The sequence below is a fragment of the Sorangium sp. So ce836 genome (genome assembly GCF_028553905.1).
Lineage (GTDB): Bacteria > Myxococcota_A > Polyangia > Polyangiales > Polyangiaceae > Sorangium > Sorangium cellulosum_D.
This window is the reverse complement of sequence record NZ_CP102233.1, coordinates 5,252,743-5,483,428: the sequence shown is the minus strand read 5'-3', so window position 1 is coordinate 5,483,428 and position 230,686 is coordinate 5,252,743. Positions and strand designations below refer to the sequence as shown.

Genomic DNA, 230,686 nt, shown 5'->3' with positions numbered 1-230,686 from the left:
GACCTTGCTGAGAAAATCCTTGAGCGCGCGGGCATCCGCCCGCGTCAGGATAGCCCCTTCGTCGAACACGAAGATCCACGATCCCTGGAGCTTCATGGCCGACTCCTTGTCTTGGAGATCATCCTGGCTCGCGTCGGAGTACCACTCACCACCGAGGACGCGGAGAGCGGACGTCTTGGCGTCGCCCTGCCGGCCCTCCAAGACGATCGCGTGGTCCACTTGCTCGCCGGGCCGCTCCACGCGGGCGACTGCTGAGATGAGCCACTTCGGCAGCACGATCCGGTGGTAGCGGTTCAGCTCGGGATCCGCACGGAGATACATCTCCGCTGCCGTGTCGAGCCGAGGGATGCCGTCCCACACGAGGCTGCGGAGGTACTCACGGACCGGGTGATAGCGGTGGTCCATCCCTACGACCGTGAGCGCCGCTTGGATCTTCTTCTCGGGAAGATCCACAATGTCATGAGTCCGGGTAAGATAGCCCGCGAGTCGAGTGTCATCCGCGTCCGACCATGGATCCCCCGCCTTTGTGTTCTTTGAGTCGGGGTACTCGGCGGTCCACGGCGGCTCCTTCCGGAAGACCACGCACTGCTTGAACTCGTCGTAGGCGGCGAGTCCCGCAAGCATCGAGTCGTGACGGAGAGTGATCTCAACGTTGAACGCCACGGGCTTGACGATGCCTGAGACAGTCGTCCGGAGCTCGGACTTCCAGTCGGGCTCCTCTTCGGTCTGCTTCCTTACCAGAGCTTCCCCGAAGCTCGCCGCCGCCTTCGCGAAGGACTTCCGGCTGACGTCCGAGGAGCGGCCCACGCCGGCCGCAAGGTCGACCGCGAGATCTCCGCCCTTCGACAACATCGCCTGGAAGAGCAGCTCGTTCAGAAGCTGCCCGACCACGTCGGCCCGAGCCGCCCGGCGGTTGATCGTCCTCGTCTCGTGAACGATTCGCTTCGCCGGGTTCGCCGGGACGGCGGCCTCGACGAGCTCCCGGAAGTGCTCGACGCCGCAGCGGGCGAGGTAGTCGTCCGGCCCTTGGTCGGTCTCACTCCAGAGCTGGCCGGCCTCTGGGTCGCTCTCCGTTGCGTGGTAGGTGGGCAGGCGGACTACCCAGACGTCCGCCCCTTCCCGTTCCAGGGCGATGGCCGCGTAGGCCGCCCCGAGGGCCACCATCGGATTTCGGTCCAAGAAGGCGTCGTACACGATGTAAGCTCGACGGCCTCGCCAGTTGATGCGCTTCAGATCGCGTGAGGCTACGATTTCTTCGTTGTCTCGGAGGACATCTGGATCATGCGCCCCGGCGAGAACGCCGCCCATCCCGATGGCAGGAAATCCGTTGCAACTTAGAGAGCACGACTTTAACGGCGCTTCGGTGATGAATAGAGGGATGTCTACGTTGGCCGCAGCAGAACGGGCCTCAGGCGTGATGTACGGAGCGACAGGAACCCCGCTCTGACAGATATAACGCGGGACCTGCTGGGTCGTCTCACCGTGATGGCTGCCCTCGATCGGCCCAGGGATGCTGTATTCTGTTCGATCGGACCGCACGCGGTACCGCGGGATGCCGTCCGCGCAGCTCGGATACGGAATCAGGAGGCCCGTGATCGCGTGCAGGGGGAGGCGCGCCCACGGGCCCCGGACCCCGAACTTGGCAAACTTATCTACCTGCTCCTTGACCTTTTGCAGGTCGACGGAGCAGAGCCCGACCTTCTCGGCGTACTCAGGCGTGATGGCCCTCGCCTGGAGCAGGGCTACATGCTGAGGCCAGAGGCGGTTTTCGGTCGCCGAGGCGTATTCGCTGGTGTATAATCTATCAGACACGTCACACCCCATGAGCCCCGACCTGCGGCAAACAGGTCGGGGCGTTGCTTTTAGGGGTCCCGTGTCGTGGGGCCCTTTAGCGCCGGGGTAGCCGTGTCCCGGAGGTCCGCCGCCATGCAGGGGTGGGCAGGGGGCGACGGTCGGCGATGCTGGTCCCGGGTTACCCCGGGGTGCTGGTGATGCACCCAAGGTGGTGCACAAACAGATTATTGATTCCGGTGATCCCCGGGCGACGCCAAGGGGGACCACGCCTGAGATCATATATCCGCCTTCGCAAATTCGCCAAATCAAAAATCAATACCACAACCGGTTGTTTAACTCAGAAGTCCAAGGACGCCGGTGCCACAACCGGTAGTGGTCGCCTCTTCCGGCAGCGCCCGGAAGCGATGATCCGCCGTCCCGGAAACCTGATCCCGGGATCAGGTTTTCGGGTCCCCGTCCATCGGCTCGGTCCTCGGCGACGGCCGGGGAAGGGTCGACGCTTCCATTCAGAGCCTCCACCCGCCCTTCGGCCACGGCGCCTTGGCACCACCTCGGAAAACCTGATCCCGGGATCAGATTTTCCGGCGTCCGCGGGAACCGCTCGGCCCGGTGGGCCGGTTACGGTTACGGTTACGATCCCCCTCTGCACTCTTATGAGATCCATTTTTCAGGGGGGGAGGTACATCGATGATCCCCCCCCCTGAAAAATGGAGATCAAATGTCTTGTGACCCCTACTGTAACCGTAACCGTAACCGGAGAAGAGTCCAATGCGGTTAGATGAACTACTATGCAAAGAACCAAAAGCCTGATCCCGCGGATCAGGTTTTCGGACAGGACCCCCTCCACCCGTGGGTCGGCGTCCCGGCAGCGCGTCGCCCCTTACAATCACACGTTGTCCTACATCGAACGGAAAACCTGATCCCGCGGATCAGGTTTTCCGCTGACCGAGTCGTCTACCATGACCGATGTCTGATTCTTCAGATATCGGTCTCACCCCGGTGTAGGATCCCTCGTCCGTAACGTACGCTCTCCACACTTGACGGCCCGGGGAGGTTCGACTCCGGGCCGTCTTCTTTTGTCCATCCGCTCGGCTCGTCCGAAAACCTGATCCCGGGATCAGGTTTTCGGGCGAACCACGCAATATTTAATTGACGTCGTTCTTCAATTTCCCTTGAAATCATCGCTCTGATTCATCACGGTACCTCGACGTTCGAGGTGACTTATGTGCGATGAGACTGCTTTTGATGCTCATGATGATGTGGCTCCCGAGAGGTCCGGAGGTGACGAGCTCCCCGAAGGTTCCCAAGACGAGCTTCCCGATGGCGACGAGCCGCCCGAAGCCCTGGCGGCCGACCTCGGCCTTATCCTGACGCCCTTGATCATGGTTCGGGTCCTCCGCGTCTTGCGCCGGGCTACCCAGGACCCGGACCTTGCCGAGCGGGCCGAGGACCTTCAGGTGACGTTCATCCGCGGAGTCGACGGGCTCGCCCACGAGCTGGGCGTCCCGGGGGTCTTCTCTGGCGCCTGAAGGGGCTTCCAGCCCGATCGGGCCCGTCGTATGGGCGGCCACATGACCGCCACTCCTCCCGAATCACCGCCGATACGCATCGCCTTCGAGGGCACGTCGACCTGGGCTGCCTTCAACCGCGACGGTACTTTCCACTCTGGCTCCGCGACCTTCGCAAACTTCGAGTGGATGATGATGTCCTACGACGATAAGGGAGTCATCCTCCTTACCATTCACGGGGATACGCACCGCTGCACAAGCAAACAGGTAGTTAGGGATAAGCTCCAGGCCGTCTTCCGCGATGGTCCATGGGGAGGGCATAGAACTCTGCCTTGATCGTCCCGCTGTTCCGTCCACTCGTGGGCTACAGACACGCCCCCTGAGACAGTTTTAGGTGACGCCATGGTCAAGCACTGGGAGCCTAAATACGAAGCAGAAATTGACGAACTCCTTGAGATCCGTAAGACCCAAGTTCAAGCTCTTCCACCCGCAACACGAGCGCGTCTTCAAGTCCTCGACGATGCGGCCAGCGACGTCCTTCACATCGTAGGTATCTACATTCATGCGTTTGCGGAGATTCAGGCAAACGGGTCGTTGGCGAAGAAGGTCCCCTCGCGTTCCGTTCGCTGGGTTCAGACGGTAGGGGGCCGCAGCCCGGCACGACTGGCTGGCATAGTCGCAACACACATGTGTTCGCTGCTAGAGGAATTCATCACGGAACAAGGAAAGGCACGGCTCACGCCTGCCTTTATTGCCCACCACGGGCCCACCCTCATCGCACGGATCACCACATTAGGCTCTCCACCGAAGAAACCTGATGCCATTATGAACGCGTTACTCCGTGCTGTGAAGCCATCGGTCTTCGCGGATGGAGCGACGTGGGCCAAGGCCATTTCAGGCGTGTTCTCGATAACGCTGACGCCCTGCGTCGCGAACACACTGCTGCCCATGATTTCGTTCAGGAATCGGTACGTTCACGAGCCACAGAACGCCCTCGCCACCGTAGTCGGCGCTCAAGAGATGGTAAGCTGGGTAAAAGCCGCGTATCTGCTTGCTCAGGATATCGCCCTCGTCCCCTGACCAGTCTTCCTCCCCCCTCCCTCCCCCGGTCAACCTCTCGGTCAACCCGTAAGGTCACGCTCGGGTCAGCCTATCGACCGGCGGTCAGCTCCGGTCAGGGTGGGTCACCCTAGACCCATGACCATCCGGTCAGGTATACTGGGCTGACCTTATGCCGCCTTCAATTGACGAGATCCGAGCCCACATCGACCGCCTCGGGGGCATGTCCGAGGCCGTGGCGGCCAGTGGCGTCGCCCGGTACACGATCCGGTCCTGGCTCCGCGGCACCGCGAGCCCCTCCTCGACGAGCTGGGCCAAGATCACGTCCGCAGTACCGATCGCTGAGCCCATGGGTCCGGAGGAGTTCGGCGGGCTCGTGGAGCACCTCGGGGGCCCAACTTCAACCGCTCGCTATCTCGGCCTCTCCGTCTCCACGGTGCAGCGGTACCGGTCCGGGGTGTTCACGGTCTCCCTTGCTCTTGCAGCTCGGGCACGCGCCCTTCGCAGCCAGCGGCTTCCTCCTTTGCGCCGGCCGAGATTGCGTTAATGATTTTATGACCTGCCTTGCTACATGGCAGGGCAGCTCACTCAAGAACTAGCCGACGAATTAAAGCCCCTTCTCGATGAGGGGTACACGGTCCGTCGTCTCCGGGACTACTTGCGCGAGACCCATGGGATCGAGATCTCTCATGGGACCGGGTGTGCCTGGCGATCCAAGATCCTGAACGAGGAGGCCTTCATCTCCCGAGCCTCCTCGCAGGAAGCCTCGGAGCGGGCCTACAGGGATCGGATCTCGGCCGAAGCGGTCCGTTCTGCCCTGGAGCTGGAGGCGGCCAAGGATGCGGCCCTCGACCTCGATGCCCTTGAGGAACGCCGTAGGCTCTACGCCTCCCGAGCCGATGAGGTCTGGGCTCTCTTGCCAAAAGCCAAGCGGATGACCCCATCACTCTACCTCCGCCTTGAAGAGCTTCATCTCCGAGCCCTCGCACTCAAGATTAAAATCGCCGGCCTTAGCGTAGATGAAGATCAGATTAAAGATGTAGACGAGATCTTGAACCAGAAGATCGCCAAGCTCTCCCAGCGGGTCGAGAGCCCTGGCGACCCTGAGGAGGGACAGGGCTCGTGAACTTCAACGCACAGCAGGAGCTATCCTGGTTCTTTAATTCAACTCCCGGAGCCCGATCCAACTTCGGAAGCTTCGTCAACTTGATGATGTCGGGGGTCTCCGGCGGCGTCTCCGATCCGGAGGCCCACGTCGATGACGAGCTCCTCGACGACGTGGCCCGTCACCGGGACATCGGACGCCGGCTGAGCCACCTGCCGACCCGACAGGTCCGGGCCCTTCGGGCAGCCCTGACCCATCGCCAGCACCACCCGCAGCTCGCCGCTGCCCTCTCCGAGGTCACCGGCCTCGTCCTCCTGGACCACGAGCAGCGCCAGCTCCTGAGCCTCGTGGCCCGCCGGGACCCCACCCTCCTGGAGCTCCGGGACAAGGCCCGCCAGGAGCTGAGGGCTGCCGTGAAGGCCTTCCAGGAGTAGCCGCTCCGCAGAGCGCGTTCCGAAGCGTGCTTGTGGAAGGCGGCCCCGTGCGTACAGTCGCGGTGCGATGACGAAGCGACGGAGCGGGGATGCAGGCGTCGAAGTCCCGAGCCTGACGACAGCGGTGCTGAAGCTGTCAGCACCGCAGGTCGCATGGCAAGGCCGCGAGGACGCCCCCGCCAGGGCGAAGGGACGCCCGCGTCGCGCGGCTGAGCAGGAGGAGGAGCGCGCAGGAGCGGCCGAGGCCGCCGGCGTGCGGCGCCGCAAGACCGCCGCCCAGCCGTCGGCGGAGGAGGTGGGCGAACGGCGGCCGACCCGAGGCGCGGACAAGCAGCGCCGAAGCGAAGCGAACCGAAGGCGCCCCGTCGAGACGAGCTCGACGGTGGCGGGGCGAAGCGACGACAGCACCGGCTCGACGAGCCGACGCACCTCGGCGCGGACGCGGAAAGGACGCGCGCCTGGCTCGGCCGCTCCGGACGCAACGAGCACTGTGGGCGCGACGCAAGCGGGCGACGCGGCGCGATCAGCGGTCGCGGAAGACGAGCCGCGAGCCGGAGATCCGAGCCAGGTCCAGGTACTTGAGCCGCCCCTCGGCGATGAGGCGTTGTCGCGTCGCGACCCAGTTCTTGGGACTCAGGTCGAGGATGCGGCTGAGCGGATAGCTCGGAGCCACGGTCAGGATCTCCTGCAAGTACAGCTCGGGGTCGAGCCCGTGCATCTGGCAGGTCGCGATGAGCGACGTGACGGCACAGGCCCGGACAGCATGCTCGTCGCTGCCGTGGAAGAGCCAGTTGCGTCGTCCCTTGACGACGCGGCGCAGAGCCCTCTCACTGGCATTGTTGTGGATGGGGACCTCCCCGTTGGAGAGGAACTCGCAGAGCGCCTCCCTCTGGTTGTGCAAATAGACCAGCCCTTCGCGCAACGGCGAATGCTCCGGGACGACCTGCCGCTGCGCCTCGACCCAGGCGAAGAGCTTCTCAATCAGCGGTGCGGACTCGCGCTGCCGGATCTCGAGACGCTCGTCCGGGCTGCACAGGGCGCATTCCTCCTCGACGCGGAAGAGCGCCTGGATGGCCTGGAGCGCGAACGCCGCATCCTTGCCCGCCCCGGCCTTGAACGCCTTGAAGAAGCGCCTTCGTGCATGGCTCCAGCAGCCGGCCTCGCGCGCCTTGCCCGGCCCGAACAGCACGTTGTGGTTGGCCGAGGCATCGGCGACGAGCGTCCCCTGGTAGCCGCCGAAGAGCTTCGCGACGGTGGGACCGTCGTACGTCGGTGTATAGCGGAACAGCACCCCATCGCCCGGCGCGACGAGGACGAAGACATGCCCATAGCGGTGCTTGTCCTTGGCCCGGATGGCGGTGCCCGTCGCATCCATGGCGAACCACGACCGCGAGAGCGCGTCGCTCCAGATGGCATCGGCGATGCGCATCGCAATGCCGCCACAGTCGTACTGCCAGCGTGTCATGTTGCCGCGGCCAATGCGGAAGCCGTGGCGCTCCGACTCCACCTCTTGCCTGTAGTATGGCATGTGGTAGTCGAGCTTGTGGACGAACAGGTGGGCCAAGAGGCTCGGATCGGCAAGGCATCTGGCGATCGGGCGCTCCGGCAGCGAGGCGATCTTCACAGGTCCGCCGCTGTCCTCCGCAGCGTCCGACTCGGGCGTGTAGCGTACGAGGACGCCGTCGACGAAGGGGCTTTGCTTGAAGCCCGTGTCCGCGGGGATCCCCAAGAGCTCGTGCTCCCGCACGACGAGGGGCTCGTCGAGCTCGCGCTTGAAGGCCGGCTCTGCGGCTGGCAAAGAAGCAGGCTCCTCGCCCGCTCCGCGGCTCGCCGCCGGTGCCTCCGCCTTGGCCACGTACTTGGGGCGACGCCAGACGATCTCCACGGGGCCGCCGCGCCGGTGGCCGATCACCGAGCTGTCTTCGACGCCCACACGCTCGAAGCGCTCGCTACCTTGGAGCAGCACCTCCGGCGGCAGCGTCTCGATGATCACCCTCGGGATGACACCGATGCGACGGCGCCCGTGCTCGTGGCGCTGAACTCGCTTGCCACCTCCGGGATCCGAGCTGGAGCAGGACTCTGCGGTCCCCCCACGCTCCGCCGGGCTCGCGAGGCCCGGCGGCGGGATGCTGCCGTCGCTCCGATCCGCCTCAGGCGAGGCGCTGTGGGTCTCGGCCTGCGACGAAGCTTGAGCCGGACAGGCGTCTGGCTCGCCGGCCAGCGAAAGCCGCAGCTGGTCAGGCGAGATCTGCTCGGAGACGTGGCGCCGGAACCCGATCTCCAACGTCCGAATCGTCTCCTGCAGCTGTTGATTGTACGCCTTGAGCGACTCGACAGAGCGAGCGAGCTCTTGGGCCTGTTGCTCCGCCGTCGAAAGCTCGGCCAGCTTCGCCTCGAGCTCCTGCACCCGCCGGAGCAGCGCGTCGACCACCGACGCGGGGTCGGCGGGGCTCCCCTGTCCTTGTCCCCTGGCCTGAAGATAGCCGAGCACGAGCGCCGTGCCGTCAAGGCGCTCTGTCTCCGCCGCCTGCGGGAGCTCGGTCTCACCGGGTCGTGTCAAGGCGCGCCATGGATGCCCCCTCCGCTGGCTCCTGGCAAGTACCTTACGCAGGCACTTTTGGCTGTTTTTGATGAGAATCCTTTGTTGAAAATGGGAACGCGGGGCAAACATGGTGCGCCCTCGACGCCGCGCTCTCGCGAGGTCTTCGGGAGGATGCAACTCGCGCCCTGCTCCATCTCCGCATCAGGCTGAGCCGGCTCCGTATCAGGCTGAGCCGGCCGCCATCGGGCCGCGCTGGCGCCGGCAGCGTGGTGGACGAGCGCCGGCGCAGACGCCTCAGTGGACCAGCCGGCGGCGGCTTGCCAGCTCTTCCACGGGTAGACCAGCGAGCAGCTGCGCGAAGTCCTGTGCTGACAGCTCGATACACTTGCCGTCAGCCTCGGTGAACGAGGGCAGAGCAAATGCACCCTTCGAGAAACGCTTGTATAGAATTGTATACCCGTTGCGGTCCCACCAAAGTGCCTTCAGTCGGTTGCGCCTCTTGTTGAAGAACAAGAATAGCGCGCCGCTGGCTGGGTCCAGGCACAGCACCTGCCGGGTGATCGCGGCGAGCCGGTCGAACGCGCCACGCAAGTCCACTGGACCGACGGCCAGATACACGGCTATCGTCGCGGGGGTCACTGCCCCCTCCGCAACGCCTCGATCGCTTCCACGAGGTCGCGCGCGCCTATCCCACATACCTGCATCCGCGTCCCATCGGTAAATGCGACGTTGAGCCGCAAAGGCGGCGCCTCTCGGCGCTCCGGGCGCACCACGACGGGTAGGAACGGAACATGCTGAGCCGCCTTGGTGGTCGCTGGCAACGCACCATCATCTGCGCGCTCACCGCCAGCCACCCATCGGTCGGCAGTCATCTTGTGGACACCGAGCTCCGTGGCGATCTCGGCCGGCGTCGCCCCCGCCCGGGAACGCTCCCTGGCGTACGCCTCGGCTCGGTCTCGCAGCTCGCTCGGGTACTTCCCACGGCTCTTCTTCTCACGATACCTCGACAGCTCCGCACGCAGCTGCACCAGCTCTCTGCTTCCTGGCATCGCACGCTCCTCTTCGCTCGGCGAGGGCACGCCCCTCATCGGACGTCGCGTAGCGTGCAACCGAAGCTGGCCAGGGGAAAGACGCGGTCTGCGGAGCGGCTACTTCCAGGAGGTCCGCCGTGACCGTTGACGCGCCCCTCCTCACCTGCCGGCAGGTCGCCCAGCTCCTTCGCTACGAGGGCAGCCCCAAGGCCCAGCGGGTCCGGGTCCGCCGCCTCATCGCCAGCGTGGAGCAGCGGACGGGGACGACCATCCACCGGCGGGTCGGCAACCGGTGGCTCATCCCCCGATCGGCCATCGAGAGCCTCATGAGCCCGGAGAGCGGGCTGTCTGATCGGGTCGACGACCTGGAGCGTCAGGTTCGCGATCTTCGAGACCGGATCGAGCACCTGGAGGCGGCGGGTGCCTGACCCATGCGGGCCCGGCTCCACATGCCGGAGGGAAAGTCTCCCGCCGAGACCCTCGCCTCCCTCACCGACGCCGAGCGGCGGGAGTTCCTCGGTTCCCTCACCAGGGACCAGAAGCTCCGGCTGATCTATCGATGGGACTTCTGGGCTCGGCCGAAGCAACGACTCCCTCCCGGCCACTGGTTCGTTTGGGGCTGTCTTGCCGGACGCGGCTTTGGCAAGACCCGGACCGCCGCAGAGTCTGTCCGTGAGTTGGTCGACTCGGGCAAGTACAAGCGGGTCGCCCTCGTAGGACCCACGGCGGCCGACGTACGCGACGTCATGGTCGAGGGGGAGTCTGGCCTCCTCAGCGTCTTCCCACATGCCCAGAGGCCCCTCTACGAGCCCTCCAAGAGACGGATCACCTTCAGGAACGGGGCGATCGCGACCACCTTCTCGGCCGAGGAGCCAGAGCGCCTCCGTGGTCCCCAGCACGATCTGGCATGGCTCGACGAGCCCGCGGCTTACCCGCACCTCGACAAGCTCTGGTCCCTCCTCGTCCCCGGGCTCCGCCTTGGAGCCGAGCCCCGAGCGATCCTCACGACGACCCCGAGACCGCTGCCGTTCTTCCACACCCTGCTCGACCAGGAGAGCACGGTCCTCACGAGCGGCTCGACCTTCGAGAACTCGGCGAACCTCGCCAAGCCCACGCTCGACTACCTGAAGGAGACCCTCCTCGGCACCGACCTCGGCCAGCAGGAGCTCGAAGGCCAGCTCCTGGGGGAGAACCCGGGCGCCCTCTGGAAGAAGGCATGGATCGACTCGGCCCGGGTTGACCGTCATCCGGCTTTCAAGAGGGTAGTTGTCGCCATTGATCCCAGCTCGTCCGCCAAGGAGGAGGCCTGCGAATGCGGCATCGTGGTGGCCGGCCTCGGAGAAGACGACCGTGGCTACGTCCTTGAAGACCTCTCCAAGAGGACGACCCCGGCTGACTGGGTTCGGATCGCCCTGGATGCCCGGGAGCGGTGGGTCGCCAGCCAGATCATCTACGAGGGCAACCACGGGGCCGGCTTCATCTTGGAGATCTTCAGAATGGTCGACCCCGACTCTCTTCAATATCTCAAGGGAGTCCAGGCCACGACGGACAAGGAGCGGCGTGCCCTCCCGGTCGCAGCCCTGACCCAAAAGGGCAAGGTGAGGTTCGTCGGAACCCACATCAAACTTGAGCAACAGCTCACGAGCTGGATCCCGAAGGTCGGCAAGAGCCCCGATCGCCTCGACGCCATGGTCTGGGCGATGACCGAGCTGCTCGTCCAGTACCGGGAGCCCCCCAAGCTCTCCACCCTTAACCGGCTCCAGTCCTTGCTCCCTGGATACTCCCTATGAGTGAGCTTCCTTTCACGCCGACCACGGTCTACCACCCGTACCAGATCCTGCCCATCTCCTCATGGTCGGTTCAGGAGATCAGGAACACCCTCAACGAACACGAGGAGGGCAACCTCGCGCGTTCGGCTCGCCTGGCCGAAGCCCTCGGCCGGGATGAGTGGATCGAGGGCTGCCTTGAGCAGCGGAACCAAGGGATCCTCGGGCTTCCCTTCTGCCTGGACCCGGCCGAGACAGGAAACGCCCAGGCGGAGGCCGTGGCCGAGGAGGCCCGCACCTGGTGGGACGCCGCCCTTCCCGAGTCGACGCTGGAAAAGCTTCTCCGCTGGGATTTCTTGCTCGGCCTCGCTCCCGCCCAGATCAAGTGGTCCTCCTCAGGCGACAGATGGACCCCCAGCGAGGTCGAGATCTTCGATCCCGGGTACGCCTACTGGGACTGGGCTGAGCGGCTCTTCAAGATGACCGTCGAGGAGGGGCTGGTTCATCTCGTCGGCGGAACAGGCCAGTGGATCGTCCACTGCTCAGGCGGCTACGAGCGGGGCTGGATGCGCGGAGCCATCCGGAGCCTTGCCTTCCCCTGGCTCATCAGAACGAACACGAAGTACCGGGACTGGCCTCGCTGGTCAGAGGCGTACGGCAGCCCGATGAAGCTCCTCCGCGTCCCCCACGGGGCGAAGGACCCGGAGATCGCCGCCTTCGTCGAGAAGGTCAGGAAGCTCGCCCGTGAGGCGATGATCCTCCTCCCCCAAAAGAAGGAGGGCGACGTTGACCTCAACTACGACCTGGAGCTCCTCCAGGATGAGCGCTCGGCGTGGGAGGGCTTCGAGAGGCTCATCAAGAGCTGCGACACCTCCATCGCCATCCGCATCCTCGGCCAGAACCTAACGACGGAGGTCAAGGGCGGGTCCTACGCCGCTGCCTCCGTTCACGAGCGCATCCTCGCAAGCATCATCCGGGGTGTCGTCACCTCGCTCAGCACGACGCTGAGGAACCATCTCTTGAAGCCCTGGGTCAGGTTCAACTTCGGCGATGAGAACCTCGCCCCGTTTCCCAAGTGGGACACATCTCCGCCCGCGAACAAGACAGAGGAGATGCAGGCGACGAAGACCTTCGTGGACGCCAGCAAGGCGGATGGCTCCCCGGTCCGCGTCGACTTCCGAGCCGTGGCCGAACGGCACGGCGTTCCTGTTCTCGACGAGACCCAGACCCCGACTTGACCCGCGTTGACCCGCCCGCCGCACCTACCGGGTAGGTAGTGTGATCGGCCCCGACTTCCTCCACGTAACCCCGCTCAGTCTCCCCGAGGTCTCCGTTCCTACAGGCACGGCTGCCGCCATCACGGGGACAGCCACCCGAGCCTCCACGGGCATCCTGATTCAGGCGCCGGCCTCCAACACGGCGGACGTCTACATCGGCGCGGCCGGGGTGACGGCCTCAACGGGGGTCATCCTCATCCCCGGCGGGTCGATCTCGATCGAGCTCGCCGACGCCAGCAAGGTCTACGCGATCTCCGGGTCGGCCAACCAAAAGCTTCGGGTCCTCGTCGTTTGATGCGGACGAGGCTGATCGGCTCAGCGGGGCACCTGGACCTCTTCGGCGGCGTCCGACTGCTCTCCACTCCCTTCGACCCGCGGCGCCTCTCCGGGCTCACCCACTGGTTTCGGGCAGACCGCGGCCTCGTGCTCTCCGGCTCCAAGGTCGCGCTCTGGCAGAACTTCGGCAGCGGCGGCGGGGATGCGGTCCAGGCATCGGGGTCAGCACAGCCGACGTGGACTCCTGACGGGCTCGGTGGGAAGCCGAGCCTCCTCTTTGATGGGAGCTTGACGTTTATGACGGCTCCCTCGCCGTCATCGCTGACCACGCGCACCTACGCGTTCGCGTTCTCCGCGACGAAGACGACGCAGAACCGTGTCTTTGATACGGCCACGACGACGTACCCGCTCCTGGGGCTCTGCTTCGACGGCTCGCGGCCTCTCATCATGAGCGGGTCGGGGAACTACCGCTACTTCAATGCCACCGCGAAGCAGTCGGACGGCGCGCTCCATGCGTTCGTCATCTGCGTCCCGGGCCTTCTGCAAAACGACATCACGAACGCGACCATGGAGGTCGATGCCGAGGTACTCGCTCCAGCGACGACGATTACGAGCAGCATTCCCGGGCAAGCTCCTGGCGCGCTCATTCTCGGCGGGACGGGCGGTGGCGGGATCCGCTTCAGCGGGCACCTCGGGGAGTTCATTATCTACAATCGCGTCCTTTTGCCCGGGGAGAGGGTGCAGCTCGCGTCCTACCTTCTGGCGCGCTGAGGTGTCCTTGTACCTAATCTTCGACAGCGAGTCCGCGGCAGTCAGTTTCATCGCCCAGGTCGATGCCCTGCTCGGGTACCCGGTTACTGGTACCGTGAACGGCCAGGTCATCGTGCTCACGCGGACGTGGGCCGAACCCATGAAGCACCCGGACCGGGACGAGTGGGCCGTCCCCTATGGCCCTGAGATCGACCCGGCGCTGGGTGATCACGTGCCGGTCGAGCTCGACGAGAGCTGGTTCCCGCCGATCTGGATCCCCCCGGGCTGAGCTTCATGAGAACACGTGCCCTCCTCTCCCTGGTCTCCCTTGATGGCCAGCCCCCGAGCGAGCTCCGGCTCTTCAGGGCCGGGCAGAACAAGACGACCAAGGGCACATACGTCTTCTCGGAGCGTTCCGCGACCGCCGTCATGGCGGCCTTCAAGGAGCACGGGGTCGAGCTGCCCTTCGATTACGGCCACGCGATGGCCGTAGGGGCCAACCTCTCCGACGACGGCAAGGCCGCTGGCTGGTTCACCCTGGAGGTCAGAGGCGGAGAGCTCTGGGCCGTGAGCATCCGGTGGACTGACAAGGCCGCCAAGGAGATCGCTGCCCGCGAGTGGCGCTACGTGTCTCCATGGTTTGAGTACGACCCGGAGTCCCGCGAGATCACAACCATCATCAACGTCGCCCTTACCAACATCCCGGCGACCCACGAGGCCCAGCCCCTCATGGCGGCCTCGCTCTTGGAGTTCTTGGAGAATTCAATGAGAGAGAAGATTGTGTCCCTGCTCGGCCTCTCCGCCGAGGCGACGGACGAGGAGATCGCAGCGGCCGTGGAGGCCATCACCAAGAAGCTTGCCTCGGCGGAGGAGGAGCTATCGAAGGCCGCCAAGGCCGCCGAGGAGACCAAGGCGAACATCCTCGCGGCCGGCACCACCCTCATCGAGACGACCGACTGGGGCAGCAAGGTCGAGGAGCTCAGCCGCCAGCTCACGGCCCGGGATGCCGCGGTGGAGGCCCTCTCCAAGGAAGTGGAGACGCTCAAGGCCGAGAAGCTCTCGGTCGAGCGGAAGGGGCTCATCGAGGAAGGCATCCGGTCCTTCAAAATCGCTCCCGCCCAGCGGGCCTACTTCGAGAAGAAGACCCTGGAGGACATCCGGGAGTACCTCTCGGTGGCTCCCGTCCTCGTCCCTCCCAGCGTCACCCCTTCGGGGGAGCCGCTCGTGTCCCTCACGGATGAAGACAAGGCCATGGCCGAGAAGCTCGGCCTCACGCCGGACCAGATGGCGAAGGGCAAAGAGGTCCTCGCTCGCAAGGCGTTCACCGCGTCTCCCTGATTCGAAACGCCTCTTAGCTTCACGACTTTAGCTTTCGGAGTTTACTTACATGGCAGCGCTCACCAAGGCCCGCGATACGAAGCGGGCTTCCGCTCACGTCCTGCCCGAGAGGCTTCACCTCGGGGTCGCGACCACCACGACGATCTTTCAGGGCGGCATCGTCGCCAAGAACGCGTCGGGCTACGCCGTCCCGGCCTCCACCTCGGCGGGTCTCATCGCCGTGGGTGTGGCCCAGGAGACGGTCACCAACTCGGGCGCGGACGGCGCGAAGCTCGTCCTCGTCCATCCGGGCGTCTTCCTGTTCGCCAACTCATCCGCGGGCGACCAGATCACCGTCGCCGACCTCTACAAGGTCTGCTGGCTGGTCGATGACCAGACCGTGGCGAAGACCAGCGGGTCCGGTTCTCGCTCGAGCGCCGGCATCGTGATCGCGGTCGACTCGGCGGGCGTCCACGTCCTGATCTCCCCCTCCATCGGCGCCCAGGCCGCCGCCGTCCCCTCGATCCAGGCGGGGACCGCGACCCTGGTGGCTGGCACCGTGACCATCAGCACGGCGGCCATCACCGCAAGCAGCCGGATCATCGTCACGATGAAGGACCCGGGAGCAGGTGCCCTCACGGGCTTCGCGGATCTCGACGTTCCTGCGGCGAACCGGACCCCTGGCACGCCTGGCAGCTTCGTGGTGAACGCGGTGAACACGTCGGCTGCGGTCATCAACACGGCGGTCTGCACCTTCGATTGGCTCGTGATCGGCTGAGCTGAGGTCGACAACCCAAAGAGCTTAACCCGCCTCCCTCGTTGGAGGCGGGACGGGACTTCTTTTTCTTCGGAGTATCAAAAATGCTTATCACTTCTGCGAACATCCAGGCGATGTTCGTTGGCTTCAACACTCGTTTCAACGAGGATCTGAAGCTCGCGAAGCCTTGGTGGAGCAAGATCGCGACGATGTTCCCATCGACCGGGGAGTCGGAGACCTACGCCTGGGAGACCGTTGTCCCCCAGATGCGCCAGTGGATCGGGGAGCGCCAGTACGCGAACCTCAAGGCGCGAGACTTCACCCTGGTCAACAGGACCTTCGAGCTGAGCCTTGAGGTCCCCCGGGAGAAGATCGACGACGACAAGTACGGCATCTTCGCGACCCCTCGCCTGACCAACATGGCGAAGTCGGTCGCCAAGTGGCCCGACGCCCTCCTCGCCCCCCTGCTCCTGAACGGCCAGAGCCTGCCCACGTACGACGGCCAGAACTTCTTCAGCGCCAGCCACCCGGTGGACCAGGACGACCCGGCCTCGGCGACGCAGAGCAACTACTACGCCTCGGGCAAGGCCCTCACCCCGACCAACTACGGCGAGGTACGGAATGCGATGATGGCCCTGGTCGACGTCAACGGCCTACCGCTCAGCATCATGCCGGACACGTTGATCGTCCCTCCCCAGCTCGCGGACGTTGGCAAGAAGATCCTCGAAGCCGACACGATCGCGAACGCGGCGGGTACCGCCTCCGAGACCAACATCCAGAAGGGGACCGCGGAGCTCCTCGTCATCCCCGAGCTCGTCTCTCAACCCACGGCCTGGTACGTGGCCTGCCTGGGCGACGGAATCAAGCCCTTCATCTTCCAGCAGCGTCGGGCCCCCGAGTTCGTAGCCATGGACCGGGTGGACTCGGAGAACGTCTTCAACTTGAACGTCTTCCGGTACGGCGCTTCGGCCCGTGGCGAGGCCGGCTTTGGCCTCTGGCACAAGATTGCCAAGGCCGTTGCCTGATCCTGAAGAGGGAGCCCTGGCGATCCAGGCTCCCTCTTCCTTCATGAGGAAGAATGAACGTGAAGTACGAAGTCATCCTGAAGCTCCCGAACCCGGGGCACACGCGCTACCACGCTCTCGACCGATGCTTTGAGGTCGGTGAGCCGGTCGAGCTGGATCTCGACGAGGCCCAACTGAAGGCCCTGAAGGCTGAGAAGGTGCTCTTCCAGAGCGATCTGGTCGATGCCCGCGGCTACCCGGTGCCCCAGGTCCTCCTGGAGAAGAAGGGTCAGGAGCGGTTCATCCTCCGCCCGGTGAAGGCCTCCTCGAAGAACGGCTGAGCCTGTGGCCTACGTCGCCCCGGCCTACATCACCTCGCAGGATCTCATCAACAGGGTCAGTGCGCGCACGCTGACCCAGTACTGCGACGACGATGGGGACGGCGTGGCCGATCCGGCCGTGGTCGAGATGCTGATCCAGGAGGCGAGCGCCTGGAGCGAGGCGTACCTCCTGGACAGCTTCGACCTGACCGAGATCGGCCAGCTCGCGCAGGACCCGCTCTTCAAAGGCGCGGTCTGTGACATCGCCCTGTCCCTCATGGGGGAACGGCGGGCCGAGTTCGGCGGCGCCGAGCCCAATCTCAAAGAGGGCCGGTACGGCAAGTACCCCTACGGAGACCGCAGGGACCGGGGGGAGCGCACCTTGGACCGGCTCGGCAAGTCGTACCTCCGCTCGGGGGTCGAGAAGGCAGCCGGCGACAACCAGAGCCTGGTCCGGCCGGCTGCCTTCTCGGAGGAGCTCGATGGCTGGTGACCCCCTCGACGAGCTCCGTCGGGTCTTCGCTGAGCTGGCCGATCGTGCCCAGGCACTCACGCCTGAGAAGCCCGGCGAGGTTCTCCGGGACGCCATCGACCAGAAGTTCGAACAGGGGGGCCCGGGATGGCCTCCCTTGGCTCCCTCGACGCTGGATCGTCGTGGAGGGGCCGTGAGGCAGATCCTCGTGGACTCGGGCGCCCTCCGTGCGTCGATCCAGATGACCGTGACCGGAGACTCCGTGGAGCTGTTCCCCGGCGTCCCGTACGGTCGGAAGCACATCGAGGGCGATGGCGTCCCAGTCCGCGACTTCCTGGACGTCCTCACGAATGCCACCCTCGACAAGGCGGCCGACGTCCTCGTGGAGGAGCTCGTCTCGTGAGCGGCATCCTCCGGGCGGCTCGCTGCCTCATGAGCCTCCTGGCACCCCTCACGGGGAACGTGTCGACGGGCTCGGTGACGGCCACGGCGACGAGTTCGCCGCTCGTCCTCCCGAGGAACACGTACGGGGTCGGGATCCTGAGCGGCTCCCTGGACCCCCTCACGCTCGTCAAGACGACCGCGGAGACGACCGTCACGGCCGGGGGGACCTCCGTGCCCATCCGGTCGGTCCTCGGCGGCCAGCGGGTCAACCTGGCGGCGGGAACGACCATCCGGTGGGACCCCGCCATCCCCGGCCTCCAGCCCACGGCTATCGTCCTCGCCCCCGGCATGACCGGCGGCACCCAGGCCGTGGGGTTCGGCGCCGTGGCCCAGGTCCGGCTCTACGAGTCGACCGGCGTCGAGGACCTCTTCAAGACGGGCGCGGGCCTCTTCCCTGCTCTGGTGCTCGTCTGGTCCGGCAGCGACGACGACGAGAACGTCGGCAGGACCACGACCCTGCTCCGCGAGCGGTGGGTCCTCGCCGTCGTGGCCTCCAGGACCGACGGCGACGAGACCCGGCGGGCCGAGGCCCTTCAGATCCTGGAGGACGCCTCCGAGCTCATCCACAAGCAGAGCGTCGTCGATGGCGAGGTCTTCACGGCTCCCCAGCCGGTCCTCGTGAACGCCCGGTCCCGGATCGTCTCGACCTCCGCCGCCTACATCTACGGGATCCAGTTCAGCACGGTCCGCTCCCTGGAGAAGCATGAGAGCCGCGTCTTCCCTGCCTTCGAGCAGGTGGAAGCGCAGTGGCCTCTTCCTGGAACTCCTGAAGCAAGCGTCGTGACCGACGTGGTGATCCCGATCCCGATCCCAACCTGAAAGCTTCAACATGGCAGGCATTGAATTCGCGCTCTTTGTATCGAGCGTAGAGGGGAGCCTTGTCTCTCGGTTCGGAACGGGACGAGGCAGCTACATCGGGGCGACAAGGGACATCAAGGACCCGACCCTCATCACGTGGGATGTCAACCGAATCATCCCAATCCCCGCGTCCGAGTACGCGAGGTTCCGCCGAGCTTACGACAAAGCCATCAAGGATGGTTCGCTGAAGCTCCGTACCCGTGAGGAGTACGAGGCTTCCCTTTCTTCGCTTCCTTCCTGAGGTCACTTCATGAGTGTTCCCGTTGCGGTTTCCCCGGCGACGAAGAGCCCCGGGTTCTACCAGCTTTTGAATCTACTGGCGGGTCCTGCCTCTGCGGGCCTGTCCGGCCTCCGCGCCCTCATCATCAGCCCCAAGAGCTCCGCGGGGACCATCACGGCGAACAGCCAGGTGGTCCAGAGCGTCTCGGGGGCCGACCAGGTGAAGACCCTCCTCGGGCCCGGCACGCCCGGTCATCTCGCCGCGGTGGCCCTCTTCCGGGCCCATGGCCTGGCCAAGGTCGACGTGATGGCCCCCACCGCTTCCGCGGGTGCGGCGGCGACCGGGACCATCACGCTCGACGACACGACCCCCATCTCCGCGGCCCAGACGGTGACCGCGACGATCAAGGGCGTCCCGATCACCATCTCGTGGCTCGTCGGGGAGACCGACACGCAGGCCGCCACGAAGCTGGTAGCGGCCATCAACGGGGCGACGGACTTCCTCCCGGTCACGGCATCGAACGGGAACGGGACCCTGCCGGCCGTGACCCTGACGGCCAAGATCCCCGGCCCCTGGGGGAACGACATCCGCTACCGGGTCACCCTCTCGGATGGCGCTGGAGGATCGGTCACGGCTGCCGCCAGCACCCTCACGGGCGGGACGACGGAGCCGGACTTTTCGACGGTCCTCGGGCTCGTCCAGACCACGGAGTACGACTTCATCCTGCCCTGCGTCAGCAACGCTGACGCTCAGAGCAACAGCGCCACGAGCAACCCGGGCCGGATCAAGACCCACATCGATGCCTACGACTCGGGGGTCCAGGCGCTGTACCAGCAGCAGGTCGTCGGCTCCACGGGCTCCCTGGCCACGACGAAGACGGGGGCGATCGGGCGCAACCACGGGCCGACCCAGTACGTGCTGTGTGTCAATGGCGAGTCCCTCGGCTGCGAGTGGGCCGGCTGGGAGGTCGGGCGCCGGCTGAAGGCCGAAGAGATCGACCCCGCGGTGAACCGCATCGGGGACGAGATCGAGGGCCTCTACGGCCCTTCGGATCTCGTCGGAGACAAGCCAACCGCCATCGAGACCGAGGACGCTCTCTCGAACGGCATCAGCATCGTCGACTTCGACGCCCAGGGCGACCCCTTCATGGTCCGCCCCATCACGACCTACAGCCAGGACGCGAACGGCAACCCCGACTACCGCCTGCTCGACGTTTCCGGGGTCAGCGGGGCCTACGCCTTCATGAAGGACCTGCGGGTCTCAGTCCCCACGGAGTTCAAGGGGGCGAAGCTGTCCAAGGACCAGGCGCCGGGGGATGACCCGCTCCCTGCCGGCGTCGTCGAGGAGAGGGACATCAAGAGCTTCGTCCTCTCGCGCGCGTCCTTCTTCGTCTCTCGGGGCATTCTCCGACGGGACAAGTTGAACGAGGCCGTGGCGAACGGGACCTTCATCGTCCAGGTCGATCCTGTCGACGAGAGCCAGGTCAACATCGTCCTGCCGTTCGGCATCGTGAAGCCCCTCGCCAAGTTCTCCATGGTCGGCCAGCGGGTCGCTTGATTCCGAATCTTAGCTTCGAGGTAGCTTCAAATGGCTGACAAGCAGAAGGTATACCCCCGCGGGGCCATCGCGATGGGGAACGGTGACCTCATGAGCGTGACGAACGTCACGTTCGGCCTCAACAACAATGCGAAGCAGGTCCATACGCTTCGATCCGAGGGCGACGGCATCTTCTTCGGTCCTCAGGAGACGACCATCTCGTTCAACTTCGTTGTGAACGAGGAGGGCCAGGAGCGTGATTTCATCACCATGTGCCAGAAGAAGCAGATCAAGCAGCTTCGCATCAAGGTCCCGGGGAGGACGATCACGACGAACGGCGCAGTCCGCAATGTGAACATCGAGTTCGCGGTCGACAACGAGATCGGCGGCTCGGTCGAGTTCATCGGGAAGACCGAGGAGACCTGAACGTGAAGGCCTCCGAGTGGCTTCAGGGGAAGACCCTCGCCGACCTCAACGCCGTCGAACTCGGCGGGCGGCTCCTCTTCCCCGATGTGATCAAGCGGGCGAAGAAGGACGGGTCCTTCGAGGAGATCCCCGTCATGGTCCGGGTCCCTCGCCAGCCCGAGCTCCTCGAAGCCAGGGTCCAGGCGGCGGAGCTCTTCCGGGTGAAGAAGCTCGACCGGGACAAGGACCAGGACGTCTTCGAGCAGTACGAGACCCTGTGCATCCTCAGCAAGGCTCTCCGGGACGCGAAGCCGCCCCATGACCAGCATGCGCCGGTCGAGTGGCTCATCTCGGGTGAGCCCGGCAAGGGCTACGACCTGTGCAGCCTCATGGAGGTCTGGGAGCACATCAAGGTCTTCCAGGAGCTCATCGACCCGAGGATTACCGAACCGACGACGGAGGACGTGGTTGCGGCCGTGATGGCCATCGACCGCGTGAGAAACCTCAGCCCTTTAGCCGGTATTGCTGGGTCCGCGCTGGACAGCTTCGTGATTTCCATGGCTGTGCTCCTGGCGAGCTATCTGAGATCCAACTCCTCCTCGCCCTCCACCGAGACCTCGACTCCGGCGAGCTGACCCTCGCGGAAGCCATCAACATCTTGAACGGCAAGTCGGCCTCGAACAGGCCGAAGCTCTTTGGCTAACAAGCAAGCGACCGTCAGGCTCACCCTCGATAAGCGAGGGCTCCTTTCCGACCTCCGCACCCTGGAGGGCACGACCCGGAAGGTCGGCGATAGGATGGGCTCGACCATCGGACGAGCCGGTCAGGAGTCCATCCGGGACATCCAGCGGGGGCTCAGGAAGCTCAACGACTTCCGGCTCAATTCCTCCGGGCTCTACGTCGGCCTGCGCGACTTCGAGACGAAGGCCATGGGCACGGCCCGGAGGGTCGGCCAGGCCATGGCCAATGCCCTCGGTGGCTCCCTCGGCGCGGGCGGACGTGTCGTCAAGGGACTCGGCGGAGGGATCGGGCTCGGCAAGCTCGGCGGTGCCGCCGCCATCGGGCAGCTCGGGGCCGATGCGATCAAGTACGCCGCCGGCAAGGGAGGGGATCTCGTCAAGGGAGCCAACTCCGTCGAGGAGGCGGCCAACCGAATCTCGATCGGCTCCAGGCAGGCGGGACAAGGTTTCGTCGACCCGAAGCAGCTCGCGGCCGAGTTCTTCGCCGTCGCCCAGCAGGTGAAGGGTATCGAGGCCGAAGCCGCTGCTGACGCAGCCTCCCGGTTCGTCACCCTCACTGGTGACCTTGAGACCGCCCGGAAGTCCCTCAAGGACTTCGCCGAGGTGGCATCGGCGACCGGCGCGAACGTCGGCGATGTCGCCGAAGCTGCCGCCTCCATCTCCCAGCAGTTCGGGCTGACCGACCCGAAGGAGATCCGTGAGGTCCTCGCGGCTTTAACTTTCCAGGGGAAGGCCGGCAGCTTCGAATTGAAGGACGCTGCTGCTCAATTTCAACGGCTCGCGGCTTCCGGGGCCAGCTTCGGGCTCCCCAAGACGGCTCAGGGGGTCAAAACCCTCGGTGGCCTGACCCAGATCGCCCGGTCCGCCACGGGCTCTGGGGAGCAGGCGGCCACGGCCGTCGAAAATCTTTTTACCAACTTGAAGACCAAGCTCAAGGACCTCACGGCAGCGGGGGTCAAGGTCTACGACAAGGGCAAGACAAGAGACGTACAAGACATCATCGTCGAGGCGATCAGCAAGGTCGGCGGAGCCGATGTCGCCCAGAAGCAGGCCGGCTTGTCTAAGATCTTCGGCGAGCAGGGGATCAGGGCCATCAATCCGCTCATCTCTCTGTACAACGACACCTTCGCGAGCGCGAAGGGGAGCAACCAGGCCAAGACGGCCGCGGCCATGGAAGCCCTCCGGTCGAAGATCAACGAGGCCACCAACGCGGCCGGGGACTGGAACGAGATCCTCAAGGACTCGGCCCAGGCGCAGACCTCGAACAGCGCCAAGCTGACGGCCGCCTGGGAAAATCTCCAGTCCAAAGTGGCGGAGGCCGTCCTGCCTCAGCTCACGACCTTCATTGATGAGCTCGCGAAGAACCCCGAGATTCTGAAGGCCTTCGGGGACGCCATCCTCTTCACCGGCAAGGCCCTCCGCGGGCTTCTCCTGACGCTGGGCCTCATCGAGGAGAAGAAGGGGTCAAGCAGCTTCCTCGCGGATGTCGACGAGGAGCGGGAGCGACTCGCCCTTCAGAAGCAGATCGATTCACCCGAGAACAAGGCAGCCATCGCGGAGTTTGAGCGCACGAAGGGCCTCCGCCGTGCCCATAAGGCGGCCATGTCAATGCCCACGACGGAGGGGTTCGAGGCGCTCTCGGCGGCCTTCGAGGACGAGGAGCGCCTCAAGGCAGCCTTGAACGCTGCCCGCTTCGGCGGTGCCTCTCCAGCCGCCTCGCCCGCCACGGTCCCGGGCAAGGTCGACATCGGCAACGAGGTCAGGGTCCGGGTCGTCAACCCGCAGGACCTCAAGTCACCGGGAGCGCCCTCGTCCGGCGGTTCCTCGCTGCCCGCTCCCGGGTGGATGCCCCGCCTCTAAACCATGGCCAACGGGATCTTCAGCCAGTACCCACCCGCCACGTGGGAGGTGGCCGGGACGTCCGTCACCTTCCAGGTGGAGACCCTCCAGGAGGCCGGTGGGAACCGGATCATCCAGCGCGAGCGGCCCTACCGCGACGGGGCCAAGCTCGATGACACGGGCAGCCGGGCGAAGGGCTGGACCCTCTCGGCGATCTTCTACCTCGGCGGCAGCGAGCCCGGGATCGACCCCGATCAGTACCCGGATGCCCTGAACCGGCTCCTGGCCAGCTTTGACGAGCACGAGACCGGGACGCTCACCCTGCCGACCCGGGGCCCGGTCCGATGCCGGGCCGAGAGCTACACGCGGGTCGAGACCTCAGCGGAACGTGACCTCGCCCGGGTCACCCTCACGTTCGTTCAGGACAACGAGGACAACACGACCGCGGCGAGCTTCACGGCCCCCTCGGCCCGTTCCGTGGTCCGGCAGCAGGTGGAGGAAGCCGTCTTCTCGGCCCAGCAGCAGGGGGTGTGGTCCGGAGACCTCTCCTCGCTGACCGAGTTCGCGGCCGAGCTGGAGGCGCTCATCAACAGTCCGTTCGAGGCCGTCGACCAGATCGAGGCCAAGGCCAAGGCGATCGACTCCGCCTGCGCGCGGGTCGAGGACGCCTTCACGGGGGCATCCTCCCGCGTCCCCACCCCGATCAACCAGCTCCTCGGGCTGCCCCACGCCGTGGCGACATTGAAGGGCCTCCGGGCTCTCCGGGACACCTCCAGGCGGGGGGCAGCCGAGGCCCTCTCCTCCCTTCCGCGGATCGTCACGAGGACGTTCTCGACGACCCAGAGCCTCGTGGGTCTCTCCGGCGAGCTCGGCCAGCCGTTCGAGGAGCTCCTCAAGATCAACAGCGGGATCAACCCGCTGTTGATCCCCCCGGGGACGCCCGTCCGCGTCTACGGCTGATGCCCTCCCGCCGGCCCGACACCATCCGCATCGAGTCCCCCGCGGGGTCGTTCGACAAATTCAACAGCCTCACGATCACGAACGACATCACGCAGGGGGCGGAGATGACCTTCGACGTCGGGGAGGACGGCTCCTTCCCCGAGCTCGGCCGCCTCCTCGGCTTCGGCTCGGAGTTCAAGGTCTACCTGAACGACCGCCTGAGGATGACCGGTCGGGTCTACCTGAACGACTCCCCGAACGACGCCTCCAACGGGAGCACGGTGACGGTCACCCTCCGATCGAAGATGGCGGATGCCAGGTACGCATCGGCCGACCCGAAGACCCGGGTGCAGGGTACGAGCCTCAGGGACTTCCTCCTGGCCATCTACGCCCCGGTCGGGTTCTCCGAGGCTGACTTTGTGTTCAACGCCTCGGTGGAGCGGGACCTCATCACGGGGAAGACCGCGAGAGGAGCGCTCCCGCCCGTCCCCCTGGAGCCCATCAAGATCCAGGATGCGAAGGTTAACCCACCGGAGACCATCTTTGATGCCGCTGCCCGGCATTTGAAGCGGCACCGTCTCATGCACTGGGAGACCCCGGAGGGGAAGATCTACGTCGGCAAGCCCGACGACCAGCAGAGCCCCATCTACAAGTTCCGCCTGAAGAGGGGACCGGCTTCTGCGGGAAACAACCTCCTCTCCGCCCGACGGGTGAAGGACTACTCGGAAGTGCCCTCCATCGTGCGGGTCTACGGCACGTCGGGGGGCAAGCAGATCGCCCGAGCCTCGGTCCAGGGGGTCTCGGCCGACCTCGACCTCCTGGGAGTTCACCGGCCGGTCATCATCCTCTCGGAGGGGGCGAAGACCCGGGCCCAGGCGGAGGCCCAGGCTCGGCGGGAGCGGGCCCAGCGGAGCCGCCGGAAGGACACCTTCGAGCTCCTCATCGACGGCTGGTCCTACTGGACGGGCTCCGGGGCCATCCCGTTCTCACCGAACACCACGTGTGACGTCGATGTGGACACGGTAGGCGGCCCCCAGGGCCGGTACTTCGTCGAGCGCGTTCAGTGCTCGCTGAGCCCCGGCCAGGGGCAAATGACCAGCCTCTCCATCGTCGCCCCCGGCGTCTGGGAGCTCTGATGCTGTTCGACTTCGTTTCCACGTACGCCAAGGTCGTCTCCAGCGAGGTGAAGGGCGCCGCCAAGGCCGTCCTCGTGAACCTCGCCGGCCTGCTCGACGACGACGGGGAGGAAGGCTCCAGGGGTGAGGTCCTCTACGGCGCCCTCGGGGTCGTCGCCCGTCCCAAACCGGCCGGAGACGACGGCTACGCCGAGGTCGTCGGCCTGAAGAGCTCGGACGGCATCACCCCGATCGCGGCCCGGGATCTCCGGCTGAACCAGCGGGTCAACCCCAAGGAGGGCGAGGTCCTCCTCGTGGGCTACGGCGGCGGCTTCATCTCGCTGAAGGACAACGCCGACGGCGACGGGACCGACATCGTGATCTACGCCCCGAAGTCGGACGGGTCCAAGGCGTCGGCCATCAGCATGAGCACGACGACCAGCAACAGCCACATCTCCCTGATGCATGACTCGGGCGTCTCCGTGACGCTAACCAAAGACGGCAAGGCCGTGATCGCGTCTCCCGACGGCGGAAGCTACATCGAGCTAGGCAACGCCGGCATCGTGCTGAACGGCAACGTCCAGCTCACGGGCTCCCTCGTCGTCGGCAACCCAGCCACGGCCCTCCCTGTCGGCCTCGGCCCCAGCGCCCCATCGGTCTCCACGATCCTCAAGGCGTCGACCGCCTGATCCTTGTCCTCGGCCTGCGCGTTCCCGCCGTTCCCAGTCCTCAGCCTCGCAAGCCCGATCCCTCCGCTACCAGAGCTCCCGAGCGTTCCTTCTCTGCCCGCGGGCCCCGAGCTCCCGGGCGTGCCTCCGCTCCCAAGCCCCAGCCTGGCGACGCCGGTCCCGCCCCTTCCTGACCTCCCCAGCGTCCCTTCTCTGCCCACCGGACCTGGCCTTCCCGGACTGCCGCTGGTCCCCACGCTGGCCTTGGCAACCCCGGCGTCGCCACTCCCAGACCTTCCCACGCTCCCTGCGCTCCCAACGCTCACCTGTCCTCTGGATTGACACGGATCGGCCCGTGTCGACACGGGCTCTGCGTCTACTTCGTAGATGACCCCTGTAACCCCGCCCGCAGGCGTATCCGCCGCCGGGACGTGGACGCCCGTCGAGTTTGTTGATCCGGAGAGCCCTCCCGCCCACCTGGCGGACTGGATCGATCCTCGCACGGGGGACTTCGCGTCGCTCCTCACAGGAATCGACCCCGTGGACTCGATGGTCCAGCTCGCGCTGACGATCGAGCGAGGGACCGGAGCCGCTGTGACCGATGTGGGTCACAGGTTCCGCACGGTCAAGAAGGTTGACGACTCCACCCCGAGCCTCCTCCGTTCCCTCACGGAGGAGGCTCTCTCTTCTTTGCTCCAGAGAAAGCTCATCCGGATCGAGAAGCTCGACGTCGAGGCCGACCCGGATGGCGATCTTGGAGCTGTCTTCCTTGCTTATTCCAACCTCCTCTCCGGCACCAGGAGAGAGCTTCGAGTAGCTGTTGGCTGACCAGAGCTTCGCGACTTTCTCCCGCGGGCAGCTCCGCGACGAGATCCTGTCGAACTTCAGGACAGGTCTCAGGAGCAGGATCAACCCGGCCACGGGGGCTCCGTTCTCGGAGACCGAGATCGCGGTCGCCACGGCGCAAGGGTCCCGGTTCTGGATCGAGGCCGACGCGATCGACCTCGTGTGCCTGGGGCTTCAGGCACGGGGCACGGTCCTCGCCGACCAGGTACGGATCGACCGAGCCTCGCCCGAATGGCTGCGGGACTACCACAGCCCCCTCTGGGGCGTGCCCTACCTTCCCGCTTCCGGGGGTGGCGGGAAGGTCGCCGCGGCGGCCACGTCGGGCTCCGTCTGGGTGGGCTCGACGACCCTCGGCGCCCCCGCCGCTGTCTACGGCACCGACGAGACCGGGCTCCGCTACCAGGTGCTCCTCGGCGAGACCACGCCGGGCTCGGGCACGGTCACGCTCCAGCTCGGCGCCGTCGACTCGGGCACCCAGACCAACCTGGCGGCCGGCAAGACCATCACCTGGGCGAACCCGCCCCTCGGAGCCCAGCCGACGGCCACGGTCCTGGCCCCTGGGTTCACCGGAGGGACCGACGCCGAGACCGACCAGGAGTTCTCGAAGAGGCTCGCGTCCCAGATCCGCCACAAGCCGGCCTCCGGGAACAGCAGCCAGATGCGGGCGTGGGCCCGTGAAGCCACCAACAGCGTCGAGGACGCCTTCGTGTACTCCTGCGCCTACCACGCGGGATCGGTCCACGTCGCCATCACCCAGAAGAGGGGAACGACCACGGGGCCGAACGCCCGTGTCCCCTCCCTGGCGACGCTCGCGACGGTCACGGCCTACCTCGTCCCGCCCGGCTCGCCCGTCGTTCCCTCCCGGGTTCACGTCGTTGTCACCGGGGTAACTGCTCAGCCGACGAACACGATCCTCCAGCTCAACCTGCCCAAGAGGTCGACGGCGGGTTACACGGACGCCGCTCCCTGGCCTGGGTACGTCTCCGCGGTCGCCGACGTCAACCAGGTGACGGACCAGACGCACTTCAGGGTCCACTCGGACACGGCCCTTCCCGCGGGCGTGTCGGCTCCGAGCCTCATGGTCTGGAACCAGTCGACCTCCGCGTTCGAGAAGCTGCTGGTCGCCTCGGTCAGCTCGGCCGGCTCGGGGAACTACAACGTGACGTTGAGCTCACCGCCAGCGAGCACGATCGCGGTGGGCTCATGGATCTCTCCCGACATCGGCCGCCGGGTGTCGCTCTCCCAGGGCATTACGGACTACTTCGATTCACTGGGCCCGGGAGAGATCATCAACCTCACCTCGGACGACCGAGCCCACCGGGCAGCGCGCTTCCCCGACCCCGCCGAGGAGTACCCGTACCGGGCAGGGGCCGCGATCGTGGCCCGCCTCGGCGAGGCCCTCGGCTCCGCCTTCGGCGACGGCGTGCTCGTCTCGATGTCCCCGGCCACGCCCACGGTTCCCGCTGAACCCATCCTCGGTCCCAACCTTCTCGTGGCCGGCAAGGTCGCGATCTACTCGCTCTGATATGGCAGGCTGGCCCACCCGTATCTCGCGCTCGGCCCTCGGGCCAACGTACACGAACCAGCGTCCGGTCGCCCGGCCTGACCAGCAGGTCGGGGCCAAGGTTCTCAACCTCGACTTCTGGACCGTGGCCGGGCTCGCTGGGGTTGGCCCCCAAGCCTTTGCCGTGGTGAACGGCGGGGCCGGGTCCTTCATCGCCAGGAATGAAACCTGGAACGCTTCGGGGACGGCAGCAATCCCGGCGGCCACTCGGACAGGTGCTGGGAACTACACGATCACGTACCCGGCCACCGTCCTCGACGAGACGGGGCAGTCGGTCGCCATCAATCTCTACGGAGCACTTGTCGTTCCCCAGACGACTTCCGCCTCTCTCTTCGGGACAGCGCTCGCGACGTCACCCAACGTGATCGGCGTGAGGATCCGTAACACCTCCGGGACACTCACGGATTCTAACTTCCTGCTCTTGGTGTTCTGACCGGTGCCCGCTCTCGGCTGGTCGAACCCCGCCCCCCTTGAGCTTGGAGGGGATCCGAGCTTCACCGAGGCGATCTGGAAGGCGCTCCGGGATGCCCTCGGCAAGGGAGGCGCCGGCCCCGAGGACTCCATCGAGGACCTCTGGCGGCAGGCCAAGGCCATGGCCCTCTCCGCCGCCGGGAGCACCACGCAGAGGGCGGCCGTTCAGGCATTCCCGCACCTCGCGACCAATCACATCCCGGTCTACGAGGAGCTGCTCGGCATCATCCCGGCGCCCGAGGCCTCCGAGGAGGACCGCCGGAAGGCCATCACCGCCCGGTGGGTCGACCACCTGGAGGCGGACGGACCGAGCCTACGGGAAGCCGTCCAGGCGCTCGATGCCTCGGCCGACGTCGAGACGCTCTCTCACGACTTCTCGGTCACCGTTCACTTCGGAAAGGCGTTCGGAAACCGCAACGTGCCGAACACTTACGCCGGAACTACGAACCGAAACGGCACGAACTGGCCGGCCTACTCCACCGATTTGAAGGTCCGGGTCAAATACACGCTCTCGGGAAATGCCAGCCGGCCTCCCCGCTTGTTCATCGAGCAGCTCAAGGTGCTCCTCAATGAGCGGCTCCCTGCCTGGGTCGACTGGTACGTGACCACGGGGAGCGGATTTTACTGCGATGGCGGGCCAGACGGCCGATCGCTTCTTAACCGCAGAACGCTTCGCGTATGAGCTTCGTCAAACCGAACCCGCCGGGATGGGCCGCGGAGGAGGAGATCACCTCCACGCAGATGAACAGCCTCCAGGACCAGCTCGTCCAGGCAGTCGATGGCGTCGGAGGCGGGTCCTACGCCGCGAACCTGACCTTCTCGGGAGCGCTCACCATCACCGGGGCCACGACGTTCTCGAACATCACGGCGACGGGGGTCAATCGCTACAAGCTCGCGAGCCGGTCCCTCACCCGGGTATTCCCCTTCACGAGCGCGGACTTGCCGACGACCTACGCCGCGTCCCCGGCGTGGAGGCGGCAGTCGTCCCAGAACGGCAACTGGATCCAGCAGACGCTCGTGGCGGAGAGGCTCATCGCCGACATCCGGGTTCCTGATGGATCCACCATCACGGATGTCTTCGTCTACTACGTGCCCCCGATCGGGCACGCTTCCATCGTCACGAACTTCTCGTTTCCGACCTTTGATTTCAAGTCGGTTCAGATCACGGATCTCAGCGCGACGGGACATACGACGCACGGGACGGCGACAGATTCTTCCCCCGGCATCAGCTCGTACGAGAACCGGAGGACGTTCGGGCTCACCGGCCTCTCCGTCACGGCGACCAACTCGACGCACCTCTACACGGTTTGCCTCCTCGGCGAGCAGGGGTCGAACGCCATGACCGGGGGCGCCTACCGCGGCGTGGCCGTGACGTTCACCACGGCGGCCCAGGACGACGGAGCTGCCTGACGTGCCCAACTTCACGGCGCGCCTCGTCCCCTCGGCCGATATCACCCTCCAAGTATGGACCGATCCGCCGACGGGATCGGCTCCTTCACGGCTGAACCCGAGGGATATCTACCAGCATCAATACTGGCGGGTGGCGCTCGACTCTGCCGTCATCGTCCGAGCCACTGTGAACGGCGTTGAATCTCCGCTGGACTCGGCCCTCGGAGGCGACCTGTTCACGTACCACTGGGGGGAGTGGACCGAGACGACGCCTCCGCCGATCGGCTCACCGCCCGGTCGTTCGAGCGTCGCCGTGTTCACGGTGTCGAACATGACAGGGCACTACCTGCTCTTCGTCCGCCGAAGGAACGGCGGTGCGGTCGGTCTTCATTTCGACGTCGAGCTGGTCTTCTGATGGCCGAGCCGTACGACCTGCTGAACCCGCCCTCCCTCGGGGAGCAGAGGCTCAAGCTCTCACGGGTCCTCCACGACGGGCAGAGCACCGTCCCGCCCGCGAGGGCCTTCAGCCCGGTCGACCTCCAGGTGGACTACTCCGGCTGCATTCCCGAAGGGATCGTCCTTCCCTTGGAGCTCGTCGTCGTCGCGCCTTCCCCCTCGGGCTTCGTCCGGAGGACCTACCGGCGGGTCAGGCCGGCGACCGTCACGTTCACCCCTCAGGAAGGGGGAGAGCACCTCGTGAGGATCGCCGAGGTCGGCCACGCCCGGTGGTGGGGCTCCATCGTCATCAACGTTCTGGGCGCTGAGCTCAGCCCGAACCAGCGAATTTAACTCATGGCCAACGCCAAGTTCACCATCAACGGCAGCGCCAGCTCGAACCGTGGGTATGACACCACGGCGGCGTCGAACCTGATCCTTCAACTTGAGGACCAGCCGGCGCTCGACGTCTTCCGGTGCCAGTACAGCCAGGTCGCGAAGACGAAGAACGCCCCGGACCTGACCATCCCGAACGGCGGGGAGCCGGCCACGCCGGCCGGCACCCTGACCGTCACCGGGGTCCCTTCCGGTGTTCACGCGTGGAAGCTCCGCTGCGTCGTCAACCACGGGGTCGACGCGAACGGGAACGTCGTCCCGGGGTACACGTTCGAGCGGATCGTGGCCATCCGAAGCGGTGGGTTGAGGAAGATCATCACGGGGGAGACGGGCGAGTACGACCCGACCTACGGCTGGCCGGAGGCGTACAACGAGTACCTCACCACGGCGGGGATCGTTGGGGCCGATGTCAACCTGGCCAACACGTGGAGCCAGCCCCAGACGTTCTCTGGGAACGTCATCTGCGCAGGGAATGTTCTTGGCTCGGGCTCTCCGAGCACGGGAGCTCCGACTTACTTCCACCTACAGTCCGAGAACCAGAGCGCGGGGAACACGAGCCGAGCGGTGGCTCTGCACAGCGGAGATACTGTATCCGCAACCTCTGGCCAGGCATCCCTGTCTTCTGGCGTGGCCACCTCGGGAGCCAGCGGGCATGTCTACGTTAACTCGGGACTGGCCAGTGTCAGCAGCGGCAATGTCTATATTTTCCCCGGGCCTGCCCCGACGGTCGGCAACGTCTCGCTGGGCCATGACAGCCCGAACTTCCAGGGGATGCAGCGCGGGATGTTCATCCGGGATGCCCTTGCCCTCCCCACCGCCAATCCTTCCAGTGGCGGGTTTATGTTCGCCGAGACCGGCGCGCTGAAGTGGCGTGGCCCCTCGGGGACCATCACGACGATCGCCCCGGCCGACCCGCACTGTCCCTCGTGCGGTAGGGACTTCGTGACCCAGCACGTCAACGGCGACAACGAGCTGAGCATCTGCCTCTGCTGCCTCGTGGACACCCTGGAGGACGCCGGGATCGACGTCGGCCGCTTCGCCTTCGTGCGGAACCTCGGGGCACCATGACCTCCCGGGTAAGGGCCGTCGAGATCGCCCGATCCCTGGCCGGGCTGTCCGCTGACCCGAAGAACCCGAAGGCTCGCCGAGAGTACCTCGACCTCATCGCCCCGGGGGAGGAGCCGCAGAAGGCCGCGGACATGGCGCGGATGAGCGGCTGTGGCCTCGTCGTGGCCGGCCTCTGGCGTCGCCTCGGGCTGGAGCACCCCCTCCTATGCGCGCCCTACAAGGTCGGGACGGCCATCTCCCGGCTCGTGGAGATCGGCATCAGGCGCGAGGCCTGGAAGCCCTACCGGAAGGGAAAGCTGCCCCTGCCCGGGGATGCCGTCCTCGTGGGGAGCAGCATCAAGGGCGAGGTTGAGCACTTCTACCTCGTGGTCCAGGTCGAGGAGGGCGACCGGACCGTCATCGATTCGATCGACGGCGGCCAGCGGGTTGATGGCCATCAAGCGATCCTCAGCAAGAAGCGGGTCTGGGCGAGCGGCCGGGACCTCGTGATCGCCGGCAAGGACCCCGGGGCCGAGCTCGTCGGTGGCCGCACGATCATCGGCTGGGTCGACCTCCAGAGCCTCGTCGAGGCGGAAGTCTATGGTGGGTGAAATGTCTCCTCTTGAAGAGCTCCTCGTGGGGGCTCTATGCACCGGCCTCACCGGGCTGACGGGCCTCATCGTGTGGGTCGTGAAGTCGGTCGTCCCCAAGATCCTGTCGACCCTGGAGGACCGGACGAAGGCCCTCGTGCTCGCCGTCGAGAAGATCCCCGAGGCCCTCGACAAGTTCGAGGAGCGGCTGGCGGTCTCCGAGGCGAAGATCCTCGCGAAGATCGAGGAGAAGCGCTTCGAGGAGCTGCGCGAGGAGCTGCGTCGTCGGCTCCCGTCGGCCGAGGACACCATCCCGCCTCAGAGCCGGAGAAGCGGGTGATGCTGTGGAGGTCGTGGTCAGCACCGTCTGCCTCGCGGCGGCCACGACCTCCGTCTGCCTTCTCGTCCGGGCCCTCGTCCGTACGGCCCGGCTGACCCGCCGCATCGACGCCCTGGAGGAACAAGTCCTCCACCTGGAGGCCGAGCTCGCAAAGACACGAGCTCGGCTCCGCCTTCCCTCCCGCTAGTGATGCCCTCCCCCGCCTGGGTCACCGAAATCCACCCCATCCCGCCCAGCCTGAGAGCATCGGGCTCCTCGGGAAGCCACGCGGCTAGGAGCCCCTCACCAGCCGCTGGAATCCAGCCTCACGAACACATAATCCTACATGGTCATGCGATCACGTGTCATGAATACAGTTGCCCACATGGCGTCCTCTCGCAAGGTCACCGGCACCGCCAGCCTATCCCGCCAACACTCGGGGAGCCCCGCCTCCCCCGAGTCCCGACTGATACGATGCGATACATTTATCCAGTAGTATAGGACGTCGCCGAGGCTCTCGCTGCTCCGAGCACGGCCGCCAGAGGTGGACCACTCTGGCACGCCTTCTGCTAGGGACCAAGGCATGACCGATGGTCCCGTTGTCGCAGACTTTCCGAAGGACATCCGTGAGCAGCTCGCTCGCGAGCTACGAACACAAGGCATTGAGGTTTCAGACGACCTCTCGCCCTGGGATATCGCCCTCCGGTACTTTGATTTTCAGATGCGCATGATCCCCATCAAGCCGCGCAGCGTCGTACGGTCGACAGAGCTCAGCGAACGGGCGCTGCCGGACGACCTTCAGGCTGGGGTCCAGGCCATCGTTGAGGACGCCGTCGCAGGGCGTGATCTTTCACCGTACCTTTCGAGGCAGTGGAAGAACATGGATCGCCATGATCTCCTGCTCAAGGACTGGGGCGTTCACCACATGCACCTTGGCGGACGCCGAATCGACAGCAGTGGCATTGTCAAGCGCGGAGGGCCGTTGCTCTTCTCATTTCCAACCGCGGACAGCCTATACCTGATTGACGTCCTAGATCACAACGCCTTCGCAGCACAGCGAATCGTGCAGATATTGCACGACAATTGGCCGCAACTGATCGCCCACGGCAAGCTGCCTGGAATCAGCTCAATATGGCCAAACGATGATGAGACACGAAGAAAGCTGACCCGGCCTCGCAGAAGTAAACCAAACGGCCCCTTCTTCGGCATGGCAGTGGAGGTGTCAGATGGAACTGCCTACGGTGCGATCGGTGGCGGCTACGTCACCACGGGCCACAGCTTGGATGCGGTGAGGCGGGCGAACGCACTGCTCACGCATGCGTACGATCTTCAGAAATCATGTGTCTCGGCTGCAACGGAAATTCGGAATGGAATCCAGGAGCGCACCGGAACCTTGCTCCACGAACTACGCCTCCGGGTGGAGTTAACGCCGGACGGGGTCCGTGTTTGGGAAACGCAGTCGAACGTAGAGATTGCTGTCGAGTGACAATACCTACTCAGCGACGTAGCGCATCCTCCAAGTCCAACTCCGGATCGAACTCGACCGTGATCCGCCAGGTCCCCGCCGGCCACGGGCCTCGTCGGGGATCAGGGTCGGCGATCCCGAGGACCTTCTCAGCAAGCTCCTAGAGCTGATGAGTACAAAGCTACCGGCTTTGCAATTACAGTACGGGCGCAACCACTGAGAGCAGTTAACCTTCATGACCCGGGTGTCGACACGGCCGGGGGACCAATTGCGTCGAAGCGACGCGTCATCGACGCATCAAGAACTAGAATGAGACGGCGGAACGATGCATAACGTCGGGCGCTGGAGGACACGTTCGCCGACGATCCGCCATGACATCAGCGCTACTCCGCACGCTTTTTAGGCAGTCTCGGCAGAGCCGATTCCACGTCAGCCGGAAGTCCTGTCCAATCGATGGATGAATCCTGTAGCCAAATTTTGAGCAGATCCCGGTTATCCGGACCGAGCAGCGGCATAACCTTGCGCTCCAGGTGTAGGCGAATCTCATGAGCTTTTAACTCGCTCATATCTCGTATCCAATCGTCGCTCAGAACAATGACACGTGTTCGGTGAGCAAGAACAAATGCATTTGTTTCATCCATTCGCTCAATCTTCATCTGACGCACCTTCCCGAAGACGTGTGTATGGGCAATTAAAAGAGCGGGAGCTGTTTCCTCTGGCCGCCACCAGGTCCGACGGACTCCTTCGGCGGGAACAGGAACTCGCTGTCCGGGTCGTGGGCCTTGAACCGCTCCTGAGCGAGCTCTCGGTTCTGGACGGCGTAGCAGTACACGCACCCATGTGGGCAGGTGTCGTAGTCGCCAATGTCCCGGGACTCGAAGCAGCCACACTCCGGCCGGTTCCCTTTTACCTTCGTCGACAGGGGGCGGCCGATGAGGGCCTCGAAGCGCTTGGCATCGACACACTGGGCGTCCTTGATGCCGGGGCCTAGGTACGTCTTCTGGGAGCAGACGGCGAGCTGCATGCCTCGCCTCCTGGCAACATCGGCAAGCTCAGCGGCGAGCTTCACCTTCACCTCGTCAGCAGGGTCCTCCCAGGAGAAGCCGAACTCGCCGGCCGCCCAGTCCAAGTTCCGCTTCGTCTTCTTGTAGCTCTGAGCGAAGGAGATAACGACCTCATCGGTGGTCCCCTCCAAAGCGGAGGCGAGCCGTTCGAAGTTCTGTAGATGGAAGTCGACCGGAGTCACGGAGGTGAACACGATGGTGTCATACCTCCAGACCCCCACCTTTGGGCCGTAGGTCTCTGCAAGACGTTTCATGTGCTCGACCGACCGGCGTGGGTCGACGACCGAGAATTCCAACATCCGCGGGTAGCCGTTGATCGTATACTGGACGACGAACGGGTAGCCCCTCTCCTTGACCTCCTTGAGGTTGTCGAAGAAGGGGCCCAGGTTCTTCGTCCAGAAGACGATGCCGTCGACCACCTCCCGGCGCAGGTCGACCCTGTACGCCTGCTGGTTGTAGGGGTTCACAACCTTGCAGTAACCCGCGCGAAGCCGGTTCATGAACCAGCGCCCGTAGAACGTCGGGATGTCGGTCCGGTAGCTCGCCGAGATGATCATGGGGCGAGGCATACCACACCGGGCCGGGATGGTCCGAACACCTCGTCCCCCATGTCTGTCTATGTCACACCTTGGGCTTCCGGAGCACCCGGTACGCAAGGTTCGCGGTGAGACGAGCAGCCGTGGCGAACTTGTCCATGTACTTCTGGAGGACGCTCATCTGCTCGTCCCTCGGCATCTTCTGCACGCCCCGCCCTGCGTCGAGCACTTCCATCCCAGCGCGGGAGGCCATGCCATCGAACCAGTCGACGAACATGTCGCTGTTGTTGTCGATGAACAGGAACATGGCGCCCGGTTTCGCGCTCGCGAAGATGTGCTCGAAGTAAGGCTGCGCTCGATCTCGGAAAGCGTAGATCTCTGAAACGAAGTAGATCATCGTGAAGAGGTCTGCTCGGAGCAGCTTCCGGGACCTCTCCCACGTCTTCGGATCGAGCGCATCGTGCGGGATGTACGCCGTGTTGATGTTCAGGCCCGTCTTCAGCTTCTTGCCGAGGTCGCCCCATGTTTCTGCCCAGAGGGACTCTCGGTCGCAGAGGTAGAACTGCACGGCCGGGCTTTGTTCGGCTGCCAACAGGTACTTGGCCACGCCGATCGTGTCGCTACCGGGGCCGCCGCCGAGCGCCGTGATGTCGATCTCGGGCCTCGTCAGGAGATCGACCAGCTCGGGGCATGCCCGGATGCGCTCCTTGACCAGGTTGGCGTGGCAGGTGACGTACGCGAACACGTAGGCGAACCGGGTGACGGGGTCATCGAAAGCTGGCCCACCGGTTTTCCACACCGTCTCGTAGTACGCGCGTAATTCCTTGAGCTTGCTCTGGACGGCCCGGTCCTTGTCGACAGCCGCCCCCGGGATCTCTGCGTAGGCCTCGTCCAGCACCTCGCTGACGAGCGTGAACACGTTCACCATGATGTCCTCCCAGTCTCCCGCCCAGCCGAGCGTCTCGGTACGGACCGACCCGTACCTCTCAAGAACGCCTCATTCCGCGAGAGACTGCCAATTTAGCGCCGAAATCTTGCTCGGCAAGGACCCAATGCGCCTTCGATCTCCGGGACAACAACACAGCAATTTCGCATGGTTACGTTGTCAAGTCATTTCCAACGTCGCAGTTTCAAATTTGAAATTGAAAGTCTCTTATCCGACGTACAGGGCTGACCGGTGCGAGCCGGTGTAGCCGTCTAGGTGCCCCGACGAGACAGGACGCCCCCGCCCAGCCCCACGGAACCCAAGGCGACCCGCTGGATCTCCCTCCAGGCGGCGGCCGACCACCTGGGCATGACCGCCACGGCCCTCAGGAAGGCCATCGAACGCCGGGCCTCCCGCGCTCCGGACGGCGCCGTCGAATCCGAAATGGATGGGCTCCGTGCCCGTAAGCTCGGCCGGCTCTGGCGGGTCCAGCTTGGGGAAGGCTGGGGATCGCCGGTTCCCACGACCCCCGAGAGCGTCGTACGCTCCAAGCATCGCGGAAGCGGTCGGGATGGCCGGAGAGGAACCCGGTCATGACGATCCGCAGGACAACACGGCGGGGAAAGCCCGTTCTGGTCCTTGATATTCACTGGCAGCGCAAGGACGGCAGCCAGGGCCGCTACCGAAGGGACGCCCAGGTCCAGACGATGGCGGCGGCCAGGGCCGAGGAGCGACGGATCCTCGCGAACATCGCGCAGTACGGGGAGGCCCACGAGCCCAAGCCCGAGCTCCCGGAGGAGCCGAAGGCCGAGGAGCCCGCCGCCACCTTCACGCAGGCGGTCGAGCTCTTCAGGTCAGGGAAGGCCGTCACCAAGCTGAAGCCGAGCACGCGGGCGGGCTACGAGGAGATCCTCACGACCCGGCTGCTTCCGAGGTTCAAGGATCGACCCCTCGACGGCATCACGTTCGAGGAGGTGACGAAGCTCGACGCCGAGATGGTCAAGGAAGGGCTCTCGGCCTCCAGGCGGCGGAACGTGCAGGCGGCCATCCGGTCGGTTCTCCGAGCGGCTGTCGATGCGGGCTTACTGAAGGAGATGCCGAAGCTCCCCGACCTCCCGAAGACGGGCAGGAAGAAGCTGCCGGTCCTCACCAGGGAGCAGGTCGATCGGATCTTCGAGGTCGCCGCCCCGAGCCAGACGATCGCGTTCTCCCTGGCGGTCTACGCGGGCCTTCGTTCGGGCGAGATCAAGGCGCTCCGCTGGTCGGACGTGGATCTCGCCCAGGGGATCCTCGTCGTCCGGCTGAGCCGCTCGAAGGGGGAGCTGTCGACCCCCAAGAGCGGCCACGAGCGCGTCGTCCCCCTCGCCCCGCAGCTGCTCGCCGTCCTCCAGGGCGTGAAGAAGAAGGCCGGCCTCGTCTCCACCACGAGGCGGGGCCAGCCCTGGGCCGAGTGCAGCCTGAACCAGGCCTTCAAGCAGGCCATGAAGAAGGCCGGCATCGCGGCGCCGTTCAGGTTCCACGACCTCCGGCACTTCTTCGTGACCCAGCTCTTCCGCCGTGGCGGCGGAGCTCCGGCCGTCCAGGCCCTCGCTGGCCACCTGCACCTGTCGACCACCCAGATCTACGCCCACGTCGTCCGCGAGGACCTCGTGGCAACGATCGGCCTGCTCGGTGCCGACGGTAACAGGACGGTAACGGCCTCTCCGGCCACTCGCTGAGGCGCTCATCTCAGCGGGCGAAATCCTCAACGATTTCGCGATGGTGGGTCGACAGGGACTCGAACCCTGGACCTACGGATTAAAAGTCCGCAGCTCTACCGACTGAGCTATCGACCCGATTCAGCGGCCGGCGAACCTAGCAGAAGCCCCTGACAGATTCCACCTTTCCTTTCCGGGTCCGGCCGCCCCCATCTCCTCGGCCCGTCGTCCCTTCAAGCTCCAGCTCGCCGCCGACGATCCCCGGCGGAGCGCATCGGCCGGCTCTGCCCTGCGTCCCTCGCCGCCCTGTCGCTCCCCTACCGCCGCCACGCCGCGCCCCCTTGCGCCCGGCCGTCTCCGGCCGCGCGCCGCGCCCTGCGCCCGCCCGGCTCCCCCCGACTTCCCCCGTCCGCCCCACCTCCCCCTCTCCCACCCGTCTCCCCACCCCGGTCCCTCTCCGCCCCCTCCCTCTCCGCCCCCTCCCCGCTGCCCCTCCCCTCGCTTCCCCCTCACCGCCGCCTTCCTCACGCCCTCGCCTCGCGCTATGAGGTCGCGCCATGTCGCCGTCACGCCCTTCCGCCGCCTCCAAGGAATCGTTCGCTTCGCTCTTCGAGCAGTCGGAGGGAGCTGGCAAGCAGCGTCGCCGCCAGTACCACACGGGTGAGACCGTCGAGGTGACCGTCGTCGCGATCGCTCGCGAGGCGGTCTTCGCGGATCTCGGCGGCAAGCAGGAGGGCATGTTCGAGCGGGCGGCCCTCATCGATGGCGAGGGCAAGCTCCGCGTGGCGGTCGGCTCGCGCGTCTCGGCGGTGGTCTCCGGCGTCGATTCGGGCACCGGTCAGGTGCGCCTCACGCCGGTCGTCGTGCGCGCGAGCGACGATGGCGCCTCGTCGCTCTCCGTCGCCGCGCCTTCCGCGGGCGGCGCGCCGCTGCTCGTCGAGGGAGCGCGGGTCAAGGGCAAGGTGACGGGCATCGAGCGGTACGGCATCTTCGTCCAGATCGCCGGCACCTCGGGTCGCTCGGGCCGTGGGCTCGTCCCGACGGCCGAGACGGCGACCCCGCGCGCGGCCGACCTGAAGAAGCACTTCACCGTGGGTCAGGAGGTCGAGGCGAAGATCCTCAACGTGGACGAGTCCGGCAAGATCCGCCTGTCGATCTCCGCGCTGCGCGCCGACGAGGAGCGCGGCCAGTTCGAGTCGTACGCCAAGACCGAGCGCTCCGGCGACGCCGGCGACAAGGGCGCCAAGCCTGCCCCGCGCAATTTCGGCACGCTTGGCGACCTGCTCGCGAAGAAGGTCAAGCGCTAGCGCGCCGTTTCCCCTCTCCCCTCTCCCCGCCTCCCCGCACCGTCACCCCGCCTCCCCGCGCCGTCTCCCTGCCCTCGCCCACCCGCCCACCGGCAGGACATTGCATCTCCCCCTCGGTTGAGCGTACACCTCGCCCGCTCAGCCCCTTGCAGCCCCTGCTTCCGCTTCCCCTCGCCCCCTGGTCTCGCGCCCGAGCCCACGCCCGCGCCCGCGCCCGCGGCCCAGCGCGCTCTGCCTTCGCCTTCGCGCCGATGCTTCCCCTCGCTCGTGCTCGTGCCTCCGCCCTCGCCTTGCTGGCCGCAGCCTGCTCTCCGGCCCAGGATCCCCCCGGCAGGGCGACCGACGATCACCGCGCCGGCTCCGCGGAAGCGACGGCCCCGCTCGCTCTCCCCGCCGCCTCCGCCGCCTCTGCCGCCGCTGCGGGCCCCTCCGCGGCCGACCCCGCAGCGCCGTCGGCGGCCGCTCTCTCGCCCTCGCCTCTCCCGCTCTCCCCCGCGCCCGGCGCCGTGTCTCCTGCATCCCTCACGTCGGCGGTCGCAGCTTCCCCCGCCGCGAAGGAGGCCACCCTCCCGGGCCAGGGCGCGAAGATCGCCAGCATCGCGATGCGCACCTGGGTCTACGTCGCCCCCGACGAGCGCTCGACGAAGCTCGGCTACCTGCGCGCCGGCGCGGTCGTCGATCGGGCCGAGCTCCCCGCGGGCACCGACGGCTGTACCGGCGGCTGGTACCGGATCGCGCCGCGCGGCTACGTCTGCGTCGGCAAGGGCGCCTCGCTCGCGCTCGAGCACCAGGTGGTCGCCGCCGCCGTGCGCGGCCCACGCCGCGGCGCGCCCGTGCCGTACCACTACGTCATGTCGGGCTCGCCCCCGCCGCACCTCTACTTCCGGCTCCCGACCCTCGAGGACCAGCGCCGCGTCGAGGGCTCCACGCTCGGCGCCCACCTCGCCCGCACCGCAGGTGCGCCCTCGACGTTGCCGCTCGACCCCGTGCCCGCCTTCCTGCTCGCCGGCCGGGATCTCCCCAAGCCCTACGGCGCCGAGGAGAAGCTCCACTACTCCGTGCACACGGGCCGCGCCAAGGAGAGCTCGGCGTTCGGCCTGATCACCACCTTCGAGTGGACCAACCGCCGCTTCGGCCTCACGACCGAGCTCGACCTCATCCCGCTCGATCGCACGCGCCCTGCGCGCCTCAGCGCGCTGCGCGGCGTGATCATCAAGGACCTCGACGCCGACGTCGCCGACGCTCCCGCGAGCGCCTCGGACGCCGCGTCTCCGCCCGGCGCGCCGCCCCCGGCCGCCGCGCCGCCCGCGGCCGGCACCGCGCCGCCGCCCGGCACCGCGCCCCCGCCCGGCACCGCGTCTCCGCCCGGCGCGCCGCCCCCGGCCGGCAGCGCCTCCCCGACCGCCAGCGCCTCCTCCTCCCCGGCCGCCCTCCAGGCCGACACCGCGAGCTTCTCCATCGCCGAGCCCCCCGCCGACGAGCTCCCGCCCGCGCCGCCGGGCACCGACCCGCGCATCGATCCCAGCCTGAAGGGCGCCCCGGCGTTCGTCCGTGTCCACGGGGCGACCCGGCAGCGCGTGTCCGCCTCGGGGCGTGCGCTCGTCGACGCGGGCGCTACGCCGTTCCGCTCGGGCTGGGTGCTCACCGGCCGCACGCGCGGCGGCGCCAAGGGGCTCGTCGAGACCACCGAGGGCTCATGGCTCGCCAGCGGCCATCTCGTCATCGCCGAGCTGCGCAAGGACCCGCAGGGGTTCGCTCGCGCCGGCAAGAAGTGGATCGACGTCTCGATCCGCCGCCAGATGCTCGTCGCCTACGAGGGCACGCGACCCGTGTTCGCGGCGCTCATCTCCAGCGGCCGCAGCGGCATGGCCGACCCCGAGGAGACCGACGCCACCGTCCGCGGCTCGTTCTACATCCACGCGAAGCACGTCTCGACCACCATGGACGGCGACGACGAGGCGGCCGAGGCGTTCGATCTGCGCGACGTGCCGTACACCCAGTACTTCCACGAGGGGTACGCGCTGCACGGCGCCTACTGGCACGACGAGTTCGGCAAGGCGCGCAGCCACGGCTGCATCAACCTGGCGCCCGCCGACGCGGCCTGGCTCTTCGAGTGGACCGAGCCCGCCGTCCCGCCCGAGTGGCACGGAGCCCTCAACATCGAGGGCGGCGGCACGCTGGTCTACGTGCACGGCTGAGCTGGCCTCGCGCAGCCCAACGCGCCGGATGCCTCCGGCGAAGGGCCGCGCGCCGCCAGCTCGCCCGGCGCACGCGCTGGCTCTCCCGTCCCGACTACTGGCAGCTCGCCGGCATCTGCGCGCCGAGCAGGAGGCCGCGCAGCGTCGAGAGCGCCTGCCGGCCCTGCGGCGAGTTCGCCAGGCCGTCGCAGGCCGAGGCCGCCGCGAGGTAGCCGCCCTGCTGCTCGGGCGGCGCCGACTTCGCGTTCTGGCGCAGCGCCGCGCAGCACTTCCGGATCCCGCTGGGATCGCCCGTGGCGACCGGCTTCTTTCCGGCGTCCGCGTCCGCCGTGTCGGCGTCCGCGTCCGCCCCGGCGTCCTCTTCGGGCACGATCTGCGTCGTGGGCGTCGGCGTCGGGGCCGGCGTCACCGCGGTCGGCGCCGGCACCGGCGGCGGCTCCTCCTCCTCCTTCTTGCACCCGTTGCTGACAAGAGCCACCGCAAGGGGGAACGTCAGCGCCCCCAGAACCGTGAAGAGCCGTGTAGGTTTCATCTCACCTCAAGTATCCGATTCGCGTTTGCGTGGGAACTTCTGTTCGACGAGGAACGCCCCGATCGCAACCAACTTCCCCGAGCGCACGCGGTCATGATACCCGCCGACTGCACGCCCTCGGCGATCCGAGCGGTCGAAGTATGGGCGTCGCAAGCCCGGTCGCAAGATCGCGAACGCCGCCGACGGCCGCGCCTCAGGTGCGCCCCGACCTCGTCTGCAGGCGCCTCCGCCGCCGCGACGCGCGCGACACACGCGACGCGCACGACGCGCACGACGCACGCGGCGCGCGTGTCGCGGCGCACGACGGCGCGCGCGCAGGGCGGAACGGAGCGCAGCGACGCGCGACGGCCGCGTCGCGAGGCGATCCCGCGCGCGCCCCTGGCCCAAGCGCGCGCTCGTGCGCATGTCCAAATCACGAAAGGACACGCCGACCGGCCGCCTGAGCGTCACGACTCCAGCGTTCGACCGATACGGCTGAAGCAGAAGCAACCATGAAGAGCACGCAGCACAAGGAGTGGAGGAACGAACACCCATCCGTTGTCAACAGCCCCGCAGACGACACCTCGGTCACGTTCTCGCTCGACGCGCCGGTGGCCGATGAGGACGCCGCCGACGCGACCTCGCCCGCGGCGCATGCCGCCGGCGACGACCGCGACGTGCCCTCGGGGCAGATCGACCTCACCGCCCTGAGCGCCGGCGCGGCAGGCGCTCCGCCCAGGGTCCTCGACGTCTTGCCGATCTTCCCGTTCGGCGAGCCGCCCGCGTCCACGCGCGGCCCCGCGTCCATGCGCGGCCCCGCGTCCGCCCGCCCGCCAGCGGCGCCGTCGCCCGACGCGCCGAGGCGCGTGTGGCGCGCTCGCTCGGCCGCCGCCCTGCTCGCGGCCGCCGCCGCGGTTGCGGCCCTCACCGCGGGCATCTCGACCCCGGACGCCGCGCCCGGCCCTCCCGCAAAGGCTGGGCTCGCGGCCGCAGCGCGCGCGATCGAGGCGCGGCTCCCGCGCATCGAGCCGACCGCCGCCGGCACGCCCGCCGTCGAGGCGACCGCCGCCGCGACGGACGCGGCAGCAGCGCGCGCGCCGACCTCGACCGACGAGCCCGGCGCCGCCGCCGCCTCGCAGCGCGCGCCCGGCGCCGCCGTCGCCTCGCAGCGCGCGCCCGAGGACCGCGCGCGGTCCAGCGGGGCAGCCGCCCCGCCGCGCGGCAACGCCGGCCCCGCGGCGCCGAGCACGCCCGATCACCGCGCACCCGCCGACCCCTGCCGCGGCGACCTCATGTGCGCCATGCGCCGCGCCACCGGCGGCTGATCCCCCGCAGCGGAAATCACCTCAGGCCGGGATCCCGCCCGGCCCGCCCCGACCGGCTGCGCCGCTCAGGCCGAGGCCGGGCTCGGGCCGGGCGCCGAGCCGGCGTGCACCGCGATCGAGTCGAGCAGGCGGTTCAGGTCGAACGGCTTCGCGACCGACGCGCACGCGCCGACCTCGCGGGCCCAGGTGCCGGCGTCCACCGCCGCGGTCATGACCAGGATCGGCGCGCGCGGACCGGGGCACGACGCGTACGCCCGCGCGAAGCCCCAGCCGTCCATCACCGGCATGCGCATGTCGAGCAGGATGAGGTTCGGCCTGTTGCGCTCGAGCAGCGCCAGCGCGGCCTCGCCGTCGCTCGCCGAGAGGACGTCGTACCCCTCCTCCATCAAGGTGATCTCGAGCATTTCCCGGATCTCCTGGTCGTCGTCCACGATCAGGATCTGCTTGCGCCGTGTCACGCGGCTCCTTTCGGTCTGCAGCTTGGATCCAGGCTCGGCGCTCGCCGGCCTCTCCGACCCGGTTCGACAGGTTCCGTCTGCCACGAGTTTCCCCCCGCGCGGGCGCTCCCGTGCGATCTCCACCCAGGCAAACGATGTCACGCCGGCGTCCCACGTCGCACGTGACAAGCGCAATCTCGAGCGCAGAGCCCGTTCGGGGCAGAAGCTCACGGCCGCGGACGCGCGCCGGCCAGCGAGGACGCCGCGCTCTCCCCCGCGACCTCCATCCTGGGCACGAGCGACGCGTCGAGGTCCGTCCTCCCCTCGGCCGCGAGCCGCTCGATCGCGCGCGCCGCGCGGGCGACGTCGCCGGCCAGGAGCCCCACCGCGAGCCCGCCCATGCCCTCCGGCACACCCGCGAGCCGCGCGCGCGCCTTGTCGAGCAGGCGCACCGCCCCCGACGGGCTCCGCATCCGCGTGAACTTGTGCAGCGCGGCGGCGACGAGGATGAGCCCCTGGAGGAACGCCTTCCGCACCGGGTCCGGCTCGGCGCGCCACCCGTCCTCCCACAGCTCGTGCGCCTCGTAGAACAGCCCGGCGCGGTAGGCGAAGAGCCCGCGCTGCACGATCGCTTCGAGCTCGGCGTCGGACGGGTTCATGGCGCGGACCGGCGAGAGGAGGCGCGCAGACGGCGGCGGAGGCCGGGGACGATAGCACCGGAAGGCCGGCGCGCCCGCGCTCCGGCCTTCCGGTGCTACGCTCGGCGCGTGCAGCGGTGGATCCTCGTCGCGGTGATCGCTGGGCTCCACCTCGTGGCGTTCGCGATCGGCCTGTTCTTGCGCCGTCGCCGCCGGCGCCGCGCCGAAGCAGCGCGCGCCGCGGCCGCACCTCGCCGCGCTCAAGCAGCGCGCGCCGCGGCCGCACCTCGCCGCACCTCGCCGCGCTGACGCCGCGCGCCGCGGCCGCACCTCGCCGCGCGCAGCCGCCGCACCTCGCCGCGCGCAGCGCTCAGCGCGCGAGCAGGCTGCGCAGCCGGTCGAGCGCCGCCGGGTGCGCCCGCACCGCGAGCCGGCCGCCGGCGTCGTCGTACTCCTCCGAGAGCACGCGCGCGTTCTCGTAGATCTCCCCGATGAGGCTCTGCTTCGCGTACGGCAGGAGGAGCTCCGCCTCCACCATCGACTGCTCGAAGAAGGCGATGAGCGCCTCGCGCAGCGCCGCCACGTCGGCCGGGATCTTCGCCGAGAGCAGCGTCGCCTCGGGGAACTCGAGGCGCAGCGCCTCCCGCTCCTCCTCGGAGAGCCGGTCCACCTTGTTGAGCAGGAGCCGGCTCGGCACCTCGCTCGCGCCGATCTCCGAGAGCACGCTGCGCGTCACCCCGAGCTGATCGCGGAACGTCGGGTCCGACGCGTCGGCCACGTAGAGCAGGAGCGACGCCTCGAGCGCCTCGTCCAGCGTCGACCGGAAGCTCGCCACGAGATCGTGCGGCAGCTTCTTGATGAAGCCGACCGTGTCCGAGACGAGGATCCGCGGGCGCACCTCCGGGTGGAGCGCGCGCACCGTCGTGTCGAGCGTCGCGAAGAGCTTGTCCGCCACGAGCACCTCGCTGCCCGTCAGCGCCCGCATCAGCGAGGACTTGCCGGCGTTCGTGTAGCCGACGAGCGCCACGCGGCGCTGCCCCTGCCGGAGCGCGCGGCGCGTCGACTGCTCGCGCTGGACCCCGGTGAGCTCCTGCTTCAGCTCCGCGATGCGGTCGCGGATCTTGCGCCGATCGAGCTCGAGCGCGCTCTCGCCGGCGCCCTTGCCGCCGATGCCGCCGCGCTGCCGGTCCCCGCCGCCGCCCGTCTCGCGGAGCCGCGGCGCCACGTAGTTGAGCCGCGCGATCTCCACCTCGAGCTTCGCCTCGCGGCTCCGCGCGTGGCGGTGGAAGATCTCGATGATCACGCCCGCCCGATCGAGCACCTGCGCGCCCGTCGCGCGCTCCAGGTTGCGCGCCTGGCTCGGCGAGATGTCGTGATCGACCGCCACGACCGTCGCCCTGCGCGCCTCCCGCCCGGCGCCGCCCGCGCCCGGCCCCGCGCCGCCGCCGTCTTCATCCGCGTCGTCGACCTCGTCCCCGCCGAGCTCGCCGTCGTCGTCGCCTTCGCCGCTCTCCGCGGCGCGGCGCGCGCGCGCCTTGTTCTTCCGCTCCGGCGCGCCCGACGGCACGACGCCGCTGCCGCCCGTGATCTCCGCGAGCTCCTTGAGCTTGCCCTCCCCGAGCACCGCGGCCGCCGCGAGCGCGCTGCGCCGCTGCGACACGGTCGCGATCACGTCGAAGCCGAGCGTGTGAACGAGGCGGCCCAGCTCGGCCAGATCTGCGGCGTGCTCGACATCGTCGACGCCGGGGAGCTGCACCCCGACGAGCACTGCGAGAGGACGTTCTTGTTGGGTCGTGGTCATACGGTGGTGTGCGAGGGCGGGAGCTTCGCCTCATCCCGCCCCGCGACGCAAGCCGCCGCGCGCCCTCCGGCGCACGGCCAACGCCTCCCTGCGGCGTTCCCCGCGCTCCCCCCGGCCCGGCCACGACGCCGCGCAGGCCCCCCCTGACGCCCTTCCACCCCTCCGCCCGCCGGCTCCGTCGCTCAGCCCGTCTCTCACCGCCCTCGCGCCGCCTCGCGGTGCAGCCGCGCGCTCTCGATCGCCATCGACGCGAGGCGCCCCAGCTCCGTCGCGACGCTCGCGTCGTCCTGCCGGAGATCGCGCTCCACCGCCCACAGGCTCAGCAGGCCGAGCCTGCGGCCGCGCGCCGCGAGCGGCACGAGGATCGCCGAGCGGGCGCCGAGCTCCCGCAGCGCCGCGAGGTGCTCCGGCCCGCGGGCGATCCGCTGCAGCCACGGATCGGTGACCAGCGGGATCAGCGTCGCCTCGCGGCGGGCCGCCGCCTCGGCCATCGGGCCGGCCTCGCTGAACAGCAGCGGCGGGTGCTTGAGCAGCCGCGGCACGAGCGCCCGCGCCTCGGGCAGCCGCGCCGACGCGACGAGCCGCGGGAGGCCGCCGTCGTCGTGGTCGAGCGCGCACAGGTCCGCGAAGCGCTCGCCGCCGAGCCGCACCAGATGCTCGACCGCCGCGTCGTGGTCGGCCGACTCCGCCAGCGCCGCGCTCGCCGCGACCAGGAGCTCGCGGCCGCGCTCGGCCTTCCGGGGCTCGGTCACGTCGTCCACGATCACCACGGCCGCGGTGATCCGCCCGTCGGCGTCGCGCACCGGCGTCGCGCTGAAGGTCCCGAGGCGGCGCTCCCCGTCGCCGCGGACGAACTCGAGCTCCTCGCGGGCGACCGTCTCGCCGCCGTGCAGCGCCCGGAAGAGCAGCCAGCGCGCGCGCTGGTCGTCGTCCGCCTCGCTGAGCAGCGTCCGCAGCGGGGCGTTGCTCGGGGTCTCCTCGGGGCCGCGGACGATCTCCGCGAAGCGCCGGTTGCTCAGCGCGATCGTGCCCGCCGTCCCCTCGGCGACGGCCACGCCGACCGGCAGCCGCTGGATCGCCGTCTCGAACCGGCTGCGCTCCGCGGCGAGCTGCTCGCGCAGCTGCGCCTGGGTCGCGAGCGCGGCCGCGCGCTCGGCCGCCTTCCTGAAGAGCAGCCGGTCCCCCTCGGAGAACTCGGACACGCGGCGCGAGCTCACGACCGCGACGCCGACGAGGCGGCCCTCCGACAGCATCGGCACGCCGTAGAGCGCGTGCAGCGCGTCGCTCGGGCGCTCGCTCTGCGCGCCCGACTCGGGCCCGGCCGCGCCGCCCCCGGCGTCGGTGGCCAGCGGATCCGGCGCCGCCGAGCGCAGCGCCACCGGGCGGCGCTCGCGCACCACGCGGCCGACGAACCCCTCGGCCAGCCGGTAAGCGCGCAGGCCCCAGAGCGCCTCGTCGACGCCCATGGCCGCGCGGATCCGCAGCACCTCGCCCTCGAGCAGCAGCATCACCGCCCAGTCGACCGAGCGCGCCGACTCGAGCAGCACCTCGAGCAGCCGCCGCAGCAGCCGGTCGATGTGCACGCTGCCCATGCCCTCGGCCGAGACGCGATCGAGCGCCCCGAGCGCGCGCTCGCGGCCCGCGGCGCTCCGCGTGGCCGGATCGATGATCACCTGATCGAGCGCCTCGTGCAGGACGGTCATCTCGAGCCACGACGGCTGCGTGCCGGTCCGCTCGAGGAGCCGGAGCACGCAGCGGCGCAGCACCGAGTACTGGGCCGTCACGTCCTCCAGATCGAACCCGTCGCGGAGCCGGTCGAGCACGCGGAAGCCGAGCAGCGGCTCGGGGAAATCGGTCGACAGCGACTCGACGCCGGTCCACGAGTCGCGCCCGTCGTCGCTCTGCGGCACGACCGCCGACGACACGGCCGCGTCGAGGCGCTCGGCGATGCGCTCGAAGACGGTGGGCAGCTCCTCGCGCAGCGCCAGGTAGCCCGGGGACTGCTCGCCCGGCGCGCGGCGCCGCTCGGCGCGCTCCCACGCCTCCAGGATCCCTGCGCCGTGGTTGCGGAGGAAGGCGGCGAGCGGCGACTTGGGAAGGTCTCTGGGAGCCATTCACGCGCTGGCCGGAGCCTAGGCCCTCTCAGTCTACGTCAGCCCGCCAGGGCGTAGATCCAGAAACGAACCGGACGCCTCCTTCAACGCCGCCCGCCCCGCTCTCGCACGGACGGCGCGACGCCGGCAGCGAGCGCTCCGCCCGGTCGCTTCGACCGGCGCTCGGGCCGGCGCTCGCCGCCCTTCCATAAGCGGTTGATGAAGCCATCCGCGCCTGTTCGCGCGGGCACGGTTTCGCTCGCCCGCTGGCGCGCCGCGCTTCAGGGCGCGCCCGGCGCGGCCTTGCGCGCGCTCGAGCGCGCCCGGCGGCGCGCCAGCGCGAGCGCGCCGGCGGCCGAGAGCGCGAGCCCGATCGCGCGCCTGCCGCCGGGCGGCGCGGCGGCGTCGGCGATCGCCGCGCCCGGCGCGCCGATCTTGCACCCGCACCCGCCCGCCTCCTCCGCGGGCCCCGCGGAGGATCCCCCGCTGCCGGCGGCGGCGCCGTTGCCGCTGCCGGCATCGCCGCATTGACGGGAGCCGATGGTGAGCTCGGTCGCGCCCCAGAGGTCCGTGCAGGTCGAGGCCGCGCCGCTCTCCGGCGCGCACTCGATCGGGCCGCAGAGCCCGTCGCGGTGCAGGAGGGCCTCGAAGCTCTTTCCCTCGTCGAGCGAGCGGCCGACCGTGAAGCCGTCGACGACCTCGTCGCCGCAGGCGAAGAGCGCCGCGTCGGTCCAGGTCAGGCACCGCGCGCCGACGCCCGACATCTTCGTGAACTCGAGCGAGCTCGCGGCCGCGCGCCAGATCCCGTCCTGCGGGCCGCTCACGAGCACGGTCGCCCCGTCCGGCGACAGCGCGAAGCCGAGGAGGTCGCCCTGGCTCTCGAACACCGCCGCGAAGCTCTGCCCGCCGTCGCGCGAGACGAGCAGCGCGTCGCTGGGATCGCCGTCGAGGCGCACGTAGATCGTGTCGGGGTCGGCGGGATCGATCGCGCCGATGTACGGCAGGCGCTTGTCGTCGCTCCCCGGGATGTCGAAGCGCTCCCAGGTCGCGCCGCGGTCGTCGGTCCGCTGCAGGGCCCCGGTGTAGTCCGGCGCGCCGAAGCGGCCGCTCACGTAGACGCGGTCGCGGTTCGAGGGGGCTGCGTCGACGGTCTGCGCGAGGAAGTCCTCGGGCAGATCGACGGCCAGCTTGGTCCAGCTGTCCGCGTTGTCGCTCGTCTCCCAGAGCTGGGTCAGAAACCGCCCTGCCCCGAGCCCCGAGCTGATGACGAGCACGGCCCGCGAGGGGTCCTCGCGATCGGCGGAGAGGTCGATGACGTAGCGGTCCGAGAGCTCGCCCGGGGCGAACGACCAGTCGCACCCGCCGTTCTTCGACGCGCTGAGCCCGTCGAAGATGCCGGCGATGATCGTCCCGTCGGCGAGGAAGGCGATCATCGGGTCCTCGTTCCCGCCGAAGCCGACGACCGGCTCGCAGATCCAGCGCCACTCCTCGCCGCCGTCGCGCGTGGAGAGCAGGCCGTAGGTCGCGCGCACCACGAGGCGCGACGGATCGCTCGGGTGGCTCGCGATGAGGCCCGCGGCCGGGAAGCGGCCGTTCGCCGAGGCCGGCGCGGCGAGCCCCATGGCCGCGAGCAGCGCCGCGGCCGACAGCGCGAGCCGGCCGCGCCGCGGCGCGCTCGGTCCCCTTCGCGGGCGAAGCGTCTCCTCTGCAGGGGTGTGCACGGGGCGGAAACTTAGTACACCTCGAACGAGAATTCCGCCTCGTCGACGAGGGACGAGGCCAGGGCGCGGAACTGCATGTCGTAGGTGCCGGTCATCGAGAACGGGACGTTGGCCACCTCGTACAGGCCCGGCTCGATCTCGACGGCGTCGTGCACGGACTCGTGCCGCATCCCGAGCATCGTCGAGTAGACGCGGAGCTTGATCCGCTGCACCGGGCTCCTCGAGTCGAGCCAGGTGAGCCGCACGTGGAAGGTGTTGGTGCCGACCGCGAGCGGCGCGGTCGACTCCACCGAGAACTCGATGCGCCCGTTCATGCCGGAGCCCTGCCGTTTCCCGGGATCCGGCTCCCACCCCTCGGCGCCGCAGCCCTGGAGCGCGAGGAGGGCGAGCGCCGCGACCGCCGCGACCGCCGCGCGGCGTGCCCACGCCCCGCGGCGCTCCCGGGGTGATCTCGTCGACGGCCGATCGCGCGGTTCAATCATGTCTCCCCCACACGTAACGGAGGCCTGCGGACAGGGCGGCGGAGGCGCCCTCGCTGCGGCCGATCCCCGCGATCGGCACGTCCACCTGGAGGTTGCCGACGGCGGTCCAGCGCGCGCTGACGTCGTGGGCCAGCACGGCGAGCAGCGCGGTCCGCTCGTGCGCGCCGCCCTTGCCCGGGCGGCCGGCCTGGCGCGCGTACCCCTCGCGCTCGTAGACGCCGCCCACGCTGAGCGAGGTGCCGGAGGCCCACACGGGCCCCGCCGCGGCGAGGAACTGCATGCGCGGCGCGGCTTGCACCTCGCGGTCCCTCGCGGCGTAGTAGCTCGTGCGGACGCTGGTCGAGAAGGAGAACAGCGCCTGGAACGAGCCCCAGGACTTCTCGAGGAGGATCCCCGGCCGGAACTCGGCCACACCGAGGCCGGTCGTGTCCGCGCTGGCCGCGCCGAGGCCGATCGCGCCGGCGCGGCCCGTGCCCACGCCGGTCGCGCTGACGCCGACGGGCTCGAGCGCGTCGTTCTGGCCGTGCCCGGTCGGGAGCGTCACGCCGAGCGTGAACGCGGCGGACGGGAGCCACGGGGACATGACGCCGTCGACGAGCGCGACCCGGCCCGAGGCGCTGATGTCCCCGAAGCCGCCGCCCGCGGCCGTGTCGCCGGGGCCGGCCCCGGCCCACGTGCGCAGCAGCGGGACGGAGATGCCGAGCTGGAGGCGCTCTCCGGCGCGCACCGTCCACCCGACGTCGGCCCGCAGCTCGCGGTGGTAGACGCCCTCGCCGTTCGTGGTGAAGTCCCGCGCCGGCGACCAGCTCCCGAGTTGCTCCGTGAACCGGAGCGAGAAGCTCGCCGCGGCGCGCTCCGAGGGCGCGAGCCACTGGGCGATCCCGTGGCCGGTCCCGCAGCAGGCCGACGCGCGCGCGGTGCCCGGAGACAACGCGAGCGAGAGGAGGATCGCGGCGCCGGCGACGGCTCTGGGCAGCACGGCCGCTGCTATAGGCGACGCGGATGCCCGGCGACAATGCGTCATGTTGTCGCGCGGGGGGCGCTGCAATGCGCTCGGGCCGCCTCTTCCTGCGCCCTCCGGCGCCGCGCGCTCCGCTCCCCGCGCGCCCTCCGGCGCGGGCGCCCCGCCGCGGGCGCTCCGGCGCAGGCGCTCCGGCGCGTGCGCCCGCTCCGGCGCGGGAGGATCAGCTGGCGAGCGTCTGCCGGTAGACCTGGACGTAGCGGCGCGCGGGCCGGTCCCAGCCGAGCTCGAGGCGCATGATACGGCGCTGGACCGCGGGCCAGCGGGGCGACGTCAGGGCCGCGAGGGCTCGCTGCACGCCGCCGACGAGCGACGTGGCGGTCGGCTTGTCGAACAGGAACCCCGTGCCGGTCTCCAGGGACGCGTCGAGGTCGACGATCGTGTCGACGAGGCCTCCGGTCCGGCACGCCACCGGCGCGGCGCCGTAGCGCTGCGCGTACAGCTGCACGAGGCCGCACGGCTCGAAGCGCGACGGCACGACCGCGAGGTCGGCCGCGGCCATGAGCCGGTGCACGACGGCCTCGCTCACGCCGCCGAGGAACTTCGCGCGCTCGGGCGCCTTGGCCGCGGCGGCGGCGAGCTTCTCCATGAGCTCGGGGTCGCCCTCGCCGGCCACGACGACGCTGACGTCGCCCTTCAGGATCTTCGGCAGGGCGCTCGCGAGCAGGTCGCTGCCCTTCTGCGCGACCACCCTGCCGACGGACACGAGCAGCGGCCGATCCGGCCGGATCTCGAGCCCGATCTCCTGGAGGAGCGCGCTCTTGCAGCGGCCCTTGTTGCTCACGTCCTCGGCGTCGTAGCGCGCGATGATGGCCGGGTCGGTCATCGGGTTCCAGACGGCGTAGTCGATGCCGTTGACGATGCCGGTCAGCTGGTTCGTCCGGGTGCGGAGCACGCCGTCGAGCCGCTCGCCTTGCTTGGGCGTGAGGATCTCGTTCGCGTAGGTGGTGGAGACGGTGGTGAGCGCGTCTGCGGCGAGGATGCCGCCCTTCAGGAAGTTGACCTGGCCGTAGAACTCGAGCCGGTCCGGCCGGAAGTGGTCCTCGTCGAGGCCGAGGGCCCCGAGCACGTCCTTGGGGAAGAGGCCCTGGTGGGCCACGTTGTGGAGGGTGAGCACGGTCCGGCCGGGCACGGAGTGCTGATGGCGGAGCAGGTACGGCACCATGGCGGTGGGCCAGTCGTGGGCGTGGACGATGTCGAACGGCGAGCCGGACCTGGCGCGCTGGCGGACGAGCTCGACGACGGCGCGGGAGAACAGGGAGAACCGGCGCGCGTTGTCCTCGTAGTCGCGCCCATCCTCGCCGTAGATGCCGGGCCGATCGTGGAAGCCAGGCAGGTCGAGGACGATGAGCTCCACGCCCGTGCTGAGCCGCCCGTCGAAGAGCGTCACCTGGATCGGCCCGCCCGGCGACACCTTCGGGTCGACCTCGAGCGGCATCGGGGTGAGGCGGCGCGCCATCATCAGCCCGCTCGAATCGAGGGCCTGGTAGCGGGGCAGCGCGATCGTCACCTTGTGGCCGAGCAACCGGAGCGCCTTCGAGAGCGACGACACGACGTCAGCCAGCCCGCCGACCTTGACGATGGGCGCGATCTCGGAAGCAGCGAAGAGGATGTCCATGCGGGCGCCGTGTGTAGCACGAACCGGGGGGCGCACGGGGCGGCTTCCGCACACCGGGGGCGGGGGCCGGGAGACGTTCCGGCCCCTGCGGCGGCTGGCCCGCTGCGCGTCAGCGGGAGTTCGCGCGCCGGTGCTTACTGAGCGTCGTCGTCATCGCTCTCGCTGGGAGATGCCCGGATGCCCTGGCGGGCGCGGTACGCCTGCTCGGGATGGCTGAAGCTCTCGGGGTGCGTGCGCAGCAATCGCCCCTCGTTCACCATGGCTGATAAATGGCGCTTGGTGAGATTGTCTGGCCGCATTCCGAGCAGCGCTCCGAGCTCCGCTGGACGTAGCGCCCGCCAGGCACACAGTCGCTCGATCGCTGCCCGGAGCGGTCCCTGCCGCGGTCGCTCCCCGAGCGCCTCGAGCATGGCGCTCAGGTCGTCCGGAAGGTCCGGTCGATCCGCCTCCAGCCCCGGTCGATCCGCCTCCAGCCCCGGTCGATCCGCCTCCAGCCCCGGTCGATCCGCCTCCAGCCCCGGTCGATCCGCCTCCAGCCCCGGTCGATCCGCCTCCAGCCCCGGTCGATCCCGAGCACACTCATCCTGAGCGTGTAACCGTTGCTCGTCAGCAGACCGCGAGGAAACGTCCGTGTCGTCCCGGTCGCCGGATCTAGCTGCTTCGGTTCCCTGCTCGCGAGGGCGCAGCTCGTAGAAGCTCGCCGCACCTGCCGCATGCAGCCTCAGGAGACCGCGATCGCGAAGTTTCCGGAGCAGCTGGCTCGCCCCCAACGTGTCCAGTCCTGAGATCTGCCGCATGCGGGCGTTGTCGATCCGCCCATGCCTGTGCGCTTCGAGCAGCGCACGGAAGTCGAGATCCGTCAGCTCCGCGTCGCCGAGCGAGGCGACGAAGGTCCGATCCTCCGCCGTCAGCGTCGGCGTGTTGCGGAGCGTGATCCGGAACTCTCGCGGCGACGCCTCCAGCACGGGCGCTGGCAGGAACAGCCCCTCCATCTCCGCGAAGATGCGCGGGATCCCCTCGCCCTGGTCGCGCATGAAGCCGAGGTCGACCAGCGCGCGCACGGTGCGCGGGTTCCTGCTCACGTGGACGCGCCGCAGACTGAGGAGATCCTCGAGAGCGATATCGGGAACGAGCCCGCCCGGGTTGGTCACCTCGAGCCGGTCGTCGAAGAACCAGACCTCGGTGGTACGCCCCTCCGTGGTGTAGTCCCGGTGAGCGACCGCGTTGAGGATCGCTTCCTTCCAGGAGAACTCCGGGTACTCCGGCACCGCCCGGAAGCGGTTTCCGACGAGGCGTGAGGGCCGCCGGACGAGCCCATCGATCGCCGCGAAGACCGCCGGCAGAACCTGGCCGAGGGTCCCTTCAATCCGGGGGCGCTCCTCGACGTTGTGCTCGGCGCCGAGCCGCCGCTCGGTACCGACCACCCGGAAGAGCCGCACGCCGGCGTTCGGATGATCCGGCCCGTCGATCGCGAAGAGCAGCTCTGCCCCGCGGCGCAGCGCGATGTCGCGGCCCCGGCGATCGGCGAGCTTGCGCTTGAGGAGGTACTCCTCGTCGGAGATGGTTCCCAGGCCGCTGCCGGTCTTTGCGCGCGCGAGCAGCGCGGGATCGAGATCGGCCAGCGTCATGCGCGACGGACGAGACTCCCAGCTCTCGACGAGCCCGCGAAACTTCAGGCTCTGGATCTGCGACTCGCTGGCCTGCACCGTCTTGTCGCCGATGCGCAGTGGGAACCCATCGCCGTCGACCTGCACCGGGACGTCGGAGATGGGTACGTCAAAGACCAGGAGCTCGACCCCCGCGTGGTCGACGAGGAAGCCTTCGGGCTGAGGCGGGCGCAGGCGCGCTCGCGGCGTGTCGAGGATCGCGCGCACTGCGTCCGCCGGGTAGCGGTGGCCGGTCGCGGTTCCATCGTCCTCAAGGCCGAGAGACGAGGACGCCTCCCTCCGCGTTGGCGAAGGCGGCGACGTACTCGGCCACCTGGTCGCGGGCGCTCCGCCGGTCGCGAGGGCGCTTCTGCCCCTCCGGGCCTTCGAAGAGCGACTTCCGGTCGAAGTGCTGCCCTTCGTCCTGGCCGAGGAACGGCCCGACCTCGAAGGGGGCACGTGTCACGCCAGCCGCTCCTTCGCAGCGTCAATCCCGACGGTTTCCGCGACGGCGAGGGGTTCCGGGAAGGTCGCGAAAGAATGTGGAGCGTGCGGGCCGAGCATGAGCGCGCCTCGATTTGCGGCGGGCCATCGTAGTCCCGGCCGCTGGCGCTTGCACCGGAAGAAGTCGGTGCGGCCAAGACGTGGGCCAGAGCAGTAGATGCTCAGGCGACTCGGTCACGGGAGGCTCAGCCGAACCTCCCGCGACCCATGAGGAACGAAGCCGCAGCGAGCATCAGGGCGTCACGCCACCCCCTCGCCCCCCGCATCGGCAGAGCCGCCCTCGCCCGCCTCCGCCTCCTCGTCGAGCGCCTCCTCCGCCTCCGCGCCCGCCTTCGCCGCATGCGCCCGCGACAGGAGCCGCGGCGTGAGCTGCTCGAAGTCGTCGCCGTGGAAGTAGTACCCGATCTTCCGGACATGCGCGTACCGCTGCACGATCAGCGTCCACAGCCGGTCTCGCGCGTCCTCCGCCGGGCCCTTCTCCCGCTTCTTCGCCTCCGCCCGCGCTCCGGTCGGGGTCAGGTTCTCGAGCAGCCACTCGCTCGTTCGCCCGAGCTCCGCGATCTCCTCCCGCGTGAACGGGTGCAGCCCCTTCAGCGCCTCCGCGTGCGCGGCGAACAGCGCCGCGAGCTCCATCCCGTCCCGGGCCGCGTCGTACTTGCCGGAGCCGGCCCGGATCTGCGCGACCCGCTCCCGGTCCAGGAGCCCCCGCCGGGCGAAGATCTCCGCCTGGGTGAGCAGCTCCTCGCGCGGCCCGCTGATCTCCGCGAGCGCCTTCTCGATCTCCTTCGGGCTCGCGACCCGGGGCAGCGCCTCGCGCGAGGCGAACAGCAGCGCGCGGGCCATGTCCGGCAGCTCCTGCGCCTGCGTCACCGGGACCTTCGGCAGGTGCTCGCGCACGGCCTGCGCCTGCTCCTTCGTGCCGAGCACCGCAGCGACGCCCCGCTTCACGTTCACGAGCACGAGGCGCGGATCCGCGCGACAGACCTGCACCTCCTCGGCGCGGAGCTCCGCGCCGATCGGCTGGTAGTGCTTGTAGAGCGCCTGGTAGCTCCGCGCCCGTTCCTCTCCCGCGGCATGCGCCGGCGGGGCCTTGTCAGGTCGGTTTGTAGGTTTCGCCATGGTCGCCGAAGCTAACCAGGGTCGCTCACGGCACCAGATTCCCGGCACGAATCGGACACTCGGCTCTCCGCACCCACCTGCCGCGGCGGCCGGACACGCTCCGCACACTCCCGCCGCGGCGGCCGGACACGCTCCGCATCCACCCGCCCCTGCGCCGGCACGCATCGGAGCGCCGCCGTACACAATTTTGTAAGCTGAACTGCATCCAGGAGTTCCTCCCGTACACATTTCTGAATGATGGCTTACTTCCAGGTGCAGTTTCGCAGGCACTTTTGTATGATTTTTTACTTTAAACTCGACCCGCGCAGACCCTGCTGCATGTTGCGTTGCTTCCAGGTGCCCCCGCGGACGCGCTCCTGCGCGACGGCCGACGCCCGGACGCAGCCATGAAGGCAGCGCTGCGCGCTGGCCGGCGTCCGGATGTCGCCGCAGGGGCGGCGCTGCATGCGCCGCGTCGAGCGACCTCCCGCCCGCGCGCATCCGCCGCCGGATCGCGCCGAGCCCACCGCCGGGCCCGTGCACGGCGGAGACACGCCGCCCCGGCCTGTGTATCTTTATCTCGTGAGCAGCACACTTATCTTTCCCAGGCTCTCTTGGTCCCTCGCCCTCGTCGCCGCCGGCATCGCCTTGAGCTGTAGCGGCACGAACGACGGCGATTCCTCCTCCCAGGGCTCCGGCGCTTCCAGCGGCATCAGCGGCAGCGGCGGCGGCGCGACCAGCAGCGGCGGCGCGACCAGCGGCGGCGGCGAGGAGCCGATCTTCGTCGGCAGCGGCGGCGGCCTGCTCGCCACCAGCGGGAACGGCGGCGCCGGCGGCAGCTGCCAGCAGCTCGACATCGCCTTCGAGCCGCAGACGCCGACCGTCATGATCGTCGTCGATCGCTCCGGCAGCATGTACGACAGCGGCTTCTGGGAGCCGCTGAAGACGGCCGTGCTCAACGTGGTCGAGAGCCTGCAGGCGAAGGTGCGCTTCGGGTTCCTCACCTTCACCGGGATCGCCCCGGATCAGTGCCCGCTGCTCGCCGGGACCGACGTCATCGCCCTCAACAGCCACGCCGACATCGCGGCCGCGTACGAGGCGGCCTCCATGCGGCCGGGCCAGAAGCTCGAGACGCCGACCGGCATGACGTTCAACGAGACGATCATCCCCGATCTCCTCGCCTTCGCCGAGCCCGGCCCCAAGTACATCCTCTTCGTCACCGACGGCGAGCCCGATCGCTGCGACGACGGGCCGTCCGTGTGCGCGCGCGACGACGTCGTAGGCGCGGTCCAGTCGGCGTACAGGCAGGGCATCGGGACGTTCGTCTTCGGCCTCGGCGACGGCGCGTTCGCCGAGCACCTCCAGGACCTCGCGAACGCCGGCGCCGGCCAGCCGGTCCGGCGGCCGCAGAACACGAACCAAGCCTGCTTCACCGGCGCCGGCACCTACGCCGACGTGGGCGGCACCGCGATGTACTACACGCCGGATCCCACCAACGCGAACGCCCTGGAGAACGAGCTCAACGCGGCCATCTCCGGCGCGAAGAGCTGCACGTTCGACCTCCAGGGCTCCATCGCGGTCGATCTCGATCACGCGTCGGAAGGCCAGGTGCTCATCGACGGCGTGCCCGTGCCCTACGACGCGCAGAACGGCTGGACCATGGAGAGCCCCACCCAGCTCACCCTCGTCGGCGACGCCTGCGAGAAGCTCAAGGCCGCGACGCAGGGCATCTCGTTCAACTTCCCCTGCGAGATCATCGACCCCCTCTGAGCGGCCGCCCGGGCGCGCCGCTCAGGACGAGGACCCGAGGAGGCCCCCGAGCCACATCGACACCTCGTGCAGCGAGTCGCACCCGATCGCGTCGAAGCCCTCGCCGGCGCCGACGCGGATCCCGTGGATCCGCGCCGCGCTCGTCGACCGGACGCGCCGGATGTCCCGCTGCACGGGGTCGCCCAGGCAGAAGCAGCCGTCGCTGATCACCGCGATGTCCGCTTGCCGGTAAGGGCCGGCCCCGATCCGCCCGCAGGCGCGCCGCAGGGCCTCGTCGATGTCGGTGCCGCCGCGGAACGACAGGCTCAGGAACGCGAGCAGCCCGGCGAGGCCGTCGCCGTCGAACGACAGCTCATGCTCGGCCAGATCCCCCGGGCCGCTGAAGATGTAGAGGTAGCAGGCGCGCTGCTGCACGAAGCACGCGCCCGCGATCTGCAGGACGACGGCCTTCGCGACGTCCTCCAAGCGCGCCATCGAGCCGGACGTGTCGAGCACGACGAGCACGGGCCCTCGCTCCGCGCGGCGCTCCTCGTGGGCCTGCCCGTCCTCGAACGCCTGCACCTCCTGGATGCGCTGCGTGAACACGCCCCGCGCCCGGTACGTGAGCAGCGCCCGCTCCGCCCACCGCGCGCGCCAGAGCCGCCGCAGCGCCGGGCGCGCGAGGAGCGCCGCCTCGCTCGCGAGCATGCGCGACACCTCGCTCGATCGCTCGATCCCCCGGATCTCCGGCCCCCGGTCGCCTTGCACCTCGCGCGACACCTCCCTCGGCCGCGCCACGATCTCGCCCACCTGCTCCAGCGAGGACCCCGCCGAGGAATCCGCCGCCGCGCGCATGCGCCCGAGCGTGCGCACGAGCTCCTCGAGCGCCGGGGCGTACCAGAGGAGCCGCCGCATCTCGAGGAGATCCCCGCGCGGCAGCGCGCGCAGCATGCCGCGGCAGCTCCCGGGCGGGAGGTCGAGCGCCTCGGCGAGCTGCCGGAAGGCGCGCTCGAGCTCGGCGCAGACCGTCACGAGCTCCGACCACCGGACCTCGGTGCGGGACGCCACGAGCTCGCAGAGCAGGCGCATGGCGTCGCGCCGCGCCTCCTCCCATTGCCGCTCGTCGAGCGAGACGCCCGCCACGCGGCCCCCGCCCCCGCCGTCCCCGGCGCCCGGACCGCACGCGCCCGACCCGCGGCGCGCCCGCTCGGCGTCGCGCTCGCGCGCGAGGGAGTGAAAGGCGATGAGGGCGCGATCGTGGAGCTCCTCGGCGTCGCCGACGACGTCGAGGACGAAGGCCAGCACCTCGTCGGTGGTCCGGGGATCCCCGTCGCAATAGGGCCCCACGTTCGCCGCGGCGAGCGCGTCGAAGAGCGCGCGGCGGAGGTCGTCCTCCTCGGGCCACGCGACGGCGTCGGCCGGGGGCACCCGCCCCGACAGCAGCGCGTCCCGCAGGGCGAGGATCGCCGCGCCCCGCGGCGCGATGCGCCCGTGCGTGTGCGTGACGGTCCGCCGGAAGAGCGGCTCCGGCAGGCCGTCCAGCCAGGCGTAGCGGACCTCGAGCGCCTCCCCGGTGGTCATGCGCCCTTGACCGGGAGCTCGGCGAGACGATCGACGAGGGAGCGCAGGCGCGCTCGCAGCGCCGACAGCGACCGCTCCGACGCTCCGAGCCGGCGCGCGACGGCGCCGTGGCGCGCCTCGGAGACCCAGAGCGACGGGCCCACGCCGCCGTGGGCCGCGGAGATCCCGCTCAGGAAGCCGTCGACGTCGCCGAGCAGCTCCTCGAGCTGCCGGCGACGCGCGGCGACGTGCTCGGCCGGGTAGCGCGCCGGGGCCGTCACCGGCGCCCGGAGCTCCCTGGCGAAGGCCTGGTGCAGCGGGGTCTTCACCCAGGCCTCGAGCCGCTCCCAGCCGTTGACCTTGTTCTGGAAGTGCTCCTCCCACAGCTCGCCCATGGTGAAGCGGCGCCTGGGAGAGGCCATGTCCGGGGGCGCCTCGAAGAGCAGCACGCCGTCCGCGTTCGTCACCGGGCGCCGGTGGTAGGGCTCGGTGACGCGCTCGCCCGCCTCGTCGAGGTAGAGCGGCCGCCCCTCGTCGTCGCACGCGTGCTCGACGCAGCGGAGCTCCCTGTCGATCTCCGCCTCGAAGGCCTCGACCATCGCCTCGTGGCGCCGCGGCTCGTCGACGAGCGCGGCGTCGAGGGTCGCCGCGAGGGCCCCCTCGACGACCTCGATGTGCTCCGGGCGGTCCCAGAGGCCGTGGAGCATGAGCGGGCCGTCCGCCAGCGTGACCACGCGCCGGTCGTCGCAGAGCGCGGCGACGCGGAGGACGTTGGCGATCCTCCGCCAGCGCCGGTCGGAGACGTAGAGCCCCTTCTCGGCGAGCAGCGCGCGCATCGAGGCGAGCAGCGACCGCGCGCTCGGCGAGAGCGAGACGCCCGCGGCGCGCCGGCGGATCTCGTCCATCTCGGCCAGCGTGAGCCGCGGCGCGCGGGCGTCCGCGGGGCGCGGGCTCGGCGGGACGTCCAGGAGGCCGAGGAAGCCGTCCGCGGAGACGGGGGTCACGTGGCAGCGAAAGAGGAACCGGTCGTGGAGCGCCGCGAGCTCGGGGGCGTCGGGGACGTGGTTCGTCGCCGCGACCACGCTCACGAGCGGCGTCGCGACGCGCCGCGCGCCGTTGTCGAACTCCCGCTCGTTGAGCAGCGTGAGGAGCGCGTTGAGGATCGCGCTGTTGGCGTTGAAGATCTCGTCGAGGAAGGCGACCGACGCGGCGGGCAGGTACCCTTCGGTCAGGCGGACGTACTCGTCCTGCTCGAGGGCCTTGATCGAGAGCGGTCCGAAGAGCTCCTCGGGCACGGAGAACCGCGTCAGCAGGCGCTCGAAGTAGATCCCCTCCGCGATGCAGCCGCGCAGCCGGCGCGCGAGCTCGCTCTTCGCGGTCCCCGGCGGCCCGAGGAGGAGCACGTGCTCGCCGGCGAGCGCCGCGAGCAAGAGCACCCGCGCCGGCTCGTCCCGCTCGATCAGCCCTTCGCACATGCGGCGGTGGAGCGCGCGGAGGCGCTCGCGGAGCGCCGGCGCGCCCGTTGTCTCGCCCGCGGGGTCCGAGGTCTGCGTGGCGCTCACCGTCGCTCCTCGAACGGTAGAGGATTTCTCGCGGCCGTGCCCCGATGGCACCTTTGCGACGGCGGCGCCGTGCCGGACGATCGGCCGCCGACGGAGGCCGCGGCGCGCGAGCCTGTCGCGCGCGCTCCGCGGGGCGGGCGCGGCGCGTCGCGGGGCCGCGGGCGGGCGGGGATTTTCCGCGCCCCCGGCCGGCGCTTTTGCTAAAGGCGAGGGGCACTCGACCCATGACCAGGATCAGCGCGCGCGAGCTCGCCGGCACGAGCGGCCCCTTCGGCCGCGGCACCGAGGTGGTGCGGCCGGAGGAGGTGCCGGAAGGGTCGGTCGTCACCGTGCTCCGCGTGCCGCCCGAGTCGGCGGGCATGCGGCTCGACCGGTTCGTGCAGTCGCAGCTCAAGCGGACGAGCCGCACGCGCGCCGCCGAGATCGTCGCCCGCGGCGCCTACTCGCCCGAGGCGCGGCGCCTGCGCGGCAGCGATCGCGTGCGGCCGGAGCAGTGCATCCTCCTCTGGCGCGCGCCGTGGGACGAGCAGGCGCCCGACACGGCGATCCCGGTGCTCCACGAGGACGACGCGCTGCTCGCGGTGAACAAGCCGCCGAGCCTGCCCGTGCACCCCACGGCGCGCTACCACAAGAGCACCGTCATCAAGATGATGGAGGCCGCGCGCCCCGGAGAGCGGCTGTTCCTGGCGCACCGGCTCGATCGCGAGACGAGCGGCGTGCTCCTCCTCTGCCGCACGCCCGAGGCCGATCGGACGGTGAAGGCGCAGTTCGAGGAGCGCACCGGCGTCCTCAAGCGCTACGTGGCGATCGCCTGGGGCTGGCCCGAGCGCGACGATTTCCGGGTCGAGCTGCCGCTCGAGCTCGACACCGAGAGCCGCTACAAGGTGAAGATGCGCGTCGCGCGGCCGGGCCGCGGCCTCGCGTCGGCCACCGCGTGCGAGGTGCTGGGCCGCCGCGCCGATCCGCTCACCGGCCGGCGCTACTCCATGATCCAGTGCACGCTCGAGACCGGCCGGCAGCACCAGATCCGGGTCCACCTCGCGTCGAGCGGCCTGCCGCTCGTGGGCGACAAGCTCTACGGGCCGGACGAGGGGCTGTTCGCGCGCGGCGCCGACGGCGAGCTCACCGACGACGACCGCCGCGCGCTCGAGCTCGACCGCCACGCCCTCCACGCCGCGCTCCTGGAGCTCACGCACCCGGCGACCGGCGAACGCGTGCGCATCGAGGCGCCGCTCACGGACGATCTGCGCACCTTCTGGGACGCGCTCGACGCGTGATCCGCGCCCGCCGATGAGGGCCGCCTCCCGGGACGGGCGACGCCCCGCGTGCGAGGTCGACGCCCTGCGTGCGAGGTCGACGCCGTGACGCCGGGTCGACGCCGCCGCGCGGGGTCGACGCCGCCGCGCAGGGTGGTCGGCGCCGCCGCGCAGGATCGGCGCCTCCACGCGCGGGGCGGAGGACGATCGCGGCGAGCGAGCGGCCGCGGATCTTGTGCCGTCGTGCCGACTTACGTACGATGGCCCGGATGACGCGTGCGCGAGACGACCTCGAGGCGCTGCGGGATCCAGCGCTTCGGTCCACACCGCTCGAGGCCGACAGCACCGCCCAGAGCACGGCGTCCGGTCCGATCGAGACCGGTCCGGAAGAGACACTGCAGGCCGCCGGGGCGCCCCCTCCGGGGGAGCGCCCCCGCGCGGAGGGCGAGCGCCCCGCCACGGACCGGCCGCAGCAGGCGGGCGCGGAGCAGCCGGGCTCGGAGCGGGCGGAGCCGGCCTCGTCCGCCAACGTCGAGCCGCTCTCCGTCGAGCCGCGCTCAAGGGGCGACGAGAGCCTGGATCGGGAGCGCTACGAGCGGTACGCGATGCCGGCGAGCGACCTCCCTGCGGCCAACGTGCAGGCCTTCCGCGGGGACGCGGGCGGGGTGCTCGCGATCGTCCGGCGCGCCGTGCAGTCCGTGACGCGCGATCCGGCGCGCCACCGGCGCCGGCTGCCGAAGTCTCGCTTCGACGCGATCCGCAGCCTGCCGGAGCTCGCGATGGCGCTCGACTACGCGGTGGCGCGGATGCAGCCCGAGAGCGCGCCGCCGGCCGAGGTGACGGAGCGGCTCGACCAGCTCTACGAGGCGCTGCGCCCGACGCTCGCCGCGGCCGAGGCCTGCTTCCCGCGCGGCATCGTCCCGGAGACCTACGGCATCGTCCGGCGCGCGCTCGTCGCCGGCGATCCCGCGAGCGCGGCGGCCACCATCACCAACCTCATCCTGGACCGGTGGAACCACGTGCAAGGCCGGATCTCCCTCACCCGGGAGGAGGTGACCCGGATCAACGGCACCGCGAAGTGGCTGCTCAGCAACACCCGCGCGCCGGAGCGCGTCGACTCGCGCGACATCCGCGATCGGCTGTGGTCGCTGCTGCGCGAGCGCTACGAGCAGCTCCGCGCGATCGCCCAGGAGGTCTCCGGCGACGACTCGCGCGACTACGCCCCCGAGCGCCTCGCCGCGGACTGAACACCTCTCTCATCCACGCACCACCGTAAGCACCCGGGGCGGGCAGCTCGGCAGCCCCTCCTCCGGAGCCGCGGCCTACATCGCGACAGACACCTTGGTCTGCGATGGAGACGAATGCACGCCCGCGGGCATGTTGGCGTTCGTGCCGTTGTGCGCGGTCATGCACGTCTGGAAGACGACCGGCTGCCCCTCCACCTTGACCTTGGCCGACCCCTGCTTGAACTGCACGGGGCCCTTGATCGTGCCGGAGACCACGCCGCCCGCCGCCCCGGCCTCGTCGCCGGCGCTCATCGGGATCACCGTCTGCTTGGTGATCACCGGCTGGTTCAACACCTTCACCTTCTTCGCGCAGGTCCCCGGGTTGGCCTGCACGAGCTGCGCGGTGTTCGGGTAGGGCACCGGCACGGGCGGGGCCGGCGGCGCCGGGGTCTTGCACGTGTCCGGGAAGGCCTCGCAGGTCCCTCCCTGCCTCGTCGCGATGGGAAACATCGGCCCTCCTCCGCTCACCCGAGGTGGATGCGCTTGCCGTCGATCTTCACGTCGTCCTCGGCCTCGATCGAGGCGTGACCCCCCTTGACCGAATAGGCCCCGGAGGCGCGCGTGCGCACGCGCCCGGCCAGGAGCTCGTCGAGGTCCTCGACGCGGCGGAAGGAGCGCTTGAGCCGCTCGAAGACGTGGGTCGCGAGCGTCTCCATCCGGTCCGCCACCACCTTGACCTGCTCGACCGCCGCCGAGAGCTGGACGCCTCGATAGCTCGCCTCGGCGAAGAGCACCTCGGCCCGCTCGCCGACGAGCTTCACCGCGCGGGCGCCGAGGCGCGCCTCGGTCTGCCCCAGCGCGAGCGACGGCCGCGCGCTCGCGTCCCCGTCGCCGGCCTCGAGCGTCACCCCGCCCGCGCCGCGGCACCGGATCGCGCCCCCGGCGACGAGATCGATGTTCCCCTGCGGCGCGGCGAGCGCGAGATCGCCCGCGGGCACGGAGAGCAGGCCGCGGCCGAGATCGGGGCGATACTCGAAGACCAGGCGCCCGGCCGGGTCGCGCACCTCGATGCGCTCGCGCTCGCCGTCGGTGGACACGGCCGCCGAGGCGCCGGACCGCGTGGTGAGCCGCCGCTCCGAGGCAGGGGCCGCCTCGTCGCCGAGCACGCCGATGACGTAGCAGCGCTCGAGGTCCTCTCCGGTCACCAGCACGTGACGGCCCACCTCGATCCGGGGCAGCGGGGAGATCGCCATCACCGCGCTCAGCTCAAGGGCGCGGCCGTCGTGCTCGATGCGCACGACGCATCGCTGCTCGCTCGCGACCTCGACCACGGCGGCGCGCCTCACGTAGCTCGCGGTCGCTTCCTTCGGGCTCACGCTGGACAAGGAAAGCTTCGACATCGTCCCTCCGCCTCGGGTGACTACGCGCTGGGCGGCTGCCAGTCCTCGGCAGCGGCCAGATCCGGATCGGTGCCCCGGGCCTGCTCGCGGTTCGCGAGCGCCCAGAGCGCGCCAGGGTCGTCGATCCGGTGCAGGTTGGCGCCCGCCACGTCGGCCTGCGCGAAGTCCGCGTCCGCGAGCCGCGCGTGCGAGAGATCGGCGTAGCCCAGCCGGGCCCTGCAGAAGAGCGCGCGCGGGGCGTCGACGCGCACCAGGATGGCCTCGCGCAGATCGGCCCCGGTCAGGTTCGCGCCCCCGAGCGCCGCCCCCTCGAGGTACGCCCTGCGGAGGTTCGCCTCGCGCAGGTCGGCCTGCTGCAGCTTGCTCCCGCCGAAGTTCGCGGCCTCGGCGTCGGCGCGGCTCATCGCCGCGCGGTGGAGCGCAGCGCCGCTCGCGTCCGCGCGGGTCAGCGTGGCGCCGTGCAGCCGCGCGCCCGTGAGATCGGCGCCGGAGAGATCGGCGTCGGTGAGATCGGCGCCCGACAGGTCGGCGCCGCGGAGGTCGGCGCCCGCGAGGCGACAGCCCACGAAGGCGTTGGCCTCGAGCTTGACCTTCGAGAGATCGGCGCCCGACAGATCGACGCCCGTGAGCCTGGCCCGCCGGAGATCGGCGCCCGCGAGCTTCGCGCCCGCGAGCCTGCTCGTCCGCAGGCGGGCCCCGGCGAGGATCGCGCCCTCGAGGACGGCGCCGCTCGCGTCGCACCCGTCGAGCACCGCGCCCTCGAGGCTCGCGCGCGAGAGCTTCGCGCCGGCGAGCGTGCCGTCGGTGAGCGCCGTCCGGTCGAGGACCGCGTCCGTCAGGTCGGCCCTCGTGAGATCGACGCCCTCGGCCGAGATCCCGCGCAGCTCGGCGCCGGCGAGGATCGCGCCGGTGAGGTCGGCCCCGTCCAGGATCGCGCCGTCGAGCCTGGCGCGCGAGAGCTTCGCCGCCGACAGCGAGGCCTTCGCGAGCCGCGCCCGTCGGAGGTCGGCGCCGCCGAGCTCGCACCCGCGGAGGTCGGCGCCGGTGAGATCGACGCCCGCGAGCTTCGCGCCCGCGAGGTCGCTCCCCGCGAGCTCGGCCCGGGCGAAGCTGCCGCCGGTGAGATCCATGCCGCGGAGGTCGCAGCGCGCGAGCCGGCCGCCGCCGTGATCGCCCGCGAGCGCGCCCAGCGCGGAGAGCGACGCGCCCTCGAGCCGGAGGCGGTCGACCCGCGCGCCCGCGAGCGGCGGCGCCGCGGGCGTGACCTCGACGAGGGCCGCGCCGTCGAGGTGCGCTCCGTGGAACGACGCGCCGCCGAGGTCGCAGCGCTCGATCCGAGCGGCGCGGAGGGTCGCGCGGTCGAGGCGCGCCGCGGAGAGGTCGCAGCCCGAGAGCGCGGTCTCCGCGAGGTGCGCGCCGGAGAGATCCGCGCCGGCGAGCTTGCCGTCGCTGACGGAGGCGCGGTCGAGCCGCGCTCCCTCGAGCGACGCCCCGGTGAGCGTGCAGCGCTCGAGGATCGCGCCGGTGAGATCGGCGCCGGCGAGCCGCGCCCCGGCGAGATCGACCCCCTCGAGCACGGCCCCCTGGAGCCCCGCGCCCGTGAGATCGGCGCCCCCCAGGTCGAGGAGCCGGCGCTGCAGGCCGCGCACGCCCGCGCCGGCGAGCGCGTCGATCTGCTCGCGCGCCAGCCCGGCGGCGTCGAGCGGGACCTCCACGGCGGCCTCGCGATCCACCGCCACGTCGAGCGAGCTGAAGACCGCGCCCGCGAGATCGGCGCCCGCGAGCTTCGCGCCGTGGAGGTCGCACGAGATGAACATCGCCCCCGCGAGCCGCGCCCCCGAGAGATCCGCGCCGGCGAGGCGGACGCGATGGAGCGCCACCTTCTCGAGGGGCGCGCCGCGCAGGTCGGCGCCGGCGAGATCGATCTCCGGCACCACCGGAGGACCGGGCGCCGGGCTCGCGCGGAGGCGGTGGAGCAGGGCCGCCACGTCCTTGCCAGGGGTGCCCGCGGTCATCCCGCGCTCCGCCCGGCGAGCTTCGTCGCCTTCAGGTTCGCGCCGTCGAGCCGCGCCTCGGCGAGGATCGCGTCGAGCAGCTCGCACCCGTACAGGTTCGAGCCGCGGAGGTCGGCGCGGGTCAGGTTGGCCTGCTCGAGCGTGCCCTGGAACAGGTTGACCGCGGTGAGCAGCGCCGCGTCGAGCTTCGCCTTGCTCAGGTTGGCGTTCTTGAGGACGGCGCGGTGCAGGTTGGCGCCCGACAGGTCGGCGCCCGAGAGATCGGCGCGGATCAGGGTCGCGCCGCGCAGATCGGCCTCGCGGAGCGACGCGCCGGTCCAGCTGGACCCGTCGGCCCTCGCCGCGCGGAGATCGACGCGCCGGAACGACGCGCCGTCGACGGCGCGCGCGCCCGTGAGATCGGCCTCCGCCATGGAGACGCGCTCGCCGGAGGCGCCGTGGAGCGAGGCCTCGCGCAGCGACGCGCCGCCGAGCTGCGCGCCGTCCAGCGCGCAGCCCGTGAGATCGGCCGCGTCGAGCGAGGCGCCGCGCAGGTCGGCGGCGGTGAGCCTCGCGCCGCGGAGGCGGGCCCCCCGGGCGTTCGCCCCGCGCGCCCGGACCTCCGCGAGGTTGGCGCCGCCGAGCTCGGCGTCGCGCAGCGACGCGCGCTCGAGGTTCGCCTGCGCGAGCGTGGCGCCCGTGAGATCGGCCTCGTCGAGCCTGGCGCCCGGGAGCGCCGCGCCGCGGAGGCCGGCCTCCGAGAGGTTGGCCGCGGAGAGGTCCGCGCCCGTGAGATCAGCGCCGTAGAGCTCGGCCTGGACGGCGACGGCGCGCGCGAGCGAGGCGCGCGTGAGATCGGCCCGCTCGAGGCGGGCGCCCGTCAGATCCGCGCCGTCGAGGCGAGCCTCTCGGAGGCGCGCGCCCGTGAGATCCGCGCGCGTGAAGACGAGCCCGCGCAGGTCGAGCTCCGAGAGATCGAGGCCCGCGAGCCTCGCGCCGGCGAAGCTCCGCCCGCCCTTCGCGCGCGCCGCGACCTCCTCGCGCGTGAGCGCCGCCGCGGCGGCGGACGGATCCTCGGGCCGCGCCGGCTCGTCGAGCAGCGCGGGATCGTGGCCGTGCTCGATGAGCAAACGCCGCGTCTGCTCGCGCGAGTCGCGCTCGAGCCGCGCCGCGGCCTCCGGATCGTGCCGCAGCTCTCCGATCACGATCGCGAGGAACGCGTCGGGCGAGGTGACGCCGCGCAGCCGCTCGATCACGTCGCGCGGGACCCCGGATTTCTCGAGCATCGCGCGCGCCTGCTCGAGCCCGGCGACGATGTCGGGGTCGACGTCGCCGGGCTCGCCCTGCTCGCCGTCGGGCGCGCCGGGCACGCCGGACGCGCGCGGCTTCGCGGCGATCTCGGGCGCCTCCGGGCGCCGCCACGACGCGGGCTCGCGGTAGCGAGAGGCCGGGAGCGGCGGCTCGGCGAGCGGCTCGGTGACCAGCAGGATCCGGCGGAGCTCGTCGTGATCGCGCGACGCGATCGGGGTGAGGCCGCGCCAGACGAGGGCGAGCCGGCCCGCGTCCATGTCGATCCAGAGCGTGTCGAGGTGGAGCGACACCTCGCGGATCTCGGCCCTGCCGCGCGCCGCGGCCTCCACGAAGCAGCGCGCGCGCAGGCCGGGCAGCCGCGATTCGTAGCGCGGGAGCTCGGGGTGCAGGTTCTCGAGCGCGATCGCCTCGTCGCCGCGCAGATAGCCCGCGATCTGCTGATCGCGCGGGGCGGCGTTGAAATAGCCCCAGTCGAAGTCCTCGGGGAGGCCGGGCCAGCGCTCGGCCAGCCAGCGATCGTCGTAGGTGCCGACGCCGGCGGTGCGCTGCGCCCACGTCCGCTCGATCGGGCCGAAGCCCGCGGGCTCCGGGATCTGCCGCGGCGAGTCGATCAGGCTGCCGGGCAGCTCCAGGTTGGGCAGCGGCCAGCGCTCGACGCCGGCGGCGGTCTTGACCTTGCCGCGGCCGCGCCCGCGCGGGTTCTTCGCGAAGCCGTCGCCGCCGAAGCTCAGCTCGTACCGGAGCGGCATCGCGCGGAACGGCCGCGGCTCGGTGGCGACCTCGCCGTCCCAGGTCCGATCGCCGATCACCGCGATCTGCTTGCGGAGGCGGCCGACCTCCAGCGCGGCGTACGAGACCCGCTGCGCCTCGCCGCGGGGCGTGCGGCAGGTGCCGACCAGGAGCACGTCGGCGCGCGGCTTGAAGTAGGCGAAATCGGAGGCGTAGACGAGGCTCTTCCCAGGGTCGTCGTCGAGGTGGCGATCGCTCTCGAGCAGGAGCCGATCGCCCGGCGCGGCGAGCGCCGCCGGCGCGTTCGGGGCCAGCGTGAAGGTGCCTTTGACGATCACCGTCAGGCTGGTCGCAGGCGGTCGCACCCGGCCCACGAGCCAGCCGAGCTTGAGACCGGTGTCGTTGAGGATCTCCACGCGCGGCCTACTGGATGGTCAGCGCGTTGTTGGCGCCCAGGGTGATCTGTCCCTGGATGTTGGCGCTCGAGCTCTTGAGCCGGATGTTGCCGCCGGTCGCCAGCTTCAGGACCGCGCTTCCGTCCTCCGTCTGGAGGTAGATATCTTTCCCCGCGTTGACGACGATGTCCGCGTCTGGATCGAGCTCTACATAGGAGTTCTTGACGTTCGCGAGGAACACCGCTCCTGGCCCGCCGTCGTCCTCCCCCACGTAAATCGCGCTCTGCGTCGCGCCCGCCGCGTCGTTCTGCCCGATGAGGATCCCCTTCTTGTCCATCTTGATCTCGGCCTGCGATCTCGGGTCCCCGGCCTTGTCCTTCAGCGCGACGACCACCGAGGCGACGAGCCCGACGGCGAAGGCGGCCGCCGCGCCCCCGAGGCACCCGGCGGGGACGGCGGCCACGCCGCTGCTGTCGACGGTCCCCGCGGCGGTGCACCCCGAGAGGACCGCCACCGGGACGGCGGTCGCGGCTGCGATCCCGGCGAGCACCGCGTTCCGGCTCCCCCCGACGCCCTCGTGATCGGCCTTGATGCGCAGGTGGATCTCCTCGCGCGCCTTGAGCTCGTGATCGCCCGCCGTGCTGATCTCCTTGCCCGCGACGTTCGAGTACTTGAGGCCAGCGCCGAACTCGACGGTCATGCCCACGCTCGCGGTCAGCGCCAGCGCCAGGCTGAGATCGATCTTGCCGCCGAGGAAGACCGTGTTCGTCATGCCGAACATCGCGTCGAACTTGTAGCCGCCGTAGAAGCTCTCGGTGTCGCCGAAGGTGTAGGAATCGCTGGAGTTGTGGCCCATCTCGCGCTTGCGCCAGGTCTTCTTCCCGGCCGCGTACACGTCCTGCTCGAAGAACTCGACCCGATAGACGGGATCGGCGTTGTACACCTCGAGCGTGCCGGCGCCGAGGTTGAGGCGGTACTTGCCGCCGACCGTGTCGGTCTTGTTCCCGCCGACGAGGACCGTCTCGTCCAGCTGGATGCTCTCCCGGTTGTTGCCGCGGACCACGAGCGTCCGGTCGCCGTCGGTGTACTCGAACCAGCCCGGGTACGTCTTGGCCGGGTCTCCGGCGCGGAGGTCGTCGGCGTTCTGCACGCCCGGCTTCGTCTTCGCGCTGTCCGCGGGGTCGGCGTGCGTGAACGAGTCGAGCAGGGCGTTCTCGGTGGTCGAGTCCGACGCGCCGATGCGGAAATAGCTCGTCTGCGTGCCCGTGGCGTCGTCGTAGTCGGGGGTCTTGAGGATGAGCCAGGTCCCGGTGACGCTGAATTTCACGTACTCGATCGACGCGCTCACCACGCTCGACTCGTTCCCTGCGCTGTCCTGGAACTGGGCGCTCACCGTCTTCTGGCCGTAGCCGTCCGAGAGCGTCCACCACACGCTGGCGGTCGCGGTTTGCCAGGCTCCCCACTCGCCGCCGTCGTTCTTGAGCCGCACCTTCGCGACAGGGGAGGTCCCGTCCGTCGCGTCGAGCGTGAGGGCGACCTGCCGCGTCGCCGTGTCCGCGGCCCCGCCGTTGATCGCGATCGAGGCCGCCGTCGGGGCCGCGGTGTCCAGCGTGATCGAGGCCGACCCGGCGCCGAGCACGGTGGACCCGCCGTCGCCGAACTGCACCGAGACCGTCTTCCCGCCGTCGCCCGACGGCAGGGCGTAGCTCGTGGTGGCCGAGAACGACGCCCACGCGCCGAAGGTCGCGCCATCGCTGCTGAACCGCATCCGCGTCGCGCCCGCGGGCGCGGTGAGGGTGAGCGTGACCGACGTCGAGTTTGTGTAGCTGGCGCCATCGTTGATCTTGATGCTCATGGCCTGCTCCTCGGGTGGTCCTCCGGCCCTCGCGGCGCCTATCCCTGCGCCTTCGGCTCGCCGGAGGGCGGCCGCGGCGCGCCGGCGATCATCCGCTCGATCCGGTCGCACGCCTCCTTGATCTGCCCGAGCGCCGGCGGCGCCACGTAGATCGTCGTGCGCTCGTCGCGGCCCCCGTCGCGCAGGCGCAGCGTCAGCACCGCGAGCGGCGCGTCGAGGTGCACGCCCCGGTCCGATCCGGCGATGCGGTCGACCCGCCAGTCGAGCCCGACCAGCACCTTGCCGTGATCGAAGATCGACTCCTCGAGGATGCCCCGGCGGATGACGGCCTTCGCCGCCTCGTACCACGAGAGCACGACGACGCCGCCGCGCGCGTCGTCGCCCGAGAGCGCCGCGACGTCCTCGGCGACGTCGGTCGCGGCCAGATCGAGGCTGCTGGCGCGCGAGAGCACGAAGCGGCACACGCGCAGGCTCGCTTGCAGATCCGGCGCCGAGAGGTCGTAGAGCCGGCAGAACGCCTCCGCGCGCTTCTCCATCACCGCGTCGACGGCGCCGGCGAGGCTCGGCGCCAGGATCTCCCAGAGGCCCTGGCGGGCCTTGTCCGGCAGGTCGAGGAACCGCCTCCAGTCGCGGACGACGTCGGCCGGCGCGGGCTGGCCGTCGAGGCAGCGGAGGCGCGCCTCGAGAGGGGCGGGGGCTCGGTTCATGCGGGATCCTCCATCTCGTGTCAGCGTCGGTCGCGGATCTCGATCGTCGCGCCGGCGGCCGTCGTGATGCGGTGGCGATCGGCGAGCGCGGCGTTGACGGCCGACGGCGCCGCCGCGTTCGGGACCGCGCCGACGATGATCGGCCGATCCGGATCGCCGTCGGCGAAGACGAGGAGCACCTCGGCGCCGGGCCGCAGCGGGAAATGCATGTTGTGGTTCGGCCCGGCGAAGGGCTGCGCCATCCGCACCGGGTGCGAGCTCTTCTGCTCCCCCGGGAGCGCCGTGTCGAAATGGAACTGCACGGTGTAGCGGCCGTCGCCGTCGAGGCGCGCGACGCCGCCGGTCTCGCCCTCGGGGCCGGGCTGCACGACGCCGGTGACGAACCCGTGGATGCGCGGCCTCGGCGTCCGCCGCGGGGGGCGGTAGTGGATGCGCGCGGGCACCGCCGTGAAGGTGTTCGCGTAGGACGCCGCCACGTCCGCCTCGTCGAAGGTGGGCAGCGTCGCGGTGTGCTCGACCGCGACGAGGAGCAGGCCCTCGGGCGCCTCGAGCCGCGGGTGCTCCCGCAGGATCGTGCGGTGCCCGGCGCTGAACTCCGGCCGCGAGCTCTTGCCCTCGTAGACGCGCTGCCCCGAGAGGCGCTCCTCGGCGCGGATCTGGGCGAGCTCCTTCGCCTCCTCGGCCGTCTTGACGTGGCTGCCGTACTCGACGATTCCCCCGCCCGACGCCCCCTCGAGCGTGTGATACGCGGCGAGATCGAGCAGCGGCTTGCGGTAGTTGTAGTCGTGCACCACGTACGCCGAGGGGACGAGCTCGCTCGTCACCTCGATGGCGAAGACGTCGGACGCCTCGCCGCGCGGCCGGAACTGCACCTCCGCGGCGCCCTCCACGGGGCGAAAGCCCCCCGGGTGGTCGGTGAAGACGAGGACGTCGCGGTCGCCCCGGTGCTCGAAGAAAAAGCAGATCCCGAGGTGCTCGGCGAGGCGGCTGATGAAGGCGAGATCGCTCTCCTTGTACTGCACGATGAGCTCGCGCAGCGGGTACGCCTTGAGGAGGCGGAGCTCGACGTCGCCCGCTCCGAGGCCGTGCCGCTCGAGCTTGCGCCGGATCACGTCCGGCACGCTCGCATCCACGTAGATCTCCTGCGTCTCGACGAGCGTCAGCCTGAACGCGCGCGGGACGACGCGGAGGCGGTAAGCGCGGCGCTCGGCGGCCGGGTCCAGGCGATCGAGGATCTGGCCGAGGATGCCGTGGATCCGGCGGATCTCCTCGCCCTCGATGAGGACGACGACGCTGATCGGGGCCCCGGGGACGGCGTCTTCGGGCAGGTCCCGCTGCGGATCGCACACCACGTCGAGGTCGAACGAGAAGACCCGGGAGATCTCCTCGCGCCCCGAGAGCGCGCGGACCTGCACGCCCGCCCACGGGGCGCCGGCGGTTTCGACGAGGATTTCCATGGCTCGGCTGGCTCCCTTGAGCGTGGTGAGGGACCGCCACCTACGGGCGCCCCTTGCTGGAACCGTAGATGACCTGCTGGATGTCGAGCTTCTGCGGCTTCGGGGCCTTGCGAGGCGGCGCGGGCTCGACCGCGCGGTCGCTCGCGGCGCCGCCCCAGGGCGATCGCGGCGCGGGAGCGGCGGCGGGCGCCGCGGGAGCGGCGGCGGGCGCCGCGGGAGCGGCGGTGGGCGGCGGCACGGGAGCGCCCGCCGCGGGCGACGGAGCCGCGGCGGCGGCAGGCGGCGCAGGAGCTGCGGCCGCTTTCGCGGGAGCTGCGGCCGGTGGCGCGGGAGAAAGCCCGGTGCGTCGAAACGGGAGGAGGCTCTCCGCGAGGGCGCGATCCTGGTCCTCGGAGGAGAGCGAATGGGTCTCCGAGACGGAACGCCGCTGCGGTGGGCGTGGCGCCTGCGGGCTGGGCGCCGCCGCGGGCGACGGCGCGGCCCCCGGCCGGAACGGGAGCGGGGCCGCCGACCCGGCGGGGGCTCGGCTCGTCGGCGCGGCGGACGCATCGAGGCGCCGCGCGGCGCCGCGCGGCTCGCGCGCCTCGACGTCCTCGCCGAGCAGCTCGATCGTCGCCCCGGCCTGCTCGGGCGCCGCGGCCGCGCGCGTGGCGGACATCGCCATCTCGGCTGGGGCCAGCCACGCAGGCGGAGTGCCCGGCAGCTCGACGCCGACGACGACGCGCACCGCCGCGAGCGCTGCTTCACCCGCGAGCGGGAAGCTGCGGCGCCAGAGCAGCGAGCACGACTGCCGGTCGCCGTCGACGTGCAGCGTGTCGAGCACGAGCTCGAGCGGCTGCCCCTCCCTGACGCCGAACGCGGAGAGGCCGTGGACGCGCGCGAGGGCGCGCGCCCCGGGGAGGCGCGTCCGCAGCACGTGGAGCGTCGGGTGGAGCCCCTGGAGCGCGAGCCACTCGTCGCCGCACAGGGCTTCGACGCGCTGATCGGGCGGGGCCGCCTGGAAGTAGCTCCAGTCGAAGTCGTCGGGGATCTCGAGGATGGGCGCCTCGAGCGCCTTGCGGGTCGTGCGCCCGAGCAGCCGCGTGCGCGACGGCCACACGCTCCCGAGCGGCGCGAAGCCCGCCGGGCGGTCGCGCCGCGCGGGGTCCAGGACGGTCGGGGAACGGGTGCCGAATGGGTTGTCGGCCATGCCGATCCCCCCGAACGCGCGCTCGTAGACGAGAGGGATCGCCTTGTCCTCGCCGCCGGGCTCGATCGCGAGCGCCTTGTCGAGGATCGGGCGCTCGCCGGCGAAGAGCGCGAGGCGCACCGAGAAGGGCGCCGCCGGCAGGCCCGGCGGCGCGTACGCGTGGCCCGTGAAGAACACGTCGACGCGCGCGAGGTAGGGCGCGAGGTCGCTCGTCAGCCGGACGCTGCGGCCCGGGTTGTTGTGATGGTGGATGTCGGCATGGATGATCCCCTGCGGCTCGACGGGGATCATCTTTGCGCCGTCGACGAAGGCGAAGGTCGCCTTGGCGATCACCGTGAGGTTGAGCCGCCCTCGCGCGCGCCACGCGACCCCCGCCACGGCCGCGCCGGGAGGCGCCCCGATCGCGCTGGGGGTGAGCGAGGTCTCCGGCTTCACCGCGCCATGAAACCACCGGGGCATCGCGAGGGTCAAGCCTGCCACCGACGACGCCGACGCGCCGTCGCGACGTCCGCCCGACCGCTCGCCGACGACGTTCCTCGGCCTCGCAGCGCGGGTGAAGGCGGCACGGCCCGGCGACGACGGCAGGCGCCAATCCGGTGAGGGGTCCAATCCATCCATCGGTGTTGGACATCGCTCTCTGTTGGACATCGCCCTCTGTCGGACATCGCTCTCGGCGGGAGAGCACCCATGTCCGACCGGTACCGCTGACAGCGCGCGATCGACGTCCGTGCCAGCGTGCAGGAGCCCCCTCGCCGCGCTGGGCGACGCGGTGCCGCTCGGGTGTACCGCCGCGCGCGCCTGATATAGACTGCCGCCGTGCAGGAGCTCCGCAAGACCGTCTGCAACCGCGACTGCCCCGACGCTTGCAGCATCGTGGCCACCGTGGAGGACGGCCGCGTCGTGCGCCTCGCCGGCGACCCGGACCACCCGATCACGCGGGGCTTCCTCTGCCACCGCACGTCGCGCTTCCTGGAGACGCAGTACTCGCCCGAGCGCCTGACGACGCCGCTGCTCCGCAAGGGCGGCGAGCTCGTGCCGGTCTCCTGGGACGAGGCGCTCGACACCGCGGCCGAGCGGCTGCTCGCGATCCGCCGCGCGTCGGGCCCGGCCGCGATCTTCCACTACCGGAGCGGCGGCTCGCTCGGGATGCTCACCGGGATCGCCGACGCCTTCTTCGCGCGGTTCGGGCCGGTCACGGTCAAGCGCGGCGACATCTGCTCCGGCGCGGGCGACGCCGCGCAGCTCGCCGATTTCGGCGAGGAGGACAGCCACGACCTCGCCGACCTGAAGAACGCCCGGCACATCCTCCTCTGGGGCAAGAACGTCTTCACGTCGAGCCCGCACACCCTGCCGGTGCTGCGCGAGGCGAGGGCGCGCGGCGCGGAGCTCGCGCTCATCGATCCGGTGCACCACAAGACCGCGTCGCTCTGCGCGGCGTTCTACCAGCCGCGCCCGGGCGGCGACTTCGCGCTCGCCATGGCCGTCGCCCGCGTGCTCTTCGACGAGGGGTGGGTCGATCCGCGCGCCGCGGAGTACTGCGATCACCTCGACGAGCTCCGCGCGCTCGCGCGGCGCCGCTCGGTCGCCGCGTGGTGCGGCGAGGCCGACGTGCCCGAGGCCGCCGCGCTGGACCTGGCGCGCCGCCTCGCCGACAGGCCCGCGGCGATCCTCGTGGGCTGGGGCATGGGCCGGCGCACCACGGGCGGGGCGATCGTGCGCGCCCTCGACGCGCTCGCGGCCGTGAGCGGCAACCTCGGCATCCCCGGCGGCGGCGTCTCGTTCTATTTCAAGCGGCGCGGCGCGTTCGATCTCTCGCCCTTCGGGGGCGATCGCCCTCCGCCCCGCACGGTCTGCGAGCCGCTGTTCGGGCAGGAGGTGCTCCGGATGAGCGACCCGCCGATCCGCGCCGTCTGGGTGACCGCCGGCAACCCGGTCGCGATGCTGCCCGACTCGCGCGCCGTCGCGGAGGCGCTCGCGACGCGCGAGCTCGTCGTGGTCGCCGACTCGTTCCTCACGGACACGGCGCGGCTCGCCCACCTCGTGCTGCCCACGCGGACGCTCCTCGAGGCCGACGACGTGCTCGGCGCCTACGGCCACCACTACCTCGGCGTCGCCACGCCCGTGGTCCCGCCCCCGGACGGGGTGAAGAGCGATCTCGAGATCGCGCAGGCGCTCGCGCGGCGCGTGGGCCTCGGCGACGCGCTCGACGGCAGCGCCCGCGACTGGAAGCGGCGGGTCGCCGAGCCGAAGCTCGCGCCGCTCGGCGTCACCCTCGAGGCGCTGGAGCGCGGGCCGGTGCGCAACCCGCTGGCGCCTGCGGTGCTGTTCGAGGACCGCAAGTTCCCGACCCCGAGCGGGCGGGTCAACCTCATCACCGAGGGGCCGGAGGAGCGGGAGGATCCCGACGCGCGCGAGCTGCCGCTCCTGCTCATGGCGCTCTCCACCGACAAGTCCCAGTCGTCGCAGTGGGCCAGGCCGCCGCAGGGGCCGGCCGTCGTGACGGTCCACCCCGACGCGGCGGGCGGCGTGGCCGACGGCGCCGTCTGCCGGGTCGTGTCGCGCGTCGGGGCGATGACGGTGCGGCTGCGCCACGATCCCGCGCAGCGCCGCGACGTGGCGCTCATCCCGAAGGGCGGCCACCTCCGCGACGGCCGCTGCGCCAACGCGCTGATCCGCGCCCGCACCACGGACATCGGCGAGGGCGGCGCGCTCTACGAGGAGCGGGTGCGCATCGAGCCGATCGCGCCGGCGGATCGGCCCGAGCCCGCGCCGTAGGCGGCCCCGTCCGCGATCGTCGCGGGCGCGACGGCTCCCCGGCTCGACACCGCCGCCGAGCGGCTCGCGGCGCAGCTGCGGGCGCTGGGCGTCGAGCCGGACGAGGGCGGCGCCTGAGCGGCGGCGCGCCGCCGCTCAGTCCTCCTGTGCGGGCGCCCGCATCGGCTCTCGCGGCGTGGCGCGCTCGGGCGGAGCCGCGGCCGAGCCCTCCACGGCGTCCCCGATCTCGCGCGCCACGTCCTCGACCGTGCGCAGGCTGATCCGCCCGGCGAGGACCAGGGTCGCGCCGATCTCGCGGCAGTCGATCGGGTCCAGCCGCACGGGCGACGCGAACGCGTTCACCGCCGCCATCTGCCCCGCGGCGTAATCGAAGCGCGCGCCGAACACGAGATCGCCGTACCGCGTGTAGGACACCAGGCCGAGCGACGCGTGCACGCCGCTCATCCGCTCGAGGAAGAGCCTCGACTCGGCGGACATGGGGCCCCGCAGGCCCGACAGCGCGTTGAAATCGGTGATGGCGCCGCCGAGCAGGCTGAGGTCGCGCGTGAGGAACACCTCGGCGCCGAGCCCCACGTTGACGATGGGCGCCGCCCCCTCGACAAGGTCGAGCCGGCTCCGCCTCCGGCTCGTCACCGCGCCCCCGTCGACCGCGATCTCCTCCCGATCGAGGGAGGCCCGCGCGAACTCCCGCTGGCCGAGGTAGAAGAAGCCGTCGAGCTCCAGGCGCAGCCTGCTCCACTCCGCGCTCGCGCCGACCGCCAGGCGCGCCGGCGACGGGGCCACGAAGTCCCCTTCCCCGGCCCAGGTGCGGACCGACGCCGTCGCGGTGGCGAGCGTGTCCTGATGGCTCGCGTCCAGCGAGTCGAAGAGGTGCACGCTGGGCGTCCGCACGCTGATCCCGGCGGAGAACACCGGGCTCAGCCGGTACGTCACCCCGAGGTGCGCGAGCCCGTCCCAGGAGTCGCCGGAGAGGGCGGCCTGGTACGTCACGCTGCTCGCCGCGCCCGTGCCGGTGTCCTCCACGAGGCTGGCGACGTCGAGCGAGCTCGTGTAGCGGGTGCGCACGGCCGAGAGCGAGACGCCCACGGCGAGGCGCTCGGTGGCGCGGTAGCTCCACGAGGGGCCGGCGCTGAAGCGGCCCCACGCGTAGCGGAACGTCTGCGCCTGGTTCACGCGGCGCGCGGCGGACTCCCCGGAGAACGCGAGCGCGTCGAACCCGAACTCGTTCTCCTCGGTCTTCGCGAGGCAGGCGGCGACGGTCTGGCGGCCGACCCGCACCCGCCGCGGCGCCGCGTCGCGCGCGCCGTGCTTCCAGTCGAAGAAGTAGCACGTCGCGTCCGGGAGGGAGTCCAGGCCCTGATCGGTCACCGTCGGGCGATCGAGCCGGAGATCGCCGTACAGGGCGGCGTCGACCGGACCTGGCTGGTGCCACGCGTCCAGCGTGCGGTGCGCGTAACGGAAGAACGCCGACGAGAACGCGATGTTGCGGTCCTCGATGCGGATGATGGTGGCCGGGTTCAGGAAGGGCGCGGCGCCGTCGACCCCCAGCACGACCCCTGTGCCCCCGAGGAGCGCCGACCGCCCGCCGAGGAGCGCGGACTCGTACCGCCCCTGCGCGCGCGCCGCGGAGGCGCCGAGCGTCGCGACGAGCGCGCCGGCGACGCCGAGCAGCGCCCCGCGCGCTCCGGAGCGGCGGACGCGGGCGCGCGGGCTCGGCGGCATGGCGGGCGCCAGCATGGATCGCGGCGCCGTGACCGCAACGGCAGCGGCGCCCCGCTGTGGCAGGACGCGACGTGCGCGCTCCGCGATCGGCACTAGCGGCGCGCCGCCAGCGCGCCCAGGCCGAACGCGATCGCGTCCTCGGCGGCGGCAGCGACGGGCCCGGGGATGCGCGTCCCGCGGTCGAGCCACGCGCGGGCGCGGTTGCCGGCGAGCGCGCCGATCGCGGCGGCCGTCGCCCCGATCACGGCGCCGGCGACGCGCATGTTCTTGTCGGGGCTCTGCGTGCCGACGGCGGCGCCCAGGACCGCCCCGATCACGAGGCGCGCGCCGAGCGGACCCGGGGCGAGGCGGCTCGGCGTCGAGGGCAGCTTGTCGAACAGCAGCTCGCCGCCCGCGAGGACGCTCAGCGCGCGCTGCGCCACGGGCGAGCGGAGCGCCCGCCAGAAGCTCCCGCGCTGGCCGTCGAACGCGCCGCGCCGCGCGCTGGCCGCGAGGATCCTCACGCCCAGCATGGAACGCATTCCCGTCACCAGCCCGAGCCCCGCGGCCTGCCCCAGGAGAAGGATCTCCGAGGTGCGCGACCGCCGGGCGCCTCCCACGACCGTTGTCGTCTCCATGGAGGTACCGCAGAAGCAACGCATATGCCCTGGTTGGCCCGGGGCGCGCGACGTACATTGCGAGGGAGAGCTCCCCCGAGCTCGGAGACCGGTCCGCCATGCCTGTGACCCCCCTCGCCACGCTGAAGACCGTCGATCTCGAGGACGAGCGGCTGAAGCGCCTGAACGCGCTCAGCGACTTTCTGGACAACGCGATCCGCATCCCCGGCGTCGGCTACCGGGTCGGCTACGACGCGGTGATCGGGTTGATCCCGGGGGTCGGGGATCTCGTCGGCTTCGGCCTCTCGATATACATCGTGCTCGCGGCGGCGCGTTACCGTCTCCCCGCCTCGACGGTGCTGCGGATGATGCTCAACGTGGGCCTCGAGACGCTGATCGGCACGATCCCCGTCCTGGGCGACCTGTTCGACGCGGCCTACAAGGCGAACGCGCGCAACCTGGACCTCCTGCGGTCGCACCTCGCCGCGCGCGCCCAGGGCGGCGCGCGCCCCTCGGATCTCGGCTTCTACGCGGGGCTGGCGGTGGCGGTGGGGGGCGTCCTCGCGCTGACGGGCCTGCTGCTGTTCTCGCTGGTGCGTGCCCTTCAGGGCCTCCTCGGCGCGTGACGCGACGCCCGCGGGCCGCGTCCGCGGCGACGGCGCGACCGCGCTACCGGGTCGACGCCGACAGGTGCGCCTGCAGCGAGATCATCTGCGGTGTGTCGGCGCCGTCGCGCGGCTCGAGGGAGGTGAAGTAGCTCTTCCAGGAGGGCCCGGCCGCCCAGTAGGTCCAGCCCACGTAGACGTCCTTGTTCTGCTCCAGGTAGATCGCGACGTTGGCGATGGCCTTCAGGCATACCGCGCCGGAGCCGCCGCTGAACTCGCCGAGGAATCCCTTCTTCCGGTGCTTCCTGAGCCACGCCGTGAACCCCTGCAGGCGCTCGACCCCGACGGTCTCGCTGACGCAGGTGGGCGACTTTCCCGAGGAGTCGTCGTCGAGGTGCTGGTGGACCTCGAACGCGACGTAGCCCTTCGGGTCGGCGATCTTGAGGAGCGCCTCGGCGTTCGAGGTCCCGTAGAAGGTCGCGTCGAAGCTGTGCGCGCCTGACCACCCGTTGCCGGGGACGAGGATGAGGTTCGTCGCCCCGGCGGCGCGGATGGAGACGATCGCGGCGTTGGCCGCCTCGATCCACGTCTCGGTCGGCATGTCGTGCGGCTCGTTCATGAGGGCGAACACGACCTTCGTGTTGCCCTTGAACTCGACGGCCAGCCTCCCCCAGAACTCCGCGAAATCCGCGATGGGGATCTCCGCGCCCACGACGCCCGTCCCGTAGCGAGCGTAGTTGTGCACGTCGAGCACCACGTAAGCGCCCTTGGCGGTCAGGTTGTTGACGGTGGTCGTGAGCCGGTTCAGCTCCGGCGCGTTGAGCGGCTGGTTGCGCGCGGGCTGCAGGCGTTCCCAGCGGAACGGCACCCGGAAGGTGTTCATTCCCTTGGCGATGAAGTAGTCCGCGGACGTGTAGCCCTTGGAGAACGCGGGATCGGGGTAGCTGTAGTGGACCCCTGGCGTCCCTGGCAGGTTGCCCTTGCCGAAGGCATCGACGCCGAACTCGGCGCCCGCGAGGCTGATCCCTCGAAGCGCGAGTGGCCTCTCGAGGAGCTCCGCGTCCGCCGCGCCCGTCCCCTGATTCTTCTCAGCGCCCTCCCCCCGGCACCCTCCCAGAGCGGCCCCGATCCCCGCCACCAGCGCCCACGCGACCGCTCTCCTCACAGGTCCACCTCGGCCCCGATAAGACCCCGGCGCCCCCAGAACTGCAAGCCTCCACCTCCCCCGGCTGCCGCCCCACGCGAGCGATTGCGCCCCGCGCCCCCGTCTTCTCTGCACGGATAAACGCTGGCCGAGCGGGGTGCACGCGCACAGGAGACGGGCCCAGATCGGCGTTTTCGGCGCGCAGGCGTACTCCGGTACGCCGAGCACCGAAAACGCCGAGGTGGGCCCGTCTCCGCAGCGCGTGCGCCCCGCTCAGTTGCGGGAGCTGGTGAAGAGGCGGAGCACGTACCAGAACAGCATGGCGACGGACGCGAAGAGCTCGAGCGCGGCGCCGACGTACCGGTCCTCGGGGAAATGGTGCAGGACGTTCGACGTGTCGTAGAGGATGGCGGCGCCGGCGAACGCGACCATCGCGACGCTGAAGAACGTGCCGAGCTGGAAGCCGAACAGCAACGAGGCCCCGATGAGGACGAGCGCGCAGATGCCGCCCCAGCGCAGGAGAGCGCCGAGGAACGAGAAGTCCTTGCGGGTCACGAACGCGATCGCGGTGAGCCCGGCGAAGCCGACCATCGTGACCATCGCGGCGCTCTGGATCGCGCCGGGCGCGACCATGTCCGCGATGTACAGGAGCGGCACGAAGATGATCGCCTGGGCGACCACGTAGCCGGCCAGCGCGGCGTACTGCGCCGGCTTCGACACCGAGGTGTGCGCCGCGCGGCTGGCGAGCCAGCTCACGAGCATGAACGCTCCGAGCACCACCAGCCAGCTCGTGCCCATCATCGCCCTGGCGATGACCGAGGCGGCGCCGGTCTTGAACAGCGCGACCTCGATCCCGGCGAAGAGCACGATCGCCCCGAACAGGTGATTGTACGTTCGCACGAGGAAGCGCTCGCGCGAGTCCGCGGCGGCACGGATCACCGAAGAACGGCTCCCGTATCCTACGTAGTTCTGGTCCATGTTCCCTCTCTGGTAGGCCTCGACGTTCGGCGCTACGCTTTCGGCTTCGGCTTTCGAAGCTAGCACGCGGCATGCCCGGCCCGCACGCAACACGCCCGCGACACGGCGGCCCGCGGAGGACGCGCAGCGCCACGACGCCGTGAGCAACGGCACAGGAGCCCAGCCCTCCGCCGCTCGCCCGGGCCAGACCGGGGACCGCCCCATTTTGCCCCACCGGTGCCGCGGGACGCCGGAACGGCTCGTCCGACGCCGCGGCGCGATGAGGAAAGGCCGGGGCCGCCCCATTTTGCCCCACCGGCGCCGCAGGACGCCGGCACGGCTCGTCCGACGCCGCGGCGCGATGAGGAAAAGCCGGCCTCGATGCCTTCGCTGCATCGAGGTCCCCTGAACGATCGACTTAAATCCCCTTGGGGATCTTGTCGAGGTCTACCTGGGAGAGCGCATGTCGGATCAGCGCGCTCCGGTTGGCCTTCGTCATGCCGCGCGCCTTGAGGGCGCTGACCATGTCGTCCAGCCTCTCGAGATCTTCGGTGTACATCGAGATACAGATGACCTTGTAGTGCTGCGGTCGCTCGGGCGGCGGCGCAGCCCCCGGCTCGGCCGCAGCGCCGGTCGTCCGGCCCTTCGCGCGCGAACGCGGCGCGTCCGTGGGTGTATAGAACGCCCCAGACAGAACCCCTTCCACCTCGTCGCGATCGAGCAGCGCCCGCGCGGCGCCCCCGAGATCGCCTTCGCTCTTCATTGCTTCCTCCAGCTCCCTGCCCGGTCGAGGCGCCGCGAGTGCGGGCCCTTCATCCAGCGGGACCCCGCGGTTGCGGGTCCCTTCCTCAGCGGGACCCCGCGGTTGCGGGTCCCTTCCTCAGCGGGACCCCGCGGTTGCGGGTCCCTCCCTCAGCGGGCCCCCGCGGTTGCGGGTCCCTTCCTCAGCGGGCCCCCGCGGTTGCGGGTCCCTCCCCTCATCGGGACCGCGCGGCCCCAGACCCCTTCATGCGCCGGCCGCCGCAGCGCCCGGCCGCTCTGCTGCCGCGTCCGCCCGATCGGCGCTCCACGACCCCGCATCGCGCGCCGCCCCTGCCTCCGAGCCGGTCACGCCGCGCTCGCGGCTCTCGATGATGCGATCGACCACTGCCAGGTAATCGTCGGCCGCCGGGGTCCCCGGCGCGTACTCGAAGATCGTCTGCCCCTGCGCGGGCGCCTCCTTGACCTTGATCGCCTGCCGGATCGGCGCGAGGCAGCGCTCCCCGAAGTGCTGCTTCATCGTGCCGACCGCCTCGCGCGCGATCTTCGCGCGGCCGTCGAAGAAGGTCGGCAGAACACCCCAGATCTGCACCGGGTGGTGCAGCAGGGCGTTCACGTTCTTCACCGTCTTGATCACCTGCCGGACGCCGACCAGCGACAGGTAATCGCACGCGACCGGGACGAGCACGCTGTCGGCGAACACAAGCGCGTTCTGGTTCATCAGCGACAGGCTCGGCGAGCAGTCGAGCACCACGTAGTCGTACTCGGACGCCGCTGCGGACAGGCGATCCGAGAGCACGCGATCGCGGTTCTGGCGCCCCGCCAGGTAGAGCTCGGCCGCGGCCAGCGTCTCGTTGGACGGCAAGAGATCCAGGTTCGGCCGCACCGTCCTCATCGCGTCCGCGACCCGGAGCCCCATCACGAGCACGTGATAGAGCGAGCGCTCGGCGCTCGCGCCGAGCGAGACGGAGACGTTCCCTTGCGCGTCGGTGTCGACGAGGAGCACCCGCTTGTCGCGCGCCGCGAGCCCGGCCGCCACGCTCACGGCCGTCGTCGTCTTGCCCGTACCGCCCTTGTGGTTGAACACGGCCAGATACCGCGGCACCCCGGCCGGCCGCTGCGGCGGCCGCTTCGCGCCCCCCGCCGGCGACAGCGAGACCGCGACCGCGCCCTGCCCCCTGGGCTCCCCCGCCGACACGGCCGGCGGCACTGCCGGCGCCGGCGCCGGCGCCCCGCCCAGCGCGCGCGCCGCCGGCTCGGGCGACGCCGGCTCGGGCGACGCCGGCGCGCCCGCCTCCCCGGCAGCGCGGGCCGCGCCCCCCGCGAGCGGCACATCGCGGCGGGTCGCCGGCAGCCCCTCGGCCGGCGGCGCGGCGGCCGCCGAGGCCGCCGCCGCGATGTCGCCGAGCCGCACCCCCTTGGCCTCGCGGACCAGCTGCGACCGGCACTCCAGCGAGCACGCGTAGTGCCGGCGCCCGGCGACATAGAGCACCTGAGACACGAGGTGCGGGGAGAAGCGCTTGGCGCACGCGTCGCACGTGGCGAGCGAGGCGCCGCCGTCCCCGCCGAGCTGGCTCTTCTCCAGGCACTTCTGCGAGCAGAAGAAGGAGAAGCCGCCGTCCTTCTCCTCCATCTGGTACCGGAACTGGACCTCGAATCCGGTCCCGCACACGCTGCACGTCTCGCTGATTCCGCCCACAGCTCGCTCCTTACGCGCCGCGCACAGCGCTTTGCCCAGGCGCAGCCTTGACCATCATCACAGTCAAGGCACAAAGGTCAACTTTTCTGCGAGCACGGCTCACCCTTCCAGCACAAGGGCGAGCGCGCATCCCGGGAGGGGGCCCGGGACGAGGGCAAGTCGGGGGGACCGGAACGGGGGCGGCTGGCTCAGTGACGGAAGTGCCGGACCCCGGTGAACACCATCGCGACCCCCGCCGCGTCCGCCGCGGCGATGACCTCCGGGTCCCTCACGCTGCCTCCAGGCTGCGCGACCGCCGTGATCCCGTGCTCGGCGGCGAGCGCCAGGCCGTCCGGGAACGGGAAGTAGGCGTCGGACGCGAGGACGCTCCCGCGCGCCCGCTCGCCCGCCTTGCTGCAGGCGATGCGCACGCTCTCGACCCGCGACATCTGCCCGGCCCCGACCCCGACCGTGCTGCCGGGCACCGTGAGCACAATCGCATTGGATTTCACGTGCTTGCAGACGCGCCAGCCGAGGTCGAGCGCCTCGAGCTCCCGCTCCGTGGGCGCCCGCTTCGTCACGACCTTGCCGCCGCGCACCTCGCCGCCCGCGGTCGCGTCGCGCTCCTGGACCACGAGGCCCCCGCCGACGCGCTTGAACGTGAGCTCCCGGTGATCCGCGGGCAGGAGCGCGCCGGTCGCGAGCACACGGAGGTTCTTCTTGGTCCGGAGCACCTCGAGCGCCTCGGGGGCGTAGGCGGGCGCGATCACGCACTCCAGGAACGTCTCGACCAGCACCTCCGCGGCCGCGCGGTCGACCTCCCGGTTCAGCGCGACGATCCCGCCGAAGGCGCTCACCGAGTCGGCCTCGCGCGCCGTCCGGTAGGCGGTCGCGAGGTCGCCCGCGACGGCGACGCCGCACGGGTTCGTGTGCTTCACTACGACCGCCGCGGGCTGGGTGAACTCGCGCACCGCCTCGAACGCCGCGTCCGCGTCGACGAGGTTGTTGAACGAGAGCTCCTTGCCGCCCGCGCCCAGCGACTCCGCCAGGGCGAGCGACCCCGCGGCCGCGCCGCGCTCGCGGTAGAAGGCGCCCGACTGGTGCGGGTTCTCGCCGTACCGGAGCGGATAGGCCCGCTCGAGGGCGAGCGTCAGGAAGCGCGGGTACGGCTCGCGCTCCGCGGCGTTCGGCTCGCCCTCCTCCGGCAGCGACGAGAGGTAGCCGGCCACCATCCCGTCGTAGGCCGCCGTGTGGGCGAACGCCTTCGTGGCCAGCCGGCGGCGCGTGGCGCTCGACACCTCACCCGCCCCGTCGATCTCGGCGAGCACGGCGTCGTAGTCCGCCGGATCGACCACCACCGCCACGCGCGCGTGGTTCTTGGCCGCGCTCCGCACCATCGACGGCCCGCCGATGTCGATGTTCTCGATGATCTCGGGGTGCGTGACCCCCGGCCGCCGGACCGTCGCCTCGAACGGGTAGAGGTTGCACACCACGAGGTCGATCGGCTGGCCCCCGAGCCGCGCGAGGTCGTCCTCGTCGATCGCGCCGCGCATCAGGATGCCGCCGTGCACCCGGGGATGCAGCGTCTTCACCCGCCCATCCATCACCTCGGGCGAGCCGGTATAGGCCTCCACGCCGACGACCGGCACGTTGGCGTCCTGGAGCGCCCGCTGCGTCCCCCCGGTCGAGAGGATCTCCACGCCCTTTTCCGCGAGCCGCCGGGCCAGCGGGAGCAGCCCCGTCTTGTCCGAAACCGAGATCAATGCGCGTCGAATCATCGCGACGCCAGCTAGTGCGTCTCGGCCCCCGCCGCCAGCCGATCCGTCACCGCTGTCCGCGGCGCGGCGCGGCGCGCGCACGCGCCGCGCTCGCGCGCTCCCGCTCAGGCGCCGGGCGGGGCGGCCGGCGTCGGCTCGCCGGCCGCGGCCGGCGGCGCCTTGACCGGCGCCTCCTCGGTGACGAGCTCGCCGTCCCGGTACTCCAGGACGCCCTTGGGCGGCCCGAAGACCGCGTAGGCGTCGGGCAGGATCAGCGCCTCGCGGAGGACGTCGTCCACGTGCTCCACGAGCACGAGCCGCAGCGCCTTCAGCACGCGCCGGGGCACGTCCCGGAGATCCTTCCGGTTCTCCTTCGGCAGGATCACGGTCGAGATGCCGCCGCGGTGGGCGGCGAGCAGCTTCTCCTTGAGCCCGCCGATCGGCATCACCCGGCCGCGCAGGGTGATCTCGCCCGTCATCGCGAGATCCCGCCGGACCGGCACCTTCATCAGCGCGCTCACGAGCGCGGTCACCATGGTCACGCCCGCGCTGGGCCCGTCCTTCCGGACGAAATCGGGGAAGTGAATGTGGACGTCGACCTTCTGATAGACGTCCGCCTCGAGCCCGAGGCGATCGAGGCGCGAGCGCACGTAGCTCATCGCCGCGTGCCCGCTCTCCTCCATCCCCTTCTCGAGCAGCCCGGTGATGACGAGCTTGCCCTTGCCCGGCACAACGGTCGCCTCGGCCGGGAGCAGGTCGCCGCCGACGTTGGTCACGGCCAGGCCGTTCACGAGCCCGACCTCGTCCCGCTCCTCGCGCCGGCCGAGCCGGAACTTGGGGACGCCGAGGTACTTCGGGATGCTCTTCGCGACGACCTCGATCGGCTTCTCCTTGCCGTCGGACACGACCTTCCGGGCCACCTTGCGGCACACGCTCGCGATCTCGCGCTCCAGCGAGCGCACGCCGCTCTCCTTCGTGTAGTGGTGGATGATCGTCCGGAGCGCCCCCTCCGTGAAGTCGAGCGACACGTCCTCGAGGCCGCACTCCTTCCGCTGCCGGGGCACGAGGTACTTCACCGCGATGTTCAGCTTCTCGAACTCCGTGTAGCCCGAGAGCTGGATGACCTCCATGCGGTCCTGGAGCGGCACCGGGATGCCCGACAGCGTGTTCGCCGTCGTGATGAACATCACGTCGGAGAGGTCGTAGTCGAGATCCAGGTAGTGGTCGTTGAAGGTGTGGTTCTGCTCCGGGTCGAGCACCTCGAGCAGCGCCGCCGCCGGATCCCCGCGGAAGTCGGTCGACATCTTGTCGACCTCGTCGAGCAGGAACACGGGGTTGTTCGTCCCGACCTTCTTGAGCGACTGGATCAGCTTGCCGGGCAGCGCGCCGATGTACGTCCGCCGATGGCCGCGGATCTCCGCCTCGTCGCGCACGCCGCCCAGCGACAGCCGCACGAACTTGCGCCCGGTCGCGCGCGCGATCGACTTCGCCAGGCTCGTCTTGCCGACGCCGGGCGGACCGACGAAGCAGAGCACCGGGCCCTTGAGCTTCTTCGTCAGCGCCTGGACCGCGAGGTACTCGAGGATCCGCTCCTTGATCTTCTTCAGGCCGTAATGATCCTCGTCGAGGATCTTCTCGGCCTCGACGAGGTCATACCGCTCCTCGCTCTTGTCGTACCAGGGGAGCTCCAGGATCCAATCGATGTAGTTGCGCACCACGGTCGCCTCGGCGCTCGTGGGGTGCATCATCTTCAGCTTCTTGAGCTCCTTCTTGACCTTGGCGGCGGCCTCCTTGCTCATCCGCTTTGTCTTGAGGGCCTCCTCGATCTCCTGGATCTCGTTCTTGAACTCGTCGCGCTCGCCGCCGCCCAGCTCCTTCTGGATGGCCTGCATCTGCTCGTTGAGGTAGTACTCCTTCTGCGTCTTCTCCATCTGCTTCTTGACGCGACTCCGGATCTTCTTCTCCACCTGGAGAATCTCGATCTCGGCCTGCATCAGCTCGATGAGACGCTCGAGCCGCTTCTGCGGCTCCTCCATCTCGAGCAGCGCCTGACGGTCCGTCAGCTTGATGGTCGGCAGGTTGGCGATGATGGTGTCGGCGAGCCGCGAGGCCTCGTCGATGGCCTGCACCGCCATCAGGACCTCGGGCTGGATCTTCTTGTTGAGCTTGACGTACATCTCGAACGTCGACTGGACCGAGCGCATCAGCGCCTCGACCTCGACGCTCGCGACCGAGCTCTCGACGATCTCGTCGTACTCGATCAGGAAGTACGCATCGCTCTGGACGTAACGGCGGATGCGCGCCCGGCGCTTGCCCTCGATGAGGACCTTGACCGTCCCGTCCGGCAGCCGGAGCAGCTGCATGATGGCGCCGACCGAGCCGACGCCGAAGATGTCGTCCGGCGTCGGGTCGTTCGTCTTCGCGTTCCGCTGCGCGGCCAGGAAGATCTCCTTGCCGCGGTTCATCGCCTCGTCGAGGGCGGCGATGCTGCGCTCGCGCCCGACGAACAGCTGGGAGACCATGTGTGGAAAGACGATGATGTCGCGCAGAGGGAGCAGCGGGACGATCCCGCGCTCGGGTGCGTTCTTGCCGCGATCACTGTCGTTCTTGAAGAACATCCGCCGTCTTTCCGGGAGTATCGGGAGGCCGGGGCAGCCCCGCCTCGGTTGTCACACGTGGCTTGCTTGACTGCTGAACTTCCGCCGGGGCGGCCCGCGCCCCACGGGGGACGCGCGCGGCGCCGGCATCCTCGGAGGAGGCGCGCCCGGCAAGGGCGCGCCGCACGCGCGCCGTCCAGCGCGGCGCGGGCCTGCGCCGCGCGCCCTGGACGGCGGCCCCCCTGGGGCGAGCGCTACGCGAGCTCCGCCTCCTTCGTGTACACGATGAGCGGCGGCTCGTGCTTGACGATCACGTCCTCGCTGACGACGACCTCCTTGATCCCGGTTCGGGACGGGACGTCGTACATGATGTCGAGCATCGCCGACTCGAGGATCGCGCGCAGGCCGCGGGCGCCGCTGTTCCTCTCCAGGGCCTGGCGGGCCACCGCCACGAGCGCGCCCCGGGTGAACTTGAGCTTCACCCCGTCCATCTCGAAGAGCTTCTGGTACTGCTTGACCAGGCTGTTCTTCGGCTTCGTGAGGATGTCGATGAGCGCCTCCTCGTTGAGCTCGTGCAGGGTCGCGAGGATCGGCAGGCGGCCGATGAACTCCGGGATGAGCCCGAACTTGAGGAGATCCTCCGGCTGGACGACGCTGAGCAGATCGCCCAGCTTGAAGTCCTTCTTGGCCTTGATCTCGGCGCCGAAGCCGAGCGTGTTCTGGCCGATGCGCCGCTGGATGATCTGATCCAGGCCGACGAACGCGCCGCCGCAGATGAACAGGATGTTCGTCGTGTCGACCTGCAGGAAATCCTGCTGCGGGTGCTTGCGGCCGCCCTTCGGCGGGACGTTGGCGATCGTCCCCTCGATGATCTTGAGCAGCGCCTGCTGCACGCCCTCGCCGGAGACGTCGCGCGTGATGCTCGGGTTGTCGCTCTTCCGGCTGATCTTGTCGATCTCGTCGATGTAGACGATGCCGCGCTGCGCGCGCTCGACGTCGTGATCCGCGTTCTGGAGGAGCTGGACGATGATGTTCTCGACGTCCTCGCCGACGTAGCCGGCCTCGGTCAGCGTCGTCGCGTCCGCGATCGCGAAGGGGACGTTGATGATCTTGGCGAGCGTCTGCGCGAGGAGCGTCTTGCCGGAGCCCGTCGGACCGAGCAGGAGGATGTTCGACTTGGACAGCTCCACGTCGTCCGAGGAGACCCGGCTGTCGATGCGCTTGTAGTGGTTGTGCACCGCGACGGCGAGGATCTTCTTGGCGCGGTTCTGGCCGACGACGTACTCATCCAGCGTCGCCTTGATGTCGGCGGGCTTGGGGACCGGGGTCGACCCGGCGTACGGCTCGTCCTTCTCGACCTCCTCCGCGATGATGTCATTGCAGAGCCCGATGCACTCATCACAGATGTACACCGTGGGGCCCGCGATGAGCTTCTTCACCTCTTTCTGCGACTTGCCGCAGAAGGAGCAGCTTAAATTGCCATTCGAGTGATCGTCCCGCCTTCGCTCCACTTCGACCCTCAGTGCGGTCTGCCGACGCTTCCGCTTCGATGAGAGGTGGGGTCCCGCCGCGGCGGCCCCTCCAACCTGGGACGGGGACGGCTTCCACCGTCCCCTGGATTTTCAGCGATGCGCAGCCAAACGCCGCGCTCGGATTCTAGTCCGGTGCCCGTACCGTCGCAAGCTAACGGGGGTGGTCTCCAGCCTGTGGCCGAAGTCAGGGAATCGCCCGATGGCGCCGCGGCGCACGCCGCCGATGAGGCTGCGCGCCTCGGGAAAAGCAGCGGATCGAGCGAACGCGGCGCGACGCGGTCGACAAGCGCGGCGCGCTCGCCTCCGCCGCCGCACGCGCCGCGCCCGGCGCGACGTTGCGGCGCCGCGCGACGTGGCTGCGCCGCGCGACGTGGCTGCGCCGCGCGACGTGGCTGCGCCGCGCGACATCGCAGCGCGCGGCGCGACGCCGCGGCCCGACGCGGCTCCGCGCCGGCCCTCCGCCAGAGCACGCCCGCCGGACGAGGGGGCGCCGGCACCTACTTGTTCCGCTTCGGGAAGACCTCGTCGATGAGGCCGTACTCCTTGGCCTGCGTCGCGCTCAGGTAGAAGTCGCGCTCGATGTCCTTCGCGAGCTCGTCCCGGTTCTTGCCGGTGGCGTCGACGAGGATGTCGATCAGCGTCTCCTTGATCTTCTTGATCTCGCGCGCCTGGATCTCGATGTCCGTCGCCTGGCCGCGCGCGCCGCCGAGCGGCTGGTGGATCATCATCCTCGCGTGCGGCAGCGCGAAGCGCCGCCCCTTGCGGCCCGCGCCGAGCAGCACGGCGCCCATCGACGCGGCCTGGCCGATGCACATCGTCGACACCGGGCAACGCACGTACTGCATCGTGTCGTACATCGCGAGCCCCGAGGTCACCACGCCGCCCGGGCTGTTGATGTAGACCTGGATCTCCTTCTCGGGATCCTCGCTCTCCAGGAAGAGGAACTGCGCGATCACGGCGTTCGCGACGAAGTCGTCGATCTCCGTGCCGATGAAGACGATGCGGTCCTTGAGGAGGCGGCTGAAGATGTTCCACTCCCGCTCGCCGCGGTGGGTCACCTCCGTGACCGTCGGGAGGATGTAGGCCTTCTCGCGTTCGAGAAACTCGATGGCTTGGGTGCGGGTTTCGACTCGTCGGGTCATCCGGTGCTCCGGGGGGTTTCCTGCCGCGCGGCAGGGGTTCTACTCCTGGGCCAGACTGCGTCCGATCGCAAGACCGAACGCGCCCGAGGTTACCGGAAAATATCGGCCGCCCGCTGCGGTCGCGCACGGAACGCGCGCCGCCCGCAGCGGGCGCTGGCGCGCCGCTCGCTCGACCTGCGCTCAGCGCGCGCTCGACGCGCTCGACGCGCTCCACGTACGGGTTGCGGCTCGACGAGGGGGCCGCGCGCGTCCCGTGCGAGGGAGCGGCGCGACCCGGACGAACTGCGCCGCCGGCGACGAGCCGGCGGCGCGGCGCCGCGGCTAGCCCGCGTCGGTGACCTTCGCGGCGGCCTCGATGATGTCGAGGATCTTGTCCTCGAGGATCATCCCGGCGAAGAGCTCGCGCTTCTGCGGCTCGCGGTACTCCGCCTTGATCTTCGCGACGTTCTTGCCGGTCTGCTCGGCGAGCTCCTGGTAGCCCTTCTCGAGGTCGGCCTCGGTGATCTTGACCTCCTTCGCCTTCGCGATCTCGGCCATGACCAGGCCCGCGCGCACCTTCATCTCGGCGTCGAGCCGCACGCGGGCGCGGAACTCCGGCGTCGGATCGACGCGCTGCCCCTGCCGGCGCGCCGTCGCGAGCAGCTCGCGCTCGGCGAGCTGCGCCTGCTGGTCGACGAGCGACGGCGGGACCGGGATCGGGTTCGCCTTGCAGAGCTCGACGACGAGCTGCTCGGCGACGGCGTCGCTCGCCCGCTGCGTCAGCTCCTTCTCGAGCTTCTTGCGGAGCGACTCGCGGAGCGCGGGGAGGCTCTCCTCGCCGCAGTCCTTCGCGAACTCGTCGTCGACCTCCGGGAAGATGCGCTCCCGCAGGTCCTTCAGCGTGATGTGGAAGATCGCCTGCTTGCCCCGCAGATCCGCGTTCGAGTGCTGCTCGGAGAACGTGACCGGGACGTCCTTCGCCTGGCCGGGCGTCATGCCGAGGAGGGCGTCCTCGATCTCCTTGAAGACCTGGCCGCTGCCGAGCTCGGTCTCGATCTCCTGCTCCTTCGTGTCGCGCAGGGTGCCGCTGACCTCCAGGGTGAACGAGATCGTCGCCATGTCCCCCTTGGCGGCGGGGCGCTCCGGCTCCGGCGCCTGCAGCGTCGAGTGCTCGCGCCGGAGGGCGGTGATCTCGGCGTCGATCATCTCGTCCGACGGCGCGGTCGAGGGGCGCTTCACCTCGAAGCCCTCCCACTTCACCTCGGTGATGTCGGGCCGGACCTCGAAGCGGGCCTTGTAGGAGAACGCGTCGTCCGGGCGGAGCTCGGCGGGCGCGATCGCCGGCTGGGACAGGGGCTGCACCTGCTTGTCGGCGAGCGCCTGGTTCAGCGTGGCGTCGACGAGCCGCTGGGCGACATCGGCGTGGATGCGGCCGCCGTAGAGGTGCGCGAGCACCTGGCGCGGCGCCTTGCCAGGCCGGTAGCCCCGGACCCGGGCCGTCCGCTGGAGCATCGTATAGGCCTTGTCGACCTCGCTCCGGACCCGGTCCGCGGGGACCTCCACCTGAAACTCCATCAGCACGGGAGAAAGCTTTTCGACGTTGACTTGCATGGCGTTTTTTTCGAAGGGCGGCACTCGTGCCACGCGTCGCCGGGGGGGTCAAGACGGCCGAAAGGACGCTGCTTTAAAAAAAAGGAGCCCCGGCGGAGAGGCGGCCGCCGGGGCTCGGGGATCCCGGGAGGGATCGTGCAAGCTGATGCGGAGCGAGAGGCTCGCGCCGGTGCGGACGCCGCTGCGGCGCGCTTGCGCAGCAGCGTCCGCACCGGCGCGAGCGCGAGGCCTGCGAGGCTGGCCCGCGCCGCGCGGCCCGCGCTCAGTCGTCGTCCGAGACGTCGAAGGGGTCCTTCTCGAAGTCGAGCTCGGCGTCGAACGACGTCTCCTCGACGATGTCCTCGAGCGAGAAGCCCACGCGGTTCGGGCGGAGAATCTCCCGCTCGAACTCTGCAAAGTTCTGATACGATTTGGGAAGCGGCATCTGTCCTCCTCACATGTGCCGAGGCGACGTCAGGGCGTCGGTCTGCTCGGCGAAGCTGGGCACCACGTCCGTGAGATCCTGGACGGTCAGCGCCGGCCCTCGACGCGCGTCGAGGGCGGACGGCGGCGCGAACCGAGCGTCGACCTGCGTTGAAGCGAAGGCGAAAGCACGAGGACCTGCGCAGGCGCGAGCAACGCAGGCTCGCGCCCGTCGCACCAGAACGCGCGGGCGAGGACCCGATCGACCGGGCCGGCGTCGCCGCAGGGCAACAGCGCCCCGTTGAGGCCGAAGCAGCGGCTCCGCCCCGAGGCTCGCCCGCGGGCCAGCGGCCCCGTCGTTCGCTCACCTACACCCACATCAAGCGACATGTGGGTCACTGTAGATGCCCCCGCCGTTCAGGCCAACAATCCGGCGAGCGAACGGTAGATGGGGGCGTAAACCGGACGTGAACGGACGTGAACGGACGTGAACGGACGTGAACGGACGTGAACCCGGCGTGAATCGAGCGTCGAAGAGCGGCGGGGACGCCTGCATCTCTCGACGTGCCGATGGGGGTCGTGTAAGCAGCCGGGTCGGACGCGACACAGCACGATGCCATCGCCCAACCAGGGGGGCGCGCCCGGCAATACCGGCTCCGCCTCCAAGCCTTCGCCTGTCGTCTTCGCCGTCGCCAACCAGAAGGGGGGCGTCGGCAAGACCACGACCTCGGTCAACCTGGCCGCGAGCTTCGCCGCGGCGGAGTGCCGGACCCTGCTCGTCGACTGCGATCCGCAGGGGAACGCGTCGAGCGGCGTCGGGGTGCGGCGGGGGAGCTTCGAGCTGTCGCTCTACGACGTCCTGATCGGGCGGGCGGCGCTGAAGGAGGCGACCGTCGCGACCGAGGTGCCGCTGCTCGACGTGGTGCCCGCGACGCAGGATCTCGTGGCGGCGGAGCTCGAGCTGGTCGACGCGGACGACCGCGCGACGCGGCTGCGCCAGGCGCTGCGCCCGCACCTCGACGGGTACGCGTTCGTCGTCCTCGACTGCCCGCCGTCGCTCGGGCTGCTCACGCTGAACGCGCTCACCGCGGCGCACCGGGTGCTCGTGCCGCTCCAGTGCGAGTACTACGCGCTCGAGGGGCTGACGCACCTCATGGCGACGATCGACCGGGTGCGCAACGCCTTCAACCCGGAGCTCACGGTCGAGGGCGTCGTCCTCACGATGTTCGACGGGCGCAACTCGCTCACCCACCAGGTGGCCGACGAGGTGAAGGCGCACTTCCGCGTGTTCGACGCGATCATCCCGCGCAACGTGAAGCTCAGCGAGGCGCCGTCGCACGGCAAGCCGGCGCTGCTCTACGACGCGCAGTCGAAGGGGGCGCAGGGCTACCTGAGCCTCGCGCGCGAGATCATGGACGGCCCGCCCGCCGCCGCGGCCGATCCGAAGAAGAGGCAGCGCGGGGACGCCGAGGGGGAGCCGCAGGCCGAGCCGCCGACCACCACCGGAGCGCGCGCGAGGGACGCACGACCGAGATCATGAATGCCGATCAGAAAGGGGCGCGGCGCGCGCTCGGACGGGGGCTCGACGCCCTGCTCCCGGCGGCGCCGCCGGCGACAGCGACGACGGCCGAAGGGCGCAGCGTGTTCGTGTGCGCGATCGAGAAGATCGTGCCGCAGAAGGGGCAGCCGCGGCAGCACTTCGACGAGGCCGAGCTGGAGGAGCTCACCGGGAGCATCCGCGAGCACGGGCTCATCGAGCCGCTCATCGTGCGCAGGACGCAGGCCGGGAACGACAGCTTCGAGCTCATCGCCGGCGAGCGGCGGTGGCGCGCGGCGCAGCGCGCGGGGCTCCGGGAGGTGCTCGTCGTCGTCAAGGACGTCTCCCCCAAGGAGGCGTTCGAGCTGGCCCTCGTCGAGAACGTGCAGCGGGCCGACCTCAACCCGATCGAGATCGCCGAGGCGTTCGACCGGCTCCTGCGCGAGCACAGCTACACGCACCAGACGCTGGCGGAGCGGGTCGGCAAGGACCGCACGACGATCGTCAACTCGCTCCGGCTCCTCCGGCTGCCGCCGCGCATCCGCACCATGGTGATCTCGCGCGAGCTCAGCGAGGGCCACGCGCGCGCGCTGCTCGGGGCGCCGAGCGACAAGGTGATGGCCGACGTCGCCGAGCGGACCGTCCACGGCAAGCTCCCCGTCCGCAAGGTCGAGGCGCTGATCAAGGCGGCGAAGGAGAAGGAGAGCCGCGCCGCCGGGGACGGCGAGGATCCCGGCGAGAAGAAGCGCGCGGGGAAGTCGCCTGCGATCAAGGACCTGGAGGCGCGCCTCATGCGGCGGCTCGGGACCCGCGTCGAGGTGCGCGACGAGGGCGGCCGCGGCGAGCTCGGCATCACGTACGGCTCGCTGGACGAGCTCGACAGGATCATCGCGCTGCTCGGCGCGTGACCCGCCGCGGGCGCGCGCCCGCCGCCCCGGCCGGCGGGCGGGCTCGCGCCGCGACCGCGCTACTTGAGCCGGGCGCTGAGCTCCTTCACCTTGGCGCGGGCGCGCTTGCCGATCTCGGTGTCGCCGCCGTGCTTGCCGGCCTCGGTGAGCGCCGCGAGCGCGCTCTGCGGCTTGCGCTCGGCCAGGAACGACAGGCCGAGGTAGTAGTGCGCGGCCGCGAACTTCGGGTCCACCTTGATCGCGGCCTGGTAGTCCGCGCGCGCCCCCTGCTCGTCGCCGAGCTCGTGGCGGCACGTCCCGCGGCGCACGTGGAACTCCGCCTCCGGCTTCAGCTTGATGGCGCGGTCGAAGGCCGCCACGCAGTCGGCGTACGCCTTCGCCGGCCCGAGCATCCGCCCGATGGTCGCGATCGTCGCCACGTCGTCGCCGGTCGCGGCGAGCGCCTTCTTCAGCTCCGCCGCGGCCCGGTCGAGCTCCTTGGCCTCGAACAGCATCGCGCCGTAGGCGAAGCGCGTCGCGGCCGAGTCCTCGGCCTTGAGCGCCGCCTCGTAGTGCTTGCTCGCGTTCGCGACGTCGCGCTTCAGGCCGTACGCGTAGCCCAGGTTCTGGTGGAGCGCGGCGCGGCCCGGCGCCTGCTCGATCGCCTTCGCGAGCACCGCGATCGCCTCGTCCGGCCGCGGCGGCTCGTCCAGGTAGAGCGCCGCCAGGTTGAGCGCCGCGGCCTCCAGCTTGGGATCGCGCTCGAGCGCCTTCTTGTACGACGCCTCGGCGCCGGCGCGGTCGTTCGTCTTCTCGTGCGCGAGCCCGAGGTAGTAGTGCGCCTCGGCGTTGCCCGGCTCGTGCTCGATCGCCCGGAGGAGGTGCGGCTTCGCCTCCTCGTACCGCTCGTTCTTGATGTAGGCCACGCCCCGATCGAGCGCGCTCGTCGACGTCCCCTTCGAGGTCGCCGCGTCGCTGCCGTCCGGCGGATCGGCGAGCAGCGGATCCCCGAGCGGCTCGCGCGGGCCGTCCTGCGCTCCACCACACGCCGCAGCGCACGCCGCGATCGCCGCGACCGCCACCCCCGCCACGCCCCGGCGCGCGGCGGCCGCCGCCCGCGCCGCGCGCGAAAACCACCCCTTGTTCATCCGACACTCCCTTCGCCGTCCAGGCCCTGGAGCACCGCGTGCAGCCGCTCCTCGACCTCTTGCATCCGCTTGCCGTTCGCGATCTTCGTCCCGTCCGCCTCGCTCACATAGAACACGTCGGCCACGCGCGTCCCCTCCGTGTTGATCTTGGCGACCGAGATCGACAGGCCGAGCTGGTAGAGCGCGTCCGAGATCGCGAACAATAGGCCCGGACGATCGCGCGTGAGGACCTCGATCACCGTGTGGTGCGACGCGCGATCGTCGATGGAGATCTGCGTCTTGACCTTCGGCGTCGGGCGCTCGCGCAGGCCGCCGCCGCGGCGCTTCTTGGCGACCTCGGCGCCGGGGATCTGGCCCGAGAGCACCGCCTGGATGTCGGCCACGAGCTTCGGGATGGCGCGGGCCACCCCCCCTACCCCCTCGCCGCGGTCGCGCACCCAGAACAGGTCGACCGCCTGCAGGCGCACGCCCGCGGGCGGCGACGACCCGATCCTCGCGCGGAGCGCGCCGGCGTCGTCGTCGCACGCGCGCGAGTGGATCTGCGCGGCGTGCACCTCGAGGCGCGAGGAGGCGAACGCCGCCGTGATCGCCGCCAGCAGGCCGGGGCGATCCGGCGCGACCACGCACACCTCCGCGGCCTCCGGGTGGCGCGACGGCACCAGCGCGACCGAGACGCTGTTCCCGCTCGACTCCTGCTGCCGGGCGAGCTCGGCGTGCGCCGCGATCGCGGCCGGGCTGTTCGCGAGGAGGTAGCGCTCGGGCATCGACGCGAGGTAGCGCGCCAGGAACTCGCGCTGCGCGCGCCGCTCCGCCTCGTCCGCCGCCGGGAGATCCTCCAGGGCGCCCACCGTGCCGCTGATCGCGCGCGCCATGCGCTGATCGTCGATCCCGAGCGGCCCGCTCTCCCCCCGCGCGCCGCGCAGGGCCGCGTCCGCCGACAGGTAGAGCTCGTCGAGCATCCGCGCCTTCCACGACGTCATCGACGTGGGGCTCGTGGTCGAGATGTCGGCGACCGTGAGCAGGTAGAGATCGCGCAGCCCCTCGCGGCCGTGCACCTCCTGGCAGAACTCCGAGATGGTGGCGGGGTCGTCGAGGTCGCGCCGGGTCGCGATGAGGTACATCACGAGGTGCTTCAGCACGAGGTGGCACGCCTCGTCGATGTCCTCCGGCGGGAAGCCGAGCCGCTCCAGGATCGCGCGCGCCATCTCGGCGCCGCGCCGGCTGTGGTCCTTGCCCCCGATCGCCTTGCCCACGTCGTGCAGGAGCGTGGCGAAGAACAGCATCGTCGGCCGCGTCGCCTCGGCGGCGAGCCGGCACGCGAGCCCGAACTCGCCCGCGAGCTCGCCGCGCACGAGCGCCGCCAGCCGGTCGACCGCGGCGACCGAGTGCACGTCGACCGTGTACACGTGGTAGACGTCGTGGTGGACGCGCCCGACGACCGGCGAAAACTCGGGGATCATCGCGAGCAGGAGGCCGAGGTCGTGCAGCTCGCGGACGACCGAGCCGCTCTGGAGCGCCGTCTCCTTGCACGTGGCCACGAGGGTCCGGAACAGCGCGGCCGCCTCGGGGCTCTCGCGGAGCGCCGCGCAGAACGCCGCGTCGCCGGCGGCGCGGACGATCGCCCCGCGCGCGTAGGGCAGGAGCGGGACGCCGCGCTCGACGGCCTCGGCGACCAGCCGCAGCGCGATCGGCGGATCGGTCCGGAGCAGATCCGGATCGCTCATCGTGACGCAGCCGTCGAACAGGCGGATGCCGCCGCCGAGGTCCTCGTCGCGGCGGCGGCGCCGCGTGAGCGTCGGCGTGGCGCGCGAGACGATCATGTCGAGGGCGCGCGAGATCGTCCGGGCGCTCCGGTAGTAGTCGCTCATCATCCGCTCGATCGCCTCGGGCGAGATCGACGGCTCGTCGGGCGGCGGCGCGGCCTTCCGGGCGGCCTCGGCCGCCTCGTTGTAGCCGAGCACGCCGGCGACGAGCTCCTGCTCGTCGAACGTCAGCCGGTCGGTCCGCCGGCCGGAGTGCGCGTGGAGGAGGTTGCGGATGCGCCAGAGCATCTCGGCGGCGCTCTGGATCTCCTCCGCCTCTCGGGCGACGAGCGCGCCGAAGCGGACCAGCGCGGAGAACTCGCCGACGCCGTAGCGCGCCTTGGCCGCCCAGCGGGCGACGTCGAGGTCGCGCAGCCCGCCGGCGCCGTTCTTCACGTCCGGCTCCAGGAGGTAGACCGAGCCGCCGAAGCGCTCGTGGCGCTGCGCGATCTCCTTGCCGAGCCGCTCGATGAAGCGGGGCAGCTCCGAGTGCGCGAACAGGCCCGCGGCGGCGCGCTGCCACAGCGACTCGGACAGCGACGCGTCGCCGACGACGTGCCGCCAGTCGAGCAGGCTGGTCGCGGTGGGCAGGTCCTCGCGCGCGCTCTCGACGAGGTCGTCGATGGTGACGACCTGGTGCCCCACGGTGACCCCCATGTCCCAGAGCGGGTAGAGCAGCGCGTCCGCGATGGCGCTGGCGCGCTGGGCGTCGCGGGCGAGGATGCGCACGTCGAGGTCGCTCCGCAGCGCGACGGCGCCGCGGCCGTATCCGCCGACCCCGGCGATTGCGACCGCGTCCCACGCGGCGCGGCTCGGGGAGCCGGCCTCGCGCAAGAGGTGGAAGAGGCGCGTCAGGAGATCGTCGAGCAGGCGCGCGTGGCGGCGGCCGAGGGCGACCCCGAGCGCGGAGGGATCCGCGGCCGGGGTGGCGCCGCTCGGCACGGTGCGGTCGAGCCCGGCGCGCTCGCGCGCGTAGGCGGCGCGGAGCTCGGCGAGCCCGCTGGGCCTGGACGTGGGGGAGAGATCGACGCTCATGCGGTGGACTGTCGCTTTCTCAGGCGCCCGGGGCGCGGAAGGCGGTGACGTGGGCGTTCACCCGGACGGGGGTGAGGCCGGCGCCGCAGAGGCGCGGCGCCTCGCTCGCGGCCGAGAAGAGGAGCCCGCCGGGGCCGAGCTCGGCGGCGAGGCGGCGGGCGACCGCGTCGCCCGCGGGCTCCGCGAGGTACAGGAGGACGTTCTTGAAGAAGATGATCTGGAAGCCGCCGCTCGGCACGGCGTGGACCAGATCGCAGACCTCGAAGGAGACGACCTCACGGAGCTTCTGGCAGACGTGGAGCGCGCCGCCCTTCTGCTCACAGTAGCGCTGGAGCAAGGCCGGCGGGAGCTGGTCGGCGGCCTCGGCGGAGTAGGCGGCCTCGCGGGCCGCGTCGATGGCCGGGGCGGCGCGGTCGACCCCGAGCACGCTGAAGCGGCGGCCGGCGCTGGCGAGGACCATCCCGAGGGTATAGGCCTCCTCGCCGGTGCTGCAGCCGGCCGAGAGGCCGGCGATGGGGACGTCGGGCGGGATCTTCGGCAGCACCGCGGTGGCGATGGCCTCCCAGATGATCGGATCGCGGTAGAACCGCGTCTCGCCGACGCGGAGCGCGCTGACGATGCCCTCGACGGCCTCCCTGTCCTCGTGCAGGCGCTCGGCGGCCGCGAACGGGGACACGCCGTGGCGCGCGGCCACGCCGCTCAGCACGGCGAGGACCCGCTCGCGGACCCACCCCGGGGCGGCGAGGCTGCGGCCCAGGCCGAACCTGCGCTCGAGCTCGGCGAGCGCGAGGTCGACGGCCCGCTCGGCGGAGCGCCCCGCAGGACCTCCTCCCGCTCTCGGCGATCTGGCCATCGGGGGCGCCGCGGTCAGCCGAGGAAGCCGGCCTTCCTGGCCTGGGCTCCCTTGCCGCCGCCGTCGAGGGCGATGGCGAACACGTCCTTCAGCGCGAGCACGAACGTCTCGCCCTTGGTGCTGCGCGCCTTGAGGAGCCCGCCCACGCTGAGGACCGCGTCGATCTTCGTCACCGGGAGCGACACGCCCTCGTGGGCGGCGTAGAGCGTGAGCACGCGCCCTTCCGGGAGCTCGGCCCAGCCATCCTTGTCGGTCTTGGCCTCGGCCGTGTCGAGGGCTGCTTTGAGGATGTCGTCGGTCATGAGCAACGTTTCCGCCCCGCGCCCTGCCGCGTCAAGCGCGTGCTGTCCCTTACTGGATTGCAAGGCGATCGGGGTCGTACGGGACCTCGTCCGTGGTACCGTAGTGCGCCGATGTGGAGAAGGGCTCCCAGCCAGCCCCCGAAGGACGGGGCCGCCTCCGGGGCGCAGCCGGGGGGCGCGATGCCGCCGGGGTGGGAGGCTGGGGACCATCTCTTCGTCGACGACATCAAGAAGTCGTTCGGGCCGACGAAGGTGCTGCACGGCATCACCATGCACCTCAGGCGGACCGAGACCGCGGTGATCATCGGCGGGTCCGGCGCGGGCAAGACCACGCTGCTGCGGCTGCTCATCGGCCTGGAGCGGCCGACCACCGGGCACATCTGGGTCGACGGCGTCGATATGGGCGCGCTCGGCGACTACGACATGAACCGGATGCGCCAGCGGTTCGGGATGGTGTTCCAGTACGCGGCGCTGCTCGACTCGCTCACGATCTTCGACAACGTGGCGTTCCCGCTGCGCGAGCACCGGAAGCACATGTCGAAGCGGGACATCCGCGACAAGGTCGTGGGGATGCTGAACTCGCTCGGCCTGGAGAACAAGGAGGACCGGATGCCGTCGGAGCTGTCCGGCGGGCAGCGCAAGCGCGTGGGCCTGGCGCGCGCGCTGATGCTCGAGCCCGAGATCCTCATCTACGACGAGCCGACGAGCGGGCTCGATCCGCTGACGAGCCGGATGGTCGACGATCTGATCGAGGAGACGCGGGCGCGCTTCAAGGTGACGAGCGTGGTGATCTCGCACGACATGGCGAGCACGTTCCGCATCGCGCACCAGGCGTTCCTCGTGATCCAGGGGCGGGTGGTCGCGTCGGGGACGCCGGACGAGCTGGCGTCGGGCGACAACGAGCAGGCGCGCCAGTTCATCGCGGCGGCGGGGGTGGCGCCGGACAAGGTGTCGCGGGTGAACCGGCCGGCGCTCGCGGACGGCAGCAGCGAGGGCGGCCAGGTGATCGAGTTCCGGAAGGCGGCGGAGTAGGTCGCTGCGGCGCGCGGGGCGCTGCCCGCTGCGGCGCCGCTACAGGCGGAGCACCGCGGCGCGGCGGCCGCGGGGCGTCGTGGCCTCGCCGAAGCGGGGCGCGCTCCGGGCGAGCCGCCCGCGGGCGTCGAAGATGACGAGTGTCCCGCGCCTTAGCCGCAGGCGCGCGAGGTACTCGTCGAGCTGGGCGAGGCCCTCGCGGAGCGGGTCCTTCTGTCCCTTGCGCCACACCTTGAGCTCGAGCGCGCGCCGCTGGACGGCCCGGGATCCGTCGGACTTGCGGTAGGGGAAGCGCACGAGCAGATCGATGCGCCCGCGGCCGACGCCGTACTCGCGATCGATGAAGCCGCCGCCATTTACCGCGCGCTGGAGGAAAGCCATGAGGACGAGCTGGGGGGCGACCTCGGGGTACGGCATCCCGGAGGCGAGCACCTCGCCGTGCTCGTGCCAGAACGCGGCGAACGCGCGGAGCAGGCGCCGGAAGGCGAGGCGGCCGTCGGGCAGGAGGAAGCGCTCGGGCGGGGCGTCGATCCGCTCCTCGGCCGACGACGAGAGGACCCGGGCGATCACCTCGCGGTAGATCGGGTTCGCCACGCGCAGCGGCTTGCCCTGGGCCGCGAGGCCGAGATCGCGGACGTAGGAGGCGTCGTCGTCGTAGGTGTCGCCGCCGCCCTCGTACGTTCCCGCCAGCATGGGCTCGAGCACGCGGCGGACGCGCGGCTCGGCGAGCTTGCTGACGAGCGAGTCGAGGTGGGTGGCGCGCGCGAGGATGAGGCGCTCCTTCGCCCGCTCGACGTGCGCCCGCGTGATGGCCTCGCCGGGCGGGACGGCCAGCTTCTCGACGATCTCGCGGCCGAGCGCGTTGACAAGCCAGGGCTGGCCGGCGGTGAGCTCGAAGGCCCGGGCGAGCGCCGCATCGAGGAAGACCTGGCCGGTGTCTTCGGTGTGCTGGGCATAGAGCGCGCGGACCTCTTCCTCGGAGAAGTCTCCGAGCCGTAAGGACTCGAGCTTGATGTTGAACGGGCTCGCGGTGCCGAGGCGCTCGGGATCGCCGCCGCTCGCGACCTTGTAGTCGCGGACGTCGCGCAGCCCGCAGAGGATGACCGAGGCGGGGAAGTGGTCGGGACGGCTGGGGAAGCCGGCGCGGAGCTGGCGCAGGATGCTGAGGAGGCCCTGGCCGCGCAGGGAGTCGATCTCGTCGAAGATGAGGGCGAGCGGGCGCGGGCAGGCGCGCGCCCAGGCGGTGAGCGCCGCGGAGAGGAGGCCCTCGTCGCCCTCGAGCGAGAACGGCGGCGGCTGGAGCTCGGGCGGCAGCGCGATCTCGGCCGCGCGCGCGAGCTCGCGCAGGACGGCGCGCTGGGCGGAGCCGTAGTCGTCGCCCGCGGCGCTGCCCTCCTCGCAGGAGAAGAGGACGGCGGCGTGGCGGCCCGAGGCGGTGAGCCGCTCGGCGACGGCGCGCAGGGCGGTGGTCTTGCCGGTCTGCCGGGGGGCGTGGACGACGAAGTAGCCCAGCTGCTCGACGAGGCCGGGGACCTCCGGCAGCCGGCTTTCGGCCGGGATCATGTAGTGCAGATCGGGGCGGCAGGGGCCGGTCGTGTTGAAGCGGCGCTTCACCCGGCGAGCCTTGGGCCGGCGGCCGGGAAGAAGCAAGGGAGCAGCCGACGAGCGCGACGGGCGCGACGAGCGCGATAAAGTGAAGCGAATGGAGCGGTGGTTTTGGATCGGGCTCGGCGGCGCGGCGGGAACGCTGGCCCGCTACGCGCTGTCGATGTGGTGCGAGGAGCGCTTCGGCGCCGGTTTCCCGTACGGAACGCTCGCCGTCAACGTGCTCGGGTCGTTCTTGCTCGGCGCCATCGGCGAGGTCGCCGCGACGACGGCGCTCCTGTCGCCGACGCTCCGGCTGGGCCTGAGCACCGGCGTCATGGGCGGCTTCACCACGTACTCGAGCTTCAACAACGAGACGCTCAGGCTCATCCACTACAAGTCGCTGGCGGCGGGGCTCGTCAACATCGCGATCACGCTGTTCGGCTGCCTGCTCGCCGGCGTCCTCGGGATGGTCGTCGCGAGGCGGCTCGTCGCGAGCTAGGGCGGTGGTGGCGGGCGGTAGCGTGCGGCTTGGCCGGGCTGGTCACACGAACGCCGGCGTGCGAGCGTCGCCGCCATGGTGTCCGTGCGCCACGAGAGCCTCGCGGATCTCTTCAAGAATCGCCCCTCCCTCGCCGCCGAGCTGCTGGCCGAGGCGCTCGGCGTCGCGCTGCCGGTCTACTCGGAAGCCCGCGTCGCCTCGGTCGCGCTGAACCAGACGCAGCCCGCGGAGTACCGCGCGGATCTGGTGATTGTCCTCCACGCAGGAGAGGCGCCCGCGCGCGTGATCGTCGTCGAGGCGCAGCTCAGGCGCGACGACGACAAACGGTTCACGTGGCCCGCCTACCTCGCGGTCGCGCGGGACCAGCACCGCTGCCCGGCCCACTTGCTCGTCGTCGCGCCCGACCCCGCGGTCGCCGCGTGGTGCGCGGAGCCGATCGAGCTCGGCGTGCCCGGCTTCGTCCTGCGTCCACCCGTGCTGCGCAGCGAGGACGTCCCCGTCGTGACGGACGTCGCCGAGGCGGCCCGCCGGCCCGAGCTCGCGGTGCTCTCGGCCATGGCCCACGGCGCCACCGATCGAGGAGCGGCCATCGCCGGCGCCGCGCTGCCCGTCATCCGCGGGCTCGATGACGAGCGGGCCAGGTTCTACTACGATCTCGTGGTCATCTCCCTCAACGAGGCGGCTCGCCGGGAGCTGGAGGCAATGATGAAAGGCTACGAGTACCAGAGCGATTTCGCCAGGAAGTACATCGCGCTGGGCCGCGACGAGGGCCGCGACGAGGGCCGCGTCGAGGCGACGGCGCGCAGCGTGCTCACCGTGCTCCGGGTCCGCGGCATCGACGTGCCGGACGCCGCGCGCGAGCGCATCCTGGCCCAGAAGGATCCGGAGGTCCTGGAGCGCTGGCTCGAGCGGGCTGCCGCCGCCCCGTCGCTGGCCGAAGTGCTCGACGAGCCCAGCTGAGCCGGGCGCGGCGCACGGCGCTCCTGGTCCAGGGGACGAGGATCAGCCGTCGGCGCCGAGGATGGGCGTCGCTTCTTCCTGCGCCGGGGGCGCGTCGCCCTGCGCTCCACCTCCGCTTCCGCCGGGCGGGGGCTTCTGTCCCGGGGGCGGAGCCTTCTTGCCAGCGCTGCCGGAGCGGGCCTCGAACATCCAGGCGGCCTTGTTCAGCTCGGGGACCAGGATGGTTCCATCGACCCGGCGCGCCGCCCTGAAGGCGCGGAGGATCTTCTCGATCACGACCGCGACCCTCCCGTCCTGCAGATCGAGCGCCCGCTGCGTCACCCGGCGCCCGGCGGCGACCTGGACGCTGGCGATCCCGCGTACCCGCTGCGCCGTGGCCCGGAGCGAGGCCGCGCAGTCGGCGCCGACCCCGTAGTCCTCGAGGAGCTGCGCGTCCTGCGCCGGATCGGCCCGCCGGGTCTCCTCGATGAAGCTCGCGAGCGCCTCCAGGCCCTTGGCGAGGCTCTCGGGGGAATCCGCGCGCCCCACCACGGCGTCGACCCGCGCCATGCGGCGAGCGCCGAGCGCGTTGCGCAGGCCGTCGTAGCAGAGATCGCGCTCGCCGATGCCGTCGCGCATCGCGCTCCGCCCCTGCACCTCGAGCGCGGCCCGCGCGCCGGCCGCCTCGGTCGCCTCCGCGTCGTGCGCCCGCTTCATCGCCTGGAGCCGGCCCGCCTCGGCGACGAGCAGCGGCAAGAGCGCGTCCGGCATGCGCACCTTGGCGCGCCGCGATCCGGAGAGCGAGCCCAGGATCCGCCGCGCGGAGGCGACGAAATGCGGGGCGTCATCGATGAGGCTCTGCGAGTCGATGCGCGTGCCCTCCGCGACGAGGTCCTCCTCGGGGATGCCCGCGTAAGTCCGCGCGGCGAACGCGCCGTCCGCGGGGCCGAGCTCCCGCGCGAGGGCGTCGAGGGTGATGGTGGTGGATGAAACGACTGGTGCCTCGGCCGGCGAGGTCGCCGGCGCGGGCTTCTTGGTCTTGGAAGTGGCCATGGGAGGAAAAGCTACGAGGGAGCGTCAAGGAAGGGGAAGCCGGCACGTCCACGGGGCAAGATCACGTCGCGGCGATCCTGGCGGACCGGGGGGACACCGCGCCGGCGTGGCGACACGAGGGCGGCGATGGCGGCGCGCATGGCGGGGCACGGGGCGCGCGAGGCCGGGTGGACGGAACCGCGGCGGCGGGCGGCGGGCGCGAGAGCGGCAGGCAGCCGCGCGCAAGCCAGGTCAGGCCAGCGCACCACCGGGGCCGAGGCGCGCGCGCGGCGCGGCGAGATGCGCGCACAGGCGGATCGAACGAGCGCACGACGCGGGAGAGGCGCGCGAGAAGCCTGTCGCCACCGCGCGACAGAGACCTCGGGGACGCGCACGACGCCCCAGAACACGCGCACGACGCGCCGAGAACGAGCGCTCGTCGCGCGGAAACGTGCGTACGACGCACCGGGAACGAGCACACAACGCGCCGCGTTATACTCCTGATCTCCAGCCGGCAACAGCGACGCCGCCGCTCACCGCTCGCGGCGAAGCTCAGCGTGCCGGTCCCAGGCGCGTCAGAAAAGTCGCGCCCCCATCCGGCCACCCGGGTCACTCCACGAGCCCGCGCTCCCCCGCCGCCTCGTCCAGCCGCACGAACCTCGCTCCACCCCGCGCGATCTCCTCCACGAACGCCCCCAGCGCCTCCATCCGCGTGCCGAGCGGCACCCGGAGCTCCGGCTGGTACGGCGCGAGCGCCTCGAGGCCGTCCCCCCGGTCGAGGAAGTCCATCCCGTGCAGCTCCAGGTTGACGAGCGCCTCCCCGGCGCAGGCGCGCGCCAGGAGCCGCGCCCCCGTCGCGCCCGCGAGCGCCACGCTCGTCCCGATCACCGGCAGCCGCAGCCCCGGCGTCACCTGGATCGGCAGCTCGACGAAGCGCCGCCCGCCGCGCCGGTACCACGGCCGCCCCGGCCGGTACGGCCGCCGCGGCGCCGCGAGCACCCGCGGGGTGTCCAGGATCGCCGCCGATCCCCTCCCCTTCGCGCGCTGCGCCCCCATCGCGAGCGCCTTCGCCGCGTAATACGGCGGGCACGGGAACACCGACGAGTCGAACGCGACCCCGACCGCGTCGAGCGCGTCGAACAGCGCGTCGCTCACCGTGTACCCCGGCGCGCGGAAGCCCGTGGGCCGCCGGCCGACCGCCTCCGCGATCGCCTCGGCGCCCAGCAGCACGTCGTAGGCGATCGCGGCGCGCGGGAGCCGCGAGAGGTCGTACCGGTGCCCGTAGGAGTGGTTCTCGACCGCGTGGCCCGCGTCGCTCAGCGCGCGCAAGGCCGCCGCGCTCGCGGGGCGCGCGAGATCGCGGCCGATCGCGAACAGCGTGACGGGGATGCCGTGGGACGCGGCGAAGGCCGCGATGCGCGGCAGCGCCGTGTCATAGACGGCGCTCGGCGAGGCCGCCGCCCCGGTGCGCTCCGGGACGGCGAGCCCGTGGATGGCGAAGTAGTTCGGGACCTCGTCGAGATCGATCGAGACGGCGGCGAGGCGCCCCCCCATCGGACCGCGTCAGCTCGCGGCCATCTTCGCCACCTCGGCGGCGAAGTCGTCCTCTTTCTTGGCGATGCCCTCGCCGCGCTCGTACCGCACGAAGCGCGTGAGCTTGACCTCGCCGCCGGCCGCCTTCGCGGCCGCCTCGCGCAGCTTGTCGATCGTCTGGCCCGTCACGCCGCGCGACGCCGCCTCGACCGACTCCTGCTCGATCAGCGCGACCTCCGAGTACCACTTGTTGAACTTGCCCTCGATGATCTTCGGCCACGCCGACTCCGGCTTCGGCTTCGGATCCTCGCGCAGCTGCGCCTCGAAGATCTCCTTCTGCTTCGCCTTCAGCTCCTCGGTGATCTCCTCACGGCGGAGGACCAGCGGGCTCATCGCGGCGGCCTGCATCGCCGTGTCCTCGACGAACTTCTGCACCTCGGGGTGATCCGCCACCGCCTGGCTCGCGGCCTCGACCGCCACGAGCACGCCGATCTTGCCGCCGAGGTGCACGTAGGCGTGCGCGACGCCGTGCTTGCCCTCGGGGACCGACACCCGATCCCACCGCCGCACCGCGATCTTCTCGCCGATGCGCGCCGTCAGCTCCGTCGCGACGTCGGCGACCGGCTTGCCGCCGATCGAGAGCTGCGCGACGTCCGCGCCCTCCGGCGCCTTCTCGGCCGCGGCGAGCACGTCGCCGACGAACTGCCGGAACGCGTCGTTGCGGGCGGCGAAATCGGTCTGGATGTTGACCTCGACCATCGTCGCGCTCCGCCGATCGGCCGCGACCGCCGCGCGAACCTCGCCCTCGGTGGCGGACGCGCCGGCCCGCTTGGCGCTCTTCGCGAGACCCTTCTTCAGGATGATCTCGACCGCCTTCTCCATGTCGCCCTCGGCCTCCGTGAGGGCGCTCTTGCAGTCGCTCATCCCCGCCTGGGTACGCTCACGAAGCTCCTTGATCGCCTGCGCATTGATGCCGGCCATGGCTCTTTCTCCTTCAACCTAGATAGGAAGAGGCCGCGCCGAGCGGCCCCTCTTCATCGCACTTCAGACTGGTGATCACGAGGGCCCGCGCGGCGATCCGCCGGACCGCAGAGGCACAGAAGGCGCAGAGGCGTGAAATTTTCATTTCTGTCCCCGCGCCCTCCGCGCTCCCGCGGTCTCCACCGCGCCGGGCGGGAGGCGACGCCGTCACCCGCCGCCCGTGCGCCGGGCCGCTCTCCGATGCGGCTCGCGCCGCGCTACGATGCCTGCTGCTGGCGCGGACCGCCGCGGCCGCCGCGGCCGCCCTGGTAGACGTTGATCTCGTCGCGCTGGCCGCGGCCGCCGGCCGGGGGCTGCGAGCCGTGCGCGCCCTCGCCGTGATCCTTGCGGCGCTGCGCGCCCTCGACGCACGCGTCCGCGACGCGCGCCGTGATCAGCCGGATCGAGCGGATGGCGTCGTCGTTGCCAGGGATCACGAAGTCGACGAGATCCGGGTCGCAGTTCGTGTCCGTGATGGCCACGACCGGGACGTTCAGCTTGCGCGCCTCGCTGATCGCGATCGACTCCTGGTGCGGATCGATCACGAAGATCGCCGCGGGCAGGCCGCCCATGCCCTTGAGGCCGCCGAGGTACTTCTCGAGCCGCTCGCGCTCCTTCTCGAGGCGGACGACCTCCTTCTTGAGCAGCTGCTCGTAGGTCCCGTCCTCCTTCATGCGCTCGAGGGTGCGGAGGCGATCGAGGCCCTGCTTGATCGTGCGGAAGTTCGTCAGCGTGCCGCCGAGCCAGCGGTTCGTGACGAAGTACATGCCGGACCGGCGGGCCTCCTCCTGCACGATGTCCTGCGCCTGGCGCTTCGTGCCGACGAACAGCACGTGGCCGCCGCGGCCGACGGCGTCGGTCAGGAAGTCGTACGCGCGCTTGAAGAGCCGCGTCGTCTGGTCGAGATCGATGATGTGGATGCCGTTGCGCGCGCCGTAGATGAACGGCCGCATCTTCGGGTTCCAGCGCTTGGTCTGGTGGCCGAAGTGCACGCCCGCGTCGAGCAGCGAGCGGAGCGGGAGCGGGAAATCCCCCTGCTGGGGGGCAACGGCCTGCATGGTGTCGGCCGCCGGGGCGGATGCGGAGATGCTCGTATCGGTCACGGCTGTGTCCTTTCGGTTGGTCCGCCGCTCCCCCTCCCGCCGCCAACCCCACGCACGGACAGGAGCGTCCGAGCCGATGGGGCACCGGGCCGCGGAATGCCGTGGGTGCCAGGAGAGCGTGTGGATTTCGTCGCAGCGACGGCGAGGATTCGACCGCCGCTGTCCCCCTCGTCACGAAACCGCGAGAAGGGGGCGGTTTGCTACCCCGATGCGCCGCGCTTGTCAAGCGGAGGCGGCGGTGGGCACGGGGCCGATATTTTCAAGTATTTATGCAAGGTTACGCGGGGTTATCGAGTTATCAAGTTATCGAGGCACGCGCGGCACGCGCGCCGCGGCGTTCGGCCGGCGCGCCCGTGCGAGCGCGCGTCGTCCCGCATGAACCCGACGCGGCCGCGCTGCTCGGACGAGGCGCGGCGCGGCACGGAACCGCTGCGCCGCGGGGCGCGGGGCGCCGTGTCCCGGCATCCACGATGGCGTACACTCGGCGCGTGCGAACCGCGTCACGACGCTTCCTTCCTGTACGCTTCGCCCCGATCTGCGCAGGCCTCGCGGTCGTCTCCGCCTGCATCGCCACGGCCCCGAGCGGCATCCGCCGGCAGACCGACGGCGACGGGGGCGGCGGCGGCGACTTCGGGGCGGATCCGCAGACGACGTCCTCGTCGGCCGGCGCCGGGCTCCCGGACGCCGATCCGCACGCCCTGCTCGGCGCGGACCCGACGCACGGCCCGTTCAACGGGGGCCAGCGCGTCCTGCTCCACGGAAACGGCTTCAGCTCCAAGGTCCGCGTCTGGTTCGGCGACGTCGAGGTCGATCCGTCCGCGATCGTGCCCATCGATCCCAGCCGGGTCCAGGTGGTGGCGCCGCCGGGCGCGGCCGGGCCGGTGGAGCTCGCGGCGCAGAACGGCGACGACGCGTCGACCCGACGAGCGCTGCCGGGCGGCTACGTCTACGACGCGCTCTACGCGTCGCCGTCGAGCGGGCCCATCTCGGGCGGCACGACGATCGAGCTCATCGGGCAAGGCACGCGCTGGGACGCGACGACCGTCGCCAGGATCGGTCAGAAGCCCTGCACGTCGCTCGCCGTCCTGGAGCCGACCCGGCTCGCCTGCACCGTGCCCCAGGGCACGCCCGGCGCGAAGACGATCTCGGTGACGACCGGCGACGAGACGATCCTCGTGCTCGACGGCTACACCTACGAGGACAGCCAGAACGGCTACAAGGGCGGGCTCAGCGGCGGCCCCCTCGCCGGACGGCTCAAGGTCCTCGTCTACAACAACTTCACCGGCGACCCGATCCCGGGCGCGCGCGTGGTCGTGGGCAGCAGCCTCGCGTCCGCGCTCCGCGGCGAGGCCGACGCGTCCGGCGTCGCCGTGTTCGAGGACGCCTCGCTCGACGCCCCGCGGACCGTCACCGTCGCGGCGACGTGCCACAGCCCGATCTCGTTCGCCTTCGTGCCGGTCGACACGGTGACCGTGTACCTGGACCCGGTGCTCACGCCCGCGTGCGGCGCCTCCGGCGATCCGCCCCCGCCCGTCGGCGGCAAGGTGGGCAGCGCGGCCGTGCTCGACGGCGAGCTCGTCTGGGACACGGCGCTGGACCCAGGGGCCGCCGCGTGGGGCAACATCCCGAGCCCGCAGCGCGAGACCGAGCGCAAGGCGGCGTACGTGTTCACGACGGGGGCCGATCCGCTCGCGACCTTCAAACTGCCGCCGGAGTACCAGGCGATCACCCCGGACACGCCGGGAGACCTCGGGCACGGGTTCACGATGTACCTCGCGCCCGGCAACCGCACGATCTACGCGCTCGCGGGCGTCGAGGATCGATCGACGACCCCGCCCCGCTTCACCGCGTACGCGATGGGGATCGTCCGCGGGATCCCGCTGCTCCCGAACCGGGTGACGACGGACGTGTTCGTGCGGATCGATCAGCCGCTCGATCACGCCCTCACGATGGAGGTCACCGCGCCCGCGAAGGGGCCGAAGGGGCCGGACCGGATCAAGGCGAACGTGTCCTTGATGATCGGCAACGACGGGTACGCCACGCTGCCCGCCGGCGCACAGAGCCCGCTGATCCCATTCGACGGGCGGCTCTCGTTCGTGGGCGTCCCGCCGCTCAACCGCGATCTGCTCGGGGCGCGCTACCACTCCTCGGCGCGCGCCGTCACCGGCCAGGCCGGGCTCGCGCCGCTGTCCGTCGTCGGCCGCGCGCTCTCGACCAGCACGAGCGAGCCGGTGCGCATCGGCGATTTCGTGGGCGTTCCGACCCTGGAGACGCCGGCGCAGAACGGCGCCTGGGACGGCGCGCACCTCGCGACCTCGTTCGGCGCGGGCGCGCCCGTCGACCTCAGCGTCTACGACATCGCGAGCGGGAGCGGCCTCATCCGGTGGACCGTGGCCGTGCCGGCCGGGTCGCACGCCGTCGAGCTGCCCGACATCCGGCAGCTCGGGCTCGATCACGGCGCGCTGCCGCCGGGGCCGGTCACGATCGGCGTGTACGGGGCGCGGATCGACGGGTTCGATTACGGCAAGCTCGTCTACCGGCAGCTCACGCCGCAAGGGATGGCGGCGTACTCCCTCGACAGCTTCAGCGCGCACCTGTGATGAGCGAGCCGCTCCCCCCGACGCGATCCCGCAGGTCACGGCGCCGCGCCCGCCCGCGGCGCGCGGCGGCCGCCGCCCTCCTCGCCGCCGCGGCCCTCGGGCTCGCGCCGAGCTGCTTCGACAGCGGCCTCCGGTGGGGCGAGCTCCCGGACGAGCCGCCGCCGCCCCCGCCGTGCACGGCCGGCGAGATGCGGTGCGGCGCGGAGCTCTCGCGCTGCGAGGAGACCGCGGCCGGGCCCGCCTGGGTGACGCTCGAAGACTGCGCCGCGCAGGGGCTCGTGTGCGCGTCGATCGACCTCGGGTGCAGGGCGTGCGTGCCCGGCGTGACGTCGTGCCGAGGGCAGGACGTCGTGACGTGCGCGCCCGACGGCAGCTTCGGCGGCGTGCTCGAGACGTGCGACCCGGACGCCGGCGAGGCGTGCCGCGGCGGCAGCTGCCTCCACCTCTGCGCCGCCGCCGAGGTCGAGCGGAGCAACGTGGGGTGCGAGTACTGGGCGGTCGATCTGGACAACGCGCTGATCGACGCGACCAGCAACGCGGCGGCGCAGCAGTTCGCCGTGGTGATCTCGAACCCGCAGCCGGACGTGCCCAACGAGGTCCACATCTTCCAGGACGACGGCGCGCCCGGCGATCCGCCCGCCCCCGTGGAGATCGCGAGCGCGCTGATCGCGCCGCTCTACCTCCAGGTGTTCAAGCTGGGGCCGCGCGAGGTCGATGGCAGCCCGGAGGGCGAGTACAACGCGGGCACGCACACGGCGCTCACGCGGCACGCGTACAAGATCACCTCGAAATTTCCCGTCGTCGCCTACCAGTTCAACCCGCTGGAGAACGTCAACGTGTTCTCCAACGACGCCTCGCTCCTGAAGCCGCGCGAGGCGCTGACGTACAGCCCGGGCGCGCTGACGACGGCGTACGTGGTCGCCGGGTGGCCGCAGACCATCGCGAGCACGGACGATCCGGACACGAACTTCGATCCGCTGAACCCGACCGATCTGCGGGCGTTCTTGACCATCGTCGGGACGCGCGAGGACACCACGGTGCAGGTGAAGACGACGGCGAAGATCGTAGGCGGCGGGCCGGTCCCGGAGACGCCGGCGGGCGGGTCGATCGAGGTCAAGCTCGGCGCGTTCGACGTGCTCAACCTGGAGACCGGCGGGTTCAACGAGGACTTCACCGGCTCGGTCATCAAGGCCGACCAGCCGATCGCGGTCTTCACCGGGGGCGAGGCGTCGGACGCGCCCCACTTCCCGAAGCTCGCGGATCGGCGCTGCTGCGCCGATCACCTGGAGGACCAGCTCGACCCGATCCGCGCGGCCGGCAAGCGCTTCGCCGTTCCGCACACGCCGAACCGGTCGCAGACGGTGAAGCAGGCGGGCGCGCAGATCGAGGTCGTGCCCGAGCCGGAGTACGTCAGGATCGTGGCCGTGAGCAGCAAGGGCGCGGCGATCACGACGACCCTGCCGCCGCCGGACGACCGGATCACGCTGTCGTCGCAGGGCGCGTTCCACGAGGTGATGGCGTGGGGCGACTTCACGATCGAGAGCTCCGAGCCGGTCATCGTGTCGCAGATCATGGCCAGCCAGAACGCGACCGGGGTGCGGCAGGGGCTGCCGGGCGGAGACCCGAGCCTCGTCATCCTGCCGCCCATCGAGCAGTTCCGGCAGGACTACGTGTTCCTGACGCCGGACAAGTACGCGTTCGACTTCATCTCCGTGATCGCGCCGCCGTCCGCCGTCGTGCGGCTCGACGGCGTGGCGCTCGGGCCGGAGGAGTGCGAGATCGCGCCCGCGGACGGGCTCACCGACGAGCAGCGCGGGGGCGGCGCGCCGCCGTTCGTCGTCTACCGCTGCCAGCTGAGCTTCGCGTCGATCGATCCGACGCTGCCGGCGCCGGACAACGTGCTGCCCGGGCGGCAGCGCGACGGCGTGCACCGGATCGCGGCCTCCGCGCCCGTGGGGCTGCTCGTCACGGGGTTCGACTCGTTCGTGAGCTACGCGTACGCGGGCGGCACCGAGCTGCGGGAGATCGCGGCGCCGGACTGAGGCGCGGCGCCGCCTCGACGCGAGCCGGCGCCGGCCGCCGCGGTCATTTGCCGGCGCCGCCGAGCAGCCCCTTCAGCTTCGCCACGAGCCGCAGCGCGTCGAGCGGCGCGAGCCGATCGACGTCCACGGCGCGGAGCGTCTCGAGGATGGCCGCCTGCTCCGGCGTCACGGCGGCCTGCGCCGGGACGAACAGGTCGAGCTGCGCGGCGCCGCCGCGCGTGCGGCCGCGGAGCGAGGCGTGCTTGCCGCCCGGCAGCGCGGCGCCCGACTCCAGCGTCGCGAGGATCGCGCGGGCGCGCGCGAGCACGCCCTCGGGCACGCCCGCGAGCCGCGCGACCGCCACGCCGTAGCTGCGGCTCGCGGGGCCGGGCTCGAGCTTGTGCAGGAAGATCACGTCGTCGCCGTGCTCGCGCGCGGCGACCGAGTAGTTCGCGATGCCCGGCGCGCGCGCCGAGAGCTCCGTCAGCTCGTGGTAGTGCGTCGCGAACAGGGCGCGGCAGCCGATCGCGTCGAACAGGTGCTCGGCCACCGCCCAGGCGATCGCGAGGCCGTCGTACGTGCTCGTGCCGCGGCCGATCTCGTCGAGGATCACCAGCGAGCGCCGCGTGGCATCGCGGAGGATCTCGGCCGTCTCCCGCATCTCGACCATGAACGTGCTCTCGCCCCGCGCGACGTTGTCGCTCGCGCCCACGCGCGAGAGGATCCGGTCGACGAGGCCGATCTCGGCCTCGCGCGCCGGCACGTAGCTGCCCATCTGCGCGAGCACCACGATGAGCGCGACCTGGCGCATGAGCGTCGACTTGCCGGCCATGTTGGGGCCCGTGATCAGCCAGAGCCGCTCGCCCGAGAGATCGAGGCGGGTGTCGTTCGGCACGAAGTGCCCCGCGGCCGCGTAGCGCTCGACCACGGGGTGGCGGCCGTCGCGGATCGCGAGCGCCTCGCCGGCCGTGACGTGGGGCCGCACGTAGTCGTTGCGGTGGGCGACGTCGGCGAGGGCGGCGGCGACGTCCCACGCCGCGAGCCTGCGCGCGAGGGCGCGGAGGCGGCCCTCGCCCTTCGCCACGAGGCCCCGCAGCCGCTCGAAGAGCGAGGCCTCGCGCTCCAGCGCGCGCGCGCCGGCGTGCTCGATCTTGTCGGCGAGCTCGTCGAGCTCGTCGCTCGTGTAGCGCTCGCCGGTCGCGACGGTCTGCTTGCGGCGGAAGCTGTCCGGGACCTTGGCGACGTGCGCGCGCGTCACCTCGATGTACCAGCCGAAGACGCGCGTGTACTTGACCCGGAGCGACGGCGCGCCCGTCTGCGAGCGCAGCTTCGCCTCGAGCGCGAGGATGAGCTCGGTCGCGTTCTTCTCCACGGCGCGCGCCTCGTCGAGCTCCTTGTCGTAGCCCTCCCGGAAGATGCCGCCCTCGCGCGCGTTCGGCGGCGGCCGCTCGACCAGCGCGGCGGTGAGCTCGGCGCAGACGTCGGCGGCGACGTCCACGGCCGCCGCCTCGGCGAGCAGCGGCGCCGCGCCCCCGTCGCCGAGGTCGGGGATCGACCGGACCGCGGCGACCGCCGCCGGGGCCGCCGCGAGGCCGTCGCGCAGGCAGCCGAGGTCGCGCGGCGTGGCCTCGCCGAGGAGCGCGCGGACGCTGAGGCGCTCGAGGTCGCCGACGCCGCCGAGCGCCTCGCGCAGCTCTCCGCGGGCGCGCGGGTTCGCGACGAAGAGCTCCACCTCGTCGAGGCGGCGGCGGATGGCCGCGACGTCGGCGAGCGGCGTGAGCAGGCGGCGGCGCAGGAGCCGGGCGCCGCCCGGGGTGACCGTGCAGTCGATGACGTCGAGGAGCGTGCCGCGGCGGCCGCCGTCGGCGGCGCGCGCGAGCTCCAGGTGCGCCTGGGCCGTCTCGTCGATGCGCAGCGTGCCCGAGGTGTCGTGCGGGGCGATGCGCCGCACCGGGATGCGCGCGCCGGGGCTGCAGCGGCGCGCGAAGCGCAGCGCCCGCGCCGCCGCGCGCACCGCCGGGAGCGGGTGCTCGGCGAGCGCCGCGGCCGAGATCGGCTCGATCGCGGCGTCGTCGAGGATCGACGCGACGTCCGCGCTGTCGAGCTCGTCGTCGTCGCGCAGCGCCGCGCGGCAGGAGAGCGAGGTCGCGGCCGCGCGGATGTCCGGCAGATCCCGGGCGATCAGCGCCTCGCGCGGATCCGCCCGGGAGAGCTCCGCGAGCAGCGTGGCGGCGTCCGGGACCGACGTCGCCGAGAGCTCGCCCGTGGAGAGATCGAGCAGCGAGAGGCCGTACGGCCCGCTCGCCGCGCCGGCGTCGCCGCGCGGCGCGCCGCCGCCGTCGACGGCCGCGAGGTAGTGGTTGGCGCGCGCGTCGAGCTGCTCGGTCTCGGTCACGAGCCCCGGCGTGACGACGCGCACCACCTGCCGCGGCACGAGCCCCTTGATCTTCGACGGGTCGCCGCACTGCTCGCAGATCGCCACCTTGTGGCCGAGCGCGAGGAGCCGCGCGATGTACCCGTGCGCCGCGTGGTGCGGGACGCCGGCCATGGGGACCTCCTCGGGCTCCCCCTTGTTGCGGCTCGTGAGCGTCAGGTTCAGCGCGCGCGACACGAGGACCGCGTCGTCGTTGAACATCTCGTAGAAGTCGCCCATCCGGAAGAAGAGGATCGCGTCCGGGTGGAGCGCCTTCGCGTCCTCGTACTGACGCATCACCGGCGTGAGCTTCTTCCTGGCCGCGGGCTGCTCGGACAGTTGCATCGCCGGGGTTTTAACCGCGACGCCCGGCAAGGTCTACGCGGGACTCGAGCGTTCGCAGCGCGATTATCCCGCGATTTTCGTGGAAAACTCGGCGCAGAAACCGGAATGGCGCGCGCCGCTCGGCGGGTGGGGCTAGTGGAACCGGCGCACGACCTCGGCGCCGTTTCCGCCGAGCAGGATCAGGCCCTGGAACGAGCCGTCGGTGACGGCGATCTCCCCGGTCGCCGGGACGGGCCGGATGGCCTGGGGCTGGAGCTCCACCTGGTTCCTGACGAGGTCCACGAAGAGGGGGTTGAACGCCCCCTGGGTGGTGAAGCGGAACTGCATGTCCTGCTCGGGCACGCCCCCCGTGATGGCGAAGCGGAACATCGGGTTGACGAACGCGCCCGGCGCGCCGTCGGTCACCCGCCCGTCGACGGGCGTGTGCGCGACGCGCCCGTTGAGCCGCGCGAGGCGCGCGTCGCACGAGTCGCGGCACCTGCCCGTTTCGGGATCGGCGATCACGTGGTGCAGGAAGCCGGCCGCGTTGCTCCGGACCACCCACTGGCGCGCCGGGCGGACGTCGAGCTGCACCTCGCCGGGGAAGCAGCACGCCGCGAACGCGACCTCGTCGACCGCGGGATCGCGCGACTCGAGCGCGAGGCGGTCCTCGTAGGCCTCGGCGACGCGGAGCCCCGGGCGCGACGTGATGACGCTGCCGTACTTCGCGTTGCAGCTCTCGAACGAGCACACGGCCGGATCGACCTCGTCCCAGTAGCCGGCGTCCTCGCCCGGGAGCTCGGACGTGATCTGCACGAAGTCGGCGAGCTCGGCGGCCTGCGCGTCGGCCTCGCCCTCGGGGACGCCGGCGGCGAGCAGCTGCTCCCGGGCGCTGGCCCGGCTCTGCACGCCGCGGCGGCAGAAGCGGGCGTCGCCGCTCCTCACGGCGGCCTCCTCGTCGAAGTGGACGAAGGTCCGCGCGAAGCCGGGGAGCGTCCCCTCGTAGGTGACGGTCCACGCCTCGTTGACGAGGTGCACGCGAGGGTCCTCGAGGTTCATCGCCAGCGCGTTCTGCGGCTGGCCGGACCTCAGCACGAGCCCCCGCTCGTCGAGCGCGCTCTCGCCGGTGTCGGCCGACTCGATCGCCGCGCGCTGGGTGCCCACCGCGAGCGCGAGCGCCGGCGCGTCCGCGGCCTCGGACGGGAGCGTGGCGCGCATCTTCGGGCTGTCCGCGGAGAGCGGGACGACCGCGCCGCTGCGATCGTAGAGGATCGGCAGGCCTTGCACGCCGGGCTCGAGGACGCCGGTGGCGTCGTTCGTCACGACGTAGTCCTCCGAGCGGAGCGCGTGCGGGAGGACGACGTTGCAGGAGACCTCGCCGCTCGTCTTGAGCGGCTCGCCGCCGGGAGATGCCCCGGCGCAGCCCGCGCGGGCGCTCGGCTGCTCGGGCCCGCGGCAGGCCGCGTCGAGGTCGTCGACGTCGACGACCGCGACCTGGCCGTTCGTGAGCGCGAGGTAGGCGAACGAGCCGCGCAGCTTGAGCGGGCCGGCGCCGGAGTCGCGGTTCGGCGAGGTGCGGTACAGCGTCTCGAGGTCGCACGAGGCGACGTTGACGTCGCACTGCCTGAGGTCCGGATCCGGATCGCACCGGAGGCCCTCCGGCGCCACGCCCGACGCGGGGAGGATGGCGGGGGCGTCGCGATGGACGATCGCGAGATCGCGGACCGGCGCGGTCAGCCGGATGCGGTCGGGCGGCTGGAACGGGTTCCACTCCGGATGGGGGCGCGCGAGCGGCGACCGGCTGGACGCGCCGTCGCTGACGTCGAAGACCATGACGCTGCCGTCGCCCGCGTCGACCGCGTAGAGGTAGCGGCGGAAGTCGGGCGGCAGCGCCTGGCTCACCGCGATGCGCCTCGTCGTGACGACGCGCTCGGGGTCGAGCGTCGACGCGGGCAGGAGCGGGGGCAGCTCGGCCGGCGCGCAGGGCGTCGGGAGATGGACGACGTGGATCACCGGCGCGTCGAGATCGCCGATGAACAGCCGGTCGCCGGCGAGCGCGAGCCCCGCGGGCCGGGGCGTCGCGACCGCCTGCGCGGGGCGCGCCGGGGTCTCCGGCTGGACGCACGCGGCGGGGCCGTCCGACGCCTCGTCGGGCGCCGGGGACGGCGGCGCGACGGGCAGCGAGACCTCGAGGGGGACCCACCGCTCCACCTCGCACGGCGCGAACCCGCCGTCCTGGTACCGCTCGTCCTGGAGGAGCGTCTGCGCGTCGATCACGGCGAAGCCGCCGAGCTCGGGCATGCTCACGACGAGCTTCTGCCGGCCGAGCCCCTCCTGGCTCAGGTCGCCGCTCCCGCTGCCGCAGGCGTCGCCGCCCGCCTCGGCCTCCTCGGGGCTCGCCGGCTCGACGTCGTAGGCGCCCGAGCACGAGGCCCGCAGCTTGCCGTCGGGATCCGGCGGATCGGAGGCGAGCAGCACCTCGCCGGGCGGCGAAGGAAGCGAGCACGCCGGCCACGCGGTGAGCGACGGGACCGGACAGCCGGTGCGCGGCACCACCTTCGACGACGGGAGCGCGAAGATGCCCGCGCGCCCCGGCTCGGCGACGGCGACGAACGACGCGGTGCCGCCCGGCGTCGCGATGATGTCGACCGGCTGCGCGCCGACCGGGAGGAAGCTCGCGCCGGGCATGCCCGTGTCCTGATCGAGGATCGGCGAGCTCTCGGTGGTCATGTCGATGACCGCGATCTCGCCGCGCGACGTCTGCGTCACGAGGGCGTAGAGGTGCGGGAGCGTGGCCTTGCCCCCGCTGGCCGCGTCGACGCCGAAGTCGCTGGGCGACTTGGCCGTGCGGTCCCCGCAGTCGGTGATCGGCAGCGAGCGCACCACGCCCGGCGCGCTCGGATCCGGCCGGTCGACGGCGAGGCAGACGAAGGCGCTCTGGCCGGACTGCGACAGCGCCTCGACGGCGACCGGCTCGGGGTCCTCGGCGCACCCGGCGAGCGCCAGGACGGAGGCAGGGGCGATGACCGCGGCGCGCAGCTTCATTGGGACTCCCGGGGCGGGACCGGCGTGCCCACCGTGAGGATCATCTGTGCGGACGTGTTCGCCTTGCGCAGGTCGAGGTCGACGACGCCGAGGTACGAGTCGGTAAAATGCGCGATGTACATGAGGGAATAGGGTTCGCAGCCGTCGCTGCCCGGCGCGCAGTCGCAGCGCTCCTTCTCGTCGCCGCAGGCGTAGCCCGTGTCGAACGCGAGCGCCTGCGGCCCGCGCCCGGTGGCGATCTCGGCGTCGATGCCGCGCGCTTCCGGGTCGTAGGAGAAGACGCGGCCCGAGTCGAACGCGGCCGCGAAGACCCGCCGGTGGCGCTGGTTGTCCGCCCCGATCACCTCGCCCACCTCGACCCGCGACGGGTAGGCCGCGAGCCGCACGGCGTCGCGGATCCTGACCGTCTCGTACGCCGCGGCCCACCGATCCTCGGGCCTCTCGGGATCGGCCGATGCGTTTTCGACCAGGGTCGTGATCACCTCCCCGATGAGCAGCGAGTTCGGGAAGCGGTGCGCCACGTACAAATCGAGCGGGATCTCCGTGCACCGCGCGAGGCACGCGTAGTCGGCGTCCCCGCAGCCCGCCTCGCACGCCTGCCGCTCGCGCGCGTCGATCGCGATGCCGCGGGAGTCGGTGCCGTTCGCGAGCGCGGTGATCGGGGTGGTGGGCGACTCGAAGAGGAGCGCCGCCGCGCCCTCGGACGCTTCCTGGTAGCGGAGCAGACCGAGCTGCGGCGCCGCGATGAACGTGAGCGCGAACGCGGGCTGGTAGTCGATCTCCTGGTCGGCTGCCTTCAGCTGGGCAACGAGGCGCGGGCGCGGCACGGCCGCGAGCTCCGTGGGGCCGAGGGCGAGATCGGTGAGGACCGCGGCCAGCTGCGGCCTCCTCCCTCTCTCCCACGGGTTCACGATGACGCTCGCGGTGTCCTCCGTCTGGTGCGAGACGACGACGCTCGTCCCGTCCGGGCCGGCGGCGATGCCGAACGGCTCGAGCGGCAGCTTGCGCCGGAGGAGCTCCTGGCCCGGATCCTCCCCGATGCGGTGGTCTCGGCCGCAGCGCCCCCCCGCCTCGGCCGCGCCGCAGTCCAGCTGAAAGCAGGAGTCCCCGCTGCAGCGCTGCGCGTCGGGGGCGTCGAGCCGATCGTCGGCGACGTCGAAGAAGGTCACCGAGGGGTCGCCGCGGACGGGCACGAACAGCCGCGCCTTGGGCGCGTCCGCGTCGCCGCCGGCGGCGTCGCCGGCGAGCGGCCGGTGCACGAGGAGGACGTTCGACGCGAACGCGCCGATGACGGCCGAGCTCCGCACGACCGCCTCGTCTCCCTGGAGGGAGGAGAGATCGAGCGGCGCGCACGGCCCCGGGTAGCTCAGCGGCGCGGGGTTGGTGCCGAGGCCCACGGCCCCGCACGCCGCGCTCACGGTGACGCCCTCGCCCGCTTCGGCCGGCGCGAGCGACGCCTGGAGCGCGAGCGCCCGCTTGCGCAGCCGCTGGAGATCCAGCGCCTGGACCGTGCCGCCGTTGTACTGGAGATCGAAGTCCGAGTTCGCGACGTAGAGGACCCGGCCGCCGGGGGACGCCGCCAGGCCGGTCGGGAAATAGAGCCCTGCGCCCGGCGGCGGGAGCCCCTCGCTGTCGACGAAGCAGCCGGCACCCCCGAGCCCGCCCAAGATCGAGGCCGCGAGGCCCACGCCGACGATGCGAGGTGTCTGGAGAAGTGCGCTGCCGAGCTTCATGCGGGCGCGGAGACTAGTCAGCGCCACGAGCACTGGCAACCCGCTCCACGAGTTCGTTTGCGGCGGACGCGCGCGGCGCGCGCCGGCGCGACGGAAGCGTGCGGCGCACGCCGGCGCGAGCGTCGGCGGACGAAGCCGGCTCCGGAGAGCGCGCAGCGCCGGGCGGTGGAGGGCACCGCGACGTCTCGAGCGCGTCGAGCGCGGGCCCTTCGACCTCGCCGCGGTCGCAGCGGGCGTCGCGGCGACCAAGGACCGAGGCGCTCGCTCCTCCGGTTGCCGCAACGCAGCACGACCCCGCGCCCGGCCCGGCGAGCGCACACAGCGTGGCGGCGCCGCCGCCCGCGAGGTGTGCTGTGGCGCCCGCCCGCCGGCGCGCCCGCGACAGGACGCAACGTCGCTCTCCTGCGCCGATTGGTACCCAAGGTGCGCCCTTCCGGTGCGGGCTCCGCCGCCGAGGCCGGGGCAAGATCGATCGCCGTCGTCCGTCCCCCTGCATGTTGATCTCGGAGACGCGTCGCGCCTTTGCTACGTTGGTCGCCGGGACATGGCCGATCTCGCAGCCGCCCTTGTCATGGGAATCGCCCTTCTCGGGCTGATCTATTGGTATTTTCGTTCCAACAACGGCGACCGGGCACGGCCGCGCGCGGCGATGACGCCGTCGCACGGTGGCCCAGGAGCCCAGGCCCTCGACGAGGGGGAGGCAGATCTCGAAGGCCGAGCGGCCGCAGCCGACGCACAGGAAGACGCGCGCGTGCCCGCGGGCGAGAGCTCTCACGCGAAGACCACGGGTGGACACGGCCGCGCGGAGCGCGTCTCGGGCGCCGACTGGAAACGTGCGAACGGGCCGTCGCGCCACGACGACGACGATGACGCCTTCGACGACGACGACGACCTGACGCTGATCACGCTGGCGCCGCCGGAGGTGCTGCAGAGCACGATCAAGCGCCCGAGCGCCCCGTCGTACGGCGGCGACGACGACGACGACGACGATGACGACGATGAGCACGAGCGCGAGGAGCCCTCCGCCGTGCCGATCATCTACGACGACGAGGCGGCGGTGGACGAGCCGACCAGCTCGTCGCCGCTCCTGCTCATCAGCGCCGTCGGGCAGACGGATCCCGGCCAGAAGCGCAAGAAGAACGAGGACTGCTATCTCTGCCTGGACGAGCACTACCTGTTCGCCGTGGCCGACGGCATGGGCGGCCACGCGGGCGGCGACGTCGCCAGCCGCCTCGCGGTCGACACGATCGCGCGGGCGTTCAGGGATGAGTCGTTCGTGGACAGCGACGCCGAGAGCCCCTACCCCGACGTCCCCCGCCGGGGCAGCGAGCTCGCCGTGGCGATCCAGCGGGCGAACCAGGCCATCTACGAGCGCGCCCACGCCGAGCGGAGCCTCACCGGCATGGGCACGACCCTCGTCAGCGCCCGGTTCTCGCCCAACAAGCAGCGCCTCTACATCGGCCACGTGGGCGACAGCCGCTGTTATCGCCTCCGCGACAACGAGCTCACGCAGCTCACCACCGATCACACGATGGGCGCCGCGGGGATCACCGGGCCGATGGCCAACCACCTGAGCCGGGCGATCGGGATCTCCCCCGCGGTCAAGGTCGATCTGATCATCGCTCGCCCGCACCCCGGCGACGTCTACCTCCTCTGCTCCGACGGCCTGTCGAAGATGACGACGCACGAGGCCATCCGCGACATCCTCCTCGCCGAGCCCGATCCCGAGAAGGCATCGCAGGCGCTCATCGAGAAGGCGAACGCGGGCGGCGGCCGCGACAACATCACCGTCATCCTCGTCCGGGTCAGCGACCCCAAGGATCTCGCGCGGCTCGCCTCGCGCGCCGGCGCCGGCGCCGGCGCCGGCGCGGGCTGATCGCCCGGCGGCCCTTCTCCCCTCTCTCTCGTCCTCTCCCCCCTCCCATCGACATCGACATCGACCCCGCGCAGCGCTGGCCGAGCGGCCCGCGCTGACGGCGGAGCGCGCGCACGCGGTCGCCGCACGCCGTTCGCACGCGGTCGCCGCACGCCGTTCGCACGCGGTCGCCGCACGCCGCTTGCACCCCGTTTGCGCGCTGTTACGGCCAGCGTGCCTCGATTGCCATGAATACAGCCACGCTCGCTCGATGGACCGCACAATGGCCCAATACGTATGCTGACCAGAATCGTCACAGATTCGGATCTCGGCCGCTCGCAAATCACGTTAACGAGCCCATTACGCATCATCCTCTTCGATTATCACGCTGCGTGGCGCTCGCCGGGCTCGAGATCGCGCGCCAAAGAAGCGTCATGAGCTCTTGACGCGCTATGCCTCGAGAGCTCTCAATGGCCGCCGCCAACAGCCAATCCGCGGAGCCATCGAACCGGAATGCCACGCATCTCTCTCTGCAAGATTGTTTTCGCCTCTCTCCTGTTCAGCGCGCCCGCGCTGGCCGCGGAGCCGACGCGCCGCACGCTGCGGATGCACTACAGCGAGGATCCCCGAGCGGCGTCGTGCCCGGGAGAGGGCGCGCTGCGCGAGCAGGTCCGGCGGCGCACGGGCTACGACCCCTTCCGCGAGGACGCGCCCGAGGGGGTCGACGTGGCGATCGGGCCTCGCGGCGCGGCGCTGGTCGCCACCCTCAAATACCGGGACGAAGATGGCAGGGAGTCCGCCCCGCGCGATTTCAACGCTCCGCTCGGCGACGGCGCCTGCGCGCTGCTCACGAGCTACGTCGCGCTCTCGATCGCGTTCACGCTGACGCCGTTCGGGAGCGACAGACAGGTCCCCGCGACGGCGCCGCCTCCCCCCGAGCTCGCGCCGCCTCCGGCCCCGCCGCGGCCGCGCACGCCGCCGGCGCGCCCGCTCCCCGCGACAGAGCCCGCCGGGCGCCGGAGCGCGATCCGGGGCGGCACCGGCGTGTTCGCGCAGATCGGGCTGACCGATCAGCTGATCGGCGGCGTCTCCTGGTTCTGCGAGGCGCGCTGGTCGGACCGCCTCTCCTTCGGCCTCGAGGTCCAGGATGCGTTCCTCCCGCTGAGCGCAGGCCCGAGCGAGGGGGGCTGGAGCCTTGGCGCCTCGAGCGCCGGCGGGCGCTCGGACGAGGAGACGGGCCACACCCGCATGCTCGTCACGACCGCGCTGGTCCCGTGCCTCCACACGAACGACCTGCTCGCCACCTGCACGGTCGTGGAGCTCGGCGTGCTGACGCTCTCCGGGCAGCCCGGCAGCCCGAGCGGGCTGCTCCTGGTGTTCATGGCGCTCGGGCTCCGCACCGGGGTCGAGCTCGCGCTGAACGACCGGCTCTCGCTCTCGACCCACCTCGAGCTCCTCACGGCCGTGGGGCTTCAGCAGCGCTCCCCCGTCGACGTCCTGAGGGCTCCTCATCTGAGCGCGTCCGTGGGCGCCGGGGTGATCGCGGCGTTCTGAGCGCGCCGGCCGGCGCAAGCGCATGCGGCGCGCAGGAGGCGCGCGGGATGCTTCCGGCGAGGTCATGACGGTGAGGACGGCGCGGCGGCACGGATCGTGGCTGGAATTTTCGACCACCGGCCCGGTCCTCGACGCGCTCCCTCGGGGCGCCGCGCGCCGCGCCGCGCGACGAGCGTCGGCCCAGGTCGCCCGCCGGCGCGCGCCCCGCGGCGCAGAGCGCCTTCTCTCTGGCACGAAGCCGCGAAATTCGCGTAGCCTTTCCTGACGGTGCTCCCGGAGTTCACCGATCCGACCGACCGCTTCATGATCGAAGCCCGCAGCCGAAGCGGCGGCATGGGCGATATTTTCAAGGGCACCGATCAGACCACCGGCGCCCCGGTCGCGATCAAGATCCTGCGCGCCGCCGCGTCGCCCCAGGAGCGCGCCCGCTTCGCGCGCGAGATCGCGATCCTCGCCGATCTGCGGCACCCGAACATCGTCCAGTACATCGCGCACGGCACCTGGCTCGACGGGCGCCTGTTCTTCGCGATGGAGTGGCTCGACGGCGAGGACCTCGGGCAGCGCCAGCGGCGCGCGCCGCTCGGCCTGCGCGACTCGGTGGAGGTCGTCCGGCGCAGCGCGGCCGCCATGGCGGCCATCCACGCGCGCGGCGTCGTCCACCGCGACCTCAAGCTCTCCAACATCTTCCTCGTCCGCGGCAAGGGCACCGCGATCAAGCTGATCGACTTCGGCGTGGTCAAGCTCGCGACCCCGGACGACTGCCCCACCGAGCGCGGCACGATCATCGGCACCCCGCACTTCATGGCGCCCGAGCAGGCGCGCGGCGAGCCCGTGGACGCGCGGGCCGACGTCTACTCGCTCGGCTCCGTGCTGTTCCGCCTCGTCACCGGCAGGAACGTGTTCGAGACCGAGCACGCGATCGCCCTGCTCGGCCGCCTCGTGCTCGAGGACCCGCCGCGCGCGCAGCAGATCCGCTTCGACGTGCCGGAGGCGCTCGACGAGGTGATCACGCGCGCCGTCGCCCGCGATCGCGAGGTGCGGTACGAGAACGGCGGCGAGCTGGCGCGCGCGCTCGCGCGCGTCGGGGAGCTCAACAACGACCCCCCGGCGACCGACAGGTCCGCGTCGGCGATCCGCCGCGCGGCGGCGCCGGAGGTCAGGTCGGGCCCGGCGAGCCCCGCGGGGCCGAGCGACGAGCGGCCGCAGGTGCGCCTCGCGACGAGCGAGCGGCGCGTGGTCGCGTGCGTGCTCTTCGAGCTCGGCGCCGGCCCGCTCCGCCCCGAGGTGGACGCCGCGCTCCGCGAGGTCCTCGGCGACGACGCGCGGCTCGAGCCGCTCCTCAGCGGGAAGATGGTCGCGGTGCTCGGGGTGGAGCGCTCGCGCGGCGACGAGGCGATGCGCGCCGCGCGGGCGGCGCTGACCGTCGCCAGGTCGACGCCGGGCGCGCGGGTCTCGGTCGCGGTCGGGCACGCGGTCCGCGGCCGCGCGAACCTCGCCGGCGAGGCGCTCGAGCGCGCGGCGCAGCAGCTGGAGTCCGCGGTGCCCGGCGCCGTCCGCATCGACGGGTACGCGACCGCGGCGCTCGAGGGGCGGTTCGTGGTGCAGGAGGACGCGCGCGGCGGCGTGCTCCTCCACGAGGACGCGGCCGGCTTCGACGCGCGCAAGCTCCTCGGCCCCCCCACGCCGACCATCGGGCGCGAGCACGAGATCGCGCGGCTGCAGGGCATCTACAGCGACGTCGCCGAGGACGCGGTCCCGCGCGCCGCGCTGGTGACCGGCCCGGCCGGCATCGGCAAGAGCCGCGTCCGCGCCGAGCTGATCCAGCGCCTCGACATGGCGCCGCACGCGCCGGTCATCCTGCTCTGCCGCGGCGATCCGATGAGCCAGGGGTCGGGGCTCTCCGGCCTGGGCCGCGCCCTGCGCGCGCTCATGGGCATCCACGACGGCGAGCGCCTCGACGAGCAGGTGCAGAAGGTGAACGCCCACGTGGCGGTGCGCCTGGCCCGCCCGCTGCGGTTCCTCGCGGGCTTCATCGGGGAGCTCGCCGGCGTGCCCTTCCCCAACGAGGGCAACGAGCCGCTCCGCGCCGCCCGCGAGAGCCCGCAGCTCATGGAGTCGCGCACGCGGATGGCGATCGAGGCGTTCTTCCGCTCGAAGTCCGAGAGCACGCCGCAGATCCTGGTCATCGAGGACATGCACTGGGCCGACAGCACCACCGTCGAGCTCGTCGACTGGCTGCTCGGCTGCACCGACCTCCGCTTCGGGGTCTTCGGCTTCGCGCGCCCCGAGCTCGCGGGCCGGTTCCCGTCGCTGTGGCAGGAGCGCAACGTGACCCGCATCGCGCTCTCCCCGCTGTCGCCGCAGGCCGCGGATCGCCTCGTGGCGACCGCGCTCCCCCAGGCCGACCCGGCCGCGCGCGGCGCCATCGTGCAGCGCGCCGGCGGCTACGCGCTCTTCCTGGAGGAGCTCATCCGGCACGCCGCCGAGGGGCGCGACGACGTGCCGCTCAGCGTGCAGGCGCTCGTGCAGCACCGCGTCGACCGCATGTCGAGCGGGGTGCGCGAGGTGCTGCGCGCCGCGTCCGTCTTCGGCCCGGTCTTCTGGACCGCGGGCGTCGAGGCGCTGCTCGAGCGCGCCGTGGGCGCGGAGCTCGCCGAGCTCGAGGCGGGCGAGATCATCGCGCGCGAGCTTTCGCCGCGCGTCGCGGGGCAGGCGCAGTGGACGTTCCGCCAGTCGCTCGTGCGCGACGCGGCGTACGCCTCGATCCTCGAGGAGGACCGCGCCGCGCTCCACCGCGCCGCGGCCGCGTGGCTCGAGTCCGCGGGCGACGTCGACCCGGGGCTCGTCGCGCGCCACGCCGAGGCCGGCGGCGAGAAGACGCGGGCCGCGCTGCTCTACGCCCGGGCGGCGCGGGCCGCGGTGGCGAGCGGCGCGGAGCTCGACGCGGCGCTCGATCTCGCGACGCGCGGGCTCGCCTGCGGGGCCGAGGGGACGACGCGCGCGACGCTCCTCGTCCACCGGGGCGAGGTGTGCGAGCTCCTGGGCCGCGCCCCCGAGGGGCTCGACGCGGCGGAGGAGGCCGCGCGCCTCGCGCTGCCCGGATCGGACCTGTGGGGCGAGGCGCAGCTGCTCGCGGCGCGGTGCATGATCGCGGCCGGCGAGAGCGCGGAGGCGGACGCGCGCGCCGCCTCCGCGCTCTCGCCGCAGTTCGCGGCGGCGCTCTCGCCGCAGATCCGCGCGATGCTGCTCGCGTCGCGCGTGCGCGCCCTCGTCGACCTGAGCCGGCCCGCGGAGGCGCTCGGCGCCGCGGAGGCGGCGATCGAGGTCGCGCGCGCGAGCGGCTCGACGGCCGCGCTCCTCCACACCCGGGAGGCGCACCTCGCCGCGCTGATGCACGTCGGCGACCTCTCCGCCGCGGCCTCCGCGGGCGCGTCGCTCGTCGCGGACGCCGACGCGGAGGGCGACGCCGTCATCGCGGCCAAGGCCCGCCTGAACACCGGATCGGCGCTGAACCAGCTCGGCCTGTTCGAGGAGGCGCAGGCGCTGCTCGAGCGCGCGCTGCAGGGCGCGCGGAGCCGGAAGCTCCGGGCGCTCGAGGGCTTCGCGCTCCACAACCTCGGCATGTCGTACGCGCGGCTCGGCAACCTCGAGGAGGGCATCGCGCACGAGCGCCAGGCGAGCCGGATCGCCGACGAGTGCCACGTCGCGCGCCTCCGGATCGCCGGCCGGCTGTACGAGGCGATCTTCCTCGTCTGGCGCGGCGCGCCCGGCGATTACGGGACCGCCCACTCCATCGCGCGCTGGCTCTGCGAGGAGACCGCGCGCCACGCGACCGCGCTGCAGGCGATGGCGAGCTTCGCGCTCGCCCGCGTCCAGCTGGCGCGGCGCGAGCTCCGGGCCGCGGTCGAGGCGGCGCGGGAGGCCGCGCGCCACCTGGAGGGCGGGCCGATCGAGGAGTGGAACGACGCGATCCGCCTCACGCTCGTGGAGGCCCTCCTCGCGGTCGGGGAGGAGCGCGAGGCGCACGCCGCGCTCGACGCCGCGTTCGCCGCCCTCCGCGCGCGCGTCGACGCCCTCCGCGATCCCCGTCACCGCGAGGCGTTCCTGCGCGGGAGCGACGACGTCGGGCGGCTCATCGCGCTCGCCCGCGAGCGCCTCGGCCGTTCGCTGCCCGCGGCCTCGGCGGAGCACGCGGCGGACGCGTCCGTCCATCGGGCCGCTGCAGCGCCGTCGCGGGGCAGGAGCGCGACGAAGACCGCCAGCGCCGTCTCGCGGAAGGATCGCGCCGACGCGCCGGGCGCCGAGGCCGCGGGGCAGCGCGGCGCGGGGCCGGCGCAGGGCAAGGAGGCGCACGGCGACGGCGCGGCGGCTCCGGCGCGCGAGAAGGGCGCGCCACGTTCTTGACGTTGGGTGACCAGGTAGCTAAGGCCTTGCCCGATGCAAAACAACGCTCCTGAGCGGCCCTTCGCGCGCTGCTCCACGATCTCCAGCCCCGTGCGTTCGGCCGACGCGAGCCGTTGTGCTGCGCCCCCTGCCCGCCGTGCCGCGGGCCGGCGCCCCGCGGCGCGCCTCCTGCCGCTGCTCGCCGCGGCGGCGCTGGGCGGGGCGGCGCTCCTGTCGTCCGCGCCCGCGTTGGCGCAGTCGAAGATCGCCGTCGTCGACGTGCGCCGCGCCATGCTGGAGACGGAGGAAGGGCTCCGCGTCCAGGCGACGCTCAAGAAGCTGTTCGACAGCCGCCAGGTCGAGCTCGACACGAAGCAGCGCGCGCTCGCCGACGAGCGCGACAAGCTCGACAAGGAGGCCCAGGCGGGCAAGACGCCGAAGGACGCGCTCCAGCGCCGGTTCGAGACGTGGCAGCGCCAGGCCGCCGAGCTCCAGGCGACGATGGTCGATTACCAGCGCGAGATGCAGCGCAAGGAGAGCGAGCTGACCACGCCGATCCTGCAGAAGGTCCTCGGCCTGCTCCGCCGCCTCGCCGCGCAGGAGGGGTACGACCTCATCCTCGACAAGTCGGCCGCGCCCTATTACCGCGCCGATCTCGAGCTCACCGATCGCGCCATCCAGATGTACAATAGCGGGCAGGTTGGCGAGGCGGCGCCCCCCAAGGGCGCGCCGCCGGCCAAGGGCGCTGCGCCCGCGGCCCCGGCGAAGCCGGCCCCGCCGGCCAAGAAGTAGCCGAGCCGCGACGGCCCTCGGAGGGGCCCGCGCCGCTCCGTCGGGGAGGTGATCCGGTGACCTCGTCTCTCGTCGGCCGGGGAGCGCGCCTCGCGGCCTGGATCGGGCTCGGCGCCGCGGGCGCCCTCGCCGCGCCCGCGGCGTGCCTGTACCCCGACTACACCTTCGATGAGCCGGAGCCCTCGGGGAGCGCGGGCGGCGGGGCCGGCGCGGAGGACTGCTCGAACGGCGACGACGACGACGGCGACGGGCTCGTCGACTGCGCGGACCCCGCGTGCGGCGACTTCGTGTGCACGACGGCCGTGCCGGAGGGCTGGAGCGGCTACTTCGCGCTGTTCGACGGGGAGCCCGCGAGGGACCCGGGCTGCCCCGACGCGTTCGCCGCGGGGGAGCCGTTCGTCGGCAACCGCGGCCTGTCCGCGCCGCCGGCGCGCTGCACGTGCTCGTGCGGCCCGGCGGAGGGGCAGGCGTGCGATGCGCTGGGGGACGTCCTGATCACGGTGAGCGACGCGCCGTGCGGATCGGCGCACGTCTGCGCGTGGGAGCTCGACAAGATCCCCGGCTGGATGCCCAACACCTGCAAGGGCCCCGACGGCGTGTTCGGCGGCGGGACGACCTGCATGCCGGGCGGCCGCTGCGACGCGAGCCCGGACGGGCGTCCGTGCGTCGCCTCGGTCTCTGCGAGCGCGATCGCCGCGACCGGCGGCGCGTGCGCGGCGAACCCCGTGCAGGTCCAGACGGAGGACCCGCGATGGACGCGGCTCGGCCGCGCGTGCGCCGCCGCCGAGCCGCCGGGTCAGGGCTGCAACCTCGGTCGGGTCTGCGTGCCCAGGCCGTCGGCGCCGTTCGAGGGCGGGCTCTGCATCGCGAAGGACGGCGACAACCCCTGCCCGCCGGGCGCGTACACGGAGAGGCACGTCTTCTTCACCGGCGTCGAGGACGACCGCGGCTGCAAGGACGACTGCGCGTGCGGGGCGCCGTCGGGCGGGGCCTGCCCGACGACGATCACCCTCTACTCCGACGACGATCGGATCGACACGTGCACGACACCGTTGACCGAGCTGCAGACCGGCGGGTGCGAGGACCTCGAGGGGAACCCCACGATCGTCGGGCGCAAGGCGATGCTGCCCGGCGCGCCCACCGGCGGCGCGTGCGCGGCGAGCGGAGGGACGGCGACCGGAGAGGCCCGGGGCGCCGCCCCGAGGACGTTCTGCTGTCAGGGCGCAGGCTGACCGGCCCGGAGGGCGCCGACCGGCCCGCGGGCGCCCAGGCGACCCGGCCGCAGCGGCCTCGGCGGCCTCAGAACCTGCCGGCGACGCTGAGGCCCGCGAGGTCGGCGCCGGGCGCCTGCGGCACGACCTCCGCGCGGCGGACGCGCCCGCCGGCGCTCCGCCGCGCCGCGGCCCGGGCAGCGGCGGCGCCCGCGTCCGGCTCGGCGGCGCCGCCGCTGCTCGTCGCGAGCAGGACGATGCCCGCGGCCACGGAGGCGACGCCGAGCCCGATCGCCGCCTCGGCCACGCCCGTGTAGAGCCGGCCCCGGTCGGCGATCGGCCTGGCCGAGGGAGGGCAGCTCCTGTCGCCGCCGCACAGCGCGTCGAGATCGCTCAGCGTGCCGGCGCGGAGGCCGAGGAAGACGCCGCCCACGGCGCCGAGCGCGATCCCGGCGCCGAGCGCCACGAGGCCCGGCGCCTTCGACGGCCGCGCCGCCGCCGGCGCTTCGCTCGCCGTCGCCGCCGGCGGCGCTCCCGGCGGCGGCGCGCCCGCCGTGGGCGCGGCGGCCACCGGCGGCTCGGCGATCGTGATCTCCACGGTCTTCGCGTGGCCCTCCTCGAGCGTGACCGTCTCCCGCACCACCTCGCGGCCGCCGATCCGGGCGGCGACCACGTGCGGCCCGGGGTCGACGGGGATGTCGGCGCTCATCTCCGCGGCGCCGAGCGCGGTGCCGTCGAGCAGGATCGTCGCGGTGAGCGCCCCCGCGCCGCGGCGGATCGCGAGCCTCGGGACGCGCGCCTCGAGATCCTCGATCCGCGCGCCGACGTTCGCGGTGACGTCGTTCGCCCTCGGGTCGCCCGCGGCCGCGGCCGCGGCCATGCGGTAGTTGCCGAGCGCCGAGACGAGCTTGCCGAGCCGCGCCTCGCACTCGGCGATGTTGAACAGCACCTGCGGCGTGCGCCGCACGTTCGCGACCGCCTGGAACCTCGCGAGCGCCGCGGCGCAGTTGTTCGCCGCGCTGAGCGCGACGCCCTCCTGGAAGAGCACCCGCGCCGCCGCGAGCTCCTCCTTCGTCTGGGCCCCCGCCGGAGGCGCCGCGACGAGCGCGGCGCCGAGCGCCGCGGCCGCGACGATCTGCCTGCCGGTCTTGCGAAGTCCGCCCTGCTCCATGATCCCCTCGGGGGCGCAGCGCCCAGCGTGGGCCATGCTCCCTCCATGGCGCGCGGCGCGGCAAGGCCGGCAGCGCGCGCCGCCTGCGCGGCGCGGCGGCTCGGCGCTGGAGTTCATCCTGCCGCCGTGGCCCGCGCGACAAGCGAGGCGCCTCGCGACGCCGCGCGCCCCCTCGCCTCGCTCACCCCGCGCGCCGGCGCGGCCGCGTCCAGCGCCCCGGCGCGCCCGACGCGCGCGCGGCGATCGGCCGCCACGCCGCGATGGCCTCCTCCTGCACCACCACGAAATCGTGCGGATCGAAGCGCACGAAGGCCCCGGTGCGGACGATGAGCTCGCGCTGGAGGTGCCGCCGCTCCGCCGGGGTGACCCGGCCCGCGTCGAGCTCGTCGAGCACGACCTCCGGCGAGTACGGTCGCCCCCGCCGGTACCGCGCGCCGAGGTCCCAGCCCTGGCAGCGCTCCATCCAGAACGCCCGCCAGCGCGCGGCGTCCACCGTGGGCAGCTCCACCAGCTCGGGCGCCGGCGCCGGCGGCAGATCGCGCGGGTCGCTCACCAGCTGCGCGAGCTTGAGCTCGCGGGGCTCGCCCACGTCGGGGTCGGGCGGATCGGCGACCACGATCTCCTCGTCCTCCACCGCGACCTCTTCCCACATCCCGGCGCCGGTGATCCGCTCCAGCGCGAAGGCCGCGGCGAGCTTCATCGCCTTGTCCCCGTCGCGCTCGAGCCGATCGATGAGCAGCGGCACCGCCGAGGCCGCGCCCGTCCAGCCCACGGCCGCGATCAGGCCCTCGCGCGGCGCCTCGAAGGCGCGGGCGACGAGGTGCCGCGCGTCCGCCTCGTCGCCCGCGATCGCGAGCAGGAGCGCCGCCGCGTCGCCGCCCTCCGGCGCCTCCATCGCGCCGCGCAGCGCGATCGAGGCGTGCGGGTGGTCCGAGAGCGCCATGGCCGTCCAGGCGGCCTCGCGGAGCGCCGGGTCCTCGGCCGCGAGGGCCCGCTGGATCAGCTCGGGCAGGCGCTGGCTCGGCCCGCAGGCGAGGTGATGGAGCGCCCGCGCGGCGACCGGGGCCGCCTCGTCCGAGGCGGCCGCGACGAGCTCGTCCTCGGTCGCGAGGCCGCGGTACGCGAGGACGTCGATCGCCATCGCGCGGACCAGCGGCTCGGGCTCGCGGAGCAGGCCGCGGAGCGCGAGCGGCAGGAGCTCGTGCGGGACGAGCTTCAGGGCGGCGCCGAGCTCCTCGATGAACGCCTTGTCCCGGTCGCTCCGGAGCAGCGCGAGCTCGGCCGCGGCGAGCGCGTCGCGGCCGGCGAAGCAGCCGAGCACCATCGCGCTCGCGAAGGCCAGGCTCGGATCCTTCACCGGGGCCTCGGCCACGAGCCGCGGCACGTGCTCGAGCGCCGGCGCCCCGATCGCCGCGATCACGTCGATGGCCGCCAGCAGGCGCCGCTCGAGGACCAGCGCGCCGCGGAAGGGGTCGCCGAGCAGCGGCGCCCGCTGCATGCCGACCATCGCGACCTCCTCGAAGCACTCGCGGGTGCGGGCGCGGAGGAAGGCGAGATCGTCGATCGCGGCGCCGATCTCGGGCGCGAAGCCCGGCGGCGCCGGGCGCGCGGCCGGCTCGTCGCGCCGCGCCGGCAGCGGCCGCGCCTCCGCCGCGGCGGGGAGCGCGCCGGGCGCGGGCGCCCGCTGCTTCAGCGCCTCGACGGCCGCCTTGAGCTCCTCGAACGTCTTCGGCCGCGCGATCGGCGGCGGCGGCGCGGCGACGAGCTCGGCCGGGGGCGGCTCCGGGACCTTGATCCTCGGCACGAGCGACGCGCGCGGGACCGCGTGCAGCCGCGGCCGATCGCGGCTCGCCCGGATCGGCGGCGGGTCGAGCGGCGGCGCCGGCGGCACGGCGGCGAGCCGCGCCTCGGCGCGCTGGAGCCAGGCGCGCGCGCTCCGCAGCCGCTCGCCCACCGCCGCGAGGCCCGCCTCGATCCCCGCCGCCTCGCCGACGGCGATCGCGGCGCCGTCGACCTCCGCCGCGGCGGCGCGCACGGCGGCGACGCGATCGGCGCGGCCGTCGAAGGCGTCGTAGATCCCGCCGAGGGCGCGTTCCAGGGCGCGCGCGGGCCCGGTCAGGTCGGTGACCGGCTCGACGTCGTGCTCGAGCGACAGCGCCGCGCGGCGGAGCGCGGCGTGCGCGCTCTCGAGCGCGTCGTGGGCGAGCAGGTCGAGGCTGCCGGGCGCGGAGGGCTGCCCCTCCTGACCGCCGGGCGCGACGAAGGGCAGGTACGAGAAGGACACCCGCCATGGATACACCCACGCGGAGGAGGCCCCAAGCCGCGCGCTGAGGTAGCCTGGCCGCGCGATGAGGGATCCTGCGCAGGACGTCGAGGTCTACGCGACGCTGGCCGCCCGGCTCGCGGACCCGGGTGCCGACCGCGCGGCGCTCCTCGCGGAGCACGGGCTCGACGAGGCGGGGTGGGAGGCGCTCGACGACGCCTGGCAGGCGCGGCTCTCCGAGGCGGACGAGGACGACGGCGATGAGGTGGGCGTGCCGCCGCTCGTCGCCGCCTTCGCCGAGACGTTCGCCCGGGTCCAGCGCGGCCGCGCGAAGGGCGAGCTGTCGTTCGAGCGGTTCCTCGAGGCGGCGCGCGCGATGAAGCGGGGCACCGACATGGCGACGGTGCTGAGCCGGCTGGACCTGACGCTGGAGGACTACCTGAGCGCGCAGCAGCGGTGGACCGCGGCGATGCTGGAGGACGACGAGCTCATGGCGCAGTTTCAGCGGGCGATGAGGTAGCGGGGATGGCCGCAGGGCGAGATCGGCCGGGGGAGCCGGCGCATCGCTGAGCGGCGGAGGGGCGTAGGCTCGGGGAGGCATGGTGGAGGGCGAGGGGCGCGAGGGGACGGTCCGATCGATCACGCTCGAGGAGCTCGCCGCCATCGCCGGGGCCCTCGAGGCGGGCTTGCCGCGGGACGAGGTGCTCGCCGGGGCGGGGCTCTCGGTCGAGGCGTGGGAAGCGGCGCGGGAGCGCTGGATGTCGAGGCTCGCCGCGCGGGCCGCCCGGGGGCAGCTGCGATCGAGCCAGCGCTACCTGGAGCTCGTCGCGGAGCAGAAGGGCCGCGCCGAGGCGAAGGCGCGGGACGCGCGCCGGAAGCTGGAGGGGCCGGTGCCGGTGGCGCCCGCGGCGCACCTCTCCCCGCTGAGGAGCGCGCCCCGGGACGCGGCGACGCCGACGTCCGCCGCGGGCGCGGGCGGTGAGGCGGCCGCGCGATCGCCGTGGGCCAGGATGGGCGCGGGCGCGCCGCCGGGGGCCGGCCGCGAGGAGGCGCCGGCGCCGGCGTCGGCCGTGCCGTCGCCGCTGGCGTCGGTCGTGCCGTCGCCGCTGGCGTCGGCCGTGCCGTCGCCGGTGCCTGCGGTCACGCCCGTGGCGAGCTCCGAGCCGCCGACGACGGCGCCGCGGGGCGGCGTGACGCTCTTCGGCATGCAAGCGGTCGCGCCGCGCGAGGCGCTGCCCTTCCGTCGAGCCCCTTCGAGCGCACCTCCGGCCGAGAGCACCGCGACCCCGGCCGCAGCGAGCATGAATGCCACGCGCATCGGGGCGGTCAGCCCGCTGCCGGCCGACAAGGCCTTGCCCTTCGCTCGCTCGGCCCCTGTCGCTCCGATCGACACGGCGCTGCCGTTCTCGCGCCCTACCCCTTCGCCCCCGGCCGACAAGGCCCTGCCCTTCGCGCGCCCCAGCCCTCCGCCCCCGGCTGACAACGCCCTGCCCTTCGCGCGCACTGCCTCTGTGGCTCCGACCGACAAGGCCCCCCTGCCCTTCTCGCGATCCACCCCTTCGCCCCCGGCTGACAGCGCCCTGCCCTTCTCTCGCCCTGCCCCTCCGCCTCCGGCCGACAAGGCCCTGCCCTTCTCTCGCCCTGCCTCTCCGCCTCCGGCCGACAGCGCGCTTCCGTTCGCGCGCTCCGCCCCTGCGCAGCCCGTCCGTGACGAGACCGCGCCGTTGCCACCTCAGCGCTCGTCGGGGAGCTGGGCCCTGCCCTTCCAACAGCCGAGCCCCGCCTCCGGAACGCCCGCGAGCGCGTCGCCCGCCACGTCCGCCGCGCGGGCGCAGGCCGACGTCGAGGAGCAGGAGATGCGGCGCGTGGAGCGGATCACCCTCGGAGAGTACGCGCACATCTGCGCCGAGCTGCGAGAGCGCCCGGGACACGACCAGCAGATCCAGAGCCGTTACGGGCTCAGCCCGCAGGGCTGGGCCGCGCTCCACGCGATGTGGCACGAGCGCTTCCAGGCCGATCCGGCCCTCAAGGCGCGGTGGCAGGCGCTCATCGAGCAGAGCGCGCAGCGCTGAGCCACGAGCGCCGAGGCGCGGCTTCTCCTGCCCCGACGCGCGCGAGACATCGACCTGCGACGGGCGAGGTCACCGCCCTCCACCTGGACGCCATCCCCCTCCGCGGCCGCCGTCAGTTCAGGCGCAAGAGCCGCCCCACGATGCGGAACAACCCTCGCGAGGCGGCGCTGATCCGGCTGCCCACCACCTCGATGTCGCCGTCCTCGCGGATGCGGACCGCGCCCCGGCCGGAGCGGAGGAGCAGCTCCTGCTCGCCTTCGATGGTGATCGTCGCCGCCTTGAGGTGGAGCGCCTTCGGCCGCTGCGTCGTCAGGGCCCCGACGATCAGCGGCGGCTCGCCCTCGCAGAGCTCGACGAGCACCGCGTCGCCCCGGGCATGCGCGTCGGCGATCACCTCGGGATCGACCTCGGGCGCGACCAGCGCCTCGACCGGGCCCGCCGCGCCCCGCACGACAAGCCGCGCCCGCCGCCCGGCGACCGCGGCCACGCGCGCGGTCCGCATCGCGGCGCCGAGCGGCTGCGCGCCCCGCGCCGGAGGCGGCGCCGCGGCCTCCGCGGCCGGCGCCGCGGCCTCCGCGGCCGGCGCCGCGGCCTCCGCGGCCGGCGCCGCGGCCTCCGCGGCCGGCCCGGCGAGCACGTCGTCCAGGGTCACGCGCGGCGCCCCGGACGCCCCCCCGGGCTCGCCCTCGGGCTCCAGCTCCGCCACCGCGGCCGGCGCGCCGGACCGGCCGGGATCCCCGTCGAACGAGGCCGCCATCACACCTCCGAGACCTTCTTCGGCAGCTGGATCTTCGGCGCCAGGAACGCCACGAGCGGGGAGCTGATGGTGACGCCGCCGCCGTTGATCACCACCTCGCTGCCGCCGCACTTGAACACGATGGCGCCCTTCGCCTCCACCTTGTGGAACGCCCCGATGAACGTCGCGGGCCCGACCGCCTGCACCACGTGCGACCCCTTGAGCTTGTCGACGACCGCGCCGCCCACCATCGAGGTGCGCGAGCCGGTGATCGTCTCGCTCTCGCCCGCATTGCTGAGGACCACGAGCCCCGTCGCCTTCTCGCTCTTCGAGCCGGTGACGCTCTCCGCGTAGCTGCCGAACGCGACCTGCACCGTCGCGGCGCCGACGTCGATCGTCTTCTTGCCGGTCACGTTGTTGTCGATGTCCCGGACCGCGCCGAGGATCTTCATCGAGCCCACGTCCTCCTTGTGGGTGCCCGCCACCTTCGCGGTCGAGTGCCCGGGCCCCTTCTCGCGATCGGTCGCGTCGACGCCGTCGACGTTGCCCTCCGGCCCGGCCGCGTTCGCCATCGACTCGCCGCCGCCGCCGCCCGAGTCCATGCCGAGCGCCGACGCGAGCGCCTCCGGCTGGACGAAGACCCGCCCGGCCAGGCTGCTGTGCACCGCGTTCGAGGCGATCGACGCGAGCATGTTGGGAGGACCGGAGCCGCCCGGCGCGCCGCCGCCACCGCCGGCGCCGCCACCGCCGCCTCCGCCCATCGAGGCCGCGAGCTGGCCCGCGCCGGGGATGCCCGACGCGCCCGCGATCATCGCCGGCATGCGGCCCATGTCCCCGCCGGCGACGGCCCGCATCGCGCCCGCGACCCCCTGCGCCTGCTGCGTCAGCGCGTTGATCGGCCCCATCACCTGGTTGATCGCGCCGTCGACCTGCCCCTGGATCGCCGAGATCGCGTTGTTGGCCATCACGCTCGCGAACTGCACCGCCGCCTGCGCCGCGAGCGCGAGCATCGCCTCGAGCGGGTTGCCGTCCATCTCGAACTGGTTCCCGCCCACCGTGGTCGCCGCGTTGCCCTTCGCCGTCACGGCCGACACCGCGTTCACCTCGAGGGTGCGGTTGCCGCCCACGCTGATCGTCTGATCCGCGCCCACCGTGTTCGACGAGCCCTTCGTGATCTTCGTCGTCTGGTTGCCGCCGACCTCGAGGGACGCGTTGTTCCCGACCACCGTGGTCTCGTTGTTGCCGATGTTCTTCTTGGCGTTGTTCGCGGCGGCCGTCTTCATGTCGTGCTGGGCGTGCACCATGATCTCCTCGGCGCCCGCCTTGTCCTCGAAGCGCACCTCGTTGGCGCCGCCGCCGCCCGGCGTGCTCGCGGTGCGGATCGCCGTGCGGGTCTTGCCCTCCGGCAGCGCGTACGGCGGCATGTACACGCCGTTGTAGAGGCGGCCGGTGACGATCGGACGATCGGGGTTCCCCTCCAGGAACTCGACGATCATCTCCCAGCCGATGCGCGGGAGCATCATCGAGCCCGACGTCTGGAGCTGCGCGACCCGCATCCAGCACGAGGCCTTGTCGTCGGTGACGTCGCTGCGATCCCAGTGGAACTTGACCTTGCAGCGGCCGTGCTCGTCGGTGTGGATCGCCTCGGGCTGCGCGCCGGCCGGCGCCACCACGGTCGCGGTCTGCGGCCCCTCGATGACCGGGATCGGGGTGACGCGCCGCGGCCTGTACTTCACGTCGGCCGGCACGAGGCGCGCCCGCGCCCTCGAGCGCGGCGCGGCGCCCTCGCGCTCCTCCCCGTCGTCGTGGACGAAGGTGTGCGTCACCGCGAAGAGGAAGTACTCGCCGTCGAGCTCGCCGGCGTCCGTGATCGTGAGCGTGTGGCCGACCGCGAGCCGCGGGCAGACCGCCTCGATCTCGATCGTGCGCCGCTCGACCTGCTCCTCCTCGAGCCGGATCTGCGCGAGCCGCTGCCCCTCGCTCGGCTCGACATAGCCGCCCGGGTAGTCGTAGCGCTCGAGCTCGGCGTGCTCGCTCGACGCCGCGCTCGCCGTGAGGTCGAGCTGCGGCCGCTCGAAGTCGAAGTCGCGGAGGACGAACTTCCCGGAGCGCACCCGCTCGAGCTCGCGGATCGCGTAGATCGCGTCGCGCTCGTCCGCCGCGCTCAGGCCCGTGCGCCGCCGGAACGGCAGCGCGGGGTCGCCCGGGATCGGCGCGGCGATCGTGCTGTCGTCGTCGAAGACGAGGAGCTCCCCGCCGGCGTCCGCCTCGACGAAGCTGTAGATGCCCTCGTGCTCCATGAGCCGCGAGATGAACGCGAGCGCGCTCTCCTGGTACTGCACGCAGTACTCGCGCTTCGGACAGTCGCCGCTGAGCCGCCACTCGACCCGGGCGACCCCGTGCTCGTCGAGCACCTGCGCGACGATCTCCTTGGCGCTCATGTCCTGGAAGATCCGGGAGTCGACGCTGCGCGCGAGGAGCGCGAGCGCGGAGACGACGCGCACGGCGTAGCGCGCGCCGATCGCCTCCATGCCGAGCTCGGAGGAGCCGATCGAGGTCGCGGCCTCCACCGTTCCCGCGACGACGCGCGGCGCCTCGCCGGGCGCGCCGAAGGAGAGCGCCGCGGGCTTGCCGATCATCGCGTCGAGCTCCTGGAACACGTGGAGGATCACCTCGACGTCGACCACGAGCGGCCTGCCCGCCTCGTGGATCGACTCGAAGCGGAGCACCCGGGCGGCGGGGACCTCGTCGATCGTGAAGTGCGCAATGGTCTCGCGTGCCACGTTCGCCTCCTGCTCCTCAGTTGTCGATCACGAGCGCCGCGGTGTCCGCGACGTCGCCGTCGAGCTTCGCGGACAGGCCGAGGATCGCGACGCTCGCGGGCGTCAGCGAGACGATCGACGCGCCCATGACCAGCGTGAGCGCGCCGGTCGCCTCGAAGACGACGTTGTTCGCCTTGACGAGCTGCGCGCCGCCCGCGAGCTCGGTGTAAGTGCCGAGCGAGCTCTCCACGCGATCCCCGTTCGCGACGTTGACGATCGCGCCGCCGACCTTCACGTTCATCGATCCGCCGACCTGGACGCCGCGCCCGGCCTTGACCGCGATCACCTTCGCGCCGGTCGCCGTCTCGCTCCGGTCGCCCTGGACCGTCACGGAGCGGTGGCCCAGCGCGAGCTCCACGAGCGCCGCGCCGACCTCGTGGTTGAACGCGGCCAGGGTCTGATCCGTGACCGACCCGACCACGAGATCGATCTGGTTGCCCGAGACGTTGAGCGCGCTGTCGCCGGCGACGTCGCGTTTGTGATCCCCGCCGATCTTCATGTCGCGGTTGCCGCCGATCGAGAGCGCGTGGTCGCCGCCGATGTCGTCCACGTGGAAGGTCTCGACCTTCATCGCCTGGTTGCCCGCGACCGAGATCTTCTGGTTGGCCCCGACGCTGCTCGTCATGCTGTTCGTGACGTTGGTCGTCTGGTCCGCGCCGATCTTCTTCGCGTGGTTGTTGCCGATCGACTCGGTGGCGTTGTTCTTCACCTCGGTGGACATGTCCCTCGAGGCGTTGATGAACATCTCCTCGCCGCCCTTCGTGTCCGACATCCGGAGCTCGTTGCTGCTGCCCCCGCCCGGCGTGGTCGCGGTCTGGAGCGAGCTCTTCCCGGCCTCCTTCGGCAGCGCGTAGGGCGGCGGCGTGAGCGCGTTGTACATGCGGCCCATCACGAAGGGCCGGTCCGCGTCGCCCTCGACGTGGCGCACCGTGACCTCCCAGCCGACGCGCGGCAGCAGCATGGAGCCGCCGGTCGGCACCTGGCTCGTGCGGATCCAGCGGCTCGACGTGTCGTCCTTCTTGCCGGAGCGATCCCAGTGGAACGACACCTTCACGTGCCCGCTCGCGTCGGTGTGGATCTCCTGCCCCGAGGGCCCGGTCGTGATCGCGGTCTGCGCGCCCGGGATGACCTGCTCGCGGGCGCGGCGCGGGGGCCGGTAGCGCGTGGTCCCGGTCGGCACGCTCCAGAACTCGCAGACCATCCGGACGTCGCGCGCGCCCTCCAGGGCGGCGGCGGGGCTCGAGAGCTCGAAGTTCCGCGGCCGGCTCCCGGCGATGCGCGAGCGCACCACGAGGTACTCCTGGTTGAGCGGGTCGTACGGGTGGCCCTCCACCGAGAAGCGCCGGCCCGGGAGCAGCGCGAGCGAGCCGGTCTCGCCGCGCACGACGTCGCGCTCGGCCTGCACCGCGTCGAGCAGCACCTTGGCGAGCCGCTCCGCCACGCTCACGTCGGCGGTGCGCGCCGGGTACTCGTAGATCTCGAGCGCGTGCTCCCCGGGGTCGCTGCTCTCCGCCGACGCCTCCAGCTTGAGCGAAGGCTTCTCCGGGTTGTAATCGCGGACGAACACCTTGTCGCTCCGCACCGAGACCTCGCGGGAGAGGCGCACGACACGATCGGCCGAGCCCGCGACGCCGAAGTCCTGGAAGAACGGGAGCGACGTCGCGCCCTCGACGTCCTCGAGGCCGGCCTGTGCGTCGCTGAAGACGGCCACGTCCCGCTCGCCCTTCGTGTGGATCGCGAAGTAGATCCCCTCCTCGGCGAGGAGGCGGTGGACGAAATCGAGGTCCCGCTCGCGGTACTGGACCGTGTAGACCCGCGCGGGGTGCGGCTCGGTCACGCGCCAGTCCTGCTGGCCGGCGGGCACGCCCGCGCCCTCGAGGACCTCCTTCACGATGTCGACCGCGCTCTTGTCCTGGAAGATGCGGCAGTCGGCGCGCTGCGCCAGGTTCCACAGCGCCGGCGCGACCTGGATCCGCAAGGTCGGCACGTCGTCGGGGTCGGGCAGGAGCTCGGCGAGGACGACGGTCCCCGCGAAGGTGCGGGTCTGCGTGTCGTCGCTGCGCGACAGCGTGAAGACCGCGCGCTTGCCGAGGACCTCCTTCGGCCTCGGGAGCGCGGCCTCGTCGTCGAGCAGCTCGCACTCCAGGTGGGTGAGCTCCGAGAGCTGCTCGGAGAGCTCGAACCGCAGCACCCGGTAGATCTTGCCCTCCACGCTGACGGAGGGGATCGCGAGGACATGATGGTCAGCCACTCTTCACCTCACAAGCGCCCTTGGACCTCACGATCCGAGCTTCATCGACGCGCCCATCTTGACCACCAGCGCGCCCTTGACCGCGATCTTGGACCCCTTGATCACGATGGGTCCGCCGCCGAGCTTGAGCTCGCTGCCGCCGCCCTTGAAGACGCCGACGGCGCCGAGGAGGGTGATGAGCGGCGCCTGCACCACGAGATCGCCGTTCAGCTTCTGGTAATGGAGCCCGCCCACGAGGTTGGTCACGCCGGCCGCCACGTGGGAGAGGGAGCCCTTCGTGAGGTGGAGCTCGGCCGCGAGCGACGTCTGGTCCTTGTTCGCGGTGATCTGCTCTCCGTGGCTGCCGTTGACGATCTGCGCCTTCACCGCGCCCACCGTCTCGGTCATGCCGCCGAGGACGTTGTCGTTGATCGAGGCGAGGCTCCCGGAGAGCTGGAGCGCGCCGACGTTGCGGCTCATGTCGCCGGTGATCGACTGCTCGATGCCGTTCGAGATCGTGATCTGGTTGCCGCTCACCGTGTACGAGCGATTGCCGGTGATCTTCTCGACGTAATTGCTGATCGCGTTGGTCGTGTCGTTGCCGCCGATCGAGATGCTCTGGTTGCCCGAGATCTTGTGCGAGAGCACCGCGCCGACGTCGAGCGATTGATTGCCGGCCACGGAGATCGACTCATCGACCTTGACCGACCGGGAGCCGTTCACGCTGATGTGCTGCTCCTCGTTGACCGCGACCTCCTCGACCTTGTCGTTGCCGATGGTGACGTTGAGGTCCTTCTGGGCGTGGATGCCGAAGCCCTGGCTGCCGGAGCTGTCGGACATGCCGATCTCGTTGTGGCCGCCCGCGCCCGGCGACGACATGCTCTTCAGCGTGCCGGACGCCTTGGCGGCGGGGAGCGTCTGCGGCGGCGTCTTCTCGGCGTTGTAGGTGCGCCCGAGGGCGACGGGCCGGTCCGGGTCGCCGTCGAGGAAGGCGACGGAGACCTCCCAGCCGACGCGGGGGAGGATCATCGAGCCGCCCATCGCGATCTGCGAGACGCGCAGCCAGCAGCTCGAGGTGTGGTCTTGCTGGCCTTGCCGGTCCCAGAAGAAGCGGACCTTGATGCGGCCGTGCTTGTCGACGTGGATCGCCTGCTCCTGGGTGCTCGACCCCGTGACGACCGCGGTCTGGATGCCGCGGATGCGCGGCCGCCGCGCGCGGCGCTCGGCCGCGAAGGGGGCGCCCTTGGGGATGCCGCGGAAGTGGTTCTCGACGTCGACGTTCGTCTCTCCGCCGGTGAGCGTCTGGTTGCCGCGCGAGACGAGGTGGGTGACCACGAATTCGCCGTTCAGGCACGGCTCCGCGGCGCCCTCGACGAGGAACGGCTCGCCCACCTTGAGCCCGGCCGCGCGGCTCTCGCCCTCGCACACGTCGGCGTCGGCGGCGAGCTCGCGCATGCGGGCGTCGGCGCGGCGGGCGCCCACGCTCCCCTTGGTGAAGCCGGCGGGGTACTCGAAATAGGGCAGTACGAAGGCCTCCTTGCGGGGCAGCGAGGACTCGGGCTTCACGTCCGGCTTCTCGAAATCGTAGTCCCGGAGGTGGACGCTGCTCGTGCGCAGCGCGCGCGTCCGCGTGAGCTTCTTGAGCGGCAGGCTGCCCGGGAGCCCGCCCTGCGCCATGCGGAAGAGCACCGGGGTCCCCTCCTCGACCGCGAAGGCGGCGGGGTCGTCGGTGATGATCATCGTGTGCCCGGCGGCCTCGTGCCGGAAGTAATAGAAGAGGCCGTTGTCCTCGAGGAGGCGTGAGACGAAGTTGAGGTGCGACTCGCGGTACTGGACGATGAACTCGCGCGGCTCGTATTCCTTCGCGGTCCGCCACTCGACCTTGTCGCCGAAGCCCGCGTCCTCGAAGATCGTCTGCGCCACCTGGACGATGGTCTTCTCCTGGAAGATGCGGCACCCCTCGCGGTGCGCGAGGGCCGCGAGGGCGGGCCGCAGGCGGACGTCGAACTGGCGGGAGTCGCCGACGAGGCGCGCGAAGCCGGCGCGGTCGACGATGCCGTCGAACAGGCGCTCCTTGCCGGCGGTGTCGATGACGCGCAGGCAGAGGCGGCTGCGCAGGCAGTCCTCGACCCGGAAGGCGGCGTCCATCGTCGCGAAGCGCACCTCGACCGTGTAGGGGGCGGAGATGGCCTCGACGGCCTCGAAGCGGGTCACGGCGGTGTCCGCGGGGAGCTTGTCGCCCTCGAGGGAGAAGGTGGCGAAGGTGTCGGCCATCGGGGCCATGGTAGGCGATCGGCGGGCGGCGCCAAGCCCCGGCGCTGGGCGGGGCACGGGACCGACGCGGGGAGAGCGGCGTGGGGGGCGGATCGGGCGGACCTCAGGGCGTCGGCAGATCGCGCCGACGATGCCCCCACCATGAGCGCGAGGCGCCGGAGCACCGGGCCCCGGCGGCGCATTCATGACTCGGGCGCGCGACAGGCTCGGGAACGAGGCGCGGCGCGGACGCCGGTCATGGCAAGTCGCGTGATCGCGTCGCTTCCGGTCGGCCGTAGTTGAGCTTCCGATCCGTGTAGCCCTCCGCCGGAATCAGCCGCACGTACTCCGCGGGGAATATTCCTACGATCTGTCCCTGCACCTCGGCAGGATAGCCGTACACCACGAGCATGTCACCATGATGGACCTGCTTGGAAACGGACTCAAACGCTTCAATGGGCATGGACCATGCTGCCCTGAAGGGACCCTCCCCTCTGGGGGAGAGGAAGTAACGAGCCCGCTGGAGGCCAATGTCTTCGATCCAGTCGAAGTACCGATGCTCGATGTCGAACCGCAGCACCGTGGCGTCGCTCTCCTTCGACACCTCGTACGATCGCAGGACGCCGGCCCAGGCGACCAGTGTCTTGCCGTACCGGCCAGGATTGCCGCGGACGTCGTCCGGATGAAGTTCCCTCGTCGCTCGAGCGAAGACGGCGGCTTCTCGCTCCGACACCGGGTGGTACGGACGCGAACCAGGCGCGAGCAAGGACAGGCAGCCTGAACGGGCCATGAAGGCCAGTCCGGCGAAGCCGACGCATCCGACCGCAAGGGATACCGCCAGTAGTCGTCTACGAGTCATATGTCTCTCACTTTCGCAGAACGATCCCCCGTTCAACGTGGCACGCGCGGTCATGCGACATCGTCCTCCTGGTGACCGCGCCTCTTCGCCGAGCTATCCGTCGATGGGTCCACCGAAGCCGCCGGGGCGGGCCGGCCCTCCAGAAGGACGCCGACGAGGACGCCGAGGTAAGCGCCGGCGTGGATCCCGCAGCAGACGAGGTACCGCGTGGCGGTGCCGCGGGGCCACGCGCCGACGCTCGCCTCGCGCACGCCGAACGGGTCGAGCGCCGCCATGACGACCGGGCAGAGCGCGAGCCCCGCGGCGAGCGCCGCCATGATCCTGACCAGCCAGGCGCGCCACGAGAACCGGTCGCTGCGCGCGGCGCGGAGGAGGCCCACGCCGGTGACGAGGGCGCCGAGCGGCAGACCTCCGCGGAACCCCGTCCACGCGACCGCGAGCCGGAACGGCAAGTTCGACGCGGCGAGGCCCTTTCCGTCGAGGAAATACTCCGGAGAGATCGTGGCGGTGACCTGATCGAAGAGCGCCCCGCAGGCGCCCGCGGCCAGGGCACCAGCGAGGATGGCGAGGTGCTCGCGAGCGCGGGTGGACGAGGCGGGTGGGCGAGGCCGCACGGCGCCCAGGATACGATGGACGGAGGCGACAGCGGCAAGCTTGCCGGCGCTCACTCGATCACGATCGGCCGCGCCGGGACCACCGCCACCGCGTCCACACAGCGGCAGTGTCAGGCCGCGACGAGCCCGCCATCGATGGGCAGGGCGACCCCGGTCACGAACGACGCCTCGTCGCTCGCCAGGAAGAGGGCCACCCGAGCCGGCTCGATCGGGTCCGCGAACCGGCCGATCGGGTGGCTCGCGAGGACGCGTTGCTCCACGGCCCCATCCTTTATCCATTTGTCGAACATCGCGGTGTGCGTGCCCCCAGGGCAAATCGCGTTCACCCGCACGTTGCGAGCAGCGAGATCGATGGCCGCGACCTTGGTCAGCCCGATGATGCCGTGCTTCGACGTCACGTACGCGGACAGGCCAGGCGTCGCCACGAGGCCTCCGACGGAGGACGTGTTGACGATCGCGCCCCCGCCCGCCTTGAGCATCTCCGGGATCTGGAACTTCATCGACAGGAAGACGCCCTTCAGGTTGATGTCGATCACGCGATCCCACTCGTCCTCGTCGAGCTCGGGCACGCTCTTGACGACCTGCTCCACGCCTGCATTGTTGAACGCGACGTCGAGCCGCCCGTACCTCTTCACGGCGGCCGCGACCATGGCGGCGCAGTCGGCCGAGCGCGACACGTCCGTCGGAACGAAGATGGCGTCTCCCCCTCGGGCGACGATCTCCGCGGCCGTCCTCTCGCCCTCGGCCACCCGGCGAGCGGCGATGATCACCTTGGCGCCCTCCTGGGCGAACAACAGCGCCGCGGCCTTGCCGATTCCCATGTTTCCACCCGTGATGAGCGCGACTTTATCTTGCAACCGTCCCATAGGATTCGCTCCGGATCTGTGGGCCTGACGAACGACAGGCCATGCCATGCCAGCGCGCGGCGCCGAGGCGCTCTGCCGCGCGTCGAGGAGGGCAGCGCCCGCGTCGAAACGCAGCGGATCGCCTGCGATCGCGACGCCCATCAGCCTCGCGCGCAGGTGGGTCGAGGATGACGAGATCCGCGACCTCGGGACGGAGGATGTCCAGCCTCCGCCGGCGCGGCTTGGGCAAAATTGACGGGACCCGCGCGGCGCGCGATCCATGGGAATGGGCCTGGCGCAGCGCGCGTCGGCCCACTAGGCTCCGGAGCATGCCGAGCGCGCTGCCAGGCTGCGATCCGGACGATCCGCTGCGTATCGAAATCGTGCATCCGAAGGCGCTCTCCGGCGTGACCGTGGCCCGCTGCCGCAGCGACGCCCGTCGCCACCGTTCCGTGAAGGACCGCTTCGCCTCGGTCGCCTTCACGGCCGGCCAATGCGAGTGGCGGGCGCGCGGGCGCGCTTGGACGGCGAAGCCAGGCGCGCTCGCGCTCATGCTCCCGGGTGAGGTGCATCGCGAGGAGAGCCGCGATGGGCCGGCGCGCTTCCAGGTGGTGCTCTTCGACGACGCGCTGGTCGACGAAGCGCGCCGCTCGCTCGGAGGCCGGCCCTTCGCTCCCCCGCCAAGCCTGTTCCTCGAACGCGGAGCGCCCGATGGCGCGCCGCTCCGCGCCCTGCACGCGCTCGTCCACGAGGGCGACGCCGATTCTCTCGCGCTCCAGACCGCGCTCGTCGAGTCGCTGCGCTCCGTCGTCGCGCTCACCAGTCCGGGTCACGCCGAGCGCGGACGCCGGTACGCCTGGGGCGCCCCCCTGCGCCGCGCATTCGAGCTCATCCGCGAGCGCTTCGTCACCGCGCTCTCTCTCGACGAGATCGCGCTGCACGTGGGGCTCGACAAGTTCCAGCTCATCCGCGCGTTTCGCGACCAGCTCGGCGTGACGCCGTATGCCTATGTGACGCAGCTGCGCATCGGTCGCGCCCGCGCGCTCCTCACGCGGGGCGTGCCGCCGTCCGAGATCGCCGCGCGCGTCGGCCTCTACGACCAGAGCCAGCTCAACCGGCATTTCAAGCGCATCGTCGGCATCACGCCGGGACAGTTCGCGCGCGCCGTGGTGTGAGCGCGCCTCGCGGCGCTCGGCTCGCCCCGGATCGGCGTTGAACGCCGATCGCGCGCCGGCATGCATGCAATGCATGAGGTCGATGTGATCTACGCATTGGAATCGCTCCGGCGGGCGACCTAAACAGCGCCCATTGAGCCCTCGCGGGGGGAGGGACCTCGGAGAGCGGGCGCCGCCGCGCCGCTCGCCGGGCCTCGTCCGTCTCCGCGGATCTCGCGCCCACCTCGCCCATCGCGCGGAGGCGGGGCGCTGCTCAGGAAAGGCATCCATGGCAAAGACCCTCTCTTCGTTGACGGATACCTCCTCTCCTCGCGGCCTTCGCGCCGCCGGATGGCACGCCGGCGTGGCGCTCTTGCTCCTCGGCGCGCTCGGGCCGACCGGGTGCGTCGCCGGGGCCGGCGACGACGGCGAGGAGAGCCTCGGCGTGGCGACCCAGAGGTGGGGGAGCTACGATCTCACGAGCAGCTACACGGGCAATGTCGCCGACACGCGCGGCTGGATTGTCGAGTGGGAGGTCCCCGAGCTCTTGAACGAGAGCACGGCCTGGACGGCCGTGGGCCAGTGGTACAACAACCTCGAATCGGGCATCTACCACTATCCGCCCGGCTGGTTCGTCTACTACTTCGCCGACGACAACGGCGTCACGGGGAATCACCCGAGCTGCGCCTACGACTGGCACAACCTCGAGACCGGCGTCCCCATCGGGGGCACCTGCGGGCTCGGCGGCGACCTTATCGCGCTTCAGCCGGGGCAGCATGTCGCCTTCAAGTACGAGTCGTGCACGACCGAGCGCGTGGCCGACGTGAACGGCTCTCAGATCTGCCTCTACGTCGACGTGAACGACGGCAAGGGCTGGCAGTTCCTCGCGGAGGACGACCCCGGGAACATCGAGATGTACACGCACGACGTCGAGCACTGGGCGTCCGAGGGCATGGTCACGCCGGAGATCCCCTGCGACGCGCCCATCAAGATGCTTCGCCAGGAGGTGAAGACGACCGCGGGCACCTGGCAGCCGCTGTCGGGCGCGAGCACCTGGTCCTTCAATCAGTTCACGCCGTACGCCTACCAGAACCGCAGCCTCACCACGTCGCCGGCCACCTGGGAGGCCTGCACGCCCCCGCCCGACGGCAACGGCGACGGCCTCCGCGGCGAGTACTTCAGCAACACCAGCCTGACCGGCACTCCGTTCGTCCGCACCGACCCGATGGTGGCGTTCGGCTGGGGCACCAGCTCGCCCGGAGGGTCCGTTCCCGCCGACGGCTTCTCCGCGCGCTGGACCGGACAGCTCGTGCCGCGCTACTCGGAGACGTACACGCTCTCGACCGAGTCCGACGACGGCGTGCGCCTCTGGGTGAACGGCGCGCTGCTCATCGACAACTGGACGGATCACAGCTCCACGCTGGACAGCGCCACCCTCTCGCTCGTGGCGGGCCAGCCGTACGACGTGAAGCTCGAGTATTACGAGAACAGCGCCGACGCGACGATCCGGCTCTTCTGGTCGAGCCCGAGCCAGGTCCGGGAGGTGGTCCCGCAGAGCCGGCTGCACGCGGCGGGCGCGGACTGCAGCGGCGTGCCGGCGTGGGCCTCGGCGCAGGTCTATACGCCCGGCACCCGGGTGACCGACGGCGGCCACCTGTGGGTCGCTGCCCAGCAGGTCTGGTGGTCGAACCCGGCCTGCCCGCCCAGCAACCCGACCTCGTGGTGCCCGGCCGACTGGATCGACCAGGGAGCGTGCCAGTAGCGCCGCGCCGGGCCGGGCGGGATGGGCCCGCTCAGGCGCCGGCGAGCAAGAAGAGCCCGTAATCGCCGACGGGCGTGAATCCGAGCGACGCACAGGCGGCGATGGCCGCGCGGTTCTCGGCGCCCGTGAAGAGGATCGCGCGCGCCGCGCCGCCGTCCCGCGCCGCGAGCAGCACTGCCGCGCCGAGGGGCTCGCTCACGTGGGCGTCGTGGCCAGCCCTCCGGGGCGACAGCCTCCTCCGTCGATGCCCTCCTTCATCACGTCGTCATGGATGTGGCGCGCGAGGTGCTCGATCAGCGCCCGGATCGCGGGCGGTAAGCCGCGGCGCGAGGTGAACACGAGGTGGACGATGCCCTCGGTCACGTACCACTCGGGGAAGACGCGGACGAGCTTGCCAGCCCTCAAGTCCGCCGCGGCGATGTGATCGGGTAACAACGCCACGCCCAGCCCTGCGATGGCGGCCTCTCGCAGGGCGGCGAAATCGCCGCACGAGAGGCGCGGCGCGTGACGCACGACATGCGTTTGCGCGTCGGGCCCGACGAGCTCCCACGCATCTTCGCCGGCCTGCTCGCTCTGGCTGAGGGTCGGTACGGAGGCGAGCGCGGCGATCTCCGGCGCGCCGCCCAGGCGACGCGCGAGGGCGGGGCTCGCGACGAGGAACCGGCGGCTCTTCGCGAGCGTCTTCCGGGTGAGCGTGGCGTCGGTGTCGAGCTTCGTGCGCACCCGAAGCGCGATGTCGATTCGCTCCTCGATCAGATCGACGCGCCGATTGGTGGGGATGACCTGCAGCGCGACACGCGGGTAGCGCTCCATGAAAGAGGGAAGGATGGGCCTGACCAGCTCCATCATGCCCGTGGGGCAGCTCAGTCGGACGAGCCCCTGCGGCTCGCCTTGCGCCTCGGCGACGATGGCCTCCGCCAGCGCCACCTCGCTCATGACGGATCGGCAGCGCTCATAGAACGCCTGGCCCACCTCGGTGACGCTGAAGCGGCGGGACGAGCGCTCGATGAGGCGAACGCCGAGCCGCGCCTCGAGCTGCGCTATCCGCCGGCTGAGCTTCGATTTCGGCTGCCGCAGCGCGCGCCCCGCCTTCGCGAACCCGCCGTTCGCCACGACCTCGGCGAAGAAGAAGAAGTCGTTCAGATCCTGCATCGGTGATCTCTTCGTTCTGCCAGCGGAACGCAGCGTGCCACGATCGCCGGATGGCCGCCCCCCGCTTCGGCTCTATCTCCAGGGAGCCGGCGACGTTGAGCGCCGAGATCGAGGGACGGACACCATGAGCGACAAACTCCAGGGGAAGGTAGCGATCGTCACAGGCGGCACCACGGGGATCGGCCTCGCGACGGCGAAGCGGTTCGCGGCGGAGGGCGCGCGCGTCTTCATCACCGGGCGGCGGCAGGCGGAGCTCGACGCGGCCGTGAAGGAGATCGGCGAGCGGGCCACCGGCGTGCGGAGCGACGTCTCCAACCTCGCCGATCTCGATCGCCTCTTCGAGGTGGTGAGGCAGCAAGGCGCCCCCATCGACGTCCTGTTCGCCAACGCCGGCGGCGGCGAGCTCGCCCCGCTCGGCGCGATCACCGAGGAGCATTTCGACAGGACCTTCGCCATCAACGTCAAGGGGATGCTGTTCACGGTCCAGAAGGCGCTGCCGCTGCTGCGCGACGGGGCGTCGATCATCCTCAACGGCTCGACGACGGCCTCCACCGGCACCCCTGCGTTCAGCGTCTACAGCGCGACAAAGGCCGCGGTGCGGAGCTTCGCGCGCACCTGGGCGCTCGACCTGAAGGACCGCGGCATCCGCGTCAACGTGATCAGCCCGGGGCCGATCGACACCCCGGGGCTGCACGGGCTCGGCGCGACCGAGGAGCAGGCGCAGCAGATCAAGGCGAGCCTCGTCGCCAGCATCCCGCTCGGGCGGCTCGGCTTGCCGGAGGAGGTGGCCAAGGCCGCCGCCTTCCTCGCCTCCGAGGACAGCAGCTTCACCAACGGAAGCGAGCTCTTCGTCGACGGCGGCATGGCGCAGGTCTGAGCGCTCGATGTGGTTGCCGGCGCGGGCGGAGAGCGAGCCGGCCTCCAGGAGCGCCGCTCACTCGATCACGATCGGCCGCGCCGGCACCACCGCGCGCGGCAGCTCCTCCTGCGCCACCCGGGCCTGCGCCTCGGGCGCCGTCACCTTCCCGGCGAGCGCGAAGCGCACCGGGATCTCCACCAGCGTCGAGAGCCGCCTCGCCTCCAGGGAGGCCCGCAGCGCGAGCACGCCGTTCACCTGCCGCACCCCGTCGAGCGGCGCGGCCAGCGACACCCCGGGGGGGAGCGGGATGCGCACGTCGACCTCGATCGGGCGGCCCAGCGTGTGGCGCAGCGAGACCCCGAGCTTGCCCGTCGTGCCCGCGCGCGGGCGCTTCGGCCAGGAGATCTCCGCCTGCACGGGGCTCGCCGCCGCGGCCGGCGGTCGTCTCCAGCGCCGCAGCGCCGGGCGCTCCAGCCGCGCCACGACCGCGGGCCCCGCCACCTCGAGCGCCACCTCCGTCGCGCCCGCGTCGAGCGGCACCACGAGCCGCCCCGACGGCCCGACCTCCACGTCGCGGCGCGCGCCGCCCGACGTCACCGTGACCCGCGCGACCCCTCGATCATCGCCCCCGTGGGCCACGAGCGCGCGCACCGCCGCGAGCGTGCTGGCCGGCGCGCCGTAGCCGCCGCGCACGTCCCGCTGCACGCCCACCCAGCCGAGGAGCGTGGCGGGCGGCGCCGCGCTCCGGCCGAGCCCGGCAGCGCGGAGGAGCGCCGCGTAGACGACCGCGCGCGCGCTCCGATCCTCGGCCTGGCCCGGCGGCAGCGTGATGCCGCCGGTCGGGCCCAGCGCCACCCAGGCGCGCAGCCGGTCCGCCACGCTCGCGGCCAGCGCGGCCCGGTGCGGCCGCTCCGCGAGCGCGAGCAGGACCCGGGCGAGCGCCACGCGATCGCCGCTCCGGATCACCTCGTCCACCGTGCTCGTGACGAGCGCGTCCCAGCACGCGTTCACCGCGCCCCCCGCCGGCGAGGGCTCCGCCTCGAGCGCGTCGAGCGCCGCCGCGGGCTGCAGGGCCTCGGGCGGGCAGCGCGCGGCGAGCGCCGGCAGCTCCTCCGCCACGGCCGCGGGGGCGAAGGTGCGCGCCCGGAGCGCCGGGGGCCAGAAGCCCACGTCCTTCTTGCCGGCCTTGTACGCGAGCAGCCGGCCCACGGCGCGACGGCCGATGTCCTCCGCGCGCGCGACGAGCGGCGCGCCCTCGCCCCCGCGCGCCGCGGCCCAGCGGCCCACGAGCGCCGCGACCTCCACCGCGTCCGCCATCGCCCCTGCGGACGTCAGCCGATCTGGATCCATGGCTTCGAGCGCCGCGGCGAGCGCGCTCGCGAGGCCGCGCTCGACGACGAGCCGGGGGCGGCCGGTGAGGCGGTAGCGCTGCGCGTCCGCCGAGACGCGCAGCGTGGCCGTGGCGCCGCCCTCGACGCCCTGGGCGTGGGTCAGATCGGTGGGCTCGCCCGCCGGGCCCACGTCCCACGCGTGCACGAGCGCGTCGCCCGGGAGCCCCTGCGCCTTCACGGCGACCGCGAGCTCGGCCCGCCCCGCGCGCAGCGCGCGCACCCGCGCGCGCACCGGCGCCGCGCCCCCCGCGGGCACGTCGACCGCCGCCGCCCGGCTCCGCGCGTCCGCGAGGGCGGCCGCGCCGCGCGCCGTGAGCTCCACGGTCGCGCGGAGCGGCCTCGGCGAGCGGTTCCGGACCGAGATCTCCACGTCGACCTCGTCGCCCTCGACCCACGCGGCGCCCGCCTCCACGCGCGCCGAGAGCGGCTGCGCGGTGGGCACGTCGAGCGTGGCCGTGGCCGGCGTGGCGCCGTCCGGCACGCCCACGAAGACGAGCCGGTAGGTCGTCTCGACGTCGCCGAGCGGAACGCGCATCCGCAGCCGACCATCCCTGTCCGTGCGCTGGGGCGGCGACCAGAAGAACACGCCCCGCGGCGCGCCGTACGAGGTCCGGGCCGCGCCGCCCAGCCTGCCGTGGCCTTGACCGAACCCCGCGCCGGAGCCCGTACCCACGCCGGACAGGCCCATGCCGCCCAGGCCGATCCCCTCGCCCAGCGACGTGCCCGTGAGCTCCTCCAGGAGGCTCTCCCACGCCGACACCGTGGCGTCGCCGACCTCCATGTCGAACTTCGCGTCGACGAGGCGATCCTCGCCGACCGCCCTGGCGTACGGCGTGCCCGAGCGGAGCACGCGCTCGAACGGATCGCGCACGTCGTCGCCCGTGCCGATCCGGCCGTCGGGCCCGGGCGCGTGCAGGGCGAAGCCGCGCCGCACCGTGAGGAACGGCGCGGGCGGCGCGGTCGTCGGGGTGAACTGGATCGTGCCGCCCCAGGGATCGAGCAGGAGCGACTCCTCGAGCTGCTCGTCGCGCACCAGGCGGCGGAGCAGCGCGTTCGGATCGCGGAGCGCCGGCTCGTCGGGATCGAGCAGCCGCTCGCGCCGGAACGCGCGCGCCGCGGCGAGGATGCGGAAGAGCTTGAGGCGGGTGACGCGGCGAGCGACGTGATCGAACGTGACCTGCGGATCCACCGCCAGGAGGTCCGCGAGCGAGAGCGGCTCGCCGCCGGGCGTCTCGGGCGGCGCATCCATGGCGGCCGTGACAAGGGTCATCAGCTCGGGGTTCCATTGATACGCGCCGCCCGGCCCGCGGCGGCGCACGTCGCGCAGCCGCTCCGGGTCGCTGGTGGCCTCGAAGACCGCCCCCTCGAGCGAGCGGAGCACCTGGCCGAACGCCTCGTCGAGCGCCGCCCGTGCGGAGCCGGCCGGATCGATCGCCGGCGCGATCGTCTCGCGCGCCCGCGCGCCGAGCTCCGCGCGCCGGAGCGGATCGAGCGCGGGATCGCCCTCCAGGAAGGCGCCGCAGCGCTCGGGCTCGACCATGCCCTGGCAGAGCCGCGCGCGCGTGTCGAGCGCCGCGAGGCCGCCGACGCTGCCCCCGCCGTGCAGGTCCACGACGACGGCCGCGACGGTCCCGGGCAGACCGCGGCCGCCCCCGTCGGTGAGCGCGAGGTCCACGTCGACGGCGCCGCGCGGCGCCGCGCGGCCGCCGGCGATGCGGGCGTCGAGCCGCGGGAGCACGCGCGGCGTGACGAGCACCGCGCCGCCGGCTTGCCGCGCGGCGGCGCCCTGTCGGGGAGCGGCGGCGCTGAGCGTCCAGACGCCGGCGGCGCCCTCGGGCAGGCCGAGCGCGCCGCCGTCCGGGCCCCCCGCGATCCAGGCGCTCGCCGCGCGCGCCGCGCTGGCGGAGGACTGCACGATCACGCTCCAGCCGGCGCCGTCCGCCGCCCTGCCGCCCTCCGGCCGCCGGCCGGCGCGGGCGTCCGCGCCGCCGGCGTCGACCACGCGCAGCGCGAGCGCGTCGCCGGCGCGGGCGAGGAGCCGCTCGGGCCGGAGCAGCGCCGTGGCCTCGCGATCGACGGAGACGCACAGCGCGAACGGCTCGCGCCGCGACGCGAGCGCCGGGAGCTCGCCCGCGGGCCGCACGCGCACCGCCGCCGCGACGCCGCCGGCGCACGGCCCGACGTTGCGGAAGGCGCCGAGATCGGCGGGCGCGTCCCAGGTCACCTCGGCCTCGCCGTACGCGTCGGTGGTCACGGTGGCCTCCAGCCCGTCGCCCTCGACGGTGAAGGTGCCCTCCACCGGCTTCCGCCGCGCGTCGCGGACGCGCAGGAGCATGCGCTGCGCGGCGCCCGGGACGATCGCGCCCGCCTCCGGGAGCAGCGTCGCCTCCGAGGTGGGGCTCTCCACGGAGGCGGTGGTCTCGCGCTCGAGCTCGTGCCCCTCGAGCGTGGCGCGCGCGACGAGGCGCAGCGTGGTCCCCACGCCCTGCACCACGGTGGTGGGCGCCGCGGCCGCGCCGCGGATCTCGCCGGCGGCGTCGGTGCGCGCGGGCGTGGTGAGCTTCTCCCACGCGGCCCTGTCCTCGGGCGGGCTCGTGCCCTTCGGCCCGGTCCAGACGCGCACCGGCAGCCCGGCCACGGGCTGACCGGCGCCGTCGCGGATCCGGATCACGTAGGCGGCGCGGTCCCCGGCGCGCAGATCCTGCTCGGACCACTCGGCCAGCATCTGCGGGGCGCCGGGCGTCTCCTCGCGCGGCGAGAGGGAGATCTGCGCGGCGTTCGACGAGGCCCCCGCCGCGCCCCGCGCGCGGGCGCGGAGGACCCAGCGCCACCCGGGCTCGTCGATCCAGGGGACGGGCACGCGCGCCATGGCGACGCCGGCCGCGTCGGTGGTGACCACGGCCGTGTGCCGCGCGACGCCGCCCTCGAGCAGGCTGACCTCCACGGGGATGCGCGGGGCCGGCTGCCCCGAGGCCTGGCTCTGCACCGTGATCCACGCCGACGTCGCGCCGCCCGGCACCACGCGCGTGTCGGGGACGTGCAGGTCGACGTGGAGCGGCGCTTGGCGCTGCACGGTGAGGGTCCGGGTCCGCTGCCGGTCGCCGGCGCGCACGCCGAGCAGCAGCCGGAGCTCGCGCTCGGGCCCGTCGGGGATCGGGACGTCGAGGTGAGCGCGCCCCTTCGCGTCGGTGGTGACCCGCACGGGCGGCGGGACGGCGCTGATCTTGCCGAGGTACTCGGGATCCCAGGTCGCCTCCACGGTGGCCGCCTCGAGCGGCCGGAGCGTGACCGCGGTGGGGAACCCGAGCGCGAGGACCTGGACCGGCAGGGTGGCGCCGGGCGCGCCGCGGTCGGGCGCGTGAAGGAAGAGGTCGAGGCCGCGGGCGACCGCGTCGCGGTGGTCCGTGGCCGCGTCGGAGGTCGCGGCGGCGCCGAGGGCGGCGATGATGAGGAGTCCGGTGAGCGGGAGGAGGGGCCTGGGCATCGGTGGCTTTCGACAGGGCCGAGGGGAGCAGGTTCCTGCGCTGCACGGCGGATCGGGATGGCCGGCGCGGCGCGCGATCGGGCCGGCGATGGGCTCCGGCGCAAGGGAAGCAGGCGCAGGCGCGCAATGTACAGCGCCACCAGAACAATTCGATCCGGACGCTCCCCGGAGCCACCGGATTGAATTTCAATTCTCCGGGGAGGCTCTCGACAGGTGGTGGTCAAAATTGACCAACCGAGCCCGCACCGCCTTGACGAGCGACGCCCCCCGAAGCGCAGCGTCCTCTCCCGCGCACCGTCCGCCCCCTTCTCCAGGATGAGCCGCACGCGCGCAGCGACCCCACCACGGGGCTGGCGCTGTCCGTCAGCGCTCGCGACTGACCGCGCAGAAGAGCCGCTAAACAGGCTGTAATCGCGCAAGATGGATATGACAGTCCACATCATAGCTACACGAAAACTCCGGGAAACATAGGCTTTCTGTGCTACATTGCAGGGTACTTAGCAAAGCGCCCTGCCCCCGGCTGGTCCCCGGAGACAGGGCTGCGGAACGCCGAGCGGTTGGGCCGCCCTGCGCACGACGCACGTGCAGCATGGGCCCCCGCTTGGGGAGAGGCAAGGCCCTGCATGGCACACGTGCTGCCGATGACGAAGCGCGTCGAGGTCGTGGCTCATCTTGTTGAGGGAGCGGGCATCCGCCCCACGTCACGGCTCACGGAGGTGTGCAAGCCGGCGATCTTGGCGCTGCTGCTTCGCGTCGGCGAGGGCTGCGAGCGGCTGCACAACCGGCTGGTGCGCGACGTCGACTGCCGCGCGGTGCAGGTCGACGAGATCTGGAGCTACGTGCAGAAGAAGCAGGCGCGCGTGCAGCCAGGCGACTCGCCCGAGGTCGGTGAGGCATACGTCTTCGTCGGCATGGCGAGCGCGTCGAAGCTCGTGATCTCGTACCGCGTGGGCAAGCGCGACGAGGAGAACACGCGCGCCTTCATCGCGGATCTGCGCGCCCGGCTGGTGACCGTCCCGCAGCTCTACAGCGACGGCTGGCAGCCCTACATCGCCGCGGTCGGCGACTCGTTCGCGGGCTCGGTCGACTACGCCCAGGTCGTCAAGAACTACAGCCGGAAGGCCAGGCGCGACGACGATCACAGGTACGAGCCGCCGCGCGACCCGTTCATCACGCGCACGCCCGTCTACGGCGTGCCCGACGTGAAGCGCGCCAGCACGAGCCACGTCGAGCGGCAGAACCTCACGATCCGCATGCACATCCGCCGCTTCACCCGGCTCTGCAACGGCTTCAGCAAGCGCCTGCCGCACCACAAGGCGGCTGTCGCGCTGCACATGGCGTTCTACAACTTCTGCCGCCCGCACGAAGCCCTGCGCGTCACGCCCGCCATGGAGGCCGGACTGACTGATCACGTGTGGAGCATCGAGGAGCTCGTCGCCCTGGCGCTCTCCGAGGCACCCGCGGAGCCGCCGAAGCCGAAGGCGCTCAAGCTGCCTGAGCCGCCCGCGGGAGCGCCTACGGCGCCCGCCAGGGCCCTGCCGAACGGCCGGGGCTTCCTCCGGTTGGTTGGGTCCGCTCCGGCTGCGCCTGTGGCGCCCACAGAGCCGGAGCCGCCGCCCGCCCCGAAGCCGAGGCGGGGGCAGCTCTCGTTGTTCGGTGACCTGGACGACTAGCTACGCCGATAGCGGCGCGGTCGCTCTACGCGACGCAGGCTCGGATCGAGGGGCGGAGGGAAGCCCGGACCGAAGATGGGCAGAACGAGCTGCCTCATCGACCGGTGCAGCTTCACGCGCGGCGGTTCGTCCGAAGTGTCGAACGAGAGCTTGAAGAGAAGAAGATGACCAGTTGAAGTCTGCGAATGGACAGACTTCATGTGACGTCGAGGGGCCATGATTGCTCCGCTGGCAAAAAGCGGATCAAGCCCCTTGACGTCTGCACCTAGCTTAGTCTAGATACAGATTCGGATGCGGTGGGGCCTAATCCACCGTGACGACGCTTCGGTGTCGGGACGGAGCCAGCGGTCGCTACCCGCTGGCTTTTGTCTTTTCCGCTACCTGGGCGACGTCAGTTGCCGGATGCACCCTACACACGCGTCGCTCCGACCGTCAAGCGATCGCGACACGCCCGGCGCTGCCTGGGGCATCATGCCCTATCTAGTTTTGAGCAGCAATGCTCACTTGTTAGTTTCTGCTAACAGCTACATTGTGCTGTAGTTTCGAGTATATAGCGCCTGGCTTGCTCATCGGCGCCACCGCCGAAGCTTCAGCGCCAGCGCTTCGCGGGCGATCCTGAGCCGGCTCGCCGCTGTGCCGGGGTGCATGCCGCGGGACCGCGCGTACGCGACGAGCGACTCCGGAAGGTCCACGGCGAGCAGGATCTCCCGCTGCCAGTCCGGCAGGTGCGCGAGCGCCTCCAGCGTTTCGCGCGCCTGGAGCTGTGCCTCAAGGCTCGGGCCGGTGTGTTCGCGCAGCAGGCCGAGCGGCTCCGCGTGCAAGACGGCGCGGCGCGTCCACGCGCTGTCGAAGTAGTGCGCGGCCTGCCGCCAGGCGATGCCGTGCAGCCACTTCCGGAGCGCGTCGCGCGGCTTGTCCCTCGGGTCGGGCCGGTACTTGCCTCGCTTCACGGAGCGCCACGCGCCGAGGAGCACCTGCTGCTCGACGTCGGCGCGGTCGCGCTTCGGGATGCCCGCGAGCGTGGCGAGCACGATCCCGCGTTCGGCCAGGATCGCCTCCATCGTCGGCTTCTTCCGGGGATGTCGTGCGGCAGGCGGGCGGCGAGCTCCCTTCCGCCGCTTCGTCACCCGGCCCTCCCGCATGTCGGGCACCTGCCGGCGACGACGGGCCGGCCGAGGATCTGGTCGAGGCTCACCCCCGCGGCCTTCGCGGCGCGCAGGGCCATCGCGTGCGACCCGCCGTTGCCGCTGGCGAGCTGCTGGAGCGTTCCGGCGCTGACGCCCATCACCTCGGCGAGGCATGCCCAGGTGCCGTAGAGCGAACGCAGGGAGCGGACCGCGGCGCGGAGCCGCATGCGCTCCGCCTCAGTCAGGCGGAGCGCGGGGGAACGGGGACGGCGGCGGCGCGCGGGCGCACCTTCGCCTTGCCCACCATCGGATGGGATCAGGTACAACTGCATCGTCGGACCTCGCGTGATCGGGGTTCGGCCACGCAGCCCGGGGTGCTCGTAACACCCGCGGGCTGCACTTCCTGGCGGCCGACCCTACGCGGCGAGATCCCTAGTCGCCACGGTCATCGGGCAATGTTGACCACTGCGGGTCAAAACTGACCATTACCTCTCGACAACCTCAGGGTTGAATTTCAATTCTCCGGGGAGGCTCTCGACGACCTCAGGGTTGAATTTCAATTCTCCGGGGAGGCTCTCGACGACCTCAGGGTTGAATTTCAATTCTCCGGGGAGGCTCTCGACGGTAGTGGCCAAGGTTGAGTGAGCCTGGCCAAGTTTGGCCAGATGAACGGCTCTCATCGCTGGGCTTCGTCCACGAAATAGTGCGGCCCGCGGGTGTTCCACCACCCCGGGCCGCGTGGCTGACACCGCTTGCACGGAGCCGACAGCATGCAGCCTACCGCCCGGTCGGCGTTCATGGCGCGGATTGCTGAGCGGGCAAGCAGGGTTACACCGTCGGGTGGTTCAGTGACGGCAGACCAAGGTCGGCGCTGTCGCCCCATTTGAGCTCACCCGCGTCGCGCCACGGCTTGAGCAGGTCGCCCACCTTGCACATCGCCAGGAACAGCGCCTGAAACGGATCGGAGCCAATCGCGTAGTCGAGAACCGGAGCCTTGAACGACTCCTCAATCTCGATGTCAACGATCCATTCGTTCTCTCGATGAACGGGACTGTGTGGTCTACTGAGCAGTATGCGAACCTTGCGCGTGAAGCTCCCATCATTCGGCGTGAAGTCCAGATGCCTTGAGGCTACCACGTTTCCATCGTGCATGCCCGGCAGATAGGGCAGCGCTGGCGTCAGCGGAAGTTGTTGGCGCAGAAGTTCGTCCATTCCCGTCCGCCCTGATTCGCGGCGGACCAGCACTGCTTCTTGAGCCTCCTGGGGCACGCGAAACGACAAAACATCTCTCGCCGCACGTCATCGTGTCGTGCCGCGCGCCTTGCGCGGCCGGCCGCCCTCGGCGCGAACGCCCGGCGGCCTTGGCTTCGCCCGCTCCTCTCGGTCGTTCCGCTGCGGCAGGCACACCACCCGCACGGCGACGGACATGCCCTCGACGAAGGTCTCGCGCGTCGCGGCGCCGTACTTCAGGCCGCGCGCAGCGGCGTACAAGGTATCCGCGAGCTGGCGCGCGGTGACGCCCGCGGGCGCGTAGGCGGCCACCAGCCCGGAGGCGCGCAGGGCCTCCTCCACGGCCTCGACGAACTGCCCCTCACGCTCGTCGACCATGGGGCCGACGAGCTCCTTCGTGGCGGCGGGGAGATCCGCCGCGTCGGACCCGAGCGCGCCCACGAACCGGCCCACCCACGTGTCGAACGCGACCACGAGCCGCTCCTCCAGGGGGCGCTCCGCGTCCGCGAGGGCGGCCGCGGCGGCGGCGAGCGCGGTATCGAGGAAGTACGCCACCGACGCGCGAAAGAGCTCCTCCTTCGTGGCGAAGTGCAGGTAGAGGCCCTGTCGCGAGACGTTCGCGGCCCGCGCGACCTCGTCCATCGACGTCTTCCGGAAACCGAAGCGCAGGAACACCGTCATCGCCGCGTCCATCAGCTTGCGGCGGCGCACGTCGTCGGCGGGCCTGTCCGTGGAGCTCGCTTCGCTCACGATGAGCAAAGTAGACAGCAAACGCTTCGATTGTCAATGTCAAACTTGACAAACTGAGCTCTAGTTGTAAACATCGTCCGGTGCGCCCGTTCGGCCGTCCGCCTCGTGCGGTCAGCGGGTCTTCGACGCCCTGGGCGACGCCCTCTCTTCAGCGCGGTTCGGCGCGGGCGCCGCTCTGGTCACCATCGCGGTCGGACTCTGGCTCGCCAGGCGCCGCGCCCGGCAGGAGGTCAGCCATTCATGAATGATTCCCAGCGTCGCAAGGGGCTCCGGATCGAGCGGGCGCGCGCTTCCGCGCAGTTCAAGGGCGGCCGGTTCCAGAACCCGTCGGGCGCCGGCCCCGGCATGAACGGCTCGACGTTGCCCGTGATCGGCGAGTACTTCTTCGGTCGCGGCCGGCGGACGCCGCCCGGGCCGCTGCCCCTCGCGCGGCCTCACGAGACCTGGGCGCGGCGGAGCGCGACCGGCCTGCGGGTCACGTGGCTCGGCCACAGCACCGTGCTGATCGAGATCGACGGCCGCCGCGTCCTCACGGATCCGGTGTTCGGCGAGCGCGCCTCCCCCGTCGCGTTCGCGGGCCCGATGCGCTTTCACCCCGTTCCGGCGGCGCTCGAGGAGCTGCCGCCGCTCGACGCCGTCCTGCTGTCGCACGACCACTTCGATCACCTCTGCGCCCCCACCATCGAGGCGCTGGCCCGCACGCGCGTCCCCATCGTCACGGCGCTCGGCGTGGGCGCGCACCTCGAGGCGCTCGGCGTCGACCCCGCGCGGATCACCGAGCTCGACTGGCACGAGGGCGCGGAGGTGGGCGGCGTTCGCTTCACCGCGACGCCATCGCAGCACTTCTCGGGTCGCGGGCCGACGAGCGGCAACAAGACGCTCTGGGCCTCCTGGGTCATCGAGGCAGAGCGGCGCAAGGTCTTCTTCTCCGGCGACACCGGGCTGTTCCCCGAGCTCGCGGACATCGGCCGGAGACACGGCCCCTTCGACCTGGTGATGCTCGAGGTCGGCGCGTACCACCCCGCGTGGGGGGCGATCCACCTCGGCCCCGAGAACGCGCTGATCGCGCACCAGATGCTCGGCGGCGGCACGCTCCTTCCGGTCCACTGGGGCACCTTCAACCTCGCCCTCCACGACTGGGACGAGCCGGCCGAGACGTTGCTCTCCCTGGCGGCCGAGCGCGGCGCGCGCGTCGTGACGCCGCAGATCGGCGCGGCCTTCGAGCCCGAGCACGTCGACGCGCCGACCCCGTGGTGGCGCGCCGTCGCCGGCGCGCGCTGACGGTCGACCTGTCGCGCGAGCCCCTGAGGCCTCGGCTCATCGCGCCGGCGGCGAACCTGACCTACGTCAGCAGCCACGGCGGCCGCCGCGTCGCCTTCACGACGGACCGCCCCGGCACGACGGCCGGCCGCTATTCGGCCGAGGTCGGCGAGTAGCCCGCCCGCGGAGATATCATCGGTCGCTCGAGAAATCTTCGCGCCCTACGCCGGCAGCTCCATGGGCAGGCCAAACGCCGGGAACAGAACCTCGCTCCTCGGCGTGCACGGGCGGCGTGGGCGCGCAGGCGGCGTGGGTTCGTCGGCCCGCCGCGCGACGTGCTACACCGTGGGCTCACGCTGGCCCTCCGGGGCCGTCGCCCCCCGAGCATCGCTATGACTCAGCCCCAGCCCAACAATCCTCTTCACGGCGTCACGCTCCAGATGATCCTCGAGCACCTGGTCGCGCAGCACGGCTGGGAGCAGCTCGGACGCATGATCGACATTCGCTGCTTCAAGTACGATCCCAGCATCAAATCGAGCCTGCAATTCCTGCGACGGACCCCGTGGGCCCGACAGCAGGTGGAGGCGCTCTACGTGCGGGATAAAGCCAAGCCCAGCCCGTGACCGGCCCGCTCGATCGCACGCCGAGCACCGGGATCCGGGAGCGGCGCGGTGTCGTGTTCACCGCGAGCCGGGCGGCGCGCCCGTGACGCACCACGCCTGATCCGATGGCCCCCCGCCCTGTCAAGCATCGCCCTGGGACGACCAGGCCCTCCGACCGCCACGGCGGCCAACGCTGGAGTCAGGCGCCCGGGGCGCGCACGAACTGCTCGTAGACCACGAGCGTGACCGGCTTGTCGTTGGCGACCTTCACGAGGATGCTCTTGACGCGCAGCCATTCGAGGCCGGTCTTGCCGGCGCCCACGCGCGGCACGCCGATCCGCGCGATCCCCGCCCCGGCGGCGTGCGTCACCATCGCGGCGAGCGCGCGCTCGAGCGCGGCGAGCGAGGGCCTCTTCGTCTCGTTCTCCTGGATCGCGAGGCTGTACACCGTGTCGTCGCCCTCGCTCCAGACGAAGGCCTCCCCGAGCTGGAGCTTCCGCTCGGCGCTCCGCTGCTCGAACGCCGGGAGCAGGCCCGGCCAGCGCTTCTTGAACGTCACGGAGATGCCCGTGTCCATCTTGCCTACGCAGCAAACGCCGTGCGCGTACGCGTGAAGATCCGGGGTGTTGAGGAGATCGCCCTTGGTGAAGATCGTCGGCACGCGGGGCACCCTAGCACTTCCGCGGTCAGCTTCGTGAGATGCCGACGGGCCCGCGAAGGTGAGGCGAGGCGCCGCCTACGCCCCCGCCACCTCGAGCGCGCCGATCCGGCCCGTCCGGTACGTCCCGCACCGGCGCCCCCCGTACGAGCCCGCCGTGCTCGCTCCAGCGCGCGGCGTGCTGACGAGCGGCAAGGCTCCGGGAGCGAGCCCACGCGAGCGGCGGGCTCGACGTTCGGTCCGAGCTTGCTCGTTCGCGATGGTCGATCCGTCGCCTCGGGACGCCGTGGTCGCCTCGCTCGCCGAGACGCTTACTCGCGCCGTCACCCTCGGGGATGAGGAGGCGGCCCGGGCCCCGAGCCCCGCCGCGACCAGACCGAGCGCCGCCCCGGCGCGGACCATCGCTCCCGAGGGCTGCGACCCATCGTCGCCCCGGTTCCCCGGGGCGGGCTTCGGCGACGTGGTGCCGACTGCTGGGGATACGATGACCCGTGCGCGCATTTCATGATAGAACGAGACGGCGCTGCGGCTGGCAGCTCCAAGAAATGCTTATGACCGTGAATCCACAGCCGGCGGCGGCTCGCCGCACAGCGAGGCTCCGCCATGCCGGCACCGCAACGAGGAGCTCTCCCATGAGAACCGTCCATCCGTCGATCTCTGTGTTCGCGTTCGCCTGGATGATCTCGAGCTGCATGGCGGCAGCCGAGCCGCACGACGATAGCGATGAAGCCGTCGGCGAGGGCGCAGCGTCTCTCGTCGCCTGCGAGGCGCTGCCCTCCGGCGACATCGTCACGAACGGCAGCTTCGAATTACCGGATCTGCCGATTGGCGGGGTGTGGATTACGTCGTCGCCGACCGCGGTTCCCGGCTGGCGGCCTGCCTATGGCGAGATCGAGCTCCGCGACCGCACGGTCGGCGGGCTCGCCGCGCACGGTTACCAGAACGTCGAGCTGGACTCCTCGATGTCGAGCGGCATCTACCAGGATCTCACGACCATCCCGGGAGCGGTGTACGAGCTTCGGTTCGCCTTCGCCGCGTCCACGCAATGGGGCGGTCCGGACGAGCACGCGCTCGACGTCGTATGGGACGGCGGAGTGGTCGCCTTCCTCACGACCAGCAACCAAAACTGGATCTATTATACCCTTACCGTCATCGCCTCCGGCGCGACGACCCGCCTCCAGTTCAACGATGTGGGCTTCTCGAACGGCATGGGGACGTTCCTCGATCACGTCACCGTGGTCCCCGTCCATTTCGATACGGACGAGGATGGGGTCCCGGACCTGTGCGACAACTGCCCGGCGCAGCCCAACCCCTCCCAGGCCGACGTCGACGGCGACGGCATCGGCGACGCCTGCGAGGTCGAGCCCCAGTGCGTCATCGTGCAGCGCGGCACCTACGGGAGCGTGCAGGATACGTATATCCAGCCCGGGATCTCGTGGCCATACGGCGATTACCCGTATCTCGTCACGACGACGCTGCCGGCGGACGTGAAGGCGGGCGTGCTGGCGTTCGATCTGTCGTTCATCCCGGCGGGATCCAACATCGAATCCGCGGTCCTCACGCTGTCCCACCCGTGGAAGGCGAGCGCCAGCACCATCGAGGTGCACCGCGTGAACGGCCCCTGGCAGGAGTCGACCGTCCACGCCGGCAACTTCCCCGGGTACACCCCGGCCGTGGAGGCCGTGCTCACCACGGTCGCCGAGGCGGACGCCTCCGTGAGCGCCAGCGTGACGCCCCTCGTCCAGGCCTGGGTGGATGGATCCCAGCCGAACTACGGCGTCGCGCTGCAGGACGTGAACGCCCGGACCGACATCCGGTCGAGCGAACATGCGAACGTCGCCCTCCGGCCGAAGCTCGAGGTTTGCTTCACGCCGGCCGAGTAGCGGGGCCGCGCCGGGGCGCGATCGCGCAGCGGCCCCGGGCGATGTCGAGATGCCTGATCGGCGCGCCGATCCCGGCCCCTATCGCCGCCGGAGCGGCCGCTCAGCACGGGATCTCGACGCACTCCCACAGGGCAGCCCCCGTCGGCTGGAGCTCGCAGGTGCAGCTCCAGGGCGGGGAGCATCGAGCGCAGACCTGCCCAAGGAACTGTTCGCAGTGCTGGCCGTCGAGCTGCGAGGGATCGGCCGGGCACTCGAACGGCGGGCAGACGTCGGGCGCCTGGCACGACCACGCGCCGTTCGTGCACCGGCAGATCGGCCCACAAGTCTCGTAGCCGCAGACCAGGCCCTCGGTGTCGCAGCAGCCTCCCTCGGGTGGGAGGGATTTTGGCGGGTGCACGTCGTTCTTCTGACCGGTCTGGGACGAGGAGCAGAGCGTGTCCGTGCCGCTGCACACGCACGACATCGCTGTGCTCTTGCACTGCAGGCTCGGCGAACACTCGGCTCCCGGCGGTTCGGAGAAGGGGATGCAGCTGCCGCCGGCCCCAGCTCCGCCGACCCCAGCGCCCGCAGCCCCCGTACCTTCGGCGCCCGCGCCACCGGCCTCTGTGCTGCCGGTGCTCACGCCGCCGGCGCCCCTCCCGCTCGAGCCCGCGGTCTGCGAGGAGCCCTGGGGGCCTTCGACCGGCGCGCCGCACGCCGCGGCGACCGCGGCGGCCGCGGGGATCAGGGCTGCGGCGACGAAGCGGCGTGCGTGACCCATGTCGCCCACGTTACCACCGCGGGCGACGGCTAGGCATGATGGGAACGCGTCGTCCGCAACGTCGACCCTGCTGGTTCCCGCACCTGCCGACCGTGGCCGTGCAACCGGACGCGTCGGAGCGCGTGAGAATGCCCCCAGCTAACCACGTCGCCCGACGCGCTGCGGGCCCTGCTGGAAGCGCGCGGGCTGCCCGCCTACGAGGGCGCGCTCGAGCTCGAGGGCGTACCTCGAGGCGCTTCGCCATCGAGCTGGAGACGGAGCCCTGGCCGCCCGAGCCACTGCGCCGTCGGCGCGCGAGCAGGGCCGTTCCAGGGGGCTGTCGGATAGCGCATAGAAGAATCTTCAGTCACCCGATACGAGCGGCGCTTCGCCCTTACCTCGCCTCGGCGCCGTTCCGTACATGCGCCGGCCGGAGCGCCGCTGCCCCCCGCCGTGATGGACGCTGAAGCTCCGAAGGCGGCAGGTTGGTACCGCGCTGGGGCACACCATAAAAGGACCCAGTTCCCTGTGTCCCGTGAAGCTCTTGATACTGTTGAAGTATCCGCCGTCCGCTCGGCCGCACCAGCGACGAGGCCCAAGGACTTCCCGGGTACGGAGGAGCGCTCGGGAATAAGCTCAACGATTTCGATGGGTTCAGCTTGGGGCTCGGACCCCCTCGCGGTCGGCTTGGCCCAACGCGGGCCCAACCGGGCCCTTTCGGGGGCCTCGACCTCCGCCGCGACGGGGGCGGAGAGGCCGGCCCGCGCCGGCGCCTGGACGGTCTGTGCGGGGGCGATGGCGGCCTCGGCGCTCGCCGCTCGCGTACCTGGGCCAGCCGGCGCGGGCAGCCCCAGGTGGACCAAGATAGCGGTCACCACCTCGGGATCGTGAAGGTCCGCGATCACCCGACGCCGACCGCCACAAGGGCAGGCGAGGACATTTTCGAGGTACACGCGGCGAAGCAAACGGGCCCAGTCGATACGCGCGCCGACGACCTGCACCACGCCGCTGCCGAGGCTGGTCCTGCCTGGGATCGAGCGCGGCACGTCGCCCTCCTCGGGCACCTCGTCACGCCTCGCGCCCCCATCGACGAGGATCGCCGCCGCGTTGCCGTCCTCCTTCTCCTTGCCCTTGCGCCTCTTCCGCTTCGGGGCGTCGTGGGCTGCCTTCGCCGCCGCAACGCCTCCGCGGCCGTACACCACGACGGCGGCGCGCCACGGCGCGTTCGGCCCGAGCACGCCGCTGAGCCTCAGTAGCGGGCTCGGGCGCGCCCCGTAGATGGATCCCCGCGCGCGACCCTAGTCCGCAGCCGAGCTTTGACCAGACGGCACCGCGCCTCCTGGCGCGCGAGCGCCTCGATACCTTCCGCGTGAGCGCACCGTTGAACGATCTCAGAGCGGGCGGGCACTCACCGAAGGAGCACCGACGCCAGGTCGCCGGCCCGTCCGTAGACCTGGGTCGCCGGTGCTCTCACGCGCCAAGTCTCCCGCTGTTCTCGGGGGCTCGCGGCGCGCGTTCTTCTTCCACCCAATTCGACGGCGTCTTTCGGAATCTCGGTCTTCGACCGCCCTTTCAAAAAGCTGCAGATCAGCGCTCGATACCCTCGAACGCCGATTCAGGTCGCACTTTTCCCCGAGGAGCTCGCATGAATCGTAGTCGTCATTTGTTCTCGGCGCTGTCCTTCCTATCCGCTCTCGTGGTCGTCGCGTGCAGCGACGACGAGAAGGGCAGCAGCGGCTCATCCGGCTCCGGTCCGGAGAACGGCAACGCGGAAGCGCTGCCGTGCGACGTCGACAAGATCCTCTCCACGAAGTGCCAGACCTGTCACGGGGCGTCCCCGAAGTTCGGCGCGCCGTTCCCGCTGGTCGACCGGAGCGATCTGGTCGCGCCCGCGGTGAGCGATCCCAACAAGAAGGTCTACGAGCTCGTCGCCGCACGCGCCCGCGACGCCGCGCGCCCCATGCCTCCGCCCCCAACCGAGCGCCTGACCGCCGCGGAGCTCGCGATCTTCGATCAATGGATCGCCGCCGGCATGCCGGCCGGTAAAGACACGTGCGTCGACCCGGGCGGCGGCGGAACCATCGACCCTCCGACCCTGAGCTGCACACCGGATGTCCTGCTAGCGCCGTCCGCGCCTTACGTCATGCCGAAGGACGTCCAGGACCAGTATATGTGTTATGGCGTCGACGTAGAGATCGGCCAGAAACGACACCTCGTCGGGGTCGTGCCCCGCATCGACAACAGCACCATTGTACACCATATCCTGCTCTTCAAGGCGGATGAGGCGTCTCCCTCGACGCCCACGCCGTGCAATGGGGGCGACATCATGGGGCCTCTTTTGGCCGTCTGGGCGCCCGGCGGCAAGGCCACGGAGCTGCCGCTAGAGGCGGGCTTCCCGCTGGAAGGCACGGCACACTTCACAATCCAGGTGCACTACAGCAACATCAAGGGCCTCGACGGGCAGCAAGACAGCACCGGCTTCGACGTCTGCACGACGACGGAGCTCCGCCCCAACGACGCCGGCATCTTCGCGCTCGGCACGGAAGACATCAACATCCCGCCTCACGGCTCGCTCGACGTGAGCTGCGATTACCAGTTCCCGCGGGACATGGGGGCGATTTCGGTAATCAGTGTTATGCCGCACATGCACATCCTCGGCAAGCACCTGTCGAGCAACACGGTGCCCACGGACGGCAGCGAGCCGAGCAACCTGGGGCTCGCCGATCCGTGGAACTTCGACAACCAGATCTGGTACGATAACGATACCATCCTTCGAGGCGGCGACACCGTGAGGACGCGTTGCGCGTGGGACAACCCGGGCAACAGTGCCGTGGAATTCGGGGAGCGGACGCAGGATGAGATGTGTTATAATTTCGTGATGTACTATCCGTCTCAAGAGCTAGAGTTAAAGGTGGGGGACTTGACTTCTCCGACGGAAGACGTGTCCTGTGTGACGACAAAATAGACCAGCTCGTGCAAGACGCGCGGCCTGTGCCCAAGCGGAGGCGCGCGCCGTTCGGTGAGAGCGCTCGTAAGCCTGGCGAACAGGAGCACCGCGCTCGCCGCCGGGCGCCTTCGAGGGTCTCTTCGATCCGCGCGCCACCCCGAACGGCCGCGTCGATCGCTTCGCTTTCAGCGAGCGGATAGGACAAGCAAACGCGTTCCGCAAAGTCAAGATTCTCGGAGCCGTTCCTGACTCGTGCAGTCCGACTGTACGAGCTCATTGAGAGAACGGGCCTTATGCGATCAGGCAGGCCTTCCACGCCTGAAACGCCTGGGATTACCGCGACGTAGCACCAAGCGGAAGGCATCCTACCGTATAGCTGTACCCTACTGAGCTCGTCCAAACGGCCGCCGTCGCGGTTCGCGGCGCGTCGTGATGGCCGGCGCACGCACCTCAGGGCAGACTTCCCCCCGACCAGGTCGTCGAGCAGCGTCCCTCCCTGTCGGTTTCGTCACGCGGGGTCCGCCGGGTACCGCGCGCGGCACTCCAGCGGCTCGGCGAACAGACGTAAGCGCTTCCCGCGGAAGAGCAGCGCGCGACGAGCTGACCGGGCCGGTTCCATCGCGCCCATCCTGCATCAGCTGACCGACGTTGGGGGCTACGGCGCTTCGCGCAGCGCTTACATAGCTCTGCAGGTCGTCGCGTAGCCATGGCACCTCCCCGCGCAGATATCTAAGCGACGCGTGGACGCCGGAGACGCCGTTCGGAGGATGGATGAACCCGCCCACTGTCTCTTCTGCCAGGATCACCGCCTCGGAGCACGGCCATCCCATGGCGGCGAGCTCGTGCTGCAGCTCGTCGCGCGGAACGGTCCACGTCACGAGGCGGCCCAGGTCGAGCCGCTCCAGCAGCTCACGGGCTACCGCGCTCAGCTCGCTTGAGTTGCGTGTCTGCTCAACCATCGGGCTCAGCTCCGCGTCATCGATATCGCCTGCGTGGCCCGAGGTAATCGGGTAGCGGCGGGGTATGGTTGGTCATGCGACTGGTACGCTCCGCGTTGTCGTAGCCGGGCTGCGCCGCCGACGTCGCGGGGGCTCCCCAGCGCGCTCGGAGGTTGGCGATGAGCTGCGAGCAGCTCGCCCCGCCGCTCTCGCCCTCACCCCGGCGCCGCCACCGCCACCACCGCGCGCTCCCCGCCGTCGCTCCCGGCCAGCGAGACCGCGCACGGGTGCGGCGCGAACCCGCGCGCGAACGCCTCCGACGCGATAGATAGGTGCAGCGGAATCGCCGCGGCGCCGAGATAGCCTATCCGCTGCGCCGGGCTCTCCACCTGCTGCGGATCGCAGAAGAGGTGCTGTGTGCGCACCGAGGCCGCCTGGAGCTCGAAATGGCGGAACGTCTCGAACGTCAGGTCGGTGAGCATCCAGCCGGCGCGCAGCCCGCGCTCGGACAGCGGCGCGAGCGCCGAGCGGAGCGCGGCGGTGAGGCCCGCGGCCTGGAACGCCGATTCGTCGTTGTCCGGGCGGGCCCGCTCGTGCGCGGTGGCCACGCCGACGATCTGCCCCAGGTCGCGGAGCTGGGCGCGACGCGCGACCTCGGGGCGCATGAGCACCACGAACGCCGCGCACTCCCCCGGGATCAGCGCGTCGAGGTTGTCCGGCCGGAAGATCCGCCCCGCGGCGTCGAGCGCGGCGATGCGCGCGGGATCGTAGTCGGTGTGCACGCCGCCGAGCAGCGCCGCGTCGATCGCCCCCCGCCCGAGCGCGTCGCACAGCTCCGGCAGCGCGAACCCCGCCGCCGCGGCCCCGCGCGTCGAGACCTTCACCGCGAGCTCCGGCGCGTGCGCCTGGCCGCGCGCCGCGAGCTCGGCGCCGAGCCGCTGCGCCGGCGCCTCGCCCCCCGGCGGCCGCTGCCCGAGGTGCTCGTCCAGGCACAGCGTCATCTGCATCCGCAGCCCCCGCGCCGCGGGGCCGAGCTTCTCGAGCGCCTCGCCGAGCGCCCGCGCCGCGAGCAGGGCGGCGCGCTGCGCCCCCGTGACGAGCGGATCGAGCGTCGGGAGGAAGCACATCGTGATCGGCTCGCCGCTCCCGTCCACGAGCGGCGCCTCGCGCATCGCGGCGGCCGCGGCGCGGTGCGAGAACGCCGTGTCGATCGACCGCAGCCCGATCGGCGTGACCGCGCCCGCGGCCACCATGACGGCGACCGGCCTCACGCGCGCCCCCGCTCGCGCACGACGACGCGCGCGTCCTTCATCCGCCGCGGCGCCTTGACGTGCGCGCGCCAGACCATCTCGACCGCCACCGGCTTCTGCGGGCCGGTCGCATAGAGATCGATCAGCACCGTGTCGAGGTGCGGCGCGAACGCGGCCGGCGCGCGGTCCTTCACCTGGAACTCGATCTCCACCTGCACCCGCGGCAGCTCGAAGCTGAGCGCCCCCTCGGGCGTCAGGTTGAGCGTCCGCACCGGCTCGCCGCCCGCGAGCGGAGGATCCGCGATGAGGTCCGGCGAGGCGCAGAGGTTGTAGCGAGGGTCGAAGTCCTCGGGCAGGAGCGGCGCGCGGAGCTCCCGCCACGTCGCGTCGTAGGTCCCGGCGTACCGGCGGCGCGGCTCCCAGTGCCGGCCCACGACCCCGATCCCCGCGGGCGGCGGCGCGGTCTTCGCGGTCCGGATCGGGAACGCGGGGTCCTCGATGTTCGGCGCGGGCTGATGCGTGAGCGAGGCCGGCGCGCCCGTGACGCCCATGCCGATCGGGTTGCGCGGCTCCTCGACGATCGCCGCGGGATCCTCGTCGTCCCGCCCGCCCCAGGCGTGGTCGTAGCGCATGTCGATCTGCTCGATCGGCGAAGGCGCGGTGAGGCCGGCGCCCTTGTCGACCCAGAGCCGCCTGCCGAACACGACAAGCGACTTCCGGAGCGGGCCGACCTCGACGCGCACGTCGAAGGACGGCGCCGCCCTGCCGTTCGGCGCGTACGCCCGGGCCACGAAGATCACGTCGGTGGCCGGCTTGAACAGGCACACGTCCGCCGGATAGGCGACGCTCTCCGGCTTGTCCTCCTCCCAGGGCAGATCGGCGAGGCGGACCCCCCGCGCGCGCTCGGGCGGCGAGAGCTCGAAGGCGCCGTCCTCCTGGAGCTCGAAGCTCGCCTTGACGATCGCCACCAGCTTCTCGCCGTCCCGATCGACGAGGAGCTGCGGGTGCGCGGCGAAGTCCGTCTTGTTGTCGAGCGGGGGCTGGTCCATCGCGGGCGCATTATCGACAAGATCGGCGGCCGTGTCTCTCCGGCGGCGCGATCACCGCGCCCCGGCCACCTCGGCGGCGTAGGCCTCGAGGCCGTGGCCGCGCAGCATCGCCTCGACGAGCGCGATCGGCTCGGCGCAGGCGGGGTCGTCGTCGCCCGCCGCGGCGACGACGACCGGCAGCGCCCGGGCCACGACGAGCCGCGCCGCGCGATCGCGCAGCGCGAGCGAGAGCGGCAGCGCGCCGATCAGCCGATGGCCGTGCAGCGCCGCGCGCAGGTAGAAGCGCTCCCGCTCCGGGGCGGGCACGGGGGCCGCGAGCAGCGCGGCGAGCAGGTCGGGCTCGGCCAGCGCGAGGGTCGCGGCCGCGATCCACTGCGCGGCGCGCCGGGCGAGATCCCGCTCGCTCCTCCAGCCGGCGTCCTCGCGCGCCCGCCGCGCCGCGCGCCCGTGCAGCGCGGCGAGCCACGGCCCGAGCGCCGCCGGATCCAGCGGGTCGGGCCGCTCGAAGCGCGCGACGGCGCCGCCCGTGAGCCCCTCGGCCTCGACCGCGGCGGCGAGCGCGAAGAGGCCCGCGGCCACGTCGGGCGGCGGCGCCGCCGCGGCGAGCCGCCGCGACCACGCGACGAGCTCCGCCCGCGACGCGGTCGCGCCGGGCGAGATCGGCGCGCGATCCGGCAGCTCCGCCACGTCGATGCGCTCGTCCAGGTCGCCCCGCACCCGCAGCCGCGGATCGAGCAGCGGGGCGCCGCCGGGGCGGCCCGCGCTGGCCAGCACGCAGGCGCACTCCGCGGCGACCGAGACCCGCACCGACTCGCCGTCGTCGACGAAGCTGGCCGGGAAGGTCCGGCACCCGAGCGGCTTCGCCTCGGGCCCGCCGATCGCGTGGAGCGAGCAGCGCCCCTCGCCCTCGAGGTAGGCGCACCGGCCGTCCCGCATCGCCACCACCGAGGCCGCGCACGGCCACGTCCCGCGCTCGGGCGTGAAGGCCCGCTCGTGCCGGGCGCCGCCGCTCAGGACGTCGGGCCGCAGCGCCCGCGCCCGCGCCGCCTCCTCGGGGTCGAAGAGGATCGAGGCGTAGATCCGGCAGCAGCTCCCGCGGCCGTCGCAGTGCAGGCCGAAATCGGGCAGCACCTCCAGCGGGCGCTCGCGGCCGTCGCGCTCCTCCGGCGCGCGCGCGGGCCTCGCCCCCGCCGCCGGCTCCCAGCGCGCCGCGCCCTCGCCGGCGGCCTCGGCCTCGAGCAGGCCCGCGGCGTGGAGCTGCGCGAGGAACGCGTGCGCCGCGGGAGCGCGCGCGTGCGCGCCCTCGCGGGCCGCCGCGATCACGATGCCCTCGACGTCGCGCGTCCCGTCGGCCGCGGAGAGCAGGACCCACTCCCGCGCGCCGAGCTGGAGCAGCTGCCCGGAGCGGACGTCGTGCAGGATGATCCGCTCCTCCTCGCCGACGAGGTGGCGCCGCACGAGCACGTGGGCGGCGAGGCGAGGGCGCGCCGGCAGCGTGTTCGGGCTCACCCGAGCACGCTAACCGACGCCGGCGGCCGCGCGCCACCGAAACGAGGCAGGCGGGCCCCGCCTCGCCCTGCCTGCCCGCGACCGTGCGGGCCCCTCAGCGCACGCACTTCACCCATGCGGCCGTGAAGTGGTTCCACTTGCCGCTTTCGCCGGCGTTGAACCCGGTGAAGCCATCGTCGAAGTTGAGCGCCCAGGCCGCCGGAGCGTTCCTCACGGCCGTGTGCGAGGCCCAGTACCAGTCATTGCTGCGGGCGCCGTACTGCGTGTCCGGGAACATCGTCCGATGGATCGACGGCGCCACCTGGGCTTCATCGACCAGGGTCGCGAGCTCCCGGATGCTCGGCAGGCGCCAGGCGCGATCGTTGAGATCGAGCGTCGCGCAGTAGCTCTCCGCCTCGGCCCACGTCATCGTGGTCGGCGAATAGCCCTGCTGCCAGACGAGGCCCGTGTAATTGTCCATCACCTCGCCGGGCGACACGACGGTGTACTGGTCGGGCGGAGCCACGGCCGGGCTGCTCGGCGCCTCCCCTTCCCCGTTGCCTCGCACGCAGCGCAGGCTCGCCGCGGTGGCCTTGGAGGTTGCGTTGCTGACGATCCCGTCGCTCAGGTTGAAGGCCCACGCATAATCGCGCCCGGCGCCGGCGCCGGCCTGCCGGATCGTGAGGATCCAGTCGGACGACGTCTTGTGGAAGCCTCCCCTCGCCCCCGGGAATGCGGTCTTGTCGATGGCCGGGCTCTGGGTGAAGTCCACGATCGACGTCATCTCGATGCGGGTTGGAAGGCGCCAGTCCGAGGACCCGCCGAGCGTCAGCTCGTCGCAATAGCGGATCGCCTGTTCCCACGTGTACGCCTCGGAGGGAGGGCTCTGCTGCCACTCGAGGCACGTCACGTCGTCGCGCACCACGCCGCCCCCGAGATCGGTGTGGCTCGCGGGGTTGGGCAGGCCGCTGCCCGCCGGATTGGGCATCGGCCAGCACGCCCACTTGTGCGAGCCGCAGGCCGCGGCCTTGCCGCAGGTGTCGGGCGCTCCGCCGCCCGCGCCCGTCGCTCCCCCGTCGCCCGGCGCGCCGCCGCCCGCGGTGGTCTCCGCACCGCCGGCCCCGCTGCTCGCGGCGGTCCCCGCGTCACCGGCCCCGCCGCCCGTCTCCGGGGCGCCCCCGGTCGCCAGGGCGCCGCCCGTCCCCGATGCGGCGCTCTCGGTGAGCGCGTCGCCGCGATCGCCGGCATCCACGCTCCCGCCGGCGTCCCCGCCGGTGGAGCACGCCGCGGCCGCGAGCGCCAGGCAGAGCGCCGTTCCCCTGCCGGCGCGCGCGGCCGTGCTGGACATCGCCAGGGTCGCGTGAAAGACCCACCGCTTGCTTCGATTCACAGGCACCTCCGTCAAGTCAAGCCGGCGCCGCGTCGGTGGAGCTCACTCCTGGGTCATGAGAGAGAGAAAAACCACAGAGGCACAGAGGGTACAGAGGGAAGAGATAAGTAAAAAAGTCTCTTTCTCTCTCTTCTCTTCCCTCTGTGCCCTCTGTGCCTCTGTGGTTCAAATTCTCTCCCATCACGGGATCGGGGACGGGCCTCGTAGGCGCAGCGCCGGTACACAAGAGACAAACAAGCTCGAACCGCACCAACCTATCACACGCCGCGCCACCAAGGTCAATGTGCGCACCGAAAGAAGACCTCGTTTCTCACCGATCACGCCCCAACACATCTGCGCTGCGCGGGGTCGCAGGACCGGCGCGCCTTCCGCAGGCCCACCGACGCTGCACGCGCGACAGGACGGGCGCGCGCTCTCGTGCGCTGGCAAATCTTCAACCAGCCGGCAAAGCGCGGGTGGCTCGAGCTTCTGGTGATTGAATCCGAGGTGCTCGAGCGACCCGGTCAAGAACGAAAGGAATTCATCGCACCTCGATCGCGGCCGGCAGGCGACTCGTGAGGACCGGCCGGCCTCTGCCCCGAAGCCGTTCTCCTGCGCCGCTGCGGACAGCGCGCTCCAGGCGAGCTCGTTCATGGGTCGTCGCCCTCGGGATCGCCGCGATCGCCAGGGCCCACTTTCGCTCGCTCCATCCAGGCGCCATGGAGCGCGCATGCCGCTCTCGAGCAAGAAGACGTCCATCGGCAGCTCCAGCAACAGCAGGCCGAAGAACAAGAACAAGCGACATCACTGGAAGCGCTACCGCGGCCAGGGCAAGGCACATCACGGCTAGTCCCGGCCGCCAGAAGTCCGGCCAGGGATGGCCGGACTTTCTGCACCGCTTCGCGGCACCTCCGCGCGGGCGAAACCAGCCTTGTTTCCTCGGGGATCCGCGACGCCCCGCACCCCGGCGTCCGCTTGGCGGCCGCCCTGGTTCGGCTCGGGATGAGGTGGCGGCCAGACGGTGGCGTCAGCCCTGTTGCCGTCGCTTGGCGCGATGGCGAAGCACCACGCATCGATTGTTGAGTGAGCAAACTGCGGCAGTCGATGATGGCGGCAGCGGACTTCGTCCCCGAAGACCACGCCCCCGCTGCTGCAGCGCTCACCGCGGCACGTCAGCGCACCCGCAGCTGCGCCGCCGATTCACCGAGCTTTTCGCCCTGCGCATCGACGACATGCAGCTTGTACGTTCCGGCGCTGGCCGGCACGGCGATGGACGTAGCGTCCCCCGCCGCCTTCGTCATCGTCGCGCCCTCCGTGAACGTGCCGGTGCCGGCCGGCGCGAGCCACACGGTGTTGGCCGCCGCGCCGGTGCTCCTGATCTTGATTGTCTTGGTGCCAGACGCCACCGAGGCGCTCGCCGGGAACACGTAGTCTTGAACCGCGAGCAGGCTGCTGGGGATGATGCCCCGGTGCTCTTCCTGGACGCCGGAGCTGAGGCAAATTTCGTATTGCGCCGCCGGCCACATGTTGTCCGGCACCGCGACCGGCGGGTCGATCCTGCTATCGGGCGGGTTGATGCCCATCTTGTTCACCGTGGCGTACGTCCTCAGGATAGTGAGGTGGTGCTTGGCCCCGAAATCCTCGCAGTTGATCGTGTATTTTACGCCGGGATCGATGTCGAGCACGTTGTCGTTCTGCGTGATGTACGCGCTGCCCTCGTCGTTGTGCAGGCCGTACGTGGGGCCGCTCGTCGCGGGCGGAATGCCCTTGACGTAGTTTTCGTTGATGGTCGTGCCCGGCATCTGACCTAGCGTGTAGACCGCGCCGCTGTCGTGCAGCCTGCTCAACGTATCGATGAATCGATTGTTGTTGATCGCGTTGTCTTTACAGGTGGTCGAGTCGGGGAAGTTCCGCCATCCCCACCCCAGGTTGATGCCGTTGTAGGCCGTCTTTTGGATCTGGTTGTAGGTGATCTTCAGGCCATCGACGAAGAACGCGGTGATGCCCGAATGGCCGCCGAAACCGGGCAGTGAGCTCACGTCGTACAGCAGGTTGTTGCTGATGGTGTCGTTCTTACAGATGCCTTCGACCCCCGGGCCGAACTTCTGGTGCGGGCCGGTGTCGCCCACGTACAGGTGCTGCGGGTGGCCGACCGTGATGCCGCTGCCGGCGATGTCGGTGATGTAGTTGCCAACGATGGTGGAATTTACGACGTCGTTGATGAAGGAGATCCCTTCATTGCCGCTGTGCTTCACCACGTTCCCGACGAAGTCGATCGAGTCGGCGTTGTTGACCGTGATCATCCCGGGCAGCGTGTCGGTGATTTCGTACTTGCTGTTGTGCCAGTTGCCGTCGCCGTAAGCGACGTAGATGGTGGCGCCCTGTACCGTCGCTTTGCCGCGCGACTCGCCCACGCTGTACAGGTTGTAGTCGGTGTTGGCGAAGGTGATGCCCTGAAAGGTGATGTTTTCGACGCGGCTGGCGGTGGAGTCGCCGGCGATGTCGATCAGCTTCTCTGCGATCGGCGCCTGCACGTCGACTCGAGCCATGTCTTCGCCCTGCCGCGGGTAGTAGTAGAGGGTGCCGGTCGTCTTGTCGAAATAGAACTGACCGGGCGAGCTCAAGAACTCGCGCGCGTTGTAGATCGTGTGAGTACCAGACACGCTAAACCCCGAATTCCAACCCGGGGTTTGCGCGATGGCGCCGTAGGGCTGCTGAAAGAGCAGCGCGCGGAAGTTGTCTTGCGTCGTGGTGACATCGCGAACGCAAACGATATTCTCGTTCCACGTGGTGCCGTTCACGATCTCGAGATCGTCCATATTGCTGGCGATGGCCGGTACCGCGTCGAGGTCGTACTTGGCGCCATCACTGCCGCTGCCGCTCGCCCAAGCCCAGCTCTGCTGCCCGGCCGTCACTCTGTACGTCCCGACCCCTCCGCGCGACGTGACCCGCTTGCTCGTCATCAGGGCACGAGCATCGTTCACGTACAGGTTGCGCAGCTTCGTCGTTCGGTTCAGCTTGGCCTTGTAGATATTGCCTGTGTCCGGCGTCCATCCGGTCACCTGCGTCGCGCCGTTCAAAACGGGCTTTTCCCCGGGGTAAGCCTGATAGTAGATGCGGTGGCCATTCGTGCCCGAGTCCGACGGCGTGAAGGCGATGGCGTCGGTGAGGCTGTACGTGCCAGCTCGGAGGTAAACGTAGATGTCGCCGGTCATGTCGGCGTTGACGGTGCGGACGACGTCGCGCGCCCTGGTGACCGTCTTGAACGGCGCGCTGGCCGTGCCTGGATTGTCGTCGCTGCCGGAGGGCGACACGTAGTACGCCGCTTGCCGCGTCCCGGTCTCGTCTGGAACCTCGCCGCCGCCGCCCGCTCCGCCACCGGCCATCGCGCCGGCGCTGCCGCCGCCCCCGGCCTCTGCCGCTCCTCCGGCTCCCGCAGTGGCGTCGGCTCCGCCGGTTGCGCTGCCGCCAGCCGAGCTGTCACCGCCAGCCAGGTTGGGGCTCGTTCCGTCCGATGAACAAGCCGCCAACCCAGCGAACGCCGTGAGCGATGCGGCGACCAGCAGCTTGACGTGACGAACGTTGGAATCGAGACTCTCACGCATGATTATTGCCTCGAACGTAAGGTGATCCAGCCGCCGACGCGAAGCACCGCGCTGCCTCCAGATCACGTCAACTCAGCAAGGGATCGACCCGCGGCGATGCTGCCGCGAGCGTTGCTAGGGCCTCGCGAAGGAGCGGTGCGTCGCGAAGCAGACGTCGCGAAGCAGGCGTCGCGAAGCGGAGACGCCAACCGAGCATGTGCGCCGGCACGCCGCGCGGCGATAGGCGCTGCATCCCTGCCGAGGGCCAAGCCGCGCCGCGTTGGACCAGCTCCCACCGGCCGTGGCGTGAAGGCGGCCCCTTCGATGCATGAATGCGTTGTTGATGCAGCGTCCCTTTTCCAGGAGGGAGGCGGATCGCGTAAGGAATTTTCCGTCACCTGAGGTCAGCGTGGCGATTCGCCCTTGAAATTCTCGAATCGTCTTCCATCCAGGCGGCAAGTGCGCCTTGCTATGTCATCCCATCGGAGCCCAACTGCTGCTTCCTCCCCTGCATGCGCCTCACCTTGAAGCCAGGAGCACGACCGGCACCGTGAACGTGCATGAGGAGAAAGGCCCGGTACGCATGGCGCACCTATCCAGGGCTAGGCGAGAGAATACCCAGCGCGAAATGTTAACGTTAACATGGCCGACGTCAAACGAAATCGACCGGCGCGCATGTCCTCGATCCCGAGGGGTGCGCAGCGGCGGCGGGCCGAGGCGGCCGCGTGAAAGAAACGTCTGGCGCCGCTGCTGGCGTGCTTGGACACAGCTGCCTGACACCGGGCAACTGTGCCCAGGTCGAGACTATTCGCTCCAGCGCGCGCGGCCGGCCGCGCGCCCCACGAGCGCGGCGGCCGCCACCGCGCCGCGCGCCCGCAGCGTCGCCCGGGGCAGGCGCGGCTCGCGCGGCGGCGCCACGAACGCCTCCAGCCACGCCTCGGCCGGCGGCCGCGCCAGGACCCCGCCGAGATCGAACAGCGCGAGATCCTGCACGCCGGCCGTCACCGCGACGGCCACGTCCTCGCGCAGCTCGGCGACCGAGCGGTAGACCGGCTCGTCGCCGAGCGCGCCCCTCCCCACCGCGCCGACCGAGACGCCCGCCCTCGGACCGAACCGCCGCGCGGCGGCGCGGCACGCCCAGGCGAGCAGCGCGACCGCGTCGCCCCGGCCGAGCGCGCCGCGCGAGTAGCCCTCGAACAGCGACGTGTACAGCATCGCGCCGACCCGCCCCCACGGCGGCGCCGACACGGGCGTCCCGAGGATCCGCTCCCAGCCGCCCGCCGGCCCGTCGGCCAGGATGAGCGGCACGATCGCGGCCGAGGTCGCCGCCCCGCGGCCGTGGATCGCGCCCGCCATCTCCACATACGCGCGCTGCGCGTCCCGCCACCGCGCGTCCCGGTCGCGCGCGCCCGCCCGCGCTCCCCGGACCCCGCCGCCGAGCAGCGCGATCGCCCCGCGCCCGCCGTCGAGCGCCCGGCGCACGTCCTGGATCGGCGGCTCGAGATCGACCGCTATCTCCGCCGCCGCGAGGCCGCGCGCGTCGAGCGCGTCGAGCAGCCGCGCGACGAACGCGCCGAACGCCGCCGCGTTGCCGGCGCTCGCCCAGCGCCCGTCCTCGTCCGCGATCATCGGCCACACCGCCACCCCGACCCCCGCGTCCGCGCACGCCGCCGCGAGATCCGGCAGGCCCGCGGCCGTCTCCGGCCGCACCGCGATCGCGAGCTCCAGCCCGTACCGCCGGAGGAGCGCGAGCGTCCCGGGCGCGCGCACCACCTCGAGCGGCAGGAGCTCGCTCCAGATCCGGCGGCGCGGCGTCACGCCGGCCGCCCGCGCCGCGGCGCCGCGCGCGTGAAAGCGCCGCCCGCGCCCCGGCCCCGCCGTTTCCTTTCGAACCCCGGGCAGCGCCCGCTACACTCGCGCGCCATGAAGATCCTCTACGGCGTCGTCGGCGAAGGGATGGGGCACGCCATGCGCTCGCGCGTCGTGATCGAGCGCCTGCTCGAGCTGGGACACGAGCTCGAGATCATGGCGTCGGGGCGGGCGACCGATTTCCTGTCGAAGCGCTTCGCGGGCGTGAACCGCATCCACGGGCTCCACATGATCTACGAGGAGAACCGGGTCCGCCGCGGCAAGACGCTCTGGTCCAACGTGCTCTCGGGCGCGACCGGCATCCCGAAGAACATCGCCGCGTACTTCGAGCTCATCAAGGACTTTCGCCCCGAGCTCACGATCAGCGACTTCGAGTCGTGGACCTACCTCTACGCCAAGCTCCACCGGCTGCCGATCCTCTCGATCGACAACATGCAGATCATCAACCGGTGCACCCACGACGCGGAGATCGTCGCCGGCCACGAGGCGGGCTTCCAGCTCACGCGGGCGTTCGTGAAGAGCAAGCTGCCGTTCTGCCACCACTACGTGATCGCCACGTTCTTCCGCCCCCCGGTCCGCAAGCAGGAGACGACGCTGGTGCCGCCGATCCTCCGCCCCGAGATCATCGCCGCGAACCGCCGCCCCGGGGAGCACCTGCTCGTCTACCAGACCGCCGAGGGGAACGAGGCGCTCGCCGAGACGCTCGCCAGGACCGGGCTCGAGTGCCGCATCTACGGGATGCGCCGGAGCATCACCGAGGAGCAGGTCGAGGGGAACCTGCGCTACCGCCCGTTCAGCGAGGAGGGCTTCATCGACGACCTCGCCTCGTGCCGCGCCGTCATCGCCGGCGGGGGGTTCACGCTGATGGGCGAGGCGGTCTACCTGCGCAAGCCGATGCTCGCCGTCCCCCTCGGCCGCCAGTTCGAGCAGGTGCTCAACGCCCGCTACCTCGAGCGCGAGGGGTTCGGCCGCGCCGCCGACTCGCTCGACGACCCGGCCGTCATCGCGGACTTCGTGAAGGCCATCCCCGGCTGCGAAGAGAAGCTCGCGGGCTACTCCCAGGACGGCAACCGCCGGCTGTTCGAGGTGATGGACGGGCTGCTCGATCGCGCGCACGCCGGCGTGCTCTGAGCGCAGCGCGACGGCGCGGCGCGACGCGACGGCGCGGTGCGGCGTCGTCCTTCCTCGCCCCTCCGACGTCGCCGGACGCTACCGCGCGTTGCGGCTCTTCGCGCTCGGGCGTTGGCTCCAGGACGCCGAGGCGGTCTCCTCGATCCGGATGAGGACGGCGGTGATGTTGTCGCGGCCACCGTTCTCGTTGGCGCAGTCGATGAGCTTGCAGCACGCGTCGGCGAGCACGGCGTTGTCCTCGATGATGCGCGCGATCTCGCGATCGTCGACGAGCCCGTGGAGGCCGTCGGAGCAGAGGAGGAACACGTCGCCGGCCTCGACGCGCTCGGCGCGCAGGTCGACGTCGACGCTGGGGCCGATCCCGAGCGCGCGCGTGATCACGTTGCGGGGCAGGTACGCGAGGTCGCTCTCGGTGAGGTCGGGCCGCTCGAGGAGCGCGTCCGCGATCAGCGAGTGGTCGCGGGTCAGCTGCGCGATATCGCCGTTGCGGAGCAGGTAGCAGCGGCTGTCGCCGGCGTGCGCGACGTAGAACTTCCGCTCCCGCGGCGAGAACGCCGCGGCGACGACCGTGGTCCCCATGCCGCGGTAGAACCGCGAGTCGTCGGCGTGCGCGAAGATGCGCGCGTTCGCGTAGGTCACGGCGGCGCGGAGCCGGTCGCCGGTCGACGCCTTGCGTCGCTTGCCGTTCGCCTCGCGGAAGTAGCCGGCGATGGCGCTCGCGGCGATGCGGCTCGCGACCTCGCCGGCCTCGTGCCCGCCCATGCCATCCGCGACGACGTAGACGTTGAACTCGGGGAGGAGGATGTATCGGTCCTCGTTGTGGATCCGCTCCCTGCCGACGTCCGATAGACCTGCCGCGATGGCGCGCATTCGCCCCGAGTCTAGACGACGCTTGGCCTCTCAGGGAACTGGGTTAATCTCCCCCGCCATGCCCGACCTGGTGATCGACAACCCGTATACCCTCGAAGAAGCCGTCCGCCGGCCCCTCGCAGACCCGACCGAGGTCGACCGCCTCCTCGACGCCGCGACCGCCGCCGCGCGGAGCTTCTCGCGCACGTCCGTCGCCGAGCGCGCCGCCCTCTGCCTGCGCGCGGTCCAGCGCCTCGAGGCCAGCGCGCCGTCGATCGCCGCCGACATCACCCGCATGATGGGCAAGCCCCTGCGCCAATCCCGCAACGAAATCGCGGGGATGGCCAAGCGAGCTCGGCACATGATCTCGATCGCGGAGGCGGCGCTCGCCGACGTGGTCCTCCCGGAGCTCCCGGGGATGGAGCGGCGGATCGTGCGGGCGCCGCTCGGTGTGGTGTTCAACCTCCCGGCCTGGAATTACCCGCTCCTCACGGCCGTGAACGTGGTCATCCCCGCGGTGCTCTCGGGCAATGTCGTGCTGCTCAAGCACTCGCCGCGCTCGCCGCTCTGCGGGGAGCACTTCGCGACCGCCTTCGCCGAGGCCGGCGCGCCCCCCGGCCTGGTCCAGGCGTTCCACTGCGACCACCCGACCTCCGAGCGCATCGCGTCGGATCCGCGCGTCAATTTCGTGGCGTTCACAGGTTCCGTCGAAGGCGGACGGCGGATCTACGCGGCCACGTCGAAGAAGGTGGCCGTCGACGCCGGGCTGGAGCTCGGTGGTAAGGACGGGTCCTATGTCGCAGCCGACGCCGACCTCGAGAAGGCGGTGGACGGGATCGTCGACGGCGCCTGCTACAACGCCGGGCAGAGCTGCTGTGCGGTCGAGCGCGCGTATGTCCACCGCGACCTCTATCCGAAGTTCGTGGAGGCGGCGCTGGAGCTGATGAAGGGGTACGTCCTCGGGGATCCGACGGTCGAGCGCACGACCCTGGGTCCGATGGCGCAGCCGCACGCGCCGGCGTTCCTGGAGGCGCAGGTGAAGCAGGCGCTGTCGCGGGGCGCGCGGGCGCTCTGCGGCGGCCGGGCGACGCAGGTCGACGGCCGCGGGCGGTTCTTCCAGCCGACGCTGCTGGTCGACACGGCGCCGGATCTCGACGTGATGCGCATCGAGTCGTTCGGGCCGGTGCTGCCGGTGGTGCCGGTGTCGTCGGACGAGGAGGCGCTGGCGCTGATGAACGACAGCGATCTCGGGCTCACCGCGTCGGTCTGGACGCGGGACCGAGAGCGCGCGGCGCGGCTCGCGCGCGACCTCGAGGTCGGCACGGTCTACATGAACCAGTGCGACACGCTGGATCCGGCGCTCCCGTGGACGGCGGCGAAGAACAGCGGCAAGGGCGCGACGCTCTCGACGCTCGGGTTCCTGCACCTGACGCGGCCGAAGTCGATCAACTTCAAGCTCGGCTGACGGCCGAGCGGGCAACTTCAAGCTCGGCTGACGGCCGAGCGGGCAACTTCAAGCTCGGCTGACGGCCGAGCGGGCAACTTCAAGCTCGGCTGACGGCCGAGCGGGCGGCGCCGGCGCGCCGCAGGGCGTGCGCGCCGTGCGCCAGGTTCAACGAAGGCGCAAGGGAGGCCGTGCCGTTCAGGCCTCTCCTGCACCACGGCTCATGGGGAGTGCTGAGACATGGAAACACAGCAGATCTATCGCGGGCGTCTCATCGATCACATCCAGCTCGTCGTGGCGGACATCGCGGCGAGCAAGAGGTTCTACCGGGCGGTCTTCGACGCGATCGGGGTCCCCATCGGCGGCGAGGCCGACGATTACTTCTGGGCCGACGAGCTCTTCGTCTCGAACGCGAGCTCAAGGGCCGCCGCGGGCGCGCTCACCGGTCGGACGCACCTCGCGTTCCAGGCGAGCGACCGCGCGACGGTCGAGCGCTTCCACGCCGCCGCGATCGCCGCGGGCGGCAAGGACAACGGCGCCCCCGGCGAGCGCCCGTACCATCCCGGCTATTACGCGGCGTTCGTGCTGGATCCCGACGGGAACAACATCGAGGTCGTCCATCACGGGCCGGCGAACAGGTCGGCGGACGCTATCAAGATCACGTTCTGACCGGCGAAGGCGCGGCAGGGCTATCGAAGACGCACGCTGAAAACCTCCTCTCCAGCGCTCTTCACACGCCCTCTCTCCTCTTCCCCCTTGTGCATTTGTGCATTTGCGTTTCTTTCTCTCTCTGTTTCTCCTCAGCACGACGGCCGCACCGGCTCACCGTCGATGCAGATTCGCTTCCTCGCGACCGGCCTCGCCGCGACGTCGTTGAGGATCACGCCGAGGATGCGGCGCTCGCCGAGCTGCTCGACGGCCCGCGTGAGCGAGGACGCCCGGGTCACCGAGGCGCGGGCGACCACGAGGACGCCGTCGCAGGCATCCTCGATGACGTTGGCGTCGCCCGAGCCGAGGACCGGCGGGCCGTCGAGCACCACGTAGTCGTAGTAGCGCCGGAGCGCGCGCATGGCGGCCTCGAAGTGGATCGAGTGGAGCGCCGCGGGGTAGCTCGCCTCGAGCGACGGCTCCGCGAGCACCGAGAGCGAGGGGCTGAGGGCGATCACGCCGAGTGGGCGGGCCTCGCCGACCATGCGCCGGCGGAGCTGCTCCGAGAAGCTCGCGTGCGCGGGCAGCCGGAGGCCGAGGGTCGCCGCGACGCGGGGGCGCGCGAGGTGGCCCTCGACGAGGAGGACCCGCGCGCGCTCGGCCTCGGCGAGCGTCATCGCGAGGCGCGCCGCGACCGCGGTCTTGCCCTCGGCCCGGCCGGGGCTCACCACCGCGACCGTGAGCGGCTCGCCGCCCCGCCGCTGATCGAGCCGGTGCCGGAGCACCCGGAGGGCCGCGAGCGCCGACGCAGGCGCGCCCCGGAGCAGCTCGAACACCCCGCACCCCTCGGGGTCGACGTCGGCGCCGAGGATCTCCACCTCGGGCTCGCGGAACCCGGCGCCGCCGGCGTACGCGAGGTGGCGCGTGCCCACGCAGGCGAGCGATCCGCCGGGCGCGCCAGAGGCCGGCTCGGGAGCGCTCCAGGCCTCCTCGGCCGCGCTCCAGGCCGGCTCCGGCGCGCTCCAGGACGAGCCCGGGCCGGCGTCGCCATCGAGCTCCAGACCGTCCGGGAGCGTGTCCTCCTCGCCCTCGGCGAACCCGGGTTGACCCGGCTGCTCGGCGAACCCGGGTTGCCCCGGCTCGGCGAACCCGGGTTGCCCCGCCTCGGCAACCGGCTCGGCGAACCCGGGTTGACCCGGCTGCTCGGCGAACCCGGGTTGCCCCGGCTGCTCGGCGAACCCGGGTTGACCCGGCTCAGCGAACCCGGGTTGACCCGGCTCAGCGAACCCGGGTTGACCCGGCGCTGGCCCCGCACGTTCGTTGGGCCGCTCACCGCCGTCCTCGGGCGCGGCGGCGGGCGCCGCGCCGTACGCCGGCACGATCGCGCGCTCGCGGAGCGGCGGCTGCGGCGGGAGCTCCGGCATGGCGGCCAGCAGGGCGGGACCGCCGAGCGCGTGGATGTCGCCGCCGTCGTACAGCGTGTCGTTGAGCAGCACCCGGGCCCCGGCGACGCCCAGCGCGAAGAAGAACGTCACCGCGGCGCCCGCGAAGAACACGCGGCCCCGACCGCGATCCGGCCGGCTCGGCAGGTAGGCCGGATCGAGGACGTCGAGCTCGGTCTCGCTCTTGTTCTCCGCGGCGTCCGCGGAGAGGTCCGCGGCGCGCTCGTTGGCCTGCACGGCCTTCAGGTACTCACGCGCCCGCTCGAGATCGAGGCGGAGCCGGTGCCACTCGGTCTCGAGCTCGATCACCCGCTCCTCCGGGTCCGCGCCGGGCCCCGCCGGCGCGCGCCGCGCCTCGCCCGCAGCCGCCGCCCTGCCGCCGCCGGCGCGCGCGCGCAGGCCCGCGATCTGCCGGAGCAGCGCGCTCCGCTCCGCCGAGAGCGCGGCGCGCCGCGACGGCGTGAGCTCGCCCGCCTCGCCGCGCGGGACCTCGGTGAGGCCCGCGCGCACGAGCCCGAGCGCGCTCTCGGCGGCCGCGAGCTGGCTCCTGGCCGCCTCGACGCGGCGCTTCGCGGCGATGGCGTCCGGGTGGATCGAGGTCACGGTCGACAGCTTCTCGGCGAGCGCCGTCTCGGCCGACACGAGCGCCGCGGCGGCCGCGTCGCGGGCCCGCTGCGCGTCGACCACGCTCGGGGGCAACGGCTGCCCCGGCGCCGCCGCGGGCGAGCGCGCGACCCCGAGCAGCGCCTCCACCCGGGCGAGCTGCCGCTCGAGCGCGGCGAGCTGCGGGTCCATGGGGCGGGGCGGCGGCGAGGAGCGGGCCGCCGCGGGCGCGGGGGCGCCGGGCGAGCCGAGCGGCTGGGGCGCCGGCGCGTACGGCGAGTCGTTGAGACCCCACTGGAACTGCGGGTTCTTGGCGAGGAACGTCGCCAGCGCGCGGCTCGCCTCGTCGACCTTGGCGCTGGCCTCGGCGAGCTCCCGCCGCAAAAAATCGCGGGTCATCGTCGCGGCGCCGAGGCTGTCGCGGCGGTAATCGTCGATCAGGATCTGCGTGAGGCGGGCGGCGACCTGCTGCGCGACGAGCGGGTCGTCGTGGGTGAACGAGATGACGTACGTATCGCTGCTCTGCGCGCGGAAGCCGACGTGGCTCTTCATCTCCTCGACCGCCTCGACCATCGAGCGGGCGGTCTTCTCCGGGTACAGCCCGAACGCCTCGATGACGCCGGCGAGCGTCCCGCGCGCGATCAGCGTGTCCTTGAGCTTGGGCCCGAGGCGCGCCGCCCGCGCCGTGCTGCTCTGCGGGTCGCGGCCGGTCTGGATGGTCTCGCGGTAGAGGATGGTGGCCTCGCTCCGCCACACCCGCTTCGTGGCGAGCGCCAGGGCGAGGGAGATGGAGAGCCCGACGGCGATCAGCGCGGCCATCCCGCGCCAGTACATCCGGACGCGGCCGAGGACGCTGATCGCGCGATCGAGGCGCTCGCGGGGTGTGCTCTCCGTGCTCAGGCTGGACATGATGTTCCCCGCACCGTGGGCAGCGCCGTCCGGCGCCGCGCGGCGCAACGGGCGCGCCCGGGGCGCTTTGCCCTCGCCCGGCAAGGCGCGTGCTCGCGGGCGCGTCACCCAGGGGCGCACCCGCGCGAGGGGTCGAGAGGGGCGCAGATGGGGTGAGGAGGACGAGCGCCGTGGACGTTGCGCGTGCGGTGCGGGAGAGGTCCTTCGCGGACGTGCTCAGGGAGCCCGGCGCGCCTCGGTCTTCTTCAATCGCAACCTCTCGATCGGCGGGTGCGATCGGCGCAGGCAGCGCCGACCTCGCAGAGCGATGTGCGCCGGCTTCAGCGGCGGCCGCCGCGCGGTCACCAGCGAAGCAACCTCAATCCCGGAATTCTCGGAAAGCTGCGGTCATCTCGGGTTACCACGTCATACCCTACGGCGAGCGCAGTCGCCGCAATCAGCAGGTCGTGTGCACCAACAGGAGAGGCCTGTAGATACGATTCGGCGGAGTTGTAGAGCCCTGTCATCGCCGCTTCGCCCCCTCATGCGGACCTCTTCCACCCATTCCACGAGCAGGCCGTAATGCGCCATGCCGTCGACGTCGGTGTCGTGGACGCGCTCGCCGCTCACCTGGCGATCGAAGGCCACGGCGCGATCCCCGCGAGCTGCGGTCCCCAGTCCGGCCCCTCGAACAGCGTGAAGGCGTAGCTCACCGGCACCACGCCCGCGCCCCGCGCCCCGCGTCCCGGCCTGGGCGCCAAGCCCGTTCGTGTCGGCGCCATGGCGCATCGCCGCCGCCGCCTCCTCGCCATCGCCGGCCTCCACGCGGAACGCGGCCCAGCCGCCGGTCCCTTGACAGGGGCAGGTCGAGATCTATCTTCTAGATATATCTTTTAGAATATCGGTCCGGCGCCGCAGGGAGGCCCGGGCCTGGCGCCGGGGTCGTCCGCCCACGCGCGCGCGGCAGCTGAGTGCTCGCCGCCGTGGCGGTCCGCCGCCGAGCAAGAGAGGGATCGCGTCTATGTTCTGGGGATGTGAACATCATCATGACCACCACCATCACGCAGGCCCGCGCGGGCCGCGGGGTCCGTTCGGGAGGGGCCGGGGCGGCTTCGGCGGCGGGCCGCCCGGCTGGTGGGGCGACTGGTTCGGAGGGCCGCCGCTCCGCGCCGATCGCGGCGGCGTGCGCTACCTCGTCCTCGACGCGCTCGCCGAGCGGGCCCGCCACGGCTACGAGGTCATCCAGGCGATCGAGCAGCGCAGCGGCGACACCTACCGGCCGAGCCCCGGCGTCATCTATCCGACGCTGCAGATGCTCGAGGAGCTCGGCCATGCGCGCGTCATCGAGGCTGACGGCCGCAAGATCTACGAGATCACCGACGCCGGGCGCGAGGACCTCCAGGCGAACCGCGAGTACGTCGACGAGTTCTACGAGCGCTTCGCCGAGAGCTCGTGGGAGCGCTTCGCCGAGGACTTCGGCGACGTCATGAAGCGCGTCGGCGCGCTCATGAGAATGCTCCGCCACGCGATGCGCCGCGGGCGCCTCACGCCCGCCGTGCTCGCGCGCACCGTGAAGGTGCTCGACAAGGCGGCGGCCGAGATCGAGGAGCTGCTCGGCGAGGATCCGGAGAAGCGCCCCGGCCGGCGCCCGTGATCCGCGCGCATCCGCGCCGGCGCGCCGAGGGCCGCAGCCCGCATCGCGCGCCCCGCGCGGCGACCTCGCGGCACGGGCGCTGATCCGATGTCGTGACATCGGTCATCCGCCGACCACACACGCATTCAATCCTTCACATCACACATCCGAGCGGGCCTGAGGCCACGTCCGTTCACATCGGACACGCGGAGCGGTCGTGTAGGCCGCGCAATGTTGGCTCGCCCTCCAAACGATCTTGTGATCGAGATGCGATTGACCTAATCTGCTTGTTGCGCTCGGGGGGCGCAGGGGGTCGACGCAGAGCTGATCTGCGGACCGCTCGTCGGGCGAGTGGCGTCTGAGGAGAGTGCGCTGGGGAGCTCGCGCGGCGGGGCGCCGCGGGGGACTGCGCGGTGGTCCATCGAGGCGACGGATCCAGCGCGAGCATCGTGCGGAGGCGGAACGTGAGCATGAAATCCATCGAGCACGTCGTGCTCGTCATCCTCGAAAATCGCTCCTTCGACAGCGTCCTCGGCTGGCTGTACGCAGACCCGAGCGCGGGCCCGGCGCTGAACATCCCGGAGCCCGCGCCGGGAGAGCGCCGGTTCGAGGGCCTGGCGGGCCTCGATCCGGCGGCGTTCACCAATGTCGCGGAGGGGCTCAGCTGCGCGCCCGTGAAGGGGGCATCGGCCATGAACGTGCCCTGCGTCGCGCCGAACGAGGAGTTCGCGAGCGTGAACGTCCAGCTCTTCGGACAGGAGGACGTCAGGCCCGGCGACACCCCCACCATGAAGGGATTCGTTCAGGATTACATGACGGCCCTCAAGAAGTCGGGCATCGCCGACCGCGCTCCGGACGCGCTCCGGGACCTCGCCGGAGAGGTCATGGAGAGCTACACCCCCGACCAGCTCCCGGTCATCAACGGGCTCGCAGAGCACTACGCCGTCTGCGATATGTGGTTCTCGTCGGTCCCGTCGCAGACGAACCCCAACCGGGCCTTCGCCTTCTGCGGTACCTCCCTCGGGCTGACGGACAACGGCTGGCTCGAGAAGGACCCGAGGGCCAAGCTGGTCGAGGAGAAGGTCGGTTATCGCCTCGGCGACGACCAGTTCGAGACGACCACCCTCTGGAACGCCCTCCACGAGGCCGGCCACGACGACTGGGCGATCTTCTGGCAGACGAGCACCCTCCCCGAGAAGATCTCGATCGCCCTCACCGGCGGGAAGACCCGCCTCCAGCCGCTCATCGAGCACATCGTCCAGTTTGCGGAGGACCTCGACGCCGATCACCAGAAGTACCTGGTCGAGCTCTCGTCCGGCGATCTCCCGTCCTGCTACACGTACCGGCTGTTCCCCGGCCTGCGCGCGATCCCGGGCGTGGAGCGCCGCTTCGCGCGCGTGGAGCGGTTCCACGAGCAGGCGCGCGCCGGGGCGCTCCCGCGGTTCAGCGTGATCGAGCCGTTCTGGACCGTCTCGCAGGCGTCCACGGATCTGACGTGGGAGCAGAGCCTCGCCACCGCGATGGGCAACGACTACCACCCGCCGGGGAACCTGAGCGCGGGGGAGACGTTCCTGCAGAGCGTCTACATGAGCCTCATCGCGAACAGGGCGGCATGGGAGAAGACGCTGCTCATCGTGACGTTCGACGAGGGCGTGGGCACCTTCGACCACGTGCCGCCGCCCGCCGCGGTGCCCCCGTGGGGGAGCGGCGGCTCCGCGCCCGCGACCCAGCACGGCTTCGACTTCGCTCGTCATGGCGTCCGGGTGCCCGCGATCCTGGTGTCGCCGCGCATCCGGCGAGGCACCGTGTTCCGCTCGACCCGCGATCAGCCCTACGATCACACCTCGCTCATCGCCACGATCCTCAAGTGGTACGGGGAGGAGCGGCGCCTGCCCGCGTTCCAGCAGCGCGCGATGGGCGCGCCCACCTTCGAGGAGGTCCTCACGCTGGAGGAGCCCCGCCGCGACGAGCGCGACGTCCGGTTCCTCCAGGTGAAGCGCGAGCCGGGGCAGCCGCTCAAGTACCTGGATCGGTTCACCCTACGGAGCCACGCCGGCGAGCGCGTCTCGGCCGCCGCCCGAAAATCGACGATCCTGGGCTTGCTCTCGCTCTCGGACCCGAAGGTCGCGGAGTACTTTCCGACCCTCGGCGGCGAGGCCGTCCAGCTCTTCCTGGAGAAGAGCGCGAGAGAGGCCAGCGCGGGCAAGGTGCGCGACGGCGACGAGGTCGCGCTCGTCTCGACCGAGGTGGAGATCGGCGCCTACAACACGCTGGGCGCGTGGAGCCTCACCGGGGACTGTTACTATTTCAACGATTACGATCCGGCCGTGGACGAGGACAGGTACGAGAAGCAGACCTGGGTCCTCGAGGCCGTGGAGAAGGGCCGACCCGTCCAGTTCGGGGACGCGGTGGCCTTCAGGAGCAAGCGATCCGGGGCGTACCTGGCCCCGGACGGGAACGGCGTGAAGACCCATAGGAGCGCTTATCATTGGATCATCGAGCCGATCACCTCCCCGCCCGACGCGCAGCGCGGCAGCGCGGCAGCGAATCGTCAGTGAACCCGAAACACCCATGGAGCAGAGCATGAATCGTCTTTCGTCCGACATCGAAGAGATCGACGGTGAATACGACGTCGTCGTCGTGGGTTCGGGCTACGGCGGCGCGATCATGGCGTCGCGGCTGGCGCGCGCCGGCATGAAGGTCTGCGTGCTCGAGCGCGGGCGGGAGCGGCAGCCGGGCGAGTATCCGAACACCCCCCTCGAGGCCCTCGCCGAGATGCAGATGAACCTGCCGGAGGTGGGTCACGAGGGCTCGCGCACGGGGCTGTTCGATCTGCATGTCAACAAGGACATCGGCGTGCTCGTCGGCTGCGGCCTCGGCGGCACCTCCCTCATCAACGCGAACGTCTCGATCCGCGCCGAGCCGCGCGTCTTCGACGACCCGCGCTGGCCGGCCGAGCTCCGGAGCGAGAAGATGGAGCACCTCAACACCGGATACAGGCTCGCCGAGCGGATGCTCTCGCCGACCCCCTACCCCGAGACCTACCCGCCGCTGCCCAAGCTGACGGCGCTGCAGCGCTCGGCGGACGTGATGGGGCAGCCGTTCCGGCGCACCAACATCAACGTGACCTTCAAGGACGGCATCAACGCCGCCGGCGTCGCGCAGAAGGCCTGCAACAACTGCGGCGACTGCTGTTCCGGCTGCAATTACGGCTCGAAGAACACCGTGTTGATGAACTACCTGCCCGACGCCAAGCGGCACGGCGCCCACATCTTCGTCGAGGTGAGCGTGCGCCACGTCGAGCGGCGGAGCGACGGGAAATGGAACGTTCATTACCAGGTGCTCGACACCGGCCGCGAGGCGTTCGACGCGCCGACCTTGGTGGTCACCGCCGACATCGTCGTCCTGTCCGCCGGGACGCTGGGCTCGACCGAGATCCTGCTCCGCTCGAAGGAGGTCGGATTACCGCTGTCCGACCAGCTCGGCCGGGGGTTCAGCGGCAACGGGGACATGCTCGGGTTCGGCTACAACTGCACGCCGAAGCTCGAAGGGATCGGCTTCGGACACCGGGCGGTCTCCGCGGCGTCGCCGGTCGGGCCGTGCATCACGGGCGTGATCGACATGCGCAACCAGGCCGACATGAAGGACGACATCATCATCGAGGAGGGCGCGATCCCCGGCGCGCTGGCGCCGCTCTTGCCGCTCATGTTCCAGGCGGCCTCCTGCACCGGCGGCTCGAACACGGCGCCGCAGAACGCGGTCGCCCAGGGGGTGCGCGAGGCCGAGTCGCTCCTCCTCGGCGCGTATCACGGCGCCACGATGCACACGCAAACGTATCTCGTGATGGGGCACGAGGCGAACTGCGGCACGATGAAGCTGGAGGGCGATCAGCTGCGGATCGACTGGCCGCAGGTGGGCACCGAGCCGATCTTCGAGAAGATGAACGCGCGCCTCTTCCAGACGACGACGCCGCTCGAGGGGATCTCGGTCAAGGACCCGATCTGGTCCCCGAAGGTCGGAGACAAGCTGATCACCGTGCACCCGCTCGGCGGCTGCATGATGGCCGACTCGGCCGAGTCGGGCGTCGTGAACCACAAGGGCACGGTCTTCGCGTCGAGCGCGGGCGCCGCGGTCCACGAGGGGCTCTACGTGTGCGACGGGTCGATCATCCCCGTCTCGCTCGGCGTCAACCCGCTGCTCACGATCTCGGCGCTGGCGGAGCGCTGCGCCATCCACCTCGCCCGAGACCGTGGGCTCCACATCGATTACTCGGACAAGGGCCCGATCCCGCCCGAGCCCCAGACGCGCAAGCCGGGGATCCGCTTCACCGAGACGATGAAGGGCTACTTCTCGAAGGCGGTCGACAGCGATTTCCAGACGGCCGCCGACCTGGGCAAGCAGGAGGATTCGAGCTTCAAGTTCATCCTCACGATCGTGTCGGAGGACGTCGACGCCATGATCGCGAGCCCCGAGCACGAGGCGCGCACGCTGGGCACGGTGGACGCGCCCGCGCTCTCGGGGCGGCCGCTCACGGTGACGCACGGGACGTTCAACCTCTTCGTGCAAGATCCGAACGCCGCCGACACGCGGCTCATGAAATACAAGATGCGGATGCGGTCGGAGGAGGGGCGCTCGTTCTATTTCTACGGGTTCAAGGTGATCACCGACCGCCCGTTCTGGGACGCGTGGCACGACACCACCACGCTCTACATCACCATCCACGAGGGCCAGGACGAGACGGGCCCGGCGATCGGCAAGGGCATCCTGGTGATCGAGCCCGAGGATTTCATCCGACAGCTCGGGACGCTCGACGTCACGAACGCGAAGAACGCCGAGGAGCGCCTCGCGACGACGGTGAAGTTCGGGCGCTACTTCGCGGGCGTGGTCTACGATTATTACGGCGGCGTGGTGGCGCCCCTGGAGTTCGCCGACTCGAACCCCCCGCCCCAGAAGCGCAGGCCGCTGCGGGTGCCCGGCCCGCGCCTCTACCCGTTCAAGAGCGGCGATGGAGTCGACCTCCTCCTGACGCGGTACCAGGGCGGCTCGAAGGGCCCGGTGATGCTCGCGCACGGGCTCGGCGTCTCGAGCCGCATCTTCTCGACCGACGCCATCGAGACGAACCTGCTCGAGCACCTCGTGGCGCACGGCTACGACGTCTGGCTGCTCGACTTCCGGTCGAGCGTGCTGCTCCCAGCGTCGAAGACGCAGTACACGGCCGATCAGATCGCGCTTTACGACTACCCCGCAGCGGTGGCGAAGGTGCGTGAGGCCACCGGCGCGGCGGGCGTGCAGGTCGTCGCCCACTGCTACGGCGCGACGACGTTCACGATGGCGATGCTCGCCGGGCTGAAGGGCGTCCGCTCCGCGGTGATCTCGCAGATCTCCACGCACGTGGTCACGCCCGCCATGGTGCACCTGAAGGCGGGGCTGCACGCGCCGAGCGTGCTCGAGGCGCTCGGCGTCGGGTCGCTCACGACGAACGCCTCTTCCCACGAGGGGTTCTTCTCGCGCCTCTACGATCGTGCGCTCGAGCTGTATCCCGTCGGGGACGGCGAGCACTGCAACAGCGCGGTGTGTCATCGGATCTCGTTCATGTACTCGCTGCTCTACGAGCACGCGCAGCTCAACCACGCCACGCACGAGCGGCTCTACGAGCTCTTCGGAGAGGCGACGATGCGCGCCTTCGAGGGCCTCGCGCTGATGACCCGCAAGGGTCACGTGGTCGACGCCGAGGGGAAGGACGTGTATCTGCCGCACCTCGATCGGATGGCGATCCCGATCCGCTTCGTCCACGGCGCGGAGAACCAGTGTTTCCTGCCGGCGAGCACCGAGAAGACGGTCGAGGTGCTGTCGGCGAGGAACGGCGCGGGCCTCTATTCGCGCAACGTCATCCCCGGGTACGGCCACATCGACTGCATCTTCGGGAAGAACGCGTCGACCGACGTGTACCCGTTCATGGTCGAGCACCTCGACCGCACCTGACGCGCGCGCCGCGGGCCGGGGCGGCGGCCTCGCCGCGCGCCGGCGCGGCGAGGCGTGCCTCTGCGTCACAGCCGCTGTGAGTAGTACTCGATGATGAGCTGAACCTGGATCGGGAACGGGATGCTCGTCTCGTCCGGCAGGCTGGTCACGCGCGCCTGCCGGGCGTCCTTGTCGATCGCGAGCCACGAGGGGCCATGACGTCCGCTCGCGCGAGGCGCAGGGAGGCCTGGGTCAAGAAGGCGGAGATCCGCTCGGGGCCGAGCTGGGCGTCAAGTTGGCGACTCGGCGATCTGCGACCTCAACCAGGTTCGACCTGCAGCCTCAACCAGGTTGACCGGCGGCGTGCCCAGCGCCTGGCCGACGGCGCCACCACGGTGAGGCGGCTACCGCGCTCTCCCAGCAAGGGCGACCGCTCGGAGGCCTCGCTCGCCCGGCCGCTCCCCTGAGCGGCGCGTCAGGCGCGTCGGGCTGGCCCAGCGTCGCGCGCCGGCCGCCTTCATCGACGTCGCCATGGCGCGGAGCGCGCGGAGCTCGATGTCGTCGGCGATGCGCTCTTCGAGGAAGCGCATCGGCGAGCCTGGCGTTCGCGCGCTCGCCCAGAGGAGCGCCGCCGCCTCCCTTGCCGGCGCAGCGGCGCGCGCGCTCGCCCAGCGGGCCGCGAGCGCCGCGACGCAGAGCCCACGGTAGGTGCGCACCTCGTCGGCGAGCACGGCGTCGAGCGCGCTGGCGAGCCGGCGCGCCGCGCGAGCGCTCGTCAGCGCGCGGTCGATGAGGACGCGCAACGCTTCGCCGGACGGCTCCTCCGCGACGGCGCCGTCCTCGCGTCCCATCGCGGCGCTCACCAGGGCGCCGATCGCTTCGCACGAGAGCGCGAGCGCCACGATCAGCCGGAGGACGCGCGGCGAGCAATGCCACGGGCGCGAGCCGGCGAGCCCGAGCGGGGCCCTCGCGGGGGCGAGCGAGCGCGCGAGCGGTGTATCGAGCGGCGGGGTGTCGCTCCGCCACCCCCGAAGAGCCGCTGCGCGCTCACCGACCATCGGCGACGGCGCTGCCGGACCGCCCTTCACGAGCGCCTCCTCCCGCTGCCCGCCACGCCGCGAAATGCGCGGCACCCAACGTCGCGGAGCGAGAGCTGCCGCCAGAAGGCAACCAGGCCGTGTTCAAACCCCGCCAGGGCGCTCCTTGAACTGATAATGATCTTCATTTTCAATAAACATATGGCGAAGCGGATGGGCGGGTCAAGAAATTTCGCGGGGTGCGGCGACTCGATCCGGCCCGATCCGAAGCCGATCTGACCCAGGTTGAGGCGACCCGACCTGACCCAGGTTGAGGCGACCGAGGCCACCCAGACCCGACCCGGGTTGAGGCGACCCGACCTGACCCAGGTTGAGGCGACCGAGGCCACCCAGACCCGACCCGGGTCGAGGCGTGATCCCAACCCGGGTCGGACGCTGCGCTGCTGCGCCGCAACCTGGTTCGGGTCGACCTGACCCAGGTTGCGGCAACCGACCCAGGTTGCGGCAACCGACGCAACCCAGGACTGACCCGGGTTGAAATCAATGGCGTCCCAACCCGGGTCGATGGCGTCCCAACCCGGGTCGGGTCGGTCGGTCGGTCGGTCGGTCGCTCAACCCGGGTCGGGTGGGGGGTGGCCGGCGGGTCGGGTGGGGGGGTGGCCGGCGGCCGGCGGTCGGTCGCTCAACCTGGGTCGGGTCGGTTGGGCGCAACCCGGGTCGGGTCGGTTGCTCAACCCGGGTCGGGTCGGTTGAGCGGTCGGGCCAACCTGGGTCGGACCAACCAGCTCAACCCGGGTCGGGCCGGTTGCACTCTGGCTGGATCAGCTCTGGCTCAGCTCAACCCGGGTCGGGCCAACCCGGGTCGGGCCAGTCGGGCCAACCCGGGTCGGGTCCCCCCGCGGGTCAGGTCACCCCGCCGCCTGCGCTGAAAGCAGCGCGCGCATCGCAGGCGTCACGACCTCCGCGATCGCGCGGCTCCACGAGCCGGCCACCACGACGCCGCCGGGGCGACCGTGCGCTGCGAGCGCCTCGGCGGAGCCGTCCGTCGCCGCGGCTGCCGGCGACGGCGCGGCAAGCCCCGCCTCGAAGGCCGCCGCGACCGCCCGGCGCACCGCCTCCCCGCCCGTCTGCAGCGCCCAGGCCACGAAGCGCCACGCGAGCTCGGCGTGCCGCGCCTCGTCGTCCGCGATCGCCGCGAGGACGCTCCGGACCGCGGCGTCGGTCGCATGCGCGAGCTGCTCGCTGGCCTGCACCGCCGCCAGCGTCTCGCCGATGCAGCCTTCACGCACGGCGCGCGACGCGAGCTCCGCCAGGTCCGACGTGACCTCGACGACGCCGCCAAACGCGAACGGCGCCGGCTCCAGCGCCGCGCCGGCGTACGCGCTCGCCAGCCCGAAGCAGAGCGCCGCGTGGCGCACCTCGTCGCGCGCGGCCTCGTGCGCGGCCGCGAGCATCTCGGCGGGAGCGCCGACCGCCATCATCTCCAGCGCGAACCGCGAGAACGAGGCGACCGATGCGTGCTCGAGCAACGCGTCGCGGAGCCACGCCTCGGCCAGCGCGGCGCGGGTCTCCTGCCCGAGCCCCGCGAGGTCCGGCCGCGGCGCGCCGCCCCACCCGCCCGCATCTCTCCGCTGCTCGCGCGCGGTGCGGGCGCGCTCGCCCACGAGAAACGGCCGGCCCGAGCCGCCGCAGCTCGCGGTGAACTCGTAGCAGCACTGGCCATTGCGAAAGACGCCGTCACCGATGCTGCTGTACCAGCACCCAGGCGGCGGGAGAGGGACGTTCGCGCCGACGGGATCGAGCGGCTCGCAGGCGCCCGCAAACACTCCGCCGGAGCCCCCCGCCCCGCCCTCCCCTCCCGCGCCGCCCTGCCCTCCGCCCCCCTGGGCCCGTGGCTCGACGCACACCGTTCCTTCCTCGCTCCACGAGACGCCGCCGACCTGCACCGTCGTGACGGGATCGGCGCCCCCGCCGCCCTCCCCGCCCATCCCACCACGCGCCCCCGCGCCATCCTCGCTCGCGCCGCCGCCGCCATCGCCCGGCGCCGGCTCTTCCATGACGACGCTGGCGCAGGCGACGTTATCAACCGCCAGACCGAGCGTCGCGGTGGCGAGGATGGCTCGGGTCAGACGGCGAGCGAACGCGCTTCGGAAATGAGCGGGAGCGGAGGGCGTGATGGTCATTGGACCATCGAGAAGCATCCCGCATACCATCAAGATTCGCGGGATTCAGGGCTCCTCCGCCGACATACACGGCACAGCGTGGCACACCCCGCCGGCACAGCTGCGCCTCGATTCAGACCAGAAACCCCCGCGCTCGCGCGATCGCCTCGATCGCCGGCCGCCGCCGCTCCAGCTCGTCGACATCCTTGACGGGAAGGAACCGGGCCGCGAGCCCCTCTCGAGGCACTCGCAGGAACCTGGCCGGGAGACCGAAGGTGATCTCGTTCAAGATGCGCTCGAACTGGATCGCCTTGCGATCTCCCACCTTCTTCTCGACCTCCACATAGACCCAGTCCATCGCGAGCGCGCTGAGCGCCTCGGCGCTCGCAAGGAAGGTGTTGGTGTTGAAGACCGGCACCACCTTCGGATCGAAGCCGACCGGCAGCCGGAAGTCCTCCGCGATCACCGGGCGGCCGTTCCACCGCAACGGGCCGCCGCCCTTGTCGCCGCCCTTGTCGACCACCTCGACCGTGAGCGGCCCGCCGTGGCCGAGGTGCCAGCCGAGGATGACCGGATCCACCGTCGCGCCGAGGTTGTCGAGGTTGGCGATCCAGACGGTCTTTCCGCCGCGCGCGAGGAAGCGGCCGAGGATGCCGCTCTCCCGGAGCGCATCCGGCAGGTCGCCGTGGCCGGTCGCATAGACGCTCGGCTCGCCGTTCTCGTCGAGGAACAGCTCACCTTCCGGGGTGAGGCGCAGGGAGACGTGCTGCTCGAACGTGGTGCAGAGGTCGCCCTGCTCGTCGAGTCGCGCGCCGAGCGCCTCGCGGATCGGGCCGTCCGTCGCCTCGCTGGTCATCAGCCACAGCGGCACCGGGACGCCCGTCTCGCGCCGGAGGTGATCGCTCTCGGCGAGGCGCAGATCGAGGAAGGTCCGACCGGGCAGCACCTCCACGAGCGCCTTGACCACGCCGCCCATCCGGGTGGCCATCCCGCCCGCGAGGACGCAGAGCGCGACCTCGCCGCGCCGGAGCGCGGCAAGGCCCGCCTCGCGGCAGCGGGCGTGCTCGGGCGTGCCCTCGGCCGGCAGCTCCATGACGTCGCCGGGCGCCGGCGGCTCGACCGTGCCAGGGAGCCGGTTGCGGGCGTCCCGGTCCTTGCCGATGGACGCGGCCCACCGGGCCACACGGTCGGGGTCGAACCCTCGAGCCCGGAGGCGGGCGAGCAGCGGGGCGGGGAGCGCGGCGATCTGCTGGGCGAGCGAAGACACGCTATCTTCAAAAGCACGATGCGCTGCGCGAGGCAACGGCAGAGTGCAGCGGTTCGCGCGCGCAGCCAGCGCTCAGCCAGAGCCCAGCCAGCGCCGAGCGAGTTTGCCGGCGATGCCGCTCCCGGCGTGCGCCGCCTGGCTCCGGGCCGCGCTGAATGCATCGTACGCTGTTCCCTGATGGGCGTCCGGAGATGCCGATTTCAGGCTTCGCCGACGAGGCGCGAGCGCCCCCAGGGAATACGAAGACCCGTCAGCCGTGTCCGCGCTCGCCCGCTGGCGCGCGCCGCTACGCGTTCTTCGCGAAGGGCGCCATGTGCTCGGCGAGCGCCTTCTGGAAGGCCGGCCGCGCCTCGCACCGCAGGCGGTACGCCTCGAGGGCCGGGATCTCCGCGACGAGCTCCGTATGGCGCAGGATGCGCAGCACCGTGGTCATGAGCAAGTCTCCCGCGGTGAAGCGATCCTCGAGGTAGTCCCGCTCGCCCAGCCAGTCGGACAGCTTCGTCAGCCGCGCCTTGACGGCCTTGACCGCCGACGGCCGGCGCAGCTGCGCCCATTCCTCGTTGGGATGGAACAGGTCGATCTCGGCGAGGTTCTGGACGTGCGGCTCGACCGTGTTCAGCGCCGCGAACATCCACGATTTGGTGCGCGCACGACCGACGGGATCGGACGGCATCAGCGCCTCGGAGCGCTCGGCGATATGCAGCACGATGGCGCCGGACTCGAACATCACGAGCCCGTCCTCCTCGTAGGCGGGCACCTGCCCGAACGGCTGAAGGCGGCGGTAGTCCGCGGACGCCTGCTCCTCGTTCCCGATCAGCCGCTCCTCGTAGGTGAGGCCCGCCTCGGCCAGCGCCCAGCGCACGCGGAGATCGCGCACCAGCCCTCGTGCAAAGGGCGGAACCCAGCCGAATGCGCATACCGTGATCTTGGGCATCTAGATTTTCTTCTCTCAGGGGGCTGACCGGTGAGCTGCCGATCCGCCGATTCCAGGCCAGAGGGGATGGGGACCGATCCGCGCGAGGTCGTCTCGGCCGCTCCGGCCGATCCGGCTCTGGCCGAGCGGTGCGATCCGAGCGCCGGCGAGGCTACCAGCGCCCGGTCGCGCTCGTCCACCCCTCGATCCGCCGCCGTCCACGCGCGGCGCCGCGCCCCATGTCTCCTCCGGCCCGAGGCGCCCGGCAGCGCGCGAGGCTCGCCCGCGACGCGGGATCCACGGCGCCCTCGCGGTGCGGCCCGTCGACGTGAATCACGGTGTCGCGCCGCGCACGCCTCTCGCGGTCAGCGGCCCGCGGGCTCCAGGAACAGCTCTTCCACCGCCGTCGCGGTCGCCGCCCGCTGGAGCCATCGCTCCAACACGCTCAGGTCCGTCTCGCTCAGGATCCGGCCTCTCGCCTCCTCGCTCGCGGGGATGCCGCGCGCGCCGAGGATCATCAGGATCGCCGCCGACAGCCGCTCCAACGCCTGCTCTGCCCGCGCCTGCTCTCGCTCGATCCGGGCCTCGGCGGCCTCGATCATCCTCTCCAGCTTGCCCACCAGCTCGCCGGCGGTGACCAGCTCGGCCGTGTCCGCATAGAACCGCAGCCGACCTGACTCCACCGTGAGATCCAGCTCGAGGACCTCCGATCGGTACCGCCCGACGCGCGAGGCGATGCTCTCGTAGCGCCGCACGCCCGTGGACGGCAGCCTGTAGCCTCGGAGGTGCCCGCGCTGGATGTCGTAGACGAAGTACTCGCGAATCCCGAGAGCCGCATACCTCGCGACGTTGTCGACGAAGTCCTTGCGCCAGTCGCCCGCGTAGTGCACCTCGATCGCCAGGTCGATCCCCTTGCCTTCGGCGCTGACCATCCAGCAGAGGCGCGGGCCGGGATCGACGTCGGTCACCGCGATCACGTCGGGCGTGAAGCCCTTCTCGCCCGGGTAGTAGACCTTGATCTCGGCGCCGATGTAGATGCGCCGCCCGCGCCGGCCGAACCACGCGCGGAGCGTGTCGCGCGCCTCCATCTTGGCGTCGAGGTGCGGGTCCCCTTCGGCCATGGCCTCGCGCTCGTCGAGCTCTTCCTGCGACTCCGAGGCGAGGAGCGCTCGAACGGCCTGCTCCCGCTGCGCGGGCGACATCGCCGCCCACTGCGCCTCGGTGGGAGCTCGGGGGGCCTCGGACGGGATCGGCGCCGCGGTGGGGTCGCCCGGCTTGCGGATGGGGGCCGACATGCCGACCAGCATACCACCCCGGGGCGCGCTCACCCGAGGAACCGGAGCAGGACGTTGAGCAGCATGAGCACGGCGAACATCCCGCCGCACACGAGCGCGACCTCCCTCAGGGACACGCGCACCGAGATGCGGGCGTCCTCGGCCCGCGCCGCGCCATAAAGCGCAGCGGAAGCGCCGAGCGTCATGTAAAGGACGTCCTTGTAAGCCCACGACAGGAAGAAGATGCCGATCAGCGCGCCGCACAGGCTCACGAAGATCGCCGGCGCGAACCGCCTCGCCGCAGGGCCGACCTCGGCGTCGCCCAGCCAGATCGAGAGCGGTACTTTGATCGACGCATACAGGACGAGCGCGAACAGGCACATCCCGAGCAGGCCCGTCTCGGACGCGGCGAGCAGGTAGGAGTTGTGGGCGGTCAGGCCGAGCGACGACTCGTCGCCGAACTGACCTGCGCCGACGCCGATGCCCCGGGTGCGCCGGATCATCTCGAACGCCTCCCGGAGCAGCTCGACGCGCTCCTCCGAGCTCTCGCTCGCCTCGTCGCCGCTCCGGCCGCCGAGCAGGAGCATGGGCGGGCCGATGAAGCAGGCGGCGACGACGCCGAGGGTCCCGCTCCACCGGACGAACGTGAGGCCGAGGACCGCCAGGTACACGATCACCCCCGAGCGCGAGCGCGACAGGACGACCATCGCGCCGATCGCGGCGATGACGGCCACCACGGGGAGCGCGCGCAGCGCCGCGGCCGCGCGCGAGAGCAGCCGATCGGTGAGCAGGAGCGGCAGCGCAGGCCGAAGGCGCGCCCCGCAGGGCGGCGCGGGCGCGCGCGGGACGGCACCGCCTGGGGTCGCGGGCGCGCGCGGGACGGCACCGCCTGGGGTCGCGGGCGCGCGCGGGACGGCACCGCCTGGGGTCGCGGGCGCGCGCCGGCCGCCGCGCCGCTCGGCGAGCGCGATCGCGAGCGGGATCGACATGCCGGCCATCAGGGAGAGCTCGTTCGGATCGGCGAGCGAGCCGCGGTAGCGGACGCGCCCGTCGATGGTCGACGTGCCGAGCGGCCCGGGGCGCTCGCACCGGTAGTTGCCGTCGGGGACGGGCGGGTCCTTGCGGCAGTCGAGGTTTGTCTCGCAGGGGCGTCCATCCGGCTCGAGCTCGCCCTTGCCTTCCCAGTCGTCGGGCGCGGCGAGCATGCAGCCGTAGGGCTGGAACGCCTGCACGATCGCGACCGCGGTGGTGACGACGGCGCAGCCGACGAGCGTGATCGCGAGCGCGCGCACCCCGCGCGGCGAGGCGGCGGCGAAGGCGACGGCGAGGAAGACGCCCGCGACGGTCGCGAGCTGCAGGCCGCGCTCCTCGAGGACGGCCGGGCGCTTGAGCGCGGTGGTGAGGGCCGCCCAGGCGAGGAACGCGAGCGCGTAGACGACCTGAGGCGCGAGCGTCGGCTTGAGCCGCCGCCACACGACGTCGAGGGCGACGCAGAGCAGGGTGAGCCCGAACGCCGCGTGAACGAGCGGAATCCCCTCGAGCGCGGGGATGAACTCCTGCGGCTTGAGGATGACGAGCGCGCACAGCGCGCACACGACCCACGCTGCCATGGTGTGGCGCGCCGCGAGCGCCGCGCGGGCCGCCCGCGCCGCGGGCTCGCGACGGCCGCGGCGAGGCGCCCCGCGCAAGCGCGATGAGCGCGGCGCGCATTCCCCCCTTCCGCGCGACGGATCTAGCACCGTGGGCTCGACCGGCACGCGGGAAGCGCGCCGGTGCGCGCGCGAGGAGCAGGCGCGGGGCGCGGCCGCGGGATCGGCGCTTGCTGGTGCGCGGTTCCATCATGGAGGGTGATAACCGCATGTGCTCCCGCTGTGTCCGGATTGCCCTGCTCTGCTCCGCGCTGGTGGCCCTCGCGGCGTCCTCGGGTTGCGGCGCGAGCGCCCCGCGGGTCGATTTCGAGGCGGAGCGCCGCGCAACCCGCGCCTATGCGGTCGGCCCCGGCGACGTGCTGGAGGTGCGCGCCTGGAAGAACGAGGCGCTGAGCCACCGCGTCACGGTGCGGCCAGACGGGTTCATCACGGTCCCGCTCGTCGGCGATATCCTGGCGTCGGGGCGCACCGTCATGGGCATCGCCGAGGAGATCGCGACGCAGGCGGCCAAGTTCTACCACGAGAAACCCGTCGTCAGCGTGGAGGTGGCGGAGCTCCACAGCTACCGCGTCTACGTGATGGGCGAGGTGTCGCGTCCGGGCGAGTTCACGCCGCGGGCGCAGATCACCGTGCTCCAGGCGCTCGCCCTCGCCGGCGGCTTCACGCGCTTCGCCGATCCCGACGAGGTGGTGATCGTCCGGCGCGACGCGCTCGGCGAGCGCCGGATTCCGTTCGTGTTCGATGCGGTCGTCGAGAAAGGCGATCTCCGCGGGGACCTGCCGCTGCAGACGAACGATACGGTGGTGGTGCCGTAGTGCCGCTCGATCATGGCGGGCGCATCCGCCCGCCGAGCCGCGCCCCGGCCTATCCGAGCCGCTCGCGGATCCACGCCGCGATGAGCTCCGCCGCGGCCTGCCGGTGCCCTTGCAGGAAGTGCGTCGCCCCCTGGAGCTCCACGTAGCTCCTGTCCTGCGCGGCGCTCGCCTCGAAGCTCTCCCGCGCCTGCCGCAGCCGGATCTCCGTGTCCGCCGTCGCGTGCAGGAACAGCGTCGGGATCGCGACCGCGCGCAGGCTGTCCGCGAGCCGCGCCCGCGACGACAGGCTCGACCACGTGGACAGCCACGCTCGCGCGGTGAGCGTCCGCGCCACGCCCCCATAACCATAGTTCGCGACGAACGGATCCGGCGACGCGAAGATCGACCCGAGCGCGCGGTCGTCCGGATCGATGGTCGGGTCCAGATACGCCGGATCCGCCACCGTGCGGTATACCGTCAAGAACCGCCCGTGCGCGCTCCGCCGCCGCATCCGGCTCCACTCGGGGTGCTCCGGGGCCATCCCCTCCAGCGCCGCCGTCGCGTCGGCCTGCGCCTCGATCGCCGCCCGCGCCGCGGCGTCGATGCGCGCGACCCGCGCCCGCTGCGCCGACCGGTAGCGCGCGAGCCACGCGCGGCCGTACCTGCACGGCGACGGCCAGGGCCGCCAGCCGTTGGCCGGATCGTACATGTCGAGCGACGGATCGACCGACAGCGGATCTCCCTCGTCCACCACTGAAGGGTCGATCGCCTGCTCCAGGAACACCCCCTGCCCCGGGTGCGCCGCCAGCGCGACGAAGGCGTCCCCCAGCCGCCGCCCCTCGGCCGCCGCGCCGGCCTCCGCCAGCGCGAGCAGCGCGCCGCCCCCCGAGTTGCCGAGCAGCACCACCGCCTCGGCGCCCCGCGCCCGCGCCGCCTCCACCGCGGTCTCGACATCGAGCGCCGCCTTCTCGTGGAGACAGTCGGTATCGTTGTTCACGTAGCGCGTCGCGCACCCGAGCGCGGCCACCCCGCGCGCCGCGAGCAGCGGGCAGAGGTAATGGACCGAGAAATCCGCCCGCGGGTGCGCGAGCACCGCCGCCACCGTGAAGCGGCCGCCCGGCGGCGTCCAGAACAGGCCCCGCACGACCGCGCCGTCGCTCCCCACGGCCGCGACCGGCTCCCGCCCCAGGGGAACGGCCGGATCGTCCTCGGGCGAGGGCCAATAACCGACCGCCGCGGGGCGGCGCCCGTGCCCCAGCATCGCATCGACGATAGGCGCGCTCATCACGCCACCTGCGGCCGGTGGACGATCACGGGCCGCGGCAGCTCGAGCGGCGGCATGGGATCGAGGAGCGAGCGCTCCGCCTCGGCCACCTCGTCCGCCGAGAAGGGGCGCAGCGTCTGGCAGAACTCGACCATGATGCCGTTGGGATCCATCGTGTAGATCGAACGGCAGAAATCGTGATCCATCTCGGTGACCTCGTGACCGTGCGAGAGCCACCGCGCGAGCATCCGGCTGTAGAACTCGCTGGTCGGCGCGCTGAAGGCGAGGTGGTTCACCCACGCCGGCAGCCCCAGCCCCGTCGAGATATCCGTCCTGAAGCGCCCCCGCACCGCCTCTTCGTGCACCTCCCAGAACGCCAGGAGCGGCCCCTCCGGCTCGCTCGTCTGATAAAAGGCGTGCCTCGCCCAGCCCCCGTCACGGCTGCCCTCGTAAGGGACCGCCATGACCTTGACAAGGCGGAACCCCATCACCTGGGTATAAAACCGGTGTGTGGCGACCAGATCCCCGGCCGCCAGCGCGATATGATGCACCCCCATCGTACCCCCCTTGTGCAGGACGATCATGCCACGAACGGGTGAGCTCGTTCAAGGTGAATGCCATCTCATCGTTCCGTCACTCTATGGCACGATATGGCACGATATCGCACGAGCGCTCGCGCGTCGCGGCGCAACGCGGATGAACCGGGCGCGACCCCGCTCGGCCGATAAGGCTGCTGCGTTCCGAACGGCGCGGTCGCGAGGGCCCCGAGCGCGGTGCGCTAGGGGCGATCGCCGCTACCGCGGCGCCCCCATCCACACGCGCGACGTGACCGGGTCGAACACGAGCCGCCTCGCGTCCACGTAGAACGACGCGGCCACCTGCGCTGCGGGGATGGACCACGTCCCGATCCCGCCGCACTGCCTGGCCTCGGGCGGCGTGTCCTTGAGGAACAGCATCACGTCCTGCGCGGCGACGGCGGCGGATCCGTCGGTGCTGACCAGCTCGAACGGCGCGCCCCGGAGGACGCGGTAGGCGGAGACCTGCTCCGATTGCCCCGGAACACAGGTGCTCAGCGACATCGCGGCCTCGGGCACCGGATCGAGGTCGATCCCGGCCGCCTCGATCGCCGCGAAGAAGGCGCGGTTGATGTTGACCGAGCGCCGGTACACCGCGTCGTCGTACCCCGTATCGAGCTGCGCGACGGCCTGCGCCGCGCCGATGCGCGCCGGGACGGTGGGCACGTTCGGGAAGCCCGGCTGGACCGCGGCGAGATCGGAAGAGTAGTATCCCGCGGTCCAGAGCGGCTTCATGCCCTCGGCGCGCAGGATCTCGTCGGCGCAGAGCGCCCCGGCGTCGGCCCGGTAGACGGCGCCGTCCTCGTAATCGAGCGTGAACGCATTGAGCGACAGGAAGTCCGTGCCGAGGATGCCGGCCTGGCGCACCGTGCCCTGGACGCCCGAGTGGTCCTGCACCGTGAGGCGGACGGTGCCCCAGGGGCCGTAGAAATCGAAGTCGGCGAACCGATCGGCGCTGCCGGCGACGGGCGCGGGGGCCACCCCGCCCGCGAAGCCCTGCGGGTCGATGGTGCTGGCCGTGGTGCCGAAATCGAGGAGGAAATGGCCTTCGGCGGCGCCGACGCGCGCGACGGCATAAGGCATCTGGCGGGAGACCACGAGAGGCCGCTTCTCGCCATGACAGCCCTGGAGGTCGGCGAGCGGGGCCCCGCCCGCGCCGCCGGCACCCGCGCCGCCCGCCCCGACCCCGCCCGCGCCCGCGCCCGCCCCGGCCCCGCCAGCGCCGCCCGCGCCCGCCCCGGCCCCGCCCGTGCCGCCGGCGCCCGCCCCGGCGCCCCCCGCATCGCCCGCATCAGCCGACGGCGGCGCCTCGCTCATCGTCGCGCTCTGGGCGGGCGAATCCGCGCGATCGGGAGCGCCGCAGCAGGCCGAGACGGCGACCAGCGAGAGGACCGCGGCGGCGCGTGCCCTTGCACGAGGGGAGCTGGACCCCGGCGAACGCTCGAACCCAAGCATCCGCGCCATGGTACCCGGCATTGCCGCATCGCGTCAACCTCGCTCACCCGATCGCGCGCAGGGCCCATCGGGTACGCTGGAGCCCCGGAAGGCCGCTGGAGGGTCGATCTCATGCGCATCGCCGTGCTGCAGGCCAACGCCGTCCCGGGACAGGTGGACATCAACGTCGCGCGCATCGCCGCCGCGGCCCGGGGCGCCGCCGAGGGCGGCGCTCACCTCCTGGTCACTCCGGAGCTGTTCACGACGGGCTACGTGCCGGCGCTGGTGCCCCGGACGATGCTCGCGACGTCGCCCGAGGCCATCGCCCGGCGGCTCGCGGAGGTCGCGTCGAGCTGCGGCGTCGCGCTGGTCGCCAGCGCGCCCGACCGCGGGCCCGACGGGGAGCTCTTCATCGCCGCGCACCTCTTCGATCGCGCCGGGGCGCGCCTCGCGACCTACCGCAAGACGCACCTCTACGGCCCGGACGAGGCCGCGGTGTTCACCCAGGGCCGCGGCGAGCTGCCCATCGCGGCCCTGCACGGCTTCCGGATCGGTCTCTTGATCTGCTACGACATCGAGTTTCCCGAGGCGGTGCGCGGCGTCGCGCTGGCCGGCGCCGATCTCGTGTGCGCGCCGACCGCGCTCCCGGAGCCGTTCGGCGTGGTGGCCCGCACGCTGCCGCCCGCGCGCGCGCTGGAGAGCCAGGTGTTCATCGCCTACGCCAACCACTCTGGGCAGGAAGGAGACACCGTCCTGTGCGGCCAGAGCATCATCGCGGCCCCCGACGGCTCGGTCCTGGCCGCCGCGGGCGCCGCCGGCGAGGACCTGCTCTTCGCCGATCTCGATCCCGAGCTCCAGCGCGCCTCGCGCGCGGACAACCGCTATCTCTCGGAGCGCCGCCCCGACGTGTACGCCGCATGGGAGCGCGCGGCCCGCACGGGATAGGCAGCGCGTGCGCTATCCTCGGCCCGCGCCATGTCCGACGGCGAGCTCGTCTTCGCATCCATGCCGGCCGCGCTCATCGCGTTCGCCTCGTCCAGCGGCGTCCCGCACGACGAGCTCCTCCGCGCCGCCGGCGTCTCGCCCGAGGCGCTCGCCGCGCCCGACGAGCTCGTGCCGTACGCGTCGCTCTCCTCGCTGTGGGCGCTCATGCTCGAGCGCCTCCCCGGCGAGCCGCTCGGGCTGACCTACGCGCGCTGGATCCCGGTCTCGGTCGTGGGCATCGTCGGGCACGTCGTCCGCCACAGCGAGACCCTGCGGGACGCGGTCGCGGTCTATGGCCGCTTCTTCCGGCTCATGGACCCGCACCTCCGCATCGTCGTCGAGAAGCGCGGCGAGGTGATCCACCTCGCGCTCGAGCACGAGCCGCGGGTCGTCGCGATGGCCGAGCCGATCGAGATGATGGTCGCGACGCTCGCGCGCTTCATCGCGCTCTACCTCGACGGCGCCGCGCGGCCGCTCGAGGCCATGTTCCGCCACCCCCGCCGGCACCCGACCCCGCTCTACGAGGAGGCGCTCGGCGCCCCGGTGCGCTTCGAGGCGGCCGCGACCGGCCTCGTCTACGACGCGCGCGTGCTCGACGCGCCCCTCGTCGGCGCGGATCCCTCGGTCCGCGATTACCTCGTTCGCCACGCCGAGCAGCTCCTCGCCGCGCGCGCGGCGCCGGCCGGCGCGGCGCCGCTCGACGCGCGCGTGCGCGCCCTCATCGGCGAGCGGCTCGATCGCGGCGAGGTGGACCAGGCGCGGATCGCGCGCGCGCTGGGCATGAGCACGCGCTCGCTCCAGCGCGCCCTCAAGGACCTCGGCACGTCGTTCACGGCGCAGCTCGACGAGGCCCGGCGCGGCAAGGCGCTCGATCTCCTCCGCCGGCGCGATCTCGCGCTCCAGGAGATCGCCTTCCTGCTCGGCTACGGCGAGCCGCGCCACTTCTACCGCAGCTTCCGCCGCTGGACGGGCACCACCCCGGGCGAGTACCGGCGCACCCGCGTCCGGTAGCTCGGCGCGTCGTAGCGATCAGAAGTCGTGACGGAGGCTCACGCCGGGCGCGATCATCAGCACGATGCCGCCCATCACGGAGTCGGGCCGGTAGATGCCTATGCCGTCGCTCGCCGCCGGGATCTCGATCGTCGGATCCCATCTCGGCTGATCGAGCGCTACGAGAAGCAGCATCTTGAGGCTGGCCGAAACCTCGAAGTGCTCGGCAACGCGGGCGCCGAGGCGCCCCTCGGGGGCCAGGTAGGCGTACGGGGCGGACGAGAAGGTCGCGGCGGGCGGGGTGTCGAACCACTCCCCCGCGGTCGTCCTGAACCTGCCCTCGCGCTCGTCGCGCATCTGGCCGATGAGCGCCCCGGCGCCGAGGCGGAACAGCAGGGGAAAGCGCTGTTCCACGTGGTACCCGACGGTCACGCCGGCCAGGAGTCCGCCGAGGCGGAGCGCGTCGCTCGCCGTGCCGCTGAGCGGAACCTGATAACCCACCGGCAAGAGCTCCGCCGAGCGCTCCTCGATCTGCTGCGTCGCGAAGAGCGCGCCGAGCTCGACGCCGAAGCCGATCCCCGAGCCGAACTCGTAAGCGCCGCCGAGGAAGGCCGCGCCGCCGAGGACGAGCGAGCCCGAGCAGCCGCCGGAGCAGCGGGCGACGTCGCCCCCGAGCGTCGGCGCGAGCAGGAACGACGCGCTCGCGTCGAGCGCGATCTTCGGCGGCTTGCGGTCCAGCTGCCGCTCCAGCGACACCGACAACTGCCGCTGCTTGCGCCGCTCGAGCTGCACCGCTTGCTTCGCAGAATAGAACCCGCTCGCGCTCACCTCGATCTCATGCTCCCCCAGAGGGAGCCGCCCTTCCCAAGGTGCTTTACCCACCACCTTCGAATCGACCCTCACCGTCGCCCCCTCGGGCGTCGATTCGACCCGCAGCGACGTATCTTGCTCCTCTGCCCCCAGCACCACCCGTGTCTCCTCGTACAGACTCACCCGCGCGGTCTCGACGCTCGAGGCCACCTTCGCTCCCTCCTTCGCGGCCATCGCGGGCGCATCGCATGCGGCCAGCGCCTCCACCCCCATGAACCCGTGCAATCGCACCTGGTGCTCCCCGAGATCCACGAGCCCCTGCCAGGGCGTCACCCCGACCTCTTGTCCGTCCAGCTCCACGTGGAGCACCCAGTTGTGCTTCTCGCTCACCACGAGCCGCCCCTTCCTCGACTTCGCCACGAGCTCCGCCACGTTCTCCTTTCCGGCCGTGACTTGCACGCTCATCGTGAGCGGCGCGAAGCCCTCTTTCTCGACGCGGACGGCCCGTCTGCCCGCGCTCACACGCAGCGGCTTTTCCAGCGGGAGCTTGCCCCGCAGGCGAGCGTCGACGAACAGCGACGCCCCGGCCGGCGCGTCCCCCGCCACCGTCAGCGTCCCTACCAGGCCCGATAGCTCCGCCATGTCCGCCGCCACGATTGCCTCCATCTTCGCAGGCAGGCTCGGATACTCGCGGCGCATCTCCTCATACTGTTCCAGCGCTTCGTCGTACTGGCCGAGCTGCTTGAGGCACGAGGCGATATAACCCATGCTGTTCCGGTTCTTCTTGAGCCAGAGCGACCTGCGAAACGCTTCCAGCGCCTCGCGATACTCCTGCTTGTCGAAGTGCGCGACGCCCGTCTCGAAGTGGGCGCGCGCTTCGGCCTCGTCGCCGGAGACTGCGGTCTGCGGTGCTTTGCCCGAAGCCGCAGGGGGCGCCGCCCTGGCACCGGAGGCGAGCAGTCCCAGCGCGAGGATCCAGCCGGCCAGTGATCTCGAATAGAATGAACGCACGCGCTCGGCCCTCCTCACGGTCATCCCGCCGTCATCGGCGCTCACCACGCACGGAGGGTCGGGATTCGGCGATGCCGGTTGGAGGCCGGGGTATCTCGCCGCCCGCCCAACCATCCATCGATCGGTCGTCTTTCGTCCGCAGATCACCTCAGCTCGTACACGTCGACCGTATCCACCATCACGTGGGGCACGAGGACGCGCCCGCGCTTCGTGTCATAACCGATGTCCGCGGGCGTCTCCTGCTCGGGGATGGCGACCTCGAAGGTCCCACCGAGCTTCCCGCGGAGCACCGCCGAGGCGTCGTGGCTGGTCACGAGGAGCGCGTCTCCGAGGGAGATCAGGCCGTCGAGGCGGCCGCCGGGCGCCGTGGTGGTCACGTCCCGCTTTTCGCCCTTCTCGTCGAGGACGAAGACCTCGGGAGCGCCGCTCGAGCAAACCACGAGCCCCTTGTCGCTCCACGCGAGGCCGTTCGGCATGCGCAGGTCGGTGGTCTTCGCCAGCGCCCTGGCCCTGCCCTTCTCGATGACGTACATGGCGTCGCTCGACGTCGCCTCGAGGTTGCCGGTCGCGCCGATCGTGAAGCCGGAATCGGACACATAGACCTTGCCGTCCGGCGCCGCCGCGACGTCGTTCAGCAACGTCGCGCCGGGGATGGCGATCTCCCCCTTCGGCGCCCCGGTCTTGAGGTCGAACATCCGCACGGTCGTGAGGTCGGCGACGTAGAGCACGCCCTTCGCGATCGCCGAGCCCGTCGGCGCGTCGAGCTTGACCTTGTTCTTGCCGCCCTCGATCCACTTCAGGCTCGTCACCTGACCGTCGGGCGAGAGGACGGAGATGAAGCCGTTGTTATCCCTGTCGCCCGGATTGCCGTTGATGTTCGAGACGAGGTAGCGGTCGTTGTCCGCGTCGTAGAGCACGCTCTCCGGCTTGGCGAAGCCGGTGTATCTGGCGACCGGGCGCGGCGCGGCCAGCTCGGGCGGCTCGGGCGCCGCCGTGGACGCCGCGGGAGCAGCCGGGGCCGCGGGCGGGGGCTCGACGCCGCTCGTCGCGACGGGCGCGGCGGAAGCGGAGGCCGCCGGTGCCAGCGCGGGCGGCGGAGCCTCCCCGCCGCAGGAGACCATCGCGGCCGCTGCGACGAGGGACGTGAACATGCCGAGGGCTCGTGCCATGAGAAAACCTCCTGGTGGCGAAGCAGCGCCGGCTCAGCGCCGGCTCAACCGCCCGATCGCCCGGCCGAGCCGGTAGGCCAGGCGGCCGGACGGCGCGCTTTGCGGCACCGCCGGCGCGAGGTCAACCGCCGGCATCGCCCCGGGGCGAGCGCCGCTCACCGGCTCCCACCGATCGGACCCGAGGCTCGCGCGCGAGCGCTCCGCCTCCGTGCGCGAGCGCTCCGCCTCGGCGCGCGAGAGCTCCACCTCGGCCATCGCGACCCGCCGCTCCAGCCAGGCGAGCCGGGCCCGCGCCGCCGCGAGCTCCTGCGCGGGCGCCGGACCCCGCCTGCGCAGCAGCCGCCTGACCGCCCGGCCGAGGTGGTACATGCCCCGGCTGAACGGCCGCGTGGCCTCGGGACCCAGGTTCGCGGCCGCCTCGGCGCGGATCTGCTGCGCGCGCACGCGGCGCAGCCGCTCCTCGATCTCGTGAATGCGGAGTCGCACCACCTCGATGTCGCTGCGGTACCTGGACATGCGGCCATGATCGCAAGCCGAGCCGCGCGCGCCAACCGCGACCGGCCGCCGCGCTCGTGCTCCTCCCGCCGCCGCGCGCCCGCGCCGCCGCGCGCCCGCTCCGCCGCGCCCCGCTGGCGCGATCCGTCGCAACGTTGGCGCCCGACGCCGCTGCCGCGCCGCCGCGCCGGCCTCATCGTTCGATCGATCCCGGCGAGGCGCCGCGCGCCATCGGGATCGAGCTCCTGCCGAGGTGCGCCATGAGCCAGTTGCCCCGAGGCCCGCAGGGCCGCCTGCTGACGACCTACCGGTTCCTCACGCGTCCGATCGAGCTCCTGTCCCGGTGCGCCGCCACGTACGGCGACGTCTTCAACGTCCCGATGTACAACGGCGACGTCGTGATGGCCGGCAGCCCCGCGTCGGTGCAGGACGTGATGACGGCGCCGCCCGACGCGCTCGTCCCGTACGCCACCAAGTCGATCGCCCCGCTCGTCGGAGAGCACTCGCTCGTCATGCTCTCGGGCGAGCGCCACCGGCGCGAGCGAAAGCTGCTGACGCCGCCGTTCCACGGCGACCGCATGCGCGCCTACGCGGCGGCGATGGCGGACGTCGCCGCCCGCCGCTTCGCCGAGGCGGCGCGCGCGCCCCGCGCCGTCGCCCAGGACATCACGCAGGCGATCTCGCTCGACGTCATCCTCCGCGCCGTCTTCGGGGTGGAGGAACCGTCCCGCATGAGCGCGTTCGCGCGCGCGATCGTCGCGATGACCGACGCGCTGACCCCGGCGCTGACCTTCCTGCCGGTCCTGCAGCGCGAGCTCGGGGGCCTCGGCCCCTACGCGCGCTTCCGCCGGCGCGTCGAGCACCTGGACGCCCTGTGCCGCGAGCAGATCGAGCGGGCGCGCGCGGCGCCGGGCGACGACATCCTGAGCCTTATGGTCGCGGCCCGCTACGACGACGGCTCGATCATGAGCGACCAGGCCATCTTCGACGAGCTCCGGACGCTGCTCTTCGCCGGCCACGAGACCACCGCGCTCGCCCTCGCGTGGGCCCTGGACCACGCGCACCGCCACCCGACCGTCCTCGCGCGGCTGCGCGACGAGATCGACGCCCTCGGCCCGGAGCCCGACCCGGAGCGCCTCGCCGCGCTGCCCTACCTCGACGCGGTGTGCAAGGAGGCGCTGCGCCTGCACCCGATCGTCACCGAGGCCCCGCGCATGGCGGCGCAGCCGTTCCGGCTCGGCGAGCACACCCTCCCGCCGGGGACGGGGGTCGCGCCGTGCATCCTGCTCGTGCACCACCGCCCCGAGCTCTACCCCGAGCCGTCGCGCTTCAGGCCCGAGCGCTTCCTCGAGCGCAAGTACTCCCCGTTCGAGTACCTGCCGTTCGGCGGCGGGAACCGCCGCTGCATCGGCGCGGCCTTCGCGATGTTCGAGATGAAGATCGTGCTCGGCGTGGCGCTGTCGGCGTGGGAGTTCCGCCTGCTCGACGAGCGTCCGCCGCGGCCCGTGCGGCGCAACCTCACGCTCGGCCCCGCCGGCGGCGTCCCGCTCGCCCTGCGCGCCCGCAGCCGCGCCGCCCTCCGCACCGCCGCCTGATCCCGGGCGCAGGCGGCGCGCGGCGAGGCGCCGAGGATCGGAAGGCGTTGCCCCGATCACCGGGGCACGGCGGCGCCGGAGGAGACCGGGGAGATCGCGACATAAATCCTCCGCGCTCTCTGCCCTGCGGCGATCACCGGGGGTCGTTCTGGAATAGAGGGGCTCCCCCGCTCGCCGCGCAGCCCCATGTCGACTCGCCTCCTTCGCTCGCCCGCCGCCCCCTCCCCCGGACCAGCGCCCTCTCCGCCGGCCGTCGCCATCGACCCGCGCGCGGGCGTCCGGCGGCGGCGCGCCCCGGGCCCGGCGCGACGCCCGCGGGCGCTCGCCGGGGTCGCAGGGCTCGTCGCGCTGCTCTGCGCGGCGCCCGCGTGCGAGTCGGCCGCCACCGCGCCGCCGCGCCCGTCCGGGGCCGCGCACGCCCGGCTGGAGCTGCACGTCGACGACGCCGACGTGTGGGCCTTCAGCGCGCGCATCCAGGGCGCCCTCGCCGGGCCGGGGGCGCTGGAGGACTGCGCGATCCAGGTGGGCAGCGACGTCCACCCCGCCGCGATCGAGCAGGAGCGGCGCTTCGCGGCGGACGTGCCGCTGCTCGAGGGCGAGAACGAGATCGCCGCGCGCTGCCGCGCGACGGGTGCGGGCGAGCTGGCCACGCCGCCCGTCACCTACCGCGTCCGGCTGGAGGACGCGCCCCGGGCCCGCGCCCGCGCGGCGCGTGCCGGCGACCGGCTCGTCCTCGACGCCACGGGCAGCGCGCCGAGCGAGCGCTCGCGCGCGGAGCTCATCGCCTTCGCGTGGTCCCGGCTGCGCGGCGACGGGACCGCCGAGCGCCTCGGGCAAGGCGCCCGCCTCGAGGTGCCGGCGCCGGACGAAGGCGGGCGCGCCATGATCGAGCTCACGGTGCGCGACGCGCGCGGCCGCAGCGACACCGCGCGCGTCGCGCCGCCGCTCGAGGCGCCCCCGGGCGCGAGCGCGCCGTCGTGGATCGACGACGCCGTCCTCTACGGCGTCGTGCCGCCCTTCTTCGGCGATCCCCCGCTCCGGAGCGTCCGCGCCGCCCTCCCCGCGCTCGAGCGGCTCGGCGTCACGGCGCTGTGGCTGTCTCCGATCTTCGCCGCGCCCGAGGGCGACTTCGGGTACGCCGTCACGGACTACTTCAGCGTGCGCCCCGACTACGGGACGGAGCAGGATCTTCGCGAGCTCGTGGACGACGCGCACCGGCGCGGCCTGCGCGTGCTGCTCGACCTCGTGCCGAACCACACCTCGATCGAGCACCCGTACTTCCAGCAAGCCGAGCGGCAGCGGGGCCGCGCCCACAGCTTCGCGTTCTACGATCGCGACGCCGGCGGCGAGCCCACCCATTACTTCGACTGGGAGCACCTGCCGAACCTCAACTACGACAACGCCGAGGTGGCGCGCTGGATGCTCGAGGTGTCGCTGCGCTGGGTGAAGCGCTTCGGCATCGACGGCTATCGCGTGGACGCCGCGTGGGGCATCCAGGAGCGGCGGAGCGAGCTCTGGTCGTCGTGGGCTGCCGAGCTCCGGCGCGTGAGCCCGGATCTCGCGCTGATCGCCGAGGCGTCGGCGCGCGATCCGTACTACCTGCAGAGCGGGTTCGACGCGGCGTACGACTGGACCGAGGAGCTCGGGCGGTGGGCGTGGGGCGACGTGTTCGAGGCGCCGCGCGGCATCGCGGCCCGGCTGGGCGCGGCGCTCTCCGCCACGGCGGCGCGCGCCGCGCGCCCCGAGCGCACGCTGAGGTTCATCAACAACAACGACACCGGGGCCCGCTTCATCACGCGCCACGGGCCGGGTCTGACGCGCGTCGCGGCGGCGGCGCTGCTGACGCTTCCGGGCGTCCCGTGCCTCTACGCGTTCGACGAGCTCGGCGCCGAGTACGAGCCTTACGGCGGCCTCGCCCCGGTCTCGCGGCCTCCGCGCGGGCCGCTGACGCGGCACTACGAGCAGCTGATCCGGCTCAGGCGCTCCCTCGCGGCGCTCCGGTCGCCGGGGCTCGTCGTCGTGCACGCCGGGCAGGACGACGAGGTCTTCGCCTACGTCAGGCACGGCGACGACGCGTCGCGCTTCGCGCTCGTGGCCCTGAATTTCAGCGAGCGACCGGTGAAGAGGCGGCTCGCCGTCCCGGCGCCGTTCGCCGGCCACGCGCGCGGCGGCCTGCGCGACGCCCTGGGCGGCGCCGGCGCGCACCTCCAGGCGGGCTCCGTCGCGCTGGACCTCGGGCCCTGGGACGCCCGCGTCCTCGTGCCGCGCTAAGACCTCCCCCGTGCGCGGCGATCCGGGTCGCCGCGACGTGAGGAGGATCCGTCATGGCTCAGGAGCAATGGTCAGCTGTCGATCGCTACATCACCGATCTGCTCGTGCCGCCCGACGCCGCGCTGGACGCGGCGCTCGAGGCGAGCGCCGCGGCCGGCCTGCCGCCGATCAACGTCGCGCCGAACCAGGGCAAGCTGCTGCATCTCCTGGCGCGGATCCACGGGGCGCGGGCCATCCTGGAGATCGGCACGCTCGGGGGGTACAGCACCATCTGGCTCGCCCGTGCGCTGCCCGCCGGCGGCCGGCTGATCACGCTGGAGTCGGAGCCGAAGCACGCCGAGGTCGCCCGCGCGAACCTCGATCGCGCCGGGCTGGCCGACCGCGTCGAGCTGCGGCTCGGGCGGGCGCTCGACACGCTGCCGAAGCTCGCCGCGGAGGGCCGCGGCCCGTTCGACCTCATCTTCATCGACGCCGACAAGCCGAGCAACCCCGACTACTTCGCGTGGGCGCTCAAGCTCTCCCGCCGCGGCAGCGTCATCGTGGTCGACAACGTCGTGCGCAGCGGGGCGGTGGTCGACCCCGAGAGCGCGGATCCCAACGTCCAGGGGGTGCGCCGCCTCTACGAGCTGCTCGCCGCCGAGCGGCGCGTGAGCGCGACGGCGATCCAGACGGTGGGCGCCAAGGGGCACGACGGCCTCGCCATCGCCCTCGTCACCGCCGACCCGTGACCCGCAGCGGCCGGGCGGCCTGCCGGGCGCTCCCCGCGCCGGAGGACAAAAAACAGAGCGCCCGCTCGACGGTGGGGGGGGGGAAACCGTCACGGGCGCTCTGCCGTGCACCTCTAGCAGGACACGGGCCAGGGGATCGCCGTAGGTCTTTCGAGCGTTTACCCATCGGGTTTCCCCCGAGGCTTTCGTTCCTGAGATCGCTGCGTGCAAAGGTGGCATCTGCTCGGCGCGCCGAGGGCCACCGGAGGGTGGTACCGATCGGCGAGCCGCGCCGCCTGCTCGCCGGGCGGACGACCTGGGTCTCGAGCAGCCCGGCGGCCTTCGCCGCGTCGACGAGGATCGACGCCGCATGCGCGTCGATGAGGCTCACCCCGCCCGGTCGTGTGAGCTCCGGAGTTCGCAGATCGTGAGAGGCGTTGCCTGGATCGATGAGCTCGGAGGCGATCGTCCCCGATCTCATCGTGACCATCGCTCGTGCATTCCCGAAGAGAAGAACTTGTGTCGAATCCCCCGGCTCTCGCTCAGCCGGGCGTGGCGATCTCGTCGTAGCCGCGGCCGCTGAACTGAAGCAGGCAGACGCCGTGGCCGAACGGATCGGCCAGGCGGAGCATGCGCCCCCACGCGGCCACCTCGACGTCGGCCTCGGGGACCGCGCCCGCCTCCTGCGCCCGACGCGCGGCGGCCTCGAGATCGTCGACGACGAAATCGAGATGGACCGGCGTCCAGTGGCGCCGGTAGTCGCGCGCGGGCGCGCCGGCCGCAGGCGCGCTGCCGGCCGGCTTCTCCAGGAGATAGATGGGCGCGGCCGCGCCGAGGAGCTCGACGAAGGCGCCGCCGAAGCGCCGCCCGACGCGCAGGCCGAACGCGCGGGTGTAGAAGGCGATGGCCGGCTCGATCGCCGGCACATCGATGTTGACGAGCAGGTCGGACATGCGGTCACTCTAGCGACGGGGCGCGCCGCGGCGCAACGCGGGCATCGAGGAGCAGGTGAGCCGCGGTGACGACGAGCTGCGCGAGGCGGCGCGGCGCGGGTACCGCGAGCGCTTCGGGGTGGATCTGCAGGAGCCGGTGCGGGAGTGACCGTCGCGGGGCCGGGCGGGCAGCGCCGGGGACCGGAAACGGTCTCCCGGGGAAGCTCAGCTGCCTCCTCGACACCGGAAACGGTCTCCCGGGGAAGCTCAGCTGCCTCCTCGACACCGGAAACGGTCTCCTCCGGGCAGTTCACCTATCTCCTCGACACCGAAAACGGTCTCCTCCGTATAGCTCAGCTATCTCCTCGACACCGGAAACGGTCTCCTCCGTGTAGCTCAGCTATCTCCTCGACACCGGAAACGGTCTCCCGGGGAAGCTCAGCTGCCTCCTCGACACCGGAAACGGTCTCCTCGGGGCAGAGCACACTTGCTCAACGCCCCCTGTAGAGGTCCCCGCCTCGCTGGACGCTGGGTGTTCGACAGCCGCCACGAGGCGGCGGAGCGGGAGCTCGCCCGTCACGACGCGCTCCTCCAGCGCTTCGCCGGCTGGGAGATCGAGGCCGAGGCGCCGCTGTTCGACACCGGCGCCGCCACCCTCTTCGATTTCGCCGGCGCGGCGGGCCACGGCGGCGACGCGCGCTTCTATTACGTGATCCCGTTCACCCCGCAGCGGGCGCTCGTCGAGCTCGTCGCGCTCGGCGGCGAGGCGCACGAGGAAGAGCTGGCGCGCTACGTCGAGCGGACCGCCGGCGGGGCGCGCTTCCGCGTCGTGCGGCGCGAGCGCGGCGCGAGCCTGCTCACGTGCGCTCCGTTCGCGCGGCGCCTCGGCCGGCGCGTGCTCGCGATCGGCGTCGCGGGCGGCCTCCTCAAGCCCTCGACGGGCTACGCCTTCACGCGCATCGTCGACGACGCCGCGCTCATCGTCCGGTCGCTCGAGACGGCGGGCCACCCGTTCGCGCGGCCGCCGAGGGGCCTGCCTTACCGCTTCTTCGACGCCGTCTTCCTCCGCCTCCTCGCCGCCCAGCCGTCGCGCATCGAGCCGGTGCTCACGGCGCTGTTCACCAGGAACCCCGTCGATCGCGTCCTCCGTTTCCTGGACGAGCGCGCGTCGCTCGCCGACGTGCTCGCCATCGTGGCCTCGCTGCCCAAGCTCCCCTTCCTGCGCGCGCTGGCGGGGTGGCTGGGCACGCGCCTCGGCCTCGTGCCGCCCGCGCGGCAGCTGCGCGCCTGAGATCGCCCCGCCCCACCGCCAGCGACGCCAGCAAGCATTGCGCCGCGCGCGCCGCATCCGAGCCTGGACGGCTCGTCCCGGGGCCATCGCCGCGACGGCTGAAGGCGCGCGGGCGCGCCTCGCGCGAGCCGCGGCGCGCCCGTCGTCGCCGGCCCGCACGCTTCAGCGCAGGACCGGAGTCTCCCGCGCCGCCGAGAGCGCCGCGCCGCCGGCCCACGGCTCCGCCCGATCTCCCAGCGAGGCGCGCACCTTCGCGACCTCGTCCTTCGTGATGGCGGGCGCGCTGTTCCCCCAGGTCGATCGGACATAGGTGAGCACCAGCGCGATCTCCTCGTCCGACAGCGTCACGCCGAAGTTGGGCATCACGTCGTTGTACTGCACGCCGTTCACCTCCATCGGCCCGGCGGCGCCGAGCAGCGTGATCCGGATCGGCGTCTCCTTGTCCTGGAGCAGCCATGACGCGCCGACGAGGGGCGGATACCGGCCAGGCTTCCCCTCCCCCCTCGCCTGATGACACCCGGTGCACGAGCGATAATAGATCTTGCCCCCCTGGGCGAGGTCCTCGTCCGCGACGCCGGAGGCCGCCTCGCCGCGCGCCTGGGTCCGGGTCTCCAGCTTCCGCAGCACCATCCACGGCAGCGCGAGCACGCCGAAGGCCACGATCAGCATGATCACCACGACGTGCGCCGTGTTCTGCCCTCCGTCTCGAGCGTCATCGCGCTTGCCTGCTTCACCCACGGGGCACTCCTCCGCCGCAGATGAAGCGCAGGCGATCCCCGCCGTCAAGGACCCGCCCGGCGGCCGCCGTTGACGCCGGCGCTGCGCCCCGGAAAACTAGGCACTACGCCGTCGCGGCCGCCGCGGCGACGCTCGCGCCCCCGGCGCTCTCGCTCCTCGCCGCGGCGGCGCGCGGCGCCTTCTTGCGGGTGGCGCTGCGCCGGCCGTCGATGCTGACGGGCACGTCGCCGTCGACCGTCACCCGGCGCACCACGCGGAGCTGATCGCCGTAATCGTTGATCGCGTAGTGCTGGGTGGCGCGGTTGTCCCAGATGGCCACGTCGCCGGCGGCCCACCGCCAGCGGACCGTGTTCTCGAGGCGCGTCACGTGGTCCTGGAGCACCTGGAAGAGGTGCGCCGAGTCGAACGACGAGACGCCGAGGAGCTTCTTGACGAAGTGGCCGAGCACGAGCGAGCGCTCCCCGGTCTCCGGGTGGACGCGCACCACGGGGTGCTCGGTCTCGTACACGGTCGACGTGAACACCTCCTGATAGCGCCGCACGTCGTCCGCCGACGACTGCGGCTTTCGCGCCTGGTAGTCGTACTCGTTGCTGTGCACGGCCCACAGCTTGTCCGCGAGCTCGCGCAGCGCGGGCGGCAGATCCTCGTACGCGGCCACCGTGTTGGCCCACACGGTATCGCCGCCGTACGCCGGGATCACGAGCGCCCGGAGGATCGACGCCTTCGGGTAGGCGTCGACGAACGTGACGTCGGTGTGCCACGAGTTCGCCCGGCCGCCGTACCGCGAGTCGAGCTCATGGATGTAGCCGGTGCCCTGGACGACGGGCACCGTCGGGTGCGCGACGGGCGCGCCGTCGAAGATCGCGGTGAGCTTCTCCTGGGCGGCGTCGTCGAGGTGGTGCTGGTTGCGGAAGAAGATCACCTTGTAACGCAGCCAGGCCTTCCGGATCTCGCTCACCGTCGCGGCGTCGAGATCGGCGGAGAGGCGCACGCCGCGCACCTCCGCGCCGATCCGGCCGGCGACGGGCACGATCTCGAGGACATTGTTGCTCTGGTTCGTCGTGGCGCTCATACGGAGTTTTCCTTGTGGTTGTGTCAGCCGAAAAGCATCGTGGGATGGCGTCGCCCTCCGGGGCCGGCGGACCGGCCCTCGGGTCAGTGCGACGCCGGCTTGTGCGCGATGGCGAACAGCCGCTTGCCCTCGAGGCGGATCCCCTCGGGCGTCCGGAAGGCCTCGAGCTCGCGCTTGATGTCCTCGACGGCCTGGACGCGCAGCGACTCCGGCAGGTGGCCGAGGAAGTTGCCGAACGAGCTCGCCTGCGAGAAGGCCACGGCGGCGCTCGCGTCCGGCTGGTAGTTCACGTTCTCCTGGGCCTCGATCTTCTGCACGGAGAAGCCGGCCCCGCCGAGCAGGCCGGCGAGCTCCTCGGCCGTCACCCAGTGCGGCGTGCCGGCCAGCGACTCCGGGTAGCGCGCGTAGGGCTCGCGCGAGAGCACCTGCCGCTTGATGGCCTGCAGCCGGTTCGGCTGGTCCTTCGCGCCCGTGGTGAGCCCGACGCGCCCGCCCGGCTTGAGCAGGCGGTGGATCTGCCGCAGCGGCTCGGCCTTCTCGGGGAGCCAGTGGAAGACGGCGTTGAGGTACACGACATCGAAGCTGCCCGACGGGAGCCCGTCGAGCGCGTAGGCGTTGCCGACCTGGAACGAGAGGTTCGCCTTCGCCTTGCGCTGGGCGATCTCCACGCGCAGCGGCAGCGGATCGAGCCCGAGCACCTGGCCCGTCGGCCCGACGATGCCCGCCACGTGCTCCGCGAGTAGGCCGGTGCCGCTCCCGATGTCGAGCACGCGCTCGCCCGCGCGAACCCCGAGCTCGGCGATCAGCCGCTGGCCGTGGCGGAACTGCCGCTCGGCGCTGCGTACCTCGTAGTCCTGTGCGAGCTGCGGCGTATCGAAGACGAGACTGAGTCCACTCATGCGAAGGCTCCGGGAAAGAGAGGTTGCCGGGCGCTCTCGGCAGGGCGACGCCCTCGTCCGCGACCGTCCACCCCGGCGGCGATCGCACTTCGCACGCGCCGTGCCAGGCGTTTCCCCGCGCTCCCGCGGGCCCCCGCCCGCCCGGTGCTGCGTCGCGAGCACGCCGCCAGCACCTCGTGCTGCGCAGGGCGCACCCCGCCGGCCGCGAGCGCGCGAGAGCGCAGCGGACAGACCACAACCGTACATCCACCCTGGACCGCTTCGCGCCTGAAGGCGCGCCGTACAGCAGCAGTGGACACTCGAAGGTTCATTTTTTCACTGGAGCTCCCTTTCGGCATCAGGGGCCCTCGAACGAGCGCTGCTCGGCGCACTTCATCGGTCGGCGCGTGCACGTTCACATGGCCGGATGACGCGCGCGCGGCGATGCGACGCGGCGCGGAGTAGGTGAATCCACGTTCCCCCGCGCTCCATTCCTGTGGCACCATGAGCGCATGCTTCATGATGTCGTGAGGAAAGGTTCTGTTGCCGGCGCGTTGCTGGTGGCGATGGGGTGTAGCTCGGGCGGCGGCGATCCGCCGCCCGGGGGCCAGGCAGGGGGGCCGGACGTGTCGATGCCCGAGGTCGACGCCGGGCCGGACGACTCGGGGGAGCCGGCGTGTGTCGAATACGCGATGCCGACCGACGTGGACTGCGCGGCGCCGCTCGACGGCGTGCTGCCGGTCGACCTGCGCTGTACCGGCCTCTACGGGGACTTCGACAAGCGCGAGCTCGCGTGCGGCGTGCTCGAGTACAAGCCTGCGGTGGAGCTCTGGAGCGACGGCGCCGCGAAGCGACGCTTCGTCTCGATCCCGAAGGGGCAGCGGGTGGACGTGAGCAATCCGGACGCGTTCGTGTACCCGGAGGGGACGCAGTTCTGGAAGGAGTTCCGCGTGAAGGGCGCGGACGGCGCGCTGCGCCTCGGCGAGACGCGCCTCCTGCGCAAGATGGCCGCCGGCTGGGTCTACACGAGCTATGTCTGGTCCGAGGACGAGCGGCAGGCGATCCAGATGCAGAACGACTTCGGCGTGCCCGATCTCTACGGCACCGGGCACATGGTGCCGACGCGCGATCAATGCAAGGAGTGCCACGTCGGGCGCGCCGACTTCGTCCTCGGCTGGGACGCGCTGATGCTCGGCCCGGGCGCCGAGGGGGTCACGCGCGAGTCGCTGGTCGCGCTCGGCGTGATCGAGGACGCGAGCCCGCTCGCGCTGACGATCCCGGGCGACGAGGTGGAGCGCCAGGCGCTCGGCTACCTGCACGCGAACTGCGGCGTGAGCTGCCACAACGACCTGCCCGAGTCGGCCGCCCACGACACGGGCCTGTACCTGCGGCTCGAGGCGAGCGAGCTGGGCAGCGTGGCCGCGACGGACGCCGTGCGGACGGGCATGAACAAGCGCCCGGCGGAGAACGCGAAGTACGAGGGGCTGAAGAACCCGGACCCCGCCAACTGGTACGACATCCGTCCCGGCGATCCGGCGCGCAGCCTGCTCGTCGCCCGCCAGGAGCTCCGCGGCTTCGAGGGGCAGATGCCGCGCATCGGGACGCGCCAGGTCGACGACACCGGCCTGCAGCTGGTCACGCGGTGGATTCAAGGGATGACCGAGCCCAACTACCCGCCCCCCGGGCCGTAGGCCCCACCGGCCCAGCGCGCGGCGCGCGCCGCCCCCGGATCAGCGCAGCGGCCTCGGCAGCGCGGCGATGTACTCCGATTTTTCCCACGTCCTGATGAACGTCTCGGCCGACTGATCGCGCAGCGCGCTCAGGTACTCCGGCCGCAGGCCCACGGCCTCGAGATCGTCGTGCAGCTGGGCGATGAGCCCGTGGTGGGCGTAGCCGCGGGTGTGGAAGTACGCCCAGTCCTTCTCGTCTTGCGTGCTGTAATGGGTCAGGTTCGGGTCGATCGACGGAATGCACGAATCGACGCTCGACAGGGGTTGCGTCATGCAAGCCATGCACTGATAAACGTCGCTCCCCCGCTGTGAGCACTGCTCGCTGATGTCGCCCTTGCACCAGTCGCCGCGATCGGTGGTGTATCCGAGCCGCGGGGCGACCCCCTGGCCGAGGCCCTGGAAGTCGCCGGCCCACGCGACGCGCTTCCCCGCCAGGTCGGCCGCGTACGCCACGCTCTGGGCCAGCGACCGCGTCGAGCGGGCGCAGGTGTTGTCGACGCCCGAGCTCGGGTAGTCGAGCGCGACGTCGCCGCCCGTGAAGTGGCCCGCGAAGCCCTCGGTCTCGGCGATCATCTGCAGGGCGTCGTCGCCCAGCTTGCCCTCCCAGCCGGCGCTGCCGTCGGCGCTGATCCGCCGGGCGTAGACGTGGCTCGCGACGAGCGGGTAGCCGTAGCGCGCCGACGACAGCGCATACACGTCCTCGATCGCCTGCTCGGAGATGTGCCCGATCTCGAGCAGCATGCCCTTGTCCATCATGCGCTCGACGACCCGCCCCCCCTCGTAGGTCAGCCCGAGCACGTTCTTGTTCACCGTGACGGGCGCGGAGGTGATGGTCGCGTCGGCCCCGGCCATGACGCCGCCGCCCGGGTAAACCTTGAAGCCGTCCCAGGCGCCGGCGTTGAGGAAGCGCTCGGCTATCTTGAGCGAGCAGAGCTCTTCGTAGCTCGTCGCGTACGCGGGCGAGCAGCCAAACTGGTTGCTCTGGTCGACGGCGAAGGGGTGCTCGGCGTCGGTCGCGAGGGGGTCGTTCGGGTCGGTCTTGCACTGCACGTTGTGCAAGAAGCAGTTGAGAAACGACTGCTGCGCGGCGAATTGGGGCACGTAGATGGCCGTGCCGGCGATGCGCGTGTTGAGCGAGTGCGCGAGGAAGGCCGTGCGGGCCCCGAGGTCGTGGTAATAGTCGAGGCGGTCGACCGGGCTGTCGTATGGGGCCCACGCGTAGTCGGCCTCGATGCCGATCACCATCGCCATCTTGCCCTCGCTGATGATGCGGCGGGCGTCGGCAGCCGAATAGGCGATCTCGAGGAAGTCCGCGTGGTTGCTGGCGAGCGCCTTCAAGAACTGGATCTGCCTGACGATGCTCTGGAGCGAGTCGGCCATGTCGCACTCGAACCCTTCGTGCCGAAAGGGGTTGGTGCCCACGCCGTTGCGCACGAGCGAGCAGAGCGGGTAGTTCTCGACCGCCTGGGCCACGATGAGCTTGAGGCCGCCCTCGAGGGCGCGGCGCAGGTAGCCGTGCCAGTAGCGGGGGTGGGCGTTGGTGTCCCACTTGGGCCACTCGAGGTAATCGTGCTCGGGGTCGCCCGTATGGCCGTCGGTCCGCTTGTAATAGCAGTCGCCGATCCCGCCGCCGTGGCAGCAGGTATCGACGCCCAAGAGGTTCGCGAAGCCGACGTCGCAGATGCCGGCGGCGCCGGCGTGCGTGTCGCCCGAGCCGTCGCAGCTCTGCATCGCCTCGGCCTCGTCGCCCTCGACCGAGCCCCAGAACCACTTGCCGCTGAAGGCGAGCTCGGAGGCGACGTGCTCGTGGGTGGCGGCGGCCCCGATCACCGGGTCGCCCGTCGTGGGCACGTCGTCGAGGATCACGTGATCGATCGCGCCCTCGGTCAGGCGGAGGCGGTCGATGTCGGGCGCGGGCCGGCCCGAGTGCGAGAAGGCGATGGCGTTCGGGCCGGCGTCGAGGTCGACGCGCAGCACCCGCGTGGTCGGCGCGTAGAAATCGCCGTCGGTGAAGGGCACGAGCGTCGGCGGCCGGTCGTTGACGCTCACCAGCGCTTCGCCCTCGTAGCCGAGCCAGTCCACCTCGAGCAGGTAGCGCCCGGCGGAAGGGGCCATGACGCCCTCGAAGCGCAGCGACGCGTCGTAGCCGATGCCCCGGACGACGGCGCCGCCCGAGCAGGACCCGCAGCTGAAGTCGTCGACGTAGAGCCCCGCTAGACCGTTCGACGGCGCCTCGGCCTCGTAGACCGCGGGCAGCGCCCACGGCGGCGGCGGGGGCGAGCTCGCGACGGCGGAGACCTCGCCGGCGCTGAGGGCGCGGTCGTAGAAGAGCACCTCGTCGATCGAGCCCTCGAAGGCGTCCCACGACGGGTGGTTGCCGATGACGATGGGCCGGCTCGACGCCTGCGGCGTGCCGCTGGCGGGCTTCCACGCGGCGAGCACGCCGTCGACGTAGAGCGCGATCCGGTTGCCGTCGTACGACCCCGTGACGTGCGTCCACCGGCCCGCCACCGCCGGCGCGGTGACCGAGATCGGGTTGCCCCACTGCCCGCCCGGGAACGTCACGGCGAACATGAACCTGTCGCCGAGGAACCACAGGCCCCACACGTCGGGGCTCCACCAGCGGTTCACGATCGCGCCCGGCCCCGAGGGCTTCACCCAGGCGGCGACCGTGAACCTTGGCGCGGCGAAGGCCGCGGCGTTCGAGACCTCGACCCGGCTGTCGGGGGCGCCGTCGAAGACGGCTCCGTCGTCGTAGCGCCCGTCGCCGCAAAAGACGGTGCCGTGGAGCTGGGCGTGGTTGGGCGTCGCGCCCTGATCGACGACCTGGCCCCCCGCGCAGGCGTCGAAGCTCCAGTGCCCGAACGGCCTGGGCGCCGACACGCCCTGCGCCGCGGCGGTCCGGGGCGCGGCCGCGGCCGCGAAGAGCGCGAGCGCGAGCACCCGGGGTAGAATGACTGTTCGACGAACCATCTCAGCCTCCTTCGATACGAACCCGAGACCACCAAGACCCGCCCCGGCGCCGGCGCCGCCCGGCGATCGTGCGCGACGCGCCCCGGCGCCGACCCGCACGCCATGACCACGCCCGCCGCGCTCGGCGCGGCCACGGCGCGCCCGGCGGCCCCGTCGCGGCCCGTGCGCGGCGCCAGCTCGGGCCCGACCTGGGCGCAACCACGGGTAGGCCTATCGTGCGCCCGGGGCCCTCCGGCCTTCCAGTGGCATGAGCCGCCACCGCGTTGTCATTTGACGCCATGCCCCGGTGGGCGCGACCATCGGGGCGTGAAACGAGGTGCGCCCGGGCCCGCCGCTCGCCCCGCCCCGTACGCCGACTCGCCCCTCTATCGCTCGTTCGTCGTGCGCCCGGCGCTCTGGTGGGCGCAGCGGGCGGGCGCCGACGCGGTCGCGCTCGCCGCGCGCTTCGGCCTCGGGCCATCGGCGTTCGAGGACCGCATGAGCGAGATGCCGCTCGCCGCCTACCGCGACCTCATCGACGCCTGCGCCGAGGCCGCGCGCGAGCCGTTTCTCGGCTTTCGCATCGCCACGTCGCTGCCGCGCGGGTACCTCGGCGTCTTCGAGCTGAGCGCCTCGTCGGCCCCCACCGCGGGCGAGGCGGCGGCCCGCTTCGTCAAGTACCTGCCGCTCGTCAACAACGGGCTCTTGAGCGCCCGGCTCGATCGCCGGGGCGGCGAGGTCGTCCTGCGCCAGTGGATCGAGGGCGAGCCCCTCGCGCAGGGCCGGCACGGCAACGAGTTCATC

At 71.6% G+C, this 230,686-nt stretch carries 182 protein-coding genes, 1 tRNA gene and 1 pseudogene (2 of these 184 running past the window's edge); 85 read left to right on the top strand and 99 right to left on the bottom strand.

Features of this window, described 5'->3' with window-relative positions; genetic code table 11:
- On the bottom strand, positions 1-1,824 hold the 5' portion of the coding sequence (locus tag NQZ70_RS20040) for a VapE domain-containing protein (RefSeq protein WP_207217898.1). Its footprint begins 702 nt before the window's first position; the window shows 1,824 of its 2,526 coding nt (coding positions 1-1,824); it begins with the start codon at positions 1,822-1,824; its stop codon lies off the left edge, out of view.
- 1,148 nt (positions 1,825-2,972) lie between these two features.
- Positions 2,973-3,365 carry a hypothetical protein gene (locus NQZ70_RS20035; RefSeq protein ID WP_129575643.1) on the bottom strand — a complete coding sequence of 131 codons (393 nt, stop codon included), beginning with the start codon at positions 3,363-3,365 and terminating at the stop codon, positions 2,973-2,975.
- A gap of 339 nt (positions 3,366-3,704) precedes the next feature.
- On the opposite strand from NQZ70_RS20035, the gene NQZ70_RS20030 reads away from it, so the two are divergent.
- The 3 genes from NQZ70_RS20030 (at position 3,705) to NQZ70_RS20020 (ending at position 5,900) form a co-directional block, all read left to right on the top strand.
- Positions 3,705-4,382, top strand: a complete 678-nt coding sequence (locus NQZ70_RS20030; RefSeq protein WP_129575642.1) for a hypothetical protein — start codon at positions 3,705-3,707, stop codon at positions 4,380-4,382.
- A gap of 550 nt (positions 4,383-4,932) precedes the next feature.
- Positions 4,933-5,487, top strand: a complete 555-nt coding sequence (locus NQZ70_RS20025) for a hypothetical protein (protein WP_129575641.1) — start codon at positions 4,933-4,935, stop codon at positions 5,485-5,487.
- An 80-nt stretch (positions 5,488-5,567) separates the two neighbouring features.
- The gene (locus NQZ70_RS20020; protein ID WP_207217897.1) at positions 5,568-5,900 is read left to right on the top strand and encodes a hypothetical protein; all 333 of its coding nucleotides are present in this window, start codon (positions 5,568-5,570) and stop codon (positions 5,898-5,900) included.
- 523 nt (positions 5,901-6,423) lie between these two features.
- On the opposite strand, the gene tnpC is transcribed toward NQZ70_RS20020, so the two are convergent.
- The 3 genes from tnpC to NQZ70_RS20005 all read right to left on the bottom strand — a co-directional run bounded on the left by tnpC (position 6,424) and on the right by NQZ70_RS20005 (position 9,491).
- Entirely contained in the window at positions 6,424-8,460 is a 2,037-nt protein-coding gene (tnpC, locus tag NQZ70_RS20015; RefSeq protein ID WP_165374010.1) for an IS66 family transposase, read from the bottom strand.
- Between the two features lie 276 nt (positions 8,461-8,736).
- On the bottom strand, positions 8,737-9,138 hold the full coding sequence (tnpB, locus tag NQZ70_RS20010; protein WP_129572581.1) for an IS66 family insertion sequence element accessory protein TnpB: 402 nt from the start codon (positions 9,136-9,138) through the stop codon (positions 8,737-8,739).
- Positions 9,078-9,491, bottom strand: a complete 414-nt coding sequence (locus NQZ70_RS20005; RefSeq protein ID WP_129572580.1) for a helix-turn-helix domain-containing protein — start codon at positions 9,489-9,491, stop codon at positions 9,078-9,080. Before NQZ70_RS20005 ends, tnpB begins: the two co-directional genes overlap by 61 nt.
- Positions 9,492-9,610: 119 nt before the next feature.
- On the opposite strand from NQZ70_RS20005, the gene NQZ70_RS20000 reads away from it, so the two are divergent.
- The 32 genes from NQZ70_RS20000 (at position 9,611) to NQZ70_RS19845 (ending at position 34,719) form a co-directional block, all read left to right on the top strand.
- Positions 9,611-9,901, top strand: a complete 291-nt coding sequence (locus NQZ70_RS20000; protein WP_129575639.1) for a hypothetical protein — start codon at positions 9,611-9,613, stop codon at positions 9,899-9,901.
- Between the two features lie 21 nt (positions 9,902-9,922).
- Positions 9,923-11,263 (top strand): terminase large subunit domain-containing protein, encoded by a 1,341-nt coding sequence (locus tag NQZ70_RS19995; RefSeq protein ID WP_129575638.1) that lies wholly within the window; start codon positions 9,923-9,925, stop codon positions 11,261-11,263.
- Positions 11,260-12,477 carry a DUF935 family protein gene (locus tag NQZ70_RS19990; protein ID WP_129575637.1) on the top strand — a complete coding sequence of 406 codons (1,218 nt, stop codon included), beginning with the start codon at positions 11,260-11,262 and terminating at the stop codon, positions 12,475-12,477. The genes NQZ70_RS19995 and NQZ70_RS19990 overlap by 4 nt, the downstream gene beginning before the upstream one ends.
- A gap of 40 nt (positions 12,478-12,517) precedes the next feature.
- Positions 12,518-12,811: a hypothetical protein gene (locus NQZ70_RS19985; RefSeq protein ID WP_129575636.1), complete on the top strand. Its 294-nt coding sequence runs from the start codon at positions 12,518-12,520 to the stop codon at positions 12,809-12,811.
- On the top strand, positions 12,811-13,563 hold the full coding sequence (locus NQZ70_RS19980; protein WP_129575635.1) for a hypothetical protein: 753 nt from the start codon (positions 12,811-12,813) through the stop codon (positions 13,561-13,563). The genes NQZ70_RS19985 and NQZ70_RS19980 overlap by 1 nt, the downstream gene beginning before the upstream one ends.
- A gap of 1 nt (position 13,564) precedes the next feature.
- Complete coding sequence (locus NQZ70_RS19975) at positions 13,565-13,831, top strand: hypothetical protein (protein WP_129575634.1); 267 nt, start codon at positions 13,565-13,567, stop codon at positions 13,829-13,831.
- Positions 13,832-13,836: 5 nt separating this feature from the next.
- Positions 13,837-14,880, top strand: coding sequence for a phage protease (locus NQZ70_RS19970; protein ID WP_129575633.1), 1,044 nt, complete (start codon positions 13,837-13,839; stop codon positions 14,878-14,880).
- 49 nt (positions 14,881-14,929) lie between these two features.
- Positions 14,930-15,637, top strand: a complete 708-nt coding sequence (locus NQZ70_RS19965; RefSeq protein WP_207217896.1) for a hypothetical protein — start codon at positions 14,930-14,932, stop codon at positions 15,635-15,637.
- Between the two features lie 83 nt (positions 15,638-15,720).
- Complete coding sequence (locus NQZ70_RS19960) at positions 15,721-16,641, top strand: Mu-like prophage major head subunit gpT family protein (RefSeq protein ID WP_129575632.1); 921 nt, start codon at positions 15,721-15,723, stop codon at positions 16,639-16,641.
- Positions 16,642-16,694: 53 nt separating this feature from the next.
- Positions 16,695-16,961 (top strand): hypothetical protein, encoded by a 267-nt coding sequence (locus NQZ70_RS19955; RefSeq protein WP_129575631.1) that lies wholly within the window; start codon positions 16,695-16,697, stop codon positions 16,959-16,961.
- 4 nt (positions 16,962-16,965) lie between these two features.
- Entirely contained in the window at positions 16,966-17,433 is a 468-nt protein-coding gene (locus NQZ70_RS19950) for a phage protein Gp36 family protein (protein ID WP_129575630.1), read from the top strand.
- Entirely contained in the window at positions 17,423-17,815 is a 393-nt protein-coding gene (locus tag NQZ70_RS19945; RefSeq protein ID WP_129575629.1) for a phage virion morphogenesis protein, read from the top strand. The genes NQZ70_RS19950 and NQZ70_RS19945 overlap by 11 nt, the downstream gene beginning before the upstream one ends.
- On the top strand, positions 17,812-18,675 hold the full coding sequence (locus NQZ70_RS19940; RefSeq protein WP_129575628.1) for a hypothetical protein: 864 nt from the start codon (positions 17,812-17,814) through the stop codon (positions 18,673-18,675). The genes NQZ70_RS19945 and NQZ70_RS19940 overlap by 4 nt, the downstream gene beginning before the upstream one ends.
- Before the next feature lie 10 nt (positions 18,676-18,685).
- On the top strand, positions 18,686-18,955 hold the full coding sequence (locus tag NQZ70_RS19935; protein ID WP_129575627.1) for a hypothetical protein: 270 nt from the start codon (positions 18,686-18,688) through the stop codon (positions 18,953-18,955).
- A 9-nt stretch (positions 18,956-18,964) separates the two neighbouring features.
- A complete protein-coding gene (locus NQZ70_RS19930) occupies positions 18,965-20,491 on the top strand; it encodes a hypothetical protein (protein ID WP_129575626.1) in 1,527 nt (508 codons plus the stop codon).
- Between the two features lie 30 nt (positions 20,492-20,521).
- Positions 20,522-20,896, top strand: a complete 375-nt coding sequence (locus tag NQZ70_RS19925) for a hypothetical protein (protein ID WP_129575625.1) — start codon at positions 20,522-20,524, stop codon at positions 20,894-20,896.
- Between the two features lie 2 nt (positions 20,897-20,898).
- Positions 20,899-21,510: a hypothetical protein gene (locus NQZ70_RS19920; RefSeq protein WP_129575624.1), complete on the top strand. Its 612-nt coding sequence runs from the start codon at positions 20,899-20,901 to the stop codon at positions 21,508-21,510.
- 162 nt (positions 21,511-21,672) lie between these two features.
- Entirely contained in the window at positions 21,673-23,475 is a 1,803-nt protein-coding gene (locus NQZ70_RS19915) for a phage tail tape measure protein (RefSeq protein ID WP_129575623.1), read from the top strand.
- 3 nt (positions 23,476-23,478) lie between these two features.
- Entirely contained in the window at positions 23,479-24,414 is a 936-nt protein-coding gene (locus NQZ70_RS19910; RefSeq protein WP_129575622.1) for a DNA circularization N-terminal domain-containing protein, read from the top strand.
- Positions 24,414-25,529 (top strand): hypothetical protein, encoded by a 1,116-nt coding sequence (locus tag NQZ70_RS19905; RefSeq protein ID WP_129575621.1) that lies wholly within the window; start codon positions 24,414-24,416, stop codon positions 25,527-25,529. Before NQZ70_RS19910 ends, NQZ70_RS19905 begins: the two co-directional genes overlap by 1 nt.
- Positions 25,529-26,197, top strand: a complete 669-nt coding sequence (locus NQZ70_RS19900) for a hypothetical protein (RefSeq protein ID WP_129575620.1) — start codon at positions 25,529-25,531, stop codon at positions 26,195-26,197. Before NQZ70_RS19905 ends, NQZ70_RS19900 begins: the two co-directional genes overlap by 1 nt.
- 366 nt (positions 26,198-26,563) lie before the next feature.
- Entirely contained in the window at positions 26,564-27,004 is a 441-nt protein-coding gene (locus tag NQZ70_RS19895; RefSeq protein WP_129575619.1) for a hypothetical protein, read from the top strand.
- On the top strand, positions 26,997-28,547 hold the full coding sequence (locus NQZ70_RS19890; protein ID WP_165374057.1) for a baseplate J/gp47 family protein: 1,551 nt from the start codon (positions 26,997-26,999) through the stop codon (positions 28,545-28,547). Before NQZ70_RS19895 ends, NQZ70_RS19890 begins: the two co-directional genes overlap by 8 nt.
- Position 28,548: 1 nt before the next feature.
- Complete coding sequence (locus NQZ70_RS19885; protein ID WP_129575617.1) at positions 28,549-29,019, top strand: hypothetical protein; 471 nt, start codon at positions 28,549-28,551, stop codon at positions 29,017-29,019.
- Positions 29,020-29,022: 3 nt separating this feature from the next.
- Positions 29,023-29,739 (top strand): putative phage tail protein, encoded by a 717-nt coding sequence (locus tag NQZ70_RS19880; protein WP_129575616.1) that lies wholly within the window; start codon positions 29,023-29,025, stop codon positions 29,737-29,739.
- Entirely contained in the window at positions 29,736-30,467 is a 732-nt protein-coding gene (locus tag NQZ70_RS19875; RefSeq protein ID WP_129575615.1) for a hypothetical protein, read from the top strand. The genes NQZ70_RS19880 and NQZ70_RS19875 overlap by 4 nt, the downstream gene beginning before the upstream one ends.
- A gap of 1 nt (position 30,468) precedes the next feature.
- Positions 30,469-30,861 carry a hypothetical protein gene (locus NQZ70_RS19870; protein WP_129575614.1) on the top strand — a complete coding sequence of 131 codons (393 nt, stop codon included), beginning with the start codon at positions 30,469-30,471 and terminating at the stop codon, positions 30,859-30,861.
- Entirely contained in the window at positions 30,861-31,235 is a 375-nt protein-coding gene (locus tag NQZ70_RS19865) for a hypothetical protein (RefSeq protein ID WP_129575613.1), read from the top strand. Before NQZ70_RS19870 ends, NQZ70_RS19865 begins: the two co-directional genes overlap by 1 nt.
- Before the next feature lie 3 nt (positions 31,236-31,238).
- Entirely contained in the window at positions 31,239-32,345 is a 1,107-nt protein-coding gene (locus NQZ70_RS19860) for a hypothetical protein (RefSeq protein ID WP_129575612.1), read from the top strand.
- A complete protein-coding gene (locus NQZ70_RS19855; protein ID WP_129575611.1) occupies positions 32,342-32,935 on the top strand; it encodes a hypothetical protein in 594 nt (197 codons plus the stop codon). The genes NQZ70_RS19860 and NQZ70_RS19855 overlap by 4 nt, the downstream gene beginning before the upstream one ends.
- A 1-nt stretch (position 32,936) precedes the next feature.
- Positions 32,937-33,254: a hypothetical protein gene (locus NQZ70_RS19850; RefSeq protein WP_129575610.1), complete on the top strand. Its 318-nt coding sequence runs from the start codon at positions 32,937-32,939 to the stop codon at positions 33,252-33,254.
- 562 nt (positions 33,255-33,816) lie between these two features.
- Complete coding sequence (locus NQZ70_RS19845; RefSeq protein WP_129575609.1) at positions 33,817-34,719, top strand: hypothetical protein; 903 nt, start codon at positions 33,817-33,819, stop codon at positions 34,717-34,719.
- A 362-nt stretch (positions 34,720-35,081) separates the two neighbouring features.
- Here the strand turns inward: NQZ70_RS19845 and NQZ70_RS19840 are convergent, their stop codons facing one another.
- From NQZ70_RS19840 to NQZ70_RS19830, 3 genes are all read right to left on the bottom strand, one after another.
- The gene (locus NQZ70_RS19840; RefSeq protein ID WP_129575608.1) at positions 35,082-35,354 is read right to left on the bottom strand and encodes a hypothetical protein; all 273 of its coding nucleotides are present in this window, start codon (positions 35,352-35,354) and stop codon (positions 35,082-35,084) included.
- Positions 35,355-35,389: 35 nt separating this feature from the next.
- Positions 35,390-36,319, bottom strand: coding sequence for a DUF1848 domain-containing protein (locus NQZ70_RS19835; protein ID WP_129575607.1), 930 nt, complete (start codon positions 36,317-36,319; stop codon positions 35,390-35,392).
- 64 nt (positions 36,320-36,383) lie between these two features.
- Positions 36,384-37,226 (bottom strand): hypothetical protein, encoded by an 843-nt coding sequence (locus NQZ70_RS19830; protein ID WP_129575606.1) that lies wholly within the window; start codon positions 37,224-37,226, stop codon positions 36,384-36,386.
- Between the two features lie 590 nt (positions 37,227-37,816).
- On the opposite strand from NQZ70_RS19830, the gene NQZ70_RS19825 reads away from it, so the two are divergent.
- Positions 37,817-38,941 (top strand): tyrosine-type recombinase/integrase, encoded by a 1,125-nt coding sequence (locus NQZ70_RS19825; RefSeq protein ID WP_129575605.1) that lies wholly within the window; start codon positions 37,817-37,819, stop codon positions 38,939-38,941.
- A 41-nt stretch (positions 38,942-38,982) separates the two neighbouring features.
- On the opposite strand, the gene NQZ70_RS19820 is transcribed toward NQZ70_RS19825, so the two are convergent.
- Positions 38,983-39,058, bottom strand: a tRNA-Lys gene (locus NQZ70_RS19820).
- Positions 39,059-39,477: 419 nt separating this feature from the next.
- On the opposite strand from NQZ70_RS19820, the gene NQZ70_RS19815 reads away from it, so the two are divergent.
- Positions 39,478-40,227, top strand: coding sequence for a S1 RNA-binding domain-containing protein (locus tag NQZ70_RS19815; protein ID WP_129575604.1), 750 nt, complete (start codon positions 39,478-39,480; stop codon positions 40,225-40,227).
- A 506-nt stretch (positions 40,228-40,733) separates the two neighbouring features.
- Positions 40,734-42,425: a L,D-transpeptidase gene (locus NQZ70_RS19810; RefSeq protein WP_272828822.1), complete on the top strand. Its 1,692-nt coding sequence runs from the start codon at positions 40,734-40,736 to the stop codon at positions 42,423-42,425.
- Positions 42,426-42,519: 94 nt separating this feature from the next.
- Here NQZ70_RS19810 and NQZ70_RS19805 read toward each other — a convergent pair whose 3' ends face one another.
- Positions 42,520-42,957 carry an acyltransferase gene (locus NQZ70_RS19805; RefSeq protein ID WP_237245451.1) on the bottom strand — a complete coding sequence of 146 codons (438 nt, stop codon included), beginning with the start codon at positions 42,955-42,957 and terminating at the stop codon, positions 42,520-42,522.
- A 491-nt stretch (positions 42,958-43,448) separates the two neighbouring features.
- On the opposite strand from NQZ70_RS19805, the gene NQZ70_RS19800 reads away from it, so the two are divergent.
- Positions 43,449-44,261, top strand: a complete 813-nt coding sequence (locus NQZ70_RS19800; protein ID WP_129575602.1) for a hypothetical protein — start codon at positions 43,449-43,451, stop codon at positions 44,259-44,261.
- Positions 44,262-44,326: 65 nt separating this feature from the next.
- Here the strand turns inward: NQZ70_RS19800 and NQZ70_RS19795 are convergent, their stop codons facing one another.
- The 11 genes from NQZ70_RS19795 to NQZ70_RS19745 all read right to left on the bottom strand — a co-directional run bounded on the left by NQZ70_RS19795 (position 44,327) and on the right by NQZ70_RS19745 (position 57,341).
- Entirely contained in the window at positions 44,327-44,719 is a 393-nt protein-coding gene (locus NQZ70_RS19795; protein ID WP_237245450.1) for a response regulator, read from the bottom strand.
- Positions 44,720-44,925: 206 nt separating this feature from the next.
- Entirely contained in the window at positions 44,926-45,357 is a 432-nt protein-coding gene (locus NQZ70_RS19790; RefSeq protein WP_129575601.1) for a DUF309 domain-containing protein, read from the bottom strand.
- 349 nt (positions 45,358-45,706) lie between these two features.
- Positions 45,707-47,137, bottom strand: coding sequence for a GTPase HflX (hflX, locus tag NQZ70_RS19785; RefSeq protein ID WP_129575600.1), 1,431 nt, complete (start codon positions 47,135-47,137; stop codon positions 45,707-45,709).
- A gap of 194 nt (positions 47,138-47,331) precedes the next feature.
- Positions 47,332-49,251 (bottom strand): GAF domain-containing protein, encoded by a 1,920-nt coding sequence (locus NQZ70_RS19780; RefSeq protein ID WP_129575599.1) that lies wholly within the window; start codon positions 49,249-49,251, stop codon positions 47,332-47,334.
- Positions 49,252-49,511: 260 nt separating this feature from the next.
- Positions 49,512-50,951 carry a hypothetical protein gene (locus NQZ70_RS19775; RefSeq protein WP_129575598.1) on the bottom strand — a complete coding sequence of 480 codons (1,440 nt, stop codon included), beginning with the start codon at positions 50,949-50,951 and terminating at the stop codon, positions 49,512-49,514.
- 11 nt (positions 50,952-50,962) lie between these two features.
- A complete protein-coding gene (locus tag NQZ70_RS19770) occupies positions 50,963-51,433 on the bottom strand; it encodes a FixH family protein (RefSeq protein ID WP_129575597.1) in 471 nt (156 codons plus the stop codon).
- Positions 51,426-52,412 carry a hypothetical protein gene (locus tag NQZ70_RS19765; RefSeq protein ID WP_129575596.1) on the bottom strand — a complete coding sequence of 329 codons (987 nt, stop codon included), beginning with the start codon at positions 52,410-52,412 and terminating at the stop codon, positions 51,426-51,428. Before NQZ70_RS19765 ends, NQZ70_RS19770 begins: the two co-directional genes overlap by 8 nt.
- Positions 52,413-52,617: 205 nt before the next feature.
- Complete coding sequence (glgA, locus tag NQZ70_RS19760) at positions 52,618-54,072, bottom strand: glycogen synthase GlgA (RefSeq protein ID WP_129575595.1); 1,455 nt, start codon at positions 54,070-54,072, stop codon at positions 52,618-52,620.
- A gap of 134 nt (positions 54,073-54,206) precedes the next feature.
- A complete protein-coding gene (locus tag NQZ70_RS19755) occupies positions 54,207-55,946 on the bottom strand; it encodes an ATP-binding protein (RefSeq protein WP_129575594.1) in 1,740 nt (579 codons plus the stop codon).
- 43 nt (positions 55,947-55,989) lie between these two features.
- Complete coding sequence (locus NQZ70_RS19750; protein WP_129575593.1) at positions 55,990-56,184, bottom strand: helix-turn-helix domain-containing protein; 195 nt, start codon at positions 56,182-56,184, stop codon at positions 55,990-55,992.
- Between the two features lie 278 nt (positions 56,185-56,462).
- Positions 56,463-57,341 (bottom strand): hypothetical protein, encoded by an 879-nt coding sequence (locus NQZ70_RS19745; RefSeq protein ID WP_129575592.1) that lies wholly within the window; start codon positions 57,339-57,341, stop codon positions 56,463-56,465.
- Positions 57,342-57,902: 561 nt separating this feature from the next.
- Between NQZ70_RS19745 and NQZ70_RS19740 the strand changes: the two genes are divergently transcribed.
- Positions 57,903-59,090, top strand: coding sequence for a VWA domain-containing protein (locus tag NQZ70_RS19740; RefSeq protein ID WP_237245449.1), 1,188 nt, complete (start codon positions 57,903-57,905; stop codon positions 59,088-59,090).
- A 21-nt stretch (positions 59,091-59,111) separates the two neighbouring features.
- Here the strand turns inward: NQZ70_RS19740 and NQZ70_RS19735 are convergent, their stop codons facing one another.
- Both NQZ70_RS19735 and NQZ70_RS19730 read right to left on the bottom strand, forming a co-directional pair.
- Positions 59,112-60,650 carry a hypothetical protein gene (locus NQZ70_RS19735; RefSeq protein ID WP_165374056.1) on the bottom strand — a complete coding sequence of 513 codons (1,539 nt, stop codon included), beginning with the start codon at positions 60,648-60,650 and terminating at the stop codon, positions 59,112-59,114.
- Positions 60,647-62,191 (bottom strand): AAA family ATPase, encoded by a 1,545-nt coding sequence (locus NQZ70_RS19730; RefSeq protein WP_207217895.1) that lies wholly within the window; start codon positions 62,189-62,191, stop codon positions 60,647-60,649. Before NQZ70_RS19730 ends, NQZ70_RS19735 begins: the two co-directional genes overlap by 4 nt.
- A 224-nt stretch (positions 62,192-62,415) precedes the next feature.
- On the opposite strand from NQZ70_RS19730, the gene NQZ70_RS19725 reads away from it, so the two are divergent.
- Together NQZ70_RS19725 and NQZ70_RS19720 are read left to right on the top strand one after the other, a co-directional pair.
- A complete protein-coding gene (locus NQZ70_RS19725; protein ID WP_129575591.1) occupies positions 62,416-63,468 on the top strand; it encodes an RluA family pseudouridine synthase in 1,053 nt (350 codons plus the stop codon).
- 248 nt (positions 63,469-63,716) lie between these two features.
- Entirely contained in the window at positions 63,717-64,694 is a 978-nt protein-coding gene (locus tag NQZ70_RS19720; protein ID WP_129575590.1) for a hypothetical protein, read from the top strand.
- 75 nt (positions 64,695-64,769) lie between these two features.
- On the opposite strand, the gene NQZ70_RS19715 is transcribed toward NQZ70_RS19720, so the two are convergent.
- The 8 genes from NQZ70_RS19715 to NQZ70_RS19680 are packed head-to-tail and all read right to left on the bottom strand — an operon-like array spanning position 64,770 to position 76,190.
- Positions 64,770-65,183: a PAAR-like domain-containing protein gene (locus NQZ70_RS19715; RefSeq protein WP_061624628.1), complete on the bottom strand. Its 414-nt coding sequence runs from the start codon at positions 65,181-65,183 to the stop codon at positions 64,770-64,772.
- A 14-nt stretch (positions 65,184-65,197) separates the two neighbouring features.
- Complete coding sequence (locus NQZ70_RS19710) at positions 65,198-66,073, bottom strand: DUF3540 domain-containing protein (RefSeq protein WP_129575589.1); 876 nt, start codon at positions 66,071-66,073, stop codon at positions 65,198-65,200.
- A 20-nt stretch (positions 66,074-66,093) separates the two neighbouring features.
- Entirely contained in the window at positions 66,094-68,088 is a 1,995-nt protein-coding gene (locus tag NQZ70_RS19705) for a pentapeptide repeat-containing protein (protein WP_129575588.1), read from the bottom strand.
- A complete protein-coding gene (locus tag NQZ70_RS19700; RefSeq protein WP_272828814.1) occupies positions 68,085-70,523 on the bottom strand; it encodes a DUF2169 domain-containing protein in 2,439 nt (812 codons plus the stop codon). Before NQZ70_RS19700 ends, NQZ70_RS19705 begins: the two co-directional genes overlap by 4 nt.
- Before the next feature lie 7 nt (positions 70,524-70,530).
- Entirely contained in the window at positions 70,531-72,357 is a 1,827-nt protein-coding gene (locus tag NQZ70_RS19695) for a hypothetical protein (protein ID WP_129575585.1), read from the bottom strand.
- 38 nt (positions 72,358-72,395) lie between these two features.
- Positions 72,396-73,064 carry a hypothetical protein gene (locus NQZ70_RS19690; protein WP_129575584.1) on the bottom strand — a complete coding sequence of 223 codons (669 nt, stop codon included), beginning with the start codon at positions 73,062-73,064 and terminating at the stop codon, positions 72,396-72,398.
- A gap of 20 nt (positions 73,065-73,084) precedes the next feature.
- Entirely contained in the window at positions 73,085-74,521 is a 1,437-nt protein-coding gene (locus NQZ70_RS19685) for a type VI secretion system Vgr family protein (RefSeq protein ID WP_129575583.1), read from the bottom strand.
- Between the two features lie 40 nt (positions 74,522-74,561).
- On the bottom strand, positions 74,562-76,190 hold the full coding sequence (locus NQZ70_RS19680) for a DUF2169 domain-containing protein (RefSeq protein WP_165374055.1): 1,629 nt from the start codon (positions 76,188-76,190) through the stop codon (positions 74,562-74,564).
- Between the two features lie 336 nt (positions 76,191-76,526).
- On the opposite strand from NQZ70_RS19680, the gene NQZ70_RS19675 reads away from it, so the two are divergent.
- Positions 76,527-78,485: a molybdopterin-dependent oxidoreductase gene (locus NQZ70_RS19675; protein ID WP_129575581.1), complete on the top strand. Its 1,959-nt coding sequence runs from the start codon at positions 76,527-76,529 to the stop codon at positions 78,483-78,485.
- Positions 78,486-78,620: 135 nt separating this feature from the next.
- On the opposite strand, the gene NQZ70_RS19670 is transcribed toward NQZ70_RS19675, so the two are convergent.
- Positions 78,621-80,222 (bottom strand): hypothetical protein, encoded by a 1,602-nt coding sequence (locus tag NQZ70_RS19670; RefSeq protein WP_237245448.1) that lies wholly within the window; start codon positions 80,220-80,222, stop codon positions 78,621-78,623.
- A gap of 77 nt (positions 80,223-80,299) precedes the next feature.
- On the bottom strand, positions 80,300-80,824 hold the full coding sequence (locus NQZ70_RS19665) for a DUF4126 family protein (protein ID WP_165374054.1): 525 nt from the start codon (positions 80,822-80,824) through the stop codon (positions 80,300-80,302).
- 98 nt (positions 80,825-80,922) lie between these two features.
- Here NQZ70_RS19665 and NQZ70_RS19660 point away from each other — a divergent pair, with 98 nt between their 5' ends.
- Positions 80,923-81,429: a DUF4112 domain-containing protein gene (locus NQZ70_RS19660; protein WP_129575578.1), complete on the top strand. Its 507-nt coding sequence runs from the start codon at positions 80,923-80,925 to the stop codon at positions 81,427-81,429.
- Between the two features lie 43 nt (positions 81,430-81,472).
- On the opposite strand, the gene NQZ70_RS19655 is transcribed toward NQZ70_RS19660, so the two are convergent.
- From NQZ70_RS19655 to NQZ70_RS19610, 10 genes are all read right to left on the bottom strand, one after another.
- Positions 81,473-82,573 carry a glycoside hydrolase family 5 protein gene (locus tag NQZ70_RS19655; RefSeq protein ID WP_237245447.1) on the bottom strand — a complete coding sequence of 367 codons (1,101 nt, stop codon included), beginning with the start codon at positions 82,571-82,573 and terminating at the stop codon, positions 81,473-81,475.
- Positions 82,574-82,825: 252 nt separating this feature from the next.
- Positions 82,826-83,530, bottom strand: coding sequence for a Bax inhibitor-1 family protein (locus NQZ70_RS19650; RefSeq protein ID WP_237245446.1), 705 nt, complete (start codon positions 83,528-83,530; stop codon positions 82,826-82,828).
- Between the two features lie 397 nt (positions 83,531-83,927).
- Positions 83,928-84,272 carry a hypothetical protein gene (locus NQZ70_RS19645; RefSeq protein ID WP_129575577.1) on the bottom strand — a complete coding sequence of 115 codons (345 nt, stop codon included), beginning with the start codon at positions 84,270-84,272 and terminating at the stop codon, positions 83,928-83,930.
- A 243-nt stretch (positions 84,273-84,515) separates the two neighbouring features.
- Positions 84,516-85,967, bottom strand: a complete 1,452-nt coding sequence (locus NQZ70_RS19640) for a ParA family protein (protein ID WP_237245445.1) — start codon at positions 85,965-85,967, stop codon at positions 84,516-84,518.
- A gap of 188 nt (positions 85,968-86,155) precedes the next feature.
- The gene (purH, locus tag NQZ70_RS19635) at positions 86,156-87,724 is read right to left on the bottom strand and encodes a bifunctional phosphoribosylaminoimidazolecarboxamide formyltransferase/IMP cyclohydrolase (protein ID WP_129575576.1); all 1,569 of its coding nucleotides are present in this window, start codon (positions 87,722-87,724) and stop codon (positions 86,156-86,158) included.
- Positions 87,725-87,828: 104 nt separating this feature from the next.
- Positions 87,829-90,321: an endopeptidase La gene (gene lon / locus NQZ70_RS19630; RefSeq protein WP_129575575.1), complete on the bottom strand. Its 2,493-nt coding sequence runs from the start codon at positions 90,319-90,321 to the stop codon at positions 87,829-87,831.
- A gap of 233 nt (positions 90,322-90,554) precedes the next feature.
- Positions 90,555-91,811, bottom strand: coding sequence for an ATP-dependent Clp protease ATP-binding subunit ClpX (clpX, locus tag NQZ70_RS19625; RefSeq protein ID WP_129575574.1), 1,257 nt, complete (start codon positions 91,809-91,811; stop codon positions 90,555-90,557).
- 518 nt (positions 91,812-92,329) lie between these two features.
- Entirely contained in the window at positions 92,330-92,974 is a 645-nt protein-coding gene (locus tag NQZ70_RS19620; protein ID WP_012235778.1) for an ATP-dependent Clp protease proteolytic subunit, read from the bottom strand.
- Between the two features lie 321 nt (positions 92,975-93,295).
- Complete coding sequence (tig, locus tag NQZ70_RS19615; protein WP_129575573.1) at positions 93,296-94,564, bottom strand: trigger factor; 1,269 nt, start codon at positions 94,562-94,564, stop codon at positions 93,296-93,298.
- A gap of 262 nt (positions 94,565-94,826) precedes the next feature.
- A complete protein-coding gene (locus NQZ70_RS19610) occupies positions 94,827-94,988 on the bottom strand; it encodes a transcriptional regulator (RefSeq protein ID WP_129575572.1) in 162 nt (53 codons plus the stop codon).
- Between the two features lie 591 nt (positions 94,989-95,579).
- Between NQZ70_RS19610 and NQZ70_RS19605 the strand changes: the two genes are divergently transcribed.
- Together NQZ70_RS19605 and NQZ70_RS19600 are read left to right on the top strand one after the other, a co-directional pair.
- Entirely contained in the window at positions 95,580-96,506 is a 927-nt protein-coding gene (locus tag NQZ70_RS19605; RefSeq protein WP_129575571.1) for a ParA family protein, read from the top strand.
- The gene (locus NQZ70_RS19600; protein ID WP_129575570.1) at positions 96,503-97,411 is read left to right on the top strand and encodes a ParB/RepB/Spo0J family partition protein; all 909 of its coding nucleotides are present in this window, start codon (positions 96,503-96,505) and stop codon (positions 97,409-97,411) included. The genes NQZ70_RS19605 and NQZ70_RS19600 overlap by 4 nt, the downstream gene beginning before the upstream one ends.
- Positions 97,412-97,470: 59 nt before the next feature.
- Here NQZ70_RS19600 and NQZ70_RS19595 read toward each other — a convergent pair whose 3' ends face one another.
- From NQZ70_RS19595 to NQZ70_RS19580, 4 genes are read right to left on the bottom strand one after another with little or no spacing between them, the layout of a single operon-like run.
- On the bottom strand, positions 97,471-98,538 hold the full coding sequence (locus tag NQZ70_RS19595) for a lipopolysaccharide assembly protein LapB (RefSeq protein ID WP_129575569.1): 1,068 nt from the start codon (positions 98,536-98,538) through the stop codon (positions 97,471-97,473).
- Entirely contained in the window at positions 98,535-101,375 is a 2,841-nt protein-coding gene (gene glnD, locus NQZ70_RS19590; RefSeq protein ID WP_129575568.1) for a [protein-PII] uridylyltransferase, read from the bottom strand. The genes NQZ70_RS19595 and glnD overlap by 4 nt, the downstream gene beginning before the upstream one ends.
- A 19-nt stretch (positions 101,376-101,394) precedes the next feature.
- The gene (locus NQZ70_RS19585) at positions 101,395-102,228 is read right to left on the bottom strand and encodes a protein-glutamate O-methyltransferase CheR (protein WP_129575567.1); all 834 of its coding nucleotides are present in this window, start codon (positions 102,226-102,228) and stop codon (positions 101,395-101,397) included.
- Positions 102,229-102,242: 14 nt separating this feature from the next.
- Entirely contained in the window at positions 102,243-102,530 is a 288-nt protein-coding gene (locus NQZ70_RS19580; protein WP_020735730.1) for a hypothetical protein, read from the bottom strand.
- Between the two features lie 111 nt (positions 102,531-102,641).
- Here NQZ70_RS19580 and NQZ70_RS19575 point away from each other — a divergent pair, with 111 nt between their 5' ends.
- Positions 102,642-103,562 (top strand): ABC transporter ATP-binding protein, encoded by a 921-nt coding sequence (locus NQZ70_RS19575; protein ID WP_237245444.1) that lies wholly within the window; start codon positions 102,642-102,644, stop codon positions 103,560-103,562.
- Positions 103,563-103,601: 39 nt separating this feature from the next.
- On the opposite strand, the gene NQZ70_RS19570 is transcribed toward NQZ70_RS19575, so the two are convergent.
- Positions 103,602-105,176, bottom strand: coding sequence for an AAA family ATPase (locus tag NQZ70_RS19570; RefSeq protein WP_129575566.1), 1,575 nt, complete (start codon positions 105,174-105,176; stop codon positions 103,602-103,604).
- 88 nt (positions 105,177-105,264) lie between these two features.
- Here NQZ70_RS19570 and crcB point away from each other — a divergent pair, with 88 nt between their 5' ends.
- Both crcB and NQZ70_RS19560 read left to right on the top strand, forming a co-directional pair.
- Positions 105,265-105,648 carry a fluoride efflux transporter CrcB gene (gene crcB / locus NQZ70_RS19565; RefSeq protein ID WP_129575565.1) on the top strand — a complete coding sequence of 128 codons (384 nt, stop codon included), beginning with the start codon at positions 105,265-105,267 and terminating at the stop codon, positions 105,646-105,648.
- 75 nt (positions 105,649-105,723) lie between these two features.
- Positions 105,724-106,608: a hypothetical protein gene (locus NQZ70_RS19560; RefSeq protein WP_129575564.1), complete on the top strand. Its 885-nt coding sequence runs from the start codon at positions 105,724-105,726 to the stop codon at positions 106,606-106,608.
- A 42-nt stretch (positions 106,609-106,650) separates the two neighbouring features.
- On the opposite strand, the gene NQZ70_RS19555 is transcribed toward NQZ70_RS19560, so the two are convergent.
- The 4 genes from NQZ70_RS19555 to rpsB form a co-directional block, all read right to left on the bottom strand.
- Positions 106,651-107,640 carry a hypothetical protein gene (locus tag NQZ70_RS19555; protein ID WP_129575563.1) on the bottom strand — a complete coding sequence of 330 codons (990 nt, stop codon included), beginning with the start codon at positions 107,638-107,640 and terminating at the stop codon, positions 106,651-106,653.
- 588 nt (positions 107,641-108,228) lie between these two features.
- Positions 108,229-109,173, bottom strand: coding sequence for a polysaccharide deacetylase family protein (locus NQZ70_RS19550; RefSeq protein ID WP_129575562.1), 945 nt, complete (start codon positions 109,171-109,173; stop codon positions 108,229-108,231).
- A gap of 9 nt (positions 109,174-109,182) precedes the next feature.
- Complete coding sequence (gene tsf / locus NQZ70_RS19545) at positions 109,183-110,133, bottom strand: translation elongation factor Ts (RefSeq protein ID WP_129575561.1); 951 nt, start codon at positions 110,131-110,133, stop codon at positions 109,183-109,185.
- 257 nt (positions 110,134-110,390) lie between these two features.
- The gene (gene rpsB, locus NQZ70_RS19540) at positions 110,391-111,275 is read right to left on the bottom strand and encodes a 30S ribosomal protein S2 (RefSeq protein WP_275938218.1); all 885 of its coding nucleotides are present in this window, start codon (positions 111,273-111,275) and stop codon (positions 110,391-110,393) included.
- Positions 111,276-111,763: 488 nt separating this feature from the next.
- Here rpsB and NQZ70_RS19535 point away from each other — a divergent pair, with 488 nt between their 5' ends.
- A complete protein-coding gene (locus tag NQZ70_RS19535) occupies positions 111,764-113,875 on the top strand; it encodes an IPT/TIG domain-containing protein (RefSeq protein WP_129575560.1) in 2,112 nt (703 codons plus the stop codon).
- Positions 113,875-115,917, top strand: a complete 2,043-nt coding sequence (locus NQZ70_RS19530) for an IgGFc-binding protein (RefSeq protein WP_237245443.1) — start codon at positions 113,875-113,877, stop codon at positions 115,915-115,917. Before NQZ70_RS19535 ends, NQZ70_RS19530 begins: the two co-directional genes overlap by 1 nt.
- A gap of 43 nt (positions 115,918-115,960) precedes the next feature.
- Here the strand turns inward: NQZ70_RS19530 and mutS are convergent, their stop codons facing one another.
- Positions 115,961-118,606 (bottom strand): DNA mismatch repair protein MutS, encoded by a 2,646-nt coding sequence (gene mutS, locus NQZ70_RS19525; protein WP_237245442.1) that lies wholly within the window; start codon positions 118,604-118,606, stop codon positions 115,961-115,963.
- Positions 118,607-118,613: 7 nt separating this feature from the next.
- Between mutS and NQZ70_RS19520 the strand changes: the two genes are divergently transcribed.
- The gene (locus NQZ70_RS19520) at positions 118,614-118,790 is read left to right on the top strand and encodes a hypothetical protein (RefSeq protein WP_165373702.1); all 177 of its coding nucleotides are present in this window, start codon (positions 118,614-118,616) and stop codon (positions 118,788-118,790) included.
- Here the strand turns inward: NQZ70_RS19520 and NQZ70_RS19515 are convergent.
- Positions 118,787-121,678: a hypothetical protein gene (locus NQZ70_RS19515; RefSeq protein WP_129575557.1), complete on the bottom strand. Its 2,892-nt coding sequence runs from the start codon at positions 121,676-121,678 to the stop codon at positions 118,787-118,789. The genes NQZ70_RS19520 and NQZ70_RS19515 overlap by 4 nt on opposite strands.
- Positions 121,675-123,411: a hypothetical protein gene (locus NQZ70_RS19510; RefSeq protein WP_165374053.1), complete on the bottom strand. Its 1,737-nt coding sequence runs from the start codon at positions 123,409-123,411 to the stop codon at positions 121,675-121,677. Before NQZ70_RS19510 ends, NQZ70_RS19515 begins: the two co-directional genes overlap by 4 nt.
- Before the next feature lie 571 nt (positions 123,412-123,982).
- On the opposite strand from NQZ70_RS19510, the gene NQZ70_RS19505 reads away from it, so the two are divergent.
- The 5 genes from NQZ70_RS19505 (at position 123,983) to NQZ70_RS19485 (ending at position 133,227) form a co-directional block, all read left to right on the top strand.
- Positions 123,983-125,287, top strand: coding sequence for a PP2C family serine/threonine-protein phosphatase (locus tag NQZ70_RS19505; protein WP_237245441.1), 1,305 nt, complete (start codon positions 123,983-123,985; stop codon positions 125,285-125,287).
- 492 nt (positions 125,288-125,779) lie between these two features.
- Positions 125,780-126,820, top strand: coding sequence for a hypothetical protein (locus NQZ70_RS19500; protein ID WP_129575556.1), 1,041 nt, complete (start codon positions 125,780-125,782; stop codon positions 126,818-126,820).
- 267 nt (positions 126,821-127,087) lie between these two features.
- On the top strand, positions 127,088-131,224 hold the full coding sequence (locus NQZ70_RS19495; RefSeq protein ID WP_129575555.1) for a serine/threonine-protein kinase PknK: 4,137 nt from the start codon (positions 127,088-127,090) through the stop codon (positions 131,222-131,224).
- A 90-nt stretch (positions 131,225-131,314) separates the two neighbouring features.
- A complete protein-coding gene (locus NQZ70_RS19490; protein ID WP_237245440.1) occupies positions 131,315-131,995 on the top strand; it encodes an OmpH family outer membrane protein in 681 nt (226 codons plus the stop codon).
- Positions 131,996-132,051: 56 nt separating this feature from the next.
- A complete protein-coding gene (locus NQZ70_RS19485) occupies positions 132,052-133,227 on the top strand; it encodes a hypothetical protein (protein WP_129575553.1) in 1,176 nt (391 codons plus the stop codon).
- A gap of 67 nt (positions 133,228-133,294) precedes the next feature.
- Here NQZ70_RS19485 and NQZ70_RS19480 read toward each other — a convergent pair whose 3' ends face one another.
- The gene (locus NQZ70_RS19480) at positions 133,295-134,413 is read right to left on the bottom strand and encodes a hypothetical protein (RefSeq protein ID WP_129575552.1); all 1,119 of its coding nucleotides are present in this window, start codon (positions 134,411-134,413) and stop codon (positions 133,295-133,297) included.
- 145 nt (positions 134,414-134,558) lie between these two features.
- Complete coding sequence (locus NQZ70_RS19475; RefSeq protein ID WP_129575551.1) at positions 134,559-136,661, bottom strand: hypothetical protein; 2,103 nt, start codon at positions 136,659-136,661, stop codon at positions 134,559-134,561.
- Between the two features lie 64 nt (positions 136,662-136,725).
- Between NQZ70_RS19475 and NQZ70_RS19470 the strand changes: the two genes are divergently transcribed.
- Both NQZ70_RS19470 and NQZ70_RS19465 read left to right on the top strand, forming a co-directional pair.
- Positions 136,726-137,160 (top strand): hypothetical protein, encoded by a 435-nt coding sequence (locus tag NQZ70_RS19470; RefSeq protein ID WP_129575550.1) that lies wholly within the window; start codon positions 136,726-136,728, stop codon positions 137,158-137,160.
- Positions 137,161-137,239: 79 nt separating this feature from the next.
- On the top strand, positions 137,240-138,712 hold the full coding sequence (locus NQZ70_RS19465) for a hypothetical protein (protein ID WP_129575549.1): 1,473 nt from the start codon (positions 137,240-137,242) through the stop codon (positions 138,710-138,712).
- Positions 138,713-138,824: 112 nt separating this feature from the next.
- Here the strand turns inward: NQZ70_RS19465 and NQZ70_RS19460 are convergent, their stop codons facing one another.
- The 7 genes from NQZ70_RS19460 to NQZ70_RS19430 form a co-directional block, all read right to left on the bottom strand.
- Complete coding sequence (locus NQZ70_RS19460) at positions 138,825-139,469, bottom strand: hypothetical protein (protein WP_129575548.1); 645 nt, start codon at positions 139,467-139,469, stop codon at positions 138,825-138,827.
- Positions 139,469-142,231: a type VI secretion system Vgr family protein gene (locus tag NQZ70_RS19455; RefSeq protein WP_129575547.1), complete on the bottom strand. Its 2,763-nt coding sequence runs from the start codon at positions 142,229-142,231 to the stop codon at positions 139,469-139,471. Before NQZ70_RS19455 ends, NQZ70_RS19460 begins: the two co-directional genes overlap by 1 nt.
- Positions 142,232-142,247: 16 nt before the next feature.
- On the bottom strand, positions 142,248-144,521 hold the full coding sequence (locus NQZ70_RS19450) for a type VI secretion system Vgr family protein (RefSeq protein WP_129575546.1): 2,274 nt from the start codon (positions 144,519-144,521) through the stop codon (positions 142,248-142,250).
- 27 nt (positions 144,522-144,548) lie between these two features.
- The gene (locus tag NQZ70_RS19445; protein WP_129575545.1) at positions 144,549-146,774 is read right to left on the bottom strand and encodes a type VI secretion system Vgr family protein; all 2,226 of its coding nucleotides are present in this window, start codon (positions 146,772-146,774) and stop codon (positions 144,549-144,551) included.
- 235 nt (positions 146,775-147,009) lie between these two features.
- Positions 147,010-147,666 (bottom strand): hypothetical protein, encoded by a 657-nt coding sequence (locus NQZ70_RS19440; protein ID WP_207217894.1) that lies wholly within the window; start codon positions 147,664-147,666, stop codon positions 147,010-147,012.
- Positions 147,663-148,226, bottom strand: a complete 564-nt coding sequence (locus NQZ70_RS19435; protein WP_129575543.1) for a hypothetical protein — start codon at positions 148,224-148,226, stop codon at positions 147,663-147,665. Before NQZ70_RS19435 ends, NQZ70_RS19440 begins: the two co-directional genes overlap by 4 nt.
- Positions 148,227-148,336: 110 nt before the next feature.
- Positions 148,337-149,092 carry an SDR family NAD(P)-dependent oxidoreductase gene (locus NQZ70_RS19430; RefSeq protein ID WP_129575542.1) on the bottom strand — a complete coding sequence of 252 codons (756 nt, stop codon included), beginning with the start codon at positions 149,090-149,092 and terminating at the stop codon, positions 148,337-148,339.
- A gap of 308 nt (positions 149,093-149,400) precedes the next feature.
- Here NQZ70_RS19430 and NQZ70_RS19425 point away from each other — a divergent pair, with 308 nt between their 5' ends.
- Positions 149,401-150,246 (top strand): AraC family transcriptional regulator, encoded by an 846-nt coding sequence (locus tag NQZ70_RS19425; protein ID WP_165374051.1) that lies wholly within the window; start codon positions 149,401-149,403, stop codon positions 150,244-150,246.
- Between the two features lie 343 nt (positions 150,247-150,589).
- The gene (locus NQZ70_RS19420; protein WP_207217893.1) at positions 150,590-151,987 is read left to right on the top strand and encodes a PA14 domain-containing protein; all 1,398 of its coding nucleotides are present in this window, start codon (positions 150,590-150,592) and stop codon (positions 151,985-151,987) included.
- Between the two features lie 31 nt (positions 151,988-152,018).
- On the opposite strand, the gene NQZ70_RS19415 is transcribed toward NQZ70_RS19420, so the two are convergent.
- Both NQZ70_RS19415 and NQZ70_RS19410 read right to left on the bottom strand, forming a co-directional pair.
- Complete coding sequence (locus NQZ70_RS19415) at positions 152,019-152,186, bottom strand: hypothetical protein (RefSeq protein WP_165374050.1); 168 nt, start codon at positions 152,184-152,186, stop codon at positions 152,019-152,021.
- Complete coding sequence (locus NQZ70_RS19410; RefSeq protein WP_129575539.1) at positions 152,183-153,139, bottom strand: LysR substrate-binding domain-containing protein; 957 nt, start codon at positions 153,137-153,139, stop codon at positions 152,183-152,185. Before NQZ70_RS19410 ends, NQZ70_RS19415 begins: the two co-directional genes overlap by 4 nt.
- 124 nt (positions 153,140-153,263) lie before the next feature.
- On the opposite strand from NQZ70_RS19410, the gene NQZ70_RS19405 reads away from it, so the two are divergent.
- The gene (locus tag NQZ70_RS19405; protein WP_129575538.1) at positions 153,264-154,016 is read left to right on the top strand and encodes an SDR family oxidoreductase; all 753 of its coding nucleotides are present in this window, start codon (positions 153,264-153,266) and stop codon (positions 154,014-154,016) included.
- 57 nt (positions 154,017-154,073) lie between these two features.
- Here the strand turns inward: NQZ70_RS19405 and NQZ70_RS19400 are convergent, their stop codons facing one another.
- Entirely contained in the window at positions 154,074-158,873 is a 4,800-nt protein-coding gene (locus NQZ70_RS19400) for an alpha-2-macroglobulin family protein (protein ID WP_129575537.1), read from the bottom strand.
- Between the two features lie 641 nt (positions 158,874-159,514).
- Between NQZ70_RS19400 and NQZ70_RS19395 the strand changes: the two genes are divergently transcribed.
- Positions 159,515-160,546 (top strand): IS1 family transposase, encoded by a 1,032-nt coding sequence (locus NQZ70_RS19395; RefSeq protein ID WP_129581398.1) that lies wholly within the window; start codon positions 159,515-159,517, stop codon positions 160,544-160,546.
- Between the two features lie 566 nt (positions 160,547-161,112).
- Here NQZ70_RS19395 and NQZ70_RS19390 read toward each other — a convergent pair.
- The 5 genes from NQZ70_RS19390 to NQZ70_RS19370 form a co-directional block, all read right to left on the bottom strand.
- Positions 161,113-161,673: an RNA polymerase sigma factor gene (locus tag NQZ70_RS19390; RefSeq protein ID WP_129575124.1), complete on the bottom strand. Its 561-nt coding sequence runs from the start codon at positions 161,671-161,673 to the stop codon at positions 161,113-161,115.
- A complete protein-coding gene (locus NQZ70_RS19385) occupies positions 161,670-161,900 on the bottom strand; it encodes a transcriptional regulator (RefSeq protein WP_237244456.1) in 231 nt (76 codons plus the stop codon). The genes NQZ70_RS19390 and NQZ70_RS19385 overlap by 4 nt, the downstream gene beginning before the upstream one ends.
- Before the next feature lie 258 nt (positions 161,901-162,158).
- A complete protein-coding gene (locus NQZ70_RS19380; protein ID WP_207217892.1) occupies positions 162,159-162,308 on the bottom strand; it encodes a hypothetical protein in 150 nt (49 codons plus the stop codon).
- Positions 162,309-162,501: 193 nt separating this feature from the next.
- Positions 162,502-162,885, bottom strand: a complete 384-nt coding sequence (locus tag NQZ70_RS19375) for a DUF6968 family protein (protein WP_129575535.1) — start codon at positions 162,883-162,885, stop codon at positions 162,502-162,504.
- Between the two features lie 87 nt (positions 162,886-162,972).
- Positions 162,973-163,674 (bottom strand): TetR/AcrR family transcriptional regulator, encoded by a 702-nt coding sequence (locus tag NQZ70_RS19370; protein WP_237245438.1) that lies wholly within the window; start codon positions 163,672-163,674, stop codon positions 162,973-162,975.
- A 219-nt stretch (positions 163,675-163,893) separates the two neighbouring features.
- Between NQZ70_RS19370 and NQZ70_RS19365 the strand changes: the two genes are divergently transcribed.
- From NQZ70_RS19365 to NQZ70_RS19355, 3 genes are all read left to right on the top strand, one after another.
- Entirely contained in the window at positions 163,894-164,934 is a 1,041-nt protein-coding gene (locus tag NQZ70_RS19365) for an MBL fold metallo-hydrolase (RefSeq protein WP_129575533.1), read from the top strand.
- Positions 164,904-165,089, top strand: a complete 186-nt coding sequence (locus NQZ70_RS19360) for a hypothetical protein (protein WP_129575532.1) — start codon at positions 164,904-164,906, stop codon at positions 165,087-165,089. The genes NQZ70_RS19365 and NQZ70_RS19360 overlap by 31 nt, the downstream gene beginning before the upstream one ends.
- Positions 165,090-165,305: 216 nt before the next feature.
- Positions 165,306-165,536, top strand: a complete 231-nt coding sequence (locus tag NQZ70_RS19355; protein WP_020735680.1) for a VF530 family DNA-binding protein — start codon at positions 165,306-165,308, stop codon at positions 165,534-165,536.
- A gap of 178 nt (positions 165,537-165,714) precedes the next feature.
- Here the strand turns inward: NQZ70_RS19355 and NQZ70_RS19350 are convergent, their stop codons facing one another.
- Positions 165,715-166,176 (bottom strand): macro domain-containing protein, encoded by a 462-nt coding sequence (locus NQZ70_RS19350; RefSeq protein ID WP_129575531.1) that lies wholly within the window; start codon positions 166,174-166,176, stop codon positions 165,715-165,717.
- 629 nt (positions 166,177-166,805) lie between these two features.
- Here NQZ70_RS19350 and NQZ70_RS19345 point away from each other — a divergent pair.
- Positions 166,806-168,056, top strand: coding sequence for a DNRLRE domain-containing protein (locus NQZ70_RS19345; RefSeq protein WP_165374049.1), 1,251 nt, complete (start codon positions 166,806-166,808; stop codon positions 168,054-168,056).
- Positions 168,057-168,156: 100 nt separating this feature from the next.
- Here the strand turns inward: NQZ70_RS19345 and NQZ70_RS19340 are convergent, their stop codons facing one another.
- The gene (locus NQZ70_RS19340; protein WP_129575529.1) at positions 168,157-168,816 is read right to left on the bottom strand and encodes a hypothetical protein; all 660 of its coding nucleotides are present in this window, start codon (positions 168,814-168,816) and stop codon (positions 168,157-168,159) included.
- 1,624 nt (positions 168,817-170,440) lie between these two features.
- On the opposite strand from NQZ70_RS19340, the gene NQZ70_RS19335 reads away from it, so the two are divergent.
- Both NQZ70_RS19335 and NQZ70_RS19330 read left to right on the top strand, forming a co-directional pair.
- On the top strand, positions 170,441-171,760 hold the full coding sequence (locus NQZ70_RS19335; protein ID WP_129575527.1) for a peptidylglycine alpha-amidating monooxygenase: 1,320 nt from the start codon (positions 170,441-170,443) through the stop codon (positions 171,758-171,760).
- A 749-nt stretch (positions 171,761-172,509) separates the two neighbouring features.
- A complete protein-coding gene (locus NQZ70_RS19330) occupies positions 172,510-172,680 on the top strand; it encodes a hypothetical protein (protein ID WP_165374048.1) in 171 nt (56 codons plus the stop codon).
- 215 nt (positions 172,681-172,895) lie between these two features.
- Here the strand turns inward: NQZ70_RS19330 and NQZ70_RS19325 are convergent, their stop codons facing one another.
- The 6 genes and pseudogenes from NQZ70_RS19325 to NQZ70_RS19300 form a co-directional block, all read right to left on the bottom strand.
- A complete protein-coding gene (locus tag NQZ70_RS19325; RefSeq protein WP_272828781.1) occupies positions 172,896-173,951 on the bottom strand; it encodes a beta-ketoacyl synthase N-terminal-like domain-containing protein in 1,056 nt (351 codons plus the stop codon).
- Positions 173,948-174,979: a DUF2169 domain-containing protein gene (locus NQZ70_RS19320; RefSeq protein ID WP_129575526.1), complete on the bottom strand. Its 1,032-nt coding sequence runs from the start codon at positions 174,977-174,979 to the stop codon at positions 173,948-173,950. The genes NQZ70_RS19325 and NQZ70_RS19320 overlap by 4 nt, the downstream gene beginning before the upstream one ends.
- 51 nt (positions 174,980-175,030) lie before the next feature.
- A complete protein-coding gene (locus NQZ70_RS19315; protein WP_237245435.1) occupies positions 175,031-176,488 on the bottom strand; it encodes a YkgJ family cysteine cluster protein in 1,458 nt (485 codons plus the stop codon).
- Positions 176,489-176,582: 94 nt separating this feature from the next.
- Entirely contained in the window at positions 176,583-177,857 is a 1,275-nt protein-coding gene (locus tag NQZ70_RS19310) for a DUF1566 domain-containing protein (RefSeq protein WP_237245434.1), read from the bottom strand.
- 1,157 nt (positions 177,858-179,014) lie between these two features.
- Positions 179,015-181,156: pseudogene (locus NQZ70_RS19305) on the bottom strand (right-handed parallel beta-helix repeat-containing protein); the annotation flags it as partial.
- Between the two features lie 1,068 nt (positions 181,157-182,224).
- On the bottom strand, positions 182,225-183,238 hold the full coding sequence (locus NQZ70_RS19300; protein ID WP_129575525.1) for a hypothetical protein: 1,014 nt from the start codon (positions 183,236-183,238) through the stop codon (positions 182,225-182,227).
- A gap of 105 nt (positions 183,239-183,343) precedes the next feature.
- Between NQZ70_RS19300 and NQZ70_RS19295 the strand changes: the two genes are divergently transcribed.
- The gene (locus NQZ70_RS19295; RefSeq protein WP_129575524.1) at positions 183,344-184,420 is read left to right on the top strand and encodes an MJ1255/VC2487 family glycosyltransferase; all 1,077 of its coding nucleotides are present in this window, start codon (positions 183,344-183,346) and stop codon (positions 184,418-184,420) included.
- Between the two features lie 78 nt (positions 184,421-184,498).
- Here the strand turns inward: NQZ70_RS19295 and NQZ70_RS19290 are convergent, their stop codons facing one another.
- Positions 184,499-185,290, bottom strand: coding sequence for a Stp1/IreP family PP2C-type Ser/Thr phosphatase (locus NQZ70_RS19290; protein ID WP_129575523.1), 792 nt, complete (start codon positions 185,288-185,290; stop codon positions 184,499-184,501).
- Between the two features lie 58 nt (positions 185,291-185,348).
- Here NQZ70_RS19290 and NQZ70_RS19285 point away from each other — a divergent pair, with 58 nt between their 5' ends.
- The gene (locus tag NQZ70_RS19285; RefSeq protein ID WP_129575522.1) at positions 185,349-186,734 is read left to right on the top strand and encodes an aldehyde dehydrogenase family protein; all 1,386 of its coding nucleotides are present in this window, start codon (positions 185,349-185,351) and stop codon (positions 186,732-186,734) included.
- A 219-nt stretch (positions 186,735-186,953) separates the two neighbouring features.
- Positions 186,954-187,382 (top strand): VOC family protein, encoded by a 429-nt coding sequence (locus tag NQZ70_RS19280; RefSeq protein ID WP_129575521.1) that lies wholly within the window; start codon positions 186,954-186,956, stop codon positions 187,380-187,382.
- A 131-nt stretch (positions 187,383-187,513) separates the two neighbouring features.
- Here the strand turns inward: NQZ70_RS19280 and NQZ70_RS19275 are convergent, their stop codons facing one another.
- Entirely contained in the window at positions 187,514-190,315 is a 2,802-nt protein-coding gene (locus NQZ70_RS19275) for a hypothetical protein (protein WP_129575520.1), read from the bottom strand.
- A 561-nt stretch (positions 190,316-190,876) separates the two neighbouring features.
- Between NQZ70_RS19275 and NQZ70_RS19270 the strand changes: the two genes are divergently transcribed.
- From NQZ70_RS19270 to NQZ70_RS19255, 4 genes are all read left to right on the top strand, one after another.
- On the top strand, positions 190,877-191,002 hold the full coding sequence (locus NQZ70_RS19270; protein ID WP_257792781.1) for a hypothetical protein: 126 nt from the start codon (positions 190,877-190,879) through the stop codon (positions 191,000-191,002).
- Between the two features lie 313 nt (positions 191,003-191,315).
- Positions 191,316-191,948, top strand: coding sequence for a PadR family transcriptional regulator (locus NQZ70_RS19265; protein ID WP_129575519.1), 633 nt, complete (start codon positions 191,316-191,318; stop codon positions 191,946-191,948).
- A 449-nt stretch (positions 191,949-192,397) separates the two neighbouring features.
- Entirely contained in the window at positions 192,398-194,485 is a 2,088-nt protein-coding gene (locus NQZ70_RS19260; protein ID WP_237245660.1) for an alkaline phosphatase family protein, read from the top strand.
- A 25-nt stretch (positions 194,486-194,510) separates the two neighbouring features.
- The gene (locus NQZ70_RS19255) at positions 194,511-197,909 is read left to right on the top strand and encodes an alpha/beta fold hydrolase (RefSeq protein WP_129575517.1); all 3,399 of its coding nucleotides are present in this window, start codon (positions 194,511-194,513) and stop codon (positions 197,907-197,909) included.
- A 383-nt stretch (positions 197,910-198,292) separates the two neighbouring features.
- Here the strand turns inward: NQZ70_RS19255 and NQZ70_RS19250 are convergent, their stop codons facing one another.
- The 6 genes from NQZ70_RS19250 to NQZ70_RS19225 all read right to left on the bottom strand — a co-directional run bounded on the left by NQZ70_RS19250 (position 198,293) and on the right by NQZ70_RS19225 (position 206,151).
- Positions 198,293-198,976, bottom strand: coding sequence for a hypothetical protein (locus NQZ70_RS19250; protein ID WP_129575516.1), 684 nt, complete (start codon positions 198,974-198,976; stop codon positions 198,293-198,295).
- Positions 198,977-199,833: 857 nt separating this feature from the next.
- Positions 199,834-200,982, bottom strand: coding sequence for a ferritin-like domain-containing protein (locus NQZ70_RS19245; RefSeq protein WP_257792780.1), 1,149 nt, complete (start codon positions 200,980-200,982; stop codon positions 199,834-199,836).
- 238 nt (positions 200,983-201,220) lie between these two features.
- A complete protein-coding gene (locus tag NQZ70_RS19240; RefSeq protein WP_129575514.1) occupies positions 201,221-202,354 on the bottom strand; it encodes a UTP--glucose-1-phosphate uridylyltransferase in 1,134 nt (377 codons plus the stop codon).
- A gap of 286 nt (positions 202,355-202,640) precedes the next feature.
- Positions 202,641-203,288 (bottom strand): glutathione S-transferase family protein, encoded by a 648-nt coding sequence (locus NQZ70_RS19235; protein WP_129575513.1) that lies wholly within the window; start codon positions 203,286-203,288, stop codon positions 202,641-202,643.
- 344 nt (positions 203,289-203,632) lie between these two features.
- A complete protein-coding gene (locus NQZ70_RS19230; protein ID WP_237245432.1) occupies positions 203,633-204,562 on the bottom strand; it encodes a Uma2 family endonuclease in 930 nt (309 codons plus the stop codon).
- 29 nt (positions 204,563-204,591) lie between these two features.
- Positions 204,592-206,151, bottom strand: a complete 1,560-nt coding sequence (locus NQZ70_RS19225; RefSeq protein WP_237245431.1) for an O-antigen ligase — start codon at positions 206,149-206,151, stop codon at positions 204,592-204,594.
- Positions 206,152-206,399: 248 nt separating this feature from the next.
- Here NQZ70_RS19225 and NQZ70_RS19220 point away from each other — a divergent pair, with 248 nt between their 5' ends.
- Entirely contained in the window at positions 206,400-207,005 is a 606-nt protein-coding gene (locus NQZ70_RS19220) for a polysaccharide biosynthesis/export family protein (protein WP_129575511.1), read from the top strand.
- Between the two features lie 49 nt (positions 207,006-207,054).
- On the opposite strand, the gene NQZ70_RS19215 is transcribed toward NQZ70_RS19220, so the two are convergent.
- The 3 genes from NQZ70_RS19215 to NQZ70_RS19205 all read right to left on the bottom strand — a co-directional run bounded on the left by NQZ70_RS19215 (position 207,055) and on the right by NQZ70_RS19205 (position 210,140).
- Positions 207,055-208,269: an alpha/beta hydrolase gene (locus tag NQZ70_RS19215; RefSeq protein ID WP_129575510.1), complete on the bottom strand. Its 1,215-nt coding sequence runs from the start codon at positions 208,267-208,269 to the stop codon at positions 207,055-207,057.
- Positions 208,269-208,805, bottom strand: coding sequence for a VOC family protein (locus tag NQZ70_RS19210; protein WP_165374047.1), 537 nt, complete (start codon positions 208,803-208,805; stop codon positions 208,269-208,271). The genes NQZ70_RS19215 and NQZ70_RS19210 overlap by 1 nt, the downstream gene beginning before the upstream one ends.
- A gap of 237 nt (positions 208,806-209,042) precedes the next feature.
- Entirely contained in the window at positions 209,043-210,140 is a 1,098-nt protein-coding gene (locus NQZ70_RS19205) for a hypothetical protein (protein WP_129575508.1), read from the bottom strand.
- Between the two features lie 249 nt (positions 210,141-210,389).
- Here NQZ70_RS19205 and NQZ70_RS19200 point away from each other — a divergent pair, with 249 nt between their 5' ends.
- Positions 210,390-211,202, top strand: coding sequence for a nitrilase-related carbon-nitrogen hydrolase (locus tag NQZ70_RS19200; RefSeq protein ID WP_129575507.1), 813 nt, complete (start codon positions 210,390-210,392; stop codon positions 211,200-211,202).
- A gap of 30 nt (positions 211,203-211,232) precedes the next feature.
- Positions 211,233-212,252: an AraC family transcriptional regulator gene (locus NQZ70_RS19195; protein WP_129575506.1), complete on the top strand. Its 1,020-nt coding sequence runs from the start codon at positions 211,233-211,235 to the stop codon at positions 212,250-212,252.
- Between the two features lie 18 nt (positions 212,253-212,270).
- Here NQZ70_RS19195 and NQZ70_RS19190 read toward each other — a convergent pair whose 3' ends face one another.
- From NQZ70_RS19190 to NQZ70_RS19180, 3 genes are all read right to left on the bottom strand, one after another.
- A complete protein-coding gene (locus NQZ70_RS19190; RefSeq protein ID WP_165374046.1) occupies positions 212,271-214,052 on the bottom strand; it encodes a PEGA domain-containing protein in 1,782 nt (593 codons plus the stop codon).
- Positions 214,053-214,195: 143 nt separating this feature from the next.
- On the bottom strand, positions 214,196-215,221 hold the full coding sequence (locus NQZ70_RS19185; protein WP_129575504.1) for an SMP-30/gluconolactonase/LRE family protein: 1,026 nt from the start codon (positions 215,219-215,221) through the stop codon (positions 214,196-214,198).
- Positions 215,222-215,254: 33 nt separating this feature from the next.
- Positions 215,255-215,737, bottom strand: a complete 483-nt coding sequence (locus NQZ70_RS19180; protein ID WP_129575503.1) for a hypothetical protein — start codon at positions 215,735-215,737, stop codon at positions 215,255-215,257.
- 239 nt (positions 215,738-215,976) lie between these two features.
- Here NQZ70_RS19180 and NQZ70_RS19175 point away from each other — a divergent pair, with 239 nt between their 5' ends.
- From NQZ70_RS19175 to NQZ70_RS19165, 3 genes are all read left to right on the top strand, one after another.
- Positions 215,977-217,311 carry a cytochrome P450 gene (locus tag NQZ70_RS19175; protein WP_165374045.1) on the top strand — a complete coding sequence of 445 codons (1,335 nt, stop codon included), beginning with the start codon at positions 215,977-215,979 and terminating at the stop codon, positions 217,309-217,311.
- A 186-nt stretch (positions 217,312-217,497) separates the two neighbouring features.
- Entirely contained in the window at positions 217,498-219,582 is a 2,085-nt protein-coding gene (locus NQZ70_RS19170; RefSeq protein ID WP_129575501.1) for an alpha-amylase family glycosyl hydrolase, read from the top strand.
- 53 nt (positions 219,583-219,635) lie between these two features.
- Positions 219,636-220,310: an O-methyltransferase gene (locus tag NQZ70_RS19165; RefSeq protein WP_129575500.1), complete on the top strand. Its 675-nt coding sequence runs from the start codon at positions 219,636-219,638 to the stop codon at positions 220,308-220,310.
- A 521-nt stretch (positions 220,311-220,831) separates the two neighbouring features.
- Here the strand turns inward: NQZ70_RS19165 and NQZ70_RS19160 are convergent.
- Complete coding sequence (locus NQZ70_RS19160) at positions 220,832-221,242, bottom strand: VOC family protein (RefSeq protein WP_129575499.1); 411 nt, start codon at positions 221,240-221,242, stop codon at positions 220,832-220,834.
- 466 nt (positions 221,243-221,708) lie between these two features.
- On the opposite strand from NQZ70_RS19160, the gene NQZ70_RS19155 reads away from it, so the two are divergent.
- On the top strand, positions 221,709-222,512 hold the full coding sequence (locus NQZ70_RS19155) for a lycopene cyclase family protein (protein WP_257792779.1): 804 nt from the start codon (positions 221,709-221,711) through the stop codon (positions 222,510-222,512).
- A 162-nt stretch (positions 222,513-222,674) separates the two neighbouring features.
- Here the strand turns inward: NQZ70_RS19155 and NQZ70_RS19150 are convergent, their stop codons facing one another.
- The 3 genes from NQZ70_RS19150 to NQZ70_RS19140 all read right to left on the bottom strand — a co-directional run bounded on the left by NQZ70_RS19150 (position 222,675) and on the right by NQZ70_RS19140 (position 225,221).
- Positions 222,675-223,250 (bottom strand): cytochrome c, encoded by a 576-nt coding sequence (locus tag NQZ70_RS19150; RefSeq protein WP_129575497.1) that lies wholly within the window; start codon positions 223,248-223,250, stop codon positions 222,675-222,677.
- Positions 223,251-223,353: 103 nt separating this feature from the next.
- Positions 223,354-224,322, bottom strand: a complete 969-nt coding sequence (locus tag NQZ70_RS19145; protein ID WP_129575496.1) for a TauD/TfdA family dioxygenase — start codon at positions 224,320-224,322, stop codon at positions 223,354-223,356.
- A gap of 83 nt (positions 224,323-224,405) precedes the next feature.
- Positions 224,406-225,221, bottom strand: coding sequence for a class I SAM-dependent methyltransferase (locus NQZ70_RS19140; RefSeq protein WP_129575495.1), 816 nt, complete (start codon positions 225,219-225,221; stop codon positions 224,406-224,408).
- A 545-nt stretch (positions 225,222-225,766) separates the two neighbouring features.
- Between NQZ70_RS19140 and NQZ70_RS19135 the strand changes: the two genes are divergently transcribed.
- Positions 225,767-226,891, top strand: coding sequence for a hypothetical protein (locus NQZ70_RS19135; RefSeq protein WP_129575494.1), 1,125 nt, complete (start codon positions 225,767-225,769; stop codon positions 226,889-226,891).
- Between the two features lie 39 nt (positions 226,892-226,930).
- On the opposite strand, the gene NQZ70_RS19130 is transcribed toward NQZ70_RS19135, so the two are convergent.
- Positions 226,931-229,903: a LamG-like jellyroll fold domain-containing protein gene (locus NQZ70_RS19130; RefSeq protein WP_129575493.1), complete on the bottom strand. Its 2,973-nt coding sequence runs from the start codon at positions 229,901-229,903 to the stop codon at positions 226,931-226,933.
- A 306-nt stretch (positions 229,904-230,209) separates the two neighbouring features.
- Between NQZ70_RS19130 and NQZ70_RS19125 the strand changes: the two genes are divergently transcribed.
- Positions 230,210-230,686: the 5' portion of an AraC family transcriptional regulator gene (locus NQZ70_RS19125; RefSeq protein WP_165374043.1), read on the top strand. The gene runs 600 nt beyond the window's last position; the window shows 477 of its 1,077 coding nt (coding positions 1-477); the start codon lies at positions 230,210-230,212; the stop codon falls past the right edge of the window.

What these genes read in the sequence shown, in the direction of transcription:
- NQZ70_RS20030 (WP_129575642.1), top strand. Translation starts at nt 3,705, where the DNA reads ATGGTCAAGCACTGGGAGCCTAAATACGAAGCAGAAATTGACGAACTC.
- NQZ70_RS20025 (WP_129575641.1), top strand. Translation starts at nt 4,933, where the DNA reads ATGGCAGGGCAGCTCACTCAAGAACTAGCCGACGAATTAAAGCCCCTT.
- tnpB (WP_129572581.1), bottom strand. Translation starts at nt 9,138, where the DNA reads ATGTGGGATAGGCGCGCGCGACCTCGTGGAAGCGATCGAGGCGTTGCG.
- NQZ70_RS20005 (WP_129572580.1), bottom strand. Translation starts at nt 9,491, where the DNA reads ATGCCAGGAAGCAGAGAGCTGGTGCAGCTGCGTGCGGAGCTGTCGAGG.
- NQZ70_RS19995 (WP_129575638.1), top strand. Translation starts at nt 9,923, where the DNA reads ATGCCGGAGGGAAAGTCTCCCGCCGAGACCCTCGCCTCCCTCACCGAC.
- NQZ70_RS19990 (WP_129575637.1), top strand. Translation starts at nt 11,260, where the DNA reads ATGAGTGAGCTTCCTTTCACGCCGACCACGGTCTACCACCCGTACCAG.
- NQZ70_RS19980 (WP_129575635.1), top strand. Translation starts at nt 12,811, where the DNA reads ATGCGGACGAGGCTGATCGGCTCAGCGGGGCACCTGGACCTCTTCGGC.
- NQZ70_RS19970 (WP_129575633.1), top strand. Translation starts at nt 13,837, where the DNA reads ATGAGAACACGTGCCCTCCTCTCCCTGGTCTCCCTTGATGGCCAGCCC.
- NQZ70_RS19965 (WP_207217896.1), top strand. Translation starts at nt 14,930, where the DNA reads ATGGCAGCGCTCACCAAGGCCCGCGATACGAAGCGGGCTTCCGCTCAC.
- NQZ70_RS19960 (WP_129575632.1), top strand. Translation starts at nt 15,721, where the DNA reads ATGCTTATCACTTCTGCGAACATCCAGGCGATGTTCGTTGGCTTCAAC.
- NQZ70_RS19955 (WP_129575631.1), top strand. Translation starts at nt 16,695, where the DNA reads ATGAACGTGAAGTACGAAGTCATCCTGAAGCTCCCGAACCCGGGGCAC.
- NQZ70_RS19945 (WP_129575629.1), top strand. Translation starts at nt 17,423, where the DNA reads ATGGCTGGTGACCCCCTCGACGAGCTCCGTCGGGTCTTCGCTGAGCTG.
- NQZ70_RS19935 (WP_129575627.1), top strand. Translation starts at nt 18,686, where the DNA reads ATGGCAGGCATTGAATTCGCGCTCTTTGTATCGAGCGTAGAGGGGAGC.
- NQZ70_RS19930 (WP_129575626.1), top strand. Translation starts at nt 18,965, where the DNA reads ATGAGTGTTCCCGTTGCGGTTTCCCCGGCGACGAAGAGCCCCGGGTTC.
- NQZ70_RS19925 (WP_129575625.1), top strand. Translation starts at nt 20,522, where the DNA reads ATGGCTGACAAGCAGAAGGTATACCCCCGCGGGGCCATCGCGATGGGG.
- NQZ70_RS19915 (WP_129575623.1), top strand. Translation starts at nt 21,673, where the DNA reads ATGGGCTCGACCATCGGACGAGCCGGTCAGGAGTCCATCCGGGACATC.
- NQZ70_RS19910 (WP_129575622.1), top strand. Translation starts at nt 23,479, where the DNA reads ATGGCCAACGGGATCTTCAGCCAGTACCCACCCGCCACGTGGGAGGTG.
- NQZ70_RS19905 (WP_129575621.1), top strand. Translation starts at nt 24,414, where the DNA reads ATGCCCTCCCGCCGGCCCGACACCATCCGCATCGAGTCCCCCGCGGGG.
- NQZ70_RS19900 (WP_129575620.1), top strand. Translation starts at nt 25,529, where the DNA reads ATGCTGTTCGACTTCGTTTCCACGTACGCCAAGGTCGTCTCCAGCGAG.
- NQZ70_RS19895 (WP_129575619.1), top strand. Translation starts at nt 26,564, where the DNA reads ATGACCCCTGTAACCCCGCCCGCAGGCGTATCCGCCGCCGGGACGTGG.
- NQZ70_RS19885 (WP_129575617.1), top strand. Translation starts at nt 28,549, where the DNA reads ATGGCAGGCTGGCCCACCCGTATCTCGCGCTCGGCCCTCGGGCCAACG.
- NQZ70_RS19875 (WP_129575615.1), top strand. Translation starts at nt 29,736, where the DNA reads ATGAGCTTCGTCAAACCGAACCCGCCGGGATGGGCCGCGGAGGAGGAG.
- NQZ70_RS19865 (WP_129575613.1), top strand. Translation starts at nt 30,861, where the DNA reads ATGGCCGAGCCGTACGACCTGCTGAACCCGCCCTCCCTCGGGGAGCAG.
- NQZ70_RS19860 (WP_129575612.1), top strand. Translation starts at nt 31,239, where the DNA reads ATGGCCAACGCCAAGTTCACCATCAACGGCAGCGCCAGCTCGAACCGT.
- NQZ70_RS19855 (WP_129575611.1), top strand. Translation starts at nt 32,342, where the DNA reads ATGACCTCCCGGGTAAGGGCCGTCGAGATCGCCCGATCCCTGGCCGGG.
- NQZ70_RS19850 (WP_129575610.1), top strand. Translation starts at nt 32,937, where the DNA reads ATGTCTCCTCTTGAAGAGCTCCTCGTGGGGGCTCTATGCACCGGCCTC.
- NQZ70_RS19845 (WP_129575609.1), top strand. Translation starts at nt 33,817, where the DNA reads ATGACCGATGGTCCCGTTGTCGCAGACTTTCCGAAGGACATCCGTGAG.
- NQZ70_RS19840 (WP_129575608.1), bottom strand. Translation starts at nt 35,354, where the DNA reads ATGAAGATTGAGCGAATGGATGAAACAAATGCATTTGTTCTTGCTCAC.
- NQZ70_RS19835 (WP_129575607.1), bottom strand. Translation starts at nt 36,319, where the DNA reads ATGATCATCTCGGCGAGCTACCGGACCGACATCCCGACGTTCTACGGG.
- NQZ70_RS19830 (WP_129575606.1), bottom strand. Translation starts at nt 37,226, where the DNA reads ATGGTGAACGTGTTCACGCTCGTCAGCGAGGTGCTGGACGAGGCCTAC.
- NQZ70_RS19825 (WP_129575605.1), top strand. Translation starts at nt 37,817, where the DNA reads ATGACGATCCGCAGGACAACACGGCGGGGAAAGCCCGTTCTGGTCCTT.
- NQZ70_RS19815 (WP_129575604.1), top strand. Translation starts at nt 39,478, where the DNA reads ATGTCGCCGTCACGCCCTTCCGCCGCCTCCAAGGAATCGTTCGCTTCG.
- NQZ70_RS19805 (WP_237245451.1), bottom strand. Translation starts at nt 42,957, where the DNA reads ATGAAACCTACACGGCTCTTCACGGTTCTGGGGGCGCTGACGTTCCCC.
- NQZ70_RS19800 (WP_129575602.1), top strand. Translation starts at nt 43,449, where the DNA reads ATGAAGAGCACGCAGCACAAGGAGTGGAGGAACGAACACCCATCCGTT.
- NQZ70_RS19790 (WP_129575601.1), bottom strand. Translation starts at nt 45,357, where the DNA reads ATGAACCCGTCCGACGCCGAGCTCGAAGCGATCGTGCAGCGCGGGCTC.
- hflX (WP_129575600.1), bottom strand. Translation starts at nt 47,137, where the DNA reads ATGACCACGACCCAACAAGAACGTCCTCTCGCAGTGCTCGTCGGGGTG.
- NQZ70_RS19780 (WP_129575599.1), bottom strand. Translation starts at nt 49,251, where the DNA reads ATGGCTCCCAGAGACCTTCCCAAGTCGCCGCTCGCCGCCTTCCTCCGC.
- NQZ70_RS19770 (WP_129575597.1), bottom strand. Translation starts at nt 51,433, where the DNA reads ATGATTGAACCGCGCGATCGGCCGTCGACGAGATCACCCCGGGAGCGC.
- glgA (WP_129575595.1), bottom strand. Translation starts at nt 54,072, where the DNA reads ATGGACATCCTCTTCGCTGCTTCCGAGATCGCGCCCATCGTCAAGGTC.
- NQZ70_RS19745 (WP_129575592.1), bottom strand. Translation starts at nt 57,341, where the DNA reads ATGGCGAAACCTACAAACCGACCTGACAAGGCCCCGCCGGCGCATGCC.
- NQZ70_RS19735 (WP_165374056.1), bottom strand. Translation starts at nt 60,650, where the DNA reads ATGACCACCGGGGAGGCGCTCGAGGTCCGCTACGCCTGGCTGGACGGC.
- NQZ70_RS19725 (WP_129575591.1), top strand. Translation starts at nt 62,416, where the DNA reads ATGACCAGGATCAGCGCGCGCGAGCTCGCCGGCACGAGCGGCCCCTTC.
- NQZ70_RS19720 (WP_129575590.1), top strand. Translation starts at nt 63,717, where the DNA reads ATGACGCGTGCGCGAGACGACCTCGAGGCGCTGCGGGATCCAGCGCTT.
- NQZ70_RS19715 (WP_061624628.1), bottom strand. Translation starts at nt 65,183, where the DNA reads ATGTTTCCCATCGCGACGAGGCAGGGAGGGACCTGCGAGGCCTTCCCG.
- NQZ70_RS19710 (WP_129575589.1), bottom strand. Translation starts at nt 66,073, where the DNA reads ATGTCGAAGCTTTCCTTGTCCAGCGTGAGCCCGAAGGAAGCGACCGCG.
- NQZ70_RS19705 (WP_129575588.1), bottom strand. Translation starts at nt 68,088, where the DNA reads ATGACCGCGGGCACCCCTGGCAAGGACGTGGCGGCCCTGCTCCACCGC.
- NQZ70_RS19695 (WP_129575585.1), bottom strand. Translation starts at nt 72,357, where the DNA reads ATGAGCATCAAGATCAACGATGGCGCCAGCTACACAAACTCGACGTCG.
- NQZ70_RS19690 (WP_129575584.1), bottom strand. Translation starts at nt 73,064, where the DNA reads ATGAACCGAGCCCCCGCCCCTCTCGAGGCGCGCCTCCGCTGCCTCGAC.
- NQZ70_RS19685 (WP_129575583.1), bottom strand. Translation starts at nt 74,521, where the DNA reads ATGGAAATCCTCGTCGAAACCGCCGGCGCCCCGTGGGCGGGCGTGCAG.
- NQZ70_RS19670 (WP_237245448.1), bottom strand. Translation starts at nt 80,222, where the DNA reads ATGCTGGCGCCCGCCATGCCGCCGAGCCCGCGCGCCCGCGTCCGCCGC.
- NQZ70_RS19665 (WP_165374054.1), bottom strand. Translation starts at nt 80,824, where the DNA reads ATGGAGACGACAACGGTCGTGGGAGGCGCCCGGCGGTCGCGCACCTCG.
- NQZ70_RS19660 (WP_129575578.1), top strand. Translation starts at nt 80,923, where the DNA reads ATGCCTGTGACCCCCCTCGCCACGCTGAAGACCGTCGATCTCGAGGAC.
- NQZ70_RS19650 (WP_237245446.1), bottom strand. Translation starts at nt 83,530, where the DNA reads ATGGACCAGAACTACGTAGGATACGGGAGCCGTTCTTCGGTGATCCGT.
- NQZ70_RS19645 (WP_129575577.1), bottom strand. Translation starts at nt 84,272, where the DNA reads ATGAAGAGCGAAGGCGATCTCGGGGGCGCCGCGCGGGCGCTGCTCGAT.
- purH (WP_129575576.1), bottom strand. Translation starts at nt 87,724, where the DNA reads ATGATTCGACGCGCATTGATCTCGGTTTCGGACAAGACGGGGCTGCTC.
- lon (WP_129575575.1), bottom strand. Translation starts at nt 90,321, where the DNA reads ATGTTCTTCAAGAACGACAGTGATCGCGGCAAGAACGCACCCGAGCGC.
- NQZ70_RS19620 (WP_012235778.1), bottom strand. Translation starts at nt 92,974, where the DNA reads ATGACCCGACGAGTCGAAACCCGCACCCAAGCCATCGAGTTTCTCGAA.
- tig (WP_129575573.1), bottom strand. Translation starts at nt 94,564, where the DNA reads ATGCAAGTCAACGTCGAAAAGCTTTCTCCCGTGCTGATGGAGTTTCAG.
- NQZ70_RS19610 (WP_129575572.1), bottom strand. Translation starts at nt 94,988, where the DNA reads ATGCCGCTTCCCAAATCGTATCAGAACTTTGCAGAGTTCGAGCGGGAG.
- NQZ70_RS19605 (WP_129575571.1), top strand. Translation starts at nt 95,580, where the DNA reads ATGCCATCGCCCAACCAGGGGGGCGCGCCCGGCAATACCGGCTCCGCC.
- NQZ70_RS19600 (WP_129575570.1), top strand. Translation starts at nt 96,503, where the DNA reads ATGAATGCCGATCAGAAAGGGGCGCGGCGCGCGCTCGGACGGGGGCTC.
- NQZ70_RS19595 (WP_129575569.1), bottom strand. Translation starts at nt 98,538, where the DNA reads ATGAACAAGGGGTGGTTTTCGCGCGCGGCGCGGGCGGCGGCCGCCGCG.
- glnD (WP_129575568.1), bottom strand. Translation starts at nt 101,375, where the DNA reads ATGAGCGTCGATCTCTCCCCCACGTCCAGGCCCAGCGGGCTCGCCGAG.
- NQZ70_RS19585 (WP_129575567.1), bottom strand. Translation starts at nt 102,228, where the DNA reads ATGGCCAGATCGCCGAGAGCGGGAGGAGGTCCTGCGGGGCGCTCCGCC.
- NQZ70_RS19580 (WP_020735730.1), bottom strand. Translation starts at nt 102,530, where the DNA reads ATGACCGACGACATCCTCAAAGCAGCCCTCGACACGGCCGAGGCCAAG.
- NQZ70_RS19575 (WP_237245444.1), top strand. Translation starts at nt 102,642, where the DNA reads ATGTGGAGAAGGGCTCCCAGCCAGCCCCCGAAGGACGGGGCCGCCTCC.
- crcB (WP_129575565.1), top strand. Translation starts at nt 105,265, where the DNA reads ATGGAGCGGTGGTTTTGGATCGGGCTCGGCGGCGCGGCGGGAACGCTG.
- NQZ70_RS19560 (WP_129575564.1), top strand. Translation starts at nt 105,724, where the DNA reads ATGGTGTCCGTGCGCCACGAGAGCCTCGCGGATCTCTTCAAGAATCGC.
- NQZ70_RS19555 (WP_129575563.1), bottom strand. Translation starts at nt 107,640, where the DNA reads ATGGCCACTTCCAAGACCAAGAAGCCCGCGCCGGCGACCTCGCCGGCC.
- NQZ70_RS19550 (WP_129575562.1), bottom strand. Translation starts at nt 109,173, where the DNA reads ATGGGGGGGCGCCTCGCCGCCGTCTCGATCGATCTCGACGAGGTCCCG.
- tsf (WP_129575561.1), bottom strand. Translation starts at nt 110,133, where the DNA reads ATGGCCGGCATCAATGCGCAGGCGATCAAGGAGCTTCGTGAGCGTACC.
- NQZ70_RS19530 (WP_237245443.1), top strand. Translation starts at nt 113,875, where the DNA reads ATGAGCGAGCCGCTCCCCCCGACGCGATCCCGCAGGTCACGGCGCCGC.
- mutS (WP_237245442.1), bottom strand. Translation starts at nt 118,606, where the DNA reads ATGCGTCAGTACGAGGACGCGAAGGCGCTCCACCCGGACGCGATCCTC.
- NQZ70_RS19515 (WP_129575557.1), bottom strand. Translation starts at nt 121,678, where the DNA reads ATGAAGCTGCGCGCCGCGGTCATCGCCCCTGCCTCCGTCCTGGCGCTC.
- NQZ70_RS19510 (WP_165374053.1), bottom strand. Translation starts at nt 123,411, where the DNA reads ATGAAGCTCGGCAGCGCACTTCTCCAGACACCTCGCATCGTCGGCGTG.
- NQZ70_RS19505 (WP_237245441.1), top strand. Translation starts at nt 123,983, where the DNA reads ATGGGAATCGCCCTTCTCGGGCTGATCTATTGGTATTTTCGTTCCAAC.
- NQZ70_RS19500 (WP_129575556.1), top strand. Translation starts at nt 125,780, where the DNA reads ATGCCACGCATCTCTCTCTGCAAGATTGTTTTCGCCTCTCTCCTGTTC.
- NQZ70_RS19480 (WP_129575552.1), bottom strand. Translation starts at nt 134,413, where the DNA reads ATGGCCCACGCTGGGCGCTGCGCCCCCGAGGGGATCATGGAGCAGGGC.
- NQZ70_RS19470 (WP_129575550.1), top strand. Translation starts at nt 136,726, where the DNA reads ATGAGGGATCCTGCGCAGGACGTCGAGGTCTACGCGACGCTGGCCGCC.
- NQZ70_RS19465 (WP_129575549.1), top strand. Translation starts at nt 137,240, where the DNA reads ATGGTGGAGGGCGAGGGGCGCGAGGGGACGGTCCGATCGATCACGCTC.
- NQZ70_RS19460 (WP_129575548.1), bottom strand. Translation starts at nt 139,469, where the DNA reads ATGGCGGCCTCGTTCGACGGGGATCCCGGCCGGTCCGGCGCGCCGGCC.
- NQZ70_RS19445 (WP_129575545.1), bottom strand. Translation starts at nt 146,774, where the DNA reads ATGGCCGACACCTTCGCCACCTTCTCCCTCGAGGGCGACAAGCTCCCC.
- NQZ70_RS19440 (WP_207217894.1), bottom strand. Translation starts at nt 147,666, where the DNA reads ATGACCGCGCGTGCCACGTTGAACGGGGGATCGTTCTGCGAAAGTGAG.
- NQZ70_RS19430 (WP_129575542.1), bottom strand. Translation starts at nt 149,092, where the DNA reads ATGGGACGGTTGCAAGATAAAGTCGCGCTCATCACGGGTGGAAACATG.
- NQZ70_RS19425 (WP_165374051.1), top strand. Translation starts at nt 149,401, where the DNA reads ATGCCGAGCGCGCTGCCAGGCTGCGATCCGGACGATCCGCTGCGTATC.
- NQZ70_RS19410 (WP_129575539.1), bottom strand. Translation starts at nt 153,139, where the DNA reads ATGCAGGATCTGAACGACTTCTTCTTCTTCGCCGAGGTCGTGGCGAAC.
- NQZ70_RS19405 (WP_129575538.1), top strand. Translation starts at nt 153,264, where the DNA reads ATGAGCGACAAACTCCAGGGGAAGGTAGCGATCGTCACAGGCGGCACC.
- NQZ70_RS19400 (WP_129575537.1), bottom strand. Translation starts at nt 158,873, where the DNA reads ATGCCCAGGCCCCTCCTCCCGCTCACCGGACTCCTCATCATCGCCGCC.
- NQZ70_RS19395 (WP_129581398.1), top strand. Translation starts at nt 159,515, where the DNA reads ATGACGAAGCGCGTCGAGGTCGTGGCTCATCTTGTTGAGGGAGCGGGC.
- NQZ70_RS19385 (WP_237244456.1), bottom strand. Translation starts at nt 161,900, where the DNA reads ATGCGGCTCCGCGCCGCGGTCCGCTCCCTGCGTTCGCTCTACGGCACC.
- NQZ70_RS19375 (WP_129575535.1), bottom strand. Translation starts at nt 162,885, where the DNA reads ATGGACGAACTTCTGCGCCAACAACTTCCGCTGACGCCAGCGCTGCCC.
- NQZ70_RS19365 (WP_129575533.1), top strand. Translation starts at nt 163,894, where the DNA reads ATGAATGATTCCCAGCGTCGCAAGGGGCTCCGGATCGAGCGGGCGCGC.
- NQZ70_RS19355 (WP_020735680.1), top strand. Translation starts at nt 165,306, where the DNA reads ATGACTCAGCCCCAGCCCAACAATCCTCTTCACGGCGTCACGCTCCAG.
- NQZ70_RS19345 (WP_165374049.1), top strand. Translation starts at nt 166,806, where the DNA reads ATGAGAACCGTCCATCCGTCGATCTCTGTGTTCGCGTTCGCCTGGATG.
- NQZ70_RS19340 (WP_129575529.1), bottom strand. Translation starts at nt 168,816, where the DNA reads ATGGGTCACGCACGCCGCTTCGTCGCCGCAGCCCTGATCCCCGCGGCC.
- NQZ70_RS19335 (WP_129575527.1), top strand. Translation starts at nt 170,441, where the DNA reads ATGAATCGTAGTCGTCATTTGTTCTCGGCGCTGTCCTTCCTATCCGCT.
- NQZ70_RS19330 (WP_165374048.1), top strand. Translation starts at nt 172,510, where the DNA reads ATGGATGAACCCGCCCACTGTCTCTTCTGCCAGGATCACCGCCTCGGA.
- NQZ70_RS19320 (WP_129575526.1), bottom strand. Translation starts at nt 174,979, where the DNA reads ATGGACCAGCCCCCGCTCGACAACAAGACGGACTTCGCCGCGCACCCG.
- NQZ70_RS19295 (WP_129575524.1), top strand. Translation starts at nt 183,344, where the DNA reads ATGAAGATCCTCTACGGCGTCGTCGGCGAAGGGATGGGGCACGCCATG.
- NQZ70_RS19290 (WP_129575523.1), bottom strand. Translation starts at nt 185,290, where the DNA reads ATGCGCGCCATCGCGGCAGGTCTATCGGACGTCGGCAGGGAGCGGATC.
- NQZ70_RS19285 (WP_129575522.1), top strand. Translation starts at nt 185,349, where the DNA reads ATGCCCGACCTGGTGATCGACAACCCGTATACCCTCGAAGAAGCCGTC.
- NQZ70_RS19280 (WP_129575521.1), top strand. Translation starts at nt 186,954, where the DNA reads ATGGAAACACAGCAGATCTATCGCGGGCGTCTCATCGATCACATCCAG.
- NQZ70_RS19275 (WP_129575520.1), bottom strand. Translation starts at nt 190,315, where the DNA reads ATGTCCAGCCTGAGCACGGAGAGCACACCCCGCGAGCGCCTCGATCGC.
- NQZ70_RS19270 (WP_257792781.1), top strand. Translation starts at nt 190,877, where the DNA reads ATGCGCCATGCCGTCGACGTCGGTGTCGTGGACGCGCTCGCCGCTCAC.
- NQZ70_RS19265 (WP_129575519.1), top strand. Translation starts at nt 191,316, where the DNA reads ATGTTCTGGGGATGTGAACATCATCATGACCACCACCATCACGCAGGC.
- NQZ70_RS19260 (WP_237245660.1), top strand. Translation starts at nt 192,398, where the DNA reads ATGAAATCCATCGAGCACGTCGTGCTCGTCATCCTCGAAAATCGCTCC.
- NQZ70_RS19255 (WP_129575517.1), top strand. Translation starts at nt 194,511, where the DNA reads ATGAATCGTCTTTCGTCCGACATCGAAGAGATCGACGGTGAATACGAC.
- NQZ70_RS19245 (WP_257792780.1), bottom strand. Translation starts at nt 200,982, where the DNA reads ATGGAAGAGCCGGCGCCGGGCGATGGCGGCGGCGGCGCGAGCGAGGAT.
- NQZ70_RS19235 (WP_129575513.1), bottom strand. Translation starts at nt 203,288, where the DNA reads ATGCCCAAGATCACGGTATGCGCATTCGGCTGGGTTCCGCCCTTTGCA.
- NQZ70_RS19230 (WP_237245432.1), bottom strand. Translation starts at nt 204,562, where the DNA reads ATGTCGGCCCCCATCCGCAAGCCGGGCGACCCCACCGCGGCGCCGATC.
- NQZ70_RS19225 (WP_237245431.1), bottom strand. Translation starts at nt 206,151, where the DNA reads ATGGCAGCGTGGGTCGTGTGCGCGCTGTGCGCGCTCGTCATCCTCAAG.
- NQZ70_RS19220 (WP_129575511.1), top strand. Translation starts at nt 206,400, where the DNA reads ATGTGCTCCCGCTGTGTCCGGATTGCCCTGCTCTGCTCCGCGCTGGTG.
- NQZ70_RS19215 (WP_129575510.1), bottom strand. Translation starts at nt 208,269, where the DNA reads ATGAGCGCGCCTATCGTCGATGCGATGCTGGGGCACGGGCGCCGCCCC.
- NQZ70_RS19210 (WP_165374047.1), bottom strand. Translation starts at nt 208,805, where the DNA reads ATGGGGGTGCATCATATCGCGCTGGCGGCCGGGGATCTGGTCGCCACA.
- NQZ70_RS19205 (WP_129575508.1), bottom strand. Translation starts at nt 210,140, where the DNA reads ATGAGCGAGGCGCCGCCGTCGGCTGATGCGGGCGATGCGGGGGGCGCC.
- NQZ70_RS19200 (WP_129575507.1), top strand. Translation starts at nt 210,390, where the DNA reads ATGCGCATCGCCGTGCTGCAGGCCAACGCCGTCCCGGGACAGGTGGAC.
- NQZ70_RS19195 (WP_129575506.1), top strand. Translation starts at nt 211,233, where the DNA reads ATGTCCGACGGCGAGCTCGTCTTCGCATCCATGCCGGCCGCGCTCATC.
- NQZ70_RS19185 (WP_129575504.1), bottom strand. Translation starts at nt 215,221, where the DNA reads ATGGCACGAGCCCTCGGCATGTTCACGTCCCTCGTCGCAGCGGCCGCG.
- NQZ70_RS19180 (WP_129575503.1), bottom strand. Translation starts at nt 215,737, where the DNA reads ATGTCCAGGTACCGCAGCGACATCGAGGTGGTGCGACTCCGCATTCAC.
- NQZ70_RS19175 (WP_165374045.1), top strand. Translation starts at nt 215,977, where the DNA reads ATGAGCCAGTTGCCCCGAGGCCCGCAGGGCCGCCTGCTGACGACCTAC.
- NQZ70_RS19170 (WP_129575501.1), top strand. Translation starts at nt 217,498, where the DNA reads ATGTCGACTCGCCTCCTTCGCTCGCCCGCCGCCCCCTCCCCCGGACCA.
- NQZ70_RS19165 (WP_129575500.1), top strand. Translation starts at nt 219,636, where the DNA reads ATGGCTCAGGAGCAATGGTCAGCTGTCGATCGCTACATCACCGATCTG.
- NQZ70_RS19160 (WP_129575499.1), bottom strand. Translation starts at nt 221,242, where the DNA reads ATGTCCGACCTGCTCGTCAACATCGATGTGCCGGCGATCGAGCCGGCC.
- NQZ70_RS19145 (WP_129575496.1), bottom strand. Translation starts at nt 224,322, where the DNA reads ATGAGCGCCACGACGAACCAGAGCAACAATGTCCTCGAGATCGTGCCC.
- NQZ70_RS19140 (WP_129575495.1), bottom strand. Translation starts at nt 225,221, where the DNA reads ATGAGTGGACTCAGTCTCGTCTTCGATACGCCGCAGCTCGCACAGGAC.
- NQZ70_RS19135 (WP_129575494.1), top strand. Translation starts at nt 225,767, where the DNA reads ATGGGGTGTAGCTCGGGCGGCGGCGATCCGCCGCCCGGGGGCCAGGCA.
- NQZ70_RS19130 (WP_129575493.1), bottom strand. Translation starts at nt 229,903, where the DNA reads ATGGTTCGTCGAACAGTCATTCTACCCCGGGTGCTCGCGCTCGCGCTC.